Consider the following 230,686-nt stretch of genomic DNA (forward strand, 5'->3'; position numbering starts at 1 on the left):
GGCGAATTCCAGCCGACCAGCGATCACGGAGGAGTGCAGGTACAGCTAGACGGCGCGCTGGCGGAGGTATTACGCGGCGTGCGGCCAGTCTTCGCCGACTCACCGCGGCCCGCGGGCGCAGTGGCCGAGCTGCTCGGCGACCACGGCAGTCTATGGCCCACCGGCCGCCGGGCCCTGCTGGCACCGCTGCGCGGCCGGCGGCGGGTGATCGGCGCCGCAGTGCTGCTGCGCCGCACCGATCGCTCCCCCTTCGAGCCCGACGATCTGCCGGTGGCCGCGCAGCTGGCCACCCACACCGCGCTCGGCGTGGACAAGGCGGTGCTGTACGGCCGCGAGGCGTACATCGCCGACGCGCTCCAGCGCGAGATGCTGCCCGACTCCCTGCCGCAGCCGACCGGCGTCCAGCTGGCCAGCAGATACCTTCCCGCAGCGGAGTCCGCGCGGGTCGGCGGAGACTGGTACGACGCCATCCCGCTGCCCGGCAGCCGGGTCGCGCTGGTGGTCGGCGACGTCATGGGCCACTCCATGACCTCGGCCGCGATCATGGGCCAGCTCCGCACCACCGTGCAGACCCTTGCCGGACTCGACCTCGCGCCGCAGGAGGTCCTCTACCACCTGGACGAACAGGCCCAGCGGCTCGGCCAGGACCGGATGGCGACCTGCGTCTACGCCGTCTACGACCCGATCGCCCACCGGCTCGTGGTCGCCAACGCCGGCCACCCGCCGCCGATCCTCCTGCACGCCGACGGCCAGGCCGAAGTGGTGTCCGTTCCTTCTGGCGCGCCCATCGGCGTCGGCGGGGTGCCCTTCGAAGTGGTGGAGATGACAGTCCAGCCCGGCGCAACCCTGGTGCTCTACACCGACGGACTCGTCGAATCTCGCAGCCGCGACGTGTGGGGCGGCATCGAGCTGCTCCGTAAGCAACTGCACGACGCCGCCAGCATCGTCTCTCCACCGCCGCTAGAACCGCTCTGCGACGAATCACTGAAAATCCTTGAGCCAGGCGACCGCGACGACGACATCGCCCTGCTCGCCGCTCGCTTCGACGGAATCTCGCCTAGCGACGTCGCCTACTGGTTCCTGGAGCCGCACCCCCAGTCCCCCGGCCGCGCCCGCCGCCTCATCCGCCAGGCCCTGCACCGCTGGGACCTGGACGACCAGTCCGACGCCGCCGAACTCCTGGTCAGCGAGATCGTCACCAACGCCGTCCGCTACGCCGAACGACCCATCACCCTCCGCCTCCTGCACACCGACGTCCTGCGCTGCGAAGTCGGCGACGATGCACTGCCACTACCGCAAATGCGTCACGCCGCCCTGGACGATGAGAACGGCCGTGGGCTATTCCTCGTCAACCATCAGGCCCAGCGCTGGGGCGCAACCCGCCTGGGCGCAGGTAAGGTCGTCTGGTTTGAGCTGCCTATCGAGAAAGCGAACTGATACCCATCGATCGGTAGCTCGTAAGAGATACGAGTGAGCAAGCGATACCATAAAGCAATAGCACTACCGGGCGTGCACTGCCAGCACCTCGGACGCGGCGTGTCCGTCGTGCAGCATCCTGTGAGTGTTAACTGCACCACTTCCGCACCAGATCCAGCGGTACGCTGCGGACAGTCATTGCCAGATGCGACCACGCTGATGGGAGCGACCGGACGGTGAGCAAACCGTCTGACCGGCAGGTCCCCTGGCGGAGCCCCCGTGCTTCCCAAGCTCAGAGCGCGGGTTCGATTCCCGTCATCCGCTCCATTACCAAAGCCCCGGGTTTACCGCCCGGGGTTTTTTCTCGTTGTCCTTCATTCCACGTCCGACCCCGGACCGCGTAGCGCGCCCTGATGAACAAGCCGCTGTTCCAGGCCGCCCATTGCATGTGCGATTCCCTCGATGAGGTCGGTGACCTCCCACATGGGCCGACCATCGCTCACTCCGAATGCCAGCAACGCCTCGTGAGCGCGCTCGACCGCGACGCGCTCCGTCGTCGGCCACTGCGTCAATTGCGCCCCAGAAGCGTGTCCGGAGGCGACGTCATGGCGGGGGCGCCGAAGTGATCCGCAGGGTGTTTTCAGTGGGATGGCGGCCAGGTGAGGGTGTAGCCGGTGGCGCGGTCGAAGGTCACTTCGACGGCCGGGGGCGGAAAGCCGAATTCGCGGGCGCTCCATTCGGCGACGGCCGCGGCGGCGGCCTCCGGCTGGTAGTCGGTCGGCATGTAGTCGAGCGTGTTGACCTCGATGACGGCGAGGTCGCTCTGGTGTGAGCCCTCGATTTGCGCGGCCACCTGACGGAGGCCGAACTCAAGCTGGGTCACGTCCTCTTCGGTGGCCGCGTCGTCGAGGACGTGCAGCCACACGTGATCGGTGACCCGGCGTGCGCCGTCGGGCGGCGTCGGCGGCGTCGAGACGGCGGCGGAGAGTTCGGCGTACAGCGCCCAGGGACCGAGGATCTTGCGGTAGACGAAGGGGCTGGGACTCAACGGAACTCCAGGCTTGTCGGATGTGCTGGTCATGACTGGTCACACGGCTGGTCGCAGCTCGTCAAGGCGGTCGGCCCCTAGTCGAATGTGAGGTGGCCGAAGACGGATTTGTCGAAGAAGTGCTCGGGGCCCATGCCGGTCGGCCGGGTGATGTACTCCAGCCCGTGGTCCGTTTTCCCGGTGTCGGACATCAGGCTGTAGCGGTCGAGGAACGCCTGCGCCTCGTCGTCGGTCATCTGTGAGATGTCGACCTTCTTGAGCTTGGCGAAGTCCTTCTCGTGGATGGTAAACCGCATGAGTTCGAGATCGGCGTTCTCCGACCTCCGGAGTTTGAGCGCCAGGTACTTCTCCGCTTCGGCACGCGACCCCCAGGAGTAGACGCCCGGACCGAAGTGAGCGCGATGCATTTCCAGCGGCCAGGGCTCACCCGTGCCGCGCAGCCGCGCCGCGTCGTCGAGTCCCTGGACGGAGAAGAACTCCAGGCATTTCAGCCCCAGGGGATCGCACCATGACAGGGGATTCGGCACGTACGCGTAATGGTTGGGTCCGGGATCGAGCCCGAGCGGATCCGGGCTGAAGTAACCGCCCACTTCCGGGTCGTAGTAGCGGAAGACGTTGTAATGGAGACCCGTCTCCGCGTCGAAGTACTGGCCGGGGAAGCGCAACGGGCACTGGACACCGTCGGCGGCGTCGGGCGGGCGGACGCCGTAGAGCGTGCCGCGGGCCCGCCAGACCACATCGCCGTCCGGGTCGACCAATTCGGTCGGTGAACCGACCAGATCGGTGACGATCGCGTAGAAACGTGCGTCGATGTCGCTCTGCGGCGAGTCGGCGGTCAGAACCCGCTCGGTCTGGCAGACCGGTTGATGACTGCCGGGCAGGGCGTCCCAGGTCGTGACGGCGACCGTGCCGTCGCCAGAGCCGGAGCCGGTGGAGACGATCTGCTCGGCCAGCTGCATACCGTCCCAGACGAAGTCAGTCCTGCTGACGACCGTGCCGTCCTCGCCGATCCCGAGCTTCGCCGTACGGCGCCCCAGGGGGTCGTACAGATACCTCCAGCGGATCCCGTCGGGCGTGCGCACCTCGACGAGCCGGTCCTCGGCGTTCCAGAGGAACCGCCAGGCGGTCGTGGTCCCCGAGAGCGTCCTGCGCACGCGGCGGATCACCCGGCCCTGCGCGTCGTGCGCGTACGAGGTCCGGCCCGCGCGCCTGATCAGCGTGCCGTCGTACACACGGTCGCCGGTCACGGCGGAGGCTTCCGCGGCACCGTTCGGGCTGCTGTCCCCGAGCCGCCCGGTGTCCCACTGACCGACCACGACGTTGCCCAGCGCGTCGTACGCGTATCGCTCGGTCCAGCTCTCGGCGGACACCGCGGTGACCCGGCCCATCGCGTCGAGGGTGAATCCGCGTCCGCCCGCCGCGTCCGTGACGCGGATGACGTGGTCGTCCGCCCCGTATGCGTACGTACGCCGGGCGGCCGGCGTCCCTGGCCCGTCCGACGAGCCCCCGCGGCTCACAGTCAGGGAGGCGAGGCGACGGTTGCTGTCCCACTCCTGCCGGATCCTCACCAGGCCGCCGTCGAGGACCCGTTCGGTCTCCACGCCGCCCACGTCGTATCCGAACGTTATGTGCCGGCCGGAGGCGCGCAGGGACGTGGGACGCATCCCCGTGTCCCACTCCCACGTGCTCACCGCGCCGCTCGGGGTGCGGCGCTCGGTCCGACGGCCGAGCCGGTCGTACGTGTTGGTCAGCGTGCGGCCGTTGACGGTCTGCCGAACCGCCCGTCCAAGGGCGTCGTGTTCGAGCAGCAGTTCCGTGTCCGCGTTGACGGCGCGAGTGAGCCGGTCGGTCGGGTCGTACTCCATGTACGTGACGCTGTCGCCGTCGTGCCACTCGACGGCGCGTCCGGCGGCATCCCTGACGTAACGCGTAGCCTCACCGGCGCCGTTGATCCGCTCGACGAGCTGGCCCGCGGCATCGTGGACGTACCGGACCGTCCGGCCGTTGAAGTCCGTTTCGCCGCGGAGTACACCGCGCGGATCGTAGTCGTAGGTCCACTGCCGGCCGGTGGCGTTTGTGACCGAGGTCAGCCGCAGTTCGGTGTCGTAGGCGAAACGCAGGGTCGTGCCGTCGGCGAGGGTCTTCGTCATCAGACGGTCGAAGGACCCGACGTCGAAGCGCGTCACAGTCCCCTGCGGATCGGTGTGCCGGACGAGATTGCCGTCGGCGTCGTGAATCCACTCTTCCGTCGTCCCGTCGGGACGCGTCCGGCCGCGAAGCTTGCCTTCCGGCGTCCAGTTGAGCGTCGATTCCGCGCCGAGGGCGTCGACGATCCCGATGATCCGGCCGAACGCGTCGTAGCTGTAGCCCGTCACCGCGCCGTCGACGTCGGTGGTGGCCGTCGGCAGGCCCGCGCCGTTCGGCGTCATCTCGCGAACGCCCCCCAGGGCGTCGGTGATCCGGACGAGCCGACCGCGCGTGTCGTAGTCGCGTCCGGTGACAGCGCCCAGCGGGTCGACCGTACGGATCAGATTGCCGCGCTCGTCGTATTCGTGGCGCCACTCGGCGCCGTCCGGCAGCGTGACCGTCTCCGGCAGCCCCAGCGGGCTGTACGTGACCGTGGTCACGGCCCCGTCGGGCCGGGTGAAGCGGGTCAGGCGGCCGGCCTCGTCGTGGGCGTAGCCGGTGCTGCGGCCCAGGGCGTCGGTGCGGGACAGCAGATTGTCCCGGCGGTCCCATGTCCGGACGGTGGCGTTGCCGAGGGGATCGGTCGTACGGACGAGCTGGCCCAGCTCGTTGAACTCGTACGTCGTGGTGTGCCCGAGCGAATCGGTGACGCGTGTGGTGCGGTTCGCGGTGTCGTAGGCGTAGTCGTAGGCGAGGACGTTTTCCGAGCCGGCCGTACGGACACAGCGGCCTTCCGTGTCGTACTCGTACCGGTACCGCGTGCCGCCGCGGTCCTCCCAGCCGGTGACACGATGATGGTCGTCGTAGCTCAGGCGGAACGGCAGAGTGGAGGAGTCGATGATCTCGGTGAGGTCGCCACGTTCGTCGTATCCATAGCGGAGCACAACCGGCCGGTCGGCGTCGCTCAGCAGCCTGAGCTCGGTTATTCGCCGGTCCTGCGTCGTCAGACCGACGCGATAGCCAGCGCTGTGCCGGATCTCGTGGGGGACGCCTTCCGCCGTGTGGAGGACATCGATGACGTTCCCATTGCGGTCCGCGACGGACGTGAGCGCGAGTTCCGCCGGGGGGCCGCCCGGCAGCGCCCGGAAGCCAAGGATCTGGCCCTGACCCGGGCGCGTGATGCGCATCTCCCCGCCCGGAACACCGTCCCAACGCAGAGGCCAGCGAGGCCCCTCGGCCGGGAAGACGTCCCAATCCGGGTTCGGAATCGGATAATAGAGGACCATTCCGTCCTCGGATGTGTACTGCGCTCCCTGATCGTCCAGGACGAGACGCTGATCCAGGCCGGAAGCCCACGACGTGCCGAACCAACGGCCCGCACGATAGGACGACACATGGTGCCGTTCCAGCACCAGCGGAAGAACTCCGGGCAACTGCATGTCCACCGCGGACATGACCATTTCGCCGGTCGCGATGTCGATCGGATCGCCGCACCTGAAGCGCCTGAACATGCGGACTGCGGTCTCGCGCATGTCCCGCAGGGCGGCGCCGCCCTTGCGGACGCTGTTCGCGATGTTCTCCAGGGCCTTGCCGGATTTGAGGAGGGCGGGGAGTTCGCGGGCCATCTTCAACAGGCCGCCGGCGGTGGTGAGGCCCTTGAACATCGGGATGCAGTCCAGGGCCGCGAACAGGACATCCCACAGGCTGGCCTGGCCCTTGAGGTACTTCATGACGGTGTCGGCCAGGACCAGGACGGCGGCGGCCAGGACCAGCCAGGCCAGCGGACCGCCGATGATCAGCACGACGATGCCCAGCACCGCGACGATCACCTTGCAGACCGCGATGATGTCGTCCCAGTGGTCCGCGACCCAGTCGACCGCCTTCTCCCACCAGTGCTTGTTCCTGATCCCCGCGTCCGACGCCTCATGCAGCGCGTGCTGCGCCGTCGAGGCCGCGTCGTCCCTGAGCTGGGCCGCGTCGGCGGCCAGTTGCTTGGCCGCGTCCAGCTTCGCCTGCGCATTGTGGACGGCGGTGGAGGCGGTGGTGTGGGCGCTGTTAGCGTCCGTGGCATTACGGGCCGCAGCCCGCACCTCCTCCGCTGACGGCGGCGGCACGTCCGGCTTCGGGTCCTCCTGGTAGGACTTCGACTTGTCCTGCGCCCGCTTCACCCACGCATCGGCGTTCGTGAGCTGCGACTTGGCGGTGTCCAGTTCCTGGCGGGCGCTGCGCCCCTGCGCCAGCGCCCGGTCCGCGTCACCCTGCGCCGTCTCCAGCTTCGGCCAGAAATCATCCAGAGCCCCCGACGCCAGACGGTAGGACCGCTCCAGCTTGTCCAGCTCACCCGGCAGATCCCCGAACTGCCGCCGGTACGCGTCACCCGACAGCCCCGCCCACTCCTGCACCACGGTGTCACCGCTCAGACCCCGCACCGACCGCAGCGCCGAGGCGACATCATCAGCGAAATCCCCCAGCTTCCGCGCGAGTTCCTTCACCTCGAACGGATCACCCGGCACCGGATCCCGGTCCAGATCCAGCACATCCCAATCCGTCGGACGCCCCGTCACCCCGCCAGCACCCCCATCGTCGGCTTCGGCGAACAGCCATTGTTCCACCCGATGTCTGTGACAGCAGAGGTACGTGAGCAACCCGCCTACGATCTGGTCCCATGCGGACCGGACCCGCAACATCTCAACCGTTCTCGCGAACAGCGATCGCCACACATCCCCTTCGCACCGAACTGGGCCATGTTCGAGATCGCTCCCTCAGAGCGCGGGTTCGATTCCCGTCATCCGCTCCATTGATAGGGCCCCAGGTCCGAATTCTGGCACGATGCGTCGGAAGCGGTCTTGTTGGAGAAGCCGGATGATCTCGGTCGCGGTGCCAGCGGCATCGAAATCTTCAAGGCCTCTTCGGCCAGCCTGTACGATCCGTTCTTCTGTCGAAGTCCTGACATTAAGAAGGGTGCTGGGCGAAGCCCATGGAGCTTGCCCGTGCAGCCATTGGACGAGTCGGGTAAGGCGTGCGGACCTCAGCGCTCCCGCTCGAGGTGACGCACCGCTCAAACTGCTCACCGACTCTCTGAGGATGAGATCGAGAGCGTTGGCCAGTCGGTGAAGGGGGAGGCCGTGCTCGCTCAACATCAGATGAAGCGCAGCATCGGGATCGACGGTACCCGTGACACCGCCGGTCCGAGGAATCGGCAACTCCGCCACGGTGCCGATCTCGATTTCGTCGCCGCCTCCGTCGAGCACCAGGTCAACACGGGAGGCTCGCTTGGGGTCATCGATTGGAACGGCAGCATAGTCTTCGATCCCGCTCTTCGAGAGCGCCAAACGGGACGTTCTCCATTCGACCACACAGTGGCCGACCTCAAATCGGCGAGTTGCCCCTACCGGCGAGCCAAAACCAACTCATCAATGGTAATACCGATGGCGGTCGAAATACTCATCATGACAGCTCGCGCGCCCGCCTCCACGCTTTTCGTCCCGGTGACGGTGTCTTCAATGATCTCCGGAACCCCACCGAAGGAGTTCGCGGAAATGGCCGGGTGCAGCCACTTCATCCATTCTTTGACGGATTCAACTCCATATCGAATACGCGCCGCCGAGACGTCTTCCGAAGATGCCATGGACAGAATTCTCAACGCCGCCGCGAGGCGCTCCTCCGGGTAATTATGCCCGTCAAGTACCCGGTCGATCTGCGCAATGGAGGAAACCTCGGCTGATGAAGCCACGAATCCCTCTCGACTTCTCAGGTCCGGCCAGCTCTCCCGGCTCGGATCGATGACGACCGTCACGTCCGTTGCCGCGTCCCACGCGTCGGTACCGACCGACACCAGGGTCGAGGACCCCGAGCTCACGGCCGGCCATGCGAAAAACGGCTGTTCCGAGCTCTCTCTGAACGTCAGATATCCGGTAGCGAGGAGCAGCCGACCGGTGAAGACCGGTCGGGGTGCGACTGGTGAAGTCCCACGCCACACTCCTACCCTCACCGGTGCGATCTGAGCACGAGTAGCGACCATGACATGCCTTTGATCACTCACCGGAGGAGAGTCCACCAATAGGTCGAACTCCGGATCCTCGCCTGACCCAATCACCAGAAGGCCATGATTCAGGACCACCTCGATTTCGCCGATTTTCATATTCTTCTCCCAGTTAATTCCTCCGCCTATCCACCCGAAACGTGTGAACGCGCAAGCTCCATCAACTCTTCGTAGTTCCCCTTCGGTTCGTAGATCTGGTGGTTTCTTCCGATGCGAGCCAGAACTTGCACCGCCTGCTCTGGATTCCGCTGCACACAGAGCAATGACTGAAAACGCGGTAGCGGAAGCCGACGGGACTGACACTGACAGGCGGCTGGTGATCGCCGATCTTCACCGGACCGGCACCGGGCTGCGTATCACCGCAGGTGTGGCAGACATCATCTTGAACTGCGTCTCGAATTTCTTGGGGCAAGGAGTCCGGTTCCGTCGTAGAAATTCCTTCGCCGCTCGCATGGGGTCCGACGGAAAGGGTATCCAATTGCTCCTGAGTGATCTCTACGTCGCAGTTGTGGACCAGGACTGATGTGGCCCCCGCCAGCACATAGTACGAGTGCTATGCGACCCCTCTCTACCTGCGTTTTCGCAGGTAGAGCGACTTTCGGTGTCTCGCTGGGGTACGGGGTCGGCCGGGGTTGTTCGTGGTTGTTGCCGTCACTACTTCCGTCGGTGGTGTAGACCAGTCACGTGATCCGGGGCCTCGGCGGCTTGGCCGTCGAGGCCCCCGTTGGGCGAACGGCTTGCCTCGCGCCCCGATGGTCGGGCAACCCGGGGCGGAGGGGTCGGGCGACGGCGGGTTGTCGGGAGCTTCGCTCCCCGCTGGAGGCAGCCTCGGCCACCGCCCTCGGTGACCGCGGCGACGGACGTGAGGGTCGGCCCCCTGGCTGGCCCTCTGTCTGCGATCCGGCCGTAGGACGGTCGCAGGCGACAACTTGCTCCGCCACGGGGCAAGGAGTCCTTACGCCACAACTTGCTGCCTGCGGGCATCGGTCGGGACCGCACCCTCGGCGCGGGCCCGGTCTCCGCCGACACCCCGCGTCGGGCGTCGGGTGCTTGCCCAGTGACGAGTCGGTCGGCGACGGTCGGCGAGCTCCGGCGGACAGGGCCCGCCTTGAACCTCGAACCTCGTAGAGAAAATCTGGACGCACCCCGGCCCCTGGCACGTCCTGCGGCCGACAGATCAGCAGCCTCGCTCGGTGCCGCGCGCTTCAAGGGCTTCGACGCGGGCACGCAGGGCGGTGAGCTGATCAATCGTCTCGGCCAGTGCCAGCTCCAGTGCCTCGACGCGCGCCGCCGTCCCGCCGACGGGCGTGCTCCCCGCCTCCCCGTCACCTGAGTCGCCGTCGATGCCGTCGTCGGGGTGGGCGACGAAGGCTCCCTTGCCAGGGCGGGAGATCGCGTAGCCGTCCTGCTTCAGCAGGGCCATGGCCTTCTGCACGGACAGGCTGGAGGCCCCGTACTCCGCCATCAACACGGCCTGCGTCGGCAGCGCGTCCCCGGGCTTCAGCTCCCCGGAGCGGATCCGCTCCCGCAGGGCCTCGGCGATGACCTCGAACGTCAGCAACACCGTGCCGCCAGCCGGTCTACGCCCGCGCCGCCCCACTGTCACCGCAGGTCACCCGCCCTCTCTGCGCCACTACCACCGAAATCCGGCCCGTCCAAAACGGAAGACCGGGGCCACAGTACCCGCGTCCCCACCGACCACCGAAACAGATGAGGAGGGATGTACTTGAATGCGCGCTTGAAGCGACGCTACCTTCACGCACCGCCGCAGAACAGCACCGCTGACCAGGCCAGACGTCCCCGGCCCACCATCCGCGCCCGCCATACGCGCACCGCGCCCACGTGCGCCGACCACCCGGGTCGCCCCTCAATCGCCTCTCCTCTTCTCCCGACTCCTGCCGGAGGTCTGTCCCCATGCCCGCACAGCTCCAACTCCCCACCCCCGCAACCACCTTCACTCCCGCCAGCACGGCGTTCGCCGCACCGGCGCGCACCACCAGCCCCGACACGTCAGCGAACAGGAACTCGGCGCTGGAACGCCGGGCGCGGCTGACCGCCCGGCTGGCCAAGCTCGCTGCCGCCGGACACCTCGCACCCCTGGCCCGGCAGGTCGGCTCGCTGGGCGGCTGCGCCCGCCCCATCCGGATGACCGGGCACCGCACCCGTCTGGACGCCGCCACCGGCCAGATCCTCGACCACCTCGACACTCGCCGCCTCCCAGCCGGGGAACTCCTGCTGCGCTGCGGCAACCGCCGCGCCACCCGCTGCCCCTCCTGTTCGCACGTCTACCGCTACGACACCTACCAGCTCATCGCCGCCGGACTACGCGGCGGCAAGGCCGTCCCGGCCACCGTCTCCACCCACCCACGCGTCTTCGCCACCCTCACCGCCCCCGGCTTCGGCCCCGTCCACAACCAACCCGGCGCGTCCCCGTGCACCTGCGGCACCCGGCACACCGACGGCGACCCGCTGCTCGGCACGCCGCTAGACCCGCAGCGGTACGACTACACCGGGGCGGTGCTGTGGAACGCCCACGCCCCCGCCCTGTGGGCCCGCTTCACCACCCACCTCCGGCGCGAGATCGCCCACGCCGCCGGACTCACCCAGCGCACCCTGCGCCACCACGCGACCCTGTCCTACGCCAAGGTCGCCGAGTACCAGAAGCGCGGCCAGATCCACTTCCACACCGTCATCCGCATCGACGGACCCACCGGCCCCACCAGCACCCCACCCGCCTGGGCCACCACCGGGCTCCTCGACCACGCCGTCCGCGCCGCCGCAAAGCGCAGCCGCGTTCAGCCTCAACGGCCCTCCCAGGCAGGGAGGGCCGACCTGGCACAGGGTTCGGAGCCTTCGGTGTTCCGATTCGGGCAGCAGATCGACGTCCGGGCGATCCGCAGTACCGACTTCACCGGCGACGGAACCCCCACCGACCGGCACGTCGCCGCCTATATCGCCAAGTACGCCACCAAGGGAGCCGAGACCACCACCGGCACCCTCGACCGCCAACTGCGGTTCCTGGCCGAACTCGCCCAGCACGACCTCACCGACCATGCGCGCCGCATGATCCACACCGCCTGGCACCTCGGAGCCCAGCTCCGGCATGCCCACCTGCGCCTGCGGCAGTGGGCCCACATGCTCGGATCCCGAGGCCACTTCTCCACCCGCACCCGCCACTACTCCACCACTCTCACCCAGCTCCGAGCCGATCGCAGCGCCTGGCGCACCCGCCAAAACGATGCCCAGGAGCGGGCAGGTGAGGGCGGGCCGGTCACTGACCAGCGCAGTGACCGCGCTGACCTGACCGCCGGTCACACCGACCCCGACGCCGGTCACCCCAGCGGTCACCACGCGCAGAGCGGGCGACGCGCCGGCACGGACACCACCCTGGTGATCTCGCACTGGCAGTACACCGGCAGCGGCCTCCTGCCCGAACTCGCCCACCTCGCCGACCTCCTGGGCGCTGCCCCGAAGCCCCTACCTGAGCAAGCTGCCCGCCCCCGGCAGGCGCGACGCCCCGGTGACCGGGCCGGTCACTCCGGCGCCCCGCTGACCGCCCCTGTCCGGAGTGCGGTGACCGGGTGACCGCCGACGCCGAGCTCCTCACTGTGCCCGAGGTCATGGCGCGCCTGAAGATCAGCCGCTCCACCGTCTACGACCTCATCCGCACCCGCCAACTCGCCTCCCTCACCATCGGCCGCGCCCGCCGCATCCCCACCCACGCCCTTGACGCCCTCGTCCACCACCAACTCGAACAGGCAGCCTGATGACCAACCCCAACACCAACACCACCTCCACCAGCAGCACCGGCACCGGCTCGCGCAGGGTCCGCGCTAACGGCGACGGCACCGTCTACCAGCGCAAGGACGGCCGCTGGGAAGCCGCCGGATACGTCCTCGCCGCAGGCGACACCCGCAAGCGCATCCACGTCTACGGGAGCACGAGGAAGGAGGCGCTGGCTCTGCTGACGGAGAAGGTCGCCACCAGCAACCGCGGCATCGCCGCCCCCTCGGCGCAGGGCAGCGTAGCGGCGTTCCTCACCTACTGGCTGGAGACCGTCGCGGTCCACCGGCTCCGGGAGAAACACCCACACCCGCTACACCGCCTGCGTGCGCCTGTACGTCATCCCCGGTATCGGCAGGAGGAAGCTCGCCAAGCTCACCGCCAAGGACGTCCGCACCTGGCTCGACCACCTCCGCACCACCTGCCAGTGCTGCACACGCGGCCTGGACACCGCCCGCGACCAGCCCCAGTGCTGCGCGGCCGGGACCTGCTGCCGCAAGCGGCTCTCCCCGCTGACGCTGGCCTACGTGCACTCCGTGCTCAAGTCCGCCCTGGAGCACGCCGTCCGCGAAGAGGAGATCCCCCGCAACGTCGCCCGCAACGTCCGCATGGGCACACCCCGACCCCGCCGCTTCGAACCCCTCACCACAGAGGAAGCCCGAGCGTTCCTCGCCGCCGTCGACGGACACCGACTCAGCGCACTGTTCGAACTCGCCCTGCGCACCGGACTGCGCAAGGGCGAACTCCTCGGCCTGCGCTGGGAAGACCTCGACCTTGCTGGCGGAACCGCCAGCATCCGCCGCACCTTGCAGCGCACCAACTCCGGCGGCCTGACCGCACTGCCGACCAAGACCCAGAGCTCGGAACGGCGCATCGCCCTACCCACCGAATGCCTGCACTCCCTCGAACAGCACCGCGACCGGCAGCGCCAGGAGCGCGAAGCGGCAGGGGCGGGCTGGAAGGCGAGCGGCTACGTCTTCACCCGGCCCGACGGCAGCCCGATCGAGGGCACCACCCTCACCCGCCACTTCAACGCCCTCCTTCGCCGAGCCGCCCTGCGACGCATCAGGTTCCACGACCTCCGACACTCAGCAGCCACCCTCCTCCTGGAGCAGGGCGTCGAACTCGTCGTGATCAAGGAGTCCTCGGTCATGCCCACATCGGGGTGACCGCCACGGTATACGCCCACGTCCGGCTCCGCCTCCAGCGCGACGCCATCGACCTCCTCGGCAACGCCCTCCGCCACCCCGCCCAGCCCGCCGCTGGATGCGACGACAGCGACGAACCACCCACTTGTGCAGCACCCGTCCGCTGACGTTGCCGTCAACTACTGCCGTCAGAGACCCTCAGCGGCCCCACTGGAAAAAACAGTGGGGCCGCTGCAATTCCGCTCAGTACTATCTTGACAGTCTCGAACGCGTTCTACTCGTACACGACTGCCGCACGAAAGATTGCTGCAATCAACGCCCAGTCGGGCACCTCAGGAACCGGCTCGCCGATGACATTCTTAAAGAATCCGTCCATCGATTTAGTCCAACGCGCGGAGGCGTCCACAAAGTCCGAGGTGGATGGATTCTGCAGTTCCAATTTTCCATCGCGCAGAAGGATTGCCAGCCCTTGCAGGTATTTGGCGAGATCCTCGCGCGTGTTGACTACGTTCAATGCTGGGTCCGGCCAGTTCACGGCCACTCCACTGGGTCGAAGTGCTGAATCAAGATCGATGCCCCGTCATTTTTAGTGGTGAACTTCCACGCCTCCCCTGCGATTTCTTCGGGAGTCGCCATCCGGAACGGCATCTGAAGCCCAGCCTTCTGAAATGCAACGAGCCGCCGATTGTCCAACGAGAAGAGATTTCCATCCTTGTACTGAAGTCTCACCGTGGGAAGATCTTCTGGCTTAATATATCCAGATCGCAGACCGGCCGCCGTCTGCTCAATCGTCTCTCCACTGCCGAAACGTGGGCTGACAGTATCCTGCGAAAACCTCACCAGGCTCGGGTCGATTGTCCCGTTGCAATTGTGCACCAGCACCGGCGTGCTACCGGCGAGTACATAGTACGAGTGCAGGTTCGCGACCGTGAGGTCGTACGTCACTGCCGTCGTGTGGTAATTGCGGACCGCGGTGACGACGGCGGTGGTGCCGTCCGACTGGCGGAGGTGGGTGCCGGGGGTGAGGTGGGAGGCGTCGGTCCACTGGGAGGTGGTGACGTTCCAGAAGGGGTGGTGCCAGGTGGTGGTGAGGACGGCCACCGCCGCGGTCTTCCGGGCCGCCCCCGACGCCGACTTCGGCGCGGCCGCCGGCTTCGACGGCGCGATCGTCAGGGCCGTGAAGTCGTGGTCCGTGGTCGTTTCAGCGTCCGGCCGTATTCGTCGACGGTGCTGCTGGACATGGTGACGAACGACGGCGTGGAGCCGCTGTACGAGGCGGCGTTCTGCTTCATCGTCACGGAGCCCGCCGTCGGCGCCGTGCCGAAGGCGGTTGAACCGTCGTAGTAGGTACGGGTGTCGGAGACGGCGTCGCGCGGGAGGACGGGCGTCGTGGCGCACTTGACGGCGACGGTGGTGTTCTCGTCCGGGGCGTCGAGGATCCAGGCACTGGTGCTGTCGGCGTATGTCGTGGTGGCGCACTGGTCGTCGGCCGCCGTGGTCACGTCACCGAGGTCGTCGGTCCTGGTGACCCGGCCGTACGAGTCGTGGGTGTAGTCGGTCTCGGTCTCGCCGGTACGGCCGTCGGAGTACGGGGTGTAGACGCGTTCCCTGCTCTGACCGGTGAGATAGGAGTTCTGGGCGGGCAGCGTGTCGCCCAGGCCGTGGGTCGCCCGGGAGGCCGAGGTCCACGGGTCGGTGACGGTGTCGGTGATCACCTTGCCGCTGCCGGCGCCGTCGTACTGGACGGTTTCGTACGCCATGCCGGCGTACTGGTCGAGATCCGTGACCGCGGGGTCGCCGCGCGAGTCGGTGATCGTGGCCGAGCGGGTGCCCTTGTTCGGCAGGGTGTCACCGTCCATGCCGCGGAAGTACGTGTAGTCGCTCTCGGTCACCGGGTCGGGCGCGTTGCCGGTGGTGACCTTCATGCCCTGGAAGCCGCGGAACTGGTTCCAGGTCCGCTCGTTGGCGAGCGTCAGCGGTCCGTCGTCGTAATACCAGGTCAGGGAGAGCAGAACGCCGTTGACGCCCGCGGCCTCGGCGTCGCTGCGGGGCAGCACCCGTACACCGACAGAGACCGGTGCCGCGGAGTCCGCTCGGTCGGCCGCAGACCCGGCACCGGTCGCCGCTCGCTTGCCGTTCCGGCTGTCGTGTCCGCCGGGGCCGATTCACAGCGGAAGGGACCCGGCGCGCCTGGCGAACCGCGCACCTCGCGCGTGGCGGCCAGACGGTACGGTCCGTCGGCGGCGCACTCTCCACCGTGCTCGCCGGACCGGGCGCCGTTCTCATCGGCATCACCGCGGCCCTGGTTGTCCGGGGCGGACCTGCCGCACGTGAGGTGTCGGGTCCGTCGAGCCGCCGGAGGGGTCGGAGGGGTCCGGGGGGGTCACGGCGCCTGGGGGCCGCGGGCGGCGGCTTGGTCCAGGAGTTCGGGAAGGTCTTTGAGCCGGTCGAGGCCCTGGACGGCGCGGGCCGTGCGGTGATTGGCGGACAGCCGGGCCCGGTGGCGGTGGAGGAAGGCCCAGTAACCGGTGCTGTAGGGGCAGGCGTGGTCGCCCACGCGGTCGGTGGGACGGTAGGCGCACGGCCCGCACAGGTCGCTCATCCTGTGGAGGTACGCGCCGCCGGAGGTGTACGGCTTGGTGGTCATCAGGCCGCCGTCGGCGTACTGCGACATGCCGACGACGTTGGGCAGCATGACCCAGTCGTAACCGTCGACGAAGCAGCGGTGGAACCAGTCGGTGACGGCCGCCGGATCCCAGCCGTCCTGGAGGGCGCGGCTGCCGAGCACCATGAGCCGGGGGATGTGGTGGGTCCACCCGGTGTCCCGGACCTGGGCGAGGACGGTGGACAGGCAGTTGGCGGTGACGGCGTCGGCGTCCAGTTCGAGGAACCAGTCGGGGAGCGGGGCGTGGTGGCGCAGCGCGTTGCGGTGTCGGTAGTCCTCGCCGAAGTGCCAGTACACCTGCCATACGTACTCCCGCCAGCCGGCGATCTGCCGGACGAAGCCCTCGACGCTGTTGAGCGGCGCGTCACCCGCGCGGTACGCGGCCTCGGCCCGCTCGACGCACTCGGCCGGGTCGAGGAGTCCGAGGTTGAGCGGTGCGGACAGCAGGCTGTGGCTCATCACCGGATCGGCGGCCAGCATGGCGTCCTCGTACCGTCCGAAGTCCGGCAGCCGGTGCGAGAGAAAGCGGCGCAGCGCCGACAGGGCTTCGCGGCGGGTGGCGGGGAAGAGCCGGGGGCTGTCGCGTCCGACGAAGGACACCTGGCCGTCGCGCTCCCACCGGTCGAGGTCGTGGCGGACCTCGTCGTCGATCTCGTCCTCCTCCGGCCGCGAGGGACCGGCCACCGTCAGGGTGTCCTGGCCGCGCGGCGGCGGCTCACGGTTGTCGTGGTCGAGATTCCACCGGCCGCCCGCCGGCCCGTCCCCGTCCATGAGGAGGTCGTGCCGCTCGCGCACCCAGCGGTAGAAGCCCTCCATCCGCAGGCTGCGACCGTCTCGGCGTCCGGCCCACTCCGCGAATTCGGCCCGAGGCACCAGGAAGCCCTTCGCGGGCAGCACGTCCACCCGCTCCAGCGACGTGACCAGGGCCAGCGCGGCGCGCGAGGTGGGGTGGCAGACCGTGAGCCGGTTCCTGCCGCCGCCCGGCACCTGGGCCAGCGCCTCCGTATACGTCGCGGCGCGTACGTACGTCACCCGGTCGCCCAGTTCGGCCGCGCGGTGCCGCATCGCGGACAGCACCAGATGCGCCTTGGCGCGGTGGAACCGGCGGCGGCGCAGCACCGAACGGGCCTCGATCATGAGCACCGGCGCCTGGGCGTCGGGGCCGCCGTGCCGGGGATCGAGGAAGTGGGGGCCGAGCTGGTCGCCGAACAGCCAGTGGGGTCGCGGTTCCATGGGGGTCTCCTCTCGAGGCGCCCGGGTGCTCCGCGCGGCGGGTCGGTGCTCCACGGGTCGGTGCTCCACGGGTCTGCGCTTCCCGCGGCGGGCCGGTGCTCCACGCCGGCCGGCGGGCCGGTGCTGCACGCCGGACCGACGCGGAGCCGACGGGCGCGGAACCTTCGTACGCCCGGCCGGTTCCCACGACAGCTAGCTCGGGTCAATGGGGCCGCGCCGACGCACGGACCGTCCCTTCGGCCGATGCTGCCAGCCTCCGCGCGGGTCCTGCGCGCCGACACTCCGGCGCGACCGGACTCCGGAGGGCCGAGACGTACGCCACCGGGTCGCTCCTCTCCGCCCCGCCGGGCTCGGCCCTGACGACCGCCCCTGGACTCGGGCCCGTAGGCTCGGACGTGTCCGTCCGCCGCGATGTCCGCCGCGATGTCCGCCGGACGCGCCGCCGACCACATGCGGCGCGGGCCCGCCCCCGCGCGTACCGTTCGAACGGCCGACACAGATACGGACACGGACACGGACACAGATACGGATACGGATACGGATACGGATACGGATACGGATACGGATACGGATACGGATACGGATACGGACACGGACACGGACACGGACACGGATACGGATACGGATACGGATACGGATACGGCCGAGGGCAGGAGGAGCGCCGTGCCACAGCCCCCGGCCGACTCGTCCCACCACCGGCCGGACCTGCCGCACCGGCCCGATACGGCCGGCCCTCCCGGCCCTCCCGGCGCTCCCGGCCCTCCCGGCCCTCCCGAGCAGCAGACCCTCTTCGGGTGGGAGGACACACCGTCCGCCGCCCCGCCCGACGACGGCGGATTCCGGGACAGCCCGCAGGCCCGACGAGTGCTGGACGTACGGCAGGTGTACGCCGAGCCGGCCGCCCTCGCCTCCCCGCGTGGCCGGCAGATCATGGCGCGGCTCCCCGGCGTCCCCGTCACCGAGGTGGCGGGCCACTGGCGCATCCCCTCCCTGCACGGCAACGAGGGAAACGTCTCCCGCTGGGTGCGCGTCAAGACAGAGACACTCGTCCTGGGCGTGAAGCGCACCCTGGAGACGCGCCCCAACGGCAGATCGGCCGACTGGATCGCCCCCGGCGCCTCCAACGGGTGCGCGATGGCCTGCGCCTACTGCTACGTACCGCGCCGCAAGGGATACTCCAACCCGATCACGCTGTTCACCAACGTCGAGGCGGTCATCGCCCACGTCCGGCGGCATGTGCGGACGCAGGGCCCCAAGCGGGAGCCGAACCAGTGCGACGCCCACTCGTGGGTCTACGACATCGGTGAGAACGGCGACTGCTCGGTCGATGCCCTGGTCTGCGACAACACCGCCGACTTCATCGCCGCTTTCCGCGCCCTGCCCACCGCCAAGGCGTCATTCGCCACGAAGTTCGTCAACCCCGACCTCCTGGCGCTGGACCCGCGGGGCCGTACCCGGGTGCGTTTCTCGCTGATGCCCGAACGCGACTCACGCCTGTTGGACATCCGCACCAGCCCGGTCGCGGAACGCGTCGCCGCGGCCGCGGACTTCCTCGACGCGGGCTACGAGGTCCACTTCAACCTCTCACCAGTCGTACTGCGGCCCGGCTGGCAGCGGGACTGGGCCGATCTGCTCGCCCACCTCGACGATGTCCTGCCCGTCCGGGTGAAGCGGCAGGCTGCCGCCGAGGTCATCCTGCTGACCCACAACCAGCAGTTGCACGAGGTCAACCTCGGCTGGCACCCGCGCGCGGAGGACCTCTTGTGGCAGCCGGACGCCCAGGAGGTCAAACGCTCGGAGAACGGCGCGCTCAATGTGCGCTACGCGCGCGATGTCAAGCATGGCGCCGTCGTCCGGCTCCGGGAGCTGATCGCGACGCACGCCCCTTGGCTACGGGTCAGATACGCGTTCTGAACGCCGGCCCCTCCGCCGCCGGTCCCTCCCGGTCGAAGGTCGCTTCGACGGCCGGGGGCGGAAAGCCGCATTCGCGGGCGCTCCATTCGGCGACGGCCGCAGCGGCGGCCTCCCGCTGGTAGTCAGTCGGCATGTAGTCGAGCGTGCCTCTTCGGTGGCCGCGTCGTCGGGGACGTGCAGCCATACGTGATCGGTGACCCGGCGTGCGTGAGCGCGACGCATTTCCAGCGGCCAGGGCTCACCGGCGCCGCGCAGCCGCGCCGCGCCGTCGAGTCCCTGAACACGCTCGGCATGGCCGACCGGTCGATGACTGCCGGGCAGGGCGTCCCAGGTCGTGACGGCGACCGTGCCGTAGCCGGAGCCGGAGCCGTGGCCGTAGCCGTAGCCGTAGCCGTAGCCGGTGGAGACGATCTGCTCGGCCAGTCGCGTACGTACCGCCCCAGACGAAGTCCGTCCTGCTGACGACCGTGCCGTCCTCGCCGATCCCGAGCTTCGCCGTACGGCGCATGACCGGCGCGGCGGTCGGCCAGGACGAGGAGCAGTCCGCTCCTTTGATAAGCGCCAGGTCGAGGAGCTGGGGCCATTTGCGCTGAATCCGTCGCGGCGGGCGGCGATGGGAGCGATGAGTTCGGCCGCGGGCAGCAGTCTCAGTGGTGCAGGCAAGCGATGGGAGCAGTGATGGGCAAGCTGAAGCAGGTGGCCGACGGTGTCTGGGTGCGGCAGAGCGACTGGGTCTGGTCCAATTCGATCGTGGTGCGCGGCGAGGACGGGCTGGTCCTGATCGATCCCGGCATCGACGGTTCCGAATTGGACCAGCTCGCCGATGATGTGGACGGGCTCGGCGTTCCGGTGGTGGCCGGGTTCTGCACCCATCCGCACTGGGACCATCTGCTGTGGCACTCCCGGTTCGGCGATGTGCCGCGCTACGCGACCACCGCCGCCGCCCGCGTTGCCGGTCAGGCCCGGGAGCGGGCGCAGGCGATGGCGGCGGAGAGCGCGTCCGGCGTACCCCTCGACCTCGTCGCACTCGTCACCCCGCTGCCCGCCGACGGCGGAGCGGTGCCGGGCCAGGTCATCGAGCACCAGGCGCACGCTGTCGGCCACGCCTCGGTCCTGCTGGCGGACCGCGGCGTCCTGCTCGTCGGCGACATGCTCTCCGACATCCTGATCCCGCTCTTCGACGCTCGCCAGGACGATCAGGTGGGAGCCTACGAAAGCGCTCTCGACCGGCTGGCCGAGGCTGCCGGGCAGGCCGATGTCGTGGTCCCCGGCCACGGCTCCGTTGCCGAAGGCCGCGAGGTGGCGGCCCGCTTCGCCGCCGAGCGTGCCTACATCGACGCGCTCCGGCGAGGAGACGACCCGGTCGACGCGCGCCTGGGCCCGCACGCGGACTGGCTCTCCCGTCCTCACCGGGCCAACATGGAACAGGCCCGAGGCCGGGAGAACCCGAACCCCCGGCGGGCCGACCGGATCGGCACCCTGGCCAAGCGCTCGGCGGGGAACTCCCCGCCGACGTCGCCATCGCCATCGCCCCGTCCGTACCCCGCGCAGCGGTTAAAGGGCCGGTCAGAGGAGGGAGTTGTACGCCTGCCACCCGTCGCTGATCTTGAGGCGGGGCTTGAAGGGGGCGGCGGGGTTGCCGGTGCCTTCGTAGCACCAGAGGCCGGTGGGACCGGTGGCGATGAGGTCGTCGTGGCCGTCGAGGCGGAGGTCGCCGGTGCCGAGGAGGTGGGTGTAGGCGTTCCAGCCGGGGCCGACCAGACTGCGGGCGTCGTAGTACGCGGACGAACGGGCCCCCCTGGCACCGGGGATGAGCCACAGTTCGCCCTTGGCGTCCCGCCCGAAGACGCTGGGGACGAGTTCCGCGGGCCGCACGTCGGCAGTGGGGCGCAGGGTCTGCGTGGCGCCGACGCACTGCCACCCTTGCGGGTCGCGGACCTCGATCGTGCCGACGAGCCTGCCCGCGGGCAGGCCCCAGGCCGCCTTGAAGCTTAGGTACTGCGACTGGGTGACGTCGGCGCGCCAGTCGACCGGCGGAAGGTCGATGCTCAACGACCCGTCGGCACCCGGCGTCCAGGGCTTGACCGCGTAGTTCTGTCCGTCGGCGCTGAACCGGACCGTAACGGCGTTCTCGAGCTGCTCGGGCGTGTACTGGCTGCGGCGATCTGGGCTGCCGTAAAGACCTCTTGGGTGCTCGTCGTATGCGCGGACGCCGGGCTCAACCAGACGATCCGGACGTTCAGCCGCTCGGTCACGGCGTGCGGCGCCCCGATGGCGATCTGCGGGCTCGCGCTGTACGAGGTGACGCCCCTGTCGGTCCAACTGGGCCTGAAATAGGGCTGATTCACGATCAGGTCGCTCGTCGAGCGGTTGGTGGAGGAGTCCGCGACGTCCTTGCCGGTCGCACCGTCCACCAACTGCGCCTGCACCATGATCTGTCCGTACACCGGGTACGCGGCGCTGATGTGCAGATGCGTCGTGCCCGCCGTCATCGGCGTGCCCCGGCCCCAGTGCGCGGCGGTGCCGGGGGCCGGCTCTAGGATTGGCTGACCCGTACATGTCCGCTATCGGCGCCGGGATGGCGCGGGCGGCAGGGGTACTCGTTTTCCTTGGGGGGATACACCGAGTGAGACTTCGCGCTCTTCTGCCTGCCGTGACGGCCGGCGCACTGCTGACGGCCGCGCTCGCGCTTCCGGCGACCGCCGCCGACTCCGGGACGGCGGCGCCGTACGACGCGGTGCCGGGTGCCACCGCGAGCCCGTCCGGCGCGGCGAGCCCCGGTCCGACGGACACGCCGACCGCCACCGCGACCGGCACGCCCACCGGCACCGGCACCGGCACGCCCACCGGCACCGTCGGCGACACGCCCACGGACCCGCCTGCGCCTACGGACCCGCCCACGGACGCGCCCACGCCTACGGACACCGCGAGTCCGGAGCCGTCAGGGAGCGGGACGCCCGACCCGGCCGAGACCACCCCGCCCCCGCACCGCTTCCAGGTGTACAGAGTCGGCAACTCCTGGTCCGACCACTGGAAACTCTCGGTGTCCGTGTACAGCGACACCTCGGCGGTCGCGGGCATCACCGCGCACTACCGCCCGCACGGTGCGCCCGCGGACGCGCCGGACGCCGGTACGACATCGGCCTTCGTGACCAGTCCGTACCTCTACAACGACCGGACGGCGGCGCAGCGCATCGCCCTTCCCGCGATGGGCGTCTACGACATCTCCGTGGACATCACGGACAGCCGGGGAGAGGTCGAACACTTCCCGGACGCGGGCCAGTTCACGTACGCGGCGCAGGTGTCCGTCGGGAAGCTCTCGGCCGACCGCGGCTCGGTGGACTACGAGCACCGCTCGTACGCCGTCTCGGCCCCGGTCACCGTCACCGACCCCAGCACGGGCGCGGCGCTCGACCCGGCCGGTGTGTCGGTCGACCTGGCCAACCCGGACCTCGGGGGCGGTGTGGATACGGTCGCCGTCGCCACCGCGCGGGCGGACGGGCGGGTCAGCGCGCCGGTCACGGTGAAGGGCGACGTCACCTACCGGACGGCGGGCGCCGACGGCACCGCCACCGCGGGCTACCCGTACTTCCTCGACGGCAGCGACCAGACCCCGCTCACCGTGCCGGCGAAGGCGGAGACCACCCGGATCCGCGTCCTGAGCAAGACCGACGTCAACGTCCCCCGGGGCGGCCGGACCACGATCACGGGCGTGTACGAGCGGAAGGCCGGGTCCGCGTGGGTGGGCACTCCGGGCCAGAAGATCTACACCCAGGGACCGGCGTACTTCGACGCCACGGCCAGGACCAGGGCCGACGGCACCTTCACCGTCACGACCGGCACCGCGGGCTCGTACTACTTCTGCAACTACTGGAACTACGACCCCTTCCTCCTGCCCACCGACAACAGCACGACGCCGGTCCACGTGCACATCCCCACGCCCAGCCGCGTCACCCCGTTCCGCGTCAGCGAGGACGAGTACGGCGAGGCGGTGATCGACGGCCATCTCGACCTGTACGGATCGGAGTTCGCGAACAACACGCACTCCATGACGATCCAGTACTCGTCCAACGGCAAGTCCTGGCACACCGTCGGCACCACCCGGATCGGCCGCCAGGGCCTCCCCGGCGACGAGTTCATGACCTACGCGACCTACGGCGGCCAGGCGAACGGCTACTGGCGGGCGTACTTCCCCGGCACCCCGGACTTCTCGCCCTCCTACAGCGCGGCCGTCAAGATCTACCGCACCCCGACCCGCGTCACCGGCGGCAAGCCCAGCCGCACCACGGTGCGCAAGAACACCTACGTCACCTTCGGCGGCCACCTCCAGCAGCGGAGCACCTCCGGCAAGTGGTCCGGAATCTCCCGCAGTTACGCGTACCTGGAATTCCGGCCCGCGGGCAGCAAGACCTGGCACTACGTCACCCGCGTGAAGACCGACTCCAAAGGCGCCTACCACCTGCGCGGCAAGTCGACTCGCAGCGGCACCTGGGTCGTCGTGTGGTTCACCTCCGACAGCCGCCACATCGACTCCAACGGCCCGGAGACCTACGTCCGCGTGAAGTAGGGGGCTCCGGTCCGAGCAATTACCGCGACGGCGGCAACTGGGGGCGGGCCGCCGCGGTCCCGTACCGGTCCGCTCGATGCACCCGCAACGGTCGCGGGACGGACCGGGCCCGCTCGGACCGGCCGCGTCGGCCCAGCGGTTGGAGAACACCTGTGGTGGCGACTCCTCACTCATCCGCTTAGATCAAATGACGGGGCGGGTTCGGATGGGGTGCGCAGAGAGTGCCGGGGGACGGTGTGGGTGGCGCGGCCTTGGGTGAGGACGGGGGCGATGGGGGCGGCGGAGGGGGGCCAGTCGGTGACGGCGGGGGCGGTGAGGGGGAGGGCGGCGCCGAGGCGGGGGGCGAGGGGTTGGGCGGATTCGGCGACGGTCGGGGCGGTGCGGAGGCGGGCGGGGGTGGTCCAGCCGAGGAGGTCGGTGGGGTGGGGGGCGAGCAGGCGGCGGTCGCGGCGGTACGCGACCAGCACCACGTCGTCGTCGCCGAGGCCGTCCGCGGTGAGCCGCCGTACGGCGTCGGCCGGGTCCTCGTCCCGCTCCACCACCGGCGCCGGGGTGGCGTGGTCGCCGACGGTCGGGCCGTCGGCCGGGGCCGGGCCTCGGAAGCCGTTGGCGGTGAGCCAGTCGTCGTTGAAGTACGTCGACAGGTAGGCCCGGCCCGAGTCCGGCAGCAGGGCCACCACGGTGTCGTCCTCGGTGAGGTGTTCGGCCACCCGCAGGGCCGCCGCGAGCGCGACGCCCGACGAGCCGCCCGCGAGGATGCCCTCGGTACGGGCCAGCCGCCGCACGGCGTCGATCGCATCCTGGTCCCCGACGGCGAGGTAGCGGTCGATCACGGCGGAGTCGAGGGCGAGCGGCCAGACGTCGGCCGTGGCCTCGGGGTGCAGGAAGTGGCCCGCGCCCTCGATGTACTTCTGGCTGCCGTCGCCGCCCGCGTACATCGAGGTGACGGGGTCCGCGCCGACCACCCGGACCCGGCCTCCGCTCACCTCCCTGAGGTAACGGCCGGTCCCGGAGATCGTGCCGCCGGTGCCGACGGTGGCGACGAAGTGGGTGACCGCGCCCTCGGTGTCCGTCCAGATCTCGGGGCCGGTGGTGGCGTAATGGGCGGCCGGATTGGCCGGGTTGTCGTACTGGTCGACGAACCAGGCGCCCGGCGTCTCGGCGGCGAACCGCGTGCCCTGCGAGCGCATGCTGTCCGGGTGGTCGCGCGGGACGAAGGCGTCGACCAGCCGCACCTCGGCTCCGTAGGCGGCGAGTTGGTCCCGCTTCTCGCGCGAGGTCGCGGAGCCGGTGAAGACCACCGTCCGGTAGCCGAGGTGGGCGGCGGCCAGCGCCAGGCCGATGCCGGTGTTGCCGCTGGTCACCTCCACCACGGTGCCTCCCGGACGCAACGAGCCGTCCGCCTCCGCCCTGCGGAGCATCGACAGCGCCGCCCGGTCCTTCACGCTGCCGCCGGGGTTGTGCCACTCCGGTTTGACGTACACGCGCGGGCGCAGTCCTTCGGCGGCGCGGGTGAGGCGGATCAACGGTGTCCCGCCGATGGCGTCGAGCACCGACTCGTATCTGGCCATGCGATCTCCTTGAGTGGTGGGCGCCGGGAGGAGGCGGGAGCGGGGTCAGCGGCACGGCCCGCGCACCCCGGGAGCGGGGTCAGCGGCACGGACCGCGCACCCGTACGCCGATCCGCTCGTACGTCGTCCCGCTCGTACGCCGATCCGCCGATCCGCCCGGTGCCTGCCGTCACCGCCCTGCCGTCACAGCCGTGCCGTCACCGCCCCGCCGTCACCGGCCCCGCCGCCCGCTCGGCGTCGCGCCGGGCGACCTCCGCCCGTACCAGCGGAATGACGTGGCGGCCGAAGTCGATGGCGTCGCCCAGCAGGTCGTAGCCGCGCGCGGAGATGATATCGACGCCGAGGTCGATGTAGTCGAGCAGCGCCCGCGCGACGGTCTCCGGCGTGCCGACCAGGGCGTTGGAGTTGCCCGCTCCCCCGGTGACCGCCGCGGTACGGGTCCACAGCGCGCGGTCGTAGCGCTCGCCCTGCTCCGCGATGCCGATCAGCCGCTGCGAACCGGTGTTCTGCGGGGCGTCGCCGCCGCGCCGCCGCCACGCGCCCGCCGCCCGGCGCTGCTCGATGGCGGCGACCGTGCGGTACGCCTTCTCCCAGGCCAGTTCCTCGGTGGGCGCGATGATCGGCCGGAAGGCGACCTGGATACGCGGCGGGGTGCCGCGGCCCGCCGCCAGCGCGGCGGCCTTCACCGCCTCGATCTGCTGGGCGGTCTCGGCCAGCGGCTCGCCCCACAGCGCGTAGATGTCGGCGACGGCGCCACCGGCGGCGTACGCGGCGGGCGACGAACCGCCGAAGGAGACGTCCGGGTGCGGCTGCCGCACCGGGAACACGTCGGAGACGTAGTCGCGGAAGCGGTAGTGCGCGCCCTCGTGGTCGAACGCCTCGTGCTCGGTCCACACGCGTTTGACGATCTCGATGTACTCACGGGTGCGCGCGTACCGCTCGTCCTTGCTCAGGACGTCGCCCTCGCGCTGCTGCTCGTGGTCGCTGCCCCCGGTGATGAAGTGCACGGCGAGCCGGCCGTCGCTGATCGCGTCGAGGGTCGCGAACTCCCGTGCGGCGAACGTCGGATACGACACGTTGGGGCGGTGCGCGAGCAGGATCTCCAGGCGTTCGGTGCGCGCGGCGATGTACGCCGCGGCCGTACCGGGCTCCGGCGAGGCGGAGCTGTACGCGAACAGCACCCGGTCCCAGCCGTGGTCCTCGTGGGCGCGGGCGAGTCGCAGCGTGTAGTCCTTGTCGAAGGACGCGCCGCTGCGCGATGTGGTCTCGGAGCCGTCGTTCGTGGCGGCGATACCGAGGAATTCGACGGGCACGGCAGGGCCTTTCGTCGGGGTGGACGGGCGGTGGCAGATGGTCAAATTCAGTGACAAGCGGTGACAGTCGGTGGGAGCGGAAGGCGAACCGGGCGTCTCACGAGGGCAGTTCGAGCCCCAAGTTCTCGCGCAGCGTCCTCCCGGCGTAGTCCTCGGCGACGACCTTCCGCTTGCGCAGCTCGTGCAGCAGGCCGTTGACGACGAAGTCGTGCTCGCGCGGGTCGGCGAGGCCGCCGAGCGTGATGACGTCCAGCACTCCGGCCCGGAAGCGCTCCTCGACCGCGTCGGCCAGTTGCTCCGGCGTGCCCGCGGCGGCCCAGTGGCCGGTGTCCTGCGCGGCGACGATCAACTCCCGCAGCGTGTAGCCCTGTCGGGCGTATCCGACGAAGATGTCGACCCGGCCGCGCCGCCGGTTCACCGACGTGACGTCCGGCAGCAGGCTGTCCGGCAGCTTCGCGTCCAGGGGCAGCTCCGAGAGGTCGACGCCGCCGCCGAGCATGTCGGCCACCTGCGCCCGGCCGCGCTCGAAGTCGATCGACTCGCGCCGCTCGCGCACCAGTCGGCGCGCTTCCTCCTCCGTCGCGCCGTAGGTGGCGTGGAAGGAGCTGAAGATCAGCGGCAGTCCGCCGGGGCGGCCGAACTCCGCCGCCTGGGCGCGGATGCGGCGGGTGAAGTCCAGCGCGACGTCCAGCGTGGGCAGCGAGGTGAACACCACCTCGGCGTACCGCGCGCCCAGTGCCCGGCCCGCTTCGGACTGCCCGGCCTGGAACTGCACCGGGCGGCGCTGCGGCAGCGGCGGGATGTTCAGCGGACCGGCCACCGAGAAGTACGGACCGCGGTGGTCGACGGGCCGGACCTTGGCGGGGTCAAGCACCGCCGCGCCGTCCGGCCCGCGCGTCAGCGCGCCCGGTTTCCAGCTGTCCCACAGCGCGTTGACGACCTCGAGCGTCTCCGCGGCGCGCGCGTAACGCTCCTCGGGGCTGGGCAGCGCGCCGGGGCCGAAGTTCTCCTCGCCGAGTGAGGAGGTCACCAGATTCCACGCGGCCCGCCCGTTGCTGACGTGGTCGAGCGTGCCGAACAGGCGCGCCAGGTTGTACGGGTGGTGGAAGGTGCTCGACACGGTCGCGATCAGGCCGATCCGCGACGTGACCTGGCTCAGAGCCGACACGAACACCAGCGGCTCCTGCGAGCCGATCGCGCCCTGCGCGCCGAAGCTCAGCAGGTCGGCGGTGAACAGCGCGTCGATCCGCGCCGCCTCGGCGAGCGCCGCGACCCGCACGGCGGTGTCCAGGGTGGACCGCTCCGGATCGACGGCCAGGTCGTACGTCTCCGACACACCGCCGGCCCCGGTCACGGTCTTCAGCGTCCTCGGAGGCTGCGCGCTCACAGGTCGTCCCTTCTCACCGGCGGCGACGGCACCGGTGCGTCATGTGGCTGAGGATCGGGGTCTTCTCCGGCGCGGGCCGACGGGCCGCGCGGGTGCCCGCCCCTGTGCGCGGACGTGCTGCCGCGGGGTGCGGACGTGCTGCCGCGAGGTGCGGAGGCGCTGCCGCGAGGTGCGGAGGCGCGCGAAAACGCGCGGCGGTACCCGGAGAAGAGGGGGAGAAAGCCGTCGTGGACGGCGGATCGTCAGCGACAGAGCGTGGTGTGGATCCGGCACAGATCGACGTGCCGACGCTTCGTCCGGCCGGGCCGCAGAAGGGCGGCCCCGACCGATACGGCGCGCGATCCCTTCACGACGACTCCGATCGGCCCGGCCGCGAAAGCCGGGCACAGCGACGCGGCCGGGAGAACGCTTCGGCCGCGTGATGCGGGTTGACGGTGCGGAATGAACGTACGTGCCAGGTGGCGGGCCTTGTCAAGACCCCCCCGGGCGGCGGCGGGCGGTCGTCACCGCCGAGAACGCCGTGGGGCCCGCCGAAAAGCCGCTTCGGCGGGCCCGTGCCGCGCGCCGCGCGGGGTGCTCCGCGCGGCGCGCTCCGGTTCGGGTGCCGCCCGGCGGTGACTCTCCGGGCGGTCCCGGGCTTTACACAGCCGGTGCCAGTTTTTACAGCCGGTCCCGGGCTCTACAGCCGGTGCCAGGCTTTACAGGGCGACGATTCCCTCGCCTCCGACGGCGTCCGGGACGATGACGGTGCCGACCTTGTGGAGCGAGCCGTCCCGCTCGACGCGGAAGGCGTCGACACCGCCCGTACCGCCGGTCTGGACGTACAGGAAGTGCTCGTCGGGGGTGACGGCGGAGTCCGTGGAACCCGCGCCGGTCGCGGTGGTGCCGAGCGGTTCGAGCGTCGCCCGGCGGGTCTGCCGGAAGCCGGAGACCGCGTTGCTGCCGGCGTTGGAGGCGTAGAAGCGGTCCCCGGCGCGGGAGATCCAGCAGGTGGCCTGCTCGCCGGTGAGCACCTTGTCGAGCCGGACGACGTGGCCGTCCTCGCGGACCGCGAAGGTCAGCACGGCGTTGGTCCCCGCGTCGGTGACGACCAGGCGGCCACGGCTGTCGAAGGTGAAGCCGAAGGGGACCGCCCCGTTCTCCACGTTCACGACGGGACGGGCGGACGGGGCGCCGGACGGGCTCACGCGGAAGACGTCGACGCTGCTGCCGCCGGCCTTCGTGGTGACGATCAGTCGGGACCCGTCGGGGGTGAAGGACACCTGGCCGGGGGTGTGGGTGAACTCCGGCGCCGTCGTGGTGTCGAGGCGGAGCTCCCGCCTCCACCCGCCGACGCGCTCCAGCCTCTTGCCCCCGGCGATCCGGTAGCCCTGGACGGAGCCGCCGTCGCGGGCGTTGAGGACGTAGACCCGATCGTCGTGGACGGTGAGGCTGACGGGGAAACGTCCGCCGGAGGTGATGACCTGCTCGCGGTGGAGCCTCTCGCCGTCGACCGAGAACACGGTGACGGTGTCGCTGCCCGCGTTGACGGCGAAGAGCAGGTGGTGCGCGCAGTCGTGGACGAGCGAGCCCTGCGAGGCGAGGTGGTCGACGACCGAGCCGTCGAGGACACCGCCCTTGCCGCCGGTGGCGAAGGTGCCGCGTCGGCTGAGGGAGCCGTCGGGGGCGCGGTGGTAGGCGACGATCTCGTTGTGGGCGGTGTTGTCCGTCTGGACGAACACCGGACCCTCGGAACCGCTGGGATACGGGGCGGGCGACGCCGCCGCCGACGCGGACGGGAGGGCGAACACCGCCATGGAGCCCGCCACTGCTGCGGCGGTCCAGGCGGCGTGAGTGAGCGAGAGAATGCGCTTCATCGTTCCCCTTCGGGAGCTGGGTCGGCGAGATGGCCCCCTGCCCACGGCCTGGGCAGATGCGGTCCGCCGCCAGGATCGGGCCGGCGGCGGACACGAACCGTGACCGACCGGGCCAGGTTCGGCCGTTGTGGTGAGCGGCCCAGTCGAACGGCCCCAGGCCCGTAAAAGTCCAGGTGGACGGGGTGGGGCGGGGCCACCCCTGAGCCCCGGGCGGGGCCGTCCGTGAGCGCCGGGCGGGGCCTGTCACACGGGGGCGGCGACGGTGGCGGAGGTGTTAGCTTCCTTCGCGTGGCGGAACACCAGGACGGGACCAGGGCGGCCTACGACGGGGTCGTCGAGCTGTACGCGTCGCTGTTCGCCGACCGGCTGGAGACGCAGCCGTTCGCGCGGGGCATGCTCGGCACCTTCGCCGAGTTGGTGCGCGGGACGGGGAACGTGCGGACGGCCGACCTCGGGTGCGGGCCGGGGCACATGACGGCCATGCTGCACGACCTGGGGCTGGACGCCTTCGGGCTCGACCTCTCGCCCGGCATGGTCGGCCACGCCCGGCGCGCTCATCCGGCGCTGCGGTTCGACGAGGCGCGGATGGAGGCGCTGCCGGTCGAGGACGGGGCACTGGGCGGCGTGCTGGCGCACTACTCGATGATCCACACCCCGCCGGAGGAAGTGCCCGCGCTCCTCGCGGAACAGGTACGCGTCCTGGCCCCGGGCGGCCTGCTCATGACCTCCTTCTTCGCCACCGAAGGGCCGGAGCCGGTCCGCTTCGACCACAAGGTCACGCCCGCCTACAGCTGGCCGGTGGACCGCTTCGCCGAACTCCTCGCCGGGGCGGGGCTGTTCAACCTCGCCCGCCTGGTCCACGACCCGGCCTCCGAACGGGGGTTCCTCGACGCCCACTTGCTGGGCCGCCGCCTCTAACGGCTCTTTTCGGCACGGGCGGTTGCCTCGGCGGAGGCGGCGCGGTGGGAGGCCCGCGCCGACTTCGCCGGGTCAGCGGGGAGGTGCCGAGTCCAGTATCCGCAGGGCGAACGGCGCGATGGGGGCCATACGGCGGCGGCGGAGGTCGAGGGTGGGGGCCGGGGCGGACAGGCCGTGGGCGGCGAGGAGGGTCATCAGGGGCCAGATGAGGTCGGGGCGGCCGGTGAGGGGGAGTTCGGCCGAGTCGGGGGTGATGACCTTGGCGGGGGTGACGCCCGCGAGGAGGTTGGTGCGGGGCCAGTCGACGACGTAGGACGTGCCGCGCGGGGCGACGTACAGGACGACGTCCCGGGTGCGGTGGAGGACGGCGAGGTAGTTCATCGGGAGGGTCAGGCGGCGGGCGGCGTCGAACGGGGGCGTGCCGTCCTCCGGTTGGACGCGGACGACGGTGTCGAGGACCGGGCCGTGGTCCTGGAAGGTGGTCGTGCCGCGCAGTTCGACGAAGCGGGCGCGGATCAGGTGGCCGCCACGGCGGGACCAGCGGCGGCCCGAGGTCCCGAACTCGCCCGTGGCGCCGGGCAGTTCGTCCACGATCCAGCGGGACTCCTCCCCCGGTTCCGTGACCGGTGCGCGGTCCTCGGGGTGGGCGCGGATTCGCTCGGCCAGGGCGGTGTAGCGCCCGGCCGTGTGCGGGTCCAGTCGCCGGAGGTCGATGGTGTCGCCGGTCATCACGACTCCTCCGGCCGCCCGCGAGATCCGCATCTGCTCCAGCAGGCGGCCGGGGCGCCGGGTGACGTCGGTGCGGTGGCCGTCGAGGTCGAGCAGCCGACTGGTCCTCGTCCCCGCGAGCAGCAGGCTGCGCGGCCACTGGGCGGTGATCTCACCGGGGGTGGCCGGGGCGGCGTCCGAGGCTGTGCCGGGGACGGCGTCCGAGGAGCCGGGAGGCCCGGCGGCAGGTCCGGCGGAAGGTCCGGTGGAAGGCCCGGCGGAAGGGGCCGGGTGGACGAGGACGACCAGGCGCCCGGCCGTCACGGCGGACAGGCACATGGACGGCACCCGCCACTCCCGCGTGACCTCGAACGGGTCGGCGCCCTCGACGCCGTGCACCCGCAGCCCCAGCCGGATCAGCGGCGTGAACTCGTCGGGCGTGTAGTTGCCGAAGTGCTTCGTGAAGGTGGCCTCGCCGTCGGGGCTGTAGCGCACCAATGACGCCTCCAGGACGTCGGCCCGCGCCAGCCACGCCCGCGCCGGGCCCTTGGGGGACTCCGGCGTCAGCATCACGAGAGTGTCGTCGTCGTGGCGGACACTGGCGTCCTTCGCCCGGTCCCGGCGCGTGATCCGGGGGAACCCCTGCCGCGTGGACGTGTAGGCCGCGACGGGAATCGTGACCGTGCCGGCCAGGCCGACGCCGAGGCAGGCCAGCGCGGCGCCCCGGTCGGTCCCGCCGTGCCATATCTGGAGCCCCATCAGCAGGAAGAACGGGCCCGCGATGCAGCAGATCGCGGTGAAGAGGAGATTGCCGATGAACGCACCGGCGTAGCTCCGCATGTGACCCTCCCCGGAGAGTTTCCTACGCGGACACGAACGCGGACGTCGGCGGGCGCGACGGCGTCGGCGGGCGCGTCGGCATGGGCGTCGGGACCGGGACGGGGCACGGCGCCGGAGTACGGGCGGCCCTCACGGCGTGACCCCGTCCCCGGCGTACAGGTAGCCGCCGGGCCGGGCGGGGTCCGCCACCAGCAGCACCTGGTCCCCGGCGCGCGGAATCCGCAGCTTGGAGACGATGGTCTGGAGCGCGATCCGGTCGGCGGTCCCGTTCGGCTGGAGGACCAGGTCGACCACCGGGTCGAAGTTGACGAGCCTGCCGGTGTCGCTGATCGACACGACCACGGCGGGGGTGGTCGGCGCCCCGGCCGCGAGCAACTGCTGTACGTCGAGGCCGGAGTTGTACGCCCCGATGGACTGCTGGACCCGGCTGAAGTCCTCCTCGCCGAGGAACGCGCGGGTGGTACGGCCGTAGAAGCCCTTGCCGCTGGCCACCTTGCCGGCGATCTCGGCCGCCCGCTCCTCGCGGCTCTGGCGGCGCTTCCTGAAGATTCCCATGACGGCTGCTCCTTCTGGTGATGCCCGGTCCCGTGCCGCCCGGCGCACGGCCTGTGCACGTCCTGTGCACGCCCGACGCGCACCCGGTGCGCACCCGGTGCGGTACGGAGACGGGGGTCGACGGGCTGACGACAGGGACGCTAGGGGGCCGGGAACACCTACCGATCCCAGGTTCGCCAGCCCGATTCCGTACGACGTACGCTCCTCACATGCCGCCTGCCAGCCAGCCGACCGGCGCCCCGGCCCGAGCGCGCGCCATGGTCATCGACCGGGCGTGGCGTGCCCTCGGGCCCGGGCTGGAATCGCTGAGCGGCCCCGGCGGGGCGCCGTTGACCAGGACGGTCAAGCTGATCGTGCTGCCGCTGATCGTCCGGCCGGCGCTGCACCCCGAATTCGCGGCGGACTTCCTCGTGCCGGAGCAGGCCGCGCGGCTGGAGGCGCTGATCCGGGAGTCCGGCGGGCGGCTGGAGGCGACGGCGCGGTGGTTCACGCTGCTCAAGAGGACCCGCAGAGCGCTGGGCGTCGTGGCCGGCAACCCCCAGGACCTGTATTTCCAGCGCTGCTTCGAACTGGCCACGGAACACGGGCCGCCCGCGGCCGGTGCGGACGCGGTGGCCAGGGATGTCGTGGAGGACGTGGCCGACACGGCCGGCGGACGCACGGTGGAGGCGCTGAAGGAGCACCTGGCGGACGGCGTCCGACGCGCCCGCCTCGAAAGGGAGTTGGCCGCCCGCTGGAAAAGCCGTCAACCGGCCCCCGCCGCCGAAGCGTTCGCGGCGGCCGTCGCGGCGGCCGAGGTGCTGGAGTCCTGCGGAGGCGGCAACCGCGGCAGCAACGCCCTTGACCGGTCGCGGAATTCGGCGCGGTACGCGGCCATGGTCGAGGCGGGCCACGGCGCGTCCTTCGGCCGGGCGCTGTGGGCGGCGGACGCGGGCGACGGGGTGTGGGGCCGGGCCGATCTGCCGCCTCATCTCGGGCTCACCGCCCGGCAGTCGCCGCCGTGTCCCGAGGTCGGACGGGGCGCTTCGACGGCCACGCTTCCCGCGCCCCTGGACCGTACGCTCTTCGAACGGCTCTTCGTCGTCCTCCAGTCGTCGGCCCGGCGCGACGAACTGCCCGCTGTGCCGGACCTCGTGGACCGGGAGGTCGGCCGCGGTTGCGCCCCGCTCGGTCTGTACGACGAGAGCCTGCGGGTCGCCGCGGTCCTCGGCGCGCGGCTCGCCGTCGGCCTCGACCCGCTGGGCAGCGGCGAATCCGCGCTGGGGCGGACGGCCGCACACCGGGCCGTCAACAGCCGCTGGCGGCGCGAGGCTTCGGTCCTGCGCGCCCGCAGGATGACGGTCTCCCCTCGGCCCGACCCGGACGGCGGGGTCCTGGACGCCCTCGCGCACGACCTCCGCGCGCCGTGGGCCGCGTACATGCGGCGGCTGTGGGTGCGGCTGCACGGCCGGGACGTCCACGCGGCGCCGCTGGCGGACGCCGGGGCGGCCTGGGCGGTGCTCGACGGGGTCGCGCGCTCGGTGATGATGGACCACCGCGCGAGGGTGAGGTCGGCGCTGCGGAGCCTGTCGGCGGGCGCCGCCGCCGAAGCGGCCGAGCCGAGGAGCGCGTGATGGCGGCAGGCGCGGACCTCTACGTCACGCGGGGCGAGGACGGGGCGGTACGGATCACCGCCGGTCCCGGCCCTTCCCCCAGCCCTCCCGACGGCTCCCCTGCCGGTAACGGCGGCGACCCGCTCGGCCCGGACCCCAGCCCCAGCCCTGGCCCCGGCTCCGGCCCCGGCCCTGGCCCTGGCTCCGGCTTCACCGAAGCCGTCCTCGACGTCGCGGGCGCGGTCCTGCTCTGGCCCGTCCTCGGGGACCCGGTCCTGCCGGTGGCCGAGGTGCACGACGTGGAGCGCGCGCAGCAGTGGCTGTGGGCGGTGTACGGCGAGCGCGCCGCCGCTGCCGTGCGGTCCTGCGCGGGCGGAGAGGGGGCCGGGGAGACGACAGGAGAGGCGGCCGGGGACACGGTCGCGGGCCCGGCACCAGCGCGGGTGACCGGCGGCGGAACCGCTCTGGCGGACGCCGCCGCACGCCTCGCCTTCGGGCACTGGGCCTCCCGGTGGTGGCCGGCGTCGTACGCGGACGGGATTCCGGCGCTCGAACCGGACGTCCTCGGGCTGGAGTTGGCCGCGCTCACCCACCGGTGCCAGGAGCTGTTCGACGACCGCGGGGACCAGCCGGACGACTGCGTGGCGGAACTGATCGAGGACCATCAGGCCGCTCTCGACCCGCTCGTCCGGTGGTGGCGCGCGGAGCCGCGGTCCGGGCACACCGCGCGTCACCTGGAGAGCGTGCTGCGGCTGATCGACGGCGCGGCCGACGGCGCCGGTCTCGACGGACCGGAGCTGCGCCGCCTCCGCGCAGAGCTGGACGCGGACCAGGACCAGGTTGCGGACCAGGACCAAGACCAGGCTGCGGACCTGGACGCCGACCGTACGGCACCCGCGCCCCTCACCCCCGGCGCGCTCTTCGCCTCCCGCCTCGGCTACACCCTCGCGGCGGGCGAACCCCTCGCCGTCGGCGGCCGGGTGATCGCCCGGGGCACCGGGACCAACGACTGGCGCCGCTACCCGCCCGGGTTCGTGGACGCCGCCGAGTCGGCGGTGTCCTGGACGGCGCGCGCGCTCGGCGGGCGGCGCCGGATCGAGGTCGAGGTCGTCGCGCACATCGCGGCGCCCGTCGGCGGTGCGCCCCTCGTCGCGGAGGTACGAGTCAACGGCGGCCTCCCGGTCCGCGCGCCCCTCACCCGGCGGGACGACGTGTGGACCGGCCGCGCGGATCTGGAACCGAGCCTGTCCGCAGGGGAGTTGACGCCGCGCTTCGAGGTCGCCGTACTGCTGCCGGGCTTCGACCCCGGTCCGGGCCCGGAAGGCCACGCCGACCGTGAGGCGGTCCGCGCGCTGGTCAGGGACCGCCTCGTGAGCGCGGCGGCCCGACCGGCCGAGGGCACGGCGCCGTACGACGCGTCGGCCCGCGCCACGCCCTCGGCCCCCTTCCTCGCCGAGATCGTCGCCGCCACCACCACGGGTGAGGACTACTGACGCATGACGACAGGTGACGAGGGGAGCGCCGGGCCGGACGCGGAGGTGATACAGCTCTACGGGGAGCCGTTCGACTCCGGCTTCGCGCTGGCGCAGGAGCACCAACTGGCCGCGGATCACGGGGCCGCGTCCGCCGTGTACGAGCAACTGCTCGCGCTGGCCGAGTCCGTCGAGGACTCGCCCGACGTGCGGTTCCTCCGGGCCCATCTGCTCTCCGACCTCGCGAGCGTCCGGCTCACCGCCACCGACCTGACCGGTGCGGAGGACGCCGTCGAACGGTCCCGCCGCCTCCTGGACGGCATCGCGTCCGAGCCGATGGGACCGCGCGGCCGTCAACTGTGGCTGGAGGTGCTGCTGAAGACGCTGCTCTGCGGGGCCGACCTGCTGCGCAGGTCCGGGCGCCTGGACGAGGCGCTGGCGTGTCTGGACGAAGCGGCGCTCCGGCTGCCCGAATTCGAGGACGTCGAGGGGCTGCGCGCGTCCGAACTCGGCCTGAAACGGGTCCACTTGCTGATGGAACGCGGCGAGTGGGGAAGAGCCGAGGAGCACGCCTCAGCCCTGCTGGCCACGATGCCGGAGGCCGAGGCGGAGGCCGCGAAGGAAGCCGGGGCGGAACCCGGAACGGAGAGCGCGACGGAACCCGGAACGGAGGCCGCGACGGAACCCGGAGCGCAGGCCGCCGCACGTCCCGTACTGGAAACCGTGCCCCGCCTCCTGACCGCCCTCGGTCTGATCTGCTCCTCGACCGGGCGGTACGACCTGGCCGAGGACTACTTCACCCGCGCGGAGGACGGTTTCCGCGCGCTGGGGGACGTCGGCGAGCAGCAAACGCTGGTCGTCCACCGCGCGTACACCGCGATGCACCGGGGCGAACCGGACCTCGCGGAACGGCTGTTCGCCGAGGCGGCGGCGGTCTTCGCCCAACAGGAGCGCTTCGGTGACCTGGCGGTCTGCGAACAGGCCCGCGGGTACCTCGCCGGTCTGCGGGGCGACGCCACCCGCGCCGCCGGCCTGCTGGAGTCGAGCCTGGCCCGCTTCGAACGCCTCGGCGCCGTCATCGCCGCCGCCGACACCATGCTGCTGGGCGCCCAACAGGCGTACGACCGGGGCGACATCACCGAGATGAAGCGGCTGACCCAGCAGGCCCGCGACGCGTACCAGGCGCGGGAGGTGTACGAGCGGTGCGCGCAGGTCGATCTCCTGCTCGCGAAGACCCTGGAGCACAATCTGAACGTCACGGACCACGGCGCCCGCGAGCCGGAGTCCGTCGGCACCGCGCTCTCCCTCGCGCTTCCCGCCGCACTGGCCCTGGAGGCCGCGCGCTACGACTTCGCCACCGCCCACGCCCGCAGCCAGTGGCTCCAACTCGCCGACGACGCAATGGCGTTGGCCTTCCGGCTCGCCGTACGACGCCAGGACCAGGGGCTCCTGTTCGAGCTGGTGGAGCACCGCTGCGCGGGCGCCTCCCTGGCCCTGGACCGTACGACGCCGTCGGCCACGCGCACCGGGGCCGCCGGGCCCGCCGTCTTCCCCGGCGCGGCCGTGAAGGTCTACGGGCCCGGCGGGCGCGACGGCTCCGCGCCCACGCTCGGCGGTGTGGCGGCGGACGCCGCCGCCTCCGCGGGACTGCGCGTCGCGCCGCCGCCGAAGGTGCGGATGTCGGCGGAGTCCGGCCGCGTCGCGCTCCAGGAGTACGTTGCCGCGGCCGAGTTCCGCTATCAGCGGCGGATCGTGGACGAGGAGGAGGTGCCGTTCTGGGTCACCGACGACCTCACGGCCCGCCCGGTGGTCCAGATCCGGCTGGCCGACGCCGACGACCTGTTCATGGCCTGGACGTGGGCCGGCGGAGTGCGCGGTTTCGGCACGGGCCACGGGCCCGCCGACGAAGTCGACCGCGCGGTGGGCGCGTTGGCCGCCGCGCTGCCGGGGGCGGGCGACGGGGCGGAGGGAATGCGGCGCGCCTTCGCCACGGGCGCGCTGACCGACCGCGAGGCCGAGCACCGGCTCGCGCGGGAACTGGCCCGGGCGCTGTGGCCCGAGGGGCTGACGGAGCAGATCCGGCAGGTCGCGGCGCGGGCGGGCCGTCCGCTGATCCGTATCCAGCCGTCGCCGAGGGTGGCGCAGGTCCCCTGGGAACTGCTGGCCGTCGACGACACCGGCGACGTACGGCTCATCGAGCTGGCGGACGTCGTGACGACCGCACCGGCGTCGTTGCGGCGGACGCGGGTCACCGGCGCGGGCGCCGACGCTCGGGACGCCGACGCTCGGGAGGCCGACGCCGTCGCCGTGCCCCACGGCGAAACCGGCGCCGTCGTCCTCGTCCTCGACCCCCGCGTGCCCGGCTTCCGGGCCGACTCCCCGCTCGGCTCGGTCCTCGGACCGCCCGGCTCCGACCCGGAGTTGCTGTCCCTCGTCCGGCGCCGCCTCGACGCGGGCGCGGTCGTACCGTCCGTGGCCGCGCCCGCCGAGGCGTTCCGCCGTACCGACCTCGACCGGGACTGGCTGAGCGGGGCGCTGCGGAAGCGGCCACGGCGGCTGATGTACGTCGGGCACGTGAGCGGCGCGCCGGTCGAGGGCGGGCAGAGCGAGGACGGCACCCTGCATCTGTGCTGCGGGCCCGGCACCGACGGCCTCGCCGAGCCGGTCCGCACCCACCGGCCGCTGTCCGCCAAGGACCTGCTGCTCGGCACGCTCCCCCTGCGCGCGGACGGCGAGCCGGGCGCCCGCATCTGGCCCGCGCCGCCGCGCGTCGCCCTCATCGGCTGCGAGAGCGGCGGCGACCTGCGCTTCGCCGAGTCGTTCGGGCTGGCGACCGCGATGCTCCACAACGGCGCGGAGCTGGTCACCGCCGCGCGCTGGCCGCTCCCGACCAGCTTCGCCTTCCACCGCCTCGGCGGCCTGCCGGAGTCCGTACGCCCCCTGACCGACGCGGTCCTCGCCGTGGACGCCGCCCACGAAGACCCGGACCCCGTACGCCACTTCACCGGCTGGCAGCGCGAACGGCTCACCCGCTGGCGCGCCACCGGCCGCGTCGAGCACTCGCCCCTGCTGTGGGCCGCCATGACCTCCATCGTCGTCTGACCGCCGCTGCGGCCCGGCGCGGGCCGCGGCCGTAGCGCTTACCGGCGCGTGGCACCGGGCGGGCCGAGGAGACTGCCCATGCCCGCCACGACGGACGGCGCGACCTTGTAGTACACCCAGGTCCCGCGCCGCTCGGAGGTGAGCAGTCCGGCCTCGCGGAGCTTCTTGAGGTGGTGGGAGACCGTGGGCTGGGAGACGCCGACGTCGGAGATGTCGCACACGCACGCCTCGCCGCCGTCGTGCGAGGCGATGAGCGAGAAGAGCCGCAGCCGTACGGGGTCGCCGAGCGCCTTGAACATCGCCGCGGTCCGCTCGGCCTCCTCGGCCGTCAGGGCGCGCTCGCTCAGCGGCGGGCAGCAGGGCGCGGTGTCCGCCGCAGGCGCGGGGAGCGGCTCGGTTTTCGACATGCGTCTATGTTGACACATGTCGAATCAGGGCGGCGGCCAGGACGTCGGGAGCGACGGATTCGACGGACATCTAATTTGACGGTCATCGATTCAGGTGCCACGCTGGCGGCACAGGACATCGACAGATGTCGAATCAGAGAGTCCGGGCGTCCGAGACTCCCGAGCGTCCGGGACTCCGGGACTCCGGAACTCCGGGACTCCGGGACTCCGGGAGCCAGAAACCTCAGAGGGGAAGCACCGTGAGCGCGTCCACCACCGCCCCGCCCGCCGTCGTGATCGGAGCCGGTCCGACCGGCCTCGCCGCCGCCGCCCACCTGACCGCGCGCGGTCAGGCCGTCCTGGTGCTGGAGACCGGGCCACGCGCCGCCCACGCCGTACGCGGCTGGGCGCACGTACGGCTCTTCTCCACCTGGGCCGAGCTGACCGACCCCGCCGCCGAGGAGCTGCTCGCCCCCACCGGCTGGACCAGGCCCGACCCGGCGGCGTACCCGACCGGCGGCGACTGGGCCGAGCGCTACCTCCAGCCGCTCGCCGACGTCCTCGGCGACGCCGTCCGCTACGGCGCCACGGTGACCGGCGTGTCCCGCGTCGGCCGGGACCGGATCGTGGACGCCGACCGCGAGCGGCAGCCCTTCACCGTCGACTACGTCCTCGCCGACGGACGTGAGGAGCGCGTCCTCGCCTCCGCCGTCATCGACGCCTCCGGCACCTGGACCCTGCCCTCCCCCGCGGGCGCCAACGGGCTCCCGGCCCTCGGCGAGCGCGCGGCGGCCGACCGTATCGCCTACCGTGTCCCGGACCTCAACGACCCTTCCGTACGGGCCCGTTACTCGGGGAAACGCACCGCCGTCATCGGCTCCGGCGCCTCCGCCTTCACCGCGCTCGCCACCCTGGCCGACCTGGCCGAGGCCGACGGCGGTACGGGCACGCACGCGGTGTGGGTGCTGCGCCGCGGCCTGTCCGGCTCGACCTTCGGCGGCGGGACCGCCGACCAGCTCCCCGCGCGCGGCGCCCTCGGCCTCGCCGCGAAGGCCGCCGTGGACGACGGGCACGCGGACGCCGTCACCGGTTTCCGCACCGACGCCGTCGAGCGCGCCGCCGACGGCCGCGTCGTCCTGGTCGGCGACGACGGCCGCCGCCTGGACCCGGTGGACGAGGTCGTCGTGCTCACCGGCCTGCGCCCCGACCTGTCGTTCCTGTCCGAACTCCGCCTCGGCCTGGACGAACGCCTCCAGGCCCCGGTCGCGCTCGCCCCGCTCATCGACCCCAACCAGCACTCCTGCGGCACGATCTACCCCCACGGGCACCGCGAACTGGCCCATCCCGAGAGCGGCGTCTACCTCGTCGGCATGAAGTCCTACGGCCGCGCGCCCACCTTCCTCGCCATGACCGGTTACGAGCAGGTCCGCTCGGTGGCCGCCGCCGTCGCCGGAGACCTCGAAGCCGCCGACCGCGTCGAACTCACCCTCCCCGACACCGGAGTCTGCGGCGGCGCGGGCCTCTACGACGAGGCCGGTGCCGAAGCCGACGCCAACGCCGGTCAGGGCGGCGGCTGTTGCGCCCCGACGCCGCGACTCGTCCAGCTCGGCGCCGGGGCACCGGCGGCAGTGGCGCAGGAGGGCCCGGCGGCCTGCTGCTGAGCGGGCCACGCCACGGGTCGGGCCGCGGGGGTCCGGCCGCGGGTCCAGCCACAGGTCCGGTCGCGGGGGTCCGGCCGCGCCATCAAGGAGTGCGGCCGAACGGTCAAGCCGCGGCGGGCCGCGCCCGTGAGACTGGGCGCATGACCTCAGAGAGCTATGCGACCAGTACCGAGCCGGCGGCGGTCCGCGGCACGGACGACCCGTCCGTGGAGGCCGCCGCGGGCGGCGGACCCGGCGCGGCCTCCTGGGCCCCGGTCGCGGCGCTCACGCTGGGGATCGGGGCCCTGGTGGGCAGCGAATTCCTGCCCGCGAGCGTGCTGCCCGCCATGGCGTCGGACGTCGGCGTCAGCGAGGGCACGGCGGGGCTGGCCGTCGCGGCCACGGCGATCGCGGGCGCGCTCACCGCGCCCACCATCGCCGTGCTGCTGCCGCGCACCGACCGCAGGACCGTACTGATCGGCCTGCTCGCCGCCGCCGTGCTGTCCAACGCGGTGGTGGCGGTGACGCCGAACTTCCCGCTGCTGCTCGCGGGCCGCCTGCTGCTGGGCGTGGCCATCGCGGGCTTCTGGTCGTTCGCGCTCGGGGCGGGGACGAGCGCGGCGCCGGGGCGCGACCACGTCGTGTCCACCAGCCTGGCGCTGGGCGTGAGCGCGGCCACCATCGTCGGCGTACCGCTCTCCTCGGTCCTCGGCGACGCGGTGGGCTGGCGGCCGGTGTTCTGGGCCGCCGCGGGCCTGAGCCTGCTGGCGCTGGCCGCCGTGGTGGCGACGCTGCCGCCGGTGCCCGCCCAGCCGGGGGCGGGGCTCGGCATGCTCCGGCAGGCGCTGGCCAACCGGCGGCTGATGGCCGGGGTGGGCTGCATCGTGCTGCTGGCCTTCGGCAACTTCGCCGCCTACCCGTACATCCGGCTCGCGATCGAACGGGTCACCTCGGGTACGACGGTCTGGCTGCTGCTCGGCTGGGGTGTGGGCGGCCTCGCGGGCAACCTCGCCGCCGGAGCGCTCTCCCGGCGTCTCGGGCTCGCCGTCGTCGTCGCGCCCGTCCTGCTCGGCGCGAGCCTGCTCGTGCTGGGCACGACCTCCGGGCTCCCCGTCGCGGTCGTGGCGATCGTCGTCTGGGGCTTCGGCTTCAACATGGTCCCGGTCGCCACCCAGTTGTGGGTCACCCGCGCCGAGCCGAAGCGCGTCGAATCCGCCCTCTCCTTGCAGGTGACCGCCTTCCAGGTGGCCATCACGGCCGGCTCCGCGATCGGCGGCGCCGTGGTCGACAACGGCGGCGTACGCGGCGCCCTCCTGGTCGGAGCCGCCGCCGCACTCGCGGGCAGCATCGGCTTCGGCCTCCTCGCCAGGCCCCCGGCCTGAACGGCCGGTACGCGACCCGCGCTACTCCCCGGACCCGCCGCCGCAGGCGGCATCGGCTTCGGGGGGCCGCCCGGACCCCGGGTGGGAGCGCCAGGACTGGGGCGGTCGGCCGTGGTCGGCGGAGAAGGCGCGGCTGAAGGCGGCGGCGGAGCCGTAGCCCACGGTGAGGGCGATCCGTTCGACCGGCTTGTCCGTACCGGCGAGGAGTTCGCGGGCGTGCCGCATGCGTACCTCGCGGAGCACCTGCGCGGGGCTGCGGCCCAGCTCGCGGCGGAAGCGCTCGCTCAGGGACGAGCGGGACAGGTGCGCGAAGCGCGCCATGCTGTCCACCGTCCAGGCCCGCCCGGGATGCGCGTCGAGCGCCGACACCAGCGCGGTCAGGCGCGGGTCCGAGCGCTGCCGCGCGCTCTCCTCGACGGCCTGCACCATGGCGGCCTGGATCAGCCCGCCGTAGCTCGCGGCGAAGAGCGGATGCCCGTGCCTCGGGTCCAGCGGGCACATCCGCACCAGCTCCACGATGCCGCGGTTGCGCCCCGCGAAGTCCCGCGCCACCAGCGGACTCGGCATCGGCGGCACCGCCCGCAGAGTGCCGACGGCCACCTCCGCGCGGGTCGGCGCGACGAGCCGGTACGTGGTCCTGGCGTCCACGTGGAAGGCGTCCCCGGCACACAGCGCCTCGGCGCCCGCCGCCGTCTCCAGCCGCGCGTCGCCGTCCAGGACCAGCGCCCAGATCGCGCCGTCGCCGCCGTCCAGCCGCTCTCCCGGGCCCAGTCGGCGGACCGTCACGGCCACCATGTCCCACGTCGGCACACCGCGCACACCGCCGAGGGGCGCGGCCGACCCATCCACCAGCGTCATGCACCGGCAAGCGCTCGGGCCGCCCGCCCTATTCCTCGGCGGCCCGGTACGGCTACGGGGTCCGGCGGACCGGCGGCGGTCCGAGGCGGGCGAAGGAGCGGGTGAGACCGCGCTTGAGGAGCGTGGACAGCGGGCGTTCCACCAGCCGGTGCACGAGGTAGCTCAGCAGCAGCATCGCGCCGATGAGGGCGGCGACCAGCAGGCGCGGGTCTGCGCGGTCGCGCAGGTAGTGGATGGCGGTGGTGCCCGCGGCGTAGTGGACCAGGTAGAAGGGGTAGGTCAGGGAGCCCGCGGTGGCGAGCCACCTCCACTGGAGGCGGTCGGTGAGACCGACGGCGACGCCGACCATGAAGAGCAGGAAGACGGTGTAGAGCAGGAGCGCGCCGCGCCAACTGGAGACGTGCTCGACGGTGTCGACGCGCTGGGCGATCTCGCTCTGGGCCATCAGCCAGGACATCCCGAGGATGCCCCACAGCAGCAGGTCCTGGCCGAAGCGGTGCATCAGGTACAGGGCGAGGCCCGCGATGAAGTACCAGGCGGCGTCCGGGTTGGCGAGCAGCGTCAGCGCGGGCGTCCCGGCGACGGGGGCCAGGGCGGCGGCGACGCCCCACACGCAGCAGAAGACGACGACCTTGCGGTAGGTCAGACCGGTGGCCACGACGAGCAGGAAGATCAGGTAGAAGCGCAGCTCCGACCAGAGGGTCCAGTAGACGCCGTCGATGTCGGCGATGCGCGAACCCTGTTGCAGCATCGAGAGGTTGAAGAGCGTGTCGCGCGCGGAGGCGGGCGCCTTGAAGACCGCGGGCCACAGCGTGAGCACGGCGGCGGTGAACAGCACGCCGAACCAGTACGCGGGGTAGAGCCGGATCACCCGGGAGACGAAGAAGTCCCGCGGTCCGCGCCCCCAGCACGACATGCAGATCACGAATCCGCTGATGACGAAGAAGATCTCGACGCCGATCCAGCCGTAGGACGACACGCGGAAGACGGCCGGGAAGATGTGGGAGGCCGGGCGGTCCCAGACCGGATTGTGCGGCTGGTTCACGCGGTTGGTGCCCACGTAGTGGTGGAGCGCGACCATCAGCGCGGCGCACAGCCGCAGCGCGTCGATCACGTACAGCCGGGGGCGGCGCGCGGGCGGGGCCGGTACGGCCAGGGGTCCCGGCGCGGGCAGCGCCTCGGCGGCGGGGCGTTCCTCGGTCCGCAGCACCCCGCCGGCCGCCGGGCCGCCGCCGCCCGCCGGGCCGCCGCGGCCCCCCGGCCAGTCGTCGCCGGAGCCGCCGCCCGCATGCCTCATGTGCTGATTCCGCCAGTTCGGGTCCGTGGTCAGGGCTTCCGTCCGCGCTCTCCCGCGCGCTCCGGAGCACTTCAACGTAGGGCGGTCGCTCGGCGCGAAACCAGGCCCGCGGGCCGGGATCGGGAACGGTTCAGCAGGTTGTCATCCAGCGCTGGGCAGCCCGCAAGGAGATGACCGTATGAAATTCACCCCGGCTGCATCAGGGCCCCTCGGCCGACACCCGCGCCGCCGTACTTCTGCGTGCTGTTCTGCGTGGTCCCGGCCGGTGCCGAGGACTTGACTCGGCGGTGGGGCGGCGGCCGTCGGGGCCGCGGACCACCAGGTCAGGAGAGGTCATGACGGCGATCGGGAATGTCGTGCTGGTGCACGGCGGATTCGTGGACGGGGCGGGCTGGCAGGGGGTGTACGACCATCTGACGGCCGACGGCTACCGGGTGGCGGTCGTGCAGAATCCGACGCTGTCGCTCGCCGACGACGTGGCGGTCACGCGGCGGGTGCTGGACGGTCTGGACGGTCCCGCGGTGCTCGTGGGGCATTCGTACGGCGGCGCCGTCATCACCGAGGCGGGCAACCACCCCAACGTGGCCGCGCTCGCGTACATCACGGCCTTCGCGCCGGACGCGGGTGAGTCCGTCAACACGCTGATCGCCGACCCGCCGCCCGGTGCGCCGGTGCCGCCGATCCTGCCGCCGCAGGACGGGTTCCTCTTCCTCGACCGGGAGAAGTTCGCGGCGTCCTTCGCGGCCGACGTGCCCGCGAACGTGGCCGCCTTCATGGCCGACGCGCAGGTCCCGTGGGGCGTGGAGGCCCTGGCCGGTACGGTCTCCGAGCCCGCGTGGCGGACGAAGCCGTCGTGGTACCTGGTCGCGACCGACGACCGGATGATCCCGCCGCCCGCGCAGCGCGCCATGTCCGAGCGGGCCAAGGCCACCGTCTCCGAGACGCCCGGCAGCCACGCCGTGTACGTGTCCCGGCCCGCCGTCGTGGCCGCCGTCATCGCGCAGGCCGCCCAGGGCGCCAACGGCGGCTTCTGACCCCGGCCCGCCCCGCCGCCCGGCCCGCCGTGAGGCGGGTCAGGGCTGCGCGGACAGCGGGCGGCAGCGGCCGGCCGCCTCCGTGTCCCCGACCTCCGCGAACACCTCGGCGGCCCGTGCGTAGGCGCGCCGGCTCCCGTCGGTCCTGCCCTCGTCGGCCAGCAGGGCGCCCAGCGTCTCCAGTCCCTCGGCGAGCCGGAAGCCGGTCAGGCGCTGCGCGTCCAGGGAGGCGATCGCCGCGGTGAGCGCGGCGATCGCCTCAGGACGGCGGCCGAGGTGCCCCAGGCACTGGCCGATGCGGATCAGGCCCAGCGGGCGGCAGTGCGCCACGACGGTCGGCGCCATCCGCGGCTCCTCTTCGTCGATGACGGCGAGAGCGGTACGGAACTGCCGCAGCGCCTCGGTGTAACGGCCCTCCTCCCGCAGCGAGTTGCCGATCGAGGCGAGGGACTGCACATAGGAGTCCATGTCGCCGAGGGCCCGGAACGTCTCCGCCGCCCGGGACGCGGACGCGATCGCCTCGCCGGGGCGGCCGAGCAGGCGCGCCGCCCCGGCGGCGTACTGGTGGGACCAGGCGATCTGCGCGGTGGCGCCGCCGCGTTCGGCCAGCTCCAGCGCCTCACGCGCGTACCGCAGCACCGCCCGCGGGTCGCGGGACGGCACCCAGTGGACCCAGGCCAGATAGTTGAGCTGGGCCGCCTGCTGGGCCAGGTCGCCGAGGGCCGCGGCGGCCTCGGCGCCGAGCGTGAACACCTCGCGCCAGTGCGGGCCGTGCGCCCACCGGTCGGAGAACCAGTGCATGGACTCGGCGCAGTCCAGCACGGGCGCGTACCGGCCGCGGGCCGCGGCGGCCCGCATCGCGCCGAGCCAGTTGTCCACGTTCGCCCGCAGCCAGCGTTCGGCCTCTTCTTCCGAGGCCAGGCTCGGCAGTTCGGGGTCGGGCCGGTCGGGACGGCCGTAGCCGGGTTCGAACCACCGCCCGGCCAGGGTGGCCGTCCGCAGCAGCCAGGCCGTCACCCGGTCCGCCAACTCCGCGCGCCGCGCCGGGCTCTCCTCCTCCCGCAGCCGCTCGCGCGCGAAGAGGCGGACCAGGTCGTGGAAGCGGTACCGCCCGGCGGTGCTGTCCTGGAGCAGGCCGAGGTCGACGAGGTCGTCGAGCGCGTCCCAGGTCTCCTTGACCGGCATCCGGCCCGCGACGGCGGCCAGGTCCGCGTCGACGTCCGGCCCCGGCACGGCGGCCAGCCGCCGGAACAACGCCCGTGCAGGCGCGGCGAGTTGTTCGTACGACATCCCGAAGGCGTTGGCGATCTTGAGGTCACCAGCCGTGAGCTGGTCCAGCCGCCGCTCCTCGTCCGCGAGCCGGGCGGCGAGTTCACCGGCCGCCCAACCGGGCCTGCTGGCCAGCCGGTTCCCGATGATCCGCAGCGCGAGCGGGAGACCGCCGCACAGCTCGGCGAGCCTGGTCAGGTCGGACTCCTCGTCGGTGGCCGCGCGTTCGCCGATGATCCCGGTCAGCAGGTGCGTGGCCTCCGGGAGCGGCAGCGGGCCGAGCACCAGCCTGCGGACGCCTTCGAGTCCTGCCAGCAGCCGCCGGGTGGTGATCATGGCCCGGCCCGCTCCCCCGGCCGGGAGCAGCGGGCGCACCTGCTCCTCCGACGCGGCGTTGTCGAGGACGACCAGGACGCGCCGGTCGCGCAGGACCGACCGGTACAGGGAGGCGCGGCCCTCGGTGGCGGCCGGGATGTCCTGGTCGCCGACGCCCAGCGCGCGCAGGACGTGCCGCAGCGCCTCGTCCGCGGTCACGGGCCGCTGCGACATGCCGAGCAGGTCCAGGAAGTACACCCCTTCGGGGAAGCTCGGCCGTACGGCGTGGGCGGCCCGGACGGCGAAGGTGGTCTTGCCCAGACCCGCGGCGCCGGTGACGAGACCGACCACCCCGACGCCCGGCGCGCTCTCGGCGTACACCAGCTCGCTCATCCAGACCAGTTCGGCGGCGCGGCCGATGAAGTCCGGTACGGCGCCCGGCAGTTCGCACAGGCCGCTCGGACGCGTCCAGTGGCCGCGCAGGCGGCCGTCCCGCGCCAGGTCGAGCAACTCCGCGCGCGCGGCGCCTTCCAGGGCGAGCGCGTCGGCCAGCGCGGTCACGGTCCGCTGCTGGGGTCCGCGGCTCCGGCCGCGCTCCATGTCCGACAGCGTCCGGGCACTGACACCGGACGCCTCCGCCAGTCGCTCGAGGGTCAGCCGCGCCGCGCGGCGATGGCCGCGCAGCACCTCGCCGAAGCCCGTACGTCCGGTGATGGCGCACCACTCCCCTCAGCTGCGGAGCCGAGGTGTCCCTCCCCGGCCGCCGGCCGGCGTCGTCCGAGGGTGCGGCGTTCCGCGTGCTCCCCGTCACCCGGCGGGTTTCCTCCGCCACCTGCCGGTTCCCTCGGACGGACGAGGTCGTGGGATGCACACTAGGAGCCTGGCGGGCCTGCCCGATTCCGTCATATGACGTAGTCGGGTGACGGCGGTCGGCCGGGGCGCGGCAGGGGGCAGTGATGAGCGACGGAGCCGGCGACGCGAGGGACGGGCTGCTGGTCGGCAGGGACGCCGACCTCGGCAGGCTCGGCGCGTTCCTGGCCGAAGTCCCGCGCCGCGGAGGGTCGTTGGCGCTGGTGGGCGAGCCGGGCGTCGGCAAGTCGGCGCTGCTCGCCGCCGTCGCCGGGAGCGCCGAGGCCGCCGGGATGCGGGTGCTGCGCGCGGACGGTGTGCAGTACCGGGCGCAGTTGAGTTACGGCGCGCTGCGGCAGTTGCTGACATCGGTGCCCGAGGTCCGCGCCCGCGCGGCCGAACTGCCGCCCCTGGCCGGTGTCCTGGGCCTGGAGCACGACGCGGCGCCCGGCCACCGGACGGTCGTGGAGGCCGCGGCGGCGCTGGCCGCCGCGCTGTCCCGCGACCGCCCCGCCCTGCTGGTGCTGGACGACGCGCAGTGGCTTGACCGGTCGAGTGCCGTCGTCCTGGGGCACGTCGCCCGTCGCCTGCCGGGCACGGCCACGGGTCTGGTGTGCGCGGTCAGGCTCGGCGAGGAGAGCTTCTTCGACCACAACGGCCTTCCCCTGCACGAGTTGGGGCCGCTCCCGGAGGCCGCCGCCGACGAGCTGCTGCGCCGCCGCTTCCCGACGCTCGCCTCGCGGGTGCGGCGGCGCGTGATCGCCGAGGCCGAGGGCAACCCCCTGGCGCTGCTGGAGCTGCCCGCCGCCCTCACCGAGCCCCAGCGGCGCGCCTCCCAGGCCCTGCCCAAGCGGCTGCCGCTGCCGCAGCGGCTCCAGTCGACCTTCGCCTCGCGCATCAGGACGCTGCCACCGGCCACCCGGCACCTGCTGCTCGTCGCCGCGCTGGAGGGCAGCGGCACCATGATGATCGTGCGCCGCGCGGTGGCCGGCCGGTGCGATCCGAAGCACCTGGCCCCGGCGGAGCGCCTGCGACTCGTGCGCGTGGACGACGACATGGGGCGCGTGCACTTCCGGCACTCCCTCATCCGCTCCGCCGTCGTGGAGCTGTCGACCAGCGACCAGCGCCGGGGCGTCCACCGCGCGCTCGCGGCGGCGTGGGCCGCGGTCCCCGAACGGCGCGCCTGGCACCTGGCCCAGGCCGCCGACGAGCCGGACGAGTCGATCGCCGCGCTCCTGGAGGAGGCCGCCGACGTCGGCACACGCCGCGGCGACGGGCCCAACGCCGTTGCCGCACTGGTCCGTTCGGCCGAGCTGAGCCCAGCGGGCGACGCGTACGCCCGGCGGCTGGCCAAGGCGGCGTACGTCGGCGCGAATCTCACCGGCGACGTACGCGACGTACCGCGTCTCCTGCACGACGCGCGGCAGGCGTCGCCGGACGCGGACTCCCCGGCCGTCGCGGTGGCCGCCGCGCTGTACCTGCTCAACAGCTACGGGGACATCGACACCGCGCACCGCCTGCTGTCCGGCGCCGTCGCGCTCCAGCCCGAACCGTACGACCTCACGGACGCCACGCTCGTGGAGGCCCTGACCACGCTGCTGATGGTGTGCGTGCACGGCGGCCGGCGCGAGCTGTGGTCGGAGCTCGACGCGGCGCTGGCGAAGTCCGCCGCCGTCCCCGACACCCTGTACCTGCTGCGGACCACCTTCGGGGACCCGGCCCGCGCCCGCCCGGCCGACTGGGCGCGGCTCGACACCGCGATCCGGACGCTGCCCGGCACGGCGGACCCGGTGCGGATCGTCCGGATCGCCACCGCCGCCGCGTACGGCGACCGCCTGCACGCGATGGAGGCGCCGCTGCGGCTCACCGCCCGCGGCGGCCTGGACGGGCAGAACATCTTCCCCGCCATCCAGGCGTCGTTCCTGTGGAGCAGCCACGCCTGGTTCACCGGCCAGTGGGCCGAGGCGCGGCAGGTCGCGGAGCAGGGTCTGCGGTGGTGCGAGGAGATGGCCTATCCGCTGCGCTCCTGGACCGGCACATTCGTCCTCGCCTGCCTGCACGCGGCCTGCGGCGAGTACGCGCGGGCCCGGCGGCTCGCGGACCGGATGGACCAGTGGGCGGGTTCCCGCAGGGGCTACGCCGTCGGCTGCTACGCCGCCCACGCGCGGACGCTGACCGCCCTGTCGCTCGGCGACTTCGACGAGGCGTACCGCCACGCCTCCCGGATCACGCCGCCCGGGACCTTCGCGCCGTTCGCCGGGCACGCGGTGTGGGCGGTCCTCGACCAGGTCGAGGCGACGGTACGGAGCGGGCGGCGGGACGAGGCCGCCGCGCACGTACGGGCCGCGCGCGAGGCCGGACTGGACGCGGTGTCACCGCGGTTGGCGATGGTGCTGCTCGCGTCGGCCGCGCTGACGGCGGACCGCGACGACGAGGCCGTACGGGGTTTCGGCCAGGCGCTGGCCGTCGAGGGCGCCGAGCGCTGGCCCTTCGACCACGCCCGCGTCCAGCTCTACCTGGGTGAACGCCTGCGCCGGAGCAAAGCACCCGGCCGGGCCGGGTACCTGCTCGGCGCCGCCGCGGCCGGCTTCGAACGGCTCGGCGCCCGCCCCTGGGCCGACCGGGCCAACAAGGAGCTGCGCGCCTGCGGCATCCCGGTCGCCGCCCGCATCCCGCCCGAGGGCCCCGCCCTGACACCGCAGCAGTGGGAGGTCGCCCGGCTGGCCGCCACCGGCCTGACCAACAAGCAGATCGGGGAGCGGCTGCTGCTGTCGCCGCGGACCGTCTCGACCCATCTCCACCAGCTCTTCCCGAAGTTGGGCATCACCTCGCGGGCGGCGCTGCGGGACGCGCTGGACCGGACGGAAGAGCGGCGAGCCTGAACTTTTATCGTACGAACACCAATCCGCGGGCACCTCGGCTCCGAACTACCTCACGTATGAGGCCAGTCCGCGAGAGGAGTGCCATGGGACTCCTGACCGTCGACGTCCGCGCCACCCCCGCGGGCGCGGTCGTCGCACTCGCCGGAGCGCTCGACTACTCCACCGCGCCGCAGGTCCGCGAGGCCGTCGAACGCCTCGCCCTCGCGCCCGGCCGACAGCTCGTCGTGGACATGGGCGGGCTGGACTTCATCGACTCCAGCGGCCTCAGCACGCTGCTCGCCGCCCACCACCGGGCGGAAGAGGCCCACGCCCACACCGTCCTGGCCGCGGTCCCCGAGCGGTTCGACCGGGTCTTCCGCGTCACGGGACTCGACCAGGTCTTCACCGCGGCGCCGAGCGCGGACGCGGCGGTCGAGGCGTGGACGGCGGACCGCGGGACCGCGGGTGACGGGTGGACGGCGGACCGGGGGCACCGCGGGTGACCGGTGGACGGCGGACCGGGGGCACAGTGGGTGACGGGTGGACGGCGGACCGGGGGCACGGTGGGTGACGGGTGGGGGCCGGAAAAGAAATTCCTGAGTCTTCGTGCGTGCGACGCGTGAGAGGGGGTACGTGCCTGGGGTCACAGCCGACGACGTTGGGCGAACACATGACGGCGATCACGCACGACGCGGGAACCACCGCACTGCCGACCGGAGTCGGCCGGAGCGTTCCGGCCGTGGGTGAGGTGCCGCAGGTCGCGGACCCGGCGAAGGTCTCGCCGAAGGACGCCCGCGAGCTGTCGAAGCTGTACTTCGACCGCCTCCAGTCGCTGGAGGAGGGCACCGAGGAGTACAGCCGCGCGCGCGGCACGCTGATCGAGATGAACATGTCCCTCGTCCGCTTCTCCGCCCGCAGGTTCCGCAGCCGCGGCCCGCAGGAGTGGGAGGACATCGTCCAGGTCGGCACGATCGGCCTGATCAAGGCGATAGACCGGTTCGACCTGTCGCGGGAGACGGAGTTCACCACCTTCGCCATCCCGTACATCGTCGGCGAGATGAAGCGGTTCTTCCGCGACACGTCCTGGGCCGTCCACGTACCGCGCCGCCTCCAGGAGCTGCGGGTCGAGCTGGCCAAGGCCCGCGACCACCTGACCGCCGTCCTGGACGCGCCGCCGACCCTCGCCGAGCTGGCCGCCTACCTGGAGATCACCGAGGACGAGGTCGTCGAGGGCCTGGTGGCCGCCAACGGCTACACCGCGGGCTCCATCGACCTGCCCGCCGGTGACGACGGCGAGGACGCCGGACGCTCGTACGCCGACACCATCGGCGCGGCCGACCCGGCGATGGAACTCGTCGAGGACTTCCAGGCGCTGGCGCCGCTGCTGGCGAAGCTGGACGACCGCGAGCGCAGCATCCTGCGGATGCGCTTCGGCCAGGAGCTGACCCAGGCCGACATCGGCGCGGAGCTCGGCTACTCCCAGATGCACGTGTCCCGGCTGCTCAGCCGGACCCTGGCCAAGCTGCGGGCCGGGATGCTCACCGACAAGTAGCCGCCGACCGGCCAGCAGGACAGCCCCGCGGCACGGAGCACCACGGCCGCCGACCGGACAGCGATCCGCTCGGCGGCCGAGCTGCGCGCGGCGCGGCTCGGCTCAGCCCGGCTCAGCGCCCGGGCAGCCAGTCCCGCAGCCGGATCAGGCCGTCGCGCAGATCGACCGGCCGTCTCGTGGCCGCCGGATCGCCGTGGTCGACGGCCGTCGCGGGACAGGCGTGTCCGCCGAGGCCCGCCAGGACCACCGCCTCGCGCTGCCGGGGCGTCAGCCGCTTGAGGTCCGTCCGTACCCGCGGGTCGGCGCGGATCTCCCGCAGCCGCCCGAGGATCGCGTCCAGGGTCGGGCCGACGTCGGTCCGTACGGCCTCCGCGTCCCGCCCGGACCTGAGCAGGCCGACCAGGCTTCGGTGGACGCGGGTGACCGCCCAGGTCAGGGCGTCGGCGTGGGCGGGGTCGAAGCGGGGCGCCGTGCGCCAGACGTCGACCAGCGCCTCGCGGGACAGCTCCTCGGCCCGCGCCGCGTCGCCCGTCATGCAGTGCGCCAGGCCGTAGGCGGCGGGGGCCAGCAGCGGATAGAGCCGGTCGAAGGCGTCGCGGTCGCCCTTGCCCGCGCGGATGAGGAGTTCCCGCACGTCCGCGCCTTGACCCGGGTCACCGCTCGTATCGCCGCCACCCGTACCGCCGACCGCGTTGCCGCTCGTACCGCCGACCGTACCGCCGACCGCGCTGCCGCTCGTACCGCCGACCGCGCTGCCACCCGTACCGCCGCTCGTACCGCCACCCGTACCGTTCATAAATGGTGAGCTTCCCTCGCAGACCGTTCCCATACGCGGCCAAGGCTCCCACGCCACCGCAGACCGCACCCACGAAAGCCGCCGGGACCCGGTCGTCGGCGCCGAACGGGCCGTTCGCCCGCGCGACCCGGGGGGCAGGCCCTCATACTGGATCAGGGACAGGTGTTCGGATCGTTGCGGCGGGAAGCTGGCAGGGGTCCGGAACGCGTGGTTGGCTGGCGCGCGAAAAACGCCGTCTGACGGAACGGGCAAGGGTTGTGGCGGGAGCGATGGAGTACCCGGGCGGCGTGCGGGCGGACGGGTTGCCGGCCGTGCTGTCCGACCCCGGTCGGCTGGCGGCGCTCGACGCCAGCGGCATGGTCGGCTCCGCTCCGGAGCGGGTCTTCGACGATCTGACCAGGCTGGCGGTGTCGGTGACCGGTGCCGCGATCTCCGCGATCACCTTCGTCGGCGAGACGCGTACGTACTGGAAGTCGGTACCGCACCTGCCCTACGGGGACGTGGAGAGCTGGCAGAACGCGGTGGGCGACAGCTTCTGCTACTTCGCCGTCGGTGAGAACGGGCCGTTCGTGGTGGAGGACGCGGAGAAGGACCCGCGGACGGCGGGGCATCCGGCGATCGGACCGTGGGGCGTGGGCGCGTGGGCCGGATTCCCGATCGTGACCACGGACGGGCAGCCGATCGGCACCATGTGCGTGATCGACGCCAACCCTCGGGTGTGGACACCGCAGGAACTGGAGACGATGTCGGTCCTGGCGCGGGCGGTGTCCAACGAGATCAACGTGCGGATGTCGCTCGACCGCGTGCACACCGCGCTCCAGACCGCCGAGAACGCGCTGTCGACCGCGCAGGGCGCGCTGGCCGCCTCCCGCGAACTGGCCCGCAGCCTCCAGGACAGCCTGCTGCCCCCGGCCCTGCGCCCCGTGCCGGGTGTGGACGCCGCCGCCCTGTACATCCCGGCGAGCGGCGACATCAGCGTGGTGGGCGACTTCTACGACCTGTTCCAGGCCCGCGGGGCCTGGTGGACCGCGGTCATGGGCGATGTGTGCGGCAAGGGGACCGAGGCGGCCAAGGTGACCGCGCTGGCCCGCTACACCCTGCGCGCGGACGCCGGTGAGCACCTGTCGCCCGCGGCGGTGCTCGACCGGCTGAACACCGCCATGCTCGCGCAGGGCGCCCCCCGTTTCCTGACCGCCGTCCAGACCACCTTCCGCGCCAGCGGGTCCGGGGTGTCGGGGCGGCTGTGCCTGGCGGGACACCCGCCCGCCCTGATCCGCCGCGCCGACGGCCGCGTCCGGCAGGCCGGCACCCCCGGCACCCTCCTCGGCGTGGTCGACCCGGTACACCTCTCCGACGTCCGCTTCCGGCTGACCCCCGGCGACCTGCTGCTGCTCTACACCGACGGCGCCTGCGAGGCGCGGCCCGACCCGCGCGGCGCGGAGCCGCGCCGGCCGATGTTCGACGAGGCCGCCCTCGCCCGTACCCTCGGCGACACCCACACCATGGGCGCCGCCGACACCATCGAGTACATCGCCGACACGCTCAGCGACTACCACGGCGGCTGGGCCAGCGACGACACCGCGCTGCTCGCGCTGCGGGTCCCGCCGCGCGCCTGACCCGGCCGGGTTCTCGTTCCGCGTACGCGTACGCGTACGCCTTCCGGTGCGGTGACGTGCCGCCGTGGTGACGTGCCCGTGCGGTGACGTTTCCGTGCGGTGACGTTTCCGTGCGGTGGCGTGCCGGGCGTTCCCCAGCGGTGTCCACAGCCTGTGGACCGGCCGCGGCGGGGTTCGGGGAAGCGCGGGGCGCGGGGCGGGGTGTGCGGTGTGCGTACGGGGAAGCGCGGGGCGGGCGTGGGGGGTGTGCGTACGATGATGCCGTTCCCGTGCGACATCCGGGCGGCCGTCTGCTGGGAGGGCGAGATCGACCTCTACGCGGTTCCGCCTGCCCGTGGGGCGCCGGTCGTACGACGGCCGTCGAGCGGTGCCGCGTGATCAGCGACCGCATGGCGGACATCCTGCGGGCGCTCCAGACCTCGGACTGGCCGGACGTCGCGGGTGAGGTCGCCGAGACGCTCGGCGTGGACGGCATCGCGATCAGCGCGGGCAGCCGGCCCGGCGCGTCGGAGGTCCTGTGGTCCTCCGGTGCCGGAGCGCGCGCCTTCGAGGATCTCCAGCTCACGGTCGGTCAGGGCCCGGGACCCGACTGCCTGGCCGGCGGCACCGTGGTACGCGTCCCCGACCTGGGGCTCACGCCGGCCGGCCGCTGGCCCGCCCTGCTGCGGGAGACGCCCGCGCTCAGCGTACGGGCGGTGTTCTGTTTCGCGTTGCGCGTCGGCGCGATCACGCTGGGCGTACTGACGCTGGTCAGGGACGCGCCCGGCCGCCTGACCCCCGAACAGGACGGTGACGCGGGTGTCCTCGCGGGCCTGCTGACCCGGCGTTTCCTCGACCTCGGGGACGCGCGGACGCCGTCGGCCGGTCGTCCCGGCCTGTCCGCTCCCGGCCTGTCCGCTCCCGGTATGCCCGGCCCCGCTCTGCCCGCCCCCGCCCTGCACCAGGCCGTGCTGCACCAGGCGACCGGCATGGTCAGCGTCCAGCTCGCCGTGCCGCTGGCGGAAGCGCTGCTGCGGCTGCGCGCCTACGCGTACGGCAACGACCGTCCCCTGACCGACGTCGCCCGGGACGTCGTGGCCAGACGGCTGAGGATGGTCCCCGACCCGAGCCCCGGTCAGAGCCCAGGTACGAGGACCGAACCGAGCCCCGATCCGAACCCGCCTTCACCCGCAGCAGACGAGGACTGATCTCCATGACGACCCGCGAACAGCAAGTCACCGAGGTCTTCGTCGAGGTGGCCGACTTCCTGATCGACGACTTCGACGTGATCGACTTCCTCCAGAAGCTGTCGGTGCGCTGCATGGAGCTGCTGGACGTCGCCGCCGTCGGCGTCCTGCTCGCCGACGAGAACGGTGTCCTGCACGTACTCGCGGCTTCCGACGAACACACCAGGCTGCTGGAGCTGTTCGCGCTCCAGCACGACCAGGGTCCCTGCGTCGACTGCTACCACGACGGCGAGCCGCGGACCAACGTCGACCTCGGCGCTCCCGAAGTGGCCTCCGCCTGGCCCCAGTTCACCGCCGGGGCCGAGGCCACCGGATTCGTCGCCACCAACGCGCTGCCGCTGCGGCTGCGCGGCCGGGTGATCGGCGCGCTGAGCCTCTTCCAGACCGACCCGGAGCCGCTGACGGACCAGGACGTGACCCTCGCCCAGGCCCTCGCCGACGTCGCCACCATCGCGATCCTCCAACAGCGCACGCTCGCCCACGCTGAGGCCGAACGCGACCAGCTCCAGTACGCCCTCAACGCCCGCATCACCATTGAACAGGTCAAGGGCATCCTCGCCGAGCGCTGGCACCTGGGCGTCGACGAGGCGTTCAGCGTCTTCCGCTCCTACGCCCACGCCCACGGCCGCAAACTCTCCGACCTGGCCCGCGAGATCGCCGACGGCACGCAGGCCACGGAGACCATCCGCACCTTTCCGACGCGGGCGCCGCGGACGGGCGCGTAGGAGCGGGACACTCAGGCGCCGGGACGCCCGGGCCCTGGGGCGCTCAGGCACTGGGGCGCTCAGGCACTGGGGCACTCAGGCCGGTGTGAACACGACCTCGAAGTCCCGGACGTGGTGGGCGATTTCGCCGGGCGGCAGGACCGCCGCGTCATCCGGCGAGCTGCCGAGGGACCTGGCCTGGCTGACGAACCGCTGGACAGCGGCCCGCTTACGGGCGGCCACCTCTTCCGGCAGCCGGACGAGGGACGCCGACGCCCACGGCACGCGGGGGTCGTCGGGGCGGGCCCAGTGCCACATCCACACGGGATACAGCAGGCAGGGCACCGACGCCTTACGGGCGGCGGTCAGCGCGGCGCGGCCCGCGGCCTCGTGGTCGCTGTGGACGTCACCGGTCCACGGCGCCAGGCACAGGTCGGCGTCGGACAGCAGCGGCACCAGGGCCGCGGCGACCTCGTCCTCATGGCCCGCCACCTCGGTGTCCGCCACTCTCAGCCGGACGATGTCCTGTGCGTCGGCGCCGAGTTCGGCCAGGGCCTCGCGCAATTCCGCGGCCCGGATGCCGACGAGCTGATGGGACGTGATGGCCGTGCTGTCGGCGTGGGACAGTTCGCCGTCGGTCACCGACACGACGGTGACCGCCACACCGGCCGCGGCGAGCAGCGCGATGCTGCCGCCCACCCCCAGCACCTCGTCGTCGGGGTGCGCGGCCACGACCACCACCCGTCCGGCGGTGGGCAGTTCGGTGTCGGCCAGGTGCGCCCAGCCGTCCCAGGCGCGCCACTGCTCCTCGTCGGTGCCGGGCGCCTGGAGCGGATCGGCGTGCTCGGGAAGTTCGGTGTGCGGGGTGTCGGTGTGCTGCTCGTCGGTGTGCGGGTCATCGGTGTGCTGCTCGGGGTTGTGCGGGGTGTCGTGCTGGTCCATCAGGATGTCTCCCTACCGGCCACGGGGCCGCCCGGTTCCGCGCGATTGGTTTCCTTGACGCCGTGCGCGATGACGTCGGTGTCGAAGCCGCCCTCGGTGATCAGGCGGGCCAGGTGCGAGATCTTGTGCTGACGCGCTCGGGCGAAGGAGCGCAAGGTGGCGAAGGCCAAGTCGAGGGACATGTTCCAGCGCTCGGCGAGGATGCCCTTGGCCTGTTCGACGATGATCCGGCTGTGGAGCGCGTACTGGAGCTGGTCGCGTTCCGCCTCGGCGTGCGCGAGGGTCCGCTGCTGGAGGATCGCGATGGTGGCCACGTCGGCGAGGGCCTGGCCGAGGACGATGTCCTCCGGTCCCAGGGGCGCGGGGTCGGTCCTGAACAGGCTCAGCGCGCCGATCACCCGGCCGCGCAGCCGCAGCGGCAGCGCGCTGGTGGCGGCGAACCCGCTCTCGTGGGCGCCGCGGCCGAACAGCGGCCAGCGCTCGACGGCCTCGTCCCCGGTGAGGTCGACGTTCGTACGGGGCCGCCCGTCGCGGTAGCAGTCGACGCACGGGCCCTGGTCGTACTGGAGGGCGAACAGCTCCAGCAGCCGGGTGCGTTCGTCGGAGGCGGCCAGCAGGTGCAGGGCGTCGTACTGGTCGGCGAGCAGGACGCCGACCGCGGACACGTCGAGCAGATCCAGGCAGCGTACGGAGAGCTTCTGGAGGAAGTCGATGACGTCGAAGTCGGCGGTCAGGGAGTCGGCCGCCTCGACGAAGACCTCGATGACCTGCTGTTCTCGGGTGGGCATGGCGTCAGTCCTTGTCTGCGGCGGGCGGGAGAGGTTCGGCGTCGGGGGCCAGCCGCAGTCGCCTGGCCACGACGTCGTGGGACACGTCCGTCACGGTGCGCCCGCTGCCGTACGCGTGGGCCCGCAGCCGCAGCAGGGCGTCGGCGAGGGAGACGGCGAGCTGGACGCTGACCATGCCGGTCGCCTGGTGGACCACGGCGTGATGGAGGAAGGGGAGGGGGTCCGGCGGGTCCGCGGGGTCCGGCGGGTTCATCGGGCCCCGCCGGTTCACAGGGTTCTGCGGGTTCACAGGGTCCTGAGGCCGCACACGATCCGCCTCTTGGCGTGCCCGACCGGCACCCTCCAGGAAGTACCTGGTCAGGGCGGCGGCCAGGATCGCCGCGTCGGCGCTCTGCCCGCTGGTCAACGGCCCCGGCGCGCGCCGCACCGCGGTCAGCACCCCGAGTCCGATCCCGCCCATGCGCAGCGGGAAGCAGAAGACCGCGCGCGCCGCCAGGCCAGGCGCCTCCATGACCAGCTCGGGCCAGCGGTCGTGGCGGACGCGGGCCAGATCCGGCACCCGTACCGTCGTACCGCCCACCATGCAGTCGGGTCCCGGGCCCTGCCCCAGTGTGAGCTGGAGGTCTTCGAAGCCGCGCGACACGTCGTCGGAACACCACAGCACCTCGGTCCTGCCCGGCTCGTTCCCCAGCGAGACGGCGACGCCGTCCACCTCGAGGGCCGCGGCGCCCGCCACGGCCACCGCGGGCGACCCCTGGCCGTCCTGGAGCAGACGCAGTGCCTCCGCCAGGCGCTCAGCCGCCATCGGGCACCACCGCATACGGCCTCACATGGCCTCGATTCCCCGAGCGCGGAAGGAACGACGGACGGAGACCGGTCACGCGGTCATCGCGTTCGCGTAAGGGTGAACGGTCATCCGTTCAGCGGTTGTGGGTTCCGCCCGTCACGGCGAGGTGGTCCGCGGGAGATCCGCGGCCCCGGTGGCGGCATCGCACTCAACCGACTGCGCCAGGGGCAGGGACGCTCCTTCCACCCTACCTCCCGGGTGTCCGCGGGCACCCTGACGTCACACCGTGCGCCCGGCCGGGAGGTCGGCGGCACGGCGCAGTACCGACCCCAGCTCCCTGTCCGCCACGGGCGCCGGCCCCCCGATACGACAGCGCCACCGCCGCCGCGACCGCCTCGACCGCCCGCTCCGGATCGCGGCACAGCAACAGCGCGAGCGAGAACAGCGCGTCCGCGTGCCGTTCGTACCCGCCCAGCTCGTACGCGCCCAGCGCGCCGCTCGCCGGATTCCGCCCATGGGGGTGCTGCGTCAAAGCCCTCACCTGCTCAAACCGTGCGTTCGGACAACCGCCGGGGGCAGGGGCGCACCCCGTACGCCATCCCCCTCCCCCCGCCCCCGCCAGCACCCCGAACCGGGACCGGTGGGGGTTATTCGAAGAACTTCAGGCTGAAGCCGGTGTCGGAGGTGGGGCCGGGGACGTTGGCGCGGGAGTAGGTGGTGTTGCCCCACCAGCAGAAGGTGCCGGTGAACCAGTAGCGGTTGGACCAGGAGTAGGGGGTGCCCTTGGGGACGGCGGTGAACATGAGGGGGAAGCGGGGGCCGGCGGGCGGGCTGGTGCCGATGTCACCGTTGAGGAGGACGAAGCTGTGGGAGCCGGGGCCGTTGACGTAGAGGGTGGGGTCCCAGCCGGACATCATGGTGGCGGCGTGCGCACCGAACAGGCAGCCGTTGGACTTGTACCAGTCCCAGACGTACGTCGGGTCACCGCCGGAGCGCAGCCGCAGATCGGCCATGCAGTACTGGTCGCTCCAGCTCCCGTTGGCCGAATAGACGATGTGGAGCTGCCCGTTGGGGTCCTTGACGGCGGCGGGCGCCTCGTTGATGTACGGGTTGCCGACGACGCGCTCCCAGCTCTCGCGCGGCTGGGAGATGATGAAGCGCGCGCCGGTCGGCGTGGTGGGGCTGCTCATCCGGACGATGTACAGGTTCTGTTCGACGTTCGTGTCGCCCGCCCAGCCCGACCAGACGAACCAGCGCTGCCCGTTGAAGGTGAAGAGGTTCCCGTCGATGGCCCATTTGTCGTTGGGCAGGGCCAGTTGGGTCTCGGCGCCGTAGCCGCTGTCGGCGGTCGCCGAGCTGATGACGTACATCCGGTGCGCGGCTCCGGCGCCCGAGGTGAAGTAGATGTAGTACCGGCCGCCGTCCACCACGATCTCCGGGGCCCACACCTCACCGCGGCCCTTGGTATCCGACCAGACCTTGCGGGAGGCCGCCGCGCCGAGGGCGTCGGGCGACGACGCCTTCCGTACGGCGATGCCGCCGCCCGACGTCTCGGCCGAGATGTACGTGCTGCCGACCCGGATCACGCTCGGGTCGGCGTTGTGGATGGTGGTCTGGGACGCCTGGGCGGGCGCGGAACACAGCACGGCCAGCAGGGCGAGTACGGCCGCGAGGGCTGCGCACACCGTGCCGGCCAGGGCACCCCGGCCGGTGCCGGACGAACCGGCCGGGTCACCCCCGGACGAGCTGCCCAGACCGGTGCCGGACAAACCGCCCGGGCCGGTGCCGGACGAACCGCCCCGGCCGCCGCCTGCCAAGGCACTGTGGAGACTTCGCAGAAGCTTCATAGTCCCGTTCCATGGTCGGGCCTCCGCTTCGACGCCGGGCGGGCGGTGGAGCGCCCGCCGAGGGACGACGTCCGGTCAGAACCGCATCGGAGGGGGGAACTTGGCGCTCTGACCGCTTGAATCCCACCGTTTCCACCGCTCCCACACAAGGGTCAACACCGGTGGTAGCACGTTCCAACAGCATCGCGAGTGACCGTGGGCATGTCAATCACCCAAGGCGGTACGACTCGGCCGGTCAACCCGTACTCCCCCGCGCCCCATTGACACCATCCGCCCCGGATCACCATCATGTGCACGCCACACGTGTTCGCGTATGCCGCAAATGCCCCCTCCGCACGCACCACCGCGCAGCCGGACCCGCCCTGCCGGGGCACCGCCAGAGCACGCCCAGAGCGCCACCGGCAGCACGGCCCGCCCCCACCGGACCGTCAGGAGAAGCCCCGTGCCCAACGTCGACCGCCGAAGGTTCCTGCAACTCGCCGGAGCCACCGCCGCCGCGTCCGTCCTCACCGGCGGCATCGCCAAGGCCGCCTCGATCCCGGCCGCCGCGGGAACCGGCACCCTCCAGGACGTCGAGCACATCGTCGTCCTGATGCAGGAGAACCGCTCCTTCGACCACTACTTCGGCACCCTGCGCGGCGTGCGCGGCTTCGGCGACCCCCGCCCGGCCACCCTGCCCAGCGGCAAGTCCGTCTTCCACCAGGCGGACGCCGCCGGGCACGAGACGCTCCCCTTCCGGCCGAACATCGACAACCTCGGCCTCCAGTTCCTCCGCGACCTCGACCACAGTTGGTACGGCACGCACCAGGCGTGGAACGGCGGCAACTACGACCGCTGGATCCCGGCCAAGACCACCACGACGATGGCGCACCTCACCCGCCAGGACATCCCGTACCACTACGCGCTCGCCGACGCGTTCACCATCTGCGACGCCTACCACTGCTCGATGCTCAGCTCCACCGACCCCAACCGGTACTACATGTACACGGGTTACTCGGGCAACGACGGCAAGGGCGGCGGCCCGGTGCTGGGCAACGAGGAGGCCGGGTACGGCTGGACCACCTTCCCCGAGATCCTGGAGCGGGCGGGCGTCTCCTGGAAGGTCTACCAGGACACCGGTACCGGCCTGAACTCCGGCGGCGGCTGGGGCTGGACGAGCGACCCCTTCATCGGCAACTACGGCGACAACTCCCTGCTGTACTTCAACCAGTACCGCAACGCCCAGTCCGGCAGCGCCCTTTACGACAAGGCCCGCACCGGCACCTCGGCCCGCAACGGCGACGGCTACTTCGACCGGCTCAGGGCCGACGTCGTGGGCGGCAAACTCCCCCAGGTGTCCTGGATCGCCGCCCCCGAGGCGTTCTGCGAACACCCCAACTGGCCCGCCAATTACGGCGCTTGGTACATCTCCCAGGTGCTGGACGCGCTCACCGCCGACCCCGAGGTGTGGAGCCGTACCGCCGTCTTCCTCACGTACGACGAGAACGACGGCTTCTTCGACCACGTCGTGCCGCCCTTCCCGCCCGCCTCCGCCGCGCGCGGGCTGTCCACCGCCGACGTCACCCAGGACCTCTACACCGGCGGGCTCTCCGGTTACGCGGCCGGGCCGTACGGGCTCGGGCCGCGCGTGCCGATGCTGGTGCTCTCGCCCTGGAGCACGGGCGGCTGGGTCTGCTCGCAGACCTTCGACCACACCTCGATCGTGCAGTTCATCGAGAAGCGCTTCGGTGTGCGCAACCCGAACGTCTCACCCTGGCGCCGCGCGGTCTGCGGCGACCTCACCGCCGCCTTCGACTTCACCCGCAGCAACGCCGCCGCGCCCGCGCTCCCCGGCACCGGCGGCTACGTACCGCCGAACCACAACAACCCCGGCGACTACGTCCCCACCCCGCCCGCCACCGGCGCCGTCCCGCGCCAGGAACCGGGCCTGCGCAACGCCCGCCCGCTGCCGTACGACCTGGCCGCCGACACCCAACCCGCGGGCGGACGCTTCCAGTTCACCTTCCGCAACTTCGGCACGGCGGGCGCCGCCTTCCTCGTCACCTCAGCGGTCCGCTCCGACGGCCCGTGGCCGTACACCGTCGAGGCGGGCAAATCCCTGGTCGACACCTGGCTGATGCCCGCCGCCTCCGACCGCTACGACTTCTCCGTCCACGGCCCCAACGGCTTCCTGCGCCGCATGGCCGGCACCGCGGGCTCGGTCGGCCCCGAGGTGACCGCCCGCCACACCCCCGCCACCGGCCAGGTCACCCTCGTCTTCAGCAACCCCACCGGCGCCCCCGTCACCTTCAACGCCACCGACGCCTACGCCCCCACCGCCCACTACACCTACACCGTCGCCGCCGGCGCCTCCCGCACCGTCCCCGCCTGGGGCGTCCCCGCCGGCAACCACTGGTACGACATCACCGTCACCACCACCACCGACCCCGCCTACCTCCGCCGCTTCGCCGCCCACGTGGAAACCGGCACCCCCAGCACCAGCGACCCGGCAACATCAACAACCTGAGGGCCCCGCGGCGGCGCGAGTCCGTCCGGATCCCGCGCATCCCGTCCGCCGGACGAGCCATGGGTCTGGTCCGCCCGGCTCAACCGCCCGCCGCGGACGGTCAGTTGTTGATGGTCTGGATCTCCCGGACCGTCACCTCTCGCGGGTCGCCGACCCTGCCGTCGGGCAGGGCGTAGGGGCCGCCGCTCGAACCCGTCCAGCTCACATGCCAGTTGACGGAGACATCGAGCTGGTACGGCGGGGTGTTCTGCGTCGAGCGCAGGTACGTCACGCCGCAGGGAGGGGCTGCCTTCGGGTCGCCGTTGTAGGCGGCGCCGACCTTGCCGTCGGGTCCGATCGGGCAGTCGCCGGAGGACGGGAAGACGGTGGCGTCGGAGGTGCCGGGGGTGATGTGCACGGCGGACGGCTCCGCGGTGGTCTCGGCCCAGATCTCCCGGCCGCCGCCCAGGTCCACCGACGCCCGCACCTTCACCGGCGTGTACGCCTGTCGCAGGGTCACCCAGGTGGGGATGTTGACCGTCTGCGGGCCCGCGGGATTGGTCACGATCCTCACGCCGGGTACGTGGGTGTGGGCGAAGGCGAGCTTGGAGAGCATTTCCGGGGTGATCACATGCCCGGTCCCGGCAGGCGGCATCTGGCCGTTGGGCACCCACCTCGGCGTCTGGTCGTTGCAGCCCATCTGCGCCGACGGGTCGGCGTCCGGATTGACAGTCACCAGCCACCACATTCCCTTGCCGGCCTCGGCGCTGTTGAAGTCCTTGTAGCCCTTGTCCCCGCCGGGGTAGTCCAGCCCGTTCTGGTAGTGGTCCCGGTCCATCCCCATGGCGGTACGGAAAGTGCCGTGCACCTGGGGCAGTTCGTCGTTGAAGTTCTTCGTGTACTCCGCCTTGAACTGCTCGGGGGTGTACTTCGGCCCGAACCAGCAAGGCGGCGGCGTCCAGTTGACGTTGACCGACGCCAACGGTCGGCTCGCGCCGCTCGGCCTGCCCGTGGGATACGTCAGCCGGTACCCCTGGGCGATGGCCTCCAGGTTTCCGCCGCTGTCACCCGAACCCTTTCCGCCCGAACCCTTTCCACCCGACGGCGGCAAACCGGTGTCGTCGAAGGCGTAACCCGGTGCCGCCGCGAGTAACACGATGAGCGCCGCGAGGGGCAGCGCGCGGCGGAGTGACCCCGTACCCGTCATTGCTTGCACTCCAACGCCCTTTCCTTGGTGGTGATCGACTGTGCTCGCCAGAGCTGCGTGCCGGGCCGGAACAGGCTGAGCACCAGTTGGTACGACACGTAGTTGCGGTCGTCAGCGCCGGTGACGTGCACCTTCCCGGTCCCGATCTCCTTGCTGAACAGCTTCGACTGGTCCTCGCAGAAGGTGACTTCGGCCGCCGAGTTCTTGGCGAGGAGCTTGACGGCGGGCCGGAAGAAGCGGTCGGTACCGGTCACCGTCTTCTTCGCGTCGATGTGCATCTGGACGTACTGCTTCGCGTAGCTGTACGCGTCGCCTTCCGCGTACGTGTTCAGGGCCCCGCCCTTCACGCTCTGCTCGACCACGCCGTGCGTCATCGACTGCATGAAGTCGGCCGACGCGGTCAGGACCCCGGCCTCGGCGTCGTCCGCCGGAAGCCGCCAGTCGAAGTCGAGCTTCAGGTCCGCGGGGAGCGCGAGCGCCGGGTCGACGGTCAACACCCCACCCGTCGCCGCCGGTTGCGCCGATGTCGCGGTCGCCGTCGCTGTGGCCGGGGGCGCCGTGGTCGGGGAAATCTTGCTGTCGCCGCCACCTGAGCCGCCGCCGCAGGCGGAGAGCGTCAACGCGGCGGTCGCCGCGAGAGCCGCGACGGGAAATGCTGAGCGGGCTCGCATGGTCGAAGTCTCCCGATCGGTTGTCCGTGGGCACCGTTCGGGGCGTCGGCGAAAAGGCCCCCTCGGACCCCGCACGCCTGACCCCCCGTATCCGCCACCCACGGTAGCGAAGAGAACGCGTGAGGTTCGAGAGTGCTCCCGCGCTCAGCGCGTCACGATCGCGTCACTGCGCGGGGAACACGACAGTTGCGGTGCCGGCATCCGGAGTCACAGGGCGATCAGGCCCGCTGGGGTGGGGCGGAAGCCGCAGGTGTCGAGGTAGAAGGGGCGGAGGTGGGGCTCGAAGTCGACGTGGAGCCATTCGCAGTGGGCGGCGCGGGCGTGGTGGGCGGCGGTGGCGACGAGGTGGGCGCCGACGCCCTTCGAGCGGTGGGGCCGGGAGACGACGGTGTCCAGGAGGAAGGCGTGGGCGCCGCCGTCCCAGATGACGTTGACGAAGCCGATGAGGCGGGTGTCGTCGTGGGCGCAGACCCAGCCGAGGCTGTGGCGTTCGAGGCGGGCGCGCCAGTCGGTGCGGGCGGGCGGGCCGCCGAAACCGTCGGCGTGAAGGGAGTTGAGGGCTCCGTTGTCGACGTGGCCGCGCCACTCGTAGGTGATCGTCACGCCGCGATCGTACGGTCGGCGCGGGCGAAGGTGACGGTGACGGCCAGGCCGCCGGGGTGGGTGGGGCAAGCGGTGAGCGTGGCGTGGTGGGCGGTGGCGATGGAGCGGACGATCGCGAGGCCGAGTCCGTGGCCGGACGCGGGTGAGGCGCTGGTGCGGTCGGGGGCGAGACGGCGGAAGGGCTCGAAGAGGTCGGGCACGCGGTCGGCGGGCACCGGATCGCCGCCACCGCCGTCCCCGGCGCCGCCGTACTCCGGCTCACCCCGCGCACGATCCTCACGAAGGGCAAGTGACCTCTTATGAAACGGAATTCGGGCACCTCACGGACTCCGCGCGAGTCCCGGGACGCCGCTGCGGCGGCAGGCGCGACCCCCGAGGCCGCCTCCGACGCCACCTCCGACCCCGTCCCCGCCGCTCCCCCCGTCCTCCAACTCTCCGCCGTCAGCCACACCTACCGGGGCCAGCGGCGCAAGACCACCGTGCTCCGGCAGATCGACGTGTCCTTCGAGCGGGGCACGTTCTCCACCATCCTCGGCCCCTCGGGCAGCGGCAAGACCACCCTGCTCAGCCTGGCCAGCGGCCTGGACAGCCCCACCACGGGCACCGTCCGCTTCGACGGGCGGGACATCGCGTCCATCGGCCTCGGCCGCTACCGCAACAGGCACGCCGCCACGGTCTTCCAGCAGTACAACCTGCTGCCGTACATGACGGCCCTTCAGAACGTCGTCACCGCGATGGAGATCACCGGCGCCAGGCCCGCCACCGGGCGGCGCAAAGCCCGCGCGCTCGACATCCTGGCCGGCGTCGGCCTCGACCCCGACGCCGCGCACCGCAATGTGCTCAAGCTCTCCGGCGGGCAGCAGCAGCGCGTCGCCATCGCCCGGGCCCTGGCCTGCGACGTCGACATCCTCTTCGCCGACGAACCCACGGGCAACCTCGACGAGGACACCGCCGACAGCATCATCGACATCTTCCGCGACCTGGCGCACATCCAGCACAAGTGCGTCATCGTCGTGACCCACAGCCAGACCCTCGCCGCCCGCTCCGACCGCACCCTCACCCTCCGCAAGGGCAAAGTCACGACGACGCGGGCCGCCTGAGCCTGTCAGTGGCTCCCTATAGCGTCGGCCCATGACCGAAACCTCGACGCTGGACCCGCTCACGTTCTTCGAGTACGACCACGACCCGGGCAACTACTGCCTGCTGCTCAGCGACACCGACATGGTCCCCTTCATGGACGTCTTCGAGGAGTGCGAGCAGTACGGCAGCGGCTACGGCTGGACGGGCGTCGCCCGCTCGGCCATCCGCTCCCGCGCGCCCGAACTCCTCGACCGCGTCTCCTTCGACCCCGAAGCGGGCATGTTCGTCGCCTACGGCACGGACCCCGAAGCGCTCCAGGCCCTGGGCGCCCTGCTCAAGGAGGCCCTGACCGACAAGGCGGTCCTCAAGCACCTGATAGAGACCGGCGATCCGGCCTGGTTCGACTGAACTCGGCCGCCGCGGGGCCCCGTTCCCCAGCCGACCGCCCACGCCCACCGCCCACCGCCCACCGCCCTCCGCCCGTGACGGACCCCCGAACCCCCGGACCCCCGGAATCACCGCATCCGCGTCAAGAAGTCGTATGAGACGTGTAAATTGGTCGCTGGTGTGCCGGGAAGTCTGGTCGGCGAATACGAGAGAACTCTCTTCGCTGATCGGGGGCACCGTCCGTGGTAATCGTGACGTGGACGCGGGCGGAACACGCGGTGCCGGATGAGTGACTGGCACGCGTGGGCGGCCGTCGCCGTCTTCTTCGGGACCTACGCGCTCATCATCAGCGAACGCGTCCACCGGGTCGCTGCGGCGCTCGGCGGCGCCGGACTGATGCTCGCGATCGGCGCGACCGACGACGTGTCCGCCATCTACTCCGAAGACTCCGGCATCGACTGGAACGTCATCTTCCTGCTGCTGGGCATGATGATGATCGTCGGCGTGCTCAAGCGCACCGGCCTCTTCGAGTACCTGGCGATCTGGTCGGTGAAGCGGGCGCGGGCCAAACCGTTCCGCGTGATGGTGATGCTCATCGTCGTCACCGCCACCGCCTCCGCGCTGCTGGACAACGTGACGACGGTGCTGCTCGTCGCGCCCGTCACCCTGCTGGTCTGCGAACGCCTCGCCCTGCCGTCCGCGCCGTTCCTGATCGCGGAGGTCTTCGCCGCGAACATCGGCGGGGTCGCGACGCTCGTCGGCGACCCGCCCAACATCATCATCGCCAGCCGCGCGGGCCTGACCTTCAACGACTTCCTCGTCCATCTGGCGCCGCTGGCCGTGGTGTTGGTGCTCGTGCTGATCGGCCTGTCACGCGTGATGTTCCGCTCGGCGTTCGACGGGGACGCCGACCGCGCGCTGGCGGTCATGGCGCTGGACGAGCGCGAGGCGATACGCGACCCGCGGATGCTCAGGCAGGGCCTGGCCGTACTCGCCCTCGTCATCGCCGGTTTCGTCCTGCACCCGGTGCTGCACCTCGAACCGAGCGTCGTGGCCCTGCTCGGCGCGGGACTGCTCGTCGCGGTGTCCCGGGCGAACACCGGCGAGGTGCTGACCGAGGTCGAGTGGCCCACCCTCGCCTTCTTCGCCGGGCTGTTCGTCATGATCGGCGGCCTGATCGACACCGGCGTCATCGGCCAGGTCTCCGACGCCCTCGCCAACGCCGTCGGCGACCGGGAACTCGGCGGCTCCATGCTGATGCTCGGCGCGTCCGCCGTCCTGTCCGGCGTCGTCGACAACATCCCGTACGTCGCCACGATGGCGCCCGTCGCCGCCGACCTCGTCCGTCACCTGGGCGGCGACCCCGACCACGTCATGTGGTGGGCGCTGACCCTCGGCGCCGACCTCGGCGGCAATGCCACCGCGATCGGCGCCTCGGCCAACGTCGTCGTGCTCGGCATCGCCGAACGCGCCCGACAGCCCATCTCCTTCTGGCAGTTCACCCGCTACGGCCTCGTCGTCACCGCCGCCACCGTCGCCGTATCGGCCCTCTATCTGTGGCTGCGCTACTTCGCGCTGGCGTGACCGGAAGCCGTACCGGAAGCCGTAGCGGAAGCCGTACGGGACCGGGAACTCACGTCGTCGTGCAGACCGTGCCGTTGAGGGTGAAGACGGTCGGCGGGGGCGCCGCGCCGTCGTTGGCCCCGGTGAAGCCGAAGGAGGCGGAGTTGCCGCCGTTGGCGGCGAGCGTCGCGTTCCAGTCGACCGGGGTGGCCACGACCTGCCTGCCGGTCTGCGTGACCTTGGAGTTCCAGAAGCCGGACACGGACTCGCCCGCGCTGGGGAAGGCGAAGGCGAGCGTCCAGCCGGTGATCGGGCTCGGGCCGGTGTTGGTGACGGTCACCTCGGCGTTGAAGCCGTTGCCCCAGCCCGCGGTGGTGCGGTAGCCGACCTGGCAGGTCGAGTGCGCGGGGGTGCCGGTGCGTACGGTCACCGGGTCGGACGGCGGCGACAGGCGGCCGTTGGCGTCCCGCGCCAGGACGTTCCAGGTGAAGGTCGTACCGGGCGTGAGGTTGTGGACGGTCGCGGAGGTGCCCGTGCTGTCGGCCAGCAGCTCGCTGACCGTGCCGACCTGCCGGTAGACCTCGTAACGGGTCACCGCGCCGCCGGTCGACGGCGTCCAGCTCACGGTGGCGGTGGTGTCCCCGGCCGCGGTCACCTTCGGCGCGCCGGGCGCGGTCAGGGCCGAGCCCGTACCGGCCTTGGGGTGCAGGGTGACGGTGGTCAACGAGTAGGGCGGCAGCGTCTGTTGGGCGCTGTAGGCCGACGTGACGGTGTCGATCGCGGCGGCCTGGTCGCGGTAGGTGTCCACGGTCACCCCTGCCGACGTGTCGGGGGTGAAGCCGGTGTAGTGCAGGGCCACGGTCCGCGCCGCCGACGGGTCCTTGTTGATCAGCAGCACGCTCAGGTCGCCGTTGGCACGGCGCACGGCGTGCGCCGCGACCGTCGCGGCACCGCTGCCCGCGCCGACCATCCGGTCCCCCGGCCGCCCGAGCCGGCTCAGCATCTGGATCGCGTAGTACGGCGGGAACGGCGTGTTGAGCGCGGGCTCGCAGACCGTGCCGACGCAGTTGGCGCTGGACAGCACTCCCCAATCGCCGTAATCGGTGGCGCCGTTGGGCGACGTCGAGATCTGCTGGGCGCCGTTGTGCGTGTCCCACCAGTCGACGGTGAACACCCCGTTCTGAAGGGCGGTCAGATACGCGTCGGCGCCGAACAGCGCGTTCGGCTGCGTGTCCACGTCCCGGCCGCCGTTGACCTCGGTGAGCGCGATCGGGGTGTCGCCCGCGCCCGCCGCGGTCAACTGGTCCTTCAACTGGCCGAGTTCACCGGCGAGCTGCGAGGGCGTGTTCAGCATCTGCGCGGTGTCCGACGTGCTCGGGTACCAGTGCACGATCACGAAGTCGGCCTTGCCCGCGATCAGCGGGATGACCGTGTGGTTCCAGTCGGCGCTCTCGCCGTCGGCCATCACCCCGTCCGGCCAGTTGCCCGGCATGGTCAGCACCGCGCCGACCTTCACCGTCGGGTCCACGGCCTTCATCGCCGACACGTACTGGAGCACGTTGTTCGCGTACGCGGCGGGCGACTTGTCGGCGTGGTCGTCCTGCTCCCAGCCGGAGCCGTAATGCCCGTTCCCGTACAGCTCGTTGCCCACCTCCCAGAACTTCGCGCCGTACCCCTTGGTGACGTTGGCGTACCGCACCCAGTCCGCGGCCTCCTGCGGTGTGCCGGAGCCGTAGTTGGCGATGAGCATCGGCTGGGCGCCGATCTTCTTGACCGTGCCCATGAACGCGTCGAAGTCCGTGCCGGGCGCCACGTATCCGCCGGGCGCGGTGTTCGTCCGCCAATGGTAGATGTCGCCGTACGAGCCGCCGGGGTAGCGCAGCATTCCGACGTCGGCGGCCTGGAGCAGGTCCTGGACCTGCGGCTCGTTCATCTGCGCGTCCCACACGGCGCTGTTGAGGCCGTACGCCGTGCCGGGGATCGTCCCCAGGCCCTCGTTGGCGTTGACGGTGACGTCCGCGGGCGCCGCGGGCGGGTCGTCGGCCCGCGCGGTGGCGCCGCCGAGCAGCAGCGTGCCGAGGAGCGCGGCGGCGGAGGCCGCGGCCACGAGCGGGCGGCGGCGCCCGCGTAAGGGCTGGGGGCCGGGGGGCATGACAAGACGCACGGCGTACTCACCTTCGGGAGGCGGGATGTGGGGGGGTCGTGCCGCGTACGCGTGGGAGCGCTCCCACAATGCGGGCGACCGCCCCCACTGTCAATGGTTCACACGCCCCCATCCGGGGCGGTGGCCGGGCGTGACGCGGGTCGCGCGGCGGTTCATGCACGCGGGAAGTTCATTTCCCACGGCGACCGGCGCGTCGAGCACCTCAGCGGCGACGGCACCGTCCGCGCCACGGTCGCCTTCGCACCGGGCGAGGTGCCCGTCACCCTCCACGGCTACGCCCCCCGCAAGCCCGCCGTGGCCGCCACCACCGGCTCCGTCGGCCCCGTCGGCTGCGTCAGCGCAGTCGGCTACGACACCGGCACCGAGCTCTTCCGCTTCACCGCCACCGCCGACCCCGGCGCGTCGGGCGGCAACCGCGCGGTGCTCTCCATCACGGCTCTCCATCACGCCCTGATTCCCGGGGACCGGCCCGCGCGGACAACGCGTATTCAGCGGGGCCGACCGGCCGGTCGGCCCCGCTCTCGCGTCCGCGCGCGAGATCTTCCGTGGGTACGCATGTTTGAAAGGCGCGGGCCGGTAAAGGCGGTTGTCGACAGGGACTTTCCGGGGGACAGAAGGGGAAGAGGGCGTCGTGGGAATTCTCGCATGGATCATCATCGGATTGCTGGCCGGGGCTATCGCCAAGGCACTGATGCCGGGGCGCGACCCGGGCGGTGTCATCGTGACGATGGTCATCGGCATTCTCGGAGGACTGCTCGGCGGCTGGCTGGGCAAGGTCATCTTCCACGTCCACTCGATCAAGGGCTTCTTCCATCTGTCCACGTGGATCGCGGCCATCGTCGGCTCGCTGATCCTGCTGGTGATCTACCGCGTCGTGACGGATCGACGCCGCGCCTGAGCCCCAGGCGCTCGCGGCCCGCTGATTGGCCGCTGAATCCGGGGGCAGAAGACACTTCAGGAGGTTGATCGTCATGGCAGCGTTGCTCATCGTTCTTCTACTGGCGCTGGTTCTCATCGGCGCAGGCTTCGCCGTGAAACTGCTTTTGTGGATCGGTATCGTGGTACTGGTCCTGTGGGCGCTGGGATTCCTGCTGCGCTCGACCGGCCCGAGCGGCACTCGTGGCCGCTGGTACCGCTGGTAAACGGCCAGGAAGCCAAGCGAAACAGGAAAAGCACCCAGAAAAAACGGCACGGCACAAAGCCAGGAAAGAGGAATTCATCATGAGCGACAGCGACAAGGCGAAGGCCAAGGTCGACCAGGTGAAGGGCAAGGCCAAGGAGACCGTCGGTCACGCCGTCGGCAACGAGAGCCTTGAGGCCGAGGGCCGTGCCGACCAGGCCAAGGGCGATGTCCGTCAGGCCGGCGAGAAGGTCAAGGACGCCGCCAAGGACGTCTTCCACAGCAACAAGAGCGACGACTGAGGGCTGAAGCCCCCGCCTCGCCCCTCGCGCCCCCCAGGAGGATCACCTCCCGGGGGGCGCGCGTGTGTCCGCGTACACCCGTCCGCGTACGCCCGTCCGTGTACGCCCACCCGGGTGGTCTCCGTACGCGCGCGGGCGGGTCGGCGCACACCCCCCTCGCGGCTCCCCCGCGCACCCTTCCGCGCGCACTCCCTCGATTGGCCCCGCGCACGCTCCTTCGCACGGCGCACGGCGCACGGCGCACGGCGCACGGTCACGGCCCGTCGCCCCACACGCACCACCAGCCACTCACATTCGGCTGAAGATGCCATGGACACGACACTCTCGCGGAGTTAGCGTGGCACCCGCTCACGTTTCGGCGACGTTACGCAGGCGCAGTTGGACAACGTTGTCGAGACGGGATTCGGGTCGATTCCGGCACCACCGGCCCCACCACGCACTCCCCCCTTCCCCCAAAAGGACTTGGAGTTGTCGCTATGAAGCGATCGGCTGCTCTCCTCGGCGCGTTAGCACTCGCCGCGACCGCCTGGACGGCGGGCACGGCGCACGCCGCGCCGGCCTCGCCCGCGGGCGTCCGTCAGACGTCCGTCTCCGCCGCGCAGCAGAGCGCGGCGGAGCGTTTCTGGACACCCGAGCGCCTGCGCGGCGCGAAGGACGTGACCGATCTGCCCGCCGCCACGGGCACGGCCGCCGCCCGTACGACGGCGGCGCCCGCCGCCTCGGGTTCCCGCGTGGCGGTCCCGCCGGTCGCGGGGCCGCGCACGACGGCGGGCGGCCGGGTCACCCCGATGTCCTCGCCCACCGCGTGGAACGGCGGCGGCCTGATCAGCACGACCGCGGGCAAGGTGTTCTTCCAGAACTCCTCGGGCGGCACCTTCGCCTGTTCCGCGACCGTCGCCAACGCCGACAACAAGTCGGTGGTCCTCACCGCGGGCCACTGCATCGTCAACGCGGGCACCGGCGAGTCCTACCAGAACTGGGTCTTCATCCCCGGCTACAACCACGGCAACCGCCCGTTCGGCACCTTCTCCGCCCGCGTCCTGTACTGGTGGTCCGGCTATGTCTCGACGGCGGGCAACGCCAACTGGGACTTCGCCTACGCGGTGGTGAACACCGTCAACGGCCGTTCGCTGGTGGACACCGTGGGCGCCGAGGGCATCGCCTTCAACTCGCCGACCGGCCAGCACGTGCACTCCTTCGGCTACGGCGGCTCGGACGCCGAGGGCAACGGCGAGCAGCTCAACCACTGCGAGGGCACGGAGTATCCGGACGCCGGGCGCGGCGACTCCACGATGTGGGGCATCGACTGCGTGCAGACCGGCGGCTCCAGCGGCGGCGGCTTCCTGTCCAACTTCGACACGGGCGCGGGCACGGGGTACCTGGTCGGCAACATCAGCGTCAGCTCGGGCAACAACGAGTACCACCCGTACCTGGGCGACGAGGCCCTGACGACGTATCAGGCGGCGGGCGCGGCGTGACGCTGCCGCGGCATGGTCCCCGCGCGGTCTGACGCCGGGGCGGCCTGACGCCGGGGCGGCCTGATGCCGGGGCGGTCTGTCTCTGGTACCGCCTGACGCGGGCGCGGCCCGGCACGGAAGTGGCTCCTGATGTGCGGGCGTTCGCGCCGGGCGGGGACCTCCCGTCCGGCGCGAGCGCGCACCGAGGCGTGAACCCGGCATTCACCTGACGTCGGCGCGCAGTTCACCGGTGACCGACAGGTTCAGGACCATGACATCACGCACTTCAGGACGCTTCTCCCGCAAGCGCACCCGGATCGTCGTCGCGATCGGCGCCACGCTCGTCGTGGTGGGTACGGGCACGGCCGCCGCCCACACCGCGGGCTGGCTCTCGGCCCCCTCGCACGACTTCGGCGCGACCGCCGACACCTTCTCCGGCCACGGCGAGGTCACCGGCAATGTGCTGCGGAACGACGTCGGCGCGACCGCGGTCGTACGGCACACGGACCCGAAGGACGGTACGGCGACGGTCGACGCGGACGGCTCGTTCACGTACACCCCGCGCCCCGGCTTCACGGGCACGGACACCTTCACGTACACGACGACCGACGCCGTGCGGCTCTTCAAGGACGCGCGGCGCGACGGGTCGGCGCTGCCGCCGCTCGCCACGGTCGCGGGGCCCGGCGGCACGACCACGCGCATCTCCGGTGAGGGCTACGGCTCCTCGCTCGCGCCGGTGCCGGGCAGGCCCGGCCACTTCTACGGCCTGACCGACCGCGGTCCGAACGCCGACGCCCCCGACGGCAACAAGTCCGAGATGCTGCTCGACTTCACGCCGCAGATCGGCGAGTTCCAGCTCGTGGACGGCAAGGCGAAGCTCCTCAAGCAGGTCACGCTGAAGGGCCCGAAGAGCCGGGGCGGCGTCCCCTACAGCGGCCGTCCGCCGCACGACACGAGCGAGACGATCGACGACGTCAACGCGACGAACGCCAACGGCGGCAAGCCCGTTCCCGTCGCCAGGGACCCGTACGGCTACGACTCCGAGGGCCTGGTCGCGCTGCGCGACGGCACCTTCTGGGTCTCCGACGAGTACGGCCCGTACATCACCCACTTCGACGCCGACGGCTACGAGTTGGGGCGGCTGACCCCGTACCGCGACAGCGCCGACAACGCGTTCCACAAGATCGTCGGCTACCTGCCGGCCGAACTCGCGTACCGCGTCAAGAACAAGGGCATGGAGGGGCTGACGGTCACGCCGGACGGCTCGAAGCTGGTGGGCGTCATGCAGTCCGCACTCCAGCAGCCCGACCTCGGCGGTACCAAGGCCGGGAATGTGGCGGCGACCCGGATCATCACCGTCGACCTCCGTAACTACAAGGCCAAGCAGTACCTCTACCTGCTCGACAACCCGGCGACGACCGGCGCCGCGAACAGCGAGATCACCGCGCTGTCGAACACCACGTTCCTCGTCGACGAACGGGACGGCAACTACGAGCCGTTCGCCTCCAAGACGCTCTTCCAGGTCGACATCAACGGGGCGACCGACGTCAGCGGCCTGACCCTCGGCGGCAAGTCCCCCGAGGCGCTGGTCGGTACGGGCGGCACCAACGCGGCCCTCACCGCGCTCACGGCCGCGGGCGTCAACGTCGCCCAGAAGCAGCCCTATCTCAACGTCGGCACCCTGGTCAGCCAACTCGACCCCACCGGTGCCTTCTTCGCCCACGACAAGGTCGAGGGCGTCGCCACCGCCGACGCCGGCCGGACCCTCTACCTCTCCAACGACGACGACTTCGGCATCGACACCATCGCCGTGGACCCGGACGGCACCTGGACCGTCCACCAGAAGGTCCTCCCGCCCACGTCCAAGCCCGACAACGGCGAGATCCTGAGAGTCGACACCACCAAGCTCCCCGCGGTCCTCAAGACCGTGACGGTGACCGTCCGCGTGCGCTGACCCGCACCGGCATACGCCCATACGCCCTCGGGCCGCCCGCTCGGGCAGAGCGGACGGCCCGGCGGCCCGGCGGCCGGACGAACGGTCGACGGTCGGACGAACGGGCCAAGCGGAGCCCGGCGTTCTCCCTTGGCCGAACGGGATGTGCCGATACGATGACGGTCCGTGAGGCGGCCGGGGTCGGTGGGGGGCGGGCGGGGTGGATCCGTTGGTGTTGGCGGCGGGAACGACGCTGGTGAGTGCGATGGCCAGTGACGCCTGGGAGGACGCGCGGGCGACCGCGCTGGCGCTGTGGCGGCGCGTGCATCCCGAGCGAGTGGCCGCCGTGGAGGCCGAGTTGGCCGAGGTCCGGACGGATGTGCTGGCCGCGCGGGACAGCGGGGACGCCGAGACGGAGACGCAGCTCGCCGCGGACTGGCAACGCAGATTGCAGCGCATGCTGGACGCGGACCCGGCGCTGGCCGCCGAACTGCGCCGCGTGCTGGACGAGTTGAGCCCGGCCGCGGCCCCGACGACGCCCGGGACGACGGTCACCCAGCGCGCCAGCGTCTCCGGCCGCGGCAACCGCGTCTTCCAGGCGGGCGGCAGCATCCACCTCACCGATGCCCCCGACGCCTGACCCGGCCGGACCGGCCGGCACTCCCGCCACCGGCGGCCGAGCGGACGCCCGTTCGCTGGAACAGACCGCGACGGCGTCCGGCGACAGCCGGATCAACCAGGCGGGCGGCGATATCTACTACGCCGCCCGCGACTTGTTCATGTACGGTGCCCGCGGCCGGACCGACCGGCGCGCCGACGGGCCCGCGGGTGACGACGACCGGTGCCCGTACCCCGGCCTGGCCCCCTTCGGCGTCGACCAGGCGCAGTGGTACTTCGGGCGCGATCCCCTGATCACCGAGGTCGTCGCGCAACTGGAGGCGGGCGGACCGCTGGCGGTGGTCGGCCCTTCGGGGTCGGGCAAGTCGTCGCTGCTCATGGCGGGTCTACGGCCCGCGCTGAGCGGCAACCGCTTTCCGGTGGAGGGTTCGCGGGACTGGCCGCAGCTCGTCCTGACGCCCACGGCGCACCCGCTCGCGGCACTGGCCGGGCAGCTGGCCGCCGCGACCGGCGAAGAGGCCGCCGCCGTACAGCAGGCGTTACGGACCGACCCCGGCGGCTACACCGACCGGCTCAGCGTCGCCCTGGCCGCGCGGGCCGGGGCGACCGGCGCACCGGCGCCCCGCCTCGTCGTGATCGTGGACCAGCTCGAAGAGCTGTTCACCCTCTGCACCGACGACACCGAGCGCCGCGCCTTCATCGACGCCGTCAGCCGTATGGCGCAGGAGCCCGCGCCGAGCCCCTCGCCGAGCCACGTGCCGGGCCCCGCGCCTGGCCCCGTGCCCCACGGGACCCCGCCCCCGGTCCTGCTCGTCCTCGGCCTCCGCGCCGACTTCTACGGCCACGCCATCGCCCACCCGCGACTGCGCGCGGTGCTCAGGGGCCGCCAGGTCCTGGTCGGGCCGATGACCGAGGACGAGTTGCGCGCCGCGATCGTCGCGCCAGCCGAGGCGACCGGGCTGACGATGGAACCGGGCCTGGAAGAGCTGCTGTTGCGGGACCTCGGCGTCTTCCCCGACGACCCGACGGTCGGCGACCCCGACCCCGACGCGTGGTTCACCGCGGGCCGGCTGCCGCTGCTGGCCCACGCGTTGCACATGACGTGGATACGGCGCAGCCGCAGTGCGCTGACCGTGGCGGACTACCAGGCCACCGGCGGAATCCGGCAGGCGATCTCCACGTCGGCCGAACGCGCCTACGCCGGACTGGACATGGCCGCCCGGCAGGCGGCGGAGGCGCTGTTCCTGCGGCTCGTGCGCATCGGGCACGGCGCCGAGGACACCCGGCGGCGCGCGTCACTGGGCGAGTTGGCCACCGACGGCTCCGCGGCCTCGGCCACGGCCGCCGCGCTGACCGCGTTCAGCCGGGCCCGGCTGCTCACCCTGGACGGCGCCCCGGAAGGCGGCGAACCGCACGGCGACGGGCCGCACGGCGACGGGCCCGAGGACGAGAGCCGCGCCGCGGCCCGCGTCACCGTCCAGATCACCCACGAGGCGCTGATCCGCGCGTGGCCCCGCCTGCGCCGCTGGATCGACCGCGGCCGGGCGGACATCCTGGTGCGCCAGGAGCTGGAAGAGGCGGCACGGGCGTGGAGCGAGCACGGCGGCTCCGACCACGCCCTGCTGTTCCGGGGCAGTCGGCTGGAGCGCGCGACCACCGCTGCGACCTCCGCCCCCGACCATCTGAGCCCGGCGGCACGGAACTTCCTCGCCGCCTCGACCCAACAGGCCGCGCGGGCCGCGCGATTACGGCGCAATGTCATCGCCGTGCTCACCGCCCTGGTGCTGATCGCCTCCGGCACCGCCGTCTTCGCCTTCCAGCAGCGCGCGACCGCGCAGACGCAGCGGGACACCGCGCGCAAGGAGCGGGACACCGCCATCGCGGGCCAGGTCGCGATCGAGGCCGACCGCGTCCGCACCAGCGACCCGTCGCTCGCCGCCCTGCTCGACCTGGCCTCGTACCGGATGCGGCCGGACGACGACAAGTACACCAACCTCCTGTCCTGGGCGAACGGCCCGCTGGCGGCCCTGGTGCCGGGCGCGACGGGCGCGCCGGCCTTCAGCGGGGACGGCAGGCGGATGGCGACCAGGGCCGCGGACGGCTCGGTGACGGTGTGGGACAGCCGCGACCCGTCGCACCCGCGCCGCGTCGGGCGGGCCGTACCGGGCCTGAAGAGCGCCGCCGACGTGCGGTTGAGCCGGGACGGGCGACGGCTGGCGGTGTACGCGCCGCTCGCCCGCGACGCGACCGAGGGCTCGGACGGGACGACGGCCGACAGCTCCGCCCCGCACCCCGTACTCGACCTGTGGGACGTGTCCGACCCGGCGCACTTCCGCCGCACCGGCAGCATGACGGGCACCGAGGACACCCGCATGGTCGCTTTCACCCCGGACGGACGGGAGTTCATCACCGCCGACGTGGGCGTCGACGGCGGGACCACGACGCTGTGGAGCCTCACCGACCCCGCCCGCCCGCGGCCCGGCGCCGAACGGCCGGGCGCGGCCGTCGCGTTGAGCCACGACGGACGCACCCTCGCGGTGTGGGAGGACGGCAACACCCTGCAACTCGTCGACGTCTCCGCGCCCGGCCGCTTCGAGGAGCTGCTGCCGCAGGGCCTGCAAGTGGGCGCCACGCTGACGCCCGACGTCGCCTTCTCCGCGGACGGCCGGTGGCTGGCCACCGCGGGCGACCCCGGCGGCAACGGGGAGCCGAGCACCCTGTCCCCGGAGACGCTGCGCGTCTGGGACCTGACCGTCCGGACCCGGCCCGCCCTGCACAACGAGCACCAACTCCCGCGCGGGGCGGCTCTGTCCATGGCCATGCGGCCGGACGGCCAGGTGCTCGCGACCGCAGGGGACGACCGTACGGTCACGCTCTGGCGCGTCGCCGACACCGGCCTGGCGTCGTCCTCGCTGGAGGAGGAGTTCCCGCATCCGCTCGTCGCGATGTACGCGCCGCTGGGCGGACACACCGAGACCGTGGACGCCTTGGCGTTCTCCCCGGACGGGTCCGCCCTGGCCAGCGGCGACGGCTCCACCGTCCGGGTCTGGGACCTTCCGCCCGCGGTCGCGACCCCGGGCGGCGCCGTCGACTCGATCACCGTCCTGCCCGGCGACAGGACGCTCGTCGCCGGAGTCGACGACAACTCCTCCGTCCCGCACTCCGCCGTCGGGCTGTGGAATCTGACGAACGCCCGCGGTCCGACGCCGGCCGGCCGGCCGACGCCCGGACCCGACGGCCGGACCTCGGTCTTCGCCGTCAGCCCCGACGGGCGCACCCTGGCGACGGCCGTGGGCGACATGGACGTCGCCGCGGACGGGACCACGATCGCGCTGTGGAGCCTCGCCGACCCGGCCCGCCCCGCGCCGCTGGGCGAGCCCTTCGGCGAACCCTCCGGAGCGTCGATCCGCAAGCTGTCGTTCACGGCGGACGGCAAGCGCCTGTGGTCCACCACCGCGCTCCACAGCAGCCTCTGGGACATCTCGGGCCCGGCCGGCCCCCGCCCCCTGGTCGCCGACTCACCGCTCCGGGGGAACCTGCTGGCCCTCGGCGCCGACGGGCGCCTCACCCTGACCGAGAACACCCCCGAGCCCTACCAGCTCTGGGACACCCGCGACGCCACCCGCCCGGCCGCGCTCGCCGCCATCCCCACGAGCGCCTACGGGGACTCCCGCTACGGCGCGTCGGCCGCCGCCTTCTCCGCCGACGGCCGCACGCTCGCCCTCTCCCACGACCGCACCCTGCGCCTGTGGGACGTCTCCGACCCGCACAGGCCCGCCGCCCTCGGCGGCCCGATGACCGGACACGGCGACCGGATCGAGTCCCTGGCCTTCGTCCCCCACACCTCGCTGCTGGCCAGCGCGAGCGCCGACAACACCGTCCGCCTCTGGGACGTCTCCGACCTCCACCACCCCGCGCCCAAGGGCCGCCCCCTGCCCGCCCCCGGCGCGGGCCCCCTCGCCCCCACCCACGACGGCCGCACCCTCATCACCTCCTCCGTCGCGGGCACCCTCCGCCGCTGGCCCCTCGCCCCCGACACCGCCGCCGCCCGCGTCTGCGCCGCCACCGCCAACGTCCTCACCGACGCGGTGTGGACCGCCCACTTCCCCGGCATTCCCTACCAACGGCCGTGCTCGTAAGGTCCGTTGGCCCGAACTTCGGTGCGCTCACCGCGTCAGCAGCAGCCCGCAGCCGTACGCGCGCGCGTGGCCGATGCCTTGGGTCATCGCGTCGACCAGGGCGGCCGGGTCGGTGACGGTCAGAGTGCCGCGGATCTCCGCGCGGGCGATGCGAAGGCCCTTGTGGGGGGCGGGACTTGTGACCGTGGGAAGCATGCGGACGGCCAGGGACTCCTCCTCGGCGGTGGCGCCGATCCGGGCGACGCCGTCGGGGGCCCTGCGGGGTTCGCCCGGCTGCTGGAACCGCCGGGCGAACCAGTGCCGTACGTGGTCGGGCCTGGTGTGGGCGGTGCGTTGACCTCGGCGGCGCTCGGGGGTGGGCGGCCCGGCCGGACGACTCTGAGTGGGGTTGACGACGGTGCGGAAGGTCAGGGAGTCCCCGGCGCGGATGGTGCGGTCGACGGTGATCACCCGCGGTGTCCCGGTGAGCGCGTCGCGGGGCACGCCCGCCCAGTCCCCCGGGACCCTGGACTGCACCACCAGCACGAGCGCCGCTGCCTTGAGATCGACGGACCAGGTCGACAACACCCCTGTCTGGGCGCGGGCGTCGGGGTCGCCGTCCGCGACCCAGCCGCGGAAGCCGCTCATCACGGTGCGGTGCATGTCCTGGGCGTCCACCAGCGACTTGGCGGTGTACGGGTGCCGGGCGTCCATGGTCAGGACGCTGTGCGTGGCGACGAATCGGGCGGCGGCGGGCGGATTGGTCACGGGATGACGTCCCATTCGGTGGCGTTCTCGTCGATGGTGACGCGGGTACGGGTCTCCCACCGCGTGGTGTGCGCGCGACGGTCCGCGTCGAAGGTGACCGGCTGGTCCTGTACGGGAGTCGCCGTACCGTCCGGGTCCACCGCCTCGATCCATGCCCAGGGCCGCGGCGACGGCGGCGCCCCGACGCCCTGCGAAGGCAGCAGCGCGACGGACGCGAAGGCCTCCTCGACGGTCCCGGCGAGCAGCGGCCCGGCCAGTGTGCCGGACGGCGGGCACGACTTGCGGCCCAGCCACAGCAGGCGTTCCGGGCTCTCCAGCGCCGTCGCGACCGTCGCCAGGAAGGCCCGGTCCTGATGCTGGAGCGCGGCCACGAAAGCGGCGTCCGACACGTACCAGCGCTCGGTGACGAGCGCGCCCCGGGAGAGCTGCCGGGAGACCAGGGCACCCGATGACGGATCGGTGGTGACGTATTTCGGCGCCCCGTACCAGTCGGCGAGTTCGTGGTGGCCGAAGGCGGTGCCCCCGGCCTCCGCCATGGAGGTCGACAGCGCGGCGGCCCTGCGGTGGTCGGTGATGACGTCCCGCGGGCGGACGGGATACCGGCCGGATCCGACGACGTGGTAGTCGCGTACCGGGGTGCCGGGGTGATCGGCGCGGACGCCGAACCGGACGGCGTGGAACTCGCCCAGGTCGTCGGCGCGTTCGTGGCCGAGGGCCGCGGCGCACAGACCGATCACGCCGGACTTCGTGGGGCGGCTGTGGGTGTCACGCCGGGAGAACCAGGAGACCACTCCCCAGGACTGGAGCGGAGCCGCGAGGCGGATGAGCAGGACGTGGCCGCTCACCCCGGCAGCTCCGCCGACTGCGACTGCGCCGACGACTTCGCCGACGACCCCGTCAGCTCCGTCAGCTCCGTCAGCTTCTCGACGGAGTCGACATCCGTGACGCCCAGCTCCTGGAGCACGGCGTGGACGGCCGGGTCGTACGTCAGGACGCGGCCCGCCGTGATGTCGTCGCGCCGCCGGAGGACGAACGCGTGGTGGGCGAGGAGGCGGCGTACGGCCAGTTCCCCGGCGGGCCCGCCCTCGGCGAGTTCGTCGACGGGCCGCTGGAAGGCCGACGCGTAGTTGAACGGCCGGTCGCCGTCGAAGGCGAGCACCAGGGCGGGCAACGACCCGGTGGACGCGGTCGAGTTCTTCTTGGCCTGCGGGAAGGCGTTGACGAAGGCGCTGACGAACTCCGCTTCCGCGGCGACGGACGCGGTCTCCGCGTCCTGCTCCGACATGCCCGCCGCGCGCAGGTTCTGCCGCAGTCTGCGCCGGTCGAGGACGGCGTGCCGGTAGAACGTGCCCGAGATCAGCGACTGGTAGCCGGTCATGCCCGCCCCCGAGTCGTCCGCCGAGTCGAGGAAGTCGAGCGCGTTGCTCTTGCGGGCGAGCTTGGCGTCGTCGGCGGCGGCGTAGAAGTCGTCGGTCAACTCGGCTTCGTGGACGGTGAAGGCGTGGCCGCTCTGGATCGCGCCGTCGACGTTCGGCGAGTCCGGGATCTCGGCCAGGAAGCGGCCGTAGAGCGCGATGTCGATCGCGTCGCGGGGGGCCAGCGCGGTCAGGACCGCGGTCCTGGTGGCCTTGGGAAGCGCGGGCAGCTTGCCTCCGGCGGCGCCCGCCTCGTCAGGAGCCGTCCCGTCCGTGCCCGCTTCGTCCGCGCCCGCCTCCTCCGGCTGACCGCTCCCGCGCCGTCCCTTGGGCTTCTTGGCCGCTGCCGCCTGAGACTGCGCGAGGTACCGCTCCGCCCACGCGCCGACCGCCGCCCGGTCGGTGTGGATGTGGTCGGCGATCCGGTCACCCGCGTCAGCGGGCGCGAAGAGCAGCACCTTGGTCAGGTCGGCGACCGTGGGCTTGGCGGGATCGCCGAAGTTGAGGCCGACGGCCTGGAGGACGGCCCGCGCCGTGGGCAGCGCCTCCTCCCTCGTCCAGCCGTGCCGGGACTCCAGGGCTCGGGCGGTCACCAGGGCCCATTCGCGGGTACGGACGCCCATGGCGTGCCCGGCGAGCGGCCCTTCCTGGGCGTTCGCCCGGTCGCGGGAGTACACCCGCTCGGCGCGGCGGCGCGCCTGACTGGTGATCATGTGCCGTTCCACACCGCCGTAGACGATCGACTTGGGCGCGCCGTTCTCGTCCCTGACGGGGAGGACCGCGACCAGCGTCTCCAGCAGGTGCAGGGAGAGGAATTGGCGCCCGGTGAGGGCGACGGGGTTACTCACGTGGGCAGTTCCTTCGTCGTGACGGTCCTGGTGGTTCTGCTGCTCCTGGCGGCGGTGCCGGGCGACGGCGCGTGGAAGTCGACGGCCCAGTGGTACCGGATACGGGCCTGCCGGTCGGACCAGCGGGCGAGGTCGTCCGCGAGCTGTGCCCAGGACGGCGGCGGCTTGCCGCACGAGCGCAGCCGGGCGACGGTGTGCTGAAGGTGCCGCAGAGGGGGCCGGCGGCTGGAGACGACGCGGTCCATCAGCCTGCCGGCGCCCGCGTCGTCCGGCCCGTACCCGAGGCTGGTGCCGATCCTGCGGGCCGCGGTGCCCAGGCTCCCGTATCCCCACGACGGTTCGACGGCGCCCCGGTGGTAGACGGCGAAGAGGAAGGCCACCTGCTCGAACACCGCGCGGCGCGACGGGTCGAACCAGCCCGCCTCGATGTGGGCGTTCTGGCTGACCGTGGGGCGGCGCAGTTCGGCGAGCGTGCCGTTGTCGCGGCTCCGCACCAGGCCGACCAGCCAGCGGGCGAGCTGTTCGCTCCGCGCGCGGTCGCGCGCCTCCGTACCGGCGGCGCGCTCGGCGCCGTCGCGGTACGCGGTGCCCGGTATGTCGGCGGTCACTCGCGGTCCTCCTTCAGTTCGTCGGGGGCGGTGCGTCCGGTCAGGCCGCTCTCCAGGCACCGGACCGCCTGCGCCCGTGCCCGCATCCCGCGCGAGTTGGCGGGCAGCGAGTCGAGGCGGTTGCCCAGGAACCGCCGTGCGCAGTCCGCGAGTTCGGCCGCGTAGGCGACGAGCGCCGCGTCGACCCGCTCCTCGGTCCCGGCCGCCGTCGTCTCGTCCAGCAGCGTGTGGAAGGGCTCGGCCGTGTGGGCCCAGTGCTCCGGCCGCGCGTCGAACCGGGCGATCTGACGGTCCTTGTCGCCCGGTTTCGGGTTGGGGTACGTCACCGTCCAGGCGACGTAGGCCGCTTTGAAGAGCCAGGCCGCCACATGGTCGGCGATGAGCGAACCCCGCTCGGCCGCGTATCTCATGTCCCGCTCGCGGCCCGGCACGAAGGGGAACGTGTCCGACACCCAGGTGACGACCGTGGTCTGCTTCGCTATCAACCCGACGGCCCAGAGGCTGAGTCGACGGCCCCGCAGCAGGGCGAGGCGGTCGTAGAGGTCGGGTCCGTGCGTCCGGTCGGCGACGGCCGCGTACAGGGCGTGCGCCTCGCGCCACAACGCCTTGGTCGCGGAGGGCCGCAGCGGCTTGGCGTCGGCGCTCCCCGCGCCCTCCCCGTCGTAGACCGCGTCCTGCGTGCGGTGGTGGCCCAGTGGTTCGAGGAGTTCACCGGCCGCCATCAGGACGCGGTCGACAGCGGGAGTCCCGTCCTCGGTGACGGTCGGCCGCAGGAGGATCGAGCGTCCCAGAACGGTGTTCAGGTCGGCCGGTCCGTCGACCCGCCGCCCCGACGGCTTGGTCAGGAAGCCCCGCCGGGGCTCCGGCGCCACCGTCCAGGTCCGGTTGAAGCGGCCGGGGTCCTCGGCGGTCGGCACGAGATTGAGCCGCAGGGTGTCGCCGAGCGTCGTCCCCAACGCGACGACCCGGATACGGGTGCTGAGGCGTCCTGCGGCCAGGTTGGTGAGCGTGGGACCGAGGGTTTCCTTGCCGGGCATACGGGCCCGGCCGCCGGGTCCGTACGCGTGCTGGGTGAGCATCGCGCGGAAGGCGGCGTCGGCGGGGAGCGGAGTGGGGTGTTCGAGGTGGTGGTGGTCGAAGAACTGGTTGTAGTCCCCCGCGTGCTCGATCACCAACTGGGCCGGTCCCGCGCCGTGTTCGTCGAGGTACGGGGCGAGGAGGGCGTTCTGCCCCAGCGGTTCTGTCGGGTGGAAGAGGTCCCAGTGCTCGTCGGGGCGGCCGTCCAGCCAGTCGGCGGCCCCGGTCAGCGGCGTGCCGTCGCGGACCCAGCCGAGCCACTCGTCACGGGTCGTCGGGCAGCGGGTGGAGGCGTAGCAGACGGCGAGGAGGTACTCCAGCAGGGCGACGGTCTCCCCTGCGGTCTTCGCCGAGACGGCGCGCAGACCGTCCGCGTGCCGCAGTGCGTGGACGAGGGTGACGCGAGTGCCGTGCCCCCGGGCGGTCAGCACCGGTACGCACGCCTGCCTTCTGGGGTCCCAGCGGGGACGTGACGGCCCCGGGGACGGTCGTAATTCGGCCAACGACACCTGATCCGTGCTCCGCTCTCCGCTGTGTCTGATGAGATGCGGCAGGACGCTAGCACGCTGAATGAGGGCAACGTGGGCCAACCAGGAGAACTCAACAACATTGCACATCAATGGTGTTGGGGCACGGTAGATCTTTCGGAGCCGCACGGGTGGAATCCGCTCGTCGCCGAACTGGCCACCGCGGCCTGCGTGATGCTCGAACTCTGGGACCGGGTACTGAGCGAGCGCCAACGGGCCGAGCTCACGGACGCGTTCGCGGCCGACGACGCGCGGAGCGCCCGTACGGCCGCCGCCTTCCTGGCGGGGGTGAGCCGCCTCGGTCACGCCAACCCTTCACGGATGACCTCGTTCGGCGCGGGGCAGCGGCCCTCGGCGGCCCTCGACGCGGCGCGCGCGGCCTGGCGGACCCGGGCCCTGGAGGCGGGACTTCCCCTGCCGCCTCCCGGGGCCCCGAGCCGCCGGGCCGATCCGGAGCACGTCACGGCGGCGGTGCTGCCCCGGCTGACCGGCTGCGACTGCGCCGATCACGTCGACGGCGAGCAGTGCCGCGACCGCGACCACCAGGGCCTGTACGTGGCCGCGTACGCGCTGAACCGGCACGGCGCCGACGTCCTGCACTCCGACACCGTCGCCAAGGCGTACCGGGCGACCGGCGGACCCGCCTGGGACACGGTCAGGTGCGCGCTGGCGGACGACGTCGCCCGCGATGCGGGCCTCGGCGCGCGGACGGAGCTGGCGCGGCTGATCCGGCCGGCCGATCCCGTGCGCCTGACGGCTTTCGGCCGCCTGGTCTCGCAGAGCAACGCCCTTGCGCTCAGCGACACTTGCGGCGGCTTCGGGTCGCCCCACGACAGTCGGGAGGTGCTGTCGGAGCGGGCCCGGCGCCGCGCGCGCGAGGCGGTCGCCCGTATGCGGGTGGCCTGAACGGCACGTGCTGCGACTACCCCTCGGGCCGCGCCGCGCTCGGCGTCACCGCGCCGATTCCGGCCGGGCCGCCGAAGACGATCACGGGCTGGCGAGGGGCCGGGCTGTCGGTGGACGGCACGACGCCGAGGGACGTCAGGGCCGCCGCGGTGACCAGGCGCGTGACCTCTTCCCCGGCGGCCGGGTCCCAGAGCCGCACGGTCGTGTCCGTGTGGCCGGTGCTCACCAGCAGGCGGCGGGAGCCGGGCGACCGTACGGCGTGGAGGGCGGATACGGGACCGTCGTGCCGGGTCGGCAGCGTGAACGGTTCCCGCTCCGGATCACCCGTCCACAGCCGTACGCAGCCGTCGGAACCACCGGCCGCCAGCAGCAACTCCCCTTCCCCGTATGTCGGAAGGACCGCCAGGGACTCCACGGTGCCGATGTCTCCCGGCCATTCGGCGTGCGGTTCGCTGAACGGGCGGCACAGGCGCACGCCGCCGTCCTCGGAGGCCAGGGCGAGGACGCCGCCCGACAGCAGCGGCACGTACGTCAACGCGTTGACGGACCCGGTGTCTTCGCCGATGTGGAGCCACCCCAGCACCTGTCCGTTCGCCGGGTCGCAGTACACGACCGACCCATGGCGCGTCCCCACGGCCAGCACGGTCCGCCCGCTGTCGGCGAAGGCGGCGAAGGCGGTGGCGTGGTCGTCCCCGAAGATCCACGCGTTCATCATGCGCCAACTGCCCTCGCTCCAGACGCCGATGGCACCGTCCGGCAGTCCGGCGAAGACCATCGGGGAACCGCCGGGCGGCGCGTGGACGGCCAAGGCCGTCACCGGACCGTCAAGTCCCGTTCGGGGAAGATCGATCGACCGGATGACCGCCCCCGTGGCCGCCGATCTCACGGTCAGGTTCCGGTCCGGGCCGACCTCGACGGTCTCGGGAGCGTCGCCGGGGCCGGGCAGTACCGCGAGGAGTGTCCCGTCGGCTCGCCGGACGGACCGCGCGAACCGCTCCGGGTGCCGCGCCCACGCCTCGGGGTTCCACACGCGCACGGTCCGGTCACCGGAGGCGGAGACCAGAAGCGGCACGCCGTCCCGACCGGGCACGACGGCCAGGCCCGTCACCCCGTCCGTGTGGTCGGCGGGGAACCGGCGTGCCTCCTCCCCCGTCTCGGGATTCCACAGGTGGACGGCGCCGTCGTCGGTGCCGAGCGCGAGCAGCGGCTCCGAGCCGGCGCGGAGGTACGGCGCGAGCACGGTCGCGGAGCGCCTGACCGTGCGGTCCCCGAATCCGGCGCCGGTCAGCGCGTCCCACAAGCCGACCGTCCCGCGCGTCCGGGAGGCCAGTGCCAGGAAGGGGCTCTCGCCCGTCCGGTCCTGGATCAGGGCCAGCGCGGCGATCTCGTCGTCATCCACCCGCACGGTGCACACCGGGCGGGTGGGGAAGCCCTGCGCGGCGGCCTGGACGATCTCGACGCGGCCCGCCCGTTGAACGGCCAGGAGTGTGGTGCCGTCGGTGAGCGCCAAGGCCGCGAGCCCGAGCACCGAGGTCAACGAGTCGTCCCCGTACGCCCATTCGCCGCCGCGCGGCCCTCCGGTGAGCGGATCGCACAGCACGAGCCCCCTGGCCGTACCGATCGCCAGTCGGGGCGACCCGTACATGTCGCTGAAGGACACCATGGCCTGGACGGCCGAGGTGACCGGAAGTTGTCGCGTGGTGCCGCTCAACGGGTCGCAGATCCAGACGCCTTCATCGCAGCCGACCGCCAATTGCAGCTCGGCTGATGGCTCTTCGGTATCGCTCACGACGGTCAGCGCCCGCGCGAAGCGGCCGTGTCCCGGGATCGGCGGTCCGACCGGGGTCACCGTGGCCGGGTCCCAGACCCGTATGGCCCCGTCGGCGTCGCCCACGGCGATCAGCGGTGTCCCGTCCCGGAGGGTGAAGGACACCAGGGAGCAGAGGTCCGCGTCCTGCCTCGCCAGGACGTTGCCCGGCACCGCGAGGTGGTTCCACACTGGCACGACACGGCCGGCGGCCGGGCCGCCGCTGTCCCGTACCGCCGCCGGTTCCCTGCCCTCCAGCAGGGAGAAGCGCAGGCTGTCCGCGCGCGCGAGCGGAGGCGCGTCGGCCAGGAACGGCTCGATCCGTGCCCACGCGAACAGGCGCTCGGTGTCCGGGGCGTGCTCCGCGAGCAGCCCGAGAGCGCCCCGTACGTTCCCGCTCGTCTCGTGCGGCAGAAAGCCGTCGGTGACGACCCGGTCGTTCAGTACGCCTCCGGCCGCCGCGTGTTGCACCAGGTGGCGGCACACGTACGGGTACGGCAGCCCGGTCTTCCGCGCGTGAAGCGCGCTGAAGGCGGTGGCCAGTTGGCGGTGGGCCGCCCTGACGCCCGCCTCCGCCTCCTCGGACGTGCCGGGTTCCGCTTCCCCGGAGAGCAGCAGGCGCGGGTCCCCGCGCAGCACCTCGCTGATGCGCTCGTGGACCGGCCGGTAGACGTACTTGCCGTCCTCCACCCCCTTGGCCAGATATCCCTGGAGCGGACCTTCCTGCACCCGCCTGACCAGCGCCTCGGGCGCCGCGACCTCGCCTCGCGCCAACGCCTGTACGGCACACGGCCACACCTCGCCCCACGGAAGGCCGTCCCCTTGGGCGAACGCGGTCGCGCGCAGGACGTGCACGGCGGACCGGGCCGGTACGCCCGTGGCGCGCTCGACCGCCCTGAGATCCTGTCGCAGCAGCTCCTGAGTGCCCCGGCGCAGACCGCGCCGCCAGTCGGCGTCGTCGGGGCGGGGCAGCCGGTCCGGCGCCGCGAGCAGGGCTTCGGCGGCGAGGCGCGCGTCCAGGAAGGAGGGCGTCACTTCCTCCGCGACCGCGAGTGCGAGCCGTTCCAGGGCGCGGGGGTCCGGAGCGCGGCGATCCGGAGCGCGGGGGGCCGGGGGCGCCGAGGGGCCGGGACCTGTGGTGAACCGGGCCTTCAACAGCGCGCCCACGTACGCCGCGATGTCCTCGACGGTGTCGGCGTCGGTGTCCGTCCGCAGCGGTTCCCCGGCGTCCGTGGACCGAACGAGCAGACTCAGCAGATCCGCCGACCGGTCCACCGGCGGCCGGGGGCCGTCGCCGCCCGTGTCGGGGCGCGCGCTGCGCACGCCCAAGAGCAGTCGTACCGCTGGCAGTTCGTCGTCGGTCCACTGATGCGCCAGGCGGCGGACGAGGTCGGTGACGATCCTCGCGGGGTGCTTGGCCTCGTCGATGCCGTCGATGACGATCGTCAGCGGACGGCCCTCCCGACGGGCGGTGGCCAGTACGTGATCCAGCAGGTCGTCCAGGACGCCGACCCCCGGACCCCCGGTCGGCACCGTGCCGGTGAGCGCCGCGTAGAGCGCCGCCGCCAACTCGTCGGCGTCCGCGTTCCGCGCGAGCACCGCCGCGTCGACCGCCCCCACGGGCACCAGGAGGCCGGGCGGAATGTCCTCGATGAGGGGCGCGTACGCCGGGTCCGCCCGGAACCCCGGGTCGCTGAGCGTCACGGCCCGGGCGAGCAGCGCGGACTTCCCCGATCCGGCCTCTCCGGTGACGACGAGCGTGCTCGCGTCTCCCGTCAGGAACCGGTTCAAGCGCCGTACGAGCCCGCTTCTGCCCGTGAAGTGCCAGCCGGGGCCGCCGTCCGACGGCCGGCCGGAGGCGCGGGAGAGCCAGTACGCGTCGAGGTCGGCGGCGCTCCAGGCGACGGCGCCGCGCGCGGGGCCGACGACGACGCGTTCGGGCGCGTAACCGGGGTTCGGGAGGCAGGGGCTGAGGTCCTGATGGTCGTCGCTGCTGATCAGCGCGTAGTTGGGCCAGAGGAACTGCACATCGAGCGAGACATCCCGCTTGCGCAGAACGCGCATCGCTTCGAAGAACTCCGCGAAGCTCAGGTGCGCGTTCGCGAACCCCGCCTCTTTTTCCTTGAAGTACGCGGAGACGGCTTGCAGGAGGCGCGTGAACTGCTGCGGACGCGGGGTCCCCGTCTCGTTGGCGGACGAGATGACCACGAGGGAGTTCAGGTTCCTCCGTGCGCTGTTCAAGGCTTCGAGCCGGCGTTGCAGGTCTTTGCGGAGGACACCGGAGTAGCAGGAGTCGACCATCACCAGGATGTGGTCGGAGTCGGAGTCCAGGACGCGCGCGATCAGGTCGCCGGTCTGGAACGCGGTCGCCGGGAGACGTCTCTCGTCGGAGTCGCGCAGCAGGAGGAAGTGGTCGTGCGACGGTCGGGTGACCCCGTGGCCGGTGACGTAGACCACGAGCGCGTGATCGTGGGCGGCCTCCTCCGGCCGCGCGTCGTCCAGGAATTCGCGCAGGTCGTAAACCGTGTCGAGCCGCTTCGGGCCGTGCCGTTCGAAGCGGCTCTCACTCGGCGGTCTCTCGGCCCACCACTCCCGTACGACGGCGACTTGGGCGGCGATCCCTTCACGGAATTCGTGGTCGTCGTCCCGCTCCGATTCGGCGATCTCGATCAGCGATCGCCGGGCCGTTCGCGGAGCCGCGCCCCGGTTCACCGGCAGCCGTCCGCGATCACGCGCGCCACGGGGCCGGATTGGAGGTAGCGGGCGGCGCTGTGCGGGTCTCCGATGCCGTTGTTCACCCTTTCGTCGGTGATCCCGGGCCCCAGACCACCGAGTCCGCCGCCGCCGGTGACCACGTCCCCCGGGTCGAAGACATTGACCCACCCCGTACCGCCGGGCAGCCCCATGGGCTCACCGTCGGCGATGCCCAGTCCGCGCCGTACCGAGGGAACGGCCAAGGGGGAGCCGCACGTCAGGAGCGTACGCACCCCGGACGCGCGGTCGGGTGCGATCTCCTCCCGGCGCAGCAGGTCGTAGGCGATCACGCTGCCCAGCGAGTGCCCCACGACCACGGCGGTGTCCGCGTCGAACGCTTCCGCGACCAGGGCCCGGACCCGGGCCGCGAGACCGGGCTCGTACAGGTAGAAGCGCACCTCGCGCATCGCGCTCACGAAGAGCCTGCCGCCGCCTCGGGGGAAGCGCAGGTCGTACGCCATCACCAGGCGGGTGAGGCGCGCGGGCCAGAGCTGCGGCGGCCCGAGCGTCTGCGACTCCGACTCCCCGATCCGGTCGAGGTCTTCGCGGGGAACGACGTCTTCCAGCGCCCGGGTGACGAAGTCGGCCTCGCCGTCGCCCAGGGGGACTTCGCTGTCGAAGGGATCGTCGTCCGGGCCGAGGTGCTTGCCCGGACGGGCCAGGAGCCGTGTCCAGTGCGGCAGTTCGAGGGTGCCGGGCGGCAGTGTGGGCGCGCCCGCCGCGCCGAGGCCACGGTCGAGCGCCCCCGACCAGTCGCGCGTCAACTGCTCCTTGGACGTCCTGGACTGCCCGATCCCGTGCACCCCGACGATGCGCTTCACGCCCGTGACCCCCACCCCCAGTGCCTCTCGGTCAGGCGACGAGCGTAGTGCGGGGAGCGCCCTCGGGGAGGGCCGTCGCTGTCGCACCACGCGATGCTGCGCCAGCGGCAACTGGCTTGACGCGTCGGGGATTCGGCCCGTCGCGCGGTGCGGGGCGCGGTGTCGGGTCATGACCCGCGGATGTCCTCAACGGCCGTGTGCCGCGCTCCTGTTACCGTCCCTGGGTGTACTCCCTTCATGAGCCAGCCCTGTTCACGCGGCTGCGCGACGCGCGGCGCGTGCTCGTCGCCGGCGCGGGCGGCGGCTTCGACGTCTACGCCGGACTGCCGCTGGCGCTCGCGCTGCGCGCCGAGGGCAAGGAAGTGCACCTGGCGAATCTGTCGTTCGCCGATCTGCACGGCCTGGACCTGGGCGTGTGGCTGGACCACGACGTGGCCGTCATCGGGCCCGACACCGTGGCCAGGGGTGACTACTTCCCCGAGCGGACGCTGGCGCGCTGGCTGGAGGGTCAGGGCCTCCCGTCCACCGTCCACGCCTTCGACCGGACGGGAGTCCAGCCGCTGCGAGCCGCGTACCGCGCGCTGATCGCCCACCTCGGCGGCGTCGACGCGATCGTCCTCGTCGACGGCGGCACCGACATCCTCATGCGCGGCGACGAGAGCGGACTCGGCACCCCCGAGGAGGACATGGCCAGCCTCGCCGCCGTTCGCGCGCTGGACGAGGTCCCCCAACGGCTCGTCGCCTGCCTCGGCTTCGGCGTGGACGCGTACCACGGGGTCAACCACGCCCTCGTACTGGAGAATCTGGCCGCTCTGGAGCGCGACGGCGCCTACCTCGGGGCCTTCTCCCTCTCCCCCGCCAGCCGCGAGGGCGCCCTCTACCTCGACGCCGTCGCCCACGCCCAGGCGTCCACGCCCGAGTACCCGAGCATCGTCCACGGCTCCATCGCCGCCGCCACCCGCGGCGACTTCGGCGACGTCCAGTTCACCGCCCGCACCAAGCGCAGCGAACTCTTCATCAACCCCCTCATGTCCCTCTACTTCTGCGTCGACGCCGTCGGCCTCGCCCGCCGCAACCTCTACCTCGACCGCATCGAGGACACCCACCTCACCCGCCAGATCAGCTCCGCCATCGAGCAGTTCCGCGACACCCTCCCCCGTCAACGCCCGCCCCGCACGTACCCCCACTGACCGGCATCCCGCCGGATCAAGACCCAGACCGTCCGCCCCGCGCCCGGGTCCTGCCACCCTCCGAGGGTGCCTCTCGTCCTCGATCATCGAGCCGGACGAGCACCGCGTCCCTGCGCTCCGGGTCGTCGATCTCCGGGCCGACGCCTCCGGCGCGGGTCCCCGCGAGCGCGTCAGTCGAGGCAGAACTCGTTGCCCTCGATGTCCTGCATCACGATGCACGAGTCGCTGCCGCCGTCGTACAACAGCCGTACGCGCACCGCGCCGAGCGGGATCAGCCGCGCGCACTCGGCCTCCAGGGCGGCCAGCCGCTCCTCCCCCGCCAGGCCGGTGCCCACCCGTACGTCGAGGTGCACCCGGTTCTTGACGGCCTTCCCCTCGGGGACGCGCTGGAAGTACAGCCGGGGCCCCGCCCCCGAGGGGTCCACGCACGCGAACCACGACCCCCGCTCCTCCGGAGGCTGCGCGGCGTCGTACTCCCCCCACGTCCCGAATCCCTCCGGCGGCGCCGGCACCACGTACCCCAACACCTCGCACCAGAACCGCGCGACCCGCTCGGGCTCCGCGCAGTCGAAGGTCACCTGGATCTGCCGAATCGCCGCCATCACCCCACCCTAGCCGGGCCCCGCCCGACCCCTGGGCGGCCCGCCCGCCCGGCGCGGCAGGCCAGGGCCCTTCGGGCCAGAGCCACCTGGGGACGAGAGCCCGTCCCCGCCGGACGGGGAGTTGGCCACAGCGAGGGGCCACCGTCCCCGCGTGTGCGGGGCGCGGCAGATACCCGCCTGCGGCACTGGCCGGATGACGGGGTCATCCCCGCGTGTGCGGGGCACAGTTGATCGGCCTGCGGGGGTATTCCGGGCGGTGGTGGGGTTTGGTGAGAGTGGGGGAACAGTCAGAGCGGGTTGAACGGTCCCGGCGGGCGGCCAGGGGCTGACGGGGGAGAGGGTACGGGGGCCGGGGCCCGGCCGGGCGGGGGTGGGCCGCGCCGGGGTCGGGCCGGGGCGGCGAGGGTCAGCCGGTGGCTTTCCAGTGGGTGTAGGGGGTGAGCATCTGGAAGGTGCGGGTGGGGCAGTAGAAGGAGCCGGCGGGGGAGTCGTAGTGGGTGTCGGCGTTGGCGGTGGAGGCGGGGGACCACGTGCCGTTGGTGCGGACGGCGATGTTGGCGGACTCGAAGGTGAGGTTGGCCATGTCGGCGCAGGAGGACGCCTGTCCGGAGGTGCCGACCGTGGAGTAGAGCTCTTCGATGTCCCAGCCGTCGGTGCGGCCGGACTGGTTGGTGCCGGACTGGGCGAAGAGGGTGTCCCACTGGCCGGTCGAGTAGTTGTAGAGGTCCGCGGACCAGGTGTTGGAGGCGGCGGAGGTCTTGACGACGCGGCCGGTGTAGGAGCCGGTGCCGCCGGTGTAGGTGGTGAGGAAGGAGCTGTTGATAGTGACGGAGGCGGCGAAGTTGACGCTGCGGCACCAGTCCCAGGCGGAGACCGACCGGACGGTCCGCGTGTAGACGGTGACGAGTTCGACGCAGGAGCCGCCCGCCGGGTACATCGTCGGGGTGTAGATGGTGGTGCCGCTGTCGTGCACCGTGAGCTGGGTCGAGACGGACTGGGTGGCGCACGAACCGTCCGAGCCGGACAGCGACTTGAACGCCGTGCCCTGCGCCGGGTGGATGTCGAGCAGCGGCCGTACGACGGTGCCCGTGGCCGGGGAGGCCGTACCGAGCGGGCCCTTGGCCGCGATCCCGGACGGCGTCCCGTACTGCGAACGGTGCTGCCGCGTCAGTGAGTCGAGCTGGCGGTGGACCTCGGCCGCGGGCAGCGCCCCGCTGACGGTACGGCCGGAGACCGTCGCCGAGCCGCACGCGGGGGCGGCGGCCACGGGGGACGGCGCGAGGGACGGCGCGGGGGACGAAGGGGCCGCCGCCGCCGTGCCCAGGCCGCAGCCCAGGGCCAGCGCCGCCGCGGTCACGAAAACGGTCGCCGTCGATTTCGGCTTCAGACTGCTCACGAGGCTTCTCGGACTTCTCACGCTGATGCGATCCTCTCGGAGGGCCGGGTGGTGCATGGGGCTCGCGTTACGCATGAGGTCATGCCCATGACAACCTGACCCGACCCGAAAGCGCCGTCTTCGGCCGGTAGTTGACCGTACGGTGGCGGGAAAGAGCCCGCCCCCGTCCGGCCGTACCGCCCCCTCAGTCCCCCGTCAGTCCCCGGTCGGCACCAAGTCCCGCTCCACGGACGGGGATTCACGCCCCGGCGCCCCGGTCCGCCGCAGCACCGTCAGGGCGACGGCCACGGCCGCGACCAGCAGCGCCGCGCCCAGCGTCAGGCCGAACCCGTACCCGTCGGAGAGCGCACCGAGCGTCGCGCGTCCGCCCGTGCGGTGCTGCGCGGCGGTGCCCAGGGCGGCGAGGCCGAGGGAGGCGCCGATCTGGCGGGAGCTGTTGAGCAGGCCGGAGGCGGTGCCGGTCTCGTGGGGCGCGACGCCCGCCGTGGCGGTGGAGACGACCGGGCCGAGGCAGAGGCCGAAGCCGACGCTGGCGACGATCGAGGGGCCGAGGATGTCGGCGGCGAAGGACCCGTCGGCGCTGATCATGCCGAACCAGCCGAGCCCGACGGCCGTCAGGATGCCGCCGGTGACGAGCAGGGTGCGCGGCGGGAAGCGGTAGCCCAACTTGATGGCGAGCACGGAGCCGCCGATCAGGCCGAAGGTGAAGGGCAGGAACATCGCGCCGGTCAGCGCGGGCCCCTTGCCGAGGATGTCCTGGAGGTAGAGGGAGACGAAGTAGAAGGACGGGGTCATGGCGGCGCCGACCAGGAGGTTGAACGCGTTCGCGCCGGAGACCGAGCGGTTGGCGAACAGGCCGAGCCGGATGAGGGGTTCGCGGGCCGTGGTCCGCTCGACGGAGAGGAAGGCGGCCAGCAGGACGACGGCGACGGCGAGCGTCGAGAGGGTGGCGCCCGAGGTCCAGCCGTGCCGGTCGGTGCGGACGACGCCGAAGACCAGGAGCGTCATGCCCGCGGTGGCGAGTACGGCGCCGAGCACGTCGGGGCGGCCGGCGCGCGCGTTCGGCGCGGTCGCGGTGACCCCGCGCCAGGCAAGTGCCAGCGCGCACGCGGCCATTGGCACGTTGACCAGCATGACCCAGCGCCAACTCGCGTACTGCGTGAGGACACCGCCGATCACGACGCCGAAGGCGCCGCCCGCCGCGTTGACCGCGCTCCAGATGCCGAACGCCCTGACGCGCGCCCGGCCTTCGGGGAACGTCCCGGTCAGCAGCGCCAGCGCGGCGGGGGCGAGGGCTGCGGCGCCGATGCCCTGAACCGTGCGGGCGGCGACGAGTTGGGAGGGGTTCTGGGCGAGGCCGCCGCCGAGGGAGGCCAGGCCGAACAGGGCGAGCCCGAGCAGCAGCACCCGCTTGCGGCCGTAGCGGTCGGCCGCCTTGCCGCCGAGCAGGAGCAGGCCACCGTACGTGAGGGCGTACGCGTGGATCACCCAGGTCAGGCCGACCGGGCCGAAGCCGAGGCCGGACGCGATCTGGGGCAGTCCGACGTTCACGACGGACACGTCGAGCGACACCATGAACTGGACGACGGCGACGACCGCGAGGGTCAGCCCCGGACGGAGGGCCGCCGGGGCCCCGCTCGGCGGGGCTGTCGGGGGCGCCGGGATGCCGGTGCCTCCACCGGGACCCCCGCCGGGACCCCGGCCCGGACCCCGGCCCGGACCCCCCGGTTCGATCGGGCTGCTGCTCGGACTCTTCCTCAGCCTCTTCCGCATCGCGGACTCCCCGTTCTCGGCGCCGTCGCGCGCCGCCGCTCTCTGCCGTCCCGACTTTAGGAACGTGTTCCGAAAGTAGCACCGGATGTACCGGATGGGAATCGGGAGGGGGGCGGGGGTACGCGGGGCGGGCACGGCGGCCGTACGCGGCCGGGGCGCGCTTCACGGGGACGGACGGACCCTCGCGCAGGTCACGGCATACGTCATACGGCCCGCGCGCGGCGGCGCGGCATGATGGGCCCATGCCCCGACCGCCCACACAGCCCGCGTCGCCCCAGCCGTCCGAGCAGCCCGCGCCGCCCGAGCAGCCCGCGCCGTCAAAGCCGTCCAAGCCGTCAAAGCAGCCCGAGCAGCCCGCGCCGTCCAAGCGCGCAAGCGCCGCCCCCGCGCCGAACGGCCGCACCGGCCGCCCGCCCGTGACCTCCCGCGCGGAGATCCTCACGGCGACCCGTCGGCTCATCGACCGCGACGGCTGGGAGAAGCTGACGATCCGGCGGCTGGCCGCCGAGCTGGGCATCGGGCCGACGACGCTCTACCACCACATCCGGGACAAGGAAGACCTGCTCGTCCAGTTGCTCGAACACCACATCAGCCAGCTCGAACGCCCCGAACTCCCCGCCGATCCGCGCGACCGCGTCATCGCGTCCGCCACCGCGCTGCACGACGCGCTCGCCGCGTGGCCGTGGGCGGCGGAGGTGCTGACCACGGATGGTTTCGTCGGGCTGCTCGACGAATCGGCGCTGTGGATGGTCGAGGGCATCGTGTCCGGGGCGGACGAACACGGCTGTACGCAGGAGCAGTCCGTGCACGTCTTCCGCAGCATCTGGTACTACACGGTCGGCGAGATCCTGGTGCGCGCGCACTCCGTACGGTGGCCGAGCGGCGGTGAACCGCCCGTGTTCCGCGAGACGTTCGACGCGGAGAAGGTGCCGCACCTGGCGGCCGTCAGCGGCCGGTGGCACGAACTGGCCCTGCGGGACACGTATCGCGACGGGCTGCGGACGTTCGTGGACGGCTTGCTCGCGGCGGGCGCGCCGGGGGCTCGGGGGCCGGGCGGGGGCGCGTGACCCGTGCCCGGTGGGAGGGCATGACAACGACGTCCTGAACCGTTCGGTGTGCCGCCGCCTCGCCACCGTACGGCGGCTTGTTCGCGTACCGTCAGCCAAGTACGCCAAGTACGCCCCGTACGCCAAGTACGCACCGTGCTCAACGCCTTGCTCAGGCTCCCCCCACTCTGAACAGACGTAGAGGAGAGGTACATTGCGCGCTCCGCGAGGTGTCAGGCGAGGTATCAGGCGAAGCGTCAGGCGACGGATCGGCCGACGGGTCACGCGCCGCGTCACGCCCTGGCTCGGCGCCCTGGCGGGTGCCTCGGCGCTCGTGCTGCTCGCCGGCGGACCGGCCGTGGCCGCCGTGCCGGTCGGGCAGCCGATGAGCGGGTCGATGACGTACTACAACGACGTCGGGTACGGCGCGTGCGGGACGCGGATCGACGCGTCCACGCAGTATCTGGTCGCGGTGTCGTACCAGTGGTGGACCTCGGCCAACCCCAACAACGACCCTCTGTGCGGCGGGATTTCGGTCCAGGTCACGTACAACGGCAAGACGCTCACGGTGCCGGTGGCCGACAAGTGCCCGACGTGCGACGCGACGCACATCGACCTGAGCCAGCCCGCCTTCGCGGAGTTCGCGCCGCTCGGGACGGGTGTCGTCACCGGCATCACCTGGCAGTTCGTCTCCTCGAACGGCACTCCCCCGCCGCTCGCCGCGCCCACCGGCCTGCACGCGACCGCCACCACCGACACCTCGGTCGCCCTGTCCTGGACCGGCGTCTCCGGCGCGGCCTCGTACACCGTCTACCGCGGCGGCGCCCAGGTCGGCACCACCGGCGGCACGTCCTTCACCGACACCGGCCTCACCGCGGGCACCGCCTACACCTACACGGTCGCCGCCGCCACCGCCTCCGGCACCGTCAGCCCCGCCTCGGCCCCGCTGTCCGCCACCACCACCGGAGGCGGCAGCGGCACCCCCGCCTGCCCCGCCCCCTGGAGCCCGTCCACCTCCTACGTCCCCGGCAACGCCGTCTCCTACAACGGCCACAAATTCACGGCGACTTACTACTCCACCAACGCCGTCCCCACCGACCCCTCCTCCTGGGCCGTCTGGACCGACAACGGCCCCTGCTGACCGCCCAGTTGCCCGCCCCCTACGCCGGACGTCCGGCCAACCCCACTAGATCCGCCGCCCGAAGCACCCTCCCGGGAACGTCCGCCTTGGGGTCAGTCCTGGATCAGGCCCCCGGTCAGGACCGGGGGCACGTGGCCTGTTGGGGGCGGAGGCGACCGCTGGTGACGCGGACGCGGTAGAAGACGCCGACGCGTCCCCGTACCTCCCGGCCGAAGGCTGGTCGGGAAATGGTTCGGCGTCCGGCGGCTGGCTTCCTATGCTCGACGGATGAATTGGGGCGGGGAGTTGCTGAATGTCGTGGATGTCGAGGCGACGTGCTGGGACGGGCAGCCGCCGCCGGGGGCGGTGAGCGAGATCATCGAGATCGGGCTGACCGTGGTGGACCTGGCGGCCGGGGAGCGGGTGGGGCGGCACCGGTGGGTGGTGCGGCCGGTGCGGTCGCGGGTGAGCGCGTTCTGCACGGAGTTGACGGGGCTGACGCAGGCGGAGGCGGACCGCGGGGTGTCGTTCGCCGACGCCTGCGGGGAGTTGGCGCGGGAGCACCTGGCGGGGGCGCGGGTGTGGGCGAGTTGGGGGGACTACGACCGGCACCAGTTCACGCGGCAGTGCCGGGCGACGCAGGTCACGTACCCCTTCGGCAGGTCGCATGTGAACGCGAAGGCGGTGTTCACGCAAGGGTACGGGCTGCGCAAGCGGCCGGGGATGGCGGAGGCGCTGCGCGTGGCCGGGCTGCCGCTCGAAGGGCGGCACCACCGGGGCGAGGACGACGCCTGGAACATCGCCGCCCTCGTCCTCGACCTCGCGCGCGCCGACGCGTGGCCGACGCGCGAGGAGACGTACGGGCCCCAACAGCCGTAGACCAAGCGCGCGTTCAAGCCGCGCCTACGCGGTGCGGACCAGGTCGCTCTCCCCGTCCGTGAGGAAGGCCGCCAGGGCCCGGCCCTCGTCCATGACCGCGTCGCGCTCCGCCCGCCGCAACGGCCGGAGCGGGGTGACGGCGACGCCCCGCGCCTCCGCCGTCCACGTGGCGGCGACGCGGCCGTCGACCAGGACGACGCGCTGACCGGCGACGGACAGGCCGCGGTGGGCGTCGTCCACGATCCTGGTCCGGTCGGCGTAGCCGAGAAGGGCGTTGTCGAAGGCGGGCAGGAAGCGTACGGGCGTGGGGGTGCCGGGGTCGGGGCGCGGGGCGTCGGGGAGGTCGAGCAGTTCACGGCCCTGGGTGTCGCGGAAGGCGACGAGTTCGGGGCGTACGGCGGCGACCGCGGCGGGGAGCCCCGCGAGGCCGGACCAGGCGCGCAGGTCGGCGGTGGCGGCGGGCCCGTACGCGGCGAGGTAGCGGCGTACGAGCGCCTGTCCGACGAGGTCCTCCGCCGCGTCGTCGGCGGGCGGCGGGTCGATGTCGCGGCCGAGCCAGGACGAGAGCAGGACGTTGCGGACGCCCGCCTTCGTACGCCACAGGCCGCGCGGGGGCCGCTGCGCCATGGGGAGCAGGGCGGCGACGACGAGTTCGCCGAGGACGCGCCGGGGCGGGCCCGGCCAGCGGTCCGCGAGCGCCGCGACGATCTCGGCCATCGTCCGGGCCTCGCCGTCGGCCACGACGGCGCGGGCCGCCGCCGCCAGCGCGGCCAGGTCGATCCCGGCCAACTCGTCGCGGTACGTGCCCAGGACGCGCTGCCGCAGCATCGGATCGTGGCGGGCCCGCCAGGCGAGCGCGTCCTCGGCGGTGACGAGATGGACGGTACGGCGCATCAGATGGGTGCGCACCACCTCGCGCCCGGTCAACAGGCCGTCCAGCGCGGCGGGTTGGAAGCCGCGCAGCCGTGACCAGAGCCCGGTGAACGGCTCCTGCGGTTCCTGCGCCTGGACGCCGCCGAGGTGCGCGACGGCGTCCAGGACCGGCAGGTCCGAGCGCTCCAGCAGGAGTTGGCGGGCCAGGGTCGCCCGGTTCAGGGCGCGGCTGTCGAGCGGCGGCGTCACGTACGGCGTCACGTGCGGCATGACGCGGCGTCAGCCGCCGTACGGGGCAGTGACGTCCAGGACCCACACGACCCCGAAGCGGTCGGTGAGCATGCCGTACAGCGGCGCCCACTGCGCGGGCGCGAGCGGCTGCGCGACGGTCGAGCCGTCCGCCAGCTTCTCCCAGAGCGCGGTGATCTCCTCGGCGCTGTCGCCGCGCACCGAGACGAAGAAGGCGTTACGGCCCTGGTCCCAGGGCAGGTGCGACGGGACGTCGTACGCCATGACGTGGAAGCCGTCGTCGGACACGACCTCGCCCCACATGATCCAGTCGGCCTCGCTCTCGGCCTGTACGGCGCCGGCGTCCTTGTACGTGACGGCGGTGAGGCGCCCGCCGAAGACGGACGCGTAGAAGTCGAGCGCCGCGCGGGCCTCGCCCCGGAAATTCAGGTGGGTGGCGGTCGTGACGGACATGGGTGGCTCCTTGCGCTGTCGGGTTCGAACCTTCGTGACCTGCGTGTTTCCCGGTCTGTGACCCACCCTCGCACCCGTACAGGACAGTTTCTGTCCTGTACTCGGGAGAGAATCGGACGTATGCAGAAAACGTCGGCCCGGCTGCTCTCCCTCCTGTCCCTGCTCCAGACCCGCAGGGACTGGCCGGGCGGCGAGCTGGCGGAACGCCTGGACGTCAGCGCCCGTACGGTCCGCCGGGACGTGGACCGGCTGCGCGAGCTGGGCTATCCCATCGCGGCCTCCAAGGGCCCCGACGGCGGGTACCGGCTCGACTCCGGGGCGCGGCTGCCGCCGCTGCTCTTCGACGACGACCAGGCCGTGGCCCTGGCCATCGCCCTGCGGATGGCCACGGGGGCAGGCGCGGGCATCGAGGAGGCAGCCGCCCGCGCGCTGGCGACCGTACGGCAGGTGATGCCGGCGCGGCTGCGGCACCGGATCGACGCCCTGGAGGTGACGGCCGTCCCGCCGCCCGGCGCCGCGACCGCCGACAGCGACGTCCTGACCGCGCTGGGCGCCGCCGTCCACGCCCGCGAGGTGCTGCGCTTCGACTACGCGGGCCCGCCGGAGCCCGAGGCCGGGGCCCCTGCCGCTCCCCGCCGCGTCGAGCCCCACCACCTCGTCGCGCGCGGCGGGCGCTGGTACCTCCTGGCCTGGGACCTCGACCGCGCCGACTGGCGCACCTTCCGCGCCGACCGGATTCGGCCCCGCACCCCCACGGGACCCCGCTTCACCCCCCGCGACCTGCCCGGCGGCGATGTGGCCGCCTTCGTCACCGCCCGTTTCCGCGGCGCCGAGGCCCCCGCGCGGGGCGCGGCCGACTGGCCCTGCCGCGGTGTCGTCGTGCTCGACCTGCCCGCCTCCGCCGTCGCCCCCTACGCCCGCGACGGCCTCGTCGAACCCCTCACCGCCGACCGCTGCCGCCTCACCCTCGGCTCCTGGTCCTGGCCCGCGCTCGCCGCCGCCCTCGCCCAGTTCGACACCGCCGTCGAGGTCATCGGGCCGCCCGCGCTCAAGGACGCCTTCGCGACCCTCGCCCGGCGCTTCGCCGCCACCGCCGGTCAGTAGGCCCCCGGCGGCCGGAAAACCGGAGGCGGACACGGGCGCGGGCCGCGACACTGGACGGCTGTCCGCATCCCCGCCCGCACCCGCACCCCCGGAGCCCGCCACGTCAGCCGAGCAACCCCCCACGCCCGCCGAGCAACCCGCCACGCCCGCCGAGCAACCCGCCACACCGGCCGAGCAGCCCGCGCCACCGCCCCCGTACCGCGTCCCCACCTGGCCAGAACTCGACCCGGAGCGCCACCCGTTCGCCTGGGACGACGCCGAGAAGGCGCGAGTCGAGGCGCTGGTCAGGGAGTTGGTGCCGCAGGTGCGGTCCGGCATGGCGGGCAAGTGGGCACGAGAGCGCCGCTGCGTGCCGCGGATCACCGCGCTCTTCGTCGAGCGGTACGGATCCTGGGCGCGGGAGTGGAACTGGAGCGTCGGCGAGGGCGACAACGACGGCGGTGTGGTCGGCAGTTGGTGCTGCGGGGCGCACTCGGTGACGACACCGGACGCGACCGCGGCCAAGGCCGTCGCCGCGCTGACCGAGTGGCGGGACTGGCTGGAGGAACTGGCTGAGCGCTTCCGGGAGTTGGCCCCGGCACCGGACGCCTCTCCCGAGCAGCGCAGTTGGCACCTGGAACGCGCGGCGGTCCGGCTGGTCACGCGCGTCGTGGACCGTACGCAGGCGGAGAGCGGCTGGTACGGAACGTGCCGACTGGTGCTGGGGTGGTACCTCACCTCCTGCGGAATGGGTGACGCCGAGGCCACGGCCGTGGTCGACAGCGCCATCGGCGGACGCTTCACGAGCTGGGTCGCCCCGCGGTCCACGCTCGTCGACTCGGTCGGCGAGGATCTGGCCGTCGCCCTGACCGGCCGCCTCCCCTACCGCGACCACCGCGAGTACAGCCACCTCGAAGAGCGGCACGACGGCGGATGACATCCACCGCGCCGCAGCCGCGCGGGGACTCGGCCGTTCCCGCGAGCGCGTACGGGACCGGCCCCGACGCGCTGGCGGCCTGGTGCCGCGTACGGCGGCGGGTCGACTGGACGGCCACCGGTGCCGACGACGTGACGGCAGGCCGGATCACCCCGGCCGTCGACGGCTTCGCCGCCTGGTGCGCGGGTCCCGTCCGGCGCCGCGACCCCGTCCGCGCCCGCCGCCTGCTGGCCGCGTACGAGGCGGCCCGCGCCGACGCCGTACGCGAAGTGCCCCTGACGTTCGGCCTGTTGGCCGGGTGGCAGCGGACCGTGCTCGGTGCGGACGAGGCGGCGTTCAGGACCGGGGACGCGTACGCGAAGGGCGGCCGGGAACGGTACGGGCTGAACTCGCGCACCCCGGCGGACTTCGCGGAGTGCCTGGCCCAAAGCGCGGACGCCGCCGTGCCGTTGGCCGCGCGCGCCGCCCGGACGTATCTGGACGTGGCCTTCTTCCACCCCTTCGCCGACGGCAACGCCCGTTCCGCGCTGCTGGCGTTGACGTATGTGCTCGCCCGCGAAGGCGTCGTCCTGCGCGAGGTGGGTCCGCTCACGATCGCGCGTTACGCGGACGACGCGGCGGGAGCCGCCGATCTCGCCGTGCTCGTCACGGTCCTCGCGCGACCGTCGGCGAGCCGGAGAACGGTCTGACCCCAGTCGTACATCTCCCGTACACCGCACGTTCGCCGCGATGACATCGCGCGGCCATCTCTTCGCGGCTCCTCGTGTGTGTTGCGGCACGTTCGGCCGCGCCGGCCGGGCGTCGGCGGGCGGGGCGGAAGGGACGGTCGCCGCGCAGGTCAGAGGGGGCGCGAGAGGGGGCGGAAACGCGTTCGAAACGCGGGTGGGCGCGGGGTCGCTCGGGAGGCGGCGCGGAAGGGCCGCCCGTAAGATTGGTCGGCTTGTCTTGCTTTGTACGCCTGAGCAGGGTGCCGGGCCCCCGGACGGGGGACGAGGGACGAGGAGCGCATGGATCTGAGCGTGGAGAGCGACCCGCTGCGGGATGTGGACCTGCTGCTGGGAGTGCTGGACGCGGCCGAACGGCCGAGCGTTCCGCACGCCCACTTCGCGGGAGGCACGGCCGCCGGGGCGCGGACGCTGCTGGACGTGCTCGACGCGACCGTCCTCGCGCACCCGCAGGAGCCCGCGCTGGACGACGGGCGCACCGCGCTGACGTACCGCGCGCTGGCCGCCGAGGTCGACACGCTGCGGCGCGGGCTCGCGGCGGCCGGGATCGGGCCGGGCGACCGGGTCGGCGTGCGGGTGCCCTCGGGCAGCAACGACCTGTACATCAGCATCCTGGCCGTGCTCGCGGCGGGCGCCGCCTACGTCCCGGTGGACGCCGAGGACCCGGACGAGCGGGCCGAGCTGGTCTTCGGCGAGGCGCGGGTGGCCGCCGTACTGGGCGCGGACCGCGCCCTCACCCTGACCAGCACCCGTCACGCGCCGACCGGCACCCCTCACGCCACCGCCCGGACCGGCACCCCTCACGTCCCCGCCCGCACCGGCCCTCCTCACGCCACCACCCTGACCGGCACCCGTCACGCCACCACCCTGACCGGCACCCGTCACGCGCCGAACGACACGCCCGCGTCGAAAGCCCCGCGCCGCCCCTCCCCCGACGACGACGCCTGGATCATCTTCACCTCGGGCTCGACCGGCCGCCCCAAGGGCGTCGCGGTCACGCACCGCAACGCGGCGGCGTTCGTGGACGCCGAGGCCGCGCTGTTCCTCCAGGACGAGCCGATCGGTCCCGGCGACCGCGTGATGGCGAGCCTGTCGGTGGCCTTCGACGCCTCGTGCGAGGAGATGTGGCTGGCCTGGCGCAACGGCGCCTGCCTGGTCCCGGTCCCCCGCTCGCAGGTGCGCGGCGGCAGCGACCTCGGGCCGTGGCTGGCCGAGCAGGAGATCACGGTGGTCTCGACGGTGCCGACGCTGGCCGCGCTGTGGCCCGCCGAGGCGCTGAACGAGGTGCGGCTGCTGATCTTCGGCGGCGAGGCGTGCCCGCCGGAGCTGGTCGAGCGGCTGGTCACCGAGGGGCGCGAGGTCTGGAACACCTACGGCCCGACCGAGGCCACCGTCGTCGCCTGCGCGGCGCTGCTGACCGGCGAGGGCCCGGTACGGATCGGGCTGCCGCTGGACGGCTGGGAGCTGGCCGTGGTGGACGAGGCGGGCGAGCCGGTGCCGATGGGCGGCAGCGGCCAGCTCATCATCGGCGGCGTCGGCCTGGCCCGGTATCTCGACGCCGAGAAGGACGCGGAGAAGTACGCGCCGCTGGAGTCGATGGGCTGGGCGCGCGCGTACCGCAGCGGCGACCTCGTACGCGCCGAGCCCGAGGGGCTGCTGTTCCTGGGCCGCGCCGACGAGCAGGTCAAGCTCGGCGGGCGCCGGATCGAGCTGGGCGAGGTGGACGCGGCACTCCAGGCGCTGCCGGGCGTGGCGGGGGCAGCCGCCGCCGTACGCACGACCAGGCGCGGCAATCAGCTGCTGGTCGGTTACGTGGTGGCGGGCGAGGGCTGGGACCGGGCCGCGGCCGTCGCGGAGCTGTCCACGAAGCTGCCCGCCGCCCTCGTACCGCTGCTGGCGACCGTCCCCGGCCTGCCGACCCGCACCTCGGGGAAGGTGGACAGGGCCGCGCTGCCCTGGCCGCTGCCGGAGTCGGCGGGCCCCGCGCCCGGCGAGGAGGCCGCCGAGCCGCTGCGCGGCACCGAGGCGTGGGTCGCCGAGCAGTGGACCGAAGTCCTCGGTGTGCCGGTGGTCGAGGCGCGCGACGACTTCTTCGCGATCGGCGGCGGCAGTCTGGCCGCGGCCCAGCTCACGACGCTGCTGCGGACCCGCTTCCCGTCGGTGGCCGTCGTCGACATCTACCAGGCGCCGACCGTGCGCAAGCTGGCCAGGATGCTGGACCGTTCCGTACGGGACGACCGCCCGGCCCGCGAGATCGCGCCGGTGCCCGGCCGCGCCAAGGCCGTCCAACTGCTCGCGCTGCTGCCGCTGTTCGCGCTGACCGGGCTGCGCTGGACGACCGGGCTGCTGGCGCTGGGCAACACCCTGGCCTGGACCGGCCACTACCCGTGGGCGCCCACCGCGTCCTGGTGGCTGGTCGCCGCCGGGGCCGTCCTGCTCTTCAGCCCGCCCGGCCGCCTCGCGCTGGCCGCGGCCGGGGCCCGGCTGCTGCTGCGCGGGCTGACCCCCGGCAGCTATCCGCGCGGCGGCGGCGTCCACCTGCGGCTGTGGGCGGCCGAGCGGCTGGCCGAGGCGACCGGCGCGACCTCGCTGTCCGGGGCCTGGCTGATCCGGTACGGCCGGGCGCTCGGCGCGCGGATCGGCCCGGACGTGGACCTGCACTCGCTGCCGCCGGTCACCGGCATGCTCAAGCTCGGCCGGGGCTGCGCGGTCGAGGCCGAGGTCGACCTCGCCGGGTACTGGCTGGACGGCGACCGGCTCGAGGTCGGCCCGGTGAAGGTCGGCTCCGGCGCCGTCGTCGGCACCCGCAGCACACTCCTGCCGGGCGCCAGGATCGGCAAGCGCGCGCAGATCACGGCCGGGTCCAGCGTCACCGGGCAGGTGCCGACCGGGCAGAGCTGGGCGGGCGCGCCCGCCGTCAAGGTCGGCAAGGCCGAGCGGCGCTGGCCCAAGCAGCGGCCCGCGCGCCGGGCCCGCTGGGCGGCGGCGTACGGCGCGAGCGGCGTCGGCGTGACGCTGCTGCCGCTGATCGCCGGGCTCGCGGCGCTGGCCGTCGCGGCCTGCCTGGTGCCCGCCCACAGCGGTCTCGGCGCCGCCGCGCGGGGCGCGCTCATCGCGCTCGTCCCCGCCACCCTCGCCTTCGCGCTGGTGTACGCGGCGCTGCTGATCGCCGCCGTCCGGCTGCTGAGCCTGGGCCTGCGGCCCGGCTGGCACCCGCTGCACAGCCGCGTCGGCTGGCAGTCCTGGACGGTCATCCAGCTCATGGACGCCGCCCGCGACAAGCTCTTCCCGCTGTACGCGGGCCTGATCACGCCCGTGTGGCTGCGGGCGCTCGGCATGAAGGTCGGCAGCGGCGCCGAGGTCTCCACGGTGCTGGCGATGCCGAGCCTCACCACCGTCGGCGACGGCGCGTTCCTCGCCGACGACGTCCTCGTCGCCCCGTACCAGCTCGGCGGCGGCTGGCTGCGGATCGGCGCGGCCGAGATCGGCGAGCGCGCGTTCCTCGGCAATTCGGGGATGACGGCGCCGGGGCGCGCCGTCCCGGACCGCGGCCTGGTCGGGGTGCTGTCGGCGACGCCGAAGAAGGCCAAGGAGGGCCGCTCGTACCTGGGCATGCCGCCGGTACGGCTGCCGCGCACGGCCGACGACGCCGACCAGAGCCTGACGTACGCGCCGCCGGTACGGCTGGTGTGGGCGCGCGGGCTGGTCGAGGTCTGCCGCCTGGTGCCGGTGCTGGCCTCCGCCGCGCTGGCCGTACTCGTCCTGGCCGTGCTGGCCCGGCTGGCCCGCGACGCGGGCGTCCTGGCGGTCGCACTGCTGTCGGGGCCGGTGCTGCTGGCCGCGGGCGGCGCCGCCGCGCTGGTGTCGATCGCCGCGAAGTGGCTGCTCGTGGGCCGCTTCCGGGCGGTCGAGCGCCCGCTGTGGAGCGGTTTCGTGTGGCGCAACGAGCTGGCCGACACCTTCGTGGAGGTGCTGGCCGTGCCGTGGCTGGTCGGCGCGGTGCCCGGCACCGCCGTGATGAGCCTGTGGCTGCGCGGCCTCGGCGCGCACATCGGCCGGGGCGTGTGGTGCGAGAGCTACTGGCTGCCCGAGGCCGACCTCGTCACCCTGGAGGACGGCGTCAGCGTCAACCGCGGCTGCGTCCTTCAGACCCACCTCTTCCACGACCGGATCATGCGCATGGATACGGTGGTGCTCCGCACGGGCGCGACCCTCGGTCCCGGTGGCATCGTGCTGCCCGGCAGCGAGATCGGCGCCCGCAGCACCCTGGGGCCCGCGTCCCTGGTGATGCGCGCCGAGTCCATCCCCGCGGACAGCCGCTGGCTGGGGAATCCGGCCGAGGTGTGGTTCGAGGAGGAGCCGCCCGCGCGGCGGGGCGAGGCGTGAGAGGTCGTCCGCGGCCGGGCGGGGGCGGACGCGGTCCGTCGGGCGGCGCGCCACGTGCCGGCGCGCCGGCACGTGTGCCCGGCCCGTCCGGGGGAACGACCAGGCCGTACGGGGGTGCGGCCCGGTGGGAACGATGAGCGAGGAACCGTTGAGCCAGAAGCGAGCAGCCGGGCCGGGGGCGGCGGACCCGTACTTCCCCGCGCACGGCGACAGCCGTTACGGCGTCCACCGGTACGAACTGGCCCTGGACTACCGGCCCGCGTCCAACCGGCTGCGCGGCACGGCGCGGCTCAGCGCGGTCGCGGGCGGCGCGCCGCTGCGTGAATTCGCCCTGGACCTGGCCGACTTCAGGCTCCAGCGGGTCGTGGTCGACGGGCGGCCCGCGCACTACACGCACCGGGCGGGACGGCTGCGCGTACGGCCCGCGAAGCCGGTCGAGGCGGGCGCGGCCTTCACCGTCGAGGTGGCCTACACCGGCAACCCGCAGCCCATCAACAGCCAGTGGGGCGGCCTGGGCTGGGAGGAGCTGACCGACGGCGCGCTGGTGGCGAGCCAGCCGGTCGGCGCGCCGTCCTGGTACCCGTGCAACGACCGGCCCGCGGACAAGGCGTCGTACCAGATCGCGGTCACCGCGCCGTCCGCGTACACCGTGGTCGTCGGCGGGCGGCTGCTGTCCAGGACCACCAAGGCCAGCAGCACCACGTGGGTCTACGAGCAGGCGGCGCCCACGTCCAGCTATCTGGTGACGGTGTCGATCGGCCGCTACGAGACGGTCCAGCTCACCGGCGGCGCCTCGCTGTTCGCACCGCGCCGCCCGGTACCGCAGACCGGTTACGTACCGGCGGGGCTGCGCGGTGAATTCGCCGTCGACTTCGAGCGGCAGACCCGCATGATGGACTTCTTCGAGGACGTCTTCGGTCCGTATCCGTTCGGCGAGTACGCGGTGGTCGTCGCCGACGAGGAGCTGGACGTGCCGGTGGAGGCGCAGGGCATGGCCACCTTCGGCACCAACCACCTGGGGGGCAGGCGGCATTGGGAACGGCTGGTCGCCCACGAGCTGGCCCACCAGTGGTTCGGCAACAGCCTGTCCATCGGCGACTGGCGGCACATCTGGCTCAATGAGGGCTTCGCCAAATACGCCGAGTGGCTGTGGTCGGAGCACACCGGCGGCCCGCTCGCCGCCGCGCACGCCGCCACCGCCCACGACCGCCTCTCCCGGCTCCCGCAGGATCTGCGCCTGGGCGACCCGGGACGCCGTCTGATGTTCGACGACCGCCTCTACCAGCGCGGCGGCCTCACCGTCCACGCCCTGCGACTGGCCCTCGGCGAGGGCGCGTTCTTCCGGATGCTCAAGGCGTGGACGACCATAAACCGCCACTCGACGGTGGTCACGGCCGACCTCGCCGCGCACGCGGCGCGCTACAGCGCCGACTCGCTCGACCCGCTCTTCACGGCCTGGGTCCACCGCACGCCGCTGCCCCGGCTCTAGGGCGTGTCCGCCCGGGGGCCGGGCGCGGGCGGGGAACAGGGAGCCGCGGTCGTGGGCCGCGTCGCGCGACGCGCACCCTGGACAGAAGCGGCGGGCTCGGTCACTCTTCTGCACCATGACGGTACCCAGCCCCCTGGTCAGCGCGGACTCGCCGCTGTCCGTGGCCGTCCCGGCCGTCGCCGAGCGGATCGCGGCGCTGCTGCGGTCGCCCTCGGACATGGCCGTGCCGATTCCCGGCGCGCGGTGGACGGTTGGGGAGGCGGCGGCGCATCTGATGCTGGCCAACGCCCTGATGGCGGACCTCGCCGCCGGGCGCGAGCGGTCGTACGGCGACGGGACGCCGGGCGGCCTGGCCGCTGCCAACACCGCGTCCCTGGAAGCCTTTACCGAGCGCGACCCGGCGATCCTGGCGGCCGGGATCGTCCGGCACGCGCGGGCGTTCACGGACACGGCGCCGTCCAGGGAGCCGGACGCCTAACTGGCCACCCCGATGGGCCCCATGGACCTCGGCCACCTCGGCGCGTATCTGCTCGCCCACATGCTCGGACACGGCTACGACATCGCCGTGGCCCTCCGCCGCCCCCACATGGTCAGCCCCCAACGGGCCCTGCTCACCGTCCCGTTCCTCATGACGGCCATGCCCCGCGTCGTCGAACCCCGCACCGCCGCCGGGCACACCGCCTGCTACGACCTCCGCCTGCGCGGCGGCCCCCGCTTCACGGCCACCTTCACCGACGGGGCCCTCGCCGTGACCGACGCCCCGCCGCGCCGCCCCGACTGCACGATCGTCACCGAGCCCGTCACCTTCCTCCTCATCGCCCTCGGCCGCCGCACCGCCACGAGCGCGCTCGCGCGCGGCGCGATCCTGGCCTGGGGCCGCAGGCCCTGGCTCGCGCCGCGCTTCCCGACGCTGTTCACGGCGCCCTGAGCCGGGGGCGCTGAGCCGGGGCCTTGAACCGGGGTCTTTGAGCCGGGGTGCCGACTCCGTGCTCAGGCAGCGCTCAGGCCGTGCCGACGAGGCCCGACTCGTACGCGATGATGACCAACTGGACCCGGTCGCGGGCGTCCAGCTTCGTGAGCAGGCGGGAGATGTACGTCTTGACGGTCGCGCCGCTGATGAAGAGCTCGGCGGCGATCTCGGCGTTGGCGCGGCCGAGGCCCACGAGGGTGAGGATCTGGCGCTCGCGGTCGGTGACGGCGGCCAGCCGCGCGGGAGCGTGTGCGTCCACCGGCCCCGCGGGCGGCGGCTGTTGGGCGAAGTGCGCGATCAGGCGGCGCGTGACGGCCGGGGCGATGAGGCCGTCGCCCGCCGCCACGACGCGGATCGCGGCCAGGATGTCGTCCAGCGCCATGTCCTTGACCAGGAACCCGGACGCGCCCGCCCGCAACGCCCCGTAGACGTGGTCGTCCTGGTCGAAGGTCGTCAGCACGAGGACGCGCGGGACCGCGGTCGCGTACACCGGGTCCTCGGTGATCCGGCGCGTCGCCTCGATGCCGTCCATGCCGGGCATGCGGATGTCCATGACGACGACGTCCGGCCGCAGTTCGGCGCTCAGCCGTACGGCGTCCGCGCCCGTACCCGCCTCGCCGACCACCGCGAGGTCCGGCGCGTCGGTGATGATCATGTCGAGGGAGGCGCGGACGAGGGGCTGGTCGTCGACGAGGAGGACGCGCACGGGGACCGCAGGTCCGGCGGCGTCGACGGTCATCGGACGGGCTCCGCGACCGGCATACACGTGAACGTCCCCGCGTCGGGAGCTGGTTGGGCCTCCTGGGGCGGAACCGGCAGCCGGGCCATCACACGGAAGCCGCCGTCCGGGCGCGGCTGCGCCGAGAAGTCGCCGTGCAGCAGTCCGACGCGCTCGCGCATGCCGACGATGCCGTAGCCGCCGCGGGCCGGGGCCCGTACGCCGTGCGTCGTCGTACGCGCCGGGTGCGGCTCCGGGTCCGCGCCCGGGTTGCTGACCTCGACGGCCAGCTCCGCCGCGCGGAAGTCGATGGTCACCGCGCAGGACCGCGCGCCCGCGTGCCGTACGACGTTCGTCACCGCCTCCTGGACGATGCGGTACGCCGACAGCTCGATCTCCGGCGGGAGTTGGCGCCGTACGCCGGACCAGGTCACGTCCACGCGCACGCCCGCGGCGGTCGTGGTCTCGGCGAGCCGGGGCACGTCGGCGATTCCCGGCGCGGGGGCGGGCCGTACGGCCTCGCGCGTACCGTCTCCGCCCGCGTGTGCGCCGCCCGCGTGCGCGCCGCGCCCGGTCGCGCCCGTCCCGGCAGAGCCGTTCCCCTGCGCGCCGTTCGCGTCCGCGCCGTTCCCGTCCGCGCCGTTCCCGTCCGCGCCGTTCCCGTCCGCCTCGCGCAGGGCGCCGAGCATGCGGCGCAGCCCGGTCAGCGTCTCCCGCCCCGCCGTCTCGATCTCGCCGAGCGCGGCGCGGGCGCGGTCCGGCTGGGTGTCGAAGACCTGCCGCGCCGCACCGGCCTGGAGCGCGACGATCCCGATGGTGTGCGCGACCATGTCGTGCAACTCCCGTGCGATCCGCAGGCGTTCGGACGTGATCGCCCGTTCCGTCGCCTCCGCGCGCAACGCCTCCGCGTGCGCGTGGCGCTGCCACACCGCGTTGCCGACCAGCCACACGATCGCCGTCGTGAGCGCGGCCGTCAGCGTCGTCGTCGCGTCGGTCTCGTAGCCGAGCAGCGCGCGACCGCCCGAGTAGCCGACCAGCGTGGCCAGCGCCAGCACGCCCGCCGTCGCCGACGTGCGCAGCGGCTGCGTCGCCGCCAGATAGCAGACCGCCACGTCCACCGCGAGGAACTGCAACAGCGGGATGTCCCCCACCGCCATGGCCAACACCGAGCAGACGGTCCCGGTGAGCAGCAGGCACAGGGCGGGGAGCGGGCGGCGCTCGCGGCGCGCGGCGGCCAGGACGAGGACGGCCGCGAGGGCTTCGTCCAACTGGTTTCCGAGGCTCAGGTCGAGCACGCTGAGGCCGCGGGTCTGCGTCTGCTCGAAGACGGTGTACGCGGTGACCGCGAACCAGATCAGCGCCATCCACGTACCCGGCCGTACGCGGGAGAGGCGTTTGAGCGGTGAGTGGGTGAAGTCCATGCTCAGCTCCCTGCCCAGGTCCATGCTCCGAGCGTAACGACCGTCCCCCACCTGGGCATTCACCCGGGGACGTAAGCCCGTGGGCGTACGGCGGGGCGGACCGTTCCGCGACCGGCGGACAGGGGGACGTCCTCCGGCGGCCGATGACCCGCGCCGCTCCGGACGGCAGCGTGGTCCCGTGATCGAAGTCAGCCATCTCACCAAGCGCTACGGCCGGACCACCGCCGTCAGCGACCTGTCCTTCACCGTCCGCCCCGGCCACGTCACCGGCTTCCTCGGCCCCAACGGCTCGGGCAAGAGCACCACTTTGCGGATGCTCGTCGGCCTGCACGCCCCCACTGGCGGCACCGCGACGATCAACGGCCACGACTTCCGTACCCGCCGCCGGGGCCTGCGCCACGTCGGCGCGCTGCTCGACGCGGGCGACGCGCACGGCGGGCGCACCGCGTACGACCATCTCCGCTTCCTGGCCCGCAGCAACGCCGTTCCGCGCGGCCGGATCGACACCGTCCTGCGCGAGGTCGGTCTCGGCGACGCCGCCGGCCGGCGCATCGGCGGTTTCTCGCTCGGCATGCGGCAACGGCTTGGCATCGCGGGCGCGTTGCTCGGCGATCCGCCGGTGCTGCTCTTCGACGAGCCGCTGAACGGGCTCGACCCCGAGGGCGTGCTCTTCGTCCGGGCGCTGTTCAGACGGCTGGCCGCCGAGGGCCGCACCGTCTTCGTCAGCAGCCACCTCATGACGGAGATGGAGCACACCGCCGACCGGCTCGTCGTCCTCGGCCGGGGTCGACTCCTCGCCGACGAGAGCGTTTCCGCCTTCGCCGCGCGCGGCGCGCGGCAGCGCGGGCAGGTCGTCGAGGTCCGCGCCGACGACCCGGCGGGGCTGGTGACCGCGCTCACGCGAGCGGGCGCCCGGGTGACGCAGGCGCCGGACGGCCTGCTCACGGTGACGGCTGCCGAAGGCTCCGGGATGGACGCCGTGAGGATCGCGGGGATCGCCGTGGAGCGCGGCATCCTCGTCCACCAACTGACGACGCGGAACGGCTCGTTGGAGCAGGCGTTCATGGAACTGACAGGTACGAGCGTGGAGTACGCGGCGGAGTCGGGAGAGCGGTCATGAGTACGGAATCCGGCCTTCTCGAACCCGCGCCCCGCTTCTGGGACTTGCTGGCGGCGGAGTGGATCAAACTGTGGTCGCTGCGGTCCATCCCGTGGTTCGTGCTGCTCAGCGCCCTGGCCGCGGTCGGCGTGAACGCCAACGCCGCGCGCGCCGCCCGCGCGCACTGGCACTCAGGGCCGCCCCCGTTCACCGCGCACGGCGCCCTGCAAGAGGCGTTCAGCCGTCCCGCCGCCGCCTGGGTCCTGCTGGCCATGGGCGCGGTGGGCGCCATCGCGATCCTCAGCGAACAGACCACCGGCCTGCTCCGTACGACATTCTGCGCCGTACCCGCCCGCCGGGAGGTCATGACCGCCAAGGTCCTGGTCGTCACGGCGGTCGCCGCCGTCTTCGGCGTCCTCACCGTCGCCGCCTCCGTCTGGTGCGACGCGGCCATTTTGTACGGCCGTTACACCGGCGTCCCCCTCACCGACGCCGTCGCCCTCCGCATCACCGCCGCCTCCGCCGTCCTCGCCCCGCTCGGCGCCCTCATCGGCCTCGGCCTCGGCGCCGTCATCCGCCACAGCGTCGCCACCATGGTCACGCTGTTCCTTCTCGCCTTCATCCTCCCCGTCTCCATCACCGACCGCACCCACCTCAGCGCCACCCTCACCCACGCGCTCCCCTTCAACGCCTGGTACCGCCTCACCCTCCCCATCGCCATCCTCCACGCCCCCTACCCCTCCACCATCCCCGGCGCCTGGCTCACCTTCGCCGCCTGGGCCGCCGCCCCCGCCCTCCTCGTCCTCCTGACGGTCCCCCGCCGCGACCAATAACGCCGCCCCGGCGGGGGCTGCGCTTCGCCTTGACCTCGCCGTCGGGGGGCGGGCCCGGACGGGGGGGGCGCGCCGGGGCGGCGGGGGGCCGGGAGGCGGGCGCGGCCGGGGCGGAGGGGTCCGGGACGGCGGGCGCGCCGGGGGCTGCGGTGGGCCGGGACGGCGGGCGCGCCGGGGGCTGCGGGGCGAGGTCGGCGACGGTGGGCCGTCGCGGCGGCGTCCGGGGGCATCCCCGCGTGCGGGGGGCAGGAGCTTCGCGTTGGTGACGGCCACCTGGACGGGGGCATCCCCGCGTGCGCGGGGCAGTACGCTGCCGCGATCCTGCGGGTCAGGGCGCCGGGCTCATCTCCGCGTGCGCGGGAGGGCAGGAGGTCGCCGCGCTTCTGGCCAGCACGGGGTGGGGGTCATCCCCGCGTGCGCGGGGGGGCAGGGGCCTACTGCCCCACCGTTTCCCGGCCGCCAGGGGTCATCCCCGCGTGCGCGGGGGGGCAGGGTCTGGTGGGGCCGGAGACGTGGCGCCGCCTGGGGTCATCCCCCCGCGCGCGGGGGCAGCACCAGACTGTCTACGACGTGCGGTCACAGAAGGGGCCATCCCCGCGTGCGGGGGGGCAGGTAGATGCTCAGCGCCAGCGAGCCGTCCTGCCGGGGTCATCCCCACGTGCGCGGGCGAGGGGAGCGCTTGTACCGGGCGCGGTCGCCGAACTGGACGGGGTCATCCCCGCGTGGGCGGGGGGCGGTACGGGCCGGACCGGTGGCCGTGGCGGAAGTCGGGGTCATCTCCGCGTGCGCGGGGGGCGTGGGGGTTTGTTGGCGGGTGGGGGCGGAATTCATCAGGTGGCGGGGATCGGGCGAATGCGGCGAACCCGGCGCGCGTGGAGACGGTCCGCGTACAGCGTAGAGCTGAGGCGAGTGACCCGCCCCTACGGCGTGGGCGGGGAGCTGCTGAGGTCGTCACGAGGTTCGTGGAGCGGCCGGGGGCCCGGGGCGACGCGCGCCTCGGCAGCCGCCGTCCCGGCTGACGCGGGGTGACGACGCGCCGTGCCATCGCCGCGCGATACGCGATGGCGCGGCCGTCAGCGGGTGACGGCGACCGCTCACAAGGCGCGCCGCATGCAGACCAGTTGCTCCCGCTCGTCCCACGAGTCGGTGACGGTGAAGCCGAGCCGTTCGTACAGCGCGATGGCCCCGGTCCGCCACTTCCACACCGAGAGCCGGACCGTATCCGCGCCGTTCTCCGCCGCCTGCGCGAACGCCGCGCCGAGCAGGGCGGACGCGACGCCCCGGCCACGGAACTCGGCTTCGGTCCAGAGCCTCTTGACCTCGGAGTGCCCGTGGTCCGGACGCGTCACCACCACGCAGCCCACGGCGGCGTCCCCCGCGAGCGCCACCAGCACGACATCGTCGGCGAACGCGCTCCGAGGGTCGGTGATCTCCGCCCGGTACCGATCCGGCAGCCCGTCCACCCCCGCGACCGGCTCCCCCTTCTCGGCCTCGGTCCGCAGGTGGTAGGCCGCCAGCAGCCCGGCCAGCCCGTCCAGCCCGTCCCCGGCCGAAGGTGCCAGGTCCGGCCACCGGACGACGGCGACCTCAGGTTGATCACTCATGCCGCCAGCATCACACGGGGCGCCCTTTCGTCCGCGCCCACCCCGTATCGCACGTCAGCGGCCTCGACGCACGCAGTCGAGCCTCCGACGTGCCCCGCTCCCCTCCGCGACCGCAGCTCCCGCCGTACGCCCCGCACCGCCCGGTCGGAGAAACGGGAGGCCCTACGCCCCCTCCAGCGTCGGTGAGTCCCGACGAGCGGTCATCCCCGCAGGCGCGGGGACCACCCCTGGGTAACGGTGTGGTGGACGACCACGCCGGGATCATCCCCGCGCGGGCGGGGAGCGGAAGATCGCCGCATCAAAGCCGAAGCGGCCGATGGGGTCATCCCCGCGTGTGCGGGGAGCGGCAGGACGCGCCCCGGCCGCTGGCCCGCGTGCGGGGGTCATCCCCGCGTACGCGGGGAACTGGCTTGCTGACGTGCGGAGTTGCCGGGCGCAGAGCCCGGGTTGAGCCAGGTGCAAAGGGCCAGGCAGAGGCGGCGAACCGCGTCGCGAGGAGGCCGCCCGCGTACAGGGTAGGGCCGAGGATGCGGCGAGGACTCAGCGGGCGGGACCCGGCACCGCAGAGTCGCCCCACGGCGCAGGCGCAGGCGCAGACGCGGGGGCCGGGACGAGGGCCCAGACGACCTTGCCGGGGGCGCCCGCGCGCGGGGCGACACCCCAGCGGCCGTGGGTGACGGCGTCCACGAGGAGGAGCCCGCGCCCGCGTTCGGCGGCAAGATCAGGGGTGGGGGCGTCGAGGAGGACGGGTAAGGAACCGCCGGCGGCGTCGTGGACTTCGAGGAGCAGGCCGTCGGCGAGCCGATGGGCGCTGACGCCAAACTGCTTGCCGGGAACGTGCCCGTGGCGCTGTGCGTTGGCGGCGAGTTCGGCGAGGACGAGGCAGGCGGCCTCGGCCACGTCGCGTTCGGCCCGCCACGCGGCAAGGGTTCGCATCAGCGAGTGACGGGCGCGCCGTACTCCCAACGCCGTTGGGGGCCACAGCTCTTGTGGATCGGTGTACGGCTGCGGGGGCGGCGGCGCGCCACCGCCCTTCGCCTCTACGGCAACTCCCGACATAGCGCCTTACCGTCTCTCCGTGCGTGATCGAATTCTCACTTTCCGTACACAAGCGTGAGGCGGGAGCCATACGATCGCCAGGGGTCGGCCGTTGACCCCGCGAACAGCAAGGGGTACGGGCCCGGTTACGTGGCCGCCGCCGCGAAACCCGCAGGCGGAGCCGCCAATCGGCGCTAGCCACAGGCTCGTTGCCCACGGCGGAGGCAAGGCGAAAGGAACGGGCGCTCGGATGATCGACGGAGCCGAGGACGAACTCAGCCCACGCGCGATGCTCGCGGCCGAACTCACCAGACAGCGGGAGCGCGCCGGTTGGACGCTGGCCGAACTCGCCGATCGTTCCAAGTACGACCCGTCGTATCTCCAACGGCTGGAGAAGGGCGTCCGGCTCGGCTCCCTCGACGCCATCGACGCGCTCGACCGGCTGTACGGAACCGGTGACCTGCTCAGCAAGTTGTGGCGTGCCGCCAAGCGCGAGGCGGGGCAGAGCCGTTACCAGGGCTTCAAGGACCTGGAGGCCGAGGCGACGAGCATCCAGGAGTTCGCCATCAGCAGCGTCCCCGGCCTATTGCAGACGCCGGAGTATGCCGAGGCCCAGATCCGCGTCCACAGCGCCGACACCGCTGACGAGCCGCTTGCCGACCTGGTCCACGACCGGATAACGCGGCAGGACCGGCTGACCGGCGTGAAGCGCCTGAACTACAGGGGTTTGCTGGACGAGTCGGTCATCCGACGCCCAGTTCAGGACCACGCGGTGTGGAACGACCAGCTCAAGCGCTTGATCGAGGCAGGGCAACAGCCCAACATCACGCTTCACGTCGTGCCGTTCAGCGTCGGCCTGCACAATCTGCTCGGCAGTTCGCTGCAACTGCTGTGGCTCCCCAGCGGACGGACGGTCGCCTACGTCGAGAGCAGTTGGAGCGGCCAACTCGTCGAGGAAACAGAGGAGGTGGACCACTTTCGCTTGTCCTACGATCGTCTCCGGGACTCCGCACTGTCGCCGTCCGAGTCCCTCGACCTACTGCGATCCGCGCTGGAGGACCACTAGCCATGCCAAGCCCCGGACCGAACCTGAGCGCCGCCGCGTGGCGCAAGTCGTCCTACAGCGGCAACTCAGACCCGAACAGTTGCGTCGAGGTCGCCGACAACTTCCCCGGCACCGTCCCCGTACGCGACAGCAAAGACCCTCACGGCCCCGCCCTCACCTTCCCCACCGCCTCTTGGTCCGCCTTCATCGACGCCGTGAAGTCCGGCCAACTCCCCACCGTCTGAACGTCCGAGGACCAGTGATCATGCCAAGCACCGGACTGAATCTCAGCGCCGCCGCGTGGCGCAAGTCGTCCTACAGCGGCGGGGCGGACCCGGACAGTTGCGTCGAGGTCGCCGACAACTTCCCCGGCACCGTCCCCGTACGCGACTCCAAAGACCCCCACGGCCCCGCCCTCACCTTCCCCACCGCCTCCTGGTCCGCCTTCATCGACGCCGTGAAGTCCGGCCAACTCCCCACCGTCTAGCGGTCCGCCCCGGCGCGGGGTCGGGGGCGGGGCCGGGGCGGGGCGTCAGAGGACGGCGAGGCGGTCGACCAGCAGCTCGGTTCTGCGTTCGGTGTCCCCCGGCGGGAGCCGCCCGGCACGGGTCAGGGTGGCGAGTCCGTGCAGGGACGCCCAGAACAGCTCGGTGAACAGCCCCGGGTGGACGCCGTCCCCGGCCACCTCGCCGAGGGTCTCCAGCAGAGCGGCGAAGGCGTCCTTCAGCGGCTCCGGCGTGTCCTCGTGCGCGAAGGCGAGGCCGCCGTCGAGGTTGAACATGGCGTCGTAGACCGCCGGGTTGCGTTCGGCGAAGTCCAGGTAGGTGCGGGCGAGGGTGGTGACCCGGGCGCGCGGGTCGTCCACGGCGGAGGTCGCGGCCCGTATCGCCACGGCCATCTCGGCGGCGCCCTGGAGGGCGACGGCGCCGATGATCTCGCGCTTCCCCCGGAAGTGGCTGTAGAGGACGGGCTGGCTGTACTCGATGCGCTCGGCGAGGCGGCGCGTGGTGACCGCGTCCCAGCCCTGGCGCTCGGCGAGTTCGCGGGCCGTGGCCACGATGAGGCGTTCGCGGCCCGCCCGTTCGCGCTCCTTGCGTTCCTGTACCGACATGACTCGATTCTAGCACCGCTAGACAATCGAGCGGTAGCAGGTCTAGCGTTGAACCAACGGCTAGCAACGCTAGATCCTGATCTCCGGGAGGGTCACCATGCTCAACGCACTTGAGGTCATCACCACCGTGGTCGTCGGCGTGATGGTGGGGGTGGAGTTCTCCGTCGCCTTCGTCATGAACCCGATCTTCAACGCGCTGCCCGACGACAGCGGCCAGCTCGCCCGCGCCCACGGGGGTCGCATGCTCGGCGCCGTGATGCCGTTCTGGTACATCGGCTCGCTCGTCCTCGCCGCCGTCTGGGCCGTCGCCGGACGGCACCACGACGGTGTCGGCCTCGTCATCACCGGTGCCGCGCTGCTGATCGTCAGCGTGATCATGTCGATCCTGCTGCTCGTCCCTATCAACAACCAGAGCAAGACCTGGACCCCCGAGAATCGGCCCGCCGACTGGAAGCAGCAGATGAATCGCTGGGACCGCTTTCACTACGTCCGCGTCGCCGTCATCATCGCCGCCTTCGCCTTCCTGGCCGCCGCCCTCCTCTGACCGGGCCGCCCCGCCCCCGCCCGGGCGCATGCGCGCGCTGTGTCGGCGGTCAGCGGCGAGGGGACCAGGACGGGGTGGAACCGTCTTCGGGGACGGGCGAGGGCGGCGGGAGGCGGCGGGTGATGCGGTCGAAGAGGTCGGTGAGGGGCTCGCCGATGTCGCGGCCGAAGTCGGTGAGGCCGTAGGTGACTTGGGGAGGAGTCGTCGGCTCGACCGCACGCCAGATCAGGCCGTCCTGGACCAGGGCGCGCAAGGTCTGCGCCAGCATCTTCTCGCTGATGCCCCGGATGCTGTCGCGCAGCTCGTAGAACCGGAGGTCGTTGGTCCGCAAGGAGATCAGCACCCAGATGCCCCACCGGCTGGTCACGTGGTCGACCATGTCGCGCGCGGGGCAGTCGGTGTGAAACACCTCATACCGAGGGTCCGCCACGACCGGCTTCAGCTGCACGCCTTCCTCCATGTCCGGAGCTTACCTCGGGGTATGTCCTTACGGAAAGTAAGCCCGGCTCCTAGCGTCAATCCCCGTAGCCACAACGGATAACGCAGCAGGAACGAGGAGCCGAACATGATCGTGGTGACCGGTGCGACCGGAAACGTGGGCCGGCCTTTGACGCAGGCACTCGCCGAGGCGGGCGAGCAGGTGACGGCGGTGTCGCGGCGACCCCCGACCGGCTCGGCGCAACTGCCGGACGGCGTCAGCCACTTGTCGGCCGACCTGGCCGAACCGGCGAGCCTGGAAGCGGCGTTGGACGGAGCGAAGGCGCTGTTCCTGCTCCTGTCCGGCGACTTGCACGCCCCCGAAGCCAGGCCCGCCGACCTCATCGGCCTCGCCGCTGCCCACGGCGTACGCCGGGTCGTCCTGCTGTCCTCGCAGGGCGTGTCGACCAGGCCGCTCGACCCGTCGCGGGTCGCGATGCGCGCGGTGGAGGACGCGTTGCGCGGCTCCGGCCTGGACTGGGCGATCGTACGACCGGGCGGCTTCGCGTCCAACGCCCTGGCCTGGGCGGAGTCCGTGCGTACGGAGCGGACGGTCGCCGCGCCCTTCGGCGACGTGGGGGTTCCGGTCGTCGACCCGGCCGACATCGCCGAGGTCGCGGCGGCCTGCCTCCTGGACGACCGGCACAACGGCGGGGTGTACGAGCTGACCGGGCCCGAGGTCATCACTCCACGTCAGCAGGCCGCGGCCATCGCCGCCGCGCTCGACTCGCCCGTACGGTTCCACGAACTCACCCGCGACGAGGCCCGGTTGGCGATGACCCGCTTCGTACCGGCCGAACTCGCCGACGACACCCTCGACATCCTCTCCGCCCCGCGTCCGGCCGAGTTGGCCATCAGCCCGGACGTCCAGCGCGTCCTCGGCCGCGCCCCGCGCCCCTTCCGCGACTGGGTCACCCGTAACATCGCCGCCTTCCGCTGAGGCGCCGCGTCCCGGTCAGCCCTGCCTGACCTCCCAACTCGGGTTCTGGAGGCGGGTGTTGTGGACAGTGATGTCGGCGTGGTCGGCGGGGTGCGCCGTGGCGGCGTAGAGCCGCTGGGCGGGGAGGTAGCGGTCGCGCCAGGACCGTTCGATCTCGGCGGCGGCCGTCAGTGCCGCGTCTCGGCTCCGGGCGGCGGCCGTCAGGGCCGCGTCCCGGCTCCGGGCCCGGTCCACCGTCTGCTCGAAGGGGACGGACACGAGGACGCGCAGGTCCCACCGGTCGAGGAGTTCGGGGCGCAGGAGGAAGACGCCGTCGAAGAGGAGTACGGCGTCCGCCGGGGCGGTCGCGGCCGGTGGCGACAGCGCGGTGTCGGTCTGCGCGTCGTAGGCCGTCGTTCGGAACCTCCGGTCTCCGCCAGGTCCCAGCGGGTCGAGCAGGAACCGGCACAGCGCGGCGCGGTCGTGGGCGTCGAAGTAGCAGCCTTCGGCGGTGTACCGGCCGCGCCGGTAGCGCTGTGCGCGCGGGACGAGGAAGTCGTCCACCGTCGCCCGGATGACCTCGCGGCCCCGCGCCCGCAGCACGACGGCGAGTTCGTCGGCCAGGGTCGTCTTCCCCGCGGCCGGCGGCCCGTCGACCGCGACCCGCACCGGGTGCCTTGTCGTGACCACCCCAGCCGTGACCGCCCCGGCTGCCCCGGCCGTGACCGCCCCGGCCGCCCCGACCGCCTCCGCCAGCCGATCGATGAGCTCCCCGCGGGTGCCCTGCTCCATCGCCGCCCCTTCCCACGTGAGGGGCGGGCGGATGCCGTCCCCGGTCAGCCTCCCGCCGAGGCCGCGGCAACGCAGAACTCATTGCCCTCGGGGTCGGCCATCACCACATGGTGCCCCTCGAACTCCTCCAGGACGACCCCGCCCGCCTTCACCAGCCGCTCGGACTCCGCCTCGATCCGTGCCCACCGCTCGTCGGGGCTGCCGTGTCCCGGCACCCGGACGTCGATGTGGAGCCGGTTCTTGGCGGTCTTCGGCTCGGGGACCTTGAGGATGCAGAACCGGGGGCCGACGCCGTCGGGATCGCAGAGCCACGCGCCGTCGTCCGCGGAGTCGTCCTCCGGAAGGTCGAACTGCGCCAGCCACTCCTCACGGGTCGTGAAGGGAGCGGGCGGCGGCTCGTCCACATACCCCAGGGCCGTCTTCCAGAACGTGGCGAGGAGTTTCGCGTCCGCGCAATCAAGGGTCAGATCGATTCTTGCTGCCATGACAGGACCGTAACGCGCACCTCGGACAATCGCGGCCGACGCGGACGAGGGCCGACCGCGAATACCTCGACTTCCGCGGAGGGGGTCTTCCCCGCATTACGCGGAGGCGGCGGAGGGGCTGACCTGGGGGATTGTCGGCGGGTAGGGGTGGATTCGGCAAGGTGGCGGGGCGGGCGAATGGGGCAGGTGGCCGCCTGGTGGGGGACGGTGCCGACGGGCTGTGGGGGCGTATTCGGGGTGGTCGGTAGGGTGGCCGGCTGTGGAGGACATGGTGGGGGTCCCGGCGGGACGGGTGACGGTGTCGGACCGGCGGACGCAGAAGAGCTGGCAGGTCGAGGTCGCGGGGTTCGAGATGGCGGCGGTGCCGGTGACGCAGGAGGCGTACGCGGAGGTCACCGGCCGGAGGCCGAGCAGTGTGGAGGGCGAGCGGCTGCCGGTGGAGGGGGTTTCGTGGTGGGACGCGGCGGAGTTCTGCGACGCCCTGTCGCGACGGGAGGGGCTGACGCCCGCGTACGCGTTGGACCGTGAGGCCGAGCGGGCGGAGTGGGACGCGGCGGCGGACGGTTACCGGCTGCCGACCGAGGCCGAGTGGGAGTACGCCTGCCGGGCGGGGACGACGGGGCCGAGGTACGGGCAGCTCGACGCCGTCGCCTGGCACCAGGGGAACTCGGACGGGCGTACGCACCCCGTCGGCGGCAAGGAGCCCAACGCCTTCGGCCTGTACGACATGTTGGGCAACGTGTGGAACTGGTGCTGGGACGTCTACGACGCCGAGGTGTACGGGACCTACCGGGTGCTGCGCGGCGGCGGCTGGGCCGACGCGCACTGGAGCTGCCGCGCGTCCGTGCGGCGCCGCAGCCATCCGACGTTCGGAATCGACGACGTGGGGTTCCGCGTCGCACGTTCTACGCTGCCGCCGTCGCCGCCCCGGCCGTAAGGACCGTAAGGGTCGCAGGACGATCGACCTCCACGGTCGCCCACGTCCGGACACGCATCGCCGTTCCCCCAACACACGGCCTGCGGGCCGGGGCTATCCCCGCACGCGCGGGGAGCAGACCGCCGTGCTCTTCGACACCGTGCCGGACGAGGGGTCATCCCCGCTCGCGCGGGGAGCAGCGCTCGGCGTAGCCGTGCAGGTGACTCAGGGGGTCATCCCCGCTTGCGCGGGGAGCAGATCAGCACCGTGCAGTTCGCCATGAACTCCGGAGGGTCATCCCCGCTTGCGCGGGGAGCAGATCAGCACCGTGCAGTTCGCCATGAACTCCGGAGGGTCATCCCCGCTTGCGCGGGGAGCAGTGGGAGCACACCCCGATCCGCGCGTTCAACTGGGGGTCATCCCCGCTCGCGGGGAGCAGGAGGTGGTGCGGGTGATCGCAACGGCCGCCTTGGGGTCATCCCCGCTTGCGCGGGGAGCAGCCCTTTGTCCCGCCCGCGGCCCGTGCGGGGGTGGGGTCATCCCCGCTTGCGCGGGGAGCAGGCTCGCTGACGTGCGGGGTTATCAGGGGGCAGGGGCCGATTGAACCAACTGTCGAGGATCGGGCAAATAGGGCAAGCGGCTCCTGAAGGCGGGCCGCACGGCCCCGAGCGCAGGATATGGCCACGGCAGGCGGCCGCAGGGGCCAAGGCTGGACCGAGCGTCAAGACGTGGGTGCGGGCGACTCACGGGGGCTGGGTCCAGACAATCAGCGTGCGGTGAGCCGCAGTTCGTTCCGCCGCACCGAGGAGGCGGCGGCGCCCGGAGTTCCGTCGGACGTCATCCGGCGCGCTGCCCGAAGGTGACGCCAGGGCTGAGGCTCAGGGCCAGGACGGTGTCGAGTGCGGTCTCCAGCGGAAGGCTGTCCCGCTGGATCTGGGCGAGCAGGAGTGCGCCCTGCAAGGCGCAGAGGAGGGTGACGGCCAGGTCGTCCGGATCGATGCCGGGCCGGAGGCGCCCGGCGGCGTGCAGGGCGGCCAGCCCTTGGCCGATGACGGTGGACCAGCGGCCGAACCCGACCGAGACCCGAGCGCGGGCCCGCGCGTCGCTCTCGGCGAGCTGACCGCCGAGGGACCCGAGCGGGCAGCCGCCCCGGCCGTCGAGGCGTCCGGCCTCGGCGACGACGAGGTCGCGCCAGGCGCGCAGCCCCTCGACCGTGTCGAGCCCCGCCTGCTCGGTGGTGGTGACGATGGCGTCGGCCTGGCGGTCGATCACCGCCTGCACGAGCGCTTCCTTGTCGGCGAAGTAGTGGTAGAGCTGCGAGCCGCTGACCTGGGCCGCGGCCTTGACGTCTTCGAGGGTGGCGCCCGCGACGCCGCGTTCGTGAACGAGTTCGGCGGCGGCGTCGACGATACGGGCCCGGGTCCGCAGCCCCTTGGGCGTCAGCTTGGCCGTCGGGCGCGTATCGGTAGCCATGACGCCACGCTAACACCATTTTGGACTTGAGAACCCATTTTTTGGACGCGAGAGTGGAATCTGCGACCCAGAAATCGCTGGGCCCATCGCAGCACGAATCGCAGCACGCAAGGGGCGCTCTCATGAACGACATCGCAACCCCGGTCGCCGACCGGGCCGCCGAGGTCCAGGCGCAGGCCGCCGGGCGGCTGCCCGCCGAGGTCGGAACCGCCTTCGAGAACGAGAGGCGGCGGCTGATGGCGGCCGGTGTCCCGGACGGCGTCGCCGGTCCGGGCACCGCCATGCCCGACGGCGACCTTCTGGACGCGACCGGTCGGCCGACGAGCCTTTCGGCCGTACGGGCGGGGCGCCCGGCCGTCGTCGTCTTCTACCGGGGAGCCTGGTGCCCGTACTGCAACCTGACCTTGCGCACCTACCAGGAGGCCCTGGTCGACCAACTCCGAGCGCGGGGCGTCGCCCTGATCGCGCTCAGCCCGCAGAAGCCGGACGGCTCGCTGACGATGACCGAGAAGCTCGGCCTGTCGTACGCCGTACTGTCGGACCCGGGGAACCGGATCGCCGCGCGGCTCGGCATCGTCTTCACCCTCGCCGACAGCGCGCAGGACGCCCAGGCGTCCCTCGGCGTCCGCCTCACCGACGTCAACGCCGACGGGTCCGCCGCTCTCCCGCTCGCCACGACCGTCCTCGTCGGCGCCGACGGCTCCATCCGCTGGATCGACGTCCACCCCGATTACACGACGCGGTCGGAACCCGCCGAGATCCTTGCCGCCGTCGCGGCCCTCGAATAGCCCTCGGCGGAGCCGCGCCCTGAGCAAACACGTCATCCCCGCACGCGCGGGGGGCCGCCATGCGCGGGGCACAGCGCCAAGTAGCCCCCGGGGCCATCCCCGCACGCCGCGGGGTGCACGACGCCCTGGAGAAGACCGTCACCAAGCACATGGGCTCATCCCCGCACGCGCGGGGGGGCAGTTCGGTGACAGCATCGGCGAACTGCTGGACCGGGGGTCATCCCCGCACGCGCGGGGGGGGCAGACGGGCCAGTCGATGCCCATGAGGTCCTGGACGGGGTCATCCCCGCACGCGCAGGGGGCAGCCCGAGCGCTTCCCGAACGCCGCGATCCTGAAGGGGTCATCCCCGCACGCGCGGGGGGGCAGATGCTGTGGCCCGCGTAGCTGACACGGGCTGGGGGGTCATCCCCGCACGCGCGGGTGGGCGGTCTCGCTGACGTGCATGTTCAGCAGTGGGGGGAGGCGGATGGAACCAGCTGTCAAGGGTCGGGCAAATGGGGCGAACCGCCACGCGGTGGGAGTGCGTGCCGGGGCCGGGTACAGGGTACGGCGGGGTGGCGCCGCGTGTGGGGGTCGGGAGAGGCCGGGCGGGGGGCCCGGCCTCTCTTGGCGGGGGTCAGGACAGGAAGGTCTCGCAACGGCCGCCGACGTTGGTGTTGTTGCCGGTGCCGGGGTGGGCGGTGTCGAGGCCGGGGCCGCAGTCGAGGGTGTCGTTGCCGGTGGTGGACCGGATGGTGTCGGAACCGCCGCCCGCCGAGACGACGTTGTTGCCGCCGCCCGCGTCGATACGGTCGTCGCCCCCACCCGTCGTGATCTGGTCGTTGCCGCTGCCCGCGAGGACCACATTGGCGCCGTCGCCCGCCGAGACGACGTTGTTGCCGGCGCCCGCGTCGGTGTACGAAGGGCCGGTGCCCGGGAGGGAGATGCGGTCGTTGCCCGCGCCGGTCAGGACGCAGTCGCTTCCGCCGCCGCCGTCGACGGTGTCGTTGCCGCCGCGGCCGAGGATGAGGTCGTTGCCGGGGGTGCCGGTGAGGCGGTCGTTGCCGGGGGTGCCGAGGATGACGTTCTGGATGTCGACGCCGGTGCAGGGGCCGAAGGTGACGGAGCCGGTGTGGCGGATGCCGGTGAGGCCGGTGGGGGTCTCGGTGTAGGTGAGGGAGGCGCCGCGGGCGACGGTCGCGGGGACCGGGGCGAGGACGGCGGGCTCGCCGTCGACCGTACGCACGGTGGTCGTGCGGCCGGAGCCGGTGATCTCGTAGGAGCCGCGCCCGAGGGAGAGCGTGGCCGCGCCGCCGGTCAACTGGACCTGGGCGGGGGCGGATCCGGGGCCGACGTACACCAGCACGCCCGCGGGGTCGCGGGCGTCGGAGACCAGGACCGTACGGCCGCCGGTGGCGACGACACGGCCGGAGGTGGTGCCGCCGAGGGCCACGTCGGAGAAGCCGTTCAGGGGCAGGAAGGCGCCGCCCGCCGCGCAGGCGATCGTGCCGCCGCGCAACGCGTGCCCGCCGTCGTCGCTGTCGTCGGACCAGAAGACCGGCTTGCGGCCGTCGACGCACTCGGAGCGCGGGGCGAAGGCGAAGCCCTCGTTGTTGAGGTTGGGCATCGCGGCCGGGCGCTCGTAGAGGCCGGTGGCGGCGAAGTCACCGTTGGCGCCCACGGCGAAGGTCGCCGTACGGCCGTTGCAGGTGTCGTCGCACACGGCCCACAACTGGTCGGCCTCGGCGTCGAACTGGAGCTCCATGACGCTCGGGAAGCCGCTGGCGAAGGCGGCGACGCGGGTGAAGCCGCTGCCGGACTGGTCGAGGGCGTACGCGTAGACGCTGCCGTTGCCTTCGAGGCCGACGAAGAAGAGGCCGTCACCGTGGTCGGGGTAGGCGGCCGGGGAGTACGCGGCGCCCGTGTGCTGGTCGCGGAAGCCGTGCGAGGTCAGGTAGCTGTCGGGCACCCAAGTGATGCCCTCGAGGCCGCTGTTGGCGCCGACCGGCGGCAGGTCCGCGGTCAGATTCCACTCGCGGGTGGCGCGCAGCGCGCCGGACCCCGTGCCGGGCGGGTCGAAGCGCAGCACCTCGGGACGGCTCACGCCGCTGACCGCGTTGTCGCGCTCGGTCGAGACGAAGACGCCGCCGGAAGGGCCCGCGCCCGTCAGGGCGACCCCCTCGGCGTCGGGGTCACCGGTCCCGTCCGGGTAGCGCAGCGCCTTGCCCGCGCTCCACCCGTCGGCGGTGTCCGGCGCCCACTTGGCGCCGTCCCACTCCAGCCGGTACAGCGTGGAGGGGCCGTTCCTGACCGCCCACAGCACACCGGGAGTCGGCCCGCCGGAACCCTCGTACGCCAGACCGCTCAGGTTCGTACCGAAGACGTTCGCGTCGTCGACCGTGGTCACCGAGGAGCCGCCCGGCCACGGTGAGGCCGCGACCTGACCGGCGCACGCGTTGGCCGCGCCCTTCGTGGAGGCGGCCGTCGTCGCGAAGTCGCCCGTGCCGTCGGGGCAACGCCCGTACGTGGTCGCCGCGTGGGCGGTCCAGGAGTACGCGTCGATCAGCGTCGTGCCGTCCGGCAGGAAGAGGCGGGCGGAGTCGGCGCCGCCGAGACCGAAGGCCGACTCGACGTCGAGGGCGAGGAAACCGCCCGGCGCGACCGACGTACCGGCGGGGACCGTGAAGACGTGGGAGTCGTCGTTGTCCTTGACGAGCCAGCCCGATATGTCCACGGACACGGGACTTGTGTTGGTCAACTCGACCCAGTCGCCGGGCGTTCCGCCATTGGACTCGACCTCATTGATTCTCACGGCCGACGAGGGCGCTCCGCAGTCGTTCGCGGCGCCCTTGGTGGAGGCGGTCGTGGTGACGAAAGCGCCGGTGCCGTCGGGGCAACGGCCGTACGTGGTCGCCGCGTGGGCGGTCCAGGAGTACGCGTCCACCAAGGTCACGCCGTCGGGCAGGAAAAGCCGCGCGGAATCCGCGCTTCCCAGCCCGAAGACGGGGTCGACGTCGAGCGCGAGAAAACCGCCGGGCGCGATCGACGTACCGGCGGCAATCGTGAACACATGGGAGTCGTCATTGTCCTTGACGAGCCAACCCGACACATCAACAGCAATCGCACCCGAATTGGCCAACTCGACCCAGTCGCCCGGCGTTCCGCCATTGGACTCGACCTCATTGATTTTCACGGCGGAAGGCGCCGCGTCGGCCGCCGGCGAAACGGTCGGCGAACCGGCCGGCGAAACCGCCGAGGCGGCGGGCGAGGACGCGAGGAAAAAGGGAATCGCGGTCAGGAACGCGACGCCCAGAGTGATTGACGCACGCCATCTCTTATGCAAGGTTTGCAAGGCTGTGGGTCCCTCTTCGGTCGGCACGGCGGGAAATGAGCAGGGGTCCCGCGAAGCCTCCGACAGCCCGGCGAATGGCGGGCGAACCGCGGGCGAACGCCAGGTGAGCCTTCGGTTCCACACCGAGCATCACGATCTTGAAACAATTCTGGTCAGACATCAGAAGGCTCAATAGTCTCCGGGTGCACGGCAGTTAACAGTGACTGCCACGTTCCTCGGGGAGCATGCATTGGCCATACACGAGCACGAGGTCGACCGTCGCACGTTGTTCAGAGTCGGCCTGGGCGGAGCGGTCGCCGCCGTCGTCGGTACCGAACTGGCCTTGCCCGGAGCGGCCGTCGCCGCGCCGTCGCCGCAATTCCCGTGGATCATCGACTGCGACACGTGGGGCGCCCGGCCGCCGTCCAGCCCGATCCAGATCACGGGCAACACCACGAACAAGATCATCCTGCACCACATGGCGTTCCCCAACGTCACGGACTACTCGCGCGCCCACGCGGTCCAGCTCGCCAAGGACTGCCAGGACCTGCACATGGACACCAACGGCTGGGCCGACACCGGCCAGCACTTCACCGTCAGCCGCGGCGGCTACGTCATGGAGGGCAGGCACCGCAGCCTGGAGACGCTGGTCACCGGGGAACACCAGGTCACGGCCGCGCACTGCCCCGGTGAGAACGGCAACGCGATCGGCATCGAGAACGAGGGCACGTACATCACGGAGACGCCGCCGCGCGCGCTGCTCGACTCCCTGGTGGAGCTGTGCGTCGCCGTGTGCCGGCAGTTCGACCTGCACGCCTGGGACATCTTCGGGCACTGGGACTTCCGGCTCGGCACCGAGTGTCCCGGCGCCGCCTTCTACGCGCAGTTCCCGACGATCCGCTCGCGCGTCCTGACCCAGATGCGCACGCCCCGGCGGGACATCCCCGCGCGGCGCTGGCCGGACATCTGGCGGTTCGTGGACAGCCAGGTCGTCGGGGTCGCGCAGTACCTGCTCAACAACGCCGGGTACACCGCGCTGACGCCCAACGGCGTCTTCGGCACCGACATGAACGCCGTGGTCGCCGACTTCCAGACCACGCACGGCATTCCGGTCACGCCCGACGCCACCTTCGACACCGCCACGTGGGAAGCGCTGGCGCCCGTACTCGACAAGCACGCCACCGGGCTGCCGGTGAGCGGCCTCCAGTCGATCCTGGCCCTCAAGGGCTTCGCCGGTGTCACGGTCAACGGCACCTTCGACCACGCCACCCAGAAGGCCGTCCAGGATCTCCAGCGGCTGCACGGCCTTCGCCCCAACGGCAAGGTCGACCTGAGCACGTGGTGCGCCGCGGTCGGCGGGTCCGTCCGAGAGGCCTTCTGTTAGCCCGCGCCATACGGGTGCGGTGCACCTGATCTTTTAGGGGCGTTGGGGCCGCCGTCGGGGGCGGAGCCAACGCCCCTACGGGGCACGTCCCGGCCGGGGTCTTACGGCAGGCAGAGGATCAGGATGCACAGGCCCTGGTGCGCGGGCGGCGTCGTCGGGGACGTGCTCGGTGGCGCGGGGTCGGCGGGGGTGGTGGCCGGGGGCGCCATCGTCGTCGTGCCGGGGTCCGCGGGGGTGTCGGCAGCGGTGCCGGTGCCGGTGTTCACGGCTTGCGTGCCGGTCGACGGGGGCGTCGAAGGAGCCGTCGAGGCGGACGGGGCCGGGCCGGTGGCCGGGGAAGTGGCGGGCAGCGGGGCCGTACCGGCGTTGGTGGCGGCCGGGTGGGTCGCCTGGGTCGTGGGGAGCGCCGGGGTACGGGTGTGCCGCTGGGTGGCGGGCGCGGCGGCGTGCGAGCCCGAAGTCGGTTCCGTGGCCTGCGCGTTGTCGGTGCGCAGCGTCACCGGCGTCACGGTGTCGTACGACGAGGACGCCGTCGTGCCCCGGCCGGAGCCGTGGTTCTGCATGGACGCGACGGTCACGCCGCCGCCGAAGAGGGCCACCGCCGTGGCGACGCCCGCACGGCGCCGGTTCTTCTTCCACCGCTCCAACTGCCGCCGCCGGGCGGCGCGTCCGCCCTGCAAGCGGGGCACGAGCGAGGAGGGCCCGAGGACGGACGCCGTCCTCTCCTCGTCAGCCGCAGCCGAAGCCGCAGGGGTGGCCGGGAAGACGGAGGGCTCCGGTATGTACGCGGCGGGCTCGTACGGTGCCGGGTCCGCGTACGAGACCGGAGCCGGGTCCGCGTACGACGCCGGGTCCGCGTACGAGACCGGTGCCGCGTCCGTCTCCGGCGCGTAGGCGCCGCAACCCGGGCACACCAGCGCCCCGTTGACGGAGCGGCGGCACGTGTAGCAGTAATCCATTCGTGGTCTTTCTCCGCTGGCTTCGCGGCCGAGGGTGGGCCGCAGGGATGTCCACGTCCCCCGCGAAGGGGCAGCCCGACCGAAACTAACAGCTGTAACGGGAGGGGTTGCAAGCGACCTGTGTGTTTTTTGAAAAGCCGCGCCGCCTCCTGGGCGGCAATATCCCGACGTGCCCGCCAAATGCGGACGTTCCGCACCCGCGTCAACGACGTGAAGTGCGGCAGGCGGCGCCGCCCACGGTGCCGTTCGGGCGCAATCCGCCCGCGCACCGGCAACCCGATGTCCTCACCTACGTTTTCGTTCATCTCATCGACGGCAAAAACCCATAGCGTGATGCGCCATGGAGAATCAGCAAACCAGCGCCGCCTCGGGGATAACGCGACGCGGCCTCATCGTCGGCGCCGTCGCCGCCGGACTCACCGCGACCGCCGGAACCGCGAGCGCGCAAACGAGCCGACAGGGCACATCGGGACAGGCCGGGAGCACACCGGCGTTCACTCCGCCGGAATCGGCGAAATACCCCGGTTACGCCGAATACAAGCCGCCGAATTACCAGTTGGCCGTGCCGGGGGAATCCCTCGTAGCGGGCCGCGCGGACTACCCGGTCGCGCCGGGTATCGTCCTCACCTCCTTCGACACATTCGGCCGCACCGGCTGGACGCGGGTCCATGTGCTCAACGCCGATCTCGGCAACGCGTCGGTCGGCGTGGACCTCGTCGCGGACAAGGTGAGCGATCCGCGTCCGCTCGCCCAGGCGGCGAACGCGCAGCACGCCGTGGCCGCCGTCAACGGCGACTATTTCGACATCACCGAGACCTTCGCGGCCGAGGGCCCGGAAATCCAGGACGGCACGCTCCGCAAGGGCACGAACAAGACGGCGACCGTCGCGGCGATCGGCGCCGACCGGGTGGCCCGGCTGGCCGACCTGGTGCTCACCGGTACGGTCACGGTCGCCGGGACGCGACGGCCGCTCACCGCCCTCAACTCGCCCTCGGTGCCCGCCGACGGCGTCGCCGCGTACACCCCGGAGTGGGGCGCCGGGCGCCGCACGCTCATCCAGGACGCGGGCCCGTACACCGAACTCGTCGTCGCGGGCGGGAAGATCACCGCCGTCAACGCCCAACTCACCGACACCGCGGTGCCGGAGGGCGGTCTCGTCGTGCTCGGCCGGGGCGCGGCGGCGGCCCAACTGGCCGCCGCCAAGCCCGGTGACGCCGTCACCGTCGACTTCGCGCCGCGGACGAACGCGCCCGTCGCGCTGCGTACCGCGCTCGGCAGCGGCGAGGTGCTGGTGCGCGGCGGCACGGCGATCGACTTCCCGCCGAGCACCGGCAACGACGCGGCCAAGCCGCGCACCGCCATCGCGTGGCTGGACGGCGGCCACCGCCTGCTGCTCGTCGCGATCGACGGCTCGGCCAACTTCTCCGCCGGGCTCAGCTTCGACGACACCGCCAAGCTGCTGGTGCGGCTCGGCGCCACCGAGGCGTTCATGCTCGACGGCGGCGGCTCCACCGAGATCGTCGCCCGCAGGCCCGGCGACACCGGGGCCGGAGTCGTCAACACCCCCTCGGACGGCGGCGAGCGGCCCGTGCCCAACGGCGTCGGCCTCTTCGCCGCCCGCAAGGGTTCGGGCCGGCTGCGCGGCCTCGACGTACGCCCGCGCGCCGACCGCGTCGTGCCGGGGCTGACCGTGGACGTCGCGGCGGCGGGCTACGACGAGACGTGGGCGCCGGTGCCGATCGACGAACACCGCGACCCCGTACGGTGGTCGGCCTCCCCCGGCTCCCTCGGCACCGCGCGCGACGGCGTCTTCCGCGCCAGGAAGCCCGGCGCGGGAACGCTGCGCGCCCGTACCGGGGACGCGGACGGCGCGCACGAACTGCGGGTCCTCGGCGACCTGCACAGGCTGGCGTTCACCGAGCGGGCCGTCACCATCGACCCCGGCGCGACCGCGTCGGTCAGCCTGACCGGGTACGACGCGGACGGTTTCGACGCGCCCGTCGCGCCGCGTGACGTCCGACTCGCCTACGACAAGGCCCTGATCACGGTGGCCGCGCAGCCGGACGGCAGCCTCCGGATCACCGGTGACGCGGGCGCGGTCGGCAAGGCCACCGTCCTGACGGCGACCGTGGGGGATGTGACGGCACGGCTGCCGGTGACGGTCGGCCTGGTCGACGTGTCGCTGGCCGAGTTCGAGCCGGCCGAGAACTGGACGGCGCTGGCCGCGCGGGGCACGGCGTCGGTCGCCTTCGTCGCCGCCCCCGACCGGCCGGGCGCGGCGGCCGACAACCACGCGCTGCGGCTCACGTACGACTTCACCGGGCAGACGAGTACGTCGGCGGCGTACGCGGTGGCCGGCGGCGGTCCGATCACGCTGCCCACGGGCACGAAGCGGATCGCGCTGTGGGTCAACGGCGACGGCAACAACCACTGGCTGCGCTGCATGATGTACTCGCAGGGCACCACCAATGTGCCGTTCACGCTCGCGCTGACCGTGGACTGGACGGGGTGGCGGCGGGTCGTCGGGGACCTCCCCGCCGGGTACTCGGAGCCGGTCACGCTGCTGCGGATCTACATCGCGGAGACGTCGCAGACCAACAAGAACGCGGGGCGGCTCGACTTCGACGGGCTCGCCGCGCAGGTCGGGCAGCAGCCGGACACCTCGCAGGCCCCGCAGCCCGACCCGTACGTCGTCGAGCAGGGCGGACTGCCGGACCGGCGGTGGACCTTCGCGGTCCTGTCCGACCTGCACGTCAGCGCGGCGGCCGGGCTCGACTCCTTCTCCGGGCGGCAGGCGGTGACCGCGCTCGGCCAGGCCGTCGCGACCCGGCCGGACTTCCTGCTGATCAACGGCGACTTCGTGGACAACAACAACCCCGAGGACTTCGCACTCGCCAACGGGCTGCTGCGCGACCACGTACCGGCCGGGCTGCCGGTGTACTGGACGCCCGGCAACCACGAGGCGGGGCTGTCCGCGACCGGCGGCCTCGACGCGTTCCTCGCCGTGACCGGCCGCCCCAACCGGCAGGTCTTCGACCACAAGGGGACCCGTTTCATCCTGCTGGACTCGCACACCGGCGACATGCGGACCTCGGACTGGGACCAAGTGCCGCTGCTCCAGGCCGAGTTGGCGAAGGCGGCCAGGAACCGGTCGGTGACCGGTGTCGTGCTGTCCTTCCACCACCCCTTGCGGGACCCCTCGGGCGCGGGCGCCTCACAGCTCGCCGACCAACTGGAGGCCGGGCTCCTCCAGAAGTGGCTGGCCGACTTCCGGGAGACCTCCGGCAAGCCGGTCGCGCTCTTCACCGGCCACGCGCACACCGCGTCGGTCACGCGGACCGACGGCGTCCTGGAGGTCACCACCCCGGCCGTGGGCAAGACGCCCTACAGCTCGCCCGACCAGGGCGGCTTCTTCGGCTGGATGCACGTCGGCGTCGACCCCAGGCCCGCGCGCGTCCGGGCCGGGCAGCCGAGCCCGCGGACCCGCGAGTGGCTGCGGGCCGAGAGCCGCCCGGTCATCGACGGGATCGAGCTGACGGCGGACGGTCCCGTGCCCGTCGGCACGTCGGCCGCTCTGGCGGCCACCGGCATCACCAGCGAGTTCGGGCTGCGCTTTCCGCTGCGCTACCCCGCCACGGTGGTCTGGTCGGGGTCCGCGGGCGTCCTGGTCACCGACTCGCCCTCCGAGGCCAAGGCCGCCAAGCGCCGTCCCGGGACCCTCGCGGTCCTGGACCCGACGACCGCCACGCTCACCGCGCTGCGGCGCGGCACGGTCACGGTGACGGTCGCCTCGGGCGGCCTGACGGCGTCGGCGACGGTGACGCTGAAGTAGCCGCTACGTACCCGCGTACGCCGATCCGTACGCGGGCCCGGCACGCCTTGTGAGGTCCCGCCCCCGCGGCGGGGCCTCACTTCACCTCGTTGCCGTCGGCGTCCAGGGAGTGCTCCTGCCAGTACTTGTCCCACTTGTCGTCCACGTGCCGGGGGACCTTGCCCTTCGGGTAGCGCACGAAGCCCTTCGGCGGCTCCTCCTTGTCCGACACGCAGGCCCCGCCGCCCGCCGGGGGCCCGACCGACGCCACCGGGTACTCCCCGCCCGAGCACATCGCGTCCTGCACGCTGCACGCCGAGCCGAGCCCCATGAAGGCGACGCCCGCGAGGGACAGTCCGATCAGGGTGAGCCGGGGGCCGGCGGGAATCCGGGGCCGACGGGGATGGTTGGTCTGCACGGCGCTGCCGCCTCTCGCGTAGGTGATCTTCGCTCCTGGACCAGTGTGGCCGCGCGGATGTGTCCGAATCATCCGTGCTCGTACTCAGGTCGCGGTGGGTACGGAGTGCGGGGGCGGCGGGCGGGCGTGAGTATGGACGGAAACGTGGGAGGCGTGCTGTGCCGCTGGAATCCGAGCCGTTGCGGAAGCTGGGCTTCCTGACCATCGGGCTGTTCGACGAGGCCGATCCCCGGCGGGGGCACGAGTCGACGCTGGAGATCATCGAGCTGGGCGAACGGCTCGGCTTCGACAGCGCGTGGGTGCGGCACCGGCACCTCCAGTACGGGATCTCCTCGCCGGTCGCCGTGCTGGCGGCGGCGAGCCAGCGCACCCGCAGGATCGAGCTGGGCACCGCCGTCATCCCGCTGGGCTGGGAGAATCCCCTGCGGCTGGCCGAGGATCTGGCGACGGTCGACATCCTGTCCGGCGGACGGCTCAACCCCGGCGTCAGCGTCGGGCCGCCCACGCACTTCGAGCAGGTCGGGCCCGCGCTCTACCCGGACACCGCCGACGCCGAGGACTTCGGCTACCCGCGCGTCCGGCGGCTGCTGGACTTCGTACGCGGCGAGCGCGCCACCGACTTCAGCGGCGTCGAGGGCATCGAGGTCTTCTCCGACCGCGTCCAGCCGCACTCCCCCGGCCTCGGCGGCCGTCTCTGGTACGGCGGCGCGAGCCTGCGGTCGGCGCGGTGGGCGGGCGAGAACGGCATGAATTTCCTGACGAGCAGCGTCGTCAAGGCGGAGGAGCCGGAGAAGCCAGCGGAGGCGGCGAAGGCTGCGAAGGCGGCGGAGTCGGAGAATCCGGCGGCGGCAGAGGCGGCGGTGACGGGCCCGGCGCCGGACTTCGCCGACATCCAGCTCTCCCACATCAGGACCTTCCGCGCCCACCACCCCGACGGCGACCGCGCCCGCGTCTCGCAGGGCCTCGTCGTCATCCCCACCGACAGCGCCACGCCCGCGCAGCGCGCCCGCTACGAGGAGTACGCCCGCAAGCGCCTCCCGCGCACCACGGCTCCGCAGGGCCCGGCGCGCATGCTCTTCTCCCCCGACTTCGTCGGCCCCTCGGCCCAGCTCGCCGAACGCCTCCACGCCCACGCCGCCTTCCGCGAGATCGACGAGGTCGCCTTCGCCCTGCCCTTCACCTTCGCCCACGAGGACTACGTCCAGATCCTCACCGACCTCGCCGGCGCCCTGGGCCCGGCCCTGGGCTGGCGCCCGGCTCAGTCCTCGTAGCCGTGCCTCGACAGCCGTGCCTCGACAGCGGGGCCGCGGTACGGGACGCGTGGGCGGCCTGCCAGATGTCGAGGACTCGGCGGCCTCCTGGGCGTCCGCGCGGGCCCGGCGCGGCGCCGAACCCGGAGGTCCGCACGGCGCGGCGCCGAACCCGCGCGGGCCCGGCGCCGCACCGGGCGGACCCGCCGCTACATCCGGGACGCCACGTCCGACCGGAGCTGCGGCAGCATCGCGTAGAGCTTGTCGCCGGGGCACTCGGTGACGTTGAAGTCCCGGTGCCCGAAGATCTGCGTCGGCGCGAGGCCGTACTTGTAGCAGATGTACGAGCAGAGGCTGACGAGGCTGGCGTAGAGGATCGACGGCGGCGCGACCGAGGTGTACGTGCCGTTGTTCTCGATGCCGATGCCCTGCGTGTTCTGGCCGACGGTGTGGGCGCCGACGACCATGTTGCTGCCCGCGAGCAGCCGTTCCAGGCTGCGGTGGCGGCCCTCCATGATGATGCCGGTCCGGCTGATGGTGAAGTGGTTGCCGGTGTCGATCCAGCCGTTGGTGTCCATGTGCAGGTCCTGGATCTCGTGCGCGATGGCGAACGAGCCGGACGTGCCGGAGTCGGCGGTGTTCGCGAACGCGGTGTGGTGCACGACGATCTTGTTGGGGTTGTTCCCGGCCAGGCTGACCGGGGAGGACGGCGGGCGGGCGCCCCACGCCGTGGTGTCGAACATGTTGGGCTCGGGGACGATCCGCGCGGCGGAGGCGGAGGCGGGCGCGGCGCCGACGATCACGGCTCCCGCGCTCGCGCCGAGCACGGCGGCCGAGGCGAGGAAGCGGCGGCGGGACAGGGCGGCGCGGGACTCGTCCGTGCCGGACTCGGCGGTGGGGGACTGGGCGGCGCGGGGCATGGCGAAGTGCTCAGGGACCGACATGTGTGCTCCCGTGGTGGGGGTGAGGGAGAGCGTCAAATTCCGTGCGGGCAGCTGTCGTTGGAACTTAATGCCAAGTAACCACCGCAGAACAGAGTGCGGATGAAACTTTCCTCCATACGGCGGAGCGTGACGCGGCGCCGGGCGCGGGGCGGACACGGCGCCGGGCGCGGGGCGGACACGGGGCGGGGCGCGCGGCGGACGGGCGCGCGCCACGGGTGCCGCCCTCGGCCCCGCGGCATGCATTTCCCCGCTCGATTGAATCTGTTCAATGAATCCGGCAAGTACACCCCCTTGACGTCTGACGATTCTCGGCCATAGCGTCCGCCCGGAACTTAAAACGTTTCATACGAGGAGACGCGCACCATGACCGACGACGCCAGCCACGCCGACGACAGCCGCCCGGACGCCGGTGTCGCCCGCCGCCGCGTCCTCCAGGCCGGAGCCGCCGCGGGCGCGGCCCTCACGTGGGGCGCGGCCACCGGCACCGCGCACGCGGCCGAAGAGGCGAGAGCGGCGGGCAGCGCCTCCGCGCACCCGGCCCCGTGCCGACCCGGCGCCCCCGGCTCCGCCTCCTGGTTCAGCGCCCCGCCCGCCCCCGTCCGGCCCAAATTCCGCTGGTGGTGGCCGGACGGGCTGGTCGAGCCCGCCGAGATCCGCCGCGAGATCGACCAGATCGCGGACGCCGGTTTCGGCGGCGTCGAGATCGCCGCGGTCCACCACAGCGTGGACGACCCGGCCGTCCTGGACACCGCGCGCCACGGCTGGGGCAGCGCGAGCTGGGTCGCCGGGATGGAGGCCGCGCTGGAGCAGGCCGACCGCCGCGGCCTGACCGTCGACCTCACCGCGGGCCCCGCCTGGCCGACCGCCGTCCCCACGATCACCCCGGACAGCCCGGCCGCCGTACAGGAACTCGCCTACGGTGTCGCCGCGTTGGCCGCCGGGGCCCGTTACGAGGGACCCGTCCCCGCCCCCGTCGTCGCCGCCGACCCGGCCGCCGCGAAGGCCACGCTGCTCGCCGTGCAGGCGGTCCGCGTCGACACCGCCAACAGCACCCGCAAGGAGACCGGCCTCGACCCGGCCACCCTGGTGGACCTCACGCGCACGGTCACCAACGGCGCCGTCACCTGGACCGCGCCCGACGACGGCGGGTCCTGGCTGCTGTTCGCCCACTGGCTGCGCGGCACCGGCCAGACCCCCGAGGCGGGGCCGCACACCGCGCCGACCGCGTACGTCGTGGACCACTTCAGCCCCGCCGGCACCCGCGCGATCACCGACTTCTGGGAGTCGGACCTGCTGACCCGGCCGGTGCGCCGGCTGATCGCCCGCGCGGGCGGCGCCCTCTTCGAGGACTCCATCGAGCTGGAGTCGCGCGCCCTGCTGTGGACCCCGGCGCTGCCCGCCGAATTCGCCCGCCGCCGCGGCTACGACCTGCTGCCGTACCTGCCCGCGCTGCTGCTCAACAAGAGCAACCAGGTCTACGCGTACGGCGCCGCGCTGACCGTCCGCGTACGCCACGACTTCTGGCAGACGGTCTCGGAGCTGTACAACACCCACCACGTCACCGCGATCAAGAAGTGGGCGAGCACCTTCGGACTGAAGCTGCGCGCGCAGCCGTACGGGCTCCAGACCGACGCCATCGCGACCGCCGCGCTCCTGGACATCCCCGAGGGCGAGTCGCTGGGCTTCAAGAACCTGGACGACTACCGGTGCCTGGCCGGCGGGCGGGACATGGCGGGCAGCACCATTCTGTCCTGCGAGTCGGGCGCGTACACCGGCGGCGCGTACAGCACCACCTGGCAGAAGTTCCTGCGCACGATGGGCGGCGCGTACGCGGCCGGGGTCAACCAGACGGTGATCCACGGCTTCTCGTACGCGGCCCTGCCCGGTGTGGCCTGGCCGGGATACGCGGCCTTCACCCCGTACCACGGCGGTGTCGGCTACGGGGAGTCGTGGGGGCCGCGGCATCCGACGTGGCGTCACATCGCCGACATGTCGGGCTACTTGGCCCGTGTGCACCAGGTCCTGCAAGCGGGGAAGCCGCGCCAGGACGTGGCGATCTTCCGGCAGACCGGCTACACCGCGACCGGCATCGGCGCGTCCTGGTTCACCTCGACCGGCATACCGCTGGGCTGGAACCACCAGTTCATCAGCGAGCCGCTGCTGAGCCTGCCGTCGGCGCGGGTGACCAACGGGGTGCTGGCGGCGGGCGGACCCGCGTACCGCGCCCTGTTCGTGGAGGCCGACTTCTTCGCCGGGTCCACCTGCACGCTGCCGGTCGAAGTCGCCGAGAAATTCCTGGCGTTCACCAAGGCCGGGCTGCCGATCGTGCTGCTCGGCGACTGGAGCACCGCGACCGTCCCCGGCCTGGACACCGGCGGGCAGGACGCCCGACTGCGCGCGGTGCTGGCCCAGTTGCTGGCCCAGCCGCGCGTCCGGCAGATCACCGACAAGACCGCGGTGGGCGCCGCGCTCGCCGACCTCGGCGTGACACCGCTCGTCTCGTACGCGACCAGTTCCACGCTGCTCAACGCCCACCGGTACGCGGACGGCGTCGACTACTTCTACTTCTGCAACGGCAAGCACGCCGAGACGGTCAAGCCGCCGGTCGCCGCCGTCGACCACGAGGTGACCCTGCGCCGGGGCAGCACCCGCCACGTCCCGTACCTGCTGGACCTGTGGACCGGACGCGTGCGGCGGATCGGCACGTACACCGAGAACGGCGACACGGTCACGCTGCGCGTCGCGCTCCAGCCCGGCGAGACCATGGTCGTCGCGCTCGGCGTGCCCGGCCTGTTCGGCGACCGCACGGGCAGCGGCCCGCACGCGGTGTCCACCACCGCGGACACCGTGCTCTTCGCCGACGGGCGGCTGACCGTACGCGGCTCCGCCGACGGCGAGTACGTCACCGAGCTGTCCCAAGGCCGCCGCACGGTGCGCAGCCGGATCTCCGGCGTGCCGCAGCCCACCCAGCTCACGGGCTGGCGGCTGGACGTCGAGGACTGGCAGCCGGGCGCCACCGCCACCGAGACGAGGGTCGTGCGCCGCGCGCTCACCCTCGACGCGCTCGCCGCCTGGCCCGACATCCCCGCGCTCGCCGACGTCTCCGGCATCGGCCGCTACCGCACCACCGTCCGCCTCGGCCGCGCCTGGACCGGCGGCCACGGCGCGCTGCTCGACCTCGGCACGGTCTACGACACCTGCCGCGTGACGGTCAACGGCCACCGCCTCGACCCCGTCGACCACATCAACCCCGTGGTGGACCTGGGCGGTTGGCTGCGCCAGGGCGACAACACCATCGAGGTCGAGGTGGCCACCACCCTCGGCAACCGGCTGCGCGTCAGCGATCCGGGCGTCTACGGCGGATCGCCGCGCCAGCCGTACGGCCTGGTCGGTCCGGTGCGGCTGCTCCCGTACTGGGAGGCGCGGATCGGCTGACCGCGCGCGTCAACGGCCTCAGGAGCAGCGGTAGGTGAAGGTGTACGACCCCGACTGCCGCTGCGGGGAGAGCACTTCGAGGGTCGCGGTCGCCTGGAGCGTGCCGCGGCCGTCGAAGGACCACAGCAGCACGACGTCGGTGCTGCGCCGCCCCTTCGCCACCCGCTGCCGCAACTCGTCGGACAGCGTGCCGTCGCTGCGCCGCCACCGGTAGCGCACCGTTCCCGCGTCCCCGCTGGTCCGCAGCGTGCCCACCACCTTCGCCGTACTGTGGCAGCCCTGGACGGCGGTGTCGTTGCGGACGCTGACGCCGTCGACCTTCACCGAGCCCGGCCAGTGCTGCCACAGCAGATACGCCACCACCCCGAGCAGTACCAGCAGCGCGAGCAGCCAGCCGCCCAACGCCCGTTTCCCGCGCGGCTCTTCGGGCGGCAGCACCGGCTCCCCCGGCCGCACGGTGCCGTGCCACACGGCGGCGGTCCGCTCCGTACCGACCGACGGCTCGGGCCCTTCGGGCACCCCGGGCCCGAAGCGGCGCAGCCCGGGCGCGAAGGTCTCCGCCTCCGGGACCTCGCTGGACCAGGAGTCGGGGTCGAGTACGGTCGCGCCGTCCGGCTCCTCGGCGCCGCCCGCACCGCCCCCGGCGCTCGCGCCGCCCGTATCGCTCGTGCCGCCCGTACCGCGCGCGCCGTCCGTATCGTTCGCGCCGTCCGTATCGCTCGCGCCGTCCGTATCGCTCGCGCCGTCCGTATCGCTCGCGCCGCCGAAGCCGAGGTCGCTGAGCCGGAAGGTGCCGTCGTCCGGCGCGGCGGGGGCGGGGGCGGGGGCAGCCTGCGGCCGGGTGCTGAAGTGCAGGCGTGGGTCACGGCTCTGGTCGCGGTCACGGTCGTGCGGCATGGGCGGGTTCCTTGGCGGAGGGCCGAAGTGCGGGTCAGCAGGCGTCGATCGTCTGTGAGGAGCCGTTCCCCTTGCCCGCGGCGGGCGTCGAGGAGACGGTGAGCGTCCAGCCGGGGAAGCGGCTGACGCCGAACGCGTGAGTGTAGGACTGGGTGGAGGACGTCTCGCCCTTGGGGATCGGGTACGACTCGGTGACCGCTCCCGACACGAGTCCCGACGCCGTGGTGTGCGCCCAGGTGAGGACCAAGGTGCCGTCGTCGGCTCCGTTGCCTTGCACGGTGACCGCCGCGACCGCCGTGTGCCCGGCGCCCGCGCTACAGATGAACCGCACGATGGCGACCGAGTCCACCACCAGCGCGGGTGGCGTCGTCGTGGTCGGCGGTGTCGTCGGCGGCGTCGTGGGCGCCGTGGTGGGGGGCGTCGATGTCGGCGTCGATGTCGGCGGGGGATCGACCGGCGCCGTCGTCGTCGTACCGCTCGGTGAGGCGCTGTCCGAGGCGGACGGGGACGGGGACGCGGACCCCGATGCCGAGGGGGACGCGGACGGGGAACCGGACGTCGGGGTGGCGGTCGCGGGGGCGACGGGCTGGCCGGAGACCAGGGAGGTCAGGGCCGAGGGGGTCGAGGCGGCGGTGACCTCGTCGGAGGGACCGTCGCCGCCGGTGGCCACCGCGGTCACGACGAGCCCGGTGGATATCAGGACGGCCGCGACCGCGCCCGCCACCAGTTTGGCGCGCCGCCCGAAGCGGGCCGGGCGTACCGGGCGGTGCCGCTCCAGCGCGACCAGGGCGTCGCCCGGTGCCGCCGCGCCCGGAGTCGGCGCGGGGGCCGCGCCGGAGGCGACGCCCGCCCCCTGGCCGAGCTGCGTGTGCGCGAAGGCCGTCGTCCCCGAGGCGGCGCTGCCGCCGCCGAACGGCAGCAGCAGCGGCAACAGGGCCACGAGCGCGGCGAGTTTGCGCTGCCCGCGCTCCTCCCAGTCCTCGCCGTACGCGGCGCCCGCCACCGCCTGGAGTTCCGCGACGAATTCGGCCGCGCTCTGCGGGCGTTCCTGCGGGGTCTTGCCCAGACCGCGGGTGACCAGACCGCGCACCGGCTCCGGCACCCGCTCGTCGGGGATGGGCGCTTCGGCGTGCTGCACGGCCAGTTCGAACATCGTCGAGCCGGAGTACGGCTTACTGCCGGTCAGGCACTCGTAGAAGGTCGCGGTGGCCGCGTACACGTCGGTCGCCGGGGTGGCGGGGCCGCCTGCCCACTGCTCGGGCGCCATGTACGACGGCGTGCCCGCGACCGCGCCCGTCTCGCCGCTGCGCACCGCGACGCCGAAGTCCACCAGTTTGGACACGCCGTCCGTGGTGACCAGCACATTCGCGGGCTTGTAGTCGCGGTGCACCACCCCCGCCGCGTGCGCGGCGGCCAGGCCGAGCAGTGAGCCCTTCAGCACCGCGAGCGCCGGTTCCGGATCGGTCGCGCCCTCCTGCCGCAGCAGCGCGTGCAGCGCGATGCCGTCGACCAGCTCCATCACGATCGCGGCGTTCCCGCAGTCCTCCACGTACTCGTAGAAGCGCGCGATGTACGGCGAGTGCAGGCCGCCGAGGAGTTCCGCCTCGGCGCGGAAGGCGGTGCGAAAGCGCGGGTCGCCGCCGAGGGGTCCCGCGAGGTACTTGACCGCCACCGCCGTTCCCGTGGCGATGTGCGTGGCCAGCACGACCCGGCCGGACGCGCCCGCGCCGAGGTCACGTTCGTGTCTGTACCCGGGCACGCTCCACAGCCCGTCCCCGCCCGCGCCGCCGTAGCCCGTACCGCCGTAACCCGTGCCGCTGTGGCCCGTACCGCCGCCGCTCGCGGGCGTGCCGCCGTAGCCCGTGGCCGGGTCGTACGCCGGTCTGCCGGAGCCGTCGTTTCCGTCCATCGTGTGCCGTCCCCCTCATCCGCCCCTGCCCGCCCCCCGGCGGCCGTCGCCGCGCTCACGCGCGCTCGTAGGCGTCGACGCAGATTACTGCGGCCGGGGTTCCCCGGCACCCCTCGCGGGACCGGAGGGTACTCGCTGCGGGGCGCTCACAGGCCGCCCGGACGTCGTCGTCTACCGCGCGGACACCATCGACGTCACGCCGACCCGGCCCGAGCACGTACTGCTGGTGGTCGAGGTGGTCTCACCGGGCTCCGAGACCACCGACCGGATCGTGAAGGTCGACCAGTACGCGAAGGCCGGCATCCCCTTCTACTGGCGCGTCGAACAGACCGCCACGGGCGTCCCGTTGGTCTACACGTACGTCCTCGACCCCGCGGGCACGGCCTACCGCGACGGTGACGTGTTCACCGGCACGGTGAAGGCCGTGGTCCCCTTCGCCGCGGAGATCGACCTCGGCTCGGTCTGAACCGCGGAGCGGCCGGGGTCAGGGCGGGTCAGGGCGGGTCAGGGCAGGGCGGGTCAGGTCAGGCGGCCGGATTTCAGTTCGTGTTCGAGGCGTTGGCCCTCGATGTCGGGGTCGGGGATGTATGTGGAGAACCACTGGGGGTGGTACCAGACCTTGGAGCGGACGATGGCGAGGACGGCGGGGACGAGGGTGAGGCGGACGACGAAGGCGTCGAGGAAGACGCCCGCGGCGAAGCTGAAGCCGATGGCCTTGATGGTGGGGTCGTCGGTGAACATGAAGGCGACGAAGATGAAGAACATGATGAGGGCCGCGGCGGTGACGACGCGGGCGGACAGGCCGGTGCCGCGCTGCACGGCCCGGCGGGCGTCGCCGTTCTTCGTGTACTCCTCCTTGATGCGGGAGACGACGAAGACCTCGTAGTCGCTGGACAGGCCGAAGATGATGGCCAGCATGATGATCGGCAGGAAGCTGATCGTCTCGGTCGGCGTGATGCCGAAGATCCGCTGGCCCCAGCCCCATTGGAAGGTCGCCACCTGGGCGCCGAGGGCCGCGGCCATCGACAGCAGGAAGCCGAGGATGGACTTGATCGGCACCAGGATGGTGCGGAAGGCGAAGGTCAGCAGGATGAAGGCCAGGCCGACCACGACGATCAGGAAGACCGGCAGCGCGCTGGACAGTTTGGCCGAGACGTCGATGTTGGAGGCCGTGGTGCCGCCGACGAGGATGTCGGTGCCGGTCTGACCTTCGAGCTGCTGCCGGTCGTCGCGCAGGGTGTGCACGAGGTCGGCGGTGGCGGGGTCGTTCGGCCCGGTCTTGGGGATCACGCGGATCAGCGAGACCCCGTTCTTGGAGGCCAGCGGCGTCACCTTGACGACGCCCGGCACCTTGGTGAGCCGCGCCGCGATGGCCGCGGTGTCCGCCGGGCTGCTGGTGTTCTGCGCGACGATCAGCAGCGCGCCGTTGAAACCGGCGCCGAAGCCCTCGGTGGTGAGGTCGTACGCCTTGCGCTGTGTGGTGCTCTTCGGCTGGGAGGCGCTGCTGGGCAGGCCGAGCCGGATGTCGAGGGCGGGGATGGCCAGCACGCCGAGCAGGGCGACGCCGCCGATGAGTACGAGGATGCGGTGGCGTACGACGAAGCGGGCCCAGCGGGCGCCGTTGGGGCTGTCCGGGTCGGCGGCCGAACGGCGGGCGACCCGCTCCGCGCGGGCGCCGAGCCAGGGCAGCCGGGTGAATGTGGCGACCTTGGTCCCGGCGAAGCCGAGCATCGCGGGCAGCAGGGTCAGCGCGATGAGCAGCGCGACGGCGACCGAGGCCGCGGCGGCCAGACCCATGACGGTGAGGAACGGGATGCCGACGACGGTGAGCCCGCACAGCGCGATGATCACGGTGAGCGCGGCGAAGACGACGGAGCTGCCCGCCGTGCCCATGGCCAGCGGCACGGACTCCTCGGGCGTCATGCCGTTGAGCAGGTTCGTACGGTGCCGGGACAGGATGAACAGGCCGTAGTCGATGCCGCAGGAGAGCCCGAGCATCAGCGCGACGGTGGTGGAGGCCGAGGCGATGGTGACCACGGACGCGACGGCCGTGATGGCCATCAGCGTGGTGACGACGCCGATGATCGCGCCCAGGATCGGCATGCCCGCCGCGGCGAACGCCCCGAAGGTGATCATCAGGATGAAGAAGGCGACGATCAGGCCGATGAGTTCGGGCAGCTCGGAGATCACCTGCCGCCAGCCCGGATAGACGCTGCCGTTGTACTCGACCTGGACGCCGTCCGCCCGTACGGGCTTCATCGCGTCGTTGAACAGGTCGAGGTTGGCGTCCTTGACGTCGGTGGCCGCCGCCGACCACTGCACCTGGCCGAGCGCGATCTTGTCGTCCTGCGAGACGAGCTTGCCCTGGAACGGGTCGACGACGTTGGAGACCTGAGGGACCGTCCGCAGCTTGGTCATGGCCGACTCGATCACCTTCATGGTGGCCGGGTCGGTGACCTTCCTGCTGCCCTGGGTCGTCGCGAAGACGATCGTGCTCTGGCCGCCGCTGAAGGCGGGCAGCTTGGCGGACAGGACGTCGGACGCGTTCTGCGCCTCGGTGCCGGGGATCGTGAAGTTGTCGTTGGTCTTCCCGCCGCTGATCTGGGCGGCGGCGATGGCGACCACGGCCGCCACCAGCCACAACGCCAGGACCAGCCGTCGGCGCCGGAAGGCGAGCCGGGCGAGTCGGTACAAATAGCTTGACATGGGTACATATCTCCACGGCCGGTTCGGGTAGCGCACGCCGAGCCTGACGTTAAGCATTCACTAGCCGCAGGTCAAGTAAATCGCTTGCCAACGTAAGGTGAGTCGCTGGACATCGGCAGGTGAGTCACTAGTCTTTGGCTGGCGAGTGACCGGGCCTCGGCCGGTGATCCGGCACGCCCGCGACCAGCCCCCGGCCGGCGCTACGGCAGGCACGTCCGCAACGGTCCCCGGCCGGTGAGACGGGCCGCCCGCGACCGGCCCGCGACCGGCCCGCGAGGGGCCCGCGAGGGGCCCGTGACCCGCCGGACGACCGGCTTCCGGGCCCCCGGCGGCTTGTATGCTGCGGTGCGGTCCTCGCGGCCCACGAAGGAGGAGCAAGAACCATGCCGACGCCTGCCAAGGGCATGTCCACCCGTGCGGCGCAGGCCGAGCAGACCAGGCAGCAGATCCTGGACACCGCCCAGCGGCTCTTCCTCGAACTCGGCTACAACGCCACCTCGCTCCAGATGATCGCCGACGAGCTGGGCCTGACGAAGGCCGCCGTCTACTACCACTTCCGCGCGAAGGGCGACATCCTGCACGCGGCGATGCAGCCCGGCATGCGCCGGATGGAGACGCTGCTGGACGATGCCGACGCGATGCGCGGCCGGCGGGCGCGCATCGAGCACGTGGTCAACGGCTTCGCCGAATTCCTCGTCACCAACCGGCACTACGCCGTGATGGCCTCCACCGATCCGGACGCGCGGCACACCACCAAGAACCACGAAGAGGTGGCCGCACTGCACCGGCGCGGCCTCACCCTCTTCTACGGTGAGCAGCCGACACCCGCCGAACGCATCGCCTACAGCACCGCCCTCCTCGCCCCGGAGACCCTGCCGCTCCTCGCCGACCTCTCCGACGAGGAGCTGGGGGAAGCGCTACGGACGACGATGCTGCGGATTCTGCGGGTGCCGAGGGCGTAGCGCCCGCAGATGGGACCGCGCGGGTGCGCGAGCCGGAGTTCCAGGACCGTGTGGTCGCCGAGACCGGCGCCTTCCCGACCACGGCGCCCGCCTGACGGTCCGTCAGCACGGCGCCGACGTCAGGACGCCGTGCGCGCCACGTAGATCGTGTTGGTCGCCTCGCCGTCCTGGAGCGGGTTGGGGAAGGTGACGACGTGGGCCTCGGCCGTGGCGAAGGTCTCGCGGAGGGTGACGGTGAAGGGGTCGTCCGGCGGGTCGTTGGACCACAGGGCGAACACGCCGCCGGGGTGGAGGTGGGCGGCCAGCCGCCGCAGGCCGTCCGGGCGGTAGAGGGCGGCGTGCCGGGGGTGGAGGACGTGGGCGGGCGAGTGGTCGACGTCCAGGAGCACGGCGTGGAAGCGGCGGCCGGGCGTCTCGGGGTCGAGCCCGTCGGCGTCGGCGGCCAGGGCGAAGAAGTCGCCGTGCACGAAGCGGCAGCGCGGGTCGGCCGTCAACTCCGCGCCCAGCGGCACCAGATGCTCCCGGTGCCAGCCGATCACCTCGGCGAGCGCGTCGATGACGACCAGCGACCGTACGCGCGCGTCCTCCAGCGCCGCGCGCGCGGTGTAGCCGAGGCCGAGCCCGCCGACGGCGACATCCGCGTACGAGTCCCCTCCATCGTCCCCGTCCCCGTCCGGGAGTTCGGCCAGGCCGAGCCGGGACAGCGCGATCTCACCGGCGGTGAACAGGCTCGACATCAGGAACTCGTCGCCGAGTTTGACCTCGTGCACGTCCTCGCCGGTCGCCACGTCCCGCCGTCGCCGCAGGCTGATCTCGCCCATCGGCGTCGGACGCCAGTCGATCTCCTCGAAGCGACGGCTCACGTGCTTTTCCTCCGGCCAGACGGCAGCGTTGTACGGGCCAAGGTAGCGGCCCGCGCGACCTCCGCCTCACCAGCCGTCAACCGCCAGCCCGACCGCGCGGCCGACCGGGCGCCGTCCGGGCACCGACCGGCCGGTGTCACCTCACCCGTCGATTCACCCGTCGATCAGGCGTTCCGCCGTGAACCCGAACAGCCGCCGCGCCGCCGCCGTGTCGACCGGTGCCGTACGGCCGGGCAGCGGACGCAGTACGCGGGTCGTCGGGTGGAAGCGGCGCATCAACTCCTCGGTGGGGAAGGGCACCAGGATCTCGGGCGCGCACACGTGCACGACATGCGCGCCGGGTTGCGTCACCCGCAGGGCCAGCAGCGCGGCCCGCGCCGCGTCGCCGACCTCCAGATACGTCCACAAGTCCCGCGCGCCGTCAGCCGGTTGCTCGGTGACCAGCGCCGCGTGCGCCCGCAGCCGCTCCTCGAAGCCGCCGACGTACGGGTAGCGCAGGCAGACCACGCTCATGGCGTGCCGACGCGCCATCATGGCGGCGGTCACCTCGTCCACCTGCTTGGACAGCCCGTACGGGTCCTCGACCTGGCCGGGCATGGCGGCGTCCACGGGGACGTACGGCGGGTGCGGGGCCGGGTCGCCGGTCCAGGGCAGTCCCGTGACCCCCCACGAACTGGCCAGTGCCACGTGCCGCACCCCGGCCCGCCCGGCCTCCTCCAGTACGGAGAAGGTGGCGAGCGTGTTGCCGCTGAACACCTCCTGCGGCGTGTTGCGTTCGGGCGTCGGGATCGCCGCCAGGTGGACGACCGCGTCGGCGCCGTCCAGGGACCTGCGGACGGTCTCCGGGTCGGCCGCGTCGCCGGTCACGACCAGCCGCGCGCCGAGCCGGCCCAGGTCGCCGGGGTCGTCGAGGACCAGCGCGTTCGCCTCGACGCCGCGCTCGGCGAGCAGCGCGAGGACCGCCCGCCCGATCCGGCCGGCCGCCCCGGTGACCAGCACCCTTGTGACCACCGCCAACTCCCTTACCTGTAGGCCCGTACGGCGACGACGTGCGCGGACGCGGCGCCGTTGGTCGCCTCGACGACGATCCGTACCGCGCGGGCGGTGACCGGCTCCTCCAGGACGTGGACCCGGCGGCGGCGCCGGTTGGCCGTCACGCGGTCCAGCACCCGCCAGTCGGCCCCGGCCGCGTCGCGCACCTCCACCCGATAGTCCCGTACCAGCGTCGGGAGCGTGTCGAAGGGGGTCCTGTGGTGGTGCAGATTGATCAGGTCCTCGTTGACGTCGTCGTCCGCGACGACCTCGATCCGGCGCAGCGCGACCGGCTCGTCCCACGCCAACTCCAGCCATTCCGGCGTGCCTTCGCGCACCGGCTCCGAGACCCACAGGTGCGGGCCCGCGTACGGCCGGGCGTATCCGTCGACCGCCTTGGCGGGCGCGAACGCGGCCGTCTCCCCCGCCCGCAGGCAGAAGGTCCGCCGCAGCAGGCCGGAGTCCGTCCACTCGCGCAGCGGCTGCGGCGACTCGTCCTGCGGTCGCAGCGGCACCCGCGTGAAGCACAGCACGCCGGGCGTCGGCCGGTCGGCGACGCGCAGCGCGAGCGCCGGGTCGGCGCGGACGACGACGAAGGCGTTGCGCGGGGTGTCCGGCGCCCACTCCAGTCCGGTCTTGACCCACTGCCCGTGCCCTGCGGCGACCGGGACCGACACCGAGCCGACCAGGCGGCGCGGCACATAGTTCTGCCCCAGCTCCGGGTCGTACAGCTCGACGGTCAGCACGGTGTCGCGCTCGGCGTCCAGCAGCAGTTCGAGGCCGGTGAGCGCGGGGTCGGCCGGGAGGACGAGGCCCGCGTCGGCGGTCAGCGGCCAGGTGGCGTCGGAGGTCTCGACGGTCAGGTCCGCCAGGGTGCTGGACGCCGTCGCCGTCGCCCGCAGCGCCAGGTCGTCCGGGTCGTCGGAGGCCAGCCCGATCACCGAGGCGTCCTCGCGGAGCAACGCCCGTTGCAGCGACGCCACTTCCAGCTCGCGCGGGGAGATCCCGGCGTCCGCGCACAGCGCCGCCGCCGTGCCCGCCGCCTGCCCGATCGTCGCGCAGGTGGCCATCACCCGCGTCGAGCCGAAGGCCACGTGGCTGGCGGAGATGTTCCGCCCGGCGAAGAGCAGATTGGCGGTGTTCACCGAGTACAGGCTGCGGTACGGAATGTGGTAAATGCCGTCCGCGTAGCGCTGTTTGGCGCCCGCCTCGGTGGCGTACATGCCCTGCGGCGGGTGCAGGTCGATGGACCAGCCGCCGAAGGCGACGCGGTCGGCGAATTCGGTCTGGCCGAGGATGTCGCCCTGGTGGAGGACGTAGTCGCCGAGGAAGCGCCGGTATTCGCGCTTGCCGGGCAGCGAGCCGACCCACTCCAGCGTCATGGTCTCGGCGTCGAACTCGCCGGAGTTCTTGATGTGGTCCCAGATGCCGTAGATGACCGACCACAGCTCGTCGCGGATGCGCTCGTTGTCGTGGACGGTGTCCAGTTCGCCGCCGAACTCGATCCACCAGTACGCGCAGCCGTTGTCGCCCGCCTTGATGATGCGGCGCTGCGGGATGGACGTCGTGGTGATGTCCTTGGCGAAGTCCGGCGGCACGTACTTGACGGGGCGGCCGGCGTCCTTGGTGTAGAACAGCAGCGTCGAGCCGAGCGTGATGTCGTCGGCGGTCTCGGGCGCCCACGGCTCGTCGTACTCCGCGCGCGCCTCGCGGCCGATGCGGTGCCTGGCCCCGGCCAGGTAGCCGATCAGGCCGTCGCCGGTGCAGTCGAGGAACACCTCGCTCTCGAAGCGGACGCGCCGCTCGGAGCCCATGGTCCAGCCGGTCAGCGCGGTGATCCGGCGCGCGTCGTCGGGACCCTCGGCGTCGACCTCGCGCACATCGGTGTTGAGGTACAGCGTGATGTTGGGCTCGGCGCGCACGGCGTCGAGCACCACGGTGTCCCAGTAGTACGGGTTCCCGTCCGGGTTGCGGTACTGGTTCTCGACGAACAGCTCGCCCATGATGCCGCCCTCGCGGGCGTGGTGGTTCTTGCCGTGCCCGGTGGCACCGCAGACCCACACGCGGACCTCGCTGCTCGAATTGCCGCCGAGCACCGGCCTGTTGTTGACCAGCGCCACGGTCCGGCCCAGCCGGGCGGCGGCGACGGCCGCGCAGACCCCGGCCAGGCCGCCGCCGACGACGGTGATGTCGTGCCGTGCGGTGTCGTTCCTCATGACGTCCTCATGACTCTTCTCGGCCCCTCATGACGTGCTTACTTCCAGTCGGGGTTGGCGGCGAGGCCGTAGTAGACGCGCGGCGCTCCGTCCAGGGTGAGCGTGACCTTCCCGCCGGCCGCGTTCAACGTCCGCTCCTCGCCGACGCAGTTGAGTTCCCGCACCGTCCCGGCCACGGTCCCGGAGTGCGCGACGACCTGCGTCTTCGTCGGCCACGGGTCGGTCCACGGCTCGGGCGAGGCGTACCAGGAGCCGGCGCCGTGGTCGGCGTTGAGGACGTAGCCGTCCTTGCGGGTCCACAGGATCGACACCGGGCCCGAGGGCGTGGTGAACAGCAGCCCCTTCACGTCCGCGTCGGCGAAGACCAACGGCCGTACGTACGTGGCCTGGTCGAGGACGCGCGCGGCCGTCGCGTACGCCAGCAGCGACGGCTTGGCGCTGGTGTCGCGGTGCATCATGCCGCAGTGGAACTCGACGTTGTCCGGGTCGGCCTCCTGCGGGTGGTGGATCGTCGAGTCGTGCAACTGGTACCAGTTGACGCCGCGTACGCCCTCGGACTTGGCCAGCGCCAGGCTCAGCAGCACGTTCTCGGCGGCGTGCCGGTAGGTGTCCTGCCACCAGGAGTTGGGCTTGGTGGGGGCGTACGCCTCGGACATCCACAGCTCCTTCGGCCCGTACTCGGCGATGATCTCCTTGGCCTTGCGCAGCGCGCCGAGGAAGTTCCAGTAGGTGCCGGTGGTGCCCTCCACCCAGTCGTCGGGCGAAGGGGCGTAGTCGGGGGTGAAGTTGCCGCGCCCCGGGTGGAAGGCGAAGGCGTCGATGAGGTCCCAGCCGCCCGCCTGCTGGAACTTCTCGGTCCACACGTAGTCCATGCCGCCGAGGCCCGCGTTCATGACCTTCATCGTGGAACCGGCCGCCGCCAGCCGGTCGGTGACCTGCTTCAGCCCGTCGCTGATGTACGCCTCGACGCCCCGGCCCTCCATCCAGGGGGCGTTCACCTCGTTGCCGACCTCGAAGTACTCCGCGGCGGCGGCGGTCGCCTTCGCGGTGTTGGTGTCGGCCCAGGCGGCGATCTGGTCCGCGCTGCCGCCGATCGGGATGCCGCTCAGCTCCACGTTGTGGTGGATGCCGTGGGCGTCGAGGGTCGCGGTGTCGATGCCGGGCGCGCCCGCGTAGGCGATCCTGATCCGCTTCACACCGATCAGCTTCAGCAGCGCCAGCACGTCGGCCTGGCTCGGCTTGAGCAGCCAGGGGTAGTTGGCGAGGCCGAACATCGACTCGCCGCCCGCCTGGTAGGCGAAGTCGGGCAGCACCGACAGGTTGGTCCTGGCGAGCGCGGAGTCGGCGCCGCTCACGGCGCTGACCTCGGTGAAGACGATGCCGTGCGCGGGGGCGGCGACCGGGAAGGAGGCGTCCCAGGCGGTGCCCGCGGCGACGGTCTGCGAGACGGTGCCGCCCGCGATCTGCGTGCCCGCGAAGTCCCGCGCCCACCAGGTCACGGTGACCGGCTTGGCCGCCGAACCGCCGTTGACGACCTGCGCCTTGAGCGTCATCGTCTGCCCGGCGGTCTTGTAGAGGTTGAACGGCTGGTCGGTCCACACCTCCACGCCCAGCGGCCTGCCCGCGGCCAGCACCCCGGCGCCGCGCGGGCGCAGCCCGCCGAGGACGAAGTCCGCCGTCGTGGCAGCGGTGTCCGTGCCCGTAGACGCGCCGGGGGTGTGCAGCCATGTGGCCGTCGTATAGCTGGAGTTGCTGGCGGCCAGGCAGAAGGAGCCCCGGGTGTCGGACCAGGTCTCGGTGTACGCGGCGCCCGCGTCGACCTCGTACGGGATGCCGCCGCGCGGGTCCTTCGTCCAGGTGGTCAGCGCCTCGTACGACTCGGCCGCGCTCGGCGTCTGGACGGTGCGGGCGACCATGAAGCCGGTGGGCGTCAGGGTGGTGGAGCCGCCGACCTCCCAGGACATGTGGGCCTTGTGCGCGGTGACGTCGAAGGTGCCGCGCACCGTGACGCCGGACGCGCCGCTGCCCATGGTGTACGTGATCCGCACGGCGGGGCGGCCGTCGGGCAGCGTGACCTGCGTCGGCGTGCCGCCGTAGGTGCGCTGCTGGCCGAGGACGCTGTCCTTGATCATGAAGTGGCTGATCAGGACGCGGGCGGTGCCCGAGCCGTCGCTGATCAGGACGCTGCCGTCGCTCTGGCCGACGAGCGTGATGCCGTCGGCGGAGACGGTGACCGCGCCCGCGGCGTGCGCGTTCTGGGCGGCGACGGCCGGGAGCAGCGCGGCCCCGGTGGCGACGGCCGTGCCCTGGAGGAATGTGCGGCGTGCGACTGGCATGGAGGTGCCTCTCTCTTGTCCCGAAGAGAAGGTGCGTGGATGAAGCGGGGGGGGGTGCGGGGGTACTCAGCCCTTGACGCCGGTGAAGCCGAGCCCGGCGACGATGTACTTCTGGCCGACGGCGAAGAACAGGATCGGCGGCGCGACGGCGAGCACCATGGCCGCGATGAGCTGGTCCTGCGGTGCCTGGGTGGCGAGTTGGGCGAGGGCGACGCTGATCGGCTGCTTCTCCGGATCGGTGAGCGCGACCAGCGGCCAGATGAAGTCCTTCCAACTGTGCATGACTGCGAGGAGGCTGATCACGGCGAGCACCGGCCTGCTCATCGGCAGCACGATCCTGGTGAGCAGTTGCCAGGTGTTCGCCCCGTCGACCCGTGCCGCGTCGAAGAGTTCCTTCGGCAGCGCGTCGAAGAACTGCTTGGCGAGCAGCACCGTGAAGCCGTTGGTCCCGGCGGGCAGCCAGATCGCCCAGTACGTGTCGCCGAGGTTGAGGTGCAGCAGCGGCAGGTCGATGACGGTCATGAAGAGGCTGACCATGTTCACCGTGTACGGCACGAACATCGTGGCCAGGATCGCGCCGTAGACGGCCTTGCCGAAGCGCGGCTTGAGGACCGACAGCGCGAAGCCCGCCGTCGCGGAGACGAAGAGCTGCACGAACCACGATCCGCCGACCACCAGGAAGGTGTTCATCAGATAGCGGCCGACGCTCAGGTCGGTGTACGCGGTGGCGAAGTTGCCCGGCCGCGGCCGGTCGGGCCACAACGCCAGCGGGTGGTTGGTGAGTTCGGTGGGCGCGGACACCGCGCCCTTGACCATCCAGTACAGCGGTCCGATGCCGATGAGCAGCAGCAGGATCAGCGTCAGCGCCTGGACGGAGCGGACGGCCGCCCGTACGCCGGGCCGCCGCCGGTCGTGGGCGGAGACGAAGGTGGTGAGGGATTCGCTCAGCAGGGTCATGACGTGCTCCAGCCGCGGGTGGCGCGCAGATACACCCCGGACAGCAGGCCCAGCGCGAGCACCATCAGGAAGGAGAGCGCGGCGGCCTGGCCGTACTCGCCGTCCTGGAAGGCGTAGCGGAAGATCAGCAGCAGTACGGTCAGCGTCGCGTTGTCGGGGCCGCCGCCGGTGAAGACGTACGGCTCGGTGAAGACCTGCACGGTGTTGATGAGCTGGACCAGCAGCAACAGGCCGATGACCGAGCGCAGTTGGGGCAGCATGATGTGCCAGATCCGGCGCCAGACGCCCGCGCCGTCCACCTCGGCGGCCTCGTACAGCTCGCCGGGGATGCCGACCATCGCGGCCAGGTAGATCAGCACGGCGCCGCCCATCCCGGCCCAGGTGGCCTCCAGGACCAGCGAGAGCATCGCGGTGTCGGAGGACTCCAGCCAGGTGTACGGGCCGAGGCCGACCTTGCCGAGCGCGGTGTTGAACAGGCCGCTGCCCGGGTCGTAGAACCACTTCCACAGCAGGATCGCGACCACGGGCGGGATGACGACCGGCAGATAGACCAGGAAGCGGTACACCCCCGCGCCGCGCCGTACCGTCGACATCACCGCGGCCAGGATCAGCGGCGCGGGGAACCCGATCAGCAGACCGAGGCCGACGAAGAACAGGGTGTTGCCGACGGCGGTGCCGAGCAGCGGATCGTCGAAGACCGCGCGGAAGTTGTCGAAGCCGACCCAGACGGCGGGATCGACGAGATTGGTCCGCTGGAAGCTCAGCAGCAGGCTGCGGACGATCGGCCACCAGGCGAACAGCCCGAAGACCAGCACGGCCGGGAGCAGGAACAGCCAGGCCGTGATCTGCTTGCGCGCGGCGGTCCCGCCGCGGCGGCGGCCCGCGCTCCCCTGGGCGGGGGCGACGGGTGCGGGCGCGGCGCGCCGGGAGTGGGTGAGCAGGCTCATGAACGGCTACTTCTGGGTGGACTGGTCGGTGGCGAGCTTGGCGTTGACGTCCTTCTCCGCCTTCGCGAGCAGCGCGTCGACGTCCGCGCCGCGGTCGGTGAGCACCGCCTGCACGACCGGGTCGAGCGCGGTGTACAGCGTCTGCGCCTCGTACGGCGGCTCGGGCTTGAGGTCGAGCGTGCCCAGCCCCTGGGTGTACGGCGCGAAGTTGTCGAGCTCGACGTTCACGTACGGCTTGATCGCCGCGTTGATCTCGGTCTGCCGCGCGGTGTCGAAGACCGGCAACGTCGGTACGCCGACCGCCGACTTGGGGTCGGCCGCCAGCGCCTTGGCCTGGCCCGCGGCGGCTTCGGTGCTGTACTGCGGCTCGGCGTAGGCGAAGGTCAGCCACTTCACGGCGGCCGCCGCGTGCTTGGTGTCGGCGGACTTCGGCACCATGTAGATGTCGCCGCCGGTCAGGGTCGCGTTGCCGCCGGACTGCGGCATCGAGGCGACGCCGAAGTCGTCGGTGTTCTCCATGCCGAACTGCGTCTTGGCCAGCCGGTAGGTGCCGGGGCTGCCCATGAACATCCCGACCTGTCCGGCCGCGAACTGCTTGATGACGTCGTTCTGGTTGTTCAGCAGATTCCGGCCGAGCGAATTGTCGCTCCAGCGCATGTCCTTGAGCAGGCCGAGCGCCTTCTTCGTGGCCTCGCCGGTGAGGGTCGCGGTGTACGTGTCGCCCTGCCGCTGTTCGAGGTCGCCGCCGAACGCGTAGGAGAGCATGGCGAGTTGCCAGCCGCCCTGGTTGTCCTTGGACTCCTGGACGAAGCCCGCCCTGCCGGTCTTCGCGGCGATCGCCTTGGCGTCGGCGCGGACCTCGTCCCACGTCGTGGGCGGCTTGTCGGGGTCGAGCCCGGCGGCCTTGAACAGCGCGCGGTTGTAGACCAGGCCCTGGGCGTAAGGATTCTGCGGTACGCCGTAGACCTGGCCCGCGCTGTCGCTCAGCGGCTTGAGGACCTGCGGGTTGAACTCCTTGAAGTGGTCCCAGGACTGGAGCTGGCCGCTGATCGACTGCACCTGCTTCTGCTGGATCAGCCGCTGCGGCTCGGTGAGCGGGACCTTGATGACGTCCTCGACGTTGCCGCCGGCGAGCTTGGCGGAGAAGGTCAGCGGGTCGAAGACGGTGGTGGAGCCCTTGACCTTGATGCCGGGGTTGGCCTTCTCGAAGTCGGCGACCTGCTGCTTGAAGAGGGTCAGCGCGGCCTTGTCGGTGGCGGGCGGCATGCCCTGGACGCGGAGGGTGAGGTCGCCGCCGCCGTCGCCGCCGCCGGACTTGCTCGGGGTGACGGCGGAACAGGCCGTGAGGGCCACGGACACGGCTATGGCGGTGCAGCCGAGCAGGGCCGCATTACGGGATTGTCTGGACATTTCGTCTCCACGGAGGGCAGGGTGAGGTCGGTGCGGGGTGCCTTGCTGTGAATGGGGGGACGCGGTTCCCGGGGCGGGTCGCGCCGATGTGCGCCGTGGCGGCCGGTGGGCCGCGGGTACGGCGGGTGACTCAGCGGCCCGGCGCGGGCCCGGTGGAGGCGCGGGGGACCAGCCGGGAGCCGATCTCCACGAAGGGGGTGGCCCGCGGGTCGGCGGGCGCGTCGGCACGCGCCGCGCCGTGGCCCGCGATCGTCTCCAGGAGCAGGTCGGCCGCCCGGGTGGCGACCTCCTCCGGGTCGATCCTGATGGTGGTGAGGCTGGGGGTGGAGACGGACGCGAGCAGGGTGTCGTCGATGCCGATGACGCTGACGTCACCGGGCACGCTCACGCCGAGGCTCGCCATCTGGTGCAGGACGCCGAGGGCGACCAGGTCGTTGTGGGCGAGCACGGCCGTCGCGCCGTGCGCGGCGACCAGCGTGGCGGCCAGCACGCCTGTCTCGAACCGCGGCTCGTAGGGCCCGAGTTCGACGAAGGAGACGTCCTGCGCCTCGAAGGACTCGTGGATGGACTTGCCGCGGCTCAGCTCGTCCCGTGAGGCGTTGATGAACACGCACCGGCGGTGGCCGTACGCGCGCAGGTGCTCCACGGCCTGCGCGATCCCGGCCGACAGCGAGATCCGTACCTCGGGGATGCCGGGCACATGGCGGTTGACGACCACCAGCGGCATCTGGTCGGCCAGTTCGCCCAGCCGGTCCTCGGTGAGCGTGGACGCCCACAGCACCAGGCCGTCGACCCGCTTGGAGACCGCCGCGATCGTCTCCAGCTCGTCGGCCTCGCGCTCGTCGCTGTCGGCGACCAGCACGGTGTAGCCGAGCCGCCGGGCGCGGGCCTGCATCGCCTTGACGATGGGCGGGAAGAACGGGTTGGCGATGTCGGGGATGATCAGCCCGAGCGTGCCCGTGCCGCCGCCGCGCAGGCTGCGCGCCGCCGGGTTCGGCGCGTAACCGAGCTTCGCCGCGGCCTCCAGGATGCGCTGCCGGGTCTTCGGCTGCACCTGGTCGGGCGCCGTGAAGGCGCGGGAGACCGTCGACACCGATACGCCCGCGGCGCTCGCCACCTCCCGGATCGTGATTGCCACGGACCGCCTCCTCGCGTCGCTGCTGCCGGATGCCGTGGATCCTTGCGAACGTTCCCGGAGGTGTCAAGAGTGTTACCGCAATGAAAATCTCCAGTGCAGCAGGGTCTTGCGGATCAGGGCGGTCCTTGCGGATGATGCGTTCTCAGCAAGCATGATGAAGTTGCGGGAACGTTTTCATAGCGGCTCACCGGCCGCGGACGGCACCGCGCACAGTGCCTCACTCGCGGGGGCCTCACTCACGGAGGAGCGGGATGAAGATCACCGGCCTGGAAGTGCTGACCCTCCCCGACCACGGCGACAGCATGATGCTGGTGGTGGTCGACACCGACGAGGGCATCCACGGCCTGGGCGAGGTCGGCATCAGATCCCGGCAGCGGGCGGTCGCGGGCGGCCTCGAACACCTCGCGGAGCTGATCGTCGGCGAGGACCCGCGGCGCATAGAGCACCTGTGGCAGGTGATGTTCCGCCGCGGCTTCTTCCCCGCCGACCGCATCATCGGCGCCGCCATCGCCGCCGTGGACGTCGCCCTGTGGGACATCCGCGGCAAGGCGCTCGGCGTACCGGTGCACGACCTGCTCGGCGGACGCGTACGGGACTGGGTCCCGGCGTACGTGCACGTCGGCGACGACTACCACGACCGCGAGCGATTCCTCGACCGCTGCCGGGAGTTGGTCGCCGACGGCTGGCGGCATGTGCGCTTCTCCGCGCCGCACGACGTGGACGACGTCCTCGACGCCCGGCGCTGCCTGCGCGATTCGGTGAGCCTGTTCCACGCGGTGCGGGACGCGCTCGGCGACGAGATCGAGCTGATCCTGGACGTGCACACCCGGCTCGACCCGCCGGAGGCGGTCACCCTGTGCCGCGAGATCGAGGCGGCCCGCCCGTACTTCGTCGAGGACCCGCTGCGCAGCGAGAACCCCGAGAGCTACCGGATGCTGCGCGCGCGGACCGGCGTACCGCTGGCGGCGGGCGAACAGTACGGCTCCAAATGGGAGTTCAGGACCCTGATCGAGGAGGAGCTGATCGACTACGCCCGCGTCGACATCGGGGTGGCGGCCGGGCTGACCGAGGCGAAGAAGATCGCCGCGATGGCGGAGACCCACCACATCAAGCTCGCCACCCACAATCCGCTGGGCCCGGTCACCGCCGCGTCCTCGCTCCAGCTCAACCTGGCCTGCCCGAATGTGGCGATCCAGGAGCACCAGACGGACCCCGAGCCCGCCATCGCCGCGCTCTTCCCCACCCGCCCGGCCATCTCCCCCGGCCGCGTCACCCCGACCGACGCGCCGGGCCTCGGCGTCACCCTCGACCGCGACGCCGCCCGCGCCCACCGCGCCACGACGACCGAGCGGCCCCATCTGCGCACGCCGGACGGTGCCTTCACCAACTGGTAGAAGGATCAGGGCACTTCGGACGCGGATTCGGCGGGCGTTACGCGACCGGGGACGGGACGACCGGGACGGCCGCGTTGGGGTCGTGGCCCGCGAAGGCCAGGGTGATGACGAAGCCCGCGACCTCCTCGACCTGGCGGGCCCGGTCCAGTCCGCCGAGGACGGCCGGGGTCGCGGCCACATCCCGGACGAGGCGGGCGACCACGTCCAGCGCGGCCGGGTCGTCGCCGCAGATCGGGACGGTGACGGTGGGCCCGACGGGGTCGGTCCACTGGGTGGAGGGGAAGAGGTGGAACGCCTTGACCACATGCGCGCCGGGGGCGCGGGCGGCGACGCGCCCGGCCATGGACTCGGCGGGTCCCGTCAGCAGGACTCCGGCGCCGTGCGCCACCGCGTTCGTGGGGTCGATCAGCGGCGTCCCGGCCAGCAGTCCCTCGGTCGCGCCCGCCGCGCCCAGCATGTCCTCCGCGCCGTCCCAGGCGACGGCGAGCAGCACCGCGTCCCGCCCGCTGACGGCCGTCCGGGGCGCGACGGCCCGCGTGCCGCGGCCCAGCGCCTCGGCGAGCGCCGCCGCCTTGGCCGTCGAGCGCCCCGCGACCACCACCTCGTGCCCGGCGCGCAGCCAGCCCTCGCCCAGCGCCCGCGCCAGCGTTCCCGTACCGAGAATCCCGATCCGCATCCTTCGCTCCCTCGACCGTGCCCCTGTGCCGTGGCCCGCGCCGCGCCCGTGGCCTGTGCCGTGACCAGCGCCTTGACCCGCGCTGCGACCAGTCCCCGCCCGGCGCCGTGACCAGCGGCGATCGTCTGACGGATACGGTAGGGAAGCCGATACGCACCGGCCGGTGCGCGAGGGACGGACCATGATGGGTGGCGCGATGAGCCCTCACGAGAGCCCCGACGAGACGCGCGAGAGCCCCGGCGCGCACTGCTACGAACGGGTCGCCGACTGCCGGCTGCGCGCGGCCACCGACCTGTTCGCCCACACCTGGGACCCGGTCGTGCTCGCGGCGCTGCGCACGGGCCCGCGCCGCCGCCGCGCGCTGCGCGCCGCGATCGGCGGGATCAGCGACAAGGTCCTGACCGAGACGCTGCACCGGCTGCTCGGGAACGGCCTGGTGGGCCGCCGGGCGTACGCGGAGGCGCCGCCGCGCGTCGAGTACGGGCTGACCGCGCTGGGCGAGAGCCTGGTCGACGGCCCGATGCGGGCGCTCGGCCGCTGGGCCCTCGACCACGGCGACGAACTCCTCGACGCCCAGGAGGCGGCGCATACGGCGGCGGATGCAGCGGCGCATACGGCGACGCATACGGCGGCGCGCGAAGCGGCGCGGGGCGCCGAGGAGTGGTGAGCAGTCGGTGAGCGGTGATGAGCGGTGCGTCGCGGTGGCTCGCTGTGGTTCACGGTGGCTGCCGTGGCTCGCGGTGGCTCGCCGTGGTGAGGCGACAGCCCGCTACGACGCGTAGAAGTTCCGCTGCCAGCGGTGCTTGGCGAGGATCGCGAGCTGCTCGTCGGTCAGCGGCGTCCCGTCGCTGACCGCGGTGTTGCGCTCGACATTGCGCACCGACCGCATGCCGGGGATGACGGTGGAGACGGCCGGCGCGCTGAGGACGTAGCGCAGGGCGGTCTCGGCGATGGCGTCGGGGGCGATGCCCAGGTCGTCCACGATCGCCCGGACGCGCTGCTCGACCTGGGCCGGGCGGTCGCCGCGGAAGTAGCGGTTGCGGAAGTCGCCCTCGGGGAAGGTCGTACCGGCCGTGACCGCGCCGGTCAGACCGCCCTCGTCGAGCGCGACGCGGACGATCACGCCGACGCCGTGCTCCTGGCAGGCGGGCAGCAGCGATTCGGCGGGCGTCTGCTCGAAGATGTTGTAGATGACCTGGACGGTGTCCACGACACCGCTGCGGACCAGCGCCAGCGAGTTGTCCGTCTCGTGGTCGTTGATCGAGACGCCGAACAGCCGGATCTTGCCCTGCTGCTTGAGGTCGGCGACGGTCTCCAGCCAGTCGCCCCTGCCGACCCACTCGTCCCGCCAGACGTGGAACTGGAGCACGTCGAAGTGGTCGAGGCCGCTGGCGCGCAGGCTGGTCTCCAGGCTGGCGCGGATGTGCTCGCCGGAGAACGCCTCTTCCGCGGTCACCCCGGCGGGCGCGGGCCATGTGCCGTTGCCCGGCGGGACCTTGGTGGCGACCAGGATCTCGTCACCGGCCGCCGCCCGCTCGCGGACGACCCGGCCGACGATGCGCTCGCTCTCGCCGTAGCCGCGGGCGGTGTCGATGAGGTTCACGCCGAGGTCGACGGCCCGGTGCAGGGCGCGCACCGACTCGTCCTCGGTCGCGCCCACCCACGCCCCCTCGCCGATGCCCCAGGCGCCGTAGCCGATCTCCGACACGGACAGGCCGCTGCGGCCCAGTTCGCGGTAACGCACAGACTTCCTCTTCTCGGGGTTGCGGAATGCGAAGGCGCGGGCGGACCGTCAGCCGGCGGCGCTGAGCCGGGCGATCTCGTCGGCGTCCAGGGTGAGTTCGGCGGCGGCGACCGAGTCGCGGATGGTCTCGGGGCGGCTGGAGCCGGGGATCGGGACGACGACCGGGGACAGCGCGAGCAGCCAAGCCAGGCAGACCTGCTGCGGGCTGACGCCGTGCGCGGCGGCGACCTTTGCGAACTCCCCGTAGGAGGAGCCGAGTTCACCGGCGTGGGCGATACCGCCGAGCGGGCTCCACGGCAGGAAGGCGATGCCCAGCTCGTCGCAGAGCGTCAACTCCGGCTCGCTGGAGCGATACGCGGGTGAGAACTGGTTCTGCACCGACACCAGGCGCCCGCCCAGGATCTCCTGGGACAGCCGGATGCGGTCCGGGCTCGCGTTGGAGATGCCCGCCATCCGGATCTTGCCCGCGTCCAGCAGCTCGGCGAGCGCGCCGACCGACTCCTCGTACGGCACGGCGGGGTCGGGCCGGTGGAACTGGTAGAGGCCGATCGCCTCGACCCCGAGCCGCCGCAGCGACGCCTCGCAGGCCGCCTTGATGTGCTCGGGCCTGCCGTCCAGCGTCCACGAACCGTCGCCCGGCCGCAGGTGGCCGCCCTTGGTCGCGACCAGCACGCCGTCGCTGTCGCCGCCGTACGAGGCCAGCGCCTTCGCGATCAGCGACTCGTTGTGCCCGACCTCGTCGGCGTGCCAGTGGTACGCGTCCGCGGTGTCGATCAGGGTCACCCCGGCGTCGAGCGCCGCGTGGATCGTCGCGACGGAACGTGCCTCCTCCGGGCGCCCCTCGATCGACATGGGCATCCCGCCCAGCCCGATCGCGCTGACCTCGACGGCACCGATACGACGGCTCTGCATGGTTTCGCGCCTCTCTCATTCCACCTACGACGACAACGGACCTCCAGCTTCACCCGTCGGGCGGGCAGTCGTCCAATAGAAGAAAGCGAACGAATTAAGAAGCGCGGCCGTTCAATGCGCGCCGTGGCTCATTCCGCGAAGGTGAACCCGGCCAGCAGCGCGTCTCCGGTCAGTGTCCAGGTCAGCGTGTGCGGGCCGGGGCCGGGCGGGGCGGACAGCGGCGCGGTCAGCTCCGTCCAGGTGTGCCGGTCGGCGGTCGGCGGCGGGGTGAAGGCGGCCAGCGGCGCGCCGTCGCAGCGCAGCTCGATCCGGGACGGTACGGCGCAGGACCCGCCCTCGGCCGCCGGACGGCTGACCTCGACCGCGACCGTACGCGCCCCGGTCAGGCCGACGTCCCGGAAGACGGCGGTGGCCGGTTCCCCCGGCGCCGCGGGGCCGACCGCGTCACCGGATACGGGGCCCGCGTCCAGCAGCCGCAGCCCCGTACAGGCGTCGAAGTCCACGGCCGCCACACGCACTCCAACCGCCGTACGGGGAGCGGGAGTCGGGCCGGTGACCTCCAGCCGGGCGGTCGCGGCGACGTCCTGGACCCCGCGCGCCACGAGGACGTCGTACGCGCCCGGGTCCACGGTGAAGGCGCCGGTCCCGACATCCCAGTGCGCGAGCGCGTCGGCGGGCACCTCGACGCTCACCTCGCGCCGCTCGCCCGGCGCGAGCCGCACCTTGCGGAAGGCGGCGAGCCGCAGCAGCGGCGCGTCGTAACGGGCGTCCACCGCACGGGTGTAGAGCTGCACGGTCTCGGTGCCCGCGCGCTCCCCGGTGTTGACGACGGTCACCGTCGCCGTCACCGGCTCGCCCGGCGCGATCCGCGCCGCCGACAGCCGCAGGTCCTCGTAGCCGAACGTGGTGTACGACAGGCCGTGCCCGAACCCGTAGAGCGCGGGCGCGCGGTGGTACTGGTACGTCCAGCCCGCCGTGATGATGTCGTAGTCCAGCGGCGGCGGGAGCGGGTCGCCGCCGCGGTACCAGGTCTGCGGCAGCCGCCCGGTCGGCTCGCTCGCGCCGAGCAGCACCGCCGCCAGCGCCCGGCCGCTCTCCTGCCCGCCGTGCGCGGTCCACAGCACCGCGGGCACCCGCTCCTGCGCCCAGTCGAGCGCGTACGGATAACTGCTGGTCACGACCAGGACGGTGCGCGGCTGCGCGGCGGCGACCGCCCGCAGCAGCGCGTCCTGCGCGGGCGGCAGGTCGGTGTCGGGGCGGTCCTGCGTCTCACGGCCGTTGATCAGCGGGTCGTTGCCGAGGACGACGACGGCGGTGTCGGCCGCGGCGGCGGCGGCCCGCGCCTGCGCGATCCCGTCGCGTACGACCGTACGGCGCCAACTCTCGGCCTCCGCGGGGGTGTCGGCGCTCACCGTCACGCGCCCGGTCGCCCCGTCCACGGCCGCGTACCGGCCGCTGTGCACATGCCGCAGCAGCTCCGTACCGTCCGCCCGCTCCTCGATGCGGAAGGTCTCCTGGACGTCCCAGCCGTTGGGCAGCGTCTGATCCGCCGTCAACACTCTTTGCCCGGAAGCGTTTTCGTCGCCGTCGCTGGGAACACCTCCGTCGCGCGCGGTCAGATAGCGGCCGGTGCGGGCGCTGCGCAGGGTCAGCACCCCGCCGCCCCAGTCGAAGACGTCGAAGCAGAAGTCGTCGGCCGGGACCTCGGCCGCCGGGGCCGCGAGCAGCAGCGGGCCCGCCGGGTCGCCGGCGGGCACCGACAGCGCGCCGTCCGACGAGGTGGCGTGCAGGGCGATCCGGTCGACGCCCTCGACCACGGCGGTCACCTCGTCGCCGCGCGCGGCCAGCGCGGCCGTCAGCCCGTCGGCGGCCGTGATCCGGTACGGCATCGTGCCGCTGTACCAGTCCTCGAAGAGGGTGTCCGCGAGCGGCCCGATCACCGCGACCTTGTGCGATGCCCCCGCGACCGGCTCCAGCGGCAGCGTCCCGTCGTTCTTCAGCAGCACCACCGCCTCCGTGGCCGCGCGCAGGGCGAGTTCGCGGTGCGCGGGCGAGTCGACGGCGTCCCAGCCGATGGCCGCGTACGGGTCGCGCTCCGGGTCGAACTCGCCGAGCCGGAAGCGGATCGCGAGCTGCCGCCGTACCGCGCGCGTCACGTCGTCCTCGTCGATCAGCCCGCGCCGCAGCGCCTCCTGGAGGCGGCCGACGGTGACGGCGGAGTCCTCGCCATGGTCGGTGAAGCTGTCGACCCCGGCGCGCAGCGCCGCCGCGTGCGACTCGGCGTGGTCGGTGAAGTAGTGCTCGGGGTCGACCAGATTGCTCGGCGCCTCGGCGTCGCTGACCACGAACAGCTCGTGCCCGGTGGGCGCTGCCCAGCGCCGCAGCTCCGACTCGATCAGCGGACTGACGTGGCAGGGACGGCCGTTGACCAGGTTGTACGCGAGCATCGCGCCGGTCGCGGCGCCCGAGGCGACGGCCGGGCGGAAGGCGGCGAGGTCGTACTCGTGCAGCACGCGCGGGCGCAGCCCCGAGGAGGTGACGCAGCGGTCGTCCTCGTTGTTGTAGGCGAGGAAGTGCTTGAGGATCGGGGCCGTGCGCAGGTGCTCGGGGTCGTCGCCCGCCATGCCCCGGCAGTAGGCGTCGCCCAGGCGCGCGGTGAGCAGCGGGTCCTCCGCGTAGCCCTCCTCGTTGCGCCCCCAGCGCGGGTCGCGGAGCAGATTCACCACCGGCGCCCACGCCTGGAGGCTGATCGGCCCGGCGCCGATGGGTGCGGCCCTGTGGTGGTGGAAGGCGCGCTGCTCGACGGAGACGGCCGTCGCGACCGCGTGCGTCAGCTCCTCGTCCCAGGTGGCGCCCAGGCCCACGGCCTGCGGAAAGGTGGTGGCGGTGCCGAGCCACGCGACGCCGTGCAGCGCCTCGGTGCCGGTGCGGAAGGCGGCGATGCCCAGCCGGGGCACGGCCGGGGCGTACTGGTGCAGCAGCGCCACGCGTTCGTCGGGGGTGAGCCTGCCGAGCAGGTCCTCGACCCGTTCGCGCAGCGGCAGTTCCGCGTCGCGGAAGGGCGGCCGGTCGTGCACGGGCGTCGTACTCACTGAGGCAAACCCCTTGGGCCGGTGACGTGGTGAAGCGCTTCGCCGAAGCTGACACGCCGCCGACGAGGGTGTCAACGGGTCGCGCACAACCTCCGTCCGGCGCACCGCTGTCGAATTCATCGAACGCCCTGACCAGGGCGGCGATGATGTCCGCAGGACCGTACGAGGCCGGAATCCGCCCGCCGGACAGTCGCGTCAGAACTCTTGTCGGAACCGAAACACGTGGTTACTGTCGCCGACACATCGAAGCGCTTCGACAGTCCTCTTCGACACTCTCCCCGGCGCCTCGCCCCCTCCACGCGGCACCGGCACGGCAAAACGGCACCCACGGCACGCACCCTCGGCGTCCCCCCGGATCGGACCACCCCACACGGCGAAGGACCCACCATGACCAGCCAGTTGAACCGCAGAACCTTTGTGAGCGCGGCGGCGGCGACAGCCGGAGCCGCGGCGCTGTCCCCGCTGCTGACCGCCTGCGGAAGCGGGTCGAGCAGCAAGGGTGGCACCAGCAGCAAGAGCGGACTGAAGGCGGCGCTGCCGCAGTTCACCGCGAGCCGCTCGGTCACGGCGGACATCCCGGCGGTGCCGGGCGCCGCGGGCACCGCCACCGACCCCGGCTTCCTGACCTACCCGGCGAGCCCGGTGAAGACGGTCGACGGCGTGCCGGGCAAGGGCGGCAGCTACACCGCCGTCACCCCGCTGTGGGGCACCATCCCGGAGCCGGGCAACTCCTTCTACCAGGCCATGAGCAAGGCCCTCGGCGTGACGCTGACGATGAAGCCCGCCGACGGCAACCACTACGACACCGCCATCCCCACCATGACGGCGGCCAAGAAGCTGCCGGACTGGATCCAGCTCCCCACCTGGTGGAACGCCAGCTTCAACGTCGGCAAGCTGGCCGGCACCCAACTGGCCGACCTCACGCCGTACCTGGCGGGCGACGCGGTCAAGGACTACCCGAACCTCGCCGCGATCCCGACCGGCGCCTGGCAGGCCGGGGTGTGGGAGGACAAGCTCTACGGCATCCCGTCCTTCTCCAGCGGCTTCGTCGTCGCGGGCACCACCTACCACCGGGCCGACATCCTCCAGGCCAAGGGCATCAACCCGGACGAGATCTCCTCGGCCGCCGATCTCCTCGCGCTCGGCAAGGAGTTGACGAACGCCAAGGGCGGCGTGTGGGCCTTCGACGACCTGTGGACGTATCTCTCCCCGTTCTGGGGCGTGCCCAACAAGTGGACGGTCAAGGACGGCAAGCTGGTCCACAAGTACGAGGGCCAGGAGCTGCTGGAGGCGCTGGACTGGCACTACAAGCTCGCCAAGTCCGGCTACATGCACCCGGACGCGCTCGCGGGCAACACCAACGACGGCAAGAACCGCTTCTACGCGGGCAAGGTCGTCGTCACCGGTGACGGCACCGGCGCGTGGAACCTCGCCGACGCGCAGGCGGGCACGGCGGCCGATCCGAAGTACCGGCGCGGCGCGTTCAAGGTCTTCGCCGCCGACGGCACGTCGAAGCCCGGCATCTTCCTCGGCAACTCCACCAGCCTGATGAGCTATCTCAACATCAAGCTGTCGAAGGACCGGATCAAGGAGCTGCTGGCGGTCGCCAACTACCTGGCCGCGCCCTACGGTTCCGCCGAGTACACGATGGTCAACTACGGCGCCGAGGGCGTCCACTACACGATGGACAACGGCACGCCCACCTTCACCGACGAGGGCAAGAAGGACGTCCAGCAGCAGACGTACCCGTTCCTGGCCACCTGCTCCGCGGTGATCAGCAATCCGGGCGCCCCGCAGGTGACCAAGGACTACGCGGCCTGGCAGGCGGCAGCGGCGGCGACCGCGTACAAGCCGGTGTTCTGGAACATGAACATCACCGTGCCGCAGCGCTTCGCGACCGCCGACGCGGGCCAGGCCGTCGAGGACACCATCAAGGACTGCTACCACGGCAAGAAGAAGGTCTCCGACGTGCAGGCCGCGATCTCCTCGTGGAAGAGCAGCGGCGGCACGCGGTTGACGACGTGGATGCAGACGAACGTGCTCGACAAGTACGGCTCGGGGCAGTAGGCGGTGGCCGCGATCATCACCGGGAAGGCGGACGGGACACCGGGGAAGCCGGCCGCCGCGGACGGGGACACCGGCAAGGGCGCACGCGACGGCAAGAAGGGCTCACGCGAGGCCAAGAGCACGGCGCACGGCGGCCTGACCTGGCGCGTGCGGCTGCGCCGCGACAAGTCGCTGCTGCTGATGACCCTCCCGGCCGTCGCGCTGCTGCTGGTCTTCAACTACGCGCCGCTGTTCGGCCTGGTCACCGCCTTCGAGTACTACGACCCGCTGGTCGGCGTCCGCAACAGCGACTTCGCGGGCCTGGAGCAGTTCCGGCAGCTCTTCCACGACCCGCTGTTCTGGGGCGCGTTGCGCAACACGCTCTTCCTCAGCTCCGTCCAGATCGTCCTCTTCTTCCCGGTGCCGATCGCGCTCGCCCTGATGCTCAACACCGTGATCAGCGAACGGCTGCGGAATTTCGTGCAGTCCATCGTCTATCTGCCGCACTTCTTCTCCTGGGTGCTGACGATCACCGTCTTCCAGCAGATGCTCGGCGGCGCGGGCGTGCTCAACCAGTTCCTGCGCCGGCACTCGATCGGCACCTGGGACGTGATGACCGACCCGCACACCTTCGCGCTGCTCATCACCTCGCAGGCGGTGTGGAAGGAGGCGGGCTGGGGCATCATCGTCTTCCTCGCGGCGCTCGCGGCCATCGACCAGAACCAGTACGAGGCCGCGGCCGTCGACGGCGCGGGCCGGTGGCGCCGGATGTGGCACATCACGCTGCCCGGCATGCGCGGGGTGATCGTGCTGATGCTCGTGCTGCGGCTCGGCAACGCGCTGACCGTCGGCTTCGAGCAGTTCCTGATCCAGCGCGGCGCGGTCGGCCACGACGCGGCCGACGTCCTGGACACCTTCTCCTTCTACTACGGCATCGCCACCAACAACTACAGCTACGGCGCCGCCGCCGGTCTGTTCAAGAGCGTCATCTCGCTGCTGCTGATCTGGGGCGCGAACCGGCTGGCGCACTCCTTCGGCGAGGACGGGTTGTACCGCAGATGACCGACACACTGACCGTGGGCGGCGACCGCGCCGGCCGTACGCGGAACCCCCGTGCGCGCAAGGGCCCGCAGCGCCCGTCGTGGGAGGAGGCGCCGGGCGTCGCCGGGCAGACCTTCAAGGGCGCCACCTTGGCCCTGGTCGTGGCGGCCGTCCTGGTGCCGCTGTGGATCGTGGCGCTGACCAGCCTCTCCACGCCGGGCGCGATCGGCCGCGCGGGCGGCCTGGTGATCTGGCCGGACGGGGTGACGCTCAACGCCTACCGGCTGATGCTGGAGAACGGCGCGGTCACCCGCGCCCTGCTGGTCAGCCTCGGCGTCACGGGCGTCGGCACCGCGATCTCGATGGTGGTCTCCGTGCTGTGCGCATACGGCCTGTCGCGCTCCGGGTCGCTCGGCCACCGGGCGATCCTGATGGTGCTGATCGTCACCATGTTCGTCAGCGGCGGCCTGATCCCGACGTACCTCGTCGTCACCGGCCTCGGCGGCTACGGCCAGTACTGGGCGCTGATCCTGCCCAGCGCGATCTCCGTGTTCAACATCCTCGTGCTGCGCGCCTTCTACTCCGGCACCTCCGCGGAACTCATCGACGCGGCGCGGATGGACGGCGCGAACGACTGGCGCATCCTGTGGTCGGTCGTGCTGCCCACCTCGCGGGCCGTGACCGCCGTCGTCACGCTCTTCTACGCGGTCGGATACTGGAACTCCTTCTTCAATGTCATGCTCTACATGCCCACGGACAGCCCCAAGTGGCCGTTGCAGTACGTGCTGCTGGAGTACGTCAACTACGGGATGAACATGCCGGGTTCGGTGAACAGCGGCTTCGGCACCGCGCACGCGCAGACCGCGCCGCTGTCGCTTCAGATGGCCGTCGTGGTGCTCACCCTCGTACCGATCCTGATGGTCTACCCCTTCATGCAGAAGCACTTCAAGACCGGCGTGCTGACCGGAGCGGTCAAGGGATGAGCGGTCAGGGGACGGACGGTCACGGGATGAGCGGTCACGGGATGAGCGGTCACGGAATGAGCGGTCACGGAATGAGCGGTCGGGGCACGGGTGAACGTACGCAGGGGACCGCGGGGCCGCCACCACGACAGGAGCAGCACAGCATGAGGGGAAGCACCTCCGCCGTGACCATCGCCGAAGTGGCCAAGCACGCCGGGGTGTCGTCGAGCACGGTCAGCTATGTCATCAGCGGCAAGCGCTCGATCTCCGAGGCGACCAGGCGCCGGGTCGAGGCGGCCATCAGGGAGTTGGGCTACCACCCCAACGCGGGCGCGCGGGCGCTGGCGGGCAAGCGGTCGCACATCATCGCGCTGATGGTGCCGCTGCACACCGACGTCTACGTGCCGATCATGATGGAGATCGCCATCGCGGTGACCATGGCCGCGCGCGGCTTCGGCTACGACGTGCTGCTGATCACCAACGACGAGGGCCCGGACGGGGTGCGGCGGGTCGCGGCCAGCGGCCTGGCCGACGGCGTGATCCTGATGGACGTCGAGCTGGACGACGACCGCATCCCCGTCCTGCGGGCGCAGAACACGCACGCCGCGCTGATCGGACTGCCCGCCGACGCCACCGGACTGTCGTGCGTGGACCACGACTTCGCGGCGGCGGGCGCGCTGTGCGCCGACCACCTGGCCGACCTCGGCCACCACGACGTGGCCTTCATCGGCTACAGCCCGGCGGTCTACCGGCGGCACGCGGGGTACGCGGAGCGGACGCTGACCGGCTTCCGTACGAGGTCGGCCGAGCGCGGGCTGCGGATCGTGCACCGGCCGTGCGACGGGACGTACGAGAGCACGGCGGGCGCCTTCACCCGCGTCCTCGCCGACCGGCCGGAGACCACCGGCTTCGTCGTGCAGAACGAGGGCGCGATCGGGCCGCTGCTGAGCCTGCTGCGGGCGGCCGGGCGGATCGTGCCCGAGGACGCCTCGGTGGTGGCGCTGTGCCCCGAGCCGCTGGCCGACCAGTACTCGCCGCGGCTGACCGCCGTCACCGGGCCCGCGCAGGATCTGGGGCGGCGCGCGGTGGAGCTGGTCATGCGGCGGATCGAAGGCGCGGACGCCGACGAAGTCGCGCTGCTCACACCTCTGTTGACCACACGCGAGAGCACGGGCCCGGCCCCGCACCGCGACTGAGCCCCGCTTCCCCCCAGTAGCGCCGCTTCCCTACCCCCGCTTCCCCCAATAGCGCCGCTTTCCCTACCCCCGCACGCCCGTTTCCGCCCTCGCACAGACACGTCAGGAGAGCCACCGCATGGCAGAGCACTTCCGCATCCGCGAGCACGCCCTCGAATGGCGGGCCAGGGGTGAGACGTTGCGGGTCGAGGCGTGGGGCCCGGACGCGGTCCGGGTGCGGTCCGCGCCCGCCGGGGAGATCGTCGAGGATCTGCCCGGCGCGCTGGACGCGCCGCCGCCCGGCGCCACCACCGCGATCACCGTGCACGGCGACTCGGCGACCCTCGTCAACGGCGCGTTGACCGTACGGATCGACGCCTGCGCCGAGGGCCGGCTGACCCCGGAACTGCCCGCCGCGGCGGGCCGGTTGACCTTTGTGCGCACCGACGACGGCGAGGAGCTGCTGGCCGAGGAGCCGCCGCACTTCTGGTGGCCGGGCCCGCGCCTCTACACGGCCACCGGCAACGGCTACCACCGCCTGGAGCAGCGCTTCCGCGCGTACGCGGACGAACGCTGCTACGGCCTGGGCCAGCACGGACACGGACTCTTCGACCAGAAGGGCGCGGTCCTCGACCTCGTGCAGCGCAACGGCGAGGTGACCGTGCCGCTGCTGATCTCCAGCCGCGGCTACGGCCTGCTGTGGAACTCCCCGGCGGTCGGCCGGGTCGAGCTGGGCGTCACCGGCACCCGCTGGGTCGCCGACAGCGCCCGGCAGATCGACTACTGGTTCACCGCGGGCGACCCCGGCGCGATCCTGCGCCGGTACGCCGACGCCACCGGCCACAGTCCCGAACTCCCGGACTGGGCAACGGGTTTCTGGCAGTGCAAGCTGCGCTACCGCACACAGGAGGAGCTGCTGGAGGTCGCCCGCGAGTACCGCCGCCGCGAGCTGCCGCTGTCCGTCATCGTCTGCGACTTCTTCCACTGGACGCACCTGGGCGACTGGCGCTTCGACCCGGCGGAGTGGCCGGACCCGGCCGCGATGGTCCGCGAACTCGACTCCATGGGCGTGAAGTTGATGGTCTCGGTGTGGCCGTCGGTCAGCCCGGCCAGCGAGAACCACGCGCCGATGTGGGACCGCGGGCTGCTGATCGGCACCGAGTACGGCCCGCTCGCGCACGCCGACTGGCCGGACAAGGGCCTCGGCGCGTACGCGGCGCAGGTCGCCTTCTACGACGCCACGCACCCCGAGGCCCGCGCGTACGTGTGGGAGAAGCTGGCCGCCAACTACCTGGCGCACGGCGTCTCGGTGTTCTGGCTGGACGCCGACGAACCGGAGCTGAAGCCCAACTACCCCGCCAATCTGCGCTTCCACGCGGGGCCCGGGCTCGAAGTCGCCAACCTCTACCCGCGCGAGCACGCGCGCATGGTGCACGACGGGCTGCGCGCGGCCGGGCACAGCGAGGTGCTGACCCTCAACCGCTCCTCGTGGGCGGGCGCCCAGCGCTACGGCGCCGCCCTGTGGTCGGGCGACATCGGCACCGACTTCGCGTCGCTGCGCGCCCAGATCACCGCCGGGCTCAATGTGATGCTCTCCGGCATCCCCTGGTGGACCACCGACATCGGCGGCTTCCACGGCGGCGACCCCGACGACCCCGCCTACCGCGAGGTGCTGGTCCGCTGGTTCCAGTACGGCGCCTTCTGCCCGCTGTTCCGCCTGCACGGCTTCCGCGGCCCGGAACAGGTCCTGGAGCCGGGCATGACCGGCCTGCCCAACGAGGTCTGGTCCTACGGCGGGCGGGCGTACGCGGTCCTGGCGTCGTATCTGCGGCTGCGCGAGCGGCTGCGGCCGTACATCGCCGAGCAGATGCGGGTGACGGCCCGCAGCGGGGTGCCGCCGATGCGGCCGCTGCTGCTGGAGTTCCCCGACGACCAGGACGCGTGGGGCATCCGCGACGCCTTCCTGCTCGGGCCCGACCTGCTGGTGGCGCCGGTCACCGAGGCGGGCGCGGTCACGCGGGAGGTCTACCTCCCGGCGGGCGCGCGGTGGACGGACGCGTGGACGGGCGAGGAGCACGACGGCGGCCGTACGGTGACGGCCGCGGCGCCGCTCGACCGCATTCCGCTGTTCCTGCGGGACGGCGCGCGGCTGCCGATCGCGGAGCCGAGGTGAGCCCTTCCATGAACACCGTCCCCGACTCCCGCGCCGATCCGGCCGGTTGGCTGACCGCCCGGCTCGGCGGCCCCGCCTTCGGCGGCGACTACAACCCCGAGCAGTTCGCCGACGACCCGGCCGTACGGCGCGAGGACGAGGAGCTGATGCGGCGGGCCGGGGTGAATCTGGTGACGCTGAACGTCTTCGGCTGGGCGGAGCTCGAACCGGAGCCGGGGCGCTACGACTTCGCGCCGCTGGACGCCCGGCTGGAGCGGCTGCACGCCGCGGGCGTGGCCGTGGACCTGGCCACGCCCACCGCGCAGCCGCCGCCGTGGTTCGGCCTCGCGCACCCCGACGCGCTGCCCGTCACCCCCGACGGCACCCGGCTGACCCACGGCAGCCGCGACACGTACTGCCTGGCCGCGCCCGCCTACCGGCAGGCCGCCCGCGCCGTCGCCGAGGCGCTGGCGGCCCGGTACGGCGAGCACCCGGCGGTCGCGCTGTGGCACGTGCACAACGAGTACGCGACCGTCTGCCACTGCGAGCACGCCGCCGACGCCTTCCGGCGCTGGCTGCGCGAGCGGTACGGCACCCTGGAGGCCGTCAACCGGGCCTGGGGCACCGCATTTTGGAGCCAGCGCTACGGCGCGTGGGAGCAGATCCAGCCGCCGCGCGCCACGCAGTGGCGGCCCAACCCCGGCCAGGTGCTGGACTTCCGGCGGTTCTGGTCGGACCTCGCGCTGACCGCCTACCGCAAGCAGCGCGACGCGATCCGGGCGCACAGCCGGGTGCCGGTCACCACCAACGTGATGCTGCCCGGCTACCAGGTGCTCGACCTGTGGGCGTTCGGCCGCGAGGTCGACCTGGTGGGCGTGGACCACTACCCGGACGCGCCGGGCCTGGACGCCGCCGCAGACACCGCCTTCGGCGCGGACCGGGCGCGCTCCTTCGGCGGCGGCAGGCCGTGGCTGCTGATCGAGCAGGCCACCAGCACCGTCTACGCGGGCGACCTCGTCCTCCCCAAGGAGCCGGGCGACATCCTGCGGCACTCGCTGAGCCACATCGCGCGCGGCTCGGAGGGCGTGCTGTTCTTCCAGTGGCGGCAGTCACCGGCCGGGGCGGAGATCTGGCACTCCGCGATGGTCCCGCACGCGGGGCCGGACACCCGGATCTTCCGCGAGACCGTCGAAACCGGCCGCGCCGTGGCCGCGCTGGCCGAGGTGACCGGCTCGACCGTACGGGCGCGGGCGGCCGTCCTGCACGACCCGGACGTGTGGTGGGCGCTGGACACCCCCGTCCTGCCCACGCCGGAACTCCCGTACCTGCCCGCGCTCAAGCGCGCCCACCGCGCCCTGTGGGACGCCGGGATCACCACCGACTTCGCGCACCCGTCCGCCGACCTGTCCGCGTACCGGCTCGTTCTCGCCCCCAGCCTGCACCTGGTCTCCGAGGAGTCCGCCGCCGCGCTCACCGCCTACGTCGAGGGCGGCGGCACCCTGCTGGTCGAGTGCTTCAGCGGCGCCGTCGACCCCCACTACCGCGCGTGGCCCGGCGGGGCGCCGGGCCCGCTGCGGCCACTGCTCGGCCTGCGCGCCGAGGAGTTCCGCCCCCTGCCGTCCGGCGCCGCCGTCCCCCTGACCGACGGCGGCGCCGGCACCACCTGGACCGAGGCGCTGCTGCTGGAGGGCGCGACGGCCGAAATCGGTTACGCGGAAGGGCCGTTGACCGGCCGGGCCGCCGTCACCCGGCACGCCCACGGCCGGGGCACCGCCTGGTACGCCTCCACCCGGCTGTCCCCCGCCTCGTACACCGCGCTGATCGGCGGCTTGATACGGGCCAGCGGCGCGGAGCCCGAACTCCCCGGTCTTCCGGCGGGCGTCGAGGCGGTCCGCCGCCACAGCGACGACGGCCGCGCGTACCTCTTCCTCCTCAACCACTCCCCGGCCGAGGTCCGCGTCCCCGTGCGGGGCCACGATCTCCTGGCGTCCCGCGCCCTTCCTTCCGAGGGCGCCGTCCTGCCGCCCGCGAGCGCCGTGGTCGTCCGCGAGGAGGGCTGAGGGGACCGCCCCGCCGGCTCGCGGGACGGGCACGGAACGTGACCCCGGCATCACCCGAACGAGTGAACGCTTCTCGGTCATCCTGGGATGGTCACGCAACCGGCTCTTCCCGAGGGGCGTCCCCTCCTGCGCAACAGGTGTGACGCTTGGGGTGGGAAGGGGGTCGGGCGTGGACACGGTGATTGTGCAGTTGCCCGAGGAATCCGAGGCACGGTGGGGAGAGGAACCGGCCGGGCGGCGCCCGAGGCTGCTGCGGCTCGGCCCCGGCGAGACGGCCGAGTTCGGGCGCGGGGGCTCCCCCGTGCGGACCGGTCCGGCCGGACACCCACCACCGTAGGCACGGCCCGGCGGGCCCGCTCCTGACAGATGACAGGGACGGCGGAACGCACCCGCGCCGCACCGGGACCCGCGGGGCCGCGGGCCGGACGCGCGTATACCCCGGCCGTCCGACGTGATCGCGCCAGCCCTTATGCGGCCCGAGACCCGGCATATGACCTAAGCCCGCCGAAATCCCCGCCCGGTGGTTAAAGGTCCAGCTAAGGACGGCTGTTCGGCATTCCCAGCGTCCGGAAGTGGCGTGCACACTACAGCCGTCGCCCGTCAAAAGCGTGCAACACGCAGCTATCGCACCACGATCCAGGTCTCGTCCTTGTCCTGTTCCTGACCTCACGTTGGAGTCGTCATCAACGACATACAAAAACCCCGTGTCGCACGGGCCCGCGCAGCGGTGGTCGCGGCGGCCTCGCTGGCCATGGTGTCCGGGTCCCTGATCCTCGCCATGCCCTCGCAGGCCAGCGGCCCCGCGCCCGCGGCCAAGACCATCGCGCAGAGCCACCCGGACTGGGCCACCGCCTCCGCCGACCAGGGCTCGGTCGCGGCGAACACCGAGATCACCGGCACCGTGTACCTGGCGGGCCAGGACGCCGCGGGCCTGACGAAGTACGCGACGGCCGTGTCCGACCCGAGCAACGCGAGCTACGGCGAGTTCCTGAGCCCGGCCGCGTACAAGGCGCGCTTCGGCGCCACCAAGGCGCAGGTCTCCGCGGTCCGGAAGTGGGCGGCCGACTCCGGCCTGAAGGTCGTGAGCACCTCCGACCACGCGATCACCGTCAAGGGCACCAACGCGGCGGTCACCAAGGCGTTCGGCACCGGCATCCACCAGTACCGCGTCTCGGGCACGCTGCGGCACGCCCCGGCCCGTGACGTCGTGGTCCCCGCGTCCGTCTCCTCCGCGATCCTCGGCGTGACGGGCTTCACCACGCCCGGCGCCAACGTCGCCAAGCCGAACTCGCACCGCGTGGACGATACCGCGGCCCGGTCCGCCGCGACCCCGGCAAGGAGCGGCAAGCCCGACGCCGGACTGCCGACCACCGCGACCTGCTCCGACTACTGGGGCCAGAAGATCGCCAAGGGCGCGCCGGCCGGATACACCACGTCCGACGTGCCGTTCGACCAGTGCTCGTTCTACCCCTCGCAGCTCCGCAAGGCGTACGGCATCACCGCCTCGGGACTGACCGGCAAGGGCGCGACGATCGCGATCGTGGACGCGTACGGCAGCTCCACCATGCTGGCGGACGCCAACCAGTACGCGACCGCGCACGGTGACAAGGCGTTCAGGTCCGGCCAGTACAGCGAGGTCGTCGACCCGTCGCAGTGGACCAACCAGGACCTGTGCGGCGGCCCCGAGGGCTGGGCGCCGGAAGAGGCGCTGGACGTCGAGATGGCGCACGGCCTCGCGCCCGACGCCAAGGTCGTCTACGTGGGCGCCAACTCCTGCGACGACAACGACCTGCTGGGTGCCATCAGCACCATCGTCGACAACCACCTGGCCGATGTCGTCTCCAACTCGTGGGGCGAGATCATGCACACCACGGACGACGCCGACGTCACCTCGTCGCTGATCGCCGCCTATGAGCAGGTCTTCAAGCAGGCCGCCGTCGAGGGCATCACCATCGGCTTCTCCGCGGGCGACTGCGGCGACAGCAGCCCGCTGGCCGCCGCGACCGGCGTCAACTGCCAGCCCGACACCTCGCGCGCGCAGGCCAACTGGCCCGACTCCGACCCGTGGGTGACCTCGGTCGGCGGCACCGCGCTCGGTCTGAAGGACAAGAGCGGCTCGTACGGCTTCGAGACCGACATGGGCACGCTGCGCTCCAACCTGTCGGCCGACGGCAAGAGCTGGACCCCCGCTCCCCCGGCCCCGTTCTACTTCGGCGGTGGCGGCGGCACCAGCGAGGACTTCGCACAGCCCGCGTACCAGCGCGGCGTCGTGCCCGGCTCGCTGTCGCACACGCTGATGACCGGCGCGAAGAGCCGTACGGCCCAGCGCGTCACGCCGGACGTCTCGATGAACGGTGACCTGTACACCTCGGTCCTCGTCGGCATCTCCGACGGCGCCCCGTACAGCGAGGGCGGCTACGGCGGCACCAGCGTCTCGGCGCCGGAATTCGCCGCGGTCCAGGCCGACGCCATCCAGGCCAGGCACCACGCCATCGGCTTCGCCAACCCGGCGATCTACGCCCGCGCCGGGCTGTTCAAGGACGTCGTGGACCAGAACGCCGCCCACCACCACAAGGCCCCGCTGAGCAACGTCGCCGACTTCGGCCTGGTCAACGGCACCCTCGCCGTGCGCCTCGCCGCCTTCGGCGAGGACACCTCGCTCAACGCGGTCCGCGGCTTCGACAACGCGACCGGTGTCGGCTCCCCGACCCTGTCCTACCTCCGCTCCTTCGGCCGCCGCTGACCGATCCCCCGAAGGGCCCGGCGGAGCGACCCTCCGCCGGGCCCTTCGGCATTCCCCGCCGCCGCCGATTCCGCCGTATCGGCTGTGACAGGACGCCCCGAACGCGCGTCTGCATACACAGCAAGGCGGTCAATACTGGCGCCGGACGTGTGCGGTGCCGGTGGGGAGCAAGGGGCGACGGTGAAATTAGCGGCGATGCGGTCGTGGGTCGGGCAGCGGCCGAAGGCGGCGGTGGCGGGGGCGTCGGCGGTGGGCGCCGCGGGAGTGGCGGTCGCGCTGGTCGCGACGCTGACCGGCGGAGGCGCAGGCGGGGACGGCGGTGGCAAGGCGGACGACGCGGCGGCGCGGTCGCGGGCGACGCCGACCAGCCGCGCGCCGAGCCCGAGGACGGCACGGCCACCGACGGGGACGCCGACACCGACGCCGACCGTCACCGAGACGAAGGGTCCGATCGGCGACGGGTCCACCGCGTACACCGGCCCGCAGCCGCACCAGCCGAAGCCGGAGAAGCTCAAGCCGGGCGAGAAACCGCCGCAGTTCGTGGTGTTCTCCTGGGACGGCGCGCTGGAGAACGACGACCATCTGTTCTCGCGCTTCCGGGAGTTGGCCAAGGAGAACAACGCGAACATGACGTTCTTCCTGTCCGGCATCTACCTGGTCCCGGACGCGAAGCGGTCGCTCTACCACCCGCCCCGGCACGCGGCCGGGACGTCCGCGATCGACTTCCCGACCGACGCGCACATCAAGGAGACGCTGGAGCAACTGCGGCTGGCCTGGCAGGACGGGGACGAGATCGGGACGCACTTCAACGGGCACTTCTGCGCGCCCGACGCGGGCGGCGGCGGCACGTGGAGCACCGCGGACTGGCGCAAGGAGATCGCCCAGGCGTACTCGTTCGTGGAGCACTGGAAGACGAACACCGGCTTCACCGACCTCCCGCCGCTGCCCTTCGACTACGGCCGTGAGCTGGTCGGCGGGCGCGCGCCGTGCCTGGAGGGGCAGAAGAATCTGCTGCCCGCGGCGAAGGCGCTTGGCTGGCGGTACGACGCCAGTTCGCCCGGCGACTTCCAGCTCTGGCCCGCCAAGTCGGGCGGGGTGTGGAACTTCCCGCTGGAGCTGATGCCCTACCCCGGCAAGGACTTCCAGGTCCTGTCGATGGACTTCAACTTCCTCTACAACCAGTCGGGCGGCGAGCAGACCCAGGGCGACCCGGCGAAGTTCCCGGCCTGGGAGCGCGAGACCCGGCAGGGCTATCTGAACGGCTTCGAGCGCGTCTACAACGGCAACCGGGCGCCGCTGTTCATCGGCAACCACTTCGAGACGTGGAACGGCGGCATCTACATGCAGGCCATCGAGGACGTGGTGAAGGACGTCTGCCACCGGGACGGGGTGCGCTGCGTGTCGTTCAAGGAGCTGTCCGACTGGCTGGACGTCCAGGATCCGGCGGTGCTGGCCGAATTGCGCGGCCTCGACCCGAGCGAGTCGCCGGACTGGACGACGTTTCCCGCCAAGTAGCCGGGCCTGGCGGAGAGATCAGGGAACCGGCGGCCGGGCCCCGCGCCGAGGGGCCCGGCCCGCTCAGCCGGCCGCCGCCACGTACCGCGTCCAGATGTCGACGGGATACGTGCTGCCGAACTCCTTCGTGGCCTTCGACGGCCCGCCGGTCCCGGTCAGCGGCAGCAACTCCTGCGTCTTCGGGTCGAGTCGGAAGACGGCGACCGACGTCGCCACCGCCGCGGCCCGCGCCCCCCTCGGTGGGTAGCCGACATACCAGGCGGACAGGTCCCCGGCCGCCGTGCCCGTCTTGCCCGCCAGATCCGTCCTGCCCGCGAGCCCGCCGCCCGCCCTCACCGCGCGGCGCGCGGTCCCGCCGGTCACCGCGTCCTTGAGCGCGTCGTCCACCTCGCCCGCCACCTTCGGGGTGAACGGGTGTGTGACAGCGGGCTGTTCGATGTCCACGCGCTGCCCGTCGCGGGTGACCTTGAGCACGGAGTACGGATCGGTGTGCGCGCCCGCGGCGGCGAAGGTGCCGTACGCGCTGGCGACCCGGATCGGGCTCGGGGTGACGCCGGTGCCGGTGGCGAAGGCGGGCACCTGCTCGCCGAAACCGCGCGGCAGCAGCCCGGCGTCGACGGACGCCTTCCGCACCCGGTCCAGGCCGACGTCCATGCCGAGTTGGGTGATCGGGCCGTTGACGGAGTCCGCCACCGCCTGCCGCAGGCTGATCCGCCCCCAGGACTTCCCGCCGTCGTTGCGGCTCTTCACGATCGTGCCGTCCCGGCTCCAGTACGGCCCCTCGGGCGTCCGTATCGGCACCTTGTCGTCGCCGTCGTAGACCGAGTCGGGGGTGACGGGCGTACGCGGCGCGCCGCGGGTGAGCAGCGCGCCGTCCCGCAGTCCGGCCGCGTAGACGAACGGCGCGTAGGCCGTACCGACCGGCACGATCGTGATGTTGGCGTCGTCGAAGCCCTGCTCGATGTAGTCGGGGCCGCCGTAGAGCGCGACGATCCGGCCGTCGGTGGCGACGGACGCGGCACCGACGCGGACGTTCCGGTCGGCGGTCCTCGCCTTCGGTGCGAGGCCCGCGGTCTCGTGCCGCACGGACTCGGCCAGGGCGTCGACGCGCGGGCGCTCGAAGGTCGTGTAGATCTGGTAGCCGCCCAGGTCGAAGCGCGCGTCGGAGATGTCGCCGTGCGCGGACACGTACGCCCGCGCGGTGTCGACGAGATAGCCGGTCTGCCCGCTCAGCCCCGCGGGTTTCGGCGGCGCCTTGGGCTCGGGGAAGACGGTGTACGCGGCGCGCTCGGCGCGCGAGAGCTGACCGGTCTTCACCATCCGGTCCAGCACCCACTTCCAACGGGCCACCGCCCGTTGGTGGTTGGCCGGGCTGATCGCGGGGTCGTAGAGCGCGGCGCCCTTGAGCAGCGTGGCGAGGAAGGCCCCCTCGCCGGCGTTGAGCTGGGAGACGTCCTTGCCGTAGTACGCCTTCGCGGCGCGCTGCACGCCGTACGTACCGCGCCCGAACCAGGCGGTGTTGAGGTAGCCGTCGAGGATCTGCCTCTTGCTCATCTTCTGGTCCAGCTTCACCGAGATGAACATCTCGGTGATCTTGCGGGAGAGCGTCTGGTTCTGGTTGAGGTAGACGTTCTTCACGTACTGCTGGGTGATGGTGGAGCCGCCCTGGGTATCGCCGCCGGTCACCATGGTGGCGACGGCCCGGCCGATGCCCTTCGGCGAGACGCCGTGGTCGGAGTAGAAGGAGGCGTTCTCGGCGGCCAGCACCGCCCACTGCACGCTCGTGGGTATCCGGTCCAGCGGCATCGCCTGCCGGTCCACCGGGCCCACCCGCGCCATCTCGGTGCCGTCGGCCCAGTAGTAGACGTTGTCCTGCTGCGTGGCGAATTCATTGAGGTCGGTGGGTATCCGGGTCCGCGCGTACGCCACTCCCACCACGGCGGTCAGCGTCACCAGCACCCACAGCGCCAGCAGCGACGCCTGGCGCAGCGACGGCACCCACCGCCGTATGCCGCGCCGCCCCGGCCGTGGATAGCGCGGCCGCAACACACGGGCCACGCGTTTCGCACGGGTCACGCGTACCGCGCGTACCGCGCCTCGGCCCAACCGCCTTAACTTCAGCCACTTTTTCCCCAACACCCCCGGAAGCTAAGGCCGGTTGTGGACCGCCCGAGGGCGGGACCGCCACAGTTCTGTAACAGCGGCGGGGCCCGGGGGCCACCGGGTCAGGAGGGCAGGCGGCGCGCGCGGGGGTGGAGGCGGGCGGCGAGCACGGCGACGTCGTCCTCGGCGCGGGTGGCGTCCAGCCGGGTGAGGACTTCGTCCAGGACGGCCTGGATCGCGGCGCCCGGCGGGAGCCGCAGATCGGCGAGGCGGGCCAGGGAGACGTCGATGTCCTCCTTGCGCCGCTCGACCAGGCCGTCGGTGAACATCACCAGCGTCTGGTCGGGGGTGATGTCACGGGTGGTCAGCTCGTAGCCGCCGACGCCCGTGCCCAGCGGCGGCCCCACGGGCAGGTGCAGCAGGCTGCCCGCGCCGTCCGCCGAGAACAGCACCGGCGGCAGGTGCCCCGCGCTGACCAGTGCCACGCTGCCCCGCGCCGGGTCGACCCGGACCAGCAGACATGTCGCCGGGCGGCGGGTGCCGTCCTCGGCCACGGCCGCGTCGAGCTGGCGCAGCACGCGGTGCGGCGGCAGATCCGCCGAGGCCACGTACCGCAGCATCGAGCGGTACGCGTTCATGTCCACGGCCGCGTCCAGGCCGTGGCCCATCACGTCACCGATCACCAGCAGCGTCCGGCCGAAGCTGAGCCGTACCGTCTCGAACCAGTCGCCGCCCACCAGGCTCCCGCCGCCCGCCGGGAGATAGCGGGTCGCGATGTCCAGGTTCGGGTGCGGGCGCCGGGGCTCGGCCAGCAGCGCCCGCTGGAGATTCAGCGCCGTGCTGTGCGCCGCCGTGTGCTGCCGCGCGTGGCTCAGGTGCACGGCCGCCAGGCGCGCCGCGTAGTGCACGGCCGCCGTCTCCTCCGCCGTGAACCCCCGCCGGCCCGCCCGTACCGCCAACAGCGCGCCGTACAGCCGTCCGTGCGCCAGCAGCGGCATCGACACCGCCGTACGCGGCAGACTCCCGTCCGCGTCCGCCGTCGCCGTGATCGGATGCCCCTCGTCCAGCGCCCGCACCGACAGCGACCGCGCGCTCAGCGGCGTCCTCGGCTCCAGCAGCTCCGACCTGCCCGCCGCCGCCGTCCGCGTCAGCGCCGGCTCCTCCGGCCGCCGGTCCGCCGGTACGTCCTCGGGCAGCAGGTCCACGGCCGCCGCGTCGCTCACCCGGCGGCACAGGAAGCCGACCAGCTCCGCGCAGGTCGTCTGCTCCTCCAGGGTGCTTCCGATGGCCTCGACCGCCTCCTCCGCCACCCCGAACCGGCCCCCGTCCGTGCCCTCCGCCTCCCCCTCGACCGGTCCGCTCACCACTCCACGCCGCCTCTCCCACCGTTCGCCCTGGCGGGCACCCCCTGATCCTTCCAGGGCCCCCGCCGCTGCCCCCGTTCCCACGTGCCCGTCCCCCGGTCTTTTCCGGGCCGGGCCCCCTGTGTGTCGGCTCCAGGCGGGTGGGTGAGCCCGGCGGCCCTCAGAAGCGCCCGCCCGCGCACGGTGAACGGACCGGGCCCGGGGCCCTACAGGGGCGAGCCGTCCCGGGCGGGGGCGGGGCCGTCGAGGAATTCGGCGAGCCGGAAGAGGGCGGGAAGGGCCGCGCGCACCGCCCGAAGGTCAGCATCGGGCAAAGCTTCAAGCGCGGCGTCCATCCGCCGCTCGTGCGCCAGCGTCCACGCGGCGAGCCGCTCCCGCCCGGCAGCGGTGAGCGTGACGACCGAGGCGCGCCGGTCGGCGGGATCGGTCTGCCGGGCGACGAGCCCGGCGGCGATCATGGGCCCGATGAGCCCGCTGACGGTGCTGGCGGCGAGCCGTCGCCGGACGGCCAGATCACCGATGCGGGCGGGCGAGTGCTCGCCCAGGACCTGCAACAATTCCACCTGGGCCATGGGCAGCGCCTCCCACGGGTCGTCCCCGCCGACGGACACCCGAAGGGCACGGCGGAGCCGGGTGACGGCCTCGGTGAGCAGCCGGGCGTCGGCGGACTTGCTGAGCGGTCGCGGCGGGGAAACCGCGGGGTGGTGCGGGGACATGCCCTTGAGCGTAGGCCCTGGCATGTCACGGACCACCTGTCCGCGGCCTCTCAGGAGCGGGACGGGACCCCGTCGCGGCGGGCGGTGACTCGTCACTTCGGCGCCACCCGGACGACGGAAACTTCGGTGTCCGATGTAATCTCGTCCGAGTCCGCCGGCCACGGCCGGACCGTACGGCGAGAGTGAAAACCTTCATGCTGCTGGCGTATCCCCCGAGTCCCGCACAAGGTGCCCGGCACCCGGGACGGGTCCTGCCCGCAGCCGCGTCGGAGGGCGGCCGATGACGTCCCCGACGCGCAACGCGCCGCGTACGGACGGCGCGCGGACGGACGGACCCCGTGCGGACGGACCCCGTGGCGACGAGCCCCGCACCGGCATGCTCCGCAAGGACGCGGCCCCGGAGCCCGAGGCCGCGCCCGAGTCCGGGTCCGCGCCCGCCGAGGCCCCCAGGAGCAGATTCCGCCGCCTCGGGCCGCTCCTGCCCGCCCGGCTGCGCCGCCTCGGCCGCCCGCACCTGCTGGTCGAACTGGTCTTCAGCGTGGTGCTGTACAAGACGTACTCGCTGACCCGCCGCGCCGCGCCCGAGCACCACGAGGCCGCGCTGCACCGCGCCACGGACATCCTCAACGCCGAGCGCAAGCTGCACGTGAACATCGAGCTGACGATCAACCACGCGATCGACAAGATCGACTGGCTGATCGTCGGCATGAACTACTACTACGCGACGCTGCACTTCATCGTGACCCTCGGCGTCCTGATCTGGCTCTACGCCCGCCACCCCGCCAGCTACCGCAGCGCGCGCACCGCGCTGTACGCGGCGACCTTCGTGGCCCTGATCGGCTTCACCTTCTTCGCGCTGGCGCCGCCGCGCCTGATGGAGGGCCAGGGCTTCATCGACACGGTGGTCACGCACCACACCTGGGGCTCGTGGGACAACGACGACGTGTCGTCGCTGTCGAACCAGTACGCGGCGATGCCGTCCGTCCACATCGTGTGGTCGGCCTGGAGCGGTCTGACGGTCGCGGCGCTGGCCCGCAGAACGTGGGTCAGGGTCCTGGGCTTCCTGTACCCCTTCTTCACCTTCACCGTCATCCTCGCCACCGGCAACCACTTCCTCGCCGACGCCGTGGCGGGCGCCCTCACCCTGGCCCTGGGCTTCCTCATCCAGCGCCTGCTGCTCGGCCGCCCCGCCTACCTCTACCCGGCCCCCGACCCGCTCCCGCCGGGCCCCCTGGGTCCGGTGGGCGCCCGCACGGGCACCAGGCAGTAGTCCGCGCGCCGCCGACGAACGCGCGCGCACCGCGGGCCGCGAGGACGAACGCGGCCAGGACGCACGAGGGCCCGAGCCGTGTCGAACGGCTCGGGCCCTCGTCGTACGTGTGGTGCCAGTCGTGCTGGTGGCGCCGGTCGTGCTGGTCGCGCGCCCCTGAGGGGTTACGCCGCGCCGCGCATCGGGGACGAGCGGCGGCGGGACTGCGACGTCGGACGGCCGCGGCGGGCGCGGGAGGACGGCGCGCCGGAGCGCTGCGGGCGGTCGGCGACCGGGTTGGTGATGGTGACCGGGATGCCGGACGGCGCCTGGGCGCCGGTGATCCGGGTCAGCTCGGCCTCGCCCGACCGCACCTGGGCCACCTGCGGCGCGATCCCCGCGTTGGCCATCAGACGGGTCATCTCACGGCGCTGGCTGGGCACCACGAGCGTGACGACCCGGCCGGACTCGCCCGCCCGCGCGGTACGCCCGCCGCGGTGCAGATAGTCCTTGTGGTCGCTCGGCGGGTCGACGTTCACGACGAGGTCGAGGTTGTCGACGTGGATGCCGCGGGCCGCCACGTTCGTGGCGACCAGCACCGTCACGTGCCCGGTCTTGAACTGCGCGAGGGTACGGGTGCGCTGCGGCTGCGACTTGCCGCCGTGCAACGCCGCCGCCCGTACACCGCTCTTGAGCAGGTGCTGGGTGAGCTTGTCGACGGCGTGCTTGGTGTCGAGGAACATCAGCACCCGGCCGTCGCGCGCCGCGATCTCGGTGACGGTCGCGTACTTGTCGGCGTCGTGGACGTGCAGCACGTGGTGCTCCATCGCGGTGACCGTGCCCGCCGACGGGTCGACGGAGTGGACCACCGGGTCGGAGAGGTAGCGCCGCACGAGCTGGTCGATGTTGCGGTCGAGCGTGGCGGAGAACAGCATCCGCTGGCCGCCGGGCCGCACCTGGTCGAGCAGCTCGGTGACCTGCGGCATGAAGCCCATGTCGGCCATCTGGTCGGCCTCGTCCAGCACGGTGATCGCGACCCGGTCCAGCCGGCACTCGCCGCGGTCGATGAGGTCCTTGAGCCGTCCGGGCGTCGCCACGACGATCTCCGCGCCGCCGCGCAGCGCGCTGGCCTGGCGGCCGATGGACATGCCGCCCACGACGGTGGCCAGCCGCAGCCGCAGCGTGCGGGCGTACGGGGTCAGGGCGTCGGTGACCTGCTGGGCGAGTTCCCTGGTCGGGACCAGGACCAGCGCGAGCGGCTGCCGGGACTCGGCGCGCTGCCCCGCGGTACGGGCCAGCATCGCCAGGCCGAAGGCGAGCGTCTTGCCGGAGCCGGTGCGCCCGCGGCCCAACACGTCACGTCCCGCGAGGGTGTTGGGCAGCGTGGCGGCCTGGATCGGGAACGGTACGGTGACGCCCTGTACGGTCAGCGCGTTCAACACGGCGTCGGGCAGGTCGAGTTCGGCGAAGGACTCGACGGCGGGCAGCGGCGGGGTGACCGTCACCGGCAGGGCGAACTCGCCCTGCGGCGCGGAGGGCCGCCGTCCGTAGCCGCCGGAGCGGGAGCCGCCGCCGCTACGGGACTGGCCGCCGGAGCGGCCGGAGCCCGAGCCGGAGCCGCCCGTACGGGAGGAACCACCCGTTCGGGTGCGGCTGAAACGGTCGTTCGTGCGAGATGTGCGGTTCAAAGGAACCCTTCCTCGATGCGACACGTATCGAGGATTTCCCGGCGGCCGTGAGGCGGCGGGGACAATCGCAAGAACGAGCCGGATAAAAAGCGAAACGAAGCCGGTCGGGACATTTCCTCCCGTGGCTTCGACATTTCCGCGCCATGAAAAAGCCGTGGAAAACGGCGGAACGCGGTGGAAATCCGTACAACGCAACAAGCCGGGACCCGCACCCCAAGGCGCGGGCCCCAGCTATATCGCTGAACGTGTCAGGCGTATTCAGACGCGTCAGGCGGGAACGATGTTCTCGGCCTGCGGGCCCTTCTGGCCCTGGGTGACGTCGAAGGTCACCTTCTGGCCTTCCTGGAGCTCACGGAAGCCCTGGGCGGCGATGTTCGAGTAGTGGGCGAAGACGTCGGCGCCGCCGCCGTCCTGCTCGATGAAGCCGAAGCCCTTTTCAGCGTTGAACCACTTCACGGTACCGGAAGCCATATTAATCTCCTTCAGGGGCAGTACATCGAAGCCCGCGGATTACGGACCCCGTGTCGCCGCAATGATTGCCCCGTTCAGGAAAGAACAGCGGAAATACAAAAGTGCACCTATCGGCACGTATGCCGATGAAGGAGCACTTGTAAGTCTTTGGGAACCACAACTGCAACTGAAAACAACGGTACCACGGAACCAGATTTTCGCCGGGTAAAACGCGTCACACCCCGCCCCGGCGCGCCCCACGGGTGTCGTCCAGGTGCCGACGGGGGTGTCGTCGAGGTGTCGTCGGGGTGTCGTCGGCCCCTCGCCCGGGCGCGGGGGCGGCCGGGCGCGCGCGCATCACGATCGCGCCCGTATCCCGGCCCCAGGGGCCGTTACGGCTGTCGCGGGCACAGGTTCATCGGCCATACTTCGCGCCGTGGAGCAGAAAACAGGTCCGAACACCCCGCCGATACCGCCCGCCGGAGTCGACCCGGCGTACATACCCGGCCTGACGCCCCCCGCGCGGTCCGCCGCCGAGGTGCCCGCGCCCGTGGTGGACGACGACGCCCCGGAGGACGCGCCCCCGGCCGCGCCCGAGGCCGAGCCGGAACCGGCGGCCGAGGCCGTGCCCGAAGCCGCCGTCGAGGCCGTGGCCGAGGACACGGGCGCGGCGGACGACGAGGACGCGACGGAGGAGGACACCGGCCCGGTGTTCTCGGTCTCCGACCGCCGCGGCTCGATCACCGCCGACCGCACCGGCATCACCTTCAAACTGGACGGCGAGACCGCCGACTTCGGCTGGGACGAGATCGGCGCCGTCGAGATCGACACCCCGCGCTTCGGCCGCCGCTTCTCCGTCACCGTCTACACCTCGACCCGGCGCTGGTTCGACACCGACGTCGAGGCGCCCTCCAAGCCGCTGCTCAAGACCTGGGCGGCCGAGCTGGACGCGGTGCTGGACACGTACTTCGAGGACGACAAGCCGGACGCGGCCGACGCCACGGACGACGTGGAAGAGGTCGAGGAGGCCGAAGAGGCCGAAACGACCGACACGGCCGACGCCACGGAGAAGGCCGACGGGAAGAAGGCCAAGGCCACCGAGGACGCCGAGGCGTAGCCGTACCGTCGTGGACGGCGCCGGTTCCCACCCTCCGGCGCCGGTTCCCACCCTCCGGCGCGGGGCACCGCATACCGCCGACGTACCCGGCCCCGTACGCCACCGCGGGCGACGCGTTGAGCGAGGTGCCGACGGAGACGCGCCACCGGCAGGGCCCTGGTCGCGGCGGGTGTCGACCGTCGCCAGGCGCAGCCGTCCGGCGTCGTCCGTGAGGCCGTGGCCGGTGAAGCAGAGCAGGACGAGGGCTTCCGCGTCGTGCCCCGGCGCGGTCAACTGCCGCAGCCCCGCGTCCTCGTGCTCGTGCTCGTGCTCGTGCTCGTACGGAGCGATCAGCGGAGCAAGTCGCCGCCCCACGCCTCGTCGCCTCCCCCGGGTACCGCTTTTCGTGCCTGCGCGCCCGCGCGTCCGCGCGGCGCCGAAGTCCCCCCGATTCTGCCCCTGTTCGCACCCCCGCCGGGGCCGCTTCCCGGCAATCGCTCCGGCGCGGAGGCGGGGACGCCTGCAACAGGAGTTGCAGGTGATTGCAAGAAGTCAACCAACGGGCGTAGTTCGACAGCAGGGTTACGAAATCATTTCGCATGAGCCTTGTGGAACCGGACGCGCGCGCCCTAATGTCACCTCACCCTCTCGGCAGGTCTCGACAGAAACGAGCTTTCGATGTCACGGAGCAGCACAGGCGCTGTGGTGGAGTGGTCGGGCAGACCGCGGCGAAGAGCCGCGGTCGTGGTCGCGACGGCGACCGCGGTAGCCGTCGGGTTCAGCATCATGGCCGGTGGTACGACCGCCCTGGCGGGTACGGGATCGGGCGGAACAGGCGGCGGTACGGCCCCGGTGGTGACGCGGGCCGCGCTCGACCCCTCGCTCGTCGCCGGCCGCGGCGCGAACGTCGGCTTCGCGGAGCAGGAGGCGGAGAACGCCGCGACGAACGGCACGGTCATCGGCCCCGGCCGGGACGCGTACACGCTGCCCGCCGAGGCGTCGGGCCGCAAGGCGGTGTCGCTGAAGCCGGGCCAGTACGTCGAGTTCACCCTTCCGAGTGCCGCCAACGCGATCAACGTGCGGTACAGCATCCCGGACGCGCCGACCGGCGGCGGCATCACCTCGCCGCTCGACGTGACGGTGAACGGCAAGGACCGCAAGGCCCTGACGCTCACCTCGCAGTACGCGTGGCTCTACAACCTGTACCCGTTCTCGAACGACCCGGGCGCCGACGTCCTGCACCCCGACTACTGGGTGACCGAGTGCGCCTGCGTGCCCCGGGACACCACGCCCGCACCGGTGTTCGCCAAGCCGTTCCGCCCCAACCACTTCTACGACGAGCAGCGGCTGTCGCTGGGGAAGACGTACCGCGCGGGCGACAAGGTGCGGCTCCAGGTCCCGGCGGGCGCCACCGCCGCGACCACCACGATCGACCTGCTGGACTCGCAGCTCGTCGCGCCGCCGAAGATCGACCTGATCGCGGCCAACGTCCTCGCCTTCGGCGCCGATCCGACCGGCCGCCGCGACTCGGCGAACGCCATCGACAAGGCCATCGCCTTCGCGAAGCTCACGCACCTGAAGGTGTACATCCCGCCGGGCACGTACCAGGTGAACCGGCACATCGTCGTCGACAACGTGACGATCGAGGGCGCGGGTAGCTGGTACACGATCATCAAGGGCCGCCAGGTCGACCTCGCCACCCCGGTGCCCGACGGAAGCGTCCACACCGGTGTCGGCTTCTACGGCAAGGACGCGTCGAAGGGCGGGAGTTCGAACGTCCACCTGTCCGGCTTCGCGATCCAGGGCGACGTCCGGGAGCGCATCGACACCGACCAGGTCAACGGCATCGGCGGCTCGCTGAGCAACTCGACCATCGACGGCCTGTACATCCAGCACACCAAGGTCGGCATGTGGTTCGACGGGCCGATGAGCAATCTGAGGATCACCAACAACGTGATCGTCGACCAGATCGCCGACGGCATCAACTTCCACACCGGCGTGACGAATTCGACGGTCTCCAACAACTTCCTGCGCAACACCGGTGACGACGCGCTCGCGCTGTGGTCGGAGAAGACCGAGGACGCGCGCAACACCATCGACCACAACACCGTGCAGACGCCGGTGCTCGCCAACGGCATCGCGCTCTACGGCGGCACGGACAACACCGTCTCCAACAACCTGATCGCCGACCCGATCCGCGAGGGCAGCGCCATCCAGGTCGGCTCCCGCTTCGGCTCCGAGGCGTTCACCGGCCACCTGTGGATCACGGACAACACCACGGTCAGGGCGGGCACGTACGAACTGAACTGGAACATCGGGCTCGGCGCGATCTGGTTCTACGCGCTGGAGAAGAACATCGACGCGGACATCCGGGTGACCGGGGACAACTTCCTCGACAACACGTACAACGCGATCATGCTCGTCGCCGACTGGCCGGTGAAGGACCTGTACTCGGTCACCAACGTCCACTTCAAGGACATCAAGGTCGACGGCACCGGTACCTCGGTGGTCAGCGGCCGGGTGGCGGGCTCCGCGTCCTTCGAGAACGTGGTCGCGCGCAATGTCGGCGCCGTCGGTGTCAACAACTGCGGTTCCTTCAACTTCACGCCCGCGGGCTCGGAGTTCTCCCTGACCGACCTCGGCGGCAACACCGGCGGCGGTACGACCGGGCCGTGGTTCGCGTCGTGGGAGCTGCCGAACACGATCACCTGCGACGACCGCCCGCCGGTCGTGGCACCGCCGGCTCCGTCGGCGTGGTGACGGCTGCCCTTTGAGGAGCGCGCGGTGAGAAGCGCGCCGTGAGAAGCGCGCGCTGAGCGACACCTCGTGACAAGCGCCTCGCGCGAAGTCCATACGGAGATCCGTACAGGTTTCGCGCGGGGCCGCTAAGAAAGCGTTAAGACTCGCGGGCCGCGGTGGCCGGCGCGCCGGGACAGACCCCGGCAAAGCCCCCACCGTCCCGATGAAATGCCTGGTCGGCCGCCCGGAACACCCCGGGCGGCCGATCATGTGTCAGCGGGGCAGGGGTGCGTACGCTGGCCGGGCCGTCATCCGCGATGGCCCGACCGATCCGCCGCACCCCAGGAGCCCTCCGGATGACCACGACCGTCCCGCCCGAGCGGTCCTCGACGCCCCCGCGCAGCCGCTTCAGGGCCTGGCTGCTCGAAGGTCTCTCCGACATGGGCAAGCACCAGTCGGGCGGCGGCGGGGCGGCGGAGCGGGAAGCCGCGCCCGCCCACAAGGGCCAACGCTGGTGGCGGGTGATGTGCCTGACCGGCGTGGACTACTTCTCCACCCTCGGCTACCAGCCCGGCATCGCGGCGCTCGCGGCCGGGCTGCTGTCGCCGATCGCGACGGTCGTGCTGGTCCTGGTCACGCTGGCGGGCGCGCTGCCCGTCTACCGGCGGGTCGCCGAGGAGAGCCCGCACGGCGCGGGCTCCATCGCGATGCTGGAGCGGCTGCTGTCGTTCTGGAAGGGCAAGCTCTTCGTCCTGACACTGCTGGGCTTCGCCGCCACCGACTTCCTGATCACCATCACCCTTTCGGCCGCCGACGCCTCCACCCACCTGGTGGAGAATCCGCACTTCGCCACGGCGCTGCACAGCCACCAGATGGTGATCACGCTGGTCCTGGTCGCGCTGTTGGGCGCGGTGTTCCTCAAGGGCTTCCTGGAGGCCATCGGGATCGCCGTCGTCCTGGTCGGGCTCTATCTGGCGCTCAACGTGGTGGTCGTCATCGCCGGCTTCTGGCACGTCGCGACCGCCGGGCACGTCGTCACCGACTGGTCGCACGCGCTGACCGCCGAGCGGGGCAACGTCTTCGTCATGATCGGCGTGTCCCTGCTGATCTTCCCCAAGCTCGCGCTCGGCATGTCCGGCTTCGAGACCGGCGTCGCCGTCATGCCGAACGTCGCGGGCGACCCCGGTGACACCGAGGAGCGGCCGGTCGGCCGGATCCGCGACACCAAGAAGCTGCTCACGACGGCCGCGCTGATCATGAGCGTCTTCCTGATCTGCACCAGTTTCATCACCACCGTGCTGATCCCGAAGAAGGAGTTCGAGACCGGCGGCAAGGCCAACGGCCGCGCGCTGGCGTATCTCGCCCACGAGTACCTGGGGTCGGTCTTCGGCACGGTCTACGACTTCTCCACCATCGCCATCCTCTGGTTCGCGGGCGCCTCCGCGATGGCGGGCCTGCTCAACCTGATGCCGCGCTACCTTCCGCGGTACGGCATGGCCCCGCACTGGGCGCGCGCGGTGCGGCCGATGGTGCTGGTCTTCACGCTCGTCGCCTTCCTCGTCACCTGGATCTTCGACGCCAGCGTCGACAAGCAGGGCGGCGCGTACGCGACCGGCGTCCTCGTCCTGATGAGCTCGGCCGCGCTGGCCGTCACGATCGCCGCCCGCAAGGCCGGGCAGCGGCGCTGGACGGTCGTCTTCGCCGTGATCTCGGTGGTCTTCCTCTACACGACGGTCGTCAACGTCGTGGAGCGGCCCGACGGCGTCAAGATCGGCGCCTGCTTCATCGCCGGGATCATCCTCGTCTCGCTGCTGTCCCGGCTCGCCCGCGCCTTCGAACTACGCGTCACCAGCGTGGAGTTGGACGACATGGCCACGCGGTTCGTCCGCGACATCGCCAGCCGCCGCAATCGCTTCATCGCCAACGAGCCGGGGCTGCGCGACGCGGCCGAGTACCGCGACAAGGTGCACCAGATCCGCGCCGACAACGACATCCCGCCCGAGGACGACCTCGTCTTCGTCGAGGTCACCGTCCTCGACGCCTCCGAGTTCGAGTCCGCCCTGCGCGTCACAGGCCATGTCCTGCACGGCCGTTACCGCGTGCTGTCCCTGGAGAGCTCGTCCGTCCCCAACGCGCTGGCCGCCCTCCTCCTCCACGTCCGCGACACCACCGGCACCAAGCCGCACATCTACTTCGAGTGGACCGAGGGCAGCCCCTTCACCAACTTCCTCCGCTTCTTCCTCTTCGGCCACGGCGAGGTCGCCCCGGTCACCCGCGAGGTCCTGCGCGAAGCCGAGCCCGACCGCTCCCGCCGCCCCCGCGTCCACGTGGGTTAGTCCGCGCGGGCAGACCGCGCGGGTTTGTCAGCGTGCGTCAGCCCGCGTGCCTCAGACCGCGTGATCGGCGGCCTCGCGGTCGTTGGTCGCGGCCCAACTGGCCAGCAGATCAAGGGCGTCACGCGCGGGCGTGCCGGGTTCCGCGCTGTAGGCCATGATGGTCAGCCCGGTGTCGGCGGGCAGCTCCAAGGCGTCGTAGGCGAGGGTGAGTTCGCCGACGACGGGGTGGTTGAGGCGTTTGACTCCGCCGCGGTGCAGGTGGACGTCGTGGGTGGCCCAGCGGGTGCGGAACAGGTCGCTCCGGGTGGCGAGTTCTCCGACCAGGTCGCTCAGGGCCCTGTCGTGGGGGTCGCGCCCGGCTTCGGCGCGCAGGATCGCGACGGTGCCCGCCGCCATCCGCTCCCAGTCGCGGTAGAAGTCGGTGGCCGCGGGGTCCAGGAACATGAAGCGGGCCACGTTGGGCGGTCGCCCCGGGGTCGCGAGGACCGGGCCGAGGAGCGCCCTGCCGAGTCGGTTCGTGGCCAGGATGTCCAGGCGGCGGTCGCGTACGTAGGCCGGGGTCGTCGTGGACATGGAGTCCAGGATGCGCTGGATGCTGGGGCGCACATGAGGCTTCGGGGCGCGGGCGGCGGGTGTCCGCGCTCCGGAACCGGCGGCGCGGGCCAGGTCGAACAGGTGGGCACGTTCGGCCTCGTCGAGGCGGAGGGCGCGCGCGAGGGCTTCCAGGACGCCGTCGGAGACGCCGCGGGCGTTGCCGCGCTCCAGCTTGATGTAGTAGTCGGCGCTGACGCCCGCCAGCAGCGCGACCTCCTCGCGGCGCAGCCCGGTCACCCGGCGGAATCCGCCGCCGACCGGCAGGCCGGCTTGTTCCGGGGTGATCCCGGCGCGGCGCGAGGTGAGGAAGTCGCGGAATTCGGTGCGGGCGTCCATGCGTCCAACCGTACGGCCGTTTTCGCCTGCCTGACAGGCTCCGTCAGTACCTGTAACAGCAGGAATCCCCTGGTGAGAGGCCATGGGCAGCGATTCATGCCACGGTGGGAAGGGAAGGCGATCCGCCGTCCCGGAGCAGGCGAGCGGCTCCGCGTCACCGAGGAGGAACAGGCCATGGAGTACACGCGACTGGGAACGTCAGGGCTCAGGGTCAGCCGGATCGCCCTGGGCTGTATGAGCTTCGGCGACCCCGCCACCAGACTGACCTGGTCCCTCGACGACGACGCGGCCGAGCCGGTCTTCCGCCGGGCCGTCGAGCTCGGCATCACCTTCTGGGACACCGCGAACATCTACGGCCTGGGCACCTCGGAGGAGATCGTCGGGCGGGCGCTGCGCAAGTACACCCGGCGTGACGACATCGTCCTGGCCACCAAGCTGTGGGCGCCGATGCACCAGGGCCCGGGCGGTTCCGGTCTGTCCCGCAGGGCCGTCATGGAGCAGATCGACGCCTCGCTGCGGCGCCTGGACACCGACTACGTCGACCTGTACCAGATCCACCGGTTCGACCCCCAGACGCCGGTCGAGGAGACGATGGAGGCGCTGCACGACGTGGTCAAGGCGGGCAAGGTCCGCTACATCGGCGCCTCGTCGATGTGGGCCTGGCAGTTCGCCACAATGCAGCACACCGCGCAGTTCCACGGCTGGACCCGGTTCGTGTCCATGCAGGACCAGTACAGCCTGCTCCACCGCGAGGAGGAGCGCGAGATGTTCGGCCTGCTCGCCCACCAGGGCGTGGGAAGCATCCCCTGGAGTCCCCTGTCCGGCGGGCTGGTCACCCGGCCCTGGGGCGAGCGCTCCACGCCGCGCGCGGCCGTCAACCGGACCGTCGACCCGCAGGACCGCCCGATCTTCCTCGACGCCGACCGGGCCATCGTCGACGCCGTCCAGGAGGTCGCCCGGAACCGAGGCGTCCCCATGGCCCAGGTCGCGATGGCCTGGGTGCTGAAGAACCCGGTCGTCTCCGCCCCCATCGTCGGCGCGACCAAGCCCCACCACCTCGCCGACGCCGCCGCCGCGCTCGACCTCACGCTCACCCGGGAGGAGGTCGACTCCCTCGAGGCCCCCTACACCCCTCGCGAGCCGACCTTCTTCTGACCCCGTCAGGGCCTAGCGCTCCTCGCGGAACTCCACGTGCCGGCCCGCCGCCGGGTCGTACTTGCGCAGCACCATGCGGTCGGGGTCGTTGCGACGGTTCTTGCGGGTGACGTAGGTGAATCCGGTACCGGCGGTGGACCGGAGCTTGATCACGGGACGTACTTCGTTGCGTGCCATGACGTCCACTATACGAAAACGGTTGTCGTTGTCAATAGACCGGCCGTCCCGGCGACCGCCACTGCGATGCCCCGCGTCCGGCGTCCGGGATTCCGAGCCGCGCTCACGCCGTGAGGTGGCCGAGGACGGCGGAGACGGCGGCGCGCAGGGGCGGGGTGGAGACGCGGGCGGGGTCGCGGGATTCGAAGGCGTGGTGGGCCTCGGGGGCCTCGACGACCTCCAGGGGCGCGCCGGAGGAGGCGGCCGAGGCGATGAACCGGTCGACCGTGGCGGCGATTTCGGGGACCTCGAGGGCCACGCGGGTGAGGACGGTGGGGAGGGCGGCGGGGGCGGGGTGGAAGCGGGTGGCGGACAGGCCCCAGTTGGGGAGGGGGGCGAGGACGGGGTAGGTCAGGGCGACGCAGCGCAGCCACGGCGGCGGGGCCGCGAGCCAGTCGGCGCAGAGCAGGCCGCCCGCCGAGAAGAACCAGAGGGCGACACGGTCGGGGTCCACGCGGGGGTCGGCCCGGACGAGGGCGACGGCCTCGGCCACGTCGTGGGCCGCGCGGTCGAAGTCGGTGAGGTCGTGGAAGCGGTGGTCGACGGTGGCGGCCACCACGCCCTGGGAGGCCAGGAGTTGGGCGTAGCCCAGGAAGGCCGGCCAGTCGCGCGGCGTCGGGCGGACGTCCGGCGATACGGGGCCGCCGTGGACGAACACGACGGCGGGGGACGGGTGTTCGGCACGGGGGAGGTGGAGGTCGACGCGGCCGTGCCGCTCGCGGGGGAGTTCGGGGACGGGGAGGGGGAACGGCCGTTGCTGGGGGGCCTGTTCACCCCTGGGCGCGAGCCGCCGCCCCTCCCCCGCGACCGCCCGCAGCAGGACGTCCGCCAGCCCGCGCGGAGCGGACAGCATCGGCCAGTGCCCGGTGCCGAGGTCGAAGAAGGTCACCCGCGGTTCGGTGAGCACGGCGAGCCGGGGGTCGCCGAGCCCGACCAGCGTCTCGACCAGCGCGATGCTCGAACCGTTCGCCGTACAGAAGACGCCCGTCACCGGCAGCGCCGCGACCGCGCCCGTCAGGCGGAGCGGCCGGGTGAGGGTGGCGCGGGGTTGCGGTACGGCGCGGTCGGTCAGCCGGGCCAGCGCGTCCGCCGGGACCTCGGCCGTACTGCCGTGCCGTGCCCACTCCTCCGGGCCGGACGGCGGCGGGACCGGCCCGTCACCGTCCTGCGCGCGGTCCCGCAGCTCCTGGTCGCGGTAGAGCGCGAGCGGCGGATCGCCGTCCTGCGGGATACCGGTGTCCAGATGGACGACGCGGGCGGTACGCGCCGGGCGGCGGTCGGCGGCCCCGACCACCGGGTGGATGCCGTAGTCGTGCCCGACGAGCACCACCGGCCCCTCGGCGGCGGCCACCGCGTCGATCACCTCCAGCACGTCCCGGATGTGCGTCTCCAGATCGGTGTCGGGCCCGGCCGGACGGCCGCCGTCGCCCATGCCGGTGAGCGTCACCGGATACGCCCGCGCGCCCGCTTCCCGCAGCGCCCGCGCGGTCTCCTGCCAGATCCAGCCGCCGGTGTGAGCGCCTGCCACCAGTACGTACGCCGTCATGAGATCTCCTCGGTCACCCTGCGGAACGGCCGCTTTCCCGGCCGCGGGTACCGTAGGAACTCCCCCTGAGGGAGGTTCAAGCCGTGCCGCCTGACCGTTTGTGGACCATCGGGGAACTCGCCGAGCGCGCGGGCGTCACCGTCAAGACCGTCCGTTACTACTCCGACCGCGGCCTGCTCCCCGAGGCGCGCCGCAGCAGCGGGGGCCACCGCAGGTACGGCCCCGCCGCGCTCGACCGGCTCCGCACGATCCGCTCGCTGCGCGGCATCGGCCTCGCGGTCCCCGACGTCCACCGGGTCCTCGACGAGGACGACCGCGCGAGCGCGGCCGGGGCCGACGCGGCGGCCGACGTGCTCGACGGCCTGATCGCCGGGCAACTGCGCGAGGTCGGCGCGGGCCTGGCCGCCCTGCGCTGGCGCGAGGCCGCGCTCCAGGCGCTCCAGGACTGCGGCCCCGGGGAGCGCGCCGAGCGGCTGCTGCTGGTCGGCGCGCTGCCGAGCCCGCCCAGCACCGCCGCCATGGCCCGCTTCTGGCGGCGCTGGCTGCCGCCGCGGATGCCCGCCCGGCTGGTCTCGGCCATCCTCGACGGGACGATTCCGCAGCTCCCCGAGGCGCCGACCCCGGCGCAGGCCCTGGCCTTCGCGCGCCTGCACGCGCTGGTGTCGGGGAGCTGCGACGGTGCGGGAAAGATCTCCGGAAAAGCCTCCGGCACGAGCCGCGGCGACGGCCGCGACCCCACTCAGCCCGCCGCGCACCGGCCCGAGGAGGGCTACCGCCCGGCCGTCCTGTACGACGGCCTCATCGAGGCGTACGGGCTCGCCGCCCCGCACCTGCGGGCCGGGCGGCGACCGCAGGAGGGCGAGGCGCTGGACTGCTTCGTCGCCGCGTACGCCCGCTCGCGCGGCGCCCGCGACACCCCGGCCTTCCGCCGCCGCCTCGGCGGGGTGCTCGGCGCGGACCCCCGGATCGACCGCTACTGGCAGCTCGCCGGGGAGCTGTTCGGCCCGGCGGAGCCGACCCCGGGCAGCACGCACGACTGGCTGCTGGCCGCGCTGGACGGCGCGACCGCCGAGGCCGCCTGAGCCGTACGCCGGTACGTCGGTAAGCCAATGCGCCAATACGCCGGTACGCGGATACGTTCACCGGACCGTACGCCGCGGAAACGCTCCGGAAGGCGTCCCCGGAGAACGTACGAACTCGTCCGGACCTGTCCGGAATGCGAAAACCTTCGGGGGCCCCGATGCTGGGAGGGCAACGGGGAGAGCAAGGCGTTCCCCCAAGGAGGGCAGCCATGTCCATGCTCGACAAGCTCAAGGGCCTGCTGAAGGGTCACGAGGACCAGGCGCACCAAGGCGTCGAAAAGGCCGGTGACATGGTCGACAAGAAGACCGGCGACAAGTACAGCGGCCAGGTCGACCAGGTCCAGGACGAGCTGAACGACCAGCTCGGCGGCGGCACCCGTCCGTCGAACGAGCAGCCGTAACCGTACGACGCGGCCGGCATTCGTACGGCGTACGCGTCGACGTACGGGCAGCCGCGTCCACCGCCGCGGAGGTGGACGCGGCTGCCCGACGCGTCAGCCCGACGCGTCAGCCCGACGCGTCATGCGCGACCGGGGGCTCACGCCCAGCCGTACAACTCCTTGAGCCGGTTCACGACGAGGTTGAACCTGCCCCGGTCCAGGGCGCACGCCTCGCGCCGCATGCCCTGGTCGTGCAGACGCAGGACGCGGTCGACGGCGACCCAGGACTCGCGGCCCTCACGGTCCCAGGGCCCGGTGCCGATCGGCACCCACTCGTGGTCGTTGTCGTGGCGCTTGCTGGAGAGCTGGACGGCGAGCACCGTGCCGCCCGCCTCGCGCGCCACGACCAGCACCGGCCGGTCCTTGCCGCGCCCGTCGTTCTCCTCGAACGGCACCCAGGTCCAGACGATTTCCCCGGGGTCGGGGTCACCGTCGTGATCCGGCGCGTACGACGTCCGCACCCGGCCCACCTCGCGCGGCTCCGCCTCGGTGGTGGCGTACGGCCCGCTGGCGCCGGGGAATTCAGCATTGGCAGCATTCGCAGTCATCCGCAAGACGGTAGGCCCTGCGGGCGGCGGCCCGGCGAGCGGGTCGGAACCCGTCGGTCACGAACCGCCCGGCGGCGCACCCACGGCTCAGCCGCGCCTCAGCCGCGCCTCAGCCGTGCCTCAGCCGTGCCTCACCAACGGCCGTGCACCTGCGCCCTGATGCGGCGGTCGTACAGCTCGCGCACCGCGTCCAGCGTGGCGTCGGTCAGCGGCGGCAGCGCGGCAGCGGCGGCGTTGGCCCGCGCCTGGGCGACATCGCGCGCGCCGGGAATGACGCTGCTGACGCCCGGCTGCTGGATGATCCAGCGCAGCGCCGTCTGCGCGGGCGTGGCGCCCTCGGGCGCGAGCGCGGCGAATTCGGCGGCGGCGTCGAGGCCGGTCTCGAAGTCCACCCCGGAGAAGGTCTCACCCTGGTCGAACGCCTCGCCGTGCCGGTTGTACGTACGGTGGTCGTCGGCGGCGAAGACGGTGTCGCGGGTGTACTTGCCGGTGAGCAGCCCCGAGGCCAGCGGCACCCGCGCGACGATGCCGACGCCCGCCTCGGCCGCCGCGGGCAGCACCGCCTCAAGCGGCTTGAGGCGGAAGGGGTTCAGGATGATCTGCACGCTCGCGACGCCGGGCCGCGCGATGGCGGTCAGCGCCTGCTCGCACGTCTCGACGCTCACCGCGTACGCCGCGACGCGCCCCCGCGCCACCAGCGTGTCCAGGGCGTCGTACATCTCGTCCGAGGAGTAGACGGCCGTGGGCGGGCAGTGGAGCTGCACCAGGTCGAGGGTGTCGACGCCGAGGTTCGCGCGCGAACGGTCGTTCCAGGCGAGGAAGTTGGCCAGTACGTAGTTCTCGGGCACCTGCTCGGCCCTGCGGCCCATCTTGGTGGCCACGAACACCCCGGCGTCCGGGCGCTCCTTGAGATACCGCCCGATGAACTGCTCGCTGCGGCCGTCCCCGTACACGTCGGCCGTGTCGAAGAAGGTCACGCCCGAGGCGACGGCCGCGTCGAGCACGGCGAAGGCGTCCTCTTCGCGCACCTCGCCCCAGTCGGCACCCAACTGCCATGTCCCGAGCCCGACGACGGACACCTTCCGGCCCGTCCTGCCAAGAATCCGCTGCTCCATGCGGCGATGCTACGTCGCCGGTGTCCGGTCGGCGCTCGTGGCGTCCGCCGGTCGCCCGGCCGGTCGCCCCGTCGGTCGCCCGGTCGGTCGCCCGGTCCGGCGCTCCGCGCTCCTGCGGCGGCACGCGAGGAAGAACCCGAGCCCCGCCAGGAGCGCGGGGGCGATCATCTCGGCCGTCAGCGAGGCCAGCCAGTCGGGGTTGATCCGGTCGGTCATGCCGCTGGTGTACTGGCAGGTGGCCTGCGGCGGAAAGAAGCTGTACGTCACGGTGCGCGGCGGGCCGCTGCCCCAGTCGGCGCCCGCCGAGCACGCGGAGGACGGCCCGGCCAGCAGTTTCCAGCCCGCCAGCGCGTAGATCATCAGGAAGAAGGAGCCGGTGACGAAGAACGCCGCCCCCGTACGGCGGACCTTCTCGTCCCGCGACATCGGCACGACCAGCTCGCTGGCGAAGGCTCCGCGAAGCGGCGGCTCGAAGCACTCGGCGAGCAGCGCGAGGAACACGCACGCGGTCATGAACAGCAAGGCGGCCCAGAGCAGTCCGGTGAGCACCGCGCCGCCGCCGACGGAGGTCACGTCGCCGTCGCGGAACTCGCAGACGGTGGCGGGCGGAAACGCCTGGTTCCGGGTGCGCACCAGCGGGCCGGGGCCCTTCGTCATCCCCTGCGCGCACCGCTCGTCGAACTCCATCATGCCGAACAGCGCGACCGCGAGGCCCAGTGCGAGCACCGCGAAGGCCGCGCCCGCGCCCAGCCACAGCAGGCCCGTCCGATAGCCGCCGTACGCGCCGTATCCGCCCTGCCCGGCGGGGCCGCCCCGCGCGCTCCGCCCGCCGTCCATCCGCGCGTAAGACATTCGCGCACAGTAACCGACGGCCGCCGCCGGTGACCCGGCCTTGGGAAAACCCACGCAGGGGCCCGGCGCGGTCACGGGGAGTGAGCCGTTTGCGGGGCGGGGGGACGGGCGTACGCTCGTCCGGGGAGAGGGATAAAAGGGACTAAAGGGAGCGAGGTGGTGGCCATGACGATCATGGGGTCGCGTCACCGTGGGACCACGGACCCTGAGGATTGGGAGGCCAGTCACCGCAGGGCCCTGGTGCTGAGCGAGGTGGCGGCGGAGGGGATGGTGGGGCTGTCGCGAGTGCTACGCAGGGCGGCGGCGGGCGACGAGGACGCGGCGGGCATCCGGGTGGAGGCGCTGCTGCGGGCGCTGCCGGGCATGGGGATGTTCGACAGCCATTACCTGCTGGTGCGGGCGCACATCCGCGAGTCGGGGCTCGCGGGGGAGCTGAGCCCGGGGCAGCGCGTGGCGCTGGTGGAATTCGTCGAGCGGGCGCGGCACCTGCACGACCCGGTACCGCCGTGGGCGGCCTGACCACCCGGCTCACGTCCTGGCCCCCAGAAGTTCGAGTCGGCCGACAGTCGGCCGAGGAGTCGGCCCGCGACCGGTGACAGCCCCCGGAAGCGGCTGCCGGAGTAGGCTGAAAGTGCAGGTGAGCGCGCCGCACAGGCACGTGCCTGTGCGGCGCGCGCCTGTCTTCGGCCACGCCAGAAGGTCGTGAGATCGATGGTTGCTCTGATCACTGTGCTGGTGGTGGTCGTCCTGATCGGACTGATCCTGCTCGCCATGAGCCTGCACGATGTGCAGCAGTACGAGCGGGGCGTCGTCTTCCGCTTCGGACGTCTGCTGCCGAACCTGCGGCAGCCGGGCCTGCGGACGATCCGCCCGATCGTCGACCGGATGCGCAAGGTCTCCATCCAGACCGAGGTGCTCGGCGTCCCGGCGCAGGGCGCCATCACCGGCGACAACGTGACCGTGACCGTCGACGCCGTCGTCTACTTCCGGGTCCTGGACCCGGTCAAGGCCCTGGTCAACGTGCACGACTACCCCAGCGCCGTCTCCCAGATCGCGCAGACCTCGCTCCGGTCGGTCATCGGCCGCGCCGACCTCGACACGCTGCTGTCGGACCGCGACCACGTCAACGCCGAGCTGAAGACGGTGATGGACGAGCCGACCGAGGAGCCCTGGGGCCTGCGGATCGAGCGCGTGGAGATCAAGGACATCGCGCTGCCGGAGTCGATGATGCGGTCGATGTCCAAGCAGGCGGAGGCCGAACGTGAACGGCGGGCCCGTGTCATCGCGGCCGAGGGCGAATTCCAGGCGTCGCAGCGCCTGACCGACGCCGCCGCCACGATGGCCAACACCCCGGGCGCCCTCCAACTGCGGCTGCTGCAAACCGTGGTGGACGTCTCCGCCGAGAAGAACAGCACCCTCGTGATGCCGTTCCCGGTCGAGATCCTGCGCTTCTTCGACCGCGTGGCCGGGGACACGGCCACCGACGGCGCGGGCCACGCGGAACCGGACACCGGCCCCGACGCCCGTACGGGCCCGGTCGACGAGAACGTCCCGCCGGACCGGCCGAGGCTCGTCCATCACTGAGACCCGCCCCTTGCGATAGAGCGCACTCCAAGGTGTTGGCTGTGGAGCCATGAAGTACACCCAGCTCGGCCGCACCGGCCTCAAAGTCAGCCGCCTCGTCCTCGGCACCATGAACTTCGGCGGGCAGACCGACGAGCCCGGCAGCCACGCGATCATGGACACCGCGCTGGACGCGGGCATCAACTTCTTCGACACGGCGAACATCTACGGCGTGGACGAGCGCAAGGGCCGCACCGAGGAGATCCTCGGAAGCTGGTTCGCCCAGGGCGGCGACCGGCGCGACAAGGTGGTGCTGGCCACCAAGCTGTACGGGAACATGACGCAGGGCAACCCCTGGCAGGAGGAGCCCTGGCCGAACCACCAGCGGCTGAGCGCCCTCAACATCCGCCGCGAGGTGGAGGCCAGCCTGAAGCGGCTGGGCACCGACCACATCGACGTCTACCAGTTCCACCACATCGACCGGGCCACGCCCTGGGACGAGATCTGGCAGGCGATCGACGTCCTGATCCAGCAGGGCAAGGTGCTCTACGCCGCCTCCAGCAACTTCGCCGGCTGGCACATCGCGCAGGCCAACGAGGCGGCGGCGCGGCGCGGTTCGCTCGGGCTCGTCAGCGAGCAGTGCCTGTACAACCTCTTCGAGCGCACCGCCGAGATGGACGTCCTCCCGGCCGCCGAGGCGTACGGGCTCGGTGTCGTGCCCTGGTCGCCGCTGCACCAGGGGCTGTTGGGCGGCGCCATCCGCAAGTCCCGTGAGGGGGGCGGCTCCCGCACCCACGCCGGGCGCTCGGCGCGGGGCCTGGCCGATTCGGTGGTCCGCGACCAGGTTCAGCGCTACGAGGATCTGCTCGCCGAGCACGAGCTCGACCCCGGGGAGGTGGCCCTCGCCTGGCTCCTCACCCGGCCGGCCGTGACCGGGCCCATCATCGGGCCCCGCACCCCCGCCCACCTCGACGGCGCCCTCCGCGCCCTTGATCTCCACCTCTCCGTGGACCTCCTCGCCGCCCTCGACGCCATCTTCCCGGGCCCCGGCCCTTCCCCCGAAGCCTTCGCCTGGTAGCCCCGGCCGCCGCCGCCCGGGCGGCTCAGCCACGTGCCTTCAGGGGCGCACCGTCTTTCGCCCGGGCGGCGAGCCGATCCTTTAAGGGGCGCGGGACTGTTCCTGATCTGCGGCTGCCGCCGCGTGGGCGCGCTCAGCCACGTGCCTTTAGGGGCGCACCGTCTTTCGCCCGGGCGGCGAGCCGATCTTTTAAGGGGCGCGGGGAACTGCGCCACCAGCCACGACGCTGCCGCAGGTCACCACCCGCCCCGACGGGGCAGACCGGCTGTCCCCGGACCACCGGGCCGGTGGGGGCTGGCCGCGCAGGTCACCGCCCGCCCCGGAGGGGCAGTTCGGTGGTGTCCGGGCCACCGGCCGGTGGGGGCGGGGAAGCGGAGGGGAGGCGGAGGCGGAAGAGGGCGCCTTGGCCGGGAGCCGTGTCGAGCTCGATGTACCCACCGTGAGCGGCAGCGAACGCGGCACAGATGGAGAGCCCGAGACCGGCGCCGCCCCCGGCGCCCCGGCTGCGGGAGGCGTCCACGCGGTAGAAGCGTTCGAAGACCCGCGCGGCCTGGTCGGGCCCGAGCCCGGGCCCGGCGTCGGCGACTTCGAGGACCCCGTGTCCGCCGACGGTGCCGACGCCGATCCGGACGGGCGTGCCGGGAGGCGTATGGGCGACGGCGTTGCCGACGAGATTGGCGACGACCTGCCGCAGCCGGGCCTCGTCACCGAGCACGGGTGCGGGACCGGGACCGGAGCCGGGGCCGGAACCGGACCCGCCCGGCCCGGTGAGGGAGACCGGCCGGGACGGATCGAGGGCGGTCGTGTCGTGCAGGGCGTCCACGGCCAGGGTGCGCAGGTCCATCGGGGCGAGCTGCACGGGCCGCTGCTCGTCCATCCGCACCAGCGTCAGCAGATCCTCGACCAGGCCGCCGAGCCGTACGGCCTCGCTCTCGATCCGCGTCATCGTCCGCTTCACGTCGGCCTCGTCGGGCAGCGCGCCCATCCGGTACAGCTCCGCGAAGCCCCGGATACCGGCCAGCGGGGTGCGCAGTTCGTGGCTGGCGTCGGCGACGAACCGGCGCATCTGCTTCTCGGACTCCGCGCGCGCCGCGAAGGCCGACTCGATCTGCGCGAGCATCCCGTTGAGCGCGGCGGACAGCCGCCCGGCCTCGGTGCGCGGGGACGCGGCGGGCATACGGTGCGACAGCGGGCGCCCGGCGGCTATCTCGGCGGCGGTGGCCTCGATCTGCCGCAGCGGCCGCAGCCCGGCCCGTACCGCGAACCAGCCCGCCACCCCGAGCAGCGCCGCGACCACCGCGCCGATCAGCAGGAACGCGGTGCGCAGGTGGGAGGCCGTGGAGGACACCTCGTCCAGGGACGCGGCGACCACGACGCCCGCGGGCAGGTCGGCGGAGGGGGCGGCCGTGCCCGCGGCGACCGGTTCGATCAGCACCCGCCACCGCCCGCCGCCGTGGTCGCTGGCGACGTCGAACGGCTTGCCCAGCCGCTCGCGCAGCGACCCCGCGTCCATCGTCGGCCACAGCGGGCGCGGGTCCCCGGCCGAGACCGGCAGCCGGAACTGGTCGGAGACCCGCCCGTCCGCCGCGGCGAAGGCCACCACGAACTGGCTGGGCAGCCACGGCCGCGGCGCGCCGGGCCCCGGCCGTACGTAGCGCGGCGCGGGCACCCCGTCGGTGCCGAGCCGCCGCGCGAGCGGTTCGCCGTACCGCTGGAGCTGCTGGTCGACGCGCCGCACCTGCTGGCCGCGGACCGTGCCGAGGACGACGGTGTCGCTGACGGCGAGGCCGAGCAGGACGAGGACGAGGCAGAGCAGCACCAGCCGAGAGCGCAGCGAGAGCGCGGAGAGCCGCAACGAGCGGAGGGACCTGAGGAAGCTGAGGGAGCTGAGGGACCGCACGGTGCGCACGGCGTCAGCCCTGCGGTCGGCGCAGCACGTACCCGACGCCGCGCACCGTATGGATCAGCTTGACCGTGCCGTCGGCGCCGGAGTCGACCTTGCGGCGCACGTACGAGATGTACGACTCGACGATGCTGAGGTCGCCGCCGAAGTCGTACGCCCACACGTGGTCGAGGATCTGGAGCTTGGACACGACGCGGTCGGCGTTGGCCATGAGGTAGGCGAGCAGCTTGAACTCGGTGGGTGAGAGGGAGACCGGGCGGCCGGCGCGCAGCACCTGGTGGCCGACCGGGTCCAGCTCCAGGTCGCCCGCGACCAGCCGCCCCTCGTCGGTGGGACCGCCGGTGCGGCGCAGGATCGCGCGGATGCGGGCGATCAGCTCCTCCAGGCTGAACGGCTTGGTGACGTAGTCGTCGCCGCCCGCCGTCAGGCCGCTGATCTTGTCGTCCACGCCGTCCTTGGCGGTCAGGAACAGCACGGGGAGCCGGTCGGCGGCGCCGCTGCCGGGGCGCGCGTGCGGCCCCGACTCCTCGCGCAGGTGCCGGACGACCGCGAAACCGGTCATGTCGGGCAGCATCACGTCGAGGACGACCAGGTCGGGGCGCTCACGGGCGACGGCGGCCAGCGCGTCGGCGCCCGAGGCGGCGGAGACCACCTTGAAGCCGACGAAGCGCAGGGACGCGGAGAGCAGTTCCCTGATGTTGGGCTCGTCGTCGACGACCAGCAGGCTGGCCTCGGGCGTCGTCTCCATGGAGTCCTCCTGGCCCCCGTCGTACGGTGCGGTTTCGCACCGTACGCTCCCGTCCTGTGAAGGCGGGGTCAGTTGCCCGTACCGCCGCCCGAGCCGCCCGAGCCGCCCGCCGTACCCGTACCGCCGCCCGCGCCTCCGGCACCTCCGGCACCTCCGGCGCCGCCACGGCCGCCGAAGCCTCCGAAGCCGCCGCCGAAGCCGCCCGCGGTGGCCGCGCCCTCGGTGACGGTGGTGGCGGCGATGTCGCCTGAGGAGTTCGCGCTGCCGCGTACGGTCACGCTCTGGCCGGGCTGGAGGTCCGAGGTCTTGCCGTCCTTGGTGACGGTGACCTTCGTGGAGCCGCCGGTGGTGACCTTGACGATGCCGCCCTGGGCGTCGGTGACGTAGATGGTGTCGCCGTCCACCAGCTTGACGGTGCCGACGGTGACGCCGGAGCCGGTGCCGCCGGAGCCGGTGCCGCCGGTGCCTGCGCCGCCGGTGCCTGCGCCGCCGCCCGCGCCGGGAGCCGCGCCCGGCGCCGTACCGGAGCCCGTACCCGTGCCCGTACCCGTACCCGAGCCCGTGCCCGTACGGCCGTTGGCGCCCGCGAAGGCCGAGGCGAAGTCGCGGGCCGCTGCCGAACCGCCGCCGGACGAACGGCCGTTGAGGTGGTTCTTCTCCACCAGCGCGCCGCCCGCGAAGGCCGCCGCGGCGACGACGCCCGCGGACAGCAGCAGCGTCAGCCAGGGCAGTTTGCGGCGCGGCGGGGCGGCCAGCTCGGCCGAGATGTCACGGGCGTCCGGCGGCTCGGACAGGACGTCCTCCGGCCGTTCGGTGAGCACCGCCTCGCCGGGCCGCTCGACGATCTCCACCTCGCCGAACGTGTCGGTGAGCGGCAGCAGCTCCGTGTCGGCGTCGGCCTTCACGAGTTCGGTGCGGCGTCGCGCCATGTCCGGTTCTCCCTCGTCCCTCGTACGTCGTGCGGTGTGGTGGTGGACGGCCTACTCATGGCGCAGGGCCTCGATCGGGCGCAGGGCGGCGGCCCGGTTGGCGGGGTAGCTGCCGAAGAACAGGCCGATGGCGACCGCGATGGCGAAGGCGCCCCACACCGACTCCGGGATGATCACCGGTTTGATGCCGACGATCGTGAAGCGCGAGCCGATCAGTCCCGCCACCACCCCGAGCCCGCCGCCGACCAGCGACAGCAGGGTCGACTCGGCGAGGAACTGCCCGAGGATGACGCCCTTGGGCGCGCCGATCGCCTTGCGGATGCCGATCTCGCGGGTCCGCTCGGTGACCGTCACCAGCATGATGTTGGTGATGCCGATCCCGCCGACCAGCAGCGAGATCGCCGCGACCGCGCCGAGCAGCACCGTGAACGTCCTGTTGGTGTCGGACTGGGTGCTGAGCAGCGACTGCTGGCTGCTGACCCGGAAGTCCAGCGCGTTGGCGTCCTTGATGCCGTGCGTGCCCATCAGGATCGTGGTGATCTCGTTCTGCGCCGGGGTCGTCGCGTCGGCCGACGTGGCCTCCACCAGGATCTGGTTGACCGAGCCGAAGCCGGTGAAGGCGTTCTGCACGGTCGGCAGCGGCGCGACCAGGATGTCGTCCGGGTCCTGGAAGCCGGTGCCGCCCTTGGTCTCCAGCACGCCGACGACCGTGAACGGCGTCCCGCCGAGCACCACCTTCTTGCCGACCGGGTCGGCCGTGCCGAACAGGTCGGTGGCCGTGGTCGAGCCGATCACCGCCACCTTGCGGGAGTTGAGGACGTCGTCGGCGCTGAAGTAGTCGCCCTTGGCGACCTTGCTGTTGGACGCCTTGAAGTACGCGGGGTAGGTGCCGACGACCTGCGCGACGTCGTGCGAGGTGCCCTCGTACAGCGCGGTCTGCGAGGACGTGGTCACTTCGGGGGCGACGGACTCGATGCTGGGCGCGGCCGTCGGGTCGGCGAGCGCCCGCGCGTCGTCCACGGTCAGCGGCTTGACGGTGGTCGCCGACGAGGACGAACCGCCGCCGAATCCGGCGCCGGAGGAGATGGTCAGCGAGTTGGTGCCCAGCTTCTCGATGGAGTCCTTGACGGACTGCGAGGAGCCGTTGCCGACCGCGAGCAGGATGATGACGGCGGCGACGCCGATCAGGACGCCGAGCATGGTCAGTCCGGAGCGGACCTTGTTGGCGGCGAGGCCGCCGAAGGCGAAGCGGAGGGTCTCGAAGGGGTTCACGCGGTGCCCCCGCTTCCGAAGCCGTTGCCCGTATTGCCTACGCCCGTACCGCCATTGCCCGTACGGCTGTTGCGCGTACCGCCGTTGCTGCCGTTGCCGTGGCGGCTTCCGGTGAGGGCCTGACGCCGGCCGCCGGTTACCGGGTCCTGCGGGTGGTGCGCGGCGAAGGACGCAGGGTCGCGCAGCGCGGGCGGCGGGCCGTCGGCCGGTGCCTGGCGCCGGTCCTCGACCACCTGGCCGTCGACCAGCGTGATCACCCGCTTGGCGTGCCGGGCGACCTCGTCCTCGTGCGTGATCAGTACGACGGTGCGCCCGGAGGCGTTGAGCCGGTCGACGATGGCGAGCACTTCCTCGGTGCTGTGGCTGTCCAGGTTTCCGGTCGGCTCGTCGGCGAGCAGCATGGCCGGTGCGGTGACCAACGCCCTTGCCACGGCAACGCGTTGCTGCTGGCCGCCGGAGAGTTCGTTCGGCCGGTGGTCGACGCGGTCGGCGAGGCCGACCAGCGCGAGCGCCGCCAGCGCGCGCCTCCTGCGCTCGGCGGACCGCACACCCGCGTAGGCCAGGGGGAGTTCGACCTGCGCGAGCGCGGGGGTGCGCGGCACGAGGTTGAACGACTGGAAGACGAAGCCGATCTTACGGTTGCGGACGAGCGAGAGCTGGTGCTCGTCCAGGCCGCCGACGTCGATGCCGTCGAGCAGATAACGGCCCTCGGTGGGGATGTCGAGGCAGCCGAGGATGTTCATCAGGGTCGACTTGCCGGACCCGGAACTGCCCATCACGGCCACCATGTCGCCCTGTTCGACCAGCAGATTCACGCCGGGCGAGACGCCGGTGACGGGGTCGGGGTCGCCGCCGAGCGCGCGCACGGCGGCGTCGCCGTGCCCGTACGTCTTCAGCAGCGACCGCACCTCGATGACCGGCGGGCGGCCCCAGGGGCTGTCGTCGTCCCCCTAGACACCCGCGGTTTCCTCGCGGCCCGAGTTCTGCTCGACGCCCGAGGTCTGCTCGACGCCCGAGGTCTCTTCCGCGCCCGGACTCTCTTCGGCGTCACCGGTACGGGCGCCGGGCCGCAGGCCGCCGAGGCGCTGCCGCAGGGCGGGCCTCATCCGCGGCCACCGCCGGCACCGCCGCCACCGCCGGTACGGAAGCCACCGCCGCCGCCGATCCGGTTCGCGCCGCCGCCGAGGCCGCCGGGGAACGCGCCGCTCGGGAAACCGCCGTTGCCGGAGGACGCGACCGTGGCGATCTGCACCTGCTGGCCCTCCTTCAGACCGCTGGTGATCTGGTCGGCGGTGTCGCCCTCGACGCCGACGGTCACGGACGTACGGGTCGTGCTGCCGTCGGAGTTGACCACCGTGACCGTACGGTTGGCGCCGGTACCGGAGACCGCGGCGGTCGGCACGTTCAGCGCGCCGGACGCCGAGCCGGTGATCACCTGGATACTGGCGCTCAGGCCGGTCCGCAGGTCCGCGGTGGGGCTGGTGATGGCGAGCGTGGCCGCGTACTGCACGGCGCTGCTGCTCCCGCCGCCGCTGCCGCTTCCGCTGCTCACCGGGAGCGAACTGACCGACAGCACCTTGGCGTTGAGCACCGTGCTCGACTGCGCGTTGAGGGTGACGGTGGCGGGCTGGCCCGCCTTGACCTTCAGCGAGTCGGCCTCGGAGAAGTTCGCCGTCACCTGCATGCCGGTGGGGTTGGTCAGGACGACGAAGCCGGACGGGGTGCTGGAACCGCTGCTGCTCGACGTGGAGTTGGAGCTGCTGGAGTTCGAGCCCTGGCCGCCCGAGCCGCTGCCGGTGCCGCCGGTGCCCGACACCGTCTGGCCCTTGGCGGCCGAGACCGAGGCGACCGTGCCGGACACCGGGGCCTTGAGCGTGGTGCCGTCCACCGCGCGCTGGTCGGCGTCCACGGCGTTCTGGGCTTGCGTCAACTGGGCCTGTGCCTGGGCGAGTTGGGCCGGGTCGACGGTGTAGGTGGGGGACGGCGTGGGCGTCGGGGCGGCGTCCCGCGAGCCGCCGCTGCCGGAGCCGGTGTTGGAGCCCGTGCCGGAGCCGCTGCCGGAGCCCGTGGTGGAGGTGACCAGCTCGCCCGCCTCGACCTTGGTGAGGTTGGCCCGCGCCGCCGTCAGCGTCGCCTGGTCCTGCTGCAACGTCTCCTTGGCGTCGGTCGGATCGACCTTCGCCAGCACCTGGCCCTTGGTGACCTTGTCGCCCGGCTTCACGTCGACCTCGGTGAGTGTGCCGCCCGTGGTGAAGTCCACACCGGCGTCGCTGGGCGAGGCGAGCGTGCCGGAGCCGGACACCGTCGCCAGCACCGTGCCCTTGGACACCGTCACCACGCGCGCGCCCGTACCACGGGTGTTGCCGCTGTCACCGTTGTTGACCGCCGCGTAGGCGCCGCCTGCGCCCGCGAGGACCACCACGCCGAGCACCGAGTTGATCAGGACGGCCCTGCGCCGCCGTGGGAGCACCTTCATGGCGCGCATCCTGGCCGCCGACGCCTTTGATGGCCTGGGAGAAGGCTGGGAGTTTCCTGGGAACGGCGCCGTGCGCGAGGCCGCCCCGCCACGGCACGAAGCGGTCGCTTTACGTCTCAACCGGACCGTACGGCGGGCCCGTACGGGTCGCGACGGCCGATTCGCGCGCCCCGGCTCCCCGGGAACTCACAGCTCGCGCCCTGGCTGTGCCTAACTCGCGGCGGTTCACTCATGCGCCGCCACTCATGGGTGCTCGTGTCCCGCGCGTGCGCGTGGGTGAGCGGCGCCCCCCGCCCCCGCATCCGAGGAGACCACGGTCATGACCCTGACCACCACCCGGCAGTCCGCGCGCCGCTCCGCGCTGCGGGCGGGCGCGTGCGTCGCCGTCCTCGCCTCGGGCGCGCTGCTGCTCACCGCCTGCTCGTCGTCGGGCTCCTCTGGCTCGGCGTCCGCCGACGCGAAGGCGTCGTCCTCGTCCTCGCCGTCGTCCTCCGCCAAGGGCGCCTCCGGCGGCGCGCAGGACATGGCGGCCTACCGCGACTGCCTCTCCCAGCACGGCGTGAAGCTGCCGTCCTTCTCCGGCCGCCCCTCCGACCGCGCGTCCGGCCGTCCCTCGGGCCGCCCCTCCGGCCGCCCGAGCGGCGGATTCGGCGGGGGCTCAGGCGGCTTCGGCGGTTTCGGCGGTTTCGGCGGCGAGTCCGCCGACCCGGCCACCCAGAAGGCCATGGAGGCATGCGCCTCGCTGCGCCCCCAGTTCAACGGCCAGCGCGGCGGCGGCCCCGGCGGCGACAGCTCCGCCTTCCAGGCGTTCACGAGCTGCCTCAAGGACCACGGCGTCACCCTCCCCACCCCCTCCCCCAACGCCTCCGGCTCCCCCACCACCCGCCGCGGCGGCTTCGGCTTCGGCGACCTCAACACCTCCGACCCGAAGACGGCCAGGGCCTACACCACCTGCAAACCCCTCCTCCCCACCCGCCCGCCCGCCTCCCCCTCACCGACATAACCGCCCTCCCGCCCCAGCCGTCCGGGGCACAGGTGCCCCCTTATCCGGGCACATGCGCAAAGGGCCGGGCGAATGGGATCGCGCGGGCACATTGCGGCGCTAAGGTGCAGGCAGCGCACGGCGGTTGTGCGCTGGGTCACAGCCTGTGGGGGGCCGTATGCGCGAGATGGTCAAGGGCGGCAATGTCGGGCTTTCGGCATTGAGCGAGCACGCCGGGGCGGTGATCGTCAGCCTGGGGTGGAGCAGCGCGAGCGGGGACGGGGACGCCGATGTGTCCGTGTTGCTGCTGGACGGCGACGGCAAGGTCCGCAGCGACGACGACTTCTACTTCTACAACAACCCCGCGGCGGCGGACGGAAGCGTGCAGTTGCTCGGCAAGACCCCGACGGAGAACGGCAGCGAGGACCGGATCAGCCTGGATCTGACGGCCGCCGCCGGGGATGTGCAGCGGATCGTGCTGGCGGCGAGCCGGTACGGGGGCGCGCGGTTCGGGGACCTGGACGACCTTCGGCTGACGCTCGCCGACGGCAACGGCGAGGGGCTGCTGCGGTTCACGATCGAGGACGCGGGCCCGATCGGGGCCGTGATCTTCGGGGAGCTGTACCGGCGGGACGGCGGCTGGAAGTTCCGGGCCGTCGGTCAGGGGTACGACTCGGGACTCGCGGGCCTGGCAACGGACTTCGGCATCGACGTGGACGACGCGGACGAGACGGCGGCCGACGAGGAGCCGGGCGGCGCGCTGGAAGCGGCGCCGGAGCCCCAGGCTCCCACGGACACGTCGGCGCGGGTGGCCGTTCCGGACCCGGCACACGCCCAGGACCCGGTGGCCGCCCAGGACCCGGTGGGCACCTCGGCGTCGATCCCCCGGCAGGTCGCGCCGCAGGCCGCCGTCCCGACGGCCGCCTCGTCGGTCGAGCAGGCACCGCCGCCCAAGCGCCCCCGCACCGCCCGCAAGAAGGTCACGCTGCCCGCCGTCACCCGCAAGTCCCTCGCGGAGAACGACTCCTGGCGCATGGCACGGCTCTTCCCCGCGGGCACGCTCAAGAGCGACCGCGAGCGGGAGACCAGGGCCACGTCCGTACTGCTCTCGGTGATGGCCCAAGTGCCCGAGTTCGGACGGCGGTTGACGGCGGCGTTCGGTGCGCCCGCCGGGCGGATGGAGACGTACACCGAGGTCTCGCTGCCGCACGGCGGCGAGAGCCCCAAGCGGCCCGACGGGCTGATCCGGGTGGAGCGCGCGGGCAAGCTGTGGACCGCGCTGGTCGAGACGAAGACCAACGGAAATCCGCTGCGGACCGCGCAGGTCCAGGACTACGTGGACATCGCGGGCCGCCGCGCGTACGAAGCGGTGATCACGCTCTCCAACGACGTCGCCCTGGACGGCAGTCCGCTCGTGGACGTCAAGATCGACGGCCGCCGCAAGCACAAGGTGGCCCTGTGGCACCTGTCCTGGGCGGAGGTCACCCACCAGGCGCAGATGCTGATCCGGCACGAGGGCGTCGGGAACGCGGCGCACGCCTGGCTGTTGCAGGAGTTGCTGTACTACCTCCAGCACGAGAACTCCGGCTGCCACGGCTTCCAGAACATGGGCCCGGCCTGGGTGCCGGTGCGCCGGGGCATCGACGAGGAGACGCTGTGCGAGGGCGATCCGCGCGCCGTCGACGTGGTCGCCAACTGGGAGCGGCTGATCCGTCAGGTCTGTCTGCGGCTGGGCGGTGAACTGGGCCAGAAGGTGCTGCCGGTGCAGCGGGTCAAGCGCGGCACCGACCCCGGGGAGCGCCGCGCCGCGCTCGCCGACCGGCTGTGTCGCGAAGGGCGCCTCCAGGCCGAGTTGCGGATCGAGGACAGCCCCGGCGTCCTCGGTCTCACCGCCGATCTGCGGACCAGCAAGTTGCGTACGTCCCTGGACGTTCCCGCGCCCGCCGCCGGCTCCCCGCTGACCTGGGCGAAGCGACTGGTACGCCAACTTCCCGACGCTCCCGCCGACTTGCACGTGGAGACGCTGGTCGACGGACGCGGCTCCGGCCCCCGGGGAACACTGGAGCGGCTGCGCCCCGAGCCCGCCGACCTGCTCCCCCGGGACGGCGCCACGATCACCGGCTTCCGCCTCTCCCTCTTCAAGGGCATGGGCAGCACCCGCGGTACGGCCGAGACCGGCTTCATCCGCAGCGTGGACGAAGCCGTCGACCGCTTCCACGACACGGTCGTGACACCCCTCCAACGCGGCCCGCGCGGCTAGACCCCGCCGTCCCGCCCGCCCCCGCCCCCGGAGGGGAGACGGGGGTCACTTCGGGGGGCGGTCACATCGGGGTGGGGCGGGGCGTCAGGGAGGTGCGTGCGCCGGGGACGTCGTGGAAGGGCGGCGGCGGCGCGGAAACGCACGAGCCCGAGGAGTAGTAACGCCATGGAAGCCCGTCTGAACCTTTTCGAGAGCCCGCTCGCCGCGAAGTCGCTGCGGCACCTCACCGCGGCCGGCAAAGTGCTGGCGGACTCGACGGTGCCGCTCGCCACCCAGGAACTGGTACGGCTGCGCGCCAGCCAGATCAACGGCTGCGGATTCTGCACCGACATGCACACCAAGGACGCGGCGGCGGCCGGGGAGACGCAGCAGCGGCTCAATCTGGTGGCCGCCTGGCGCGAGGCCAAGGTCTTCACCGACGCCGAGCGCGCGGCTCTGGAGCTGGCCGAGCAGGGCACCCGTATCGCCGACGCGGCCGGGGGCGTCGCGGACGAGGTGTGGGCGAACGCCGCCAAGCACTACAACGAGGAGGAGCTGGCCGCCCTCGTCACGGGCATCGCCCTGATCAACGCCTTCAACCGGCTGAACGTGATCATTCAGCAGCCCGCGGGGGACTACGAGCCGGGCATGTTCGGCTGAGAGCCAAGGGGCGGGCGGCACCCGCGGCCCCGGCGTACAGGGGCCGTCGGGGCCGCCCCGTCAGGGGCCGCGGCTACCAGGGCAGCGGCCCCTCGGCGTCGAAGTACCCGCCGGTCGGGCCGTCGGCCGGCACCTGCGCCATCCGGACGATGATCTCGGCGCCCTGCTCGACCGTCTGGACCCCGGTGTTCCCGTTCAGATCGGTCTTGGTGAAACCGGGCTCGACGGCGTTGATCCGCATCTCGGGGAACGCCTTCGCGTACTGCACCGTGATCATGTTCACGGTGGTCTTCGACGCCGGGTACGCGACGCCCGGATACGCGTAGGCGGGGGTGCCGGGGGCGCTGAGCCGGGACAGCGAGGCCAGCCCGCTGCTGAGGTTGACCACGACCGGCGCGGCCGAGCGGTGCAGCAGCGGCAGGAACGCGTGGGTGACGCGCACCAGGCCGAAGACGTTCGTCTCGAACGTCTCCCGCATGACGTCGGCGGTCAGGTCGGCGGCGCCGACGACGCCGTTGTCGGCGGTCCTGCTCTCGATGCCCGCGTTGTTGACCAGGACGTCGAGGCCGCCGTCCGCCGCGATCGCCTCGGCCGCAGCCCCGACGGACGCGTCGTCGGTGACGTCGAGCCGGACCGCCCGCGCGCCCGCGCCCAGCCGCTCGACGGCCTCCCGCCCGCGGTCGGCGTCCCGGCTGCCCACGTAGACGGTGTGCCCCGCGGCCAGCAGGCGGCGGGCGGTCTCGAAGCCGAGGCCCTTGTTCGCTCCGGTGATCAGTGTCGTTGTCATACGTCCACGGTGCGGCAGGCCCGCCGGGGCAGCCAGTGGCCCGGTCTTCCTGGGACTGCCGGTACCAGGACGGCGCGGGCCGCACGGTGCACAGTGGAACCATGGCGACCACGGAGTTCGGGCACACGGTACGGCGCTGGCGCGACCGGGTCTCCCCCGAGGCGGCCGGGCTGCCCGCCGGGGGCCACCGGCGGGCGGCCGGGCTGCGCCGCGAGGAGCTGGCCCTGCTCGCCGGGATCTCCGTCGACTACGTCACCCGGCTCGAACAAGGCCGCGCGGCCAACCCCTCCGAGCAGGTCGTCGAAGCGCTCGGCCGCGCGCTGCGGCTGACCACCGCCGAGCGCGAGCACCTCTTCCACGTCGCCGGACTCGTCCCGCCGGGCCAGGGCACCGTCCCCGCGTACATCACGCCGAGCGTGCAGCGCATGCTCGACCGGCTGACCGGGACGCCGGTCGCCGTCAGCGACGCCGCGTGGACGCTGCTGCTGGCCAACCCCCTGTACGTGGCCCTGATGGGGCAGCAGCAGGGCAACGACCGCAACGCGATCTGGCGCAATTTCCTCGGCTCCGGCTCCCGGGTCCGCCACACCCCCGAGTCGCTGCGGCTGCTGGAGATCTCCCAGGTCGCCCAGTTGCGCGCCACCGCCAACCGCTACCCCGCCGACCAGCGCCTGCGCCGCCTGGTCGCCGAGCTGCGCGCCCGCAGCCCGCGCTTCGCCGAGCTGTGGGAATCCGGCGAGGTCACCCGGCACGACGCCTCCCGCAAGACGATCGACCACCCGGTGGTCGGCCCGCTGACCCTGGACTGCGACATCCTCAGCGTCGCCGGAAGCGATCTGCGGATCATGGTCTACACCGCCGAGCCCGGCACCGAGGACGCCGAACGCCTCACCCTGCTCGGCGTCGTCGGCACCCAGGCGCTCAGCCCCGCCGGAACCCCCGGCACCTGACCCGCCTCCGTACGCCTCGCGGAAGACGGCGCGGACGACTCTCCCGAGCCCTGCTGCCGGGGCGGTGGTCCCGCGGTCTGCCGCCGGGGCGGTGGCGCGTGGGGGGCCGGGGTGAGGCGGCGCGGGCGCTCGCGGATACTTGGGGGATGCGGACGAATGGGGCGGTACAGAGCGCTGACCTGCGGTGGGCGCTGCGCGCGGCCGTCGCGGGGGACGTGGAGCCGATAGCCGAGCTGCGGGCCGTCGTGATGCGGGCGGATCTGGAACGGCTCGGGCGGTACGACGGGCACCGGGTACGGCAGCGGCTGCGGGACTCGTTCTCGACGCGGTACACCTCGGTCGTCACCGTCGAGGGGGACTTCGCCGGGTGCGTGACGCTGCGGCCCGCCGAGACCGGCGGCGCTCTGCTCGAACACTTCTATCTGGAACCCCGTTACCAGGGGCGGGGGTTGGGCTCGGCCGTGCTGCGGGAACTGCTGGGCCGCGCCGACGCGCGCGGCGAGGACGTACGGCTGAACGTCCTCCAGGGCAGCGCCGCCCGGCGGCTCTACGAACGGTGGGGCTTCGTCCTGGAGACGGAGGACGCGGTCGACGTGTTCATGGTGCGCCCCTCGCCGGTCGCGAACGCCTGAGGTTACGGCGATTCACCTTGTGGTGACGGGTGTTAACCTGCGGATATGACGCCTTCCGTCGAGCGCACCGCACCGGCCCGCCGCAGTGGACAGCACCACGGCGACCTCCGCAACGCCCTGGAGCGGGCCGCCCTCGGCCTCGTCGCCGAGCGCGGGCCGCATGGCTTCACGCTCGCGGAGGCCAGCCGGCGGGCGGGGGTCAGCGCGGCGGCGCCGTACAAGCACTTCGCCGACCGGGACGCGCTGCTGGCGGCGCTGGCCGAGCGCGGGTACCGCGAGCAGCACCGCCGGTTCTCGGCCGCCGTCCGTCAATCCGCGGACCCGGTCGAGCAGTTGGCGGACTTCGCCGCCGCCTACGTCCGGTTCGCGGTGGAGGAACGGGCCCTGTTCGACATCACGTTCAGCGCGGGACTCGACAAGTCCCGCTATTCGAGCCTGGCTTCGGCGGGCGACCAGGTGCTGACCGCCGTGCTCCCGACGGCCCGCCGCCTCACCTCGGGCGACCGCGCGGTGGAGTTGATACTCGACGTCTCCTCGGCCGCGCACGGCATGGTCCTCTTCCTCGCGGAGGGTCTGCTCGGCCCGGCGCCGGACGCCGTCGCCCGCGCGGAGTCCCGCGCCGCGCGCACCGCCCGCGCCCTGGCCCGCGCGCTGCCGACCGTCGCGCGGGAGCCGCGCTGACGCGTCGTCAGAGGTCGGTGATCTCCTGGGCGTAGAGCGTGGTGAGCGGCTGCGGGCCCACGTACTGCTGGCAGTTGCACGTGCCCGGCTCGTAGTGCGTGGGCTTCTTGTCCGCGTCCCAGGCCGTGGGGACCTCGACGGTCTCGTGGCAGCGGCCGGACTTGTCGTGCTTGGCCAGGTGGTGGGTGCAGCCGCAGACCGGCTCGGGGCCGCGCCCCGCCGCCTCCAGCTCGCGGCGCTCCTTGCGGTCCGCCTCAAGGCGCTCCATCGTGCGCTCGTGCCGGGTGCGCAGCGCGGTGCGGACGGTGTCGGCGATCGAGGTGAAACCGCCGACCGCGAAGAGGGCGATCACCCACCAGAGCCAGTTCATACGGAAGGAACCCCCGTGTCGAGCGTGCACAGCGTGTGGGCCCCAGCGTAAGCCGCCACCCGGCCGGGACGGCAGGGGGCGAAGGGCGTCCGCCGCTCAGCGGTCCTCCGACCGCACTCCGATCGTGAGCAGCAGATTGGCGTACGTACGCCGGTCGCCGGTGGCCACCACGAGGGCGGTGTCGGGGCCGCGGGCCGCGTCGTAGAAGGCGAAGCGGTCGAGGCCGTCGAGGGTGAGGCCGGGGAGGGCGGTACGGAACTCCGCGAAGATCTCCGGCGCGGAAAGGTCGGAAGTGTCGGACGTCTCGGAAGTGTCGTCACGGTCAGGCGGCGGGGTCATGACGGCCGCCGCCTCGATCGGGACCGCGTCGACCAGGGCGTCCAGTACCTCGGTGACCAGCAGCCGGTCGGGGCTGAGGTTGAGGTAGACGCGCTCGGCGGCCGGGTTGGCGCCCGTGGTGTGCGGATAGTGGCCGTCGCTGATCAGGACGCGGGAGCCGTGGCCCGCGGCGGCGAGCGCGGCGAGGATCGCGGGGTGGGTCAGTCCGTAGCGCAGCATGGGCGGCGACTCCTTCGATACATCCGATCTCTGCATCCGACCCCGGGAGCGTACCCGGCCCGCCGACACAAGGGTCGGCGGGCCGGGGGCGGGAAGCGTCGGGCGCTACGGAAGCGTCAGGATCTGGTACGAGTCCCCGTACGTCTTCCACTTCAGCGGCGGGTCCAGGTTGAGGTTGCCCGCGTTGAGGAAGACGCGCTGCTCGGTGTCGACGCGGCTGGTGTCGTCGTGGGCGTCCTCGGTCTTCATCGCGGCCTTGCGGGCGTCGAGGAAGGCATTGAGGTACGTGGTCTCGTTGCCGCCCTGGGCCGGGGTCTTGGCCTTCTTCATGGCGGTCTTGCGGATGCCGCCGAAGCTGACGGAGTCGTCGCCGGGGCCGTGCATCACGATGGCGTCGTAGTAGATGAACTGGCCGAGGGTGCCGAGGCCGTCCGTCTTGGCCTGGTTGACCGACGGGTTGAAGTAGACGCGGTCGCGCTCGTCGTTCTGCGCGGTCTGGAAGACGGTGTCCTTGGCGGCGGTCTTCCACGCGCTCACGAAGGCCGAGCCGAGGCCGGAGTGCGAGTCGGAGCCGTTGACGCTCTCCAGCGCGGGGAGGTACTTGGCCAGGACGTTGCCGGGCTTGAGGTCGTTGTAGTGCTTGACCAGGTCCAGCATGTCGCCGGTGCCGGAACAGAAGCCGATGATGCCCGCGGTGTAGCCGCGGCCGTCGCCGATGTCCTCGATGTACTTGTACTGGGCCTTCCAGTCCAGCGAGGAGTTCTCCGCGCTGGAGACCAGCTCCATCGCGATTTCCTTCTTGTGCGGGTCGGCGAGACCGGCTGCCGCCGCCTTGGGCGCGACGGCGGCGGCGTGCGCGCCGGGCGCGGTGGCCGCGTTGCCCGCCGTGGCCAGGGCCAGCGAGGCGCCGCCGCCCGCCAGTACGCCGACGGCGGCGATCATGGCTATCCGGCGGCTGGGGCGCCGGTTCGAGCGGTGCGAGTGGGGGGATCGGTGCACGTGCGTCTCCGTTTCCGGCCGTCGGAGGAACGGCCAACTGCGGGGGCCTGCTGTGCAGTTAGGAAAGGTTCCTAACCAATGGAGAGCATTGAAGCACTGCGACGGCCGCACGCCAAGGGGCCGCCGCGACCGAGTTCGTGGCGCGATGTCGTACCCCCGCGCGACACTGGAGGCATGTGCAGAAGCATCAAGACCCTGCGACCGCCGATGACGCCCGATCCGGACGAGGACGACATCGAAGCGGCGGCGCTCCAGTACGTCCGCAAGATCTCCGGTTTCCGCGCGCCCGCCGCGCACAACCGGGAGGTCTTCGACGCCGCCGTGGCCGCCGTCGCCGCGGCCACCGCCGACCTCCTCGACGGCCTGGAGGTACGCGGCGCCGCCGCCCGCGCCCACGGCGGGGCGGCCTGACCCCCGGACCCGCCCGGCCCTAACCTGACCCCATGCAGCACATGACCGAGGCCGAATGGCGCGCCTTCGCCTCCACCGGTACCCGCACGGGGAAGCTCGCCGTCCAGCGCAAGGACGGCGGTCCCCACGTCACGCCCGTCTGGTTCCTGCTCGACGACACCGACCCCTCCGACATCCGCGTCGTCTTCAACACCGGCAGCGACTCGCTCAAGGGCAAGGCCCTGCGCCGCGACGCCCGCTTCGCGCTCTGCGTGGACGATCAGGAGCCGCCCTACTCCTACGTCCTCTTCGAGTGCACCGCCGAGCTCGTCGAGGACCCCGCCGCCCTGCTTCACTGGTCCACCAAGATCGGTTCCCGCTACATGGGCTCCGCCCGGGGGGCCGAATTCGGTGCCCGCAACGCCGTTCCCGGTGAATATCTCGTCCGTGGCCGCATCAACCGTGTCACGGCCCAAGCCGCCGTAGCCGACTAGCCCCCGGGCCCCGCCCCCGCCCAGAACGGTGAGCCGATCTTTCCCGGGCCCCGCCCCCGCACCCGCACGTGGCCCGGACGGTGGGCCGATCTTTCCCGGGCGCCGCCCCCGCACCCGCACCTGCCCGGGGCAGTGGGCCGGATCTTTCCCGGGGCCCGGCCCCCGCACCCGCACCTGGCCCGGACGGTGGGCCGATCTTTTTAGGGGCGCGGGGAACTGCGCGACCAGCCCCCACCGGGCTGCCAGCCCGAAAACAACCGCATCTGCCCCGCTGGGGCCGGTTCTCACGGCGCACCACCGCCGTGGCTGAGCGCGCAGTTCCCCGCGCCCCTAAAAACACGTGGCTGGCCCCCCGGCAAAAGAACCGCACCAGGGCCGCGCCCCAAAAAACACGTGGCTGCCGCCCCGGCAGAAGAACCGCCCAGGGCCGCGCCCCTAAAAAATCGGCGTGCCGACCAGCGCAAGGAAACCGCCCAGGGACCGCGCCCCCAAAAAACGCGTGGCTGCCGCCCCAGCAGAAGAACCGCCCGGGGCCGCGCCCCGAAAAGATCGGCGTGCCGACCAGCGCAGAGGAACCGCCCTGGGGCCGGGCCCCTGGAAGAGCGCCCCTGCCCGGGAGGGGCCCGGCGGGGGGCTAGCCGTAGGAGAGTTTTTTGCAGGGGTCGGTGTCCGCGGCGCGAGCCTGCTGCGTGAGATTGGTGGGCAACGGCTTCGGCTTGCTCGCCGCCGAGGCGAAATCCTGGCCGACGACGAGATTGATGCCCGAGATGGCGAGCGGAGCGAGCTCCGCGCCGGGAAAGAGCTTGGCGAGCTCGGTGGCGTGCGCCTTGTCGGCGGGCCCGTACTCGATACGGGTGGTGGCGTGGTCCTGGGACTTGGCGGTGGAGGTCCCGGTGACGGTGTAGCCGGAGCCCTTGAGCTTGTCGGCGGCCTTGCCGCCGAGCCCGTCCACGGTGGTGCCGTTGAAGACGCCGACCGAGACGCCGGTGCCGTCGACCGTGGCGGCGGGCGTCGGGGAGGCCGTCGACTTCGGCTTGCCCGAGGCGTCGACGCCTTCCAGGGTCCGGTTGGCCCGCAGCTCCGCGAAGAGGTCGTCCACGTCGGGGTGGACGAGGTCGATGCGCGGCCCGTCGTACTTCCACGGCGCGGTGATGAACTGGATGTTCTTGAGGTCGATGTTCTTCAGCGACAGCCCGAAGGACATCAGCTTGGTGGCGCTGCCGAGCCCCGGGTCCACGGTGAGCGACTTGGTGGCGGCGTCGGCCAGCGGCAGCAGCGTCGTCGGGTTCATGCCCTGCCCCTTGATCTTGGCGATCAGGGCGGACAGGAACGCCTGCTGCCGCAGCATGCGGCCGACGTCGGAGTTGTCGCCGACCCCGTGCCGTACGCGGACGTAGTCCAGTGCCTGCTGGCCCTGGAGGTTCTGCATGCCCGCGTCGAGGACGACCTTGCCCTTGCTGCCGCGGTTGGGGTTCATGTCCCCCTGGTAGATCTTGTTCGGCACGCAGACCTCGACGCCGTGCACGGCGGAGGTCATGGACGCGAAGCCCTCGAAGTCGACCACCATGGTGTGGTCCACGCGCAGCCCGGACAGCTTCTCGATGGTGTTCTGCGTACACGCCGGATTGCCCTTGGCCGTGTCGCCCATCGAGAACGCCGAGTTGAACTGCGCCCTGGGCTGGTCCGGCGACCACTTGCCGTCGGGCAGCAGGCACGGGGGTATGTCGACCATCGAGTCACGCGGTACGGAGATGCCCACCGCGTGTTTGTGGTCGGGGTAGACGTGCAGCAGGATCGTGGTGTCCGAGCGGCCGATGTCGCCGGAGGCGGAGCCGCCCAGCTTGCCGTTCGCGCCGGAGCGGGTGTCGGAGCCGATCAGCAGGACGTTGACGGCGGTGTGGCCGTTGGCGTCCGCGGGCCCGGCCTTGGGCCGGTTCTTGCTCAGCCCCGCCGAGTCGAACGTCGAGATATTGGCGTTGAGCTTCAGGTAGATCGCGCCGGCGCCGCCGGCCAGCAGCACCACGAAGGCGACGGATATCGCGATGATCCAGCGCTTGCGACTGCGCTTGGGTTCTCGCTTGCGCCCACGAACGCCCATTCCCACACCTTCAGTCCGGTGGCTCGCACGCACACGACGAAGCCCCAACGTTTACCACTTGAACCATCCCGCTCGTATGACGCGCGTCACACCGGCTCCGCCTCGGGGGAATTGCCCGGCGAGACACTGTACGTGGTGCGCATTTCGGTAATCGTCAATGCGGGGAGGGTGACGGAATCGGGAGCGGAAGCTCCGCATCCGCGGCTGTCCGTGGCGCGGCGCGCACGCGAAGGGCTCGGGGCGCACGCAAAGGGCCGGGGCACACGCGAAGGGCCCGGGGCACACGCGAAGGGCCAACTCCCGCCGTCATCGGCGGAAGTCGGCCCCGGGCGCACGGCTCACAGTTCGCGCTGGAAGGAGTTCAGCCAGTCCAGGGAAGCGGTGGGCGTCAGCGCGACATCACTCAGCGCGTTCATCGCCTTCTGGTACTCGACCACTTCGTCGGGCTTGTCGATGTAGAGCGCCCCGGTGAGCTGCTCCAGGTAGACCAGGTCCGGCAGATCGGACTCCGGGAAGCTCAGCAGCGTGAAGGCGCCGCCGCCCGCCGCGTGCCCGCCCGTGGCGAACGGCAGGATGCGGACGTCGACGTTGGGCCGCTCGGCGGCTTCCAGGATGTGCCGCACCTGGTCGATCATCACCTGCCGGCCGCCGAACGGACGGCGCAGCGCGCCCTCGTCCATGACGGCGACGAAGTGGGGCGCCTGCTCGGAGACGAGAAGCTTTTGCCGCTCCAGGCGTAGACCGACTCGTCTTTCCACCCAGGGCACGGCTGCCTCGGGGTGACCAAGCCGGATCACCGATCTTATGTAGTCCTCGGTCTGCAACAGGCCGTGCACGAACTGCACTTCGAAGGTGCGGATCAGCGCGGCCGACTCCTCCAGGCCCACGTACGTCTGGAACCACGTCGGCATGACCTCGCCGTATCCGTGCCACCAGCCGGCCGCGTTGGCCTCGCGGACCAGGCCCAGCATGGCCGCCCGCTCGGCTTCGTCCGTGACCTCGTAGAGGGTCAGCAGATCGGCGACGTCACGCTCCTTGAAACTGACTCTTCCCAGCTCCATGCGGCTGATCTTCGATTCGGAGGCCCGGATCGAGTAGCCCGCCAGCTCGCGGGTGATGCCCTTGGACTCACGCAGCCGCCGCAGCTGCGCTCCGAGCAGCATTCGTCGCACGATGGACCCGCCTCCCGGCTGCCCTGCGCTCATAGGTCACGCTCCGCCCTTGGTTCATCAGCAGTCTGCCACTAACGGACTGCGCGGTGTACCCGTTCGGTCACTCTCCACCGACACGTGCATCAATTCCTTGCAGATGCACGTGCAGACGCTCTTGCATCGGAGGGTGCTGATCCATGAGCATGGTGGACGTGCAGATACCCCGGGGGCACGTATGAAGGCAGAGGCAGTCGCCGTGCTGGAGCCGTTATGGCAGGGAGTGCTCGCGCCTGAGCGCGTGGCCTCGGGTAACGGAGCCACCTGTGAGCTGCCCGCCGCCCTGGAGTCAGTGGGTGAGGCACGTCACTTCACGCGCGCGACGCTCCAACGATGGGATCTGTCCACGCTCCGCGACTCGGTCGAACTGGTCGCGTCCGAGCTGGTGACCAACGCGCTGCGGTACGCGGTGCCGATCGGCGCGCCCGGCGCCCCGGTACGGCTGAGCCTGGTGCGCTGGACCTCGCGCGTGGTGTGTGCGGTGCGTGACCCCAGCGGGGTGGCGCCCGTCGCCAAGGACCCTGATTTCGTGGCCGAGACCGGCCGCGGACTTCATCTGGTGGACTCGTTCAGCGAGAACTGGGGATGGCACCCGCTGAGCGGCACGGGAAAGGTCGTCTGGGCGCTTTTTCTCACACCGGGCGGACCCTGTTAGTTCCGCCGGTTCCACGCGGGTCGCGGCGCAACCGGCGCATTACGGGACCAGGTGGTCGAATTCACCGGCTTTCACGCCGATGATCATCGATTCGATCTCCGCACGTGTGTATATCAGCGCCGGACCCTCGGGGAAGCGCGAATTCCGTACGGCGACCTCGCCGTCGGGCAGGGCGGCGAACTCGACGCACGTTCCATTGGCATTACTGTGACGGCTCTTCTGCCAGACCACTCCACGTAGGTCTTCTGCAGCCATTCCGTTGTGCGTCCGGCGCATCAGCCACTCCCCATAAGTGCCATGTCTGGTACGGCAGATCATAACTCGTTGGGCAGGCACGTGCATGTGCACGTGCACGTGCACGTGCAGTCACTCGCTGTGATCTTCAGGGCTCGACCCCCCGGGGCTGTTCACAGCCCTTCACAGCCCGGCTACCCGGAAAAGGGGCGGCGGATGCCCCCCGGTCGTCCGATACGATATTGACCGTCCGTAGAGGAATTACTCACTCCCCGCAACGAATTGGGAGCAGCCCGCAATGGCGCGTCACCTCATCACCTCAGCCCTCCCCTATATCAACGGGATCAAGCATCTGGGCAACATGGTGGGGTCCATGCTCCCGGCCGACGTCTACTCGCGGTATCTGCGGCAGCGCGGCCACGACGTCCTCTACATCTGCGCCACCGACGAGCACGGCACCCCCGCCGAGCTGGCCGCCAAGGAGGCGGGCCTGCCGGTCGACGTCTTCTGCGGCCAGGCACACCTCGCGCAGAAGGCGATCTACGACGGCTTCGAGCTGTCCTTCGACCACTTCGGCCGCAGCTCCTCGGCGGAGAACCGCGACATCACCCAGCACTTCGCGCGCAGGCTCAACGAGAACGGCTTCATCGAGGAGCGGGCCGTCCGGCAGGTCTACTCGCTCGCCGACGAACGCTTCCTGCCCGACCGCTACATCGTCGGCACGTGCCCGTACTGCGGGTACGACAAGGCCCGCGGCGACCAGTGCGAGAACTGCACGCGGGTGCTCGACCCGACCGACCTCATCGACGCGCGCTCCGCGATCAGCGGCAGCAGCGCGCTGGAGGTCCGCGAGACCAAGCACCTGTTCCTCCTCCAGTCCAAGCTCGCCGGCGAGGTCGAGGCGTGGATCGACGCGAACGGCGCCGACTGGCCCACCCTGGCCTCGTCCATCGCGCGGAAATGGCTCACCGAGGGACTCCAGGACCGGGCGATCACCCGTGACCTGGATTGGGGCGTTCCCGTACCGGCCGACACCTGGCCGGAGCTGGCCGCGGACGGAAAGGTGTTCTACGTCTGGTTCGACGCACCCATCGAGTACATCGGTTCCACCAAGGAGTGGGCCGACGCCGCGTCCGAGGGTGAAGTACGGGACTGGAAGTCGTGGTGGTACGAGGCCGACGACACGGTCCGTTACACCGAGTTCATGGCCAAGGACAATGTGCCCTTCCACACCGTGATGTTCCCGGCGACCCAACTGGGCACCCGTGAACCGTGGAAGAAGGTCGACTACGTCAAGGCTTTCAACTGGCTGAACTACTACGGCGGCAAGTTCTCCACCTCGCAGCGCCGCGGTGTCTTCACCGACGCCGCCCTCGAGTTGCTGCCCGCCGACTACTGGCGCTACTTCCTCATCGCGAACGCGCCGGAGTCCGACGACACCTCCTTCACCTGGGAGCTGTTCGCGGCGGGCGTCAACAAGGACCTCGCCGACACCCTCGGCAATTTCGTCAACCGCGTCCTGTCCTTCTCGCGCAAGCGATTCGGCGACGAAGTGCCCGCGGGTTCGGCGGCCGGCGCCGCCGAGGCGAAGCTCGGCGAGCAGATCGCAGCGCTCCTCGCCGAATACGAGGGCCACATGGAGACGCTGCAATTCCGCAAGGCCGCGCAGTCGTTGCGGGCGCTGTGGAGTGCGGGCAACTCCTACCTGGAGGAGAAGGCCCCCTGGATGGAGATCAAGACCGACCAGGACGGCGCCGCGCTCACGCTGCGTACCGCGATGAATCTCATCCACCTCTACGCGGTGGTGTCCGAGCCGTTCATCCCGGCCTCGGCCGCCGCCATGCGGGCCGCCTTCGCGCTGCCCGCCGACGACGCCCGCTGGGTCACCGCCGACGAGGCCCGCGCGCTGGACTCGGTGCCCGCGGGCACCCCCTTCACGGTGCCGCCGGTGCTCTTCGCGAAGATCTCCGACGAGGACCTGGCGTCGTACATCGAGCGGTTCGGCGGCGACCCGGACGCGCCGGCCGCCTGAGGAACGCGATCGGGGCCGTGCGTACGGCCGTTCAGCGCGCCAGCGCGGCCCCGTCGCCCATCACCACCACCGGGTGCAGCTTCGGGTCCAGGGTGCGCAGCAGCGTCCGCATGGCCTGCTGCGGCAGCGAGACACAGCCCTGGGTCGGGCCGCCGTGGTCCACGTGCAGCCAGATGCCGCCGCCGCGCGAGGCGCCCAGCGGACGCGTCCAGTCGCGCGGTGACGTGCCGGGCAGGTGGTTGTAGTTGATGGCGATGACGTAGTCGAAGGAGCCCGCCAGCGGCTCGCCCCTGAAGCCGGTGCCGGAGACGCTGAAGCCGATCGGCGCGTGGTCGTAGGGGAGTTCGGTGCCGGGGTCGGGGAGGTGGCCGCCCGCGTCGGTGAGGCCGAAGACGCCGATCGGTGAGCGCAGATCGCCGGTGCGGTGCGCGTCGGTCCAGCCGCGCAGCGCGTTGTGCGCGGCCCACACCGGACCCGAGGGCCGCCAACCGGCCGTGTTCTCGCGGGTGTAGAAGGTGACCTTCGCGTCCGGCGAGTCGGGGCCCGCGCCGGTGACCAGGACGGCCTGCCGCGCGTCGGCGGGGATCTGCGAGCGCGTCTTCGGCCCCAGGCCCGGCAGTTGGGCGGGCGGCGCGGGTGTCGTGCGCACCGGCTCGGGCGCGGACCTGCCCGCCCGGCCCGCGGGACCGCTCACCACCGTGCTCAGCGGCCCCTCGTCGCCGACCTTCGACGCCCGCACGCCCGTGCCACCGGCCACGCAGCCGGACACCAGCGGGGCGGCGGCCAGCGCGGTCAGGACGGCGGCGGCCAGGAGACGGCGGGGGCGGCGGGTGGTGCGCATGACGTGGCGGGGGCCTTTCACGGGAGCCTTCACGAGAAGACGGCGTTCTTCAGCGCGTCGTTGATCTGGGACTGCTGCGCGTCGGTGGCGTCGGCCAGGCACACCGAGACCTCGATCAGGACGTCGGAGCCGGACGCGTCGGTGAGCAGGGCCTTGGTCTGCGCGGTGCCGCCGACCGCCCGGCAGGCGCTGACGACGACGGACGAGGTCACCGGGTGGCCGTCGGCGTTGAGCTTGTCCACCGTCGTCTTGCTGTGCCGGAGCGTCAGCATCATCAGCGCCCCGCCGCGGGTCAGGGTGCGGACCAGCGGGGTGCAGAAGCCGTCCAGCGGCTTGACGCAGCCGTCGGTGGGCAGGCCGAGCGCCTGCGAGGAGGCGAAGACGTCACCCGTCTTGGGCGCGACGACCGTCGTCCAGCCGGGCGGCAACCGCAGGTCGAGACCGGCCAGTTCGGGGAAGTGGTACGTGACCGCCGCCGACGCGGCGGACGCCGACTCGGTCGCGCGGGTGGTCTGTCCGAGGCTCGGGGTCGGGCTCGGACCGCTGTCCACCGGGCCGGTCGCCGTCGGAGCGCTCGCCGTCGGGCCGCCGCTGCCGGACGCGGGCGGCGCGAGCGAGGTGACGACGGCGGGCGGCGCCGGGGCGCTCGCCGCGCCGCCGAGACCGGGCAGCACCGTCCCGGCCGCCGCGACCGCCACCACGACGGCGGCGGACATCCCGACCGCGCGGCGCCTGCGACGGCGCAGCGCACGCTCCTTGACCCGCTCCAACCGCTGTACGGGGGCGGGCAGTTGGGGCACCGCGCG

184 protein-coding genes and 2 pseudogenes (2 of these 186 only partly in view) are annotated in these 230,686 nt (G+C 72.4%); 89 read left to right on the top strand and 97 right to left on the bottom strand.

Annotated elements, in window-relative coordinates; genetic code table 11:
* A protein-coding gene (locus ACIQCJ_RS27045) for a SpoIIE family protein phosphatase (RefSeq protein WP_402712936.1) crosses the window boundary here: on the top strand, positions 1-1,437 show its 3' portion. 537 nt of this gene lie to the left of the window's left edge; the window shows 1,437 of its 1,974 coding nt (coding positions 538-1,974); the start codon falls outside the window, past its left edge; it ends in the stop codon at positions 1,435-1,437.
* 619 nt (positions 1,438-2,056) lie between these two features.
* Here ACIQCJ_RS27045 and ACIQCJ_RS27050 read toward each other — a convergent pair.
* The 5 genes from ACIQCJ_RS27050 to ACIQCJ_RS27070 all read right to left on the bottom strand — a co-directional run bounded on the left by ACIQCJ_RS27050 (position 2,057) and on the right by ACIQCJ_RS27070 (position 10,197).
* Positions 2,057-2,464: a hypothetical protein gene (locus ACIQCJ_RS27050; RefSeq protein WP_391158312.1), complete on the bottom strand. Its 408-nt coding sequence runs from the start codon at positions 2,462-2,464 to the stop codon at positions 2,057-2,059.
* 77 nt (positions 2,465-2,541) lie between these two features.
* The gene (locus ACIQCJ_RS27055) at positions 2,542-7,128 is read right to left on the bottom strand and encodes an RHS repeat-associated core domain-containing protein (protein WP_402712791.1); all 4,587 of its coding nucleotides are present in this window, start codon (positions 7,126-7,128) and stop codon (positions 2,542-2,544) included.
* A gap of 225 nt (positions 7,129-7,353) precedes the next feature.
* Positions 7,354-7,923 (bottom strand): hypothetical protein, encoded by a 570-nt coding sequence (locus ACIQCJ_RS27060; RefSeq protein ID WP_391041606.1) that lies wholly within the window; start codon positions 7,921-7,923, stop codon positions 7,354-7,356.
* A 56-nt stretch (positions 7,924-7,979) separates the two neighbouring features.
* Positions 7,980-8,732, bottom strand: a complete 753-nt coding sequence (locus ACIQCJ_RS27065) for a hypothetical protein (protein ID WP_402712792.1) — start codon at positions 8,730-8,732, stop codon at positions 7,980-7,982.
* 1,078 nt (positions 8,733-9,810) lie between these two features.
* Positions 9,811-10,197: a winged helix-turn-helix domain-containing protein gene (locus ACIQCJ_RS27070; RefSeq protein ID WP_402712793.1), complete on the bottom strand. Its 387-nt coding sequence runs from the start codon at positions 10,195-10,197 to the stop codon at positions 9,811-9,813.
* Between the two features lie 350 nt (positions 10,198-10,547).
* Here ACIQCJ_RS27070 and ACIQCJ_RS27075 point away from each other — a divergent pair, with 350 nt between their 5' ends.
* The 3 genes and pseudogenes from ACIQCJ_RS27075 to ACIQCJ_RS27085 all read left to right on the top strand — a co-directional run bounded on the left by ACIQCJ_RS27075 (position 10,548) and on the right by ACIQCJ_RS27085 (position 13,731).
* Positions 10,548-12,218 carry a replication initiator gene (locus ACIQCJ_RS27075; protein WP_402712794.1) on the top strand — a complete coding sequence of 557 codons (1,671 nt, stop codon included), beginning with the start codon at positions 10,548-10,550 and terminating at the stop codon, positions 12,216-12,218.
* Positions 12,215-12,400: a helix-turn-helix domain-containing protein gene (locus tag ACIQCJ_RS27080; protein WP_391041612.1), complete on the top strand. Its 186-nt coding sequence runs from the start codon at positions 12,215-12,217 to the stop codon at positions 12,398-12,400. The genes ACIQCJ_RS27075 and ACIQCJ_RS27080 overlap by 4 nt, the downstream gene beginning before the upstream one ends.
* Positions 12,400-13,731 (top strand): annotated as a pseudogene (locus ACIQCJ_RS27085) (tyrosine-type recombinase/integrase). The gene ACIQCJ_RS27080 and the pseudogene ACIQCJ_RS27085 overlap by 1 nt, the downstream one beginning before the upstream one ends.
* A gap of 107 nt (positions 13,732-13,838) precedes the next feature.
* Here the strand turns inward: ACIQCJ_RS27085 and ACIQCJ_RS27090 are convergent.
* From ACIQCJ_RS27090 to ACIQCJ_RS27105, 4 genes are all read right to left on the bottom strand, one after another.
* Positions 13,839-14,099, bottom strand: a complete 261-nt coding sequence (locus ACIQCJ_RS27090; RefSeq protein WP_402712795.1) for a hypothetical protein — start codon at positions 14,097-14,099, stop codon at positions 13,839-13,841.
* On the bottom strand, positions 14,096-14,665 hold the full coding sequence (locus ACIQCJ_RS27095) for a polymorphic toxin-type HINT domain-containing protein (RefSeq protein WP_402712796.1): 570 nt from the start codon (positions 14,663-14,665) through the stop codon (positions 14,096-14,098). The genes ACIQCJ_RS27090 and ACIQCJ_RS27095 overlap by 4 nt, the downstream gene beginning before the upstream one ends.
* 68 nt (positions 14,666-14,733) lie before the next feature.
* The gene (locus tag ACIQCJ_RS27100; RefSeq protein ID WP_402712797.1) at positions 14,734-15,621 is read right to left on the bottom strand and encodes a hypothetical protein; all 888 of its coding nucleotides are present in this window, start codon (positions 15,619-15,621) and stop codon (positions 14,734-14,736) included.
* 326 nt (positions 15,622-15,947) lie between these two features.
* On the bottom strand, positions 15,948-17,462 hold the full coding sequence (locus ACIQCJ_RS27105) for a cryptochrome/photolyase family protein (protein WP_402712798.1): 1,515 nt from the start codon (positions 17,460-17,462) through the stop codon (positions 15,948-15,950).
* Positions 17,463-18,167: 705 nt separating this feature from the next.
* Here ACIQCJ_RS27105 and ACIQCJ_RS27110 point away from each other — a divergent pair.
* Positions 18,168-19,376: a spore photoproduct lyase family protein gene (locus tag ACIQCJ_RS27110; protein ID WP_402712937.1), complete on the top strand. Its 1,209-nt coding sequence runs from the start codon at positions 18,168-18,170 to the stop codon at positions 19,374-19,376.
* Between the two features lie 678 nt (positions 19,377-20,054).
* Positions 20,055-21,371: an MBL fold metallo-hydrolase gene (locus tag ACIQCJ_RS27115; RefSeq protein WP_402712799.1), complete on the top strand. Its 1,317-nt coding sequence runs from the start codon at positions 20,055-20,057 to the stop codon at positions 21,369-21,371.
* A 53-nt stretch (positions 21,372-21,424) separates the two neighbouring features.
* On the opposite strand, the gene ACIQCJ_RS27120 is transcribed toward ACIQCJ_RS27115, so the two are convergent.
* Positions 21,425-21,868, bottom strand: a complete 444-nt coding sequence (locus tag ACIQCJ_RS27120) for a hypothetical protein (protein WP_402712800.1) — start codon at positions 21,866-21,868, stop codon at positions 21,425-21,427.
* 161 nt (positions 21,869-22,029) lie between these two features.
* On the opposite strand from ACIQCJ_RS27120, the gene ACIQCJ_RS27125 reads away from it, so the two are divergent.
* Positions 22,030-23,943, top strand: coding sequence for a hypothetical protein (locus ACIQCJ_RS27125; RefSeq protein WP_402712801.1), 1,914 nt, complete (start codon positions 22,030-22,032; stop codon positions 23,941-23,943).
* A 170-nt stretch (positions 23,944-24,113) separates the two neighbouring features.
* Here the strand turns inward: ACIQCJ_RS27125 and ACIQCJ_RS27130 are convergent, their stop codons facing one another.
* The 4 genes from ACIQCJ_RS27130 to ACIQCJ_RS27145 all read right to left on the bottom strand — a co-directional run bounded on the left by ACIQCJ_RS27130 (position 24,114) and on the right by ACIQCJ_RS27145 (position 30,070).
* Positions 24,114-25,514, bottom strand: coding sequence for a PLP-dependent cysteine synthase family protein (locus ACIQCJ_RS27130; RefSeq protein WP_402712802.1), 1,401 nt, complete (start codon positions 25,512-25,514; stop codon positions 24,114-24,116).
* Positions 25,515-25,711: 197 nt separating this feature from the next.
* Positions 25,712-26,827 (bottom strand): LLM class flavin-dependent oxidoreductase, encoded by a 1,116-nt coding sequence (locus ACIQCJ_RS27135; protein WP_402712803.1) that lies wholly within the window; start codon positions 26,825-26,827, stop codon positions 25,712-25,714.
* A 97-nt stretch (positions 26,828-26,924) separates the two neighbouring features.
* Complete coding sequence (locus ACIQCJ_RS27140; protein ID WP_401717380.1) at positions 26,925-28,214, bottom strand: NtaA/DmoA family FMN-dependent monooxygenase; 1,290 nt, start codon at positions 28,212-28,214, stop codon at positions 26,925-26,927.
* A gap of 698 nt (positions 28,215-28,912) precedes the next feature.
* Positions 28,913-30,070 (bottom strand): lactonase family protein, encoded by a 1,158-nt coding sequence (locus tag ACIQCJ_RS27145; protein ID WP_402712804.1) that lies wholly within the window; start codon positions 30,068-30,070, stop codon positions 28,913-28,915.
* Positions 30,071-30,358: 288 nt separating this feature from the next.
* On the opposite strand from ACIQCJ_RS27145, the gene ACIQCJ_RS27150 reads away from it, so the two are divergent.
* Positions 30,359-30,988: a class I SAM-dependent methyltransferase gene (locus tag ACIQCJ_RS27150; protein WP_402712805.1), complete on the top strand. Its 630-nt coding sequence runs from the start codon at positions 30,359-30,361 to the stop codon at positions 30,986-30,988.
* 72 nt (positions 30,989-31,060) lie between these two features.
* On the opposite strand, the gene ACIQCJ_RS27155 is transcribed toward ACIQCJ_RS27150, so the two are convergent.
* Positions 31,061-32,536, bottom strand: a complete 1,476-nt coding sequence (locus ACIQCJ_RS27155) for a hypothetical protein (RefSeq protein WP_402712806.1) — start codon at positions 32,534-32,536, stop codon at positions 31,061-31,063.
* A gap of 129 nt (positions 32,537-32,665) precedes the next feature.
* Positions 32,666-33,091, bottom strand: coding sequence for a hypothetical protein (locus ACIQCJ_RS27160; RefSeq protein WP_402712807.1), 426 nt, complete (start codon positions 33,089-33,091; stop codon positions 32,666-32,668).
* Positions 33,092-33,300: 209 nt separating this feature from the next.
* On the opposite strand from ACIQCJ_RS27160, the gene ACIQCJ_RS27165 reads away from it, so the two are divergent.
* Genes ACIQCJ_RS27165 through ACIQCJ_RS27175 form a run of 3 tightly spaced genes read left to right on the top strand, consistent with a single transcriptional unit; the run spans position 33,301 to position 39,257 of the window.
* The gene (locus tag ACIQCJ_RS27165; RefSeq protein ID WP_402712808.1) at positions 33,301-34,704 is read left to right on the top strand and encodes a hypothetical protein; all 1,404 of its coding nucleotides are present in this window, start codon (positions 33,301-33,303) and stop codon (positions 34,702-34,704) included.
* Positions 34,704-36,176: a hypothetical protein gene (locus tag ACIQCJ_RS27170; RefSeq protein ID WP_402712809.1), complete on the top strand. Its 1,473-nt coding sequence runs from the start codon at positions 34,704-34,706 to the stop codon at positions 36,174-36,176. The genes ACIQCJ_RS27165 and ACIQCJ_RS27170 overlap by 1 nt, the downstream gene beginning before the upstream one ends.
* A 3-nt stretch (positions 36,177-36,179) precedes the next feature.
* Entirely contained in the window at positions 36,180-39,257 is a 3,078-nt protein-coding gene (locus tag ACIQCJ_RS27175) for a hypothetical protein (protein WP_402712810.1), read from the top strand.
* Positions 39,258-39,295: 38 nt separating this feature from the next.
* Here ACIQCJ_RS27175 and ACIQCJ_RS27180 read toward each other — a convergent pair whose 3' ends face one another.
* The gene (locus ACIQCJ_RS27180) at positions 39,296-39,664 is read right to left on the bottom strand and encodes a metalloregulator ArsR/SmtB family transcription factor (RefSeq protein ID WP_355340076.1); all 369 of its coding nucleotides are present in this window, start codon (positions 39,662-39,664) and stop codon (positions 39,296-39,298) included.
* 239 nt (positions 39,665-39,903) lie between these two features.
* Between ACIQCJ_RS27180 and ACIQCJ_RS27185 the strand changes: the two genes are divergently transcribed.
* Positions 39,904-41,304: an NAD(P)-binding domain-containing protein gene (locus ACIQCJ_RS27185; RefSeq protein ID WP_402712811.1), complete on the top strand. Its 1,401-nt coding sequence runs from the start codon at positions 39,904-39,906 to the stop codon at positions 41,302-41,304.
* A 140-nt stretch (positions 41,305-41,444) separates the two neighbouring features.
* A complete protein-coding gene (locus ACIQCJ_RS27190; RefSeq protein WP_402712812.1) occupies positions 41,445-42,665 on the top strand; it encodes an MFS transporter in 1,221 nt (406 codons plus the stop codon).
* A gap of 21 nt (positions 42,666-42,686) precedes the next feature.
* Here ACIQCJ_RS27190 and ACIQCJ_RS27195 read toward each other — a convergent pair whose 3' ends face one another.
* Both ACIQCJ_RS27195 and ACIQCJ_RS27200 read right to left on the bottom strand, forming a co-directional pair.
* A complete protein-coding gene (locus ACIQCJ_RS27195) occupies positions 42,687-43,523 on the bottom strand; it encodes a helix-turn-helix transcriptional regulator (protein WP_402712813.1) in 837 nt (278 codons plus the stop codon).
* Positions 43,524-43,575: 52 nt separating this feature from the next.
* Positions 43,576-44,820, bottom strand: coding sequence for an acyltransferase family protein (locus tag ACIQCJ_RS27200; RefSeq protein WP_402712814.1), 1,245 nt, complete (start codon positions 44,818-44,820; stop codon positions 43,576-43,578).
* 335 nt (positions 44,821-45,155) lie between these two features.
* On the opposite strand from ACIQCJ_RS27200, the gene ACIQCJ_RS27205 reads away from it, so the two are divergent.
* A complete protein-coding gene (locus tag ACIQCJ_RS27205; RefSeq protein WP_355340061.1) occupies positions 45,156-45,854 on the top strand; it encodes an alpha/beta hydrolase in 699 nt (232 codons plus the stop codon).
* 39 nt (positions 45,855-45,893) lie between these two features.
* Here ACIQCJ_RS27205 and ACIQCJ_RS27210 read toward each other — a convergent pair whose 3' ends face one another.
* Positions 45,894-48,125, bottom strand: coding sequence for an NB-ARC domain-containing protein (locus ACIQCJ_RS27210; protein WP_402712815.1), 2,232 nt, complete (start codon positions 48,123-48,125; stop codon positions 45,894-45,896).
* A 269-nt stretch (positions 48,126-48,394) separates the two neighbouring features.
* Between ACIQCJ_RS27210 and ACIQCJ_RS27215 the strand changes: the two genes are divergently transcribed.
* The 3 genes from ACIQCJ_RS27215 (at position 48,395) to ACIQCJ_RS27225 (ending at position 52,700) form a co-directional block, all read left to right on the top strand.
* On the top strand, positions 48,395-51,169 hold the full coding sequence (locus ACIQCJ_RS27215) for an AAA family ATPase (RefSeq protein ID WP_402712816.1): 2,775 nt from the start codon (positions 48,395-48,397) through the stop codon (positions 51,167-51,169).
* A gap of 83 nt (positions 51,170-51,252) precedes the next feature.
* The gene (locus tag ACIQCJ_RS27220) at positions 51,253-51,651 is read left to right on the top strand and encodes an STAS domain-containing protein (protein WP_402712817.1); all 399 of its coding nucleotides are present in this window, start codon (positions 51,253-51,255) and stop codon (positions 51,649-51,651) included.
* Between the two features lie 167 nt (positions 51,652-51,818).
* Positions 51,819-52,700: a SigB/SigF/SigG family RNA polymerase sigma factor gene (locus ACIQCJ_RS27225; RefSeq protein ID WP_355340050.1), complete on the top strand. Its 882-nt coding sequence runs from the start codon at positions 51,819-51,821 to the stop codon at positions 52,698-52,700.
* 112 nt (positions 52,701-52,812) lie between these two features.
* Here the strand turns inward: ACIQCJ_RS27225 and ACIQCJ_RS27230 are convergent, their stop codons facing one another.
* Positions 52,813-53,496, bottom strand: coding sequence for a sigma factor (locus tag ACIQCJ_RS27230; RefSeq protein ID WP_402712818.1), 684 nt, complete (start codon positions 53,494-53,496; stop codon positions 52,813-52,815).
* A 269-nt stretch (positions 53,497-53,765) separates the two neighbouring features.
* On the opposite strand from ACIQCJ_RS27230, the gene ACIQCJ_RS27235 reads away from it, so the two are divergent.
* From ACIQCJ_RS27235 to ACIQCJ_RS27245, 3 genes are all read left to right on the top strand, one after another.
* A complete protein-coding gene (locus ACIQCJ_RS27235; RefSeq protein ID WP_355340044.1) occupies positions 53,766-55,112 on the top strand; it encodes a GAF domain-containing SpoIIE family protein phosphatase in 1,347 nt (448 codons plus the stop codon).
* 374 nt (positions 55,113-55,486) lie between these two features.
* Positions 55,487-56,299: a GAF and ANTAR domain-containing protein gene (locus ACIQCJ_RS27240; protein ID WP_402712819.1), complete on the top strand. Its 813-nt coding sequence runs from the start codon at positions 55,487-55,489 to the stop codon at positions 56,297-56,299.
* 5 nt (positions 56,300-56,304) lie between these two features.
* On the top strand, positions 56,305-57,063 hold the full coding sequence (locus ACIQCJ_RS27245) for a GAF and ANTAR domain-containing protein (RefSeq protein ID WP_402712820.1): 759 nt from the start codon (positions 56,305-56,307) through the stop codon (positions 57,061-57,063).
* 75 nt (positions 57,064-57,138) lie between these two features.
* Here the strand turns inward: ACIQCJ_RS27245 and ACIQCJ_RS27250 are convergent, their stop codons facing one another.
* The 4 genes from ACIQCJ_RS27250 to ACIQCJ_RS27265 all read right to left on the bottom strand — a co-directional run bounded on the left by ACIQCJ_RS27250 (position 57,139) and on the right by ACIQCJ_RS27265 (position 61,406).
* Positions 57,139-57,984 (bottom strand): PIG-L deacetylase family protein, encoded by an 846-nt coding sequence (locus ACIQCJ_RS27250; RefSeq protein WP_402712821.1) that lies wholly within the window; start codon positions 57,982-57,984, stop codon positions 57,139-57,141.
* The gene (locus tag ACIQCJ_RS27255) at positions 57,984-58,772 is read right to left on the bottom strand and encodes a GAF and ANTAR domain-containing protein (protein ID WP_355340032.1); all 789 of its coding nucleotides are present in this window, start codon (positions 58,770-58,772) and stop codon (positions 57,984-57,986) included. Before ACIQCJ_RS27255 ends, ACIQCJ_RS27250 begins: the two co-directional genes overlap by 1 nt.
* Positions 58,773-58,776: 4 nt before the next feature.
* Positions 58,777-59,577 carry a GAF and ANTAR domain-containing protein gene (locus tag ACIQCJ_RS27260; RefSeq protein WP_402712822.1) on the bottom strand — a complete coding sequence of 267 codons (801 nt, stop codon included), beginning with the start codon at positions 59,575-59,577 and terminating at the stop codon, positions 58,777-58,779.
* Between the two features lie 629 nt (positions 59,578-60,206).
* Positions 60,207-61,406: a glycoside hydrolase family 43 protein gene (locus ACIQCJ_RS27265; protein ID WP_402712823.1), complete on the bottom strand. Its 1,200-nt coding sequence runs from the start codon at positions 61,404-61,406 to the stop codon at positions 60,207-60,209.
* Between the two features lie 442 nt (positions 61,407-61,848).
* On the opposite strand from ACIQCJ_RS27265, the gene ACIQCJ_RS27270 reads away from it, so the two are divergent.
* A complete protein-coding gene (locus ACIQCJ_RS27270) occupies positions 61,849-63,912 on the top strand; it encodes a phosphocholine-specific phospholipase C (protein ID WP_402712824.1) in 2,064 nt (687 codons plus the stop codon).
* A gap of 100 nt (positions 63,913-64,012) precedes the next feature.
* Here ACIQCJ_RS27270 and ACIQCJ_RS27275 read toward each other — a convergent pair whose 3' ends face one another.
* The 4 genes from ACIQCJ_RS27275 to ACIQCJ_RS27290 form a co-directional block, all read right to left on the bottom strand.
* Positions 64,013-65,098: a hypothetical protein gene (locus ACIQCJ_RS27275; protein ID WP_402712825.1), complete on the bottom strand. Its 1,086-nt coding sequence runs from the start codon at positions 65,096-65,098 to the stop codon at positions 64,013-64,015.
* A complete protein-coding gene (locus ACIQCJ_RS27280; protein ID WP_402712826.1) occupies positions 65,095-65,769 on the bottom strand; it encodes a hypothetical protein in 675 nt (224 codons plus the stop codon). The genes ACIQCJ_RS27275 and ACIQCJ_RS27280 overlap by 4 nt, the downstream gene beginning before the upstream one ends.
* A gap of 207 nt (positions 65,770-65,976) precedes the next feature.
* A complete protein-coding gene (locus ACIQCJ_RS27285) occupies positions 65,977-66,372 on the bottom strand; it encodes a GNAT family N-acetyltransferase (protein ID WP_402712827.1) in 396 nt (131 codons plus the stop codon).
* Complete coding sequence (locus tag ACIQCJ_RS27290) at positions 66,369-66,587, bottom strand: ATP-binding protein (RefSeq protein WP_402712828.1); 219 nt, start codon at positions 66,585-66,587, stop codon at positions 66,369-66,371. Before ACIQCJ_RS27290 ends, ACIQCJ_RS27285 begins: the two co-directional genes overlap by 4 nt.
* An 84-nt stretch (positions 66,588-66,671) precedes the next feature.
* On the opposite strand from ACIQCJ_RS27290, the gene ACIQCJ_RS27295 reads away from it, so the two are divergent.
* The 3 genes from ACIQCJ_RS27295 (at position 66,672) to ACIQCJ_RS27305 (ending at position 69,423) form a co-directional block, all read left to right on the top strand.
* Positions 66,672-67,472: an ABC transporter ATP-binding protein gene (locus ACIQCJ_RS27295; protein ID WP_402712829.1), complete on the top strand. Its 801-nt coding sequence runs from the start codon at positions 66,672-66,674 to the stop codon at positions 67,470-67,472.
* 31 nt (positions 67,473-67,503) lie between these two features.
* Positions 67,504-67,860, top strand: a complete 357-nt coding sequence (locus tag ACIQCJ_RS27300) for an Imm51 family immunity protein (protein ID WP_391041687.1) — start codon at positions 67,504-67,506, stop codon at positions 67,858-67,860.
* A 264-nt stretch (positions 67,861-68,124) separates the two neighbouring features.
* Positions 68,125-69,423: an SLC13 family permease gene (locus ACIQCJ_RS27305; RefSeq protein WP_402712830.1), complete on the top strand. Its 1,299-nt coding sequence runs from the start codon at positions 68,125-68,127 to the stop codon at positions 69,421-69,423.
* A gap of 49 nt (positions 69,424-69,472) precedes the next feature.
* Here ACIQCJ_RS27305 and ACIQCJ_RS27310 read toward each other — a convergent pair whose 3' ends face one another.
* Positions 69,473-71,566 carry a cellulose binding domain-containing protein gene (locus ACIQCJ_RS27310; RefSeq protein ID WP_401305746.1) on the bottom strand — a complete coding sequence of 698 codons (2,094 nt, stop codon included), beginning with the start codon at positions 71,564-71,566 and terminating at the stop codon, positions 69,473-69,475.
* A 631-nt stretch (positions 71,567-72,197) separates the two neighbouring features.
* On the opposite strand from ACIQCJ_RS27310, the gene ACIQCJ_RS27315 reads away from it, so the two are divergent.
* From ACIQCJ_RS27315 to ACIQCJ_RS27345, 7 genes are all read left to right on the top strand, one after another.
* Complete coding sequence (locus ACIQCJ_RS27315; protein ID WP_355339983.1) at positions 72,198-72,464, top strand: GlsB/YeaQ/YmgE family stress response membrane protein; 267 nt, start codon at positions 72,198-72,200, stop codon at positions 72,462-72,464.
* Between the two features lie 73 nt (positions 72,465-72,537).
* Positions 72,538-72,708, top strand: a complete 171-nt coding sequence (locus ACIQCJ_RS27320; protein WP_355339981.1) for a hydrophobic protein — start codon at positions 72,538-72,540, stop codon at positions 72,706-72,708.
* 79 nt (positions 72,709-72,787) lie between these two features.
* Entirely contained in the window at positions 72,788-72,988 is a 201-nt protein-coding gene (locus ACIQCJ_RS27325; protein ID WP_355339978.1) for a CsbD family protein, read from the top strand.
* A gap of 476 nt (positions 72,989-73,464) precedes the next feature.
* On the top strand, positions 73,465-74,466 hold the full coding sequence (locus ACIQCJ_RS27330) for a trypsin-like serine peptidase (protein ID WP_402712831.1): 1,002 nt from the start codon (positions 73,465-73,467) through the stop codon (positions 74,464-74,466).
* A gap of 250 nt (positions 74,467-74,716) precedes the next feature.
* Positions 74,717-76,399, top strand: a complete 1,683-nt coding sequence (locus ACIQCJ_RS27335; protein ID WP_402712832.1) for an esterase-like activity of phytase family protein — start codon at positions 74,717-74,719, stop codon at positions 76,397-76,399.
* A 244-nt stretch (positions 76,400-76,643) separates the two neighbouring features.
* Positions 76,644-77,018 carry a hypothetical protein gene (locus ACIQCJ_RS27340; protein WP_402712833.1) on the top strand — a complete coding sequence of 125 codons (375 nt, stop codon included), beginning with the start codon at positions 76,644-76,646 and terminating at the stop codon, positions 77,016-77,018.
* On the top strand, positions 77,002-81,135 hold the full coding sequence (locus ACIQCJ_RS27345) for an AAA family ATPase (RefSeq protein WP_402712834.1): 4,134 nt from the start codon (positions 77,002-77,004) through the stop codon (positions 81,133-81,135). Before ACIQCJ_RS27340 ends, ACIQCJ_RS27345 begins: the two co-directional genes overlap by 17 nt.
* Positions 81,136-81,162: 27 nt before the next feature.
* Here the strand turns inward: ACIQCJ_RS27345 and cas6e are convergent, their stop codons facing one another.
* The 5 genes from cas6e to ACIQCJ_RS27370 are packed head-to-tail and all read right to left on the bottom strand — an operon-like array spanning position 81,163 to position 86,261.
* Positions 81,163-81,882, bottom strand: a complete 720-nt coding sequence (cas6e, locus tag ACIQCJ_RS27350) for a type I-E CRISPR-associated protein Cas6/Cse3/CasE (RefSeq protein ID WP_402712835.1) — start codon at positions 81,880-81,882, stop codon at positions 81,163-81,165.
* Positions 81,879-82,727 carry a type I-E CRISPR-associated protein Cas5/CasD gene (gene cas5e / locus ACIQCJ_RS27355; protein ID WP_391158435.1) on the bottom strand — a complete coding sequence of 283 codons (849 nt, stop codon included), beginning with the start codon at positions 82,725-82,727 and terminating at the stop codon, positions 81,879-81,881. The genes cas6e and cas5e overlap by 4 nt, the downstream gene beginning before the upstream one ends.
* On the bottom strand, positions 82,724-84,145 hold the full coding sequence (locus ACIQCJ_RS27360) for a type I-E CRISPR-associated protein Cas7/Cse4/CasC (protein ID WP_402712836.1): 1,422 nt from the start codon (positions 84,143-84,145) through the stop codon (positions 82,724-82,726). Before ACIQCJ_RS27360 ends, cas5e begins: the two co-directional genes overlap by 4 nt.
* On the bottom strand, positions 84,142-84,753 hold the full coding sequence (gene casB / locus ACIQCJ_RS27365; protein ID WP_402712837.1) for a type I-E CRISPR-associated protein Cse2/CasB: 612 nt from the start codon (positions 84,751-84,753) through the stop codon (positions 84,142-84,144). Before casB ends, ACIQCJ_RS27360 begins: the two co-directional genes overlap by 4 nt.
* Positions 84,750-86,261 carry a type I-E CRISPR-associated protein Cse1/CasA gene (locus ACIQCJ_RS27370; protein WP_402712838.1) on the bottom strand — a complete coding sequence of 504 codons (1,512 nt, stop codon included), beginning with the start codon at positions 86,259-86,261 and terminating at the stop codon, positions 84,750-84,752. The genes casB and ACIQCJ_RS27370 overlap by 4 nt, the downstream gene beginning before the upstream one ends.
* Before the next feature lie 114 nt (positions 86,262-86,375).
* Between ACIQCJ_RS27370 and ACIQCJ_RS27375 the strand changes: the two genes are divergently transcribed.
* On the top strand, positions 86,376-87,263 hold the full coding sequence (locus ACIQCJ_RS27375; RefSeq protein ID WP_402712938.1) for an HD domain-containing protein: 888 nt from the start codon (positions 86,376-86,378) through the stop codon (positions 87,261-87,263).
* Between the two features lie 16 nt (positions 87,264-87,279).
* Here ACIQCJ_RS27375 and ACIQCJ_RS27380 read toward each other — a convergent pair whose 3' ends face one another.
* The gene (locus ACIQCJ_RS27380) at positions 87,280-91,782 is read right to left on the bottom strand and encodes an AAA family ATPase (protein ID WP_402712839.1); all 4,503 of its coding nucleotides are present in this window, start codon (positions 91,780-91,782) and stop codon (positions 87,280-87,282) included.
* Positions 91,779-92,645: an alpha/beta fold hydrolase gene (locus ACIQCJ_RS27385; RefSeq protein WP_402712840.1), complete on the bottom strand. Its 867-nt coding sequence runs from the start codon at positions 92,643-92,645 to the stop codon at positions 91,779-91,781. The genes ACIQCJ_RS27380 and ACIQCJ_RS27385 overlap by 4 nt, the downstream gene beginning before the upstream one ends.
* Positions 92,646-92,869: 224 nt before the next feature.
* Here ACIQCJ_RS27385 and ACIQCJ_RS27390 point away from each other — a divergent pair, with 224 nt between their 5' ends.
* Positions 92,870-93,835, top strand: coding sequence for a DUF1152 domain-containing protein (locus tag ACIQCJ_RS27390; protein ID WP_355339939.1), 966 nt, complete (start codon positions 92,870-92,872; stop codon positions 93,833-93,835).
* Positions 93,836-94,005: 170 nt separating this feature from the next.
* Here the strand turns inward: ACIQCJ_RS27390 and ACIQCJ_RS27395 are convergent, their stop codons facing one another.
* The 3 genes from ACIQCJ_RS27395 to ACIQCJ_RS27405 all read right to left on the bottom strand — a co-directional run bounded on the left by ACIQCJ_RS27395 (position 94,006) and on the right by ACIQCJ_RS27405 (position 97,408).
* A complete protein-coding gene (locus ACIQCJ_RS27395) occupies positions 94,006-94,437 on the bottom strand; it encodes a VOC family protein (protein ID WP_355339936.1) in 432 nt (143 codons plus the stop codon).
* Positions 94,438-94,843: 406 nt separating this feature from the next.
* Entirely contained in the window at positions 94,844-95,833 is a 990-nt protein-coding gene (locus ACIQCJ_RS27400; RefSeq protein WP_402712841.1) for a hypothetical protein, read from the bottom strand.
* Between the two features lie 195 nt (positions 95,834-96,028).
* The gene (locus tag ACIQCJ_RS27405; protein ID WP_402712842.1) at positions 96,029-97,408 is read right to left on the bottom strand and encodes an MFS transporter; all 1,380 of its coding nucleotides are present in this window, start codon (positions 97,406-97,408) and stop codon (positions 96,029-96,031) included.
* A 440-nt stretch (positions 97,409-97,848) separates the two neighbouring features.
* Between ACIQCJ_RS27405 and ACIQCJ_RS27410 the strand changes: the two genes are divergently transcribed.
* The 3 genes from ACIQCJ_RS27410 to ACIQCJ_RS27420 all read left to right on the top strand — a co-directional run bounded on the left by ACIQCJ_RS27410 (position 97,849) and on the right by ACIQCJ_RS27420 (position 100,651).
* A complete protein-coding gene (locus ACIQCJ_RS27410; protein WP_402712843.1) occupies positions 97,849-98,673 on the top strand; it encodes a TetR/AcrR family transcriptional regulator in 825 nt (274 codons plus the stop codon).
* Between the two features lie 193 nt (positions 98,674-98,866).
* On the top strand, positions 98,867-99,793 hold the full coding sequence (locus tag ACIQCJ_RS27415) for a cysteine/serine endopeptidase inhibitor (RefSeq protein WP_402712844.1): 927 nt from the start codon (positions 98,867-98,869) through the stop codon (positions 99,791-99,793).
* A 267-nt stretch (positions 99,794-100,060) separates the two neighbouring features.
* On the top strand, positions 100,061-100,651 hold the full coding sequence (locus ACIQCJ_RS27420) for an exonuclease domain-containing protein (RefSeq protein ID WP_402712845.1): 591 nt from the start codon (positions 100,061-100,063) through the stop codon (positions 100,649-100,651).
* A gap of 24 nt (positions 100,652-100,675) precedes the next feature.
* Here the strand turns inward: ACIQCJ_RS27420 and ACIQCJ_RS27425 are convergent, their stop codons facing one another.
* Both ACIQCJ_RS27425 and ACIQCJ_RS27430 read right to left on the bottom strand, forming a co-directional pair.
* Positions 100,676-101,794 carry a winged helix DNA-binding domain-containing protein gene (locus ACIQCJ_RS27425; protein ID WP_402712846.1) on the bottom strand — a complete coding sequence of 373 codons (1,119 nt, stop codon included), beginning with the start codon at positions 101,792-101,794 and terminating at the stop codon, positions 100,676-100,678.
* 9 nt (positions 101,795-101,803) lie between these two features.
* Positions 101,804-102,226: a VOC family protein gene (locus tag ACIQCJ_RS27430; RefSeq protein ID WP_355339918.1), complete on the bottom strand. Its 423-nt coding sequence runs from the start codon at positions 102,224-102,226 to the stop codon at positions 101,804-101,806.
* Positions 102,227-102,346: 120 nt separating this feature from the next.
* Here ACIQCJ_RS27430 and ACIQCJ_RS27435 point away from each other — a divergent pair, with 120 nt between their 5' ends.
* The 7 genes from ACIQCJ_RS27435 to ACIQCJ_RS27465 all read left to right on the top strand — a co-directional run bounded on the left by ACIQCJ_RS27435 (position 102,347) and on the right by ACIQCJ_RS27465 (position 111,774).
* A complete protein-coding gene (locus ACIQCJ_RS27435; protein WP_402712847.1) occupies positions 102,347-103,330 on the top strand; it encodes a helix-turn-helix transcriptional regulator in 984 nt (327 codons plus the stop codon).
* Positions 103,331-103,625: 295 nt separating this feature from the next.
* Positions 103,626-104,246: a hypothetical protein gene (locus tag ACIQCJ_RS27440; RefSeq protein WP_402712848.1), complete on the top strand. Its 621-nt coding sequence runs from the start codon at positions 103,626-103,628 to the stop codon at positions 104,244-104,246.
* Positions 104,243-104,935, top strand: coding sequence for a Fic family protein (locus ACIQCJ_RS27445; RefSeq protein ID WP_401851600.1), 693 nt, complete (start codon positions 104,243-104,245; stop codon positions 104,933-104,935). The genes ACIQCJ_RS27440 and ACIQCJ_RS27445 overlap by 4 nt, the downstream gene beginning before the upstream one ends.
* A 318-nt stretch (positions 104,936-105,253) precedes the next feature.
* Positions 105,254-109,357, top strand: coding sequence for a Pls/PosA family non-ribosomal peptide synthetase (locus ACIQCJ_RS27450; RefSeq protein WP_402712849.1), 4,104 nt, complete (start codon positions 105,254-105,256; stop codon positions 109,355-109,357).
* Positions 109,358-109,490: 133 nt separating this feature from the next.
* Positions 109,491-110,846, top strand: a complete 1,356-nt coding sequence (locus ACIQCJ_RS27455; RefSeq protein ID WP_355339903.1) for a M1 family metallopeptidase — start codon at positions 109,491-109,493, stop codon at positions 110,844-110,846.
* 115 nt (positions 110,847-110,961) lie between these two features.
* Positions 110,962-111,324 carry a hypothetical protein gene (locus ACIQCJ_RS27460; protein ID WP_402712850.1) on the top strand — a complete coding sequence of 121 codons (363 nt, stop codon included), beginning with the start codon at positions 110,962-110,964 and terminating at the stop codon, positions 111,322-111,324.
* Between the two features lie 21 nt (positions 111,325-111,345).
* Complete coding sequence (locus tag ACIQCJ_RS27465; RefSeq protein WP_402712851.1) at positions 111,346-111,774, top strand: SCP2 sterol-binding domain-containing protein; 429 nt, start codon at positions 111,346-111,348, stop codon at positions 111,772-111,774.
* A 73-nt stretch (positions 111,775-111,847) separates the two neighbouring features.
* On the opposite strand, the gene ACIQCJ_RS27470 is transcribed toward ACIQCJ_RS27465, so the two are convergent.
* Both ACIQCJ_RS27470 and ACIQCJ_RS27475 read right to left on the bottom strand, forming a co-directional pair.
* Complete coding sequence (locus tag ACIQCJ_RS27470) at positions 111,848-112,555, bottom strand: response regulator (RefSeq protein ID WP_401305699.1); 708 nt, start codon at positions 112,553-112,555, stop codon at positions 111,848-111,850.
* Positions 112,552-113,979, bottom strand: a complete 1,428-nt coding sequence (locus tag ACIQCJ_RS27475) for a sensor histidine kinase (RefSeq protein WP_402712852.1) — start codon at positions 113,977-113,979, stop codon at positions 112,552-112,554. The genes ACIQCJ_RS27470 and ACIQCJ_RS27475 overlap by 4 nt, the downstream gene beginning before the upstream one ends.
* A 154-nt stretch (positions 113,980-114,133) precedes the next feature.
* Here ACIQCJ_RS27475 and ACIQCJ_RS27480 point away from each other — a divergent pair, with 154 nt between their 5' ends.
* Both ACIQCJ_RS27480 and ACIQCJ_RS27485 read left to right on the top strand, forming a co-directional pair.
* The gene (locus tag ACIQCJ_RS27480) at positions 114,134-115,075 is read left to right on the top strand and encodes an ABC transporter ATP-binding protein (RefSeq protein WP_402712853.1); all 942 of its coding nucleotides are present in this window, start codon (positions 114,134-114,136) and stop codon (positions 115,073-115,075) included.
* Positions 115,072-115,887: an ABC transporter permease gene (locus tag ACIQCJ_RS27485; protein WP_402712854.1), complete on the top strand. Its 816-nt coding sequence runs from the start codon at positions 115,072-115,074 to the stop codon at positions 115,885-115,887. Before ACIQCJ_RS27480 ends, ACIQCJ_RS27485 begins: the two co-directional genes overlap by 4 nt.
* A gap of 1,094 nt (positions 115,888-116,981) precedes the next feature.
* On the opposite strand, the gene ACIQCJ_RS27490 is transcribed toward ACIQCJ_RS27485, so the two are convergent.
* Together ACIQCJ_RS27490 and ACIQCJ_RS27495 are read right to left on the bottom strand one after the other, a co-directional pair.
* Complete coding sequence (locus ACIQCJ_RS27490) at positions 116,982-117,491, bottom strand: GNAT family N-acetyltransferase (protein WP_402712855.1); 510 nt, start codon at positions 117,489-117,491, stop codon at positions 116,982-116,984.
* A 540-nt stretch (positions 117,492-118,031) separates the two neighbouring features.
* The gene (locus ACIQCJ_RS27495) at positions 118,032-118,550 is read right to left on the bottom strand and encodes an ATP-binding protein (RefSeq protein WP_402712856.1); all 519 of its coding nucleotides are present in this window, start codon (positions 118,548-118,550) and stop codon (positions 118,032-118,034) included.
* Positions 118,551-118,779: 229 nt separating this feature from the next.
* Between ACIQCJ_RS27495 and ACIQCJ_RS27500 the strand changes: the two genes are divergently transcribed.
* The 3 genes from ACIQCJ_RS27500 to ACIQCJ_RS27510 are packed head-to-tail and all read left to right on the top strand — an operon-like array spanning position 118,780 to position 120,061.
* Positions 118,780-119,595, top strand: a complete 816-nt coding sequence (locus ACIQCJ_RS27500) for a helix-turn-helix domain-containing protein (RefSeq protein ID WP_401851583.1) — start codon at positions 118,780-118,782, stop codon at positions 119,593-119,595.
* 2 nt (positions 119,596-119,597) lie between these two features.
* A complete protein-coding gene (locus ACIQCJ_RS27505) occupies positions 119,598-119,819 on the top strand; it encodes a DUF397 domain-containing protein (RefSeq protein WP_402712857.1) in 222 nt (73 codons plus the stop codon).
* 20 nt (positions 119,820-119,839) lie between these two features.
* Complete coding sequence (locus ACIQCJ_RS27510) at positions 119,840-120,061, top strand: DUF397 domain-containing protein (protein WP_402712858.1); 222 nt, start codon at positions 119,840-119,842, stop codon at positions 120,059-120,061.
* A 45-nt stretch (positions 120,062-120,106) separates the two neighbouring features.
* Here ACIQCJ_RS27510 and ACIQCJ_RS27515 read toward each other — a convergent pair whose 3' ends face one another.
* On the bottom strand, positions 120,107-120,685 hold the full coding sequence (locus ACIQCJ_RS27515) for a WHG domain-containing protein (protein WP_391041751.1): 579 nt from the start codon (positions 120,683-120,685) through the stop codon (positions 120,107-120,109).
* A 97-nt stretch (positions 120,686-120,782) separates the two neighbouring features.
* Between ACIQCJ_RS27515 and ACIQCJ_RS27520 the strand changes: the two genes are divergently transcribed.
* Positions 120,783-121,229, top strand: a complete 447-nt coding sequence (locus ACIQCJ_RS27520) for a DUF1772 domain-containing protein (protein WP_355339867.1) — start codon at positions 120,783-120,785, stop codon at positions 121,227-121,229.
* Between the two features lie 49 nt (positions 121,230-121,278).
* Here ACIQCJ_RS27520 and ACIQCJ_RS27525 read toward each other — a convergent pair whose 3' ends face one another.
* Positions 121,279-121,689 (bottom strand): winged helix-turn-helix transcriptional regulator, encoded by a 411-nt coding sequence (locus ACIQCJ_RS27525; RefSeq protein ID WP_402712859.1) that lies wholly within the window; start codon positions 121,687-121,689, stop codon positions 121,279-121,281.
* A gap of 105 nt (positions 121,690-121,794) precedes the next feature.
* Here ACIQCJ_RS27525 and ACIQCJ_RS27530 point away from each other — a divergent pair, with 105 nt between their 5' ends.
* Entirely contained in the window at positions 121,795-122,646 is an 852-nt protein-coding gene (locus ACIQCJ_RS27530) for an SDR family oxidoreductase (RefSeq protein WP_402712860.1), read from the top strand.
* 15 nt (positions 122,647-122,661) lie between these two features.
* On the opposite strand, the gene ACIQCJ_RS27535 is transcribed toward ACIQCJ_RS27530, so the two are convergent.
* Positions 122,662-123,417: a cytidylate kinase family protein gene (locus ACIQCJ_RS27535; protein ID WP_402712861.1), complete on the bottom strand. Its 756-nt coding sequence runs from the start codon at positions 123,415-123,417 to the stop codon at positions 122,662-122,664.
* 44 nt (positions 123,418-123,461) lie between these two features.
* Complete coding sequence (locus tag ACIQCJ_RS27540; protein ID WP_391041758.1) at positions 123,462-123,902, bottom strand: VOC family protein; 441 nt, start codon at positions 123,900-123,902, stop codon at positions 123,462-123,464.
* Positions 123,903-124,170: 268 nt separating this feature from the next.
* Between ACIQCJ_RS27540 and ACIQCJ_RS27545 the strand changes: the two genes are divergently transcribed.
* Entirely contained in the window at positions 124,171-124,839 is a 669-nt protein-coding gene (locus tag ACIQCJ_RS27545; RefSeq protein WP_402712939.1) for a formylglycine-generating enzyme family protein, read from the top strand.
* Between the two features lie 816 nt (positions 124,840-125,655).
* Here the strand turns inward: ACIQCJ_RS27545 and ACIQCJ_RS27550 are convergent.
* The gene (locus tag ACIQCJ_RS27550; protein ID WP_355339855.1) at positions 125,656-126,291 is read right to left on the bottom strand and encodes a TetR/AcrR family transcriptional regulator; all 636 of its coding nucleotides are present in this window, start codon (positions 126,289-126,291) and stop codon (positions 125,656-125,658) included.
* A gap of 122 nt (positions 126,292-126,413) precedes the next feature.
* Here ACIQCJ_RS27550 and ACIQCJ_RS27555 point away from each other — a divergent pair, with 122 nt between their 5' ends.
* Positions 126,414-127,079 (top strand): redoxin domain-containing protein, encoded by a 666-nt coding sequence (locus ACIQCJ_RS27555; RefSeq protein WP_391121938.1) that lies wholly within the window; start codon positions 126,414-126,416, stop codon positions 127,077-127,079.
* A gap of 617 nt (positions 127,080-127,696) precedes the next feature.
* Here ACIQCJ_RS27555 and ACIQCJ_RS27560 read toward each other — a convergent pair.
* Positions 127,697-130,252 carry a lamin tail domain-containing protein gene (locus ACIQCJ_RS27560; protein WP_402712862.1) on the bottom strand — a complete coding sequence of 852 codons (2,556 nt, stop codon included), beginning with the start codon at positions 130,250-130,252 and terminating at the stop codon, positions 127,697-127,699.
* On the opposite strand from ACIQCJ_RS27560, the gene ACIQCJ_RS27565 reads away from it, so the two are divergent.
* Positions 130,191-130,586 carry a hypothetical protein gene (locus tag ACIQCJ_RS27565; RefSeq protein ID WP_402712942.1) on the top strand — a complete coding sequence of 132 codons (396 nt, stop codon included), beginning with the start codon at positions 130,191-130,193 and terminating at the stop codon, positions 130,584-130,586. The two genes, ACIQCJ_RS27560 and ACIQCJ_RS27565, sit on opposite strands and share 62 nt — an antisense overlap.
* 54 nt (positions 130,587-130,640) lie before the next feature.
* Entirely contained in the window at positions 130,641-131,774 is a 1,134-nt protein-coding gene (locus ACIQCJ_RS27570) for an N-acetylmuramoyl-L-alanine amidase (RefSeq protein ID WP_355339846.1), read from the top strand.
* Between the two features lie 101 nt (positions 131,775-131,875).
* On the opposite strand, the gene ACIQCJ_RS27575 is transcribed toward ACIQCJ_RS27570, so the two are convergent.
* Positions 131,876-132,733, bottom strand: a complete 858-nt coding sequence (locus ACIQCJ_RS27575; protein WP_402712863.1) for a hypothetical protein — start codon at positions 132,731-132,733, stop codon at positions 131,876-131,878.
* A 340-nt stretch (positions 132,734-133,073) separates the two neighbouring features.
* Here ACIQCJ_RS27575 and ACIQCJ_RS27580 point away from each other — a divergent pair, with 340 nt between their 5' ends.
* Complete coding sequence (locus tag ACIQCJ_RS27580) at positions 133,074-136,565, top strand: phosphodiester glycosidase family protein (protein ID WP_402712864.1); 3,492 nt, start codon at positions 133,074-133,076, stop codon at positions 136,563-136,565.
* Positions 136,566-136,641: 76 nt separating this feature from the next.
* Here the strand turns inward: ACIQCJ_RS27580 and ACIQCJ_RS27585 are convergent, their stop codons facing one another.
* Positions 136,642-136,962, bottom strand: a complete 321-nt coding sequence (locus ACIQCJ_RS27585) for an SCO0607 family lipoprotein (protein WP_402712865.1) — start codon at positions 136,960-136,962, stop codon at positions 136,642-136,644.
* Positions 136,963-137,120: 158 nt separating this feature from the next.
* On the opposite strand from ACIQCJ_RS27585, the gene ACIQCJ_RS27590 reads away from it, so the two are divergent.
* Positions 137,121-138,233, top strand: coding sequence for an LLM class flavin-dependent oxidoreductase (locus ACIQCJ_RS27590; RefSeq protein WP_402712866.1), 1,113 nt, complete (start codon positions 137,121-137,123; stop codon positions 138,231-138,233).
* A 188-nt stretch (positions 138,234-138,421) separates the two neighbouring features.
* On the opposite strand, the gene ACIQCJ_RS27595 is transcribed toward ACIQCJ_RS27590, so the two are convergent.
* On the bottom strand, positions 138,422-139,156 hold the full coding sequence (locus ACIQCJ_RS27595) for a peptidoglycan recognition family protein (protein ID WP_402712867.1): 735 nt from the start codon (positions 139,154-139,156) through the stop codon (positions 138,422-138,424).
* Between the two features lie 363 nt (positions 139,157-139,519).
* On the opposite strand from ACIQCJ_RS27595, the gene ACIQCJ_RS27600 reads away from it, so the two are divergent.
* Entirely contained in the window at positions 139,520-142,591 is a 3,072-nt protein-coding gene (locus tag ACIQCJ_RS27600; RefSeq protein ID WP_402712868.1) for a glycosyl hydrolase, read from the top strand.
* Between the two features lie 18 nt (positions 142,592-142,609).
* Here the strand turns inward: ACIQCJ_RS27600 and ACIQCJ_RS27605 are convergent, their stop codons facing one another.
* Together ACIQCJ_RS27605 and ACIQCJ_RS27610 are read right to left on the bottom strand one after the other, a co-directional pair.
* The gene (locus tag ACIQCJ_RS27605) at positions 142,610-143,488 is read right to left on the bottom strand and encodes a hypothetical protein (RefSeq protein WP_402712869.1); all 879 of its coding nucleotides are present in this window, start codon (positions 143,486-143,488) and stop codon (positions 142,610-142,612) included.
* Positions 143,489-143,522: 34 nt separating this feature from the next.
* Entirely contained in the window at positions 143,523-145,397 is a 1,875-nt protein-coding gene (locus tag ACIQCJ_RS27610; protein WP_402712870.1) for a protein kinase, read from the bottom strand.
* A 154-nt stretch (positions 145,398-145,551) separates the two neighbouring features.
* Here ACIQCJ_RS27610 and ACIQCJ_RS27615 point away from each other — a divergent pair.
* Positions 145,552-145,863: pseudogene (locus ACIQCJ_RS27615) on the top strand (Uma2 family endonuclease); the annotation flags it as partial.
* A 53-nt stretch (positions 145,864-145,916) separates the two neighbouring features.
* Here ACIQCJ_RS27615 and ACIQCJ_RS27620 read toward each other — a convergent pair.
* Positions 145,917-148,103, bottom strand: coding sequence for an MMPL family transporter (locus tag ACIQCJ_RS27620; RefSeq protein ID WP_355339819.1), 2,187 nt, complete (start codon positions 148,101-148,103; stop codon positions 145,917-145,919).
* 383 nt (positions 148,104-148,486) lie between these two features.
* On the opposite strand from ACIQCJ_RS27620, the gene ACIQCJ_RS27625 reads away from it, so the two are divergent.
* On the top strand, positions 148,487-149,065 hold the full coding sequence (locus ACIQCJ_RS27625; protein ID WP_355339816.1) for a TetR family transcriptional regulator: 579 nt from the start codon (positions 148,487-148,489) through the stop codon (positions 149,063-149,065).
* 119 nt (positions 149,066-149,184) lie between these two features.
* On the opposite strand, the gene ACIQCJ_RS27630 is transcribed toward ACIQCJ_RS27625, so the two are convergent.
* The 8 genes from ACIQCJ_RS27630 to ACIQCJ_RS27665 form a co-directional block, all read right to left on the bottom strand.
* Entirely contained in the window at positions 149,185-149,928 is a 744-nt protein-coding gene (locus ACIQCJ_RS27630) for a spermidine synthase (RefSeq protein WP_402712871.1), read from the bottom strand.
* 153 nt (positions 149,929-150,081) lie between these two features.
* Positions 150,082-150,939, bottom strand: a complete 858-nt coding sequence (locus tag ACIQCJ_RS27635; RefSeq protein WP_402712872.1) for an NAD-dependent epimerase/dehydratase family protein — start codon at positions 150,937-150,939, stop codon at positions 150,082-150,084.
* 11 nt (positions 150,940-150,950) lie between these two features.
* Positions 150,951-153,176, bottom strand: a complete 2,226-nt coding sequence (locus ACIQCJ_RS27640; RefSeq protein ID WP_402712873.1) for an FAD-dependent oxidoreductase — start codon at positions 153,174-153,176, stop codon at positions 150,951-150,953.
* 38 nt (positions 153,177-153,214) lie between these two features.
* On the bottom strand, positions 153,215-155,512 hold the full coding sequence (locus ACIQCJ_RS27645) for a hypothetical protein (protein WP_402712874.1): 2,298 nt from the start codon (positions 155,510-155,512) through the stop codon (positions 153,215-153,217).
* 66 nt (positions 155,513-155,578) lie between these two features.
* The gene (locus ACIQCJ_RS27650; protein WP_355339801.1) at positions 155,579-156,469 is read right to left on the bottom strand and encodes a carbohydrate ABC transporter permease; all 891 of its coding nucleotides are present in this window, start codon (positions 156,467-156,469) and stop codon (positions 155,579-155,581) included.
* On the bottom strand, positions 156,466-157,416 hold the full coding sequence (locus ACIQCJ_RS27655; RefSeq protein WP_401851537.1) for a carbohydrate ABC transporter permease: 951 nt from the start codon (positions 157,414-157,416) through the stop codon (positions 156,466-156,468). Before ACIQCJ_RS27655 ends, ACIQCJ_RS27650 begins: the two co-directional genes overlap by 4 nt.
* Positions 157,417-157,422: 6 nt before the next feature.
* Positions 157,423-158,826: an ABC transporter substrate-binding protein gene (locus tag ACIQCJ_RS27660; RefSeq protein WP_402712875.1), complete on the bottom strand. Its 1,404-nt coding sequence runs from the start codon at positions 158,824-158,826 to the stop codon at positions 157,423-157,425.
* A 130-nt stretch (positions 158,827-158,956) separates the two neighbouring features.
* A complete protein-coding gene (locus ACIQCJ_RS27665) occupies positions 158,957-159,964 on the bottom strand; it encodes a LacI family DNA-binding transcriptional regulator (RefSeq protein ID WP_355339792.1) in 1,008 nt (335 codons plus the stop codon).
* Positions 159,965-160,215: 251 nt separating this feature from the next.
* On the opposite strand from ACIQCJ_RS27665, the gene ACIQCJ_RS27670 reads away from it, so the two are divergent.
* Entirely contained in the window at positions 160,216-161,358 is a 1,143-nt protein-coding gene (locus tag ACIQCJ_RS27670; RefSeq protein WP_401305639.1) for a mandelate racemase/muconate lactonizing enzyme family protein, read from the top strand.
* A gap of 37 nt (positions 161,359-161,395) precedes the next feature.
* On the opposite strand, the gene ACIQCJ_RS27675 is transcribed toward ACIQCJ_RS27670, so the two are convergent.
* The gene (locus ACIQCJ_RS27675; RefSeq protein ID WP_355339787.1) at positions 161,396-162,034 is read right to left on the bottom strand and encodes an NAD(P)-binding domain-containing protein; all 639 of its coding nucleotides are present in this window, start codon (positions 162,032-162,034) and stop codon (positions 161,396-161,398) included.
* Positions 162,035-162,230: 196 nt separating this feature from the next.
* Between ACIQCJ_RS27675 and ACIQCJ_RS27680 the strand changes: the two genes are divergently transcribed.
* A complete protein-coding gene (locus ACIQCJ_RS27680) occupies positions 162,231-162,701 on the top strand; it encodes a winged helix-turn-helix transcriptional regulator (RefSeq protein WP_402712876.1) in 471 nt (156 codons plus the stop codon).
* 102 nt (positions 162,702-162,803) lie between these two features.
* Here the strand turns inward: ACIQCJ_RS27680 and ACIQCJ_RS27685 are convergent, their stop codons facing one another.
* From ACIQCJ_RS27685 to ACIQCJ_RS27695, 3 genes are all read right to left on the bottom strand, one after another.
* Positions 162,804-163,778, bottom strand: a complete 975-nt coding sequence (locus tag ACIQCJ_RS27685; protein ID WP_391041793.1) for an aldo/keto reductase — start codon at positions 163,776-163,778, stop codon at positions 162,804-162,806.
* A 48-nt stretch (positions 163,779-163,826) separates the two neighbouring features.
* Positions 163,827-164,690: an aldo/keto reductase gene (locus tag ACIQCJ_RS27690; protein WP_355339778.1), complete on the bottom strand. Its 864-nt coding sequence runs from the start codon at positions 164,688-164,690 to the stop codon at positions 163,827-163,829.
* Between the two features lie 128 nt (positions 164,691-164,818).
* Positions 164,819-167,782, bottom strand: coding sequence for a glycoside hydrolase family 3 C-terminal domain-containing protein (locus tag ACIQCJ_RS27695; protein ID WP_402712877.1), 2,964 nt, complete (start codon positions 167,780-167,782; stop codon positions 164,819-164,821).
* Between the two features lie 387 nt (positions 167,783-168,169).
* On the opposite strand from ACIQCJ_RS27695, the gene ACIQCJ_RS27700 reads away from it, so the two are divergent.
* The 8 genes from ACIQCJ_RS27700 (at position 168,170) to ACIQCJ_RS27735 (ending at position 181,476) form a co-directional block, all read left to right on the top strand.
* Positions 168,170-169,849, top strand: coding sequence for an ABC transporter substrate-binding protein (locus tag ACIQCJ_RS27700; protein ID WP_402712878.1), 1,680 nt, complete (start codon positions 168,170-168,172; stop codon positions 169,847-169,849).
* Positions 169,850-169,852: 3 nt separating this feature from the next.
* A complete protein-coding gene (locus ACIQCJ_RS27705) occupies positions 169,853-170,890 on the top strand; it encodes an ABC transporter permease (protein WP_401851522.1) in 1,038 nt (345 codons plus the stop codon).
* A complete protein-coding gene (locus tag ACIQCJ_RS27710; RefSeq protein ID WP_355339766.1) occupies positions 170,887-171,852 on the top strand; it encodes a carbohydrate ABC transporter permease in 966 nt (321 codons plus the stop codon). Before ACIQCJ_RS27705 ends, ACIQCJ_RS27710 begins: the two co-directional genes overlap by 4 nt.
* Before the next feature lie 143 nt (positions 171,853-171,995).
* Positions 171,996-173,027 (top strand): LacI family DNA-binding transcriptional regulator, encoded by a 1,032-nt coding sequence (locus ACIQCJ_RS27715; protein WP_402712879.1) that lies wholly within the window; start codon positions 171,996-171,998, stop codon positions 173,025-173,027.
* Between the two features lie 118 nt (positions 173,028-173,145).
* Complete coding sequence (locus ACIQCJ_RS27720) at positions 173,146-175,179, top strand: TIM-barrel domain-containing protein (protein WP_402712880.1); 2,034 nt, start codon at positions 173,146-173,148, stop codon at positions 175,177-175,179.
* A gap of 8 nt (positions 175,180-175,187) precedes the next feature.
* Complete coding sequence (locus tag ACIQCJ_RS27725) at positions 175,188-177,218, top strand: beta-galactosidase (protein ID WP_402712881.1); 2,031 nt, start codon at positions 175,188-175,190, stop codon at positions 177,216-177,218.
* A 727-nt stretch (positions 177,219-177,945) separates the two neighbouring features.
* Positions 177,946-179,961, top strand: coding sequence for a protease pro-enzyme activation domain-containing protein (locus ACIQCJ_RS27730; protein ID WP_402712882.1), 2,016 nt, complete (start codon positions 177,946-177,948; stop codon positions 179,959-179,961).
* Positions 179,962-180,156: 195 nt separating this feature from the next.
* Positions 180,157-181,476: a hypothetical protein gene (locus tag ACIQCJ_RS27735; RefSeq protein ID WP_402712883.1), complete on the top strand. Its 1,320-nt coding sequence runs from the start codon at positions 180,157-180,159 to the stop codon at positions 181,474-181,476.
* 63 nt (positions 181,477-181,539) lie between these two features.
* Here the strand turns inward: ACIQCJ_RS27735 and ACIQCJ_RS27740 are convergent, their stop codons facing one another.
* The 3 genes from ACIQCJ_RS27740 to ACIQCJ_RS27750 all read right to left on the bottom strand — a co-directional run bounded on the left by ACIQCJ_RS27740 (position 181,540) and on the right by ACIQCJ_RS27750 (position 185,659).
* Positions 181,540-183,474 (bottom strand): transglycosylase domain-containing protein, encoded by a 1,935-nt coding sequence (locus ACIQCJ_RS27740; RefSeq protein ID WP_402712884.1) that lies wholly within the window; start codon positions 183,472-183,474, stop codon positions 181,540-181,542.
* Positions 183,475-183,701: 227 nt separating this feature from the next.
* Positions 183,702-184,943 carry a PP2C family protein-serine/threonine phosphatase gene (locus ACIQCJ_RS27745; RefSeq protein WP_402712885.1) on the bottom strand — a complete coding sequence of 414 codons (1,242 nt, stop codon included), beginning with the start codon at positions 184,941-184,943 and terminating at the stop codon, positions 183,702-183,704.
* A 206-nt stretch (positions 184,944-185,149) separates the two neighbouring features.
* The gene (locus ACIQCJ_RS27750; protein WP_355339742.1) at positions 185,150-185,659 is read right to left on the bottom strand and encodes a MarR family winged helix-turn-helix transcriptional regulator; all 510 of its coding nucleotides are present in this window, start codon (positions 185,657-185,659) and stop codon (positions 185,150-185,152) included.
* Positions 185,660-186,035: 376 nt separating this feature from the next.
* Here ACIQCJ_RS27750 and ACIQCJ_RS27755 point away from each other — a divergent pair, with 376 nt between their 5' ends.
* Positions 186,036-186,929, top strand: coding sequence for a phosphatase PAP2 family protein (locus tag ACIQCJ_RS27755; RefSeq protein ID WP_401718494.1), 894 nt, complete (start codon positions 186,036-186,038; stop codon positions 186,927-186,929).
* Between the two features lie 164 nt (positions 186,930-187,093).
* Here the strand turns inward: ACIQCJ_RS27755 and ACIQCJ_RS27760 are convergent, their stop codons facing one another.
* Together ACIQCJ_RS27760 and ACIQCJ_RS27765 are read right to left on the bottom strand one after the other, a co-directional pair.
* Positions 187,094-188,596, bottom strand: a complete 1,503-nt coding sequence (locus ACIQCJ_RS27760) for a DEAD/DEAH box helicase (protein ID WP_391041817.1) — start codon at positions 188,594-188,596, stop codon at positions 187,094-187,096.
* Between the two features lie 267 nt (positions 188,597-188,863).
* Positions 188,864-189,067 (bottom strand): cold-shock protein, encoded by a 204-nt coding sequence (locus ACIQCJ_RS27765; protein ID WP_161307368.1) that lies wholly within the window; start codon positions 189,065-189,067, stop codon positions 188,864-188,866.
* A gap of 415 nt (positions 189,068-189,482) precedes the next feature.
* On the opposite strand from ACIQCJ_RS27765, the gene ACIQCJ_RS27770 reads away from it, so the two are divergent.
* The 3 genes from ACIQCJ_RS27770 (at position 189,483) to ACIQCJ_RS27780 (ending at position 195,217) form a co-directional block, all read left to right on the top strand.
* Positions 189,483-190,163 (top strand): hypothetical protein, encoded by a 681-nt coding sequence (locus ACIQCJ_RS27770; RefSeq protein ID WP_402712886.1) that lies wholly within the window; start codon positions 189,483-189,485, stop codon positions 190,161-190,163.
* Between the two features lie 657 nt (positions 190,164-190,820).
* Positions 190,821-192,902: a glycosyl hydrolase family 28-related protein gene (locus ACIQCJ_RS27775; RefSeq protein WP_402712887.1), complete on the top strand. Its 2,082-nt coding sequence runs from the start codon at positions 190,821-190,823 to the stop codon at positions 192,900-192,902.
* Positions 192,903-193,237: 335 nt separating this feature from the next.
* The gene (locus tag ACIQCJ_RS27780) at positions 193,238-195,217 is read left to right on the top strand and encodes an APC family permease (RefSeq protein WP_402712888.1); all 1,980 of its coding nucleotides are present in this window, start codon (positions 193,238-193,240) and stop codon (positions 195,215-195,217) included.
* A 51-nt stretch (positions 195,218-195,268) separates the two neighbouring features.
* Here ACIQCJ_RS27780 and ACIQCJ_RS27785 read toward each other — a convergent pair whose 3' ends face one another.
* Complete coding sequence (locus tag ACIQCJ_RS27785; protein ID WP_401717646.1) at positions 195,269-196,147, bottom strand: helix-turn-helix transcriptional regulator; 879 nt, start codon at positions 196,145-196,147, stop codon at positions 195,269-195,271.
* A 174-nt stretch (positions 196,148-196,321) separates the two neighbouring features.
* On the opposite strand from ACIQCJ_RS27785, the gene ACIQCJ_RS27790 reads away from it, so the two are divergent.
* Complete coding sequence (locus ACIQCJ_RS27790) at positions 196,322-197,302, top strand: aldo/keto reductase (protein WP_402712889.1); 981 nt, start codon at positions 196,322-196,324, stop codon at positions 197,300-197,302.
* A gap of 12 nt (positions 197,303-197,314) precedes the next feature.
* On the opposite strand, the gene rpmG is transcribed toward ACIQCJ_RS27790, so the two are convergent.
* Both rpmG and ACIQCJ_RS27800 read right to left on the bottom strand, forming a co-directional pair.
* Positions 197,315-197,479, bottom strand: a complete 165-nt coding sequence (gene rpmG / locus ACIQCJ_RS27795) for a 50S ribosomal protein L33 (protein ID WP_355339719.1) — start codon at positions 197,477-197,479, stop codon at positions 197,315-197,317.
* 103 nt (positions 197,480-197,582) lie between these two features.
* Positions 197,583-199,064, bottom strand: coding sequence for an alpha/beta fold hydrolase (locus ACIQCJ_RS27800; protein WP_402712890.1), 1,482 nt, complete (start codon positions 199,062-199,064; stop codon positions 197,583-197,585).
* A gap of 83 nt (positions 199,065-199,147) precedes the next feature.
* On the opposite strand from ACIQCJ_RS27800, the gene ACIQCJ_RS27805 reads away from it, so the two are divergent.
* Both ACIQCJ_RS27805 and ACIQCJ_RS27810 read left to right on the top strand, forming a co-directional pair.
* Positions 199,148-200,146 (top strand): MerR family transcriptional regulator, encoded by a 999-nt coding sequence (locus ACIQCJ_RS27805; RefSeq protein WP_402712891.1) that lies wholly within the window; start codon positions 199,148-199,150, stop codon positions 200,144-200,146.
* A gap of 209 nt (positions 200,147-200,355) precedes the next feature.
* The gene (locus ACIQCJ_RS27810; protein WP_402712892.1) at positions 200,356-200,547 is read left to right on the top strand and encodes an antitoxin; all 192 of its coding nucleotides are present in this window, start codon (positions 200,356-200,358) and stop codon (positions 200,545-200,547) included.
* Positions 200,548-200,684: 137 nt separating this feature from the next.
* Here the strand turns inward: ACIQCJ_RS27810 and ACIQCJ_RS27815 are convergent, their stop codons facing one another.
* From ACIQCJ_RS27815 to ACIQCJ_RS27825, 3 genes are all read right to left on the bottom strand, one after another.
* The gene (locus ACIQCJ_RS27815) at positions 200,685-201,134 is read right to left on the bottom strand and encodes a type II toxin-antitoxin system PemK/MazF family toxin (RefSeq protein WP_355339707.1); all 450 of its coding nucleotides are present in this window, start codon (positions 201,132-201,134) and stop codon (positions 200,685-200,687) included.
* A gap of 131 nt (positions 201,135-201,265) precedes the next feature.
* The gene (locus ACIQCJ_RS27820; RefSeq protein ID WP_402712893.1) at positions 201,266-202,249 is read right to left on the bottom strand and encodes an aldo/keto reductase; all 984 of its coding nucleotides are present in this window, start codon (positions 202,247-202,249) and stop codon (positions 201,266-201,268) included.
* 9 nt (positions 202,250-202,258) lie between these two features.
* Entirely contained in the window at positions 202,259-203,101 is an 843-nt protein-coding gene (locus ACIQCJ_RS27825) for a hypothetical protein (protein ID WP_402712894.1), read from the bottom strand.
* A 165-nt stretch (positions 203,102-203,266) separates the two neighbouring features.
* Here ACIQCJ_RS27825 and ACIQCJ_RS27830 point away from each other — a divergent pair, with 165 nt between their 5' ends.
* The 3 genes from ACIQCJ_RS27830 to ACIQCJ_RS27840 all read left to right on the top strand — a co-directional run bounded on the left by ACIQCJ_RS27830 (position 203,267) and on the right by ACIQCJ_RS27840 (position 205,742).
* Positions 203,267-203,620: a hypothetical protein gene (locus tag ACIQCJ_RS27830; protein WP_355339698.1), complete on the top strand. Its 354-nt coding sequence runs from the start codon at positions 203,267-203,269 to the stop codon at positions 203,618-203,620.
* A gap of 192 nt (positions 203,621-203,812) precedes the next feature.
* Positions 203,813-204,685 carry a slipin family protein gene (locus ACIQCJ_RS27835; protein WP_355339695.1) on the top strand — a complete coding sequence of 291 codons (873 nt, stop codon included), beginning with the start codon at positions 203,813-203,815 and terminating at the stop codon, positions 204,683-204,685.
* Between the two features lie 49 nt (positions 204,686-204,734).
* Entirely contained in the window at positions 204,735-205,742 is a 1,008-nt protein-coding gene (locus ACIQCJ_RS27840; RefSeq protein ID WP_391158607.1) for an aldo/keto reductase, read from the top strand.
* Positions 205,743-206,049: 307 nt separating this feature from the next.
* Here ACIQCJ_RS27840 and ACIQCJ_RS27845 read toward each other — a convergent pair whose 3' ends face one another.
* The 7 genes from ACIQCJ_RS27845 to ACIQCJ_RS27875 form a co-directional block, all read right to left on the bottom strand.
* Positions 206,050-207,651: a sensor histidine kinase gene (locus ACIQCJ_RS27845; protein ID WP_402712895.1), complete on the bottom strand. Its 1,602-nt coding sequence runs from the start codon at positions 207,649-207,651 to the stop codon at positions 206,050-206,052.
* Between the two features lie 4 nt (positions 207,652-207,655).
* Positions 207,656-208,393, bottom strand: coding sequence for a response regulator transcription factor (locus tag ACIQCJ_RS27850; protein WP_402712896.1), 738 nt, complete (start codon positions 208,391-208,393; stop codon positions 207,656-207,658).
* A gap of 68 nt (positions 208,394-208,461) precedes the next feature.
* Complete coding sequence (locus ACIQCJ_RS27855; protein WP_402712897.1) at positions 208,462-209,322, bottom strand: hypothetical protein; 861 nt, start codon at positions 209,320-209,322, stop codon at positions 208,462-208,464.
* 51 nt (positions 209,323-209,373) lie between these two features.
* Positions 209,374-210,594: an ABC transporter permease gene (locus tag ACIQCJ_RS27860; RefSeq protein WP_355339680.1), complete on the bottom strand. Its 1,221-nt coding sequence runs from the start codon at positions 210,592-210,594 to the stop codon at positions 209,374-209,376.
* Positions 210,591-211,502 carry an ABC transporter ATP-binding protein gene (locus ACIQCJ_RS27865; RefSeq protein WP_402712898.1) on the bottom strand — a complete coding sequence of 304 codons (912 nt, stop codon included), beginning with the start codon at positions 211,500-211,502 and terminating at the stop codon, positions 210,591-210,593. Before ACIQCJ_RS27865 ends, ACIQCJ_RS27860 begins: the two co-directional genes overlap by 4 nt.
* Before the next feature lie 42 nt (positions 211,503-211,544).
* Positions 211,545-211,700: a hypothetical protein gene (locus ACIQCJ_RS27870; protein WP_402712899.1), complete on the bottom strand. Its 156-nt coding sequence runs from the start codon at positions 211,698-211,700 to the stop codon at positions 211,545-211,547.
* Positions 211,697-213,070 carry an efflux RND transporter periplasmic adaptor subunit gene (locus ACIQCJ_RS27875; RefSeq protein ID WP_402712900.1) on the bottom strand — a complete coding sequence of 458 codons (1,374 nt, stop codon included), beginning with the start codon at positions 213,068-213,070 and terminating at the stop codon, positions 211,697-211,699. The genes ACIQCJ_RS27870 and ACIQCJ_RS27875 overlap by 4 nt, the downstream gene beginning before the upstream one ends.
* Positions 213,071-213,389: 319 nt before the next feature.
* On the opposite strand from ACIQCJ_RS27875, the gene ACIQCJ_RS27880 reads away from it, so the two are divergent.
* The 3 genes from ACIQCJ_RS27880 (at position 213,390) to ACIQCJ_RS27890 (ending at position 216,951) form a co-directional block, all read left to right on the top strand.
* Positions 213,390-214,073: a hypothetical protein gene (locus ACIQCJ_RS27880; RefSeq protein WP_402712901.1), complete on the top strand. Its 684-nt coding sequence runs from the start codon at positions 213,390-213,392 to the stop codon at positions 214,071-214,073.
* 166 nt (positions 214,074-214,239) lie between these two features.
* Positions 214,240-216,312: a TerD family protein gene (locus tag ACIQCJ_RS27885; protein ID WP_402712940.1), complete on the top strand. Its 2,073-nt coding sequence runs from the start codon at positions 214,240-214,242 to the stop codon at positions 216,310-216,312.
* 165 nt (positions 216,313-216,477) lie between these two features.
* Positions 216,478-216,951, top strand: coding sequence for a carboxymuconolactone decarboxylase family protein (locus tag ACIQCJ_RS27890; protein WP_355339668.1), 474 nt, complete (start codon positions 216,478-216,480; stop codon positions 216,949-216,951).
* A gap of 73 nt (positions 216,952-217,024) precedes the next feature.
* On the opposite strand, the gene ACIQCJ_RS27895 is transcribed toward ACIQCJ_RS27890, so the two are convergent.
* Positions 217,025-217,738 (bottom strand): SDR family NAD(P)-dependent oxidoreductase, encoded by a 714-nt coding sequence (locus ACIQCJ_RS27895; RefSeq protein WP_402712902.1) that lies wholly within the window; start codon positions 217,736-217,738, stop codon positions 217,025-217,027.
* A 101-nt stretch (positions 217,739-217,839) separates the two neighbouring features.
* On the opposite strand from ACIQCJ_RS27895, the gene ACIQCJ_RS27900 reads away from it, so the two are divergent.
* From ACIQCJ_RS27900 to ACIQCJ_RS27910, 3 genes are all read left to right on the top strand, one after another.
* Positions 217,840-218,688, top strand: a complete 849-nt coding sequence (locus ACIQCJ_RS27900; RefSeq protein ID WP_391158623.1) for a helix-turn-helix domain-containing protein — start codon at positions 217,840-217,842, stop codon at positions 218,686-218,688.
* 146 nt (positions 218,689-218,834) lie between these two features.
* Positions 218,835-219,320 (top strand): GNAT family N-acetyltransferase, encoded by a 486-nt coding sequence (locus ACIQCJ_RS27905; RefSeq protein ID WP_355339659.1) that lies wholly within the window; start codon positions 218,835-218,837, stop codon positions 219,318-219,320.
* Between the two features lie 45 nt (positions 219,321-219,365).
* Complete coding sequence (locus tag ACIQCJ_RS27910) at positions 219,366-220,001, top strand: TetR/AcrR family transcriptional regulator (RefSeq protein ID WP_402712903.1); 636 nt, start codon at positions 219,366-219,368, stop codon at positions 219,999-220,001.
* A gap of 7 nt (positions 220,002-220,008) precedes the next feature.
* Here the strand turns inward: ACIQCJ_RS27910 and ACIQCJ_RS27915 are convergent, their stop codons facing one another.
* The 3 genes from ACIQCJ_RS27915 to ACIQCJ_RS27925 form a co-directional block, all read right to left on the bottom strand.
* Complete coding sequence (locus tag ACIQCJ_RS27915; RefSeq protein ID WP_355339653.1) at positions 220,009-220,371, bottom strand: hypothetical protein; 363 nt, start codon at positions 220,369-220,371, stop codon at positions 220,009-220,011.
* A 96-nt stretch (positions 220,372-220,467) separates the two neighbouring features.
* Positions 220,468-220,929 (bottom strand): RbsD/FucU domain-containing protein, encoded by a 462-nt coding sequence (locus ACIQCJ_RS27920; RefSeq protein WP_402712904.1) that lies wholly within the window; start codon positions 220,927-220,929, stop codon positions 220,468-220,470.
* A gap of 105 nt (positions 220,930-221,034) precedes the next feature.
* Positions 221,035-221,871, bottom strand: a complete 837-nt coding sequence (locus ACIQCJ_RS27925; protein WP_355340133.1) for a chitosanase — start codon at positions 221,869-221,871, stop codon at positions 221,035-221,037.
* Between the two features lie 231 nt (positions 221,872-222,102).
* On the opposite strand from ACIQCJ_RS27925, the gene ACIQCJ_RS27930 reads away from it, so the two are divergent.
* The gene (locus tag ACIQCJ_RS27930; protein WP_355339648.1) at positions 222,103-222,339 is read left to right on the top strand and encodes a DUF2277 domain-containing protein; all 237 of its coding nucleotides are present in this window, start codon (positions 222,103-222,105) and stop codon (positions 222,337-222,339) included.
* Between the two features lie 32 nt (positions 222,340-222,371).
* Positions 222,372-222,812 (top strand): PPOX class F420-dependent oxidoreductase, encoded by a 441-nt coding sequence (locus ACIQCJ_RS27935; RefSeq protein ID WP_355339645.1) that lies wholly within the window; start codon positions 222,372-222,374, stop codon positions 222,810-222,812.
* A gap of 634 nt (positions 222,813-223,446) precedes the next feature.
* Here ACIQCJ_RS27935 and ACIQCJ_RS27940 read toward each other — a convergent pair.
* Positions 223,447-224,910 carry an LCP family protein gene (locus tag ACIQCJ_RS27940; RefSeq protein ID WP_391041857.1) on the bottom strand — a complete coding sequence of 488 codons (1,464 nt, stop codon included), beginning with the start codon at positions 224,908-224,910 and terminating at the stop codon, positions 223,447-223,449.
* Between the two features lie 338 nt (positions 224,911-225,248).
* The gene (locus ACIQCJ_RS27945; RefSeq protein WP_355339639.1) at positions 225,249-226,115 is read right to left on the bottom strand and encodes a helix-turn-helix transcriptional regulator; all 867 of its coding nucleotides are present in this window, start codon (positions 226,113-226,115) and stop codon (positions 225,249-225,251) included.
* A 181-nt stretch (positions 226,116-226,296) separates the two neighbouring features.
* Between ACIQCJ_RS27945 and ACIQCJ_RS27950 the strand changes: the two genes are divergently transcribed.
* Positions 226,297-226,773 (top strand): ATP-binding protein, encoded by a 477-nt coding sequence (locus tag ACIQCJ_RS27950; RefSeq protein ID WP_355339636.1) that lies wholly within the window; start codon positions 226,297-226,299, stop codon positions 226,771-226,773.
* Between the two features lie 39 nt (positions 226,774-226,812).
* Here the strand turns inward: ACIQCJ_RS27950 and ACIQCJ_RS27955 are convergent, their stop codons facing one another.
* The gene (locus ACIQCJ_RS27955; protein WP_355339633.1) at positions 226,813-227,049 is read right to left on the bottom strand and encodes a DUF397 domain-containing protein; all 237 of its coding nucleotides are present in this window, start codon (positions 227,047-227,049) and stop codon (positions 226,813-226,815) included.
* A gap of 256 nt (positions 227,050-227,305) precedes the next feature.
* On the opposite strand from ACIQCJ_RS27955, the gene metG reads away from it, so the two are divergent.
* Positions 227,306-229,039, top strand: a complete 1,734-nt coding sequence (metG, locus tag ACIQCJ_RS27960) for a methionine--tRNA ligase (RefSeq protein WP_355339630.1) — start codon at positions 227,306-227,308, stop codon at positions 229,037-229,039.
* Between the two features lie 31 nt (positions 229,040-229,070).
* Here the strand turns inward: metG and ACIQCJ_RS27965 are convergent, their stop codons facing one another.
* The gene (locus tag ACIQCJ_RS27965) at positions 229,071-229,880 is read right to left on the bottom strand and encodes a hypothetical protein (protein WP_402712905.1); all 810 of its coding nucleotides are present in this window, start codon (positions 229,878-229,880) and stop codon (positions 229,071-229,073) included.
* 29 nt (positions 229,881-229,909) lie between these two features.
* Positions 229,910-230,686, bottom strand: the 3' portion of a protein-coding gene (locus ACIQCJ_RS27970) for a hypothetical protein (protein WP_402712906.1). Its footprint extends 48 nt past the window's final position; the window shows 777 of its 825 coding nt (coding positions 49-825); its start codon lies off the right edge, out of view; it ends in the stop codon at positions 229,910-229,912.

The organism is Streptomyces sp. NPDC093221 (assembly GCF_044753885.1).
Taxonomy (GTDB): Bacteria; Actinomycetota; Actinomycetes; order Streptomycetales; family Streptomycetaceae; genus Actinacidiphila.

Bases quoted from the DNA above. Each gene is read 5' to 3' on its own strand.
- ACIQCJ_RS27660 (WP_402712875.1), bottom strand. From the start codon at position 158,826: ATGTCCAGACAATCCCGTAATGCGGCCCTGCTCGGCTGCACCGCCATA.
- ACIQCJ_RS27470 (WP_401305699.1), bottom strand. From the start codon at position 112,555: ATGACCGTCGACGCCGCCGGACCTGCGGTCCCCGTGCGCGTCCTCCTC.
- rpmG (WP_355339719.1), bottom strand. From the start codon at position 197,479: ATGGCACGCAACGAAGTACGTCCCGTGATCAAGCTCCGGTCCACCGCC.
- ACIQCJ_RS27940 (WP_391041857.1), bottom strand. From the start codon at position 224,910: ATGGGCGTTCGTGGGCGCAAGCGAGAACCCAAGCGCAGTCGCAAGCGC.
- metG (WP_355339630.1), top strand. From the start codon at position 227,306: ATGGCGCGTCACCTCATCACCTCAGCCCTCCCCTATATCAACGGGATC.
- ACIQCJ_RS27530 (WP_402712860.1), top strand. From the start codon at position 121,795: ATGATCGTGGTGACCGGTGCGACCGGAAACGTGGGCCGGCCTTTGACG.
- ACIQCJ_RS27325 (WP_355339978.1), top strand. From the start codon at position 72,788: ATGAGCGACAGCGACAAGGCGAAGGCCAAGGTCGACCAGGTGAAGGGC.
- ACIQCJ_RS27295 (WP_402712829.1), top strand. From the start codon at position 66,672: ATGAAACGGAATTCGGGCACCTCACGGACTCCGCGCGAGTCCCGGGAC.
- ACIQCJ_RS27610 (WP_402712870.1), bottom strand. From the start codon at position 145,397: ATGGACGGAAACGACGGCTCCGGCAGACCGGCGTACGACCCGGCCACG.
- ACIQCJ_RS27515 (WP_391041751.1), bottom strand. From the start codon at position 120,685: ATGTCGGTACAGGAACGCAAGGAGCGCGAACGGGCGGGCCGCGAACGC.
- ACIQCJ_RS27180 (WP_355340076.1), bottom strand. From the start codon at position 39,664: ATGTCGAAAACCGAGCCGCTCCCCGCGCCTGCGGCGGACACCGCGCCC.
- ACIQCJ_RS27650 (WP_355339801.1), bottom strand. From the start codon at position 156,469: ATGACCCTGCTGAGCGAATCCCTCACCACCTTCGTCTCCGCCCACGAC.
- ACIQCJ_RS27835 (WP_355339695.1), top strand. From the start codon at position 203,813: ATGGTTGCTCTGATCACTGTGCTGGTGGTGGTCGTCCTGATCGGACTG.
- ACIQCJ_RS27275 (WP_402712825.1), bottom strand. From the start codon at position 65,098: ATGACGGGTACGGGGTCACTCCGCCGCGCGCTGCCCCTCGCGGCGCTC.
- ACIQCJ_RS27815 (WP_355339707.1), bottom strand. From the start codon at position 201,134: ATGACTGCGAATGCTGCCAATGCTGAATTCCCCGGCGCCAGCGGGCCG.
- ACIQCJ_RS27115 (WP_402712799.1), top strand. From the start codon at position 20,055: ATGGGCAAGCTGAAGCAGGTGGCCGACGGTGTCTGGGTGCGGCAGAGC.
- ACIQCJ_RS27735 (WP_402712883.1), top strand. From the start codon at position 180,157: ATGCGGTCGTGGGTCGGGCAGCGGCCGAAGGCGGCGGTGGCGGGGGCG.
- ACIQCJ_RS27330 (WP_402712831.1), top strand. From the start codon at position 73,465: ATGAAGCGATCGGCTGCTCTCCTCGGCGCGTTAGCACTCGCCGCGACC.
- ACIQCJ_RS27320 (WP_355339981.1), top strand. From the start codon at position 72,538: ATGGCAGCGTTGCTCATCGTTCTTCTACTGGCGCTGGTTCTCATCGGC.
- ACIQCJ_RS27755 (WP_401718494.1), top strand. From the start codon at position 186,036: ATGCTCCGCAAGGACGCGGCCCCGGAGCCCGAGGCCGCGCCCGAGTCC.
- ACIQCJ_RS27105 (WP_402712798.1), bottom strand. From the start codon at position 17,462: ATGGAACCGCGACCCCACTGGCTGTTCGGCGACCAGCTCGGCCCCCAC.
- ACIQCJ_RS27220 (WP_402712817.1), top strand. From the start codon at position 51,253: ATGGGACTCCTGACCGTCGACGTCCGCGCCACCCCCGCGGGCGCGGTC.
- ACIQCJ_RS27625 (WP_355339816.1), top strand. From the start codon at position 148,487: ATGCCGACGCCTGCCAAGGGCATGTCCACCCGTGCGGCGCAGGCCGAG.
- ACIQCJ_RS27945 (WP_355339639.1), bottom strand. From the start codon at position 226,115: ATGAGCGCAGGGCAGCCGGGAGGCGGGTCCATCGTGCGACGAATGCTG.
- ACIQCJ_RS27820 (WP_402712893.1), bottom strand. From the start codon at position 202,249: ATGGAGCAGCGGATTCTTGGCAGGACGGGCCGGAAGGTGTCCGTCGTC.
- ACIQCJ_RS27580 (WP_402712864.1), top strand. From the start codon at position 133,074: ATGGAGAATCAGCAAACCAGCGCCGCCTCGGGGATAACGCGACGCGGC.
- ACIQCJ_RS27235 (WP_355340044.1), top strand. From the start codon at position 53,766: ATGGAGTACCCGGGCGGCGTGCGGGCGGACGGGTTGCCGGCCGTGCTG.
- ACIQCJ_RS27930 (WP_355339648.1), top strand. From the start codon at position 222,103: ATGTGCAGAAGCATCAAGACCCTGCGACCGCCGATGACGCCCGATCCG.
- ACIQCJ_RS27430 (WP_355339918.1), bottom strand. From the start codon at position 102,226: ATGTCCGTCACGACCGCCACCCACCTGAATTTCCGGGGCGAGGCCCGC.
- ACIQCJ_RS27895 (WP_402712902.1), bottom strand. From the start codon at position 217,738: ATGACAACGACACTGATCACCGGAGCGAACAAGGGCCTCGGCTTCGAG.
- ACIQCJ_RS27955 (WP_355339633.1), bottom strand. From the start codon at position 227,049: ATGCGCCGGACGCACAACGGAATGGCTGCAGAAGACCTACGTGGAGTG.
- ACIQCJ_RS27265 (WP_402712823.1), bottom strand. From the start codon at position 61,406: ATGAAGCTTCTGCGAAGTCTCCACAGTGCCTTGGCAGGCGGCGGCCGG.
- ACIQCJ_RS27880 (WP_402712901.1), top strand. From the start codon at position 213,390: ATGACCCTGACCACCACCCGGCAGTCCGCGCGCCGCTCCGCGCTGCGG.
- ACIQCJ_RS27905 (WP_355339659.1), top strand. From the start codon at position 218,835: ATGCGGACGAATGGGGCGGTACAGAGCGCTGACCTGCGGTGGGCGCTG.
- ACIQCJ_RS27785 (WP_401717646.1), bottom strand. From the start codon at position 196,147: ATGGACGCCCGCACCGAATTCCGCGACTTCCTCACCTCGCGCCGCGCC.
- ACIQCJ_RS27305 (WP_402712830.1), top strand. From the start codon at position 68,125: ATGAGTGACTGGCACGCGTGGGCGGCCGTCGCCGTCTTCTTCGGGACC.
- ACIQCJ_RS27915 (WP_355339653.1), bottom strand. From the start codon at position 220,371: ATGAACTGGCTCTGGTGGGTGATCGCCCTCTTCGCGGTCGGCGGTTTC.
- ACIQCJ_RS27175 (WP_402712810.1), top strand. From the start codon at position 36,180: ATGACGACAGGTGACGAGGGGAGCGCCGGGCCGGACGCGGAGGTGATA.
- ACIQCJ_RS27410 (WP_402712843.1), top strand. From the start codon at position 97,849: ATGCCCCGACCGCCCACACAGCCCGCGTCGCCCCAGCCGTCCGAGCAG.
- ACIQCJ_RS27675 (WP_355339787.1), bottom strand. From the start codon at position 162,034: ATGCGGATCGGGATTCTCGGTACGGGAACGCTGGCGCGGGCGCTGGGC.
- ACIQCJ_RS27535 (WP_402712861.1), bottom strand. From the start codon at position 123,417: ATGGAGCAGGGCACCCGCGGGGAGCTCATCGATCGGCTGGCGGAGGCG.
- ACIQCJ_RS27405 (WP_402712842.1), bottom strand. From the start codon at position 97,408: ATGGTGTCGCTCGACGTGTCCGTCGTGAACGTCGGACTGCCCCAGATC.
- ACIQCJ_RS27200 (WP_402712814.1), bottom strand. From the start codon at position 44,820: ATGAGGCATGCGGGCGGCGGCTCCGGCGACGACTGGCCGGGGGGCCGC.
- ACIQCJ_RS27950 (WP_355339636.1), top strand. From the start codon at position 226,297: ATGAAGGCAGAGGCAGTCGCCGTGCTGGAGCCGTTATGGCAGGGAGTG.
- ACIQCJ_RS27435 (WP_402712847.1), top strand. From the start codon at position 102,347: ATGCAGAAAACGTCGGCCCGGCTGCTCTCCCTCCTGTCCCTGCTCCAG.
- ACIQCJ_RS27155 (WP_402712806.1), bottom strand. From the start codon at position 32,536: ATGCGGAGCTACGCCGGTGCGTTCATCGGCAATCTCCTCTTCACCGCG.
- ACIQCJ_RS27875 (WP_402712900.1), bottom strand. From the start codon at position 213,070: ATGAAGGTGCTCCCACGGCGGCGCAGGGCCGTCCTGATCAACTCGGTG.
- ACIQCJ_RS27800 (WP_402712890.1), bottom strand. From the start codon at position 199,064: ATGACGGCGTACGTACTGGTGGCAGGCGCTCACACCGGCGGCTGGATC.
- ACIQCJ_RS27540 (WP_391041758.1), bottom strand. From the start codon at position 123,902: ATGGCAGCAAGAATCGATCTGACCCTTGATTGCGCGGACGCGAAACTC.
- ACIQCJ_RS27935 (WP_355339645.1), top strand. From the start codon at position 222,372: ATGCAGCACATGACCGAGGCCGAATGGCGCGCCTTCGCCTCCACCGGT.
- ACIQCJ_RS27550 (WP_355339855.1), bottom strand. From the start codon at position 126,291: ATGGCTACCGATACGCGCCCGACGGCCAAGCTGACGCCCAAGGGGCTG.
- ACIQCJ_RS27525 (WP_402712859.1), bottom strand. From the start codon at position 121,689: ATGGAGGAAGGCGTGCAGCTGAAGCCGGTCGTGGCGGACCCTCGGTAT.
- ACIQCJ_RS27700 (WP_402712878.1), top strand. From the start codon at position 168,170: ATGACCAGCCAGTTGAACCGCAGAACCTTTGTGAGCGCGGCGGCGGCG.
- ACIQCJ_RS27490 (WP_402712855.1), bottom strand. From the start codon at position 117,491: ATGAGTGATCAACCTGAGGTCGCCGTCGTCCGGTGGCCGGACCTGGCA.
- ACIQCJ_RS27595 (WP_402712867.1), bottom strand. From the start codon at position 139,156: ATGTCGGTCCCTGAGCACTTCGCCATGCCCCGCGCCGCCCAGTCCCCC.
- ACIQCJ_RS27345 (WP_402712834.1), top strand. From the start codon at position 77,002: ATGCCCCCGACGCCTGACCCGGCCGGACCGGCCGGCACTCCCGCCACC.
- ACIQCJ_RS27925 (WP_355340133.1), bottom strand. From the start codon at position 221,871: ATGATCGCCGCCGTCGGCGTACTGGCGGGCGGCGGCGCCTCGCTGGCC.
- ACIQCJ_RS27690 (WP_355339778.1), bottom strand. From the start codon at position 164,690: ATGCAGAGCCGTCGTATCGGTGCCGTCGAGGTCAGCGCGATCGGGCTG.
- ACIQCJ_RS27510 (WP_402712858.1), top strand. From the start codon at position 119,840: ATGCCAAGCACCGGACTGAATCTCAGCGCCGCCGCGTGGCGCAAGTCG.
- ACIQCJ_RS27725 (WP_402712881.1), top strand. From the start codon at position 175,188: ATGAACACCGTCCCCGACTCCCGCGCCGATCCGGCCGGTTGGCTGACC.
- ACIQCJ_RS27890 (WP_355339668.1), top strand. From the start codon at position 216,478: ATGGAAGCCCGTCTGAACCTTTTCGAGAGCCCGCTCGCCGCGAAGTCG.
- ACIQCJ_RS27170 (WP_402712809.1), top strand. From the start codon at position 34,704: ATGGCGGCAGGCGCGGACCTCTACGTCACGCGGGGCGAGGACGGGGCG.
- ACIQCJ_RS27855 (WP_402712897.1), bottom strand. From the start codon at position 209,322: ATGGCGCGACGCCGCACCGAACTCGTGAAGGCCGACGCCGACACGGAG.
- ACIQCJ_RS27225 (WP_355340050.1), top strand. From the start codon at position 51,819: ATGACGGCGATCACGCACGACGCGGGAACCACCGCACTGCCGACCGGA.
- ACIQCJ_RS27120 (WP_402712800.1), bottom strand. From the start codon at position 21,868: ATGACGGCGGGCACGACGCATCTGCACATCAGCGCCGCGTACCCGGTG.
- ACIQCJ_RS27445 (WP_401851600.1), top strand. From the start codon at position 104,243: ATGACATCCACCGCGCCGCAGCCGCGCGGGGACTCGGCCGTTCCCGCG.
- ACIQCJ_RS27450 (WP_402712849.1), top strand. From the start codon at position 105,254: ATGGATCTGAGCGTGGAGAGCGACCCGCTGCGGGATGTGGACCTGCTG.
- ACIQCJ_RS27255 (WP_355340032.1), bottom strand. From the start codon at position 58,772: ATGCCCACCCGAGAACAGCAGGTCATCGAGGTCTTCGTCGAGGCGGCC.
- ACIQCJ_RS27245 (WP_402712820.1), top strand. From the start codon at position 56,305: ATGACGACCCGCGAACAGCAAGTCACCGAGGTCTTCGTCGAGGTGGCC.
- ACIQCJ_RS27920 (WP_402712904.1), bottom strand. From the start codon at position 220,929: ATGCTGCGCTACGGACTGACCCACCCCGCGATCCTCGCCGCGCTCGCC.
- ACIQCJ_RS27655 (WP_401851537.1), bottom strand. From the start codon at position 157,416: ATGAGCCTGCTCACCCACTCCCGGCGCGCCGCGCCCGCACCCGTCGCC.
- ACIQCJ_RS27965 (WP_402712905.1), bottom strand. From the start codon at position 229,880: ATGCGCACCACCCGCCGCCCCCGCCGTCTCCTGGCCGCCGCCGTCCTG.
- ACIQCJ_RS27765 (WP_161307368.1), bottom strand. From the start codon at position 189,067: ATGGCTTCCGGTACCGTGAAGTGGTTCAACGCTGAAAAGGGCTTCGGC.
- ACIQCJ_RS27645 (WP_402712874.1), bottom strand. From the start codon at position 155,512: ATGCCAGTCGCACGCCGCACATTCCTCCAGGGCACGGCCGTCGCCACC.
- ACIQCJ_RS27775 (WP_402712887.1), top strand. From the start codon at position 190,821: ATGTCACGGAGCAGCACAGGCGCTGTGGTGGAGTGGTCGGGCAGACCG.
- ACIQCJ_RS27900 (WP_391158623.1), top strand. From the start codon at position 217,840: ATGGCGACCACGGAGTTCGGGCACACGGTACGGCGCTGGCGCGACCGG.
- ACIQCJ_RS27720 (WP_402712880.1), top strand. From the start codon at position 173,146: ATGGCAGAGCACTTCCGCATCCGCGAGCACGCCCTCGAATGGCGGGCC.
- ACIQCJ_RS27340 (WP_402712833.1), top strand. From the start codon at position 76,644: ATGGCCAGTGACGCCTGGGAGGACGCGCGGGCGACCGCGCTGGCGCTG.
- ACIQCJ_RS27250 (WP_402712821.1), bottom strand. From the start codon at position 57,984: ATGGACCAGCACGACACCCCGCACAACCCCGAGCAGCACACCGATGAC.
- ACIQCJ_RS27475 (WP_402712852.1), bottom strand. From the start codon at position 113,979: ATGGACCTGGGCAGGGAGCTGAGCATGGACTTCACCCACTCACCGCTC.
- ACIQCJ_RS27520 (WP_355339867.1), top strand. From the start codon at position 120,783: ATGCTCAACGCACTTGAGGTCATCACCACCGTGGTCGTCGGCGTGATG.
- ACIQCJ_RS27065 (WP_402712792.1), bottom strand. From the start codon at position 8,732: ATGAAAATCGGCGAAATCGAGGTGGTCCTGAATCATGGCCTTCTGGTG.
- ACIQCJ_RS27495 (WP_402712856.1), bottom strand. From the start codon at position 118,550: ATGTCGGGAGTTGCCGTAGAGGCGAAGGGCGGTGGCGCGCCGCCGCCC.
- ACIQCJ_RS27375 (WP_402712938.1), top strand. From the start codon at position 86,376: ATGCGGCAGGACGCTAGCACGCTGAATGAGGGCAACGTGGGCCAACCA.
- ACIQCJ_RS27460 (WP_402712850.1), top strand. From the start codon at position 110,962: ATGACGGTACCCAGCCCCCTGGTCAGCGCGGACTCGCCGCTGTCCGTG.
- ACIQCJ_RS27830 (WP_355339698.1), top strand. From the start codon at position 203,267: ATGACGATCATGGGGTCGCGTCACCGTGGGACCACGGACCCTGAGGAT.
- ACIQCJ_RS27715 (WP_402712879.1), top strand. From the start codon at position 171,996: ATGAGGGGAAGCACCTCCGCCGTGACCATCGCCGAAGTGGCCAAGCAC.
- ACIQCJ_RS27640 (WP_402712873.1), bottom strand. From the start codon at position 153,176: ATGAGGAACGACACCGCACGGCACGACATCACCGTCGTCGGCGGCGGC.
- ACIQCJ_RS27810 (WP_402712892.1), top strand. From the start codon at position 200,356: ATGTCCATGCTCGACAAGCTCAAGGGCCTGCTGAAGGGTCACGAGGAC.
- ACIQCJ_RS27215 (WP_402712816.1), top strand. From the start codon at position 48,395: ATGAGCGACGGAGCCGGCGACGCGAGGGACGGGCTGCTGGTCGGCAGG.
- ACIQCJ_RS27165 (WP_402712808.1), top strand. From the start codon at position 33,301: ATGCCGCCTGCCAGCCAGCCGACCGGCGCCCCGGCCCGAGCGCGCGCC.
- ACIQCJ_RS27790 (WP_402712889.1), top strand. From the start codon at position 196,322: ATGGAGTACACGCGACTGGGAACGTCAGGGCTCAGGGTCAGCCGGATC.
- ACIQCJ_RS27190 (WP_402712812.1), top strand. From the start codon at position 41,445: ATGACCTCAGAGAGCTATGCGACCAGTACCGAGCCGGCGGCGGTCCGC.
- ACIQCJ_RS27670 (WP_401305639.1), top strand. From the start codon at position 160,216: ATGAAGATCACCGGCCTGGAAGTGCTGACCCTCCCCGACCACGGCGAC.
- ACIQCJ_RS27465 (WP_402712851.1), top strand. From the start codon at position 111,346: ATGGACCTCGGCCACCTCGGCGCGTATCTGCTCGCCCACATGCTCGGA.
- ACIQCJ_RS27195 (WP_402712813.1), bottom strand. From the start codon at position 43,523: ATGACGCTGGTGGATGGGTCGGCCGCGCCCCTCGGCGGTGTGCGCGGT.
- ACIQCJ_RS27710 (WP_355339766.1), top strand. From the start codon at position 170,887: ATGACCGACACACTGACCGTGGGCGGCGACCGCGCCGGCCGTACGCGG.
- ACIQCJ_RS27280 (WP_402712826.1), bottom strand. From the start codon at position 65,769: ATGCGAGCCCGCTCAGCATTTCCCGTCGCGGCTCTCGCGGCGACCGCC.
- ACIQCJ_RS27205 (WP_355340061.1), top strand. From the start codon at position 45,156: ATGACGGCGATCGGGAATGTCGTGCTGGTGCACGGCGGATTCGTGGAC.
- ACIQCJ_RS27910 (WP_402712903.1), top strand. From the start codon at position 219,366: ATGACGCCTTCCGTCGAGCGCACCGCACCGGCCCGCCGCAGTGGACAG.
- ACIQCJ_RS27485 (WP_402712854.1), top strand. From the start codon at position 115,072: ATGAGTACGGAATCCGGCCTTCTCGAACCCGCGCCCCGCTTCTGGGAC.
- ACIQCJ_RS27850 (WP_402712896.1), bottom strand. From the start codon at position 208,393: ATGGAGACGACGCCCGAGGCCAGCCTGCTGGTCGTCGACGACGAGCCC.
- ACIQCJ_RS27260 (WP_402712822.1), bottom strand. From the start codon at position 59,577: ATGGCGGCTGAGCGCCTGGCGGAGGCACTGCGTCTGCTCCAGGACGGC.
- ACIQCJ_RS27425 (WP_402712846.1), bottom strand. From the start codon at position 101,794: ATGCCGCACGTGACGCCGTACGTGACGCCGCCGCTCGACAGCCGCGCC.
- ACIQCJ_RS27300 (WP_391041687.1), top strand. From the start codon at position 67,504: ATGACCGAAACCTCGACGCTGGACCCGCTCACGTTCTTCGAGTACGAC.
- ACIQCJ_RS27455 (WP_355339903.1), top strand. From the start codon at position 109,491: ATGAGCGAGGAACCGTTGAGCCAGAAGCGAGCAGCCGGGCCGGGGGCG.
- ACIQCJ_RS27620 (WP_355339819.1), bottom strand. From the start codon at position 148,103: ATGTCAAGCTATTTGTACCGACTCGCCCGGCTCGCCTTCCGGCGCCGA.
- ACIQCJ_RS27600 (WP_402712868.1), top strand. From the start codon at position 139,520: ATGACCGACGACGCCAGCCACGCCGACGACAGCCGCCCGGACGCCGGT.
- ACIQCJ_RS27335 (WP_402712832.1), top strand. From the start codon at position 74,717: ATGACATCACGCACTTCAGGACGCTTCTCCCGCAAGCGCACCCGGATC.
- ACIQCJ_RS27780 (WP_402712888.1), top strand. From the start codon at position 193,238: ATGACCACGACCGTCCCGCCCGAGCGGTCCTCGACGCCCCCGCGCAGC.
- ACIQCJ_RS27145 (WP_402712804.1), bottom strand. From the start codon at position 30,070: ATGAAGCGCATTCTCTCGCTCACTCACGCCGCCTGGACCGCCGCAGCA.
- ACIQCJ_RS27505 (WP_402712857.1), top strand. From the start codon at position 119,598: ATGCCAAGCCCCGGACCGAACCTGAGCGCCGCCGCGTGGCGCAAGTCG.
- ACIQCJ_RS27575 (WP_402712863.1), bottom strand. From the start codon at position 132,733: ATGGATTACTGCTACACGTGCCGCCGCTCCGTCAACGGGGCGCTGGTG.
- ACIQCJ_RS27420 (WP_402712845.1), top strand. From the start codon at position 100,061: ATGAATTGGGGCGGGGAGTTGCTGAATGTCGTGGATGTCGAGGCGACG.
- ACIQCJ_RS27555 (WP_391121938.1), top strand. From the start codon at position 126,414: ATGAACGACATCGCAACCCCGGTCGCCGACCGGGCCGCCGAGGTCCAG.
- ACIQCJ_RS27395 (WP_355339936.1), bottom strand. From the start codon at position 94,437: ATGGCGGCGATTCGGCAGATCCAGGTGACCTTCGACTGCGCGGAGCCC.
- ACIQCJ_RS27160 (WP_402712807.1), bottom strand. From the start codon at position 33,091: ATGGGAATCTTCAGGAAGCGCCGCCAGAGCCGCGAGGAGCGGGCGGCC.
- ACIQCJ_RS27230 (WP_402712818.1), bottom strand. From the start codon at position 53,496: ATGAACGGTACGGGTGGCGGTACGAGCGGCGGTACGGGTGGCAGCGCG.
- ACIQCJ_RS27130 (WP_402712802.1), bottom strand. From the start codon at position 25,514: ATGGCCAGATACGAGTCGGTGCTCGACGCCATCGGCGGGACACCGTTG.
- ACIQCJ_RS27545 (WP_402712939.1), top strand. From the start codon at position 124,171: ATGGTGGGGGTCCCGGCGGGACGGGTGACGGTGTCGGACCGGCGGACG.
- ACIQCJ_RS27885 (WP_402712940.1), top strand. From the start codon at position 214,240: ATGGTCAAGGGCGGCAATGTCGGGCTTTCGGCATTGAGCGAGCACGCC.
- ACIQCJ_RS27605 (WP_402712869.1), bottom strand. From the start codon at position 143,488: ATGCCGCACGACCGTGACCGCGACCAGAGCCGTGACCCACGCCTGCAC.
- ACIQCJ_RS27680 (WP_402712876.1), top strand. From the start codon at position 162,231: ATGAGCCCTCACGAGAGCCCCGACGAGACGCGCGAGAGCCCCGGCGCG.
- ACIQCJ_RS27840 (WP_391158607.1), top strand. From the start codon at position 204,735: ATGAAGTACACCCAGCTCGGCCGCACCGGCCTCAAAGTCAGCCGCCTC.
- ACIQCJ_RS27825 (WP_402712894.1), bottom strand. From the start codon at position 203,101: ATGTCTTACGCGCGGATGGACGGCGGGCGGAGCGCGCGGGGCGGCCCC.
- ACIQCJ_RS27750 (WP_355339742.1), bottom strand. From the start codon at position 185,659: ATGTCCCCGCACCACCCCGCGGTTTCCCCGCCGCGACCGCTCAGCAAG.
- ACIQCJ_RS27500 (WP_401851583.1), top strand. From the start codon at position 118,780: ATGATCGACGGAGCCGAGGACGAACTCAGCCCACGCGCGATGCTCGCG.
- ACIQCJ_RS27870 (WP_402712899.1), bottom strand. From the start codon at position 211,700: ATGAGGCCCGCCCTGCGGCAGCGCCTCGGCGGCCTGCGGCCCGGCGCC.
- ACIQCJ_RS27075 (WP_402712794.1), top strand. From the start codon at position 10,548: ATGCCCGCACAGCTCCAACTCCCCACCCCCGCAACCACCTTCACTCCC.